The sequence below is a fragment of the Taklimakanibacter albus genome (assembly GCF_016595235.1).
Lineage (GTDB): Bacteria > Pseudomonadota > Alphaproteobacteria > Rhizobiales > Aestuariivirgaceae > Taklimakanibacter > Taklimakanibacter albus.
Genome location: NZ_JAENHL010000008.1, coordinates 635,413 through 863,491, shown reverse-complemented (window position 1 = coordinate 863,491; position 228,079 = coordinate 635,413). Strand labels below are relative to the sequence as shown.

The 228,079-nt window shown below is 62.6% G+C and carries 214 protein-coding genes (2 of these 214 running past the window's edge); 127 read left to right on the top strand and 87 right to left on the bottom strand.

Annotated elements, in window-relative coordinates; all coding sequences use genetic code 11:
- Positions 1–49, bottom strand: the 5' portion of a protein-coding gene (locus tag JHL16_RS26955) for a FadR/GntR family transcriptional regulator (protein ID WP_200187986.1). The gene continues 701 nt to the left of window position 1, outside the view; the window shows 49 of its 750 coding nt (coding positions 1–49); the start codon lies at positions 47–49; its stop codon lies beyond the left edge, outside the window.
- Between the two features lie 163 nt (positions 50–212).
- On the opposite strand from JHL16_RS26955, the gene JHL16_RS26950 reads away from it, so the two are divergent.
- The 8 genes from JHL16_RS26950 to JHL16_RS26915 all read left to right on the top strand — a co-directional run bounded on the left by JHL16_RS26950 (position 213) and on the right by JHL16_RS26915 (position 8,567).
- Positions 213–947, top strand: a complete 735-nt coding sequence (locus tag JHL16_RS26950; protein WP_200187985.1) for a fumarylacetoacetate hydrolase family protein — start codon at positions 213–215, stop codon at positions 945–947.
- 41 nt (positions 948–988) lie between these two features.
- A complete protein-coding gene (locus JHL16_RS26945; RefSeq protein ID WP_137858011.1) occupies positions 989–1,378 on the top strand; it encodes a VOC family protein in 390 nt (129 codons plus the stop codon).
- Positions 1,379–1,456: 78 nt separating this feature from the next.
- The gene (locus JHL16_RS26940; RefSeq protein WP_200187984.1) at positions 1,457–2,440 is read left to right on the top strand and encodes an ABC transporter ATP-binding protein; all 984 of its coding nucleotides are present in this window, start codon (positions 1,457–1,459) and stop codon (positions 2,438–2,440) included.
- Positions 2,430–3,449 (top strand): ABC transporter ATP-binding protein, encoded by a 1,020-nt coding sequence (locus tag JHL16_RS26935; RefSeq protein WP_200187983.1) that lies wholly within the window; start codon positions 2,430–2,432, stop codon positions 3,447–3,449. The genes JHL16_RS26940 and JHL16_RS26935 overlap by 11 nt, the downstream gene beginning before the upstream one ends.
- Entirely contained in the window at positions 3,446–5,038 is a 1,593-nt protein-coding gene (locus JHL16_RS26930; protein ID WP_200187982.1) for an ABC transporter substrate-binding protein, read from the top strand. The genes JHL16_RS26935 and JHL16_RS26930 overlap by 4 nt, the downstream gene beginning before the upstream one ends.
- Before the next feature lie 40 nt (positions 5,039–5,078).
- A complete protein-coding gene (locus JHL16_RS26925; protein WP_200187981.1) occupies positions 5,079–6,659 on the top strand; it encodes an ABC transporter substrate-binding protein in 1,581 nt (526 codons plus the stop codon).
- 74 nt (positions 6,660–6,733) lie between these two features.
- A complete protein-coding gene (locus JHL16_RS26920; protein ID WP_200187980.1) occupies positions 6,734–7,705 on the top strand; it encodes an ABC transporter permease subunit in 972 nt (323 codons plus the stop codon).
- Between the two features lie 13 nt (positions 7,706–7,718).
- Positions 7,719–8,567, top strand: a complete 849-nt coding sequence (locus JHL16_RS26915) for an ABC transporter permease (RefSeq protein WP_200187979.1) — start codon at positions 7,719–7,721, stop codon at positions 8,565–8,567.
- Here JHL16_RS26915 and JHL16_RS26910 read toward each other — a convergent pair whose 3' ends face one another.
- Positions 8,568–10,664 (bottom strand): S9 family peptidase, encoded by a 2,097-nt coding sequence (locus tag JHL16_RS26910; RefSeq protein WP_200187978.1) that lies wholly within the window; start codon positions 10,662–10,664, stop codon positions 8,568–8,570.
- 250 nt (positions 10,665–10,914) lie between these two features.
- On the opposite strand from JHL16_RS26910, the gene JHL16_RS26905 reads away from it, so the two are divergent.
- The 6 genes from JHL16_RS26905 (at position 10,915) to JHL16_RS26880 (ending at position 15,434) form a co-directional block, all read left to right on the top strand.
- Positions 10,915–12,474, top strand: a complete 1,560-nt coding sequence (locus tag JHL16_RS26905; protein WP_200187977.1) for a DUF2336 domain-containing protein — start codon at positions 10,915–10,917, stop codon at positions 12,472–12,474.
- A gap of 151 nt (positions 12,475–12,625) precedes the next feature.
- On the top strand, positions 12,626–13,042 hold the full coding sequence (locus JHL16_RS26900; protein ID WP_200187976.1) for a Ros/MucR family transcriptional regulator: 417 nt from the start codon (positions 12,626–12,628) through the stop codon (positions 13,040–13,042).
- 174 nt (positions 13,043–13,216) lie between these two features.
- Complete coding sequence (locus JHL16_RS26895) at positions 13,217–13,729, top strand: PAS domain-containing protein (protein WP_200187975.1); 513 nt, start codon at positions 13,217–13,219, stop codon at positions 13,727–13,729.
- Positions 13,730–13,817: 88 nt separating this feature from the next.
- On the top strand, positions 13,818–14,441 hold the full coding sequence (locus tag JHL16_RS26890; protein ID WP_200187974.1) for a TetR/AcrR family transcriptional regulator: 624 nt from the start codon (positions 13,818–13,820) through the stop codon (positions 14,439–14,441).
- A gap of 5 nt (positions 14,442–14,446) precedes the next feature.
- A complete protein-coding gene (locus tag JHL16_RS26885; protein ID WP_200187973.1) occupies positions 14,447–14,935 on the top strand; it encodes a hypothetical protein in 489 nt (162 codons plus the stop codon).
- Positions 14,936–14,969: 34 nt separating this feature from the next.
- A complete protein-coding gene (locus tag JHL16_RS26880; RefSeq protein WP_200187972.1) occupies positions 14,970–15,434 on the top strand; it encodes a BA14K family protein in 465 nt (154 codons plus the stop codon).
- Between the two features lie 4 nt (positions 15,435–15,438).
- Here the strand turns inward: JHL16_RS26880 and JHL16_RS26875 are convergent, their stop codons facing one another.
- From JHL16_RS26875 to JHL16_RS26865, 3 genes are all read right to left on the bottom strand, one after another.
- Positions 15,439–15,870 carry a SufE family protein gene (locus JHL16_RS26875; protein WP_200187971.1) on the bottom strand — a complete coding sequence of 144 codons (432 nt, stop codon included), beginning with the start codon at positions 15,868–15,870 and terminating at the stop codon, positions 15,439–15,441.
- Positions 15,871–15,939: 69 nt separating this feature from the next.
- Positions 15,940–16,572 (bottom strand): DUF488 domain-containing protein, encoded by a 633-nt coding sequence (locus JHL16_RS26870; RefSeq protein WP_200187970.1) that lies wholly within the window; start codon positions 16,570–16,572, stop codon positions 15,940–15,942.
- A 58-nt stretch (positions 16,573–16,630) separates the two neighbouring features.
- Positions 16,631–17,014 (bottom strand): DUF5330 domain-containing protein, encoded by a 384-nt coding sequence (locus tag JHL16_RS26865; RefSeq protein ID WP_200187969.1) that lies wholly within the window; start codon positions 17,012–17,014, stop codon positions 16,631–16,633.
- 245 nt (positions 17,015–17,259) lie between these two features.
- On the opposite strand from JHL16_RS26865, the gene JHL16_RS26860 reads away from it, so the two are divergent.
- The 3 genes from JHL16_RS26860 to JHL16_RS26850 all read left to right on the top strand — a co-directional run bounded on the left by JHL16_RS26860 (position 17,260) and on the right by JHL16_RS26850 (position 18,594).
- On the top strand, positions 17,260–17,946 hold the full coding sequence (locus tag JHL16_RS26860; RefSeq protein ID WP_200187968.1) for a peptidoglycan-binding domain-containing protein: 687 nt from the start codon (positions 17,260–17,262) through the stop codon (positions 17,944–17,946).
- The gene (locus JHL16_RS26855) at positions 17,946–18,287 is read left to right on the top strand and encodes a DUF1491 family protein (RefSeq protein WP_200187967.1); all 342 of its coding nucleotides are present in this window, start codon (positions 17,946–17,948) and stop codon (positions 18,285–18,287) included. Before JHL16_RS26860 ends, JHL16_RS26855 begins: the two co-directional genes overlap by 1 nt.
- 103 nt (positions 18,288–18,390) lie before the next feature.
- Positions 18,391–18,594, top strand: a complete 204-nt coding sequence (locus tag JHL16_RS26850; RefSeq protein ID WP_137857994.1) for a hypothetical protein — start codon at positions 18,391–18,393, stop codon at positions 18,592–18,594.
- On the opposite strand, the gene JHL16_RS26845 is transcribed toward JHL16_RS26850, so the two are convergent.
- The 4 genes from JHL16_RS26845 to JHL16_RS26830 form a co-directional block, all read right to left on the bottom strand.
- Complete coding sequence (locus JHL16_RS26845) at positions 18,595–19,317, bottom strand: SDR family oxidoreductase (RefSeq protein ID WP_200187966.1); 723 nt, start codon at positions 19,315–19,317, stop codon at positions 18,595–18,597.
- An 89-nt stretch (positions 19,318–19,406) separates the two neighbouring features.
- Complete coding sequence (locus JHL16_RS26840; protein WP_200187965.1) at positions 19,407–19,964, bottom strand: hypothetical protein; 558 nt, start codon at positions 19,962–19,964, stop codon at positions 19,407–19,409.
- Positions 19,961–20,527: a DUF1214 domain-containing protein gene (locus JHL16_RS26835; RefSeq protein WP_200187964.1), complete on the bottom strand. Its 567-nt coding sequence runs from the start codon at positions 20,525–20,527 to the stop codon at positions 19,961–19,963. The genes JHL16_RS26840 and JHL16_RS26835 overlap by 4 nt, the downstream gene beginning before the upstream one ends.
- A gap of 36 nt (positions 20,528–20,563) precedes the next feature.
- Complete coding sequence (locus JHL16_RS26830) at positions 20,564–22,966, bottom strand: transglycosylase domain-containing protein (protein WP_200187963.1); 2,403 nt, start codon at positions 22,964–22,966, stop codon at positions 20,564–20,566.
- A 134-nt stretch (positions 22,967–23,100) separates the two neighbouring features.
- On the opposite strand from JHL16_RS26830, the gene JHL16_RS26825 reads away from it, so the two are divergent.
- On the top strand, positions 23,101–24,237 hold the full coding sequence (locus JHL16_RS26825) for a 2-phospho-L-lactate transferase CofD family protein (protein ID WP_200187962.1): 1,137 nt from the start codon (positions 23,101–23,103) through the stop codon (positions 24,235–24,237).
- Positions 24,234–24,689 (top strand): YcgN family cysteine cluster protein, encoded by a 456-nt coding sequence (locus tag JHL16_RS26820; RefSeq protein ID WP_200187961.1) that lies wholly within the window; start codon positions 24,234–24,236, stop codon positions 24,687–24,689. Before JHL16_RS26825 ends, JHL16_RS26820 begins: the two co-directional genes overlap by 4 nt.
- Before the next feature lie 289 nt (positions 24,690–24,978).
- Here JHL16_RS26820 and JHL16_RS26815 read toward each other — a convergent pair whose 3' ends face one another.
- Entirely contained in the window at positions 24,979–25,338 is a 360-nt protein-coding gene (locus JHL16_RS26815) for a GNAT family N-acetyltransferase (protein ID WP_246771180.1), read from the bottom strand.
- A 181-nt stretch (positions 25,339–25,519) separates the two neighbouring features.
- On the opposite strand from JHL16_RS26815, the gene JHL16_RS26810 reads away from it, so the two are divergent.
- The 7 genes from JHL16_RS26810 to JHL16_RS26780 all read left to right on the top strand — a co-directional run bounded on the left by JHL16_RS26810 (position 25,520) and on the right by JHL16_RS26780 (position 33,125).
- Positions 25,520–25,852 (top strand): hypothetical protein, encoded by a 333-nt coding sequence (locus JHL16_RS26810; protein ID WP_200187959.1) that lies wholly within the window; start codon positions 25,520–25,522, stop codon positions 25,850–25,852.
- 33 nt (positions 25,853–25,885) lie between these two features.
- Entirely contained in the window at positions 25,886–26,557 is a 672-nt protein-coding gene (locus JHL16_RS26805) for a response regulator transcription factor (RefSeq protein WP_200187958.1), read from the top strand.
- Positions 26,544–27,923 (top strand): ATP-binding protein, encoded by a 1,380-nt coding sequence (locus tag JHL16_RS26800; protein ID WP_200187957.1) that lies wholly within the window; start codon positions 26,544–26,546, stop codon positions 27,921–27,923. The genes JHL16_RS26805 and JHL16_RS26800 overlap by 14 nt, the downstream gene beginning before the upstream one ends.
- 560 nt (positions 27,924–28,483) lie before the next feature.
- The gene (locus JHL16_RS26795; RefSeq protein WP_200187956.1) at positions 28,484–28,954 is read left to right on the top strand and encodes a Csu type fimbrial protein; all 471 of its coding nucleotides are present in this window, start codon (positions 28,484–28,486) and stop codon (positions 28,952–28,954) included.
- A 10-nt stretch (positions 28,955–28,964) separates the two neighbouring features.
- Positions 28,965–29,693, top strand: a complete 729-nt coding sequence (locus JHL16_RS26790) for a fimbrial biogenesis chaperone (protein WP_200187955.1) — start codon at positions 28,965–28,967, stop codon at positions 29,691–29,693.
- A 139-nt stretch (positions 29,694–29,832) separates the two neighbouring features.
- The gene (locus tag JHL16_RS26785; protein WP_200187954.1) at positions 29,833–32,148 is read left to right on the top strand and encodes a fimbria/pilus outer membrane usher protein; all 2,316 of its coding nucleotides are present in this window, start codon (positions 29,833–29,835) and stop codon (positions 32,146–32,148) included.
- The gene (locus JHL16_RS26780) at positions 32,139–33,125 is read left to right on the top strand and encodes a Csu type fimbrial protein (protein WP_200187953.1); all 987 of its coding nucleotides are present in this window, start codon (positions 32,139–32,141) and stop codon (positions 33,123–33,125) included. Before JHL16_RS26785 ends, JHL16_RS26780 begins: the two co-directional genes overlap by 10 nt.
- On the opposite strand, the gene JHL16_RS26775 is transcribed toward JHL16_RS26780, so the two are convergent.
- Positions 33,119–33,799 (bottom strand): helix-turn-helix domain-containing protein, encoded by a 681-nt coding sequence (locus tag JHL16_RS26775; RefSeq protein WP_200187952.1) that lies wholly within the window; start codon positions 33,797–33,799, stop codon positions 33,119–33,121. The genes JHL16_RS26780 and JHL16_RS26775 overlap by 7 nt on opposite strands.
- A gap of 33 nt (positions 33,800–33,832) precedes the next feature.
- Here JHL16_RS26775 and JHL16_RS26770 point away from each other — a divergent pair, with 33 nt between their 5' ends.
- The 7 genes from JHL16_RS26770 to argE all read left to right on the top strand — a co-directional run bounded on the left by JHL16_RS26770 (position 33,833) and on the right by argE (position 41,044).
- A complete protein-coding gene (locus JHL16_RS26770; RefSeq protein ID WP_200187951.1) occupies positions 33,833–35,401 on the top strand; it encodes an ABC transporter substrate-binding protein in 1,569 nt (522 codons plus the stop codon).
- A gap of 301 nt (positions 35,402–35,702) precedes the next feature.
- On the top strand, positions 35,703–36,653 hold the full coding sequence (locus JHL16_RS26765; protein WP_200187950.1) for an ABC transporter permease: 951 nt from the start codon (positions 35,703–35,705) through the stop codon (positions 36,651–36,653).
- Positions 36,650–37,492 (top strand): ABC transporter permease, encoded by an 843-nt coding sequence (locus JHL16_RS26760; RefSeq protein ID WP_200187949.1) that lies wholly within the window; start codon positions 36,650–36,652, stop codon positions 37,490–37,492. Before JHL16_RS26765 ends, JHL16_RS26760 begins: the two co-directional genes overlap by 4 nt.
- On the top strand, positions 37,489–38,328 hold the full coding sequence (locus JHL16_RS26755; RefSeq protein WP_200187948.1) for an ABC transporter ATP-binding protein: 840 nt from the start codon (positions 37,489–37,491) through the stop codon (positions 38,326–38,328). Before JHL16_RS26760 ends, JHL16_RS26755 begins: the two co-directional genes overlap by 4 nt.
- Positions 38,325–39,125, top strand: a complete 801-nt coding sequence (locus tag JHL16_RS26750) for an ATP-binding cassette domain-containing protein (RefSeq protein WP_200187947.1) — start codon at positions 38,325–38,327, stop codon at positions 39,123–39,125. The genes JHL16_RS26755 and JHL16_RS26750 overlap by 4 nt, the downstream gene beginning before the upstream one ends.
- Before the next feature lie 18 nt (positions 39,126–39,143).
- The gene (locus tag JHL16_RS26745; RefSeq protein WP_200187946.1) at positions 39,144–39,881 is read left to right on the top strand and encodes a DUF1028 domain-containing protein; all 738 of its coding nucleotides are present in this window, start codon (positions 39,144–39,146) and stop codon (positions 39,879–39,881) included.
- Positions 39,882–39,883: 2 nt separating this feature from the next.
- Positions 39,884–41,044 (top strand): acetylornithine deacetylase, encoded by a 1,161-nt coding sequence (argE, locus tag JHL16_RS26740; protein ID WP_246771179.1) that lies wholly within the window; start codon positions 39,884–39,886, stop codon positions 41,042–41,044.
- Between the two features lie 339 nt (positions 41,045–41,383).
- On the opposite strand, the gene JHL16_RS26735 is transcribed toward argE, so the two are convergent.
- On the bottom strand, positions 41,384–42,373 hold the full coding sequence (locus JHL16_RS26735; protein WP_200187944.1) for a GlxA family transcriptional regulator: 990 nt from the start codon (positions 42,371–42,373) through the stop codon (positions 41,384–41,386).
- A gap of 201 nt (positions 42,374–42,574) precedes the next feature.
- Between JHL16_RS26735 and JHL16_RS26730 the strand changes: the two genes are divergently transcribed.
- Positions 42,575–43,468: a methylenetetrahydrofolate reductase gene (locus JHL16_RS26730; RefSeq protein ID WP_200187943.1), complete on the top strand. Its 894-nt coding sequence runs from the start codon at positions 42,575–42,577 to the stop codon at positions 43,466–43,468.
- Positions 43,469–43,478: 10 nt separating this feature from the next.
- On the opposite strand, the gene JHL16_RS26725 is transcribed toward JHL16_RS26730, so the two are convergent.
- On the bottom strand, positions 43,479–44,348 hold the full coding sequence (locus tag JHL16_RS26725) for an NmrA family NAD(P)-binding protein (RefSeq protein WP_200187942.1): 870 nt from the start codon (positions 44,346–44,348) through the stop codon (positions 43,479–43,481).
- Between the two features lie 84 nt (positions 44,349–44,432).
- Here JHL16_RS26725 and JHL16_RS26720 point away from each other — a divergent pair, with 84 nt between their 5' ends.
- The gene (locus JHL16_RS26720; protein ID WP_200187941.1) at positions 44,433–45,365 is read left to right on the top strand and encodes a LysR family transcriptional regulator; all 933 of its coding nucleotides are present in this window, start codon (positions 44,433–44,435) and stop codon (positions 45,363–45,365) included.
- A 189-nt stretch (positions 45,366–45,554) separates the two neighbouring features.
- Here JHL16_RS26720 and JHL16_RS26715 read toward each other — a convergent pair whose 3' ends face one another.
- Positions 45,555–45,890 carry a hypothetical protein gene (locus JHL16_RS26715; protein WP_200187940.1) on the bottom strand — a complete coding sequence of 112 codons (336 nt, stop codon included), beginning with the start codon at positions 45,888–45,890 and terminating at the stop codon, positions 45,555–45,557.
- Positions 45,891–46,024: 134 nt separating this feature from the next.
- Complete coding sequence (locus tag JHL16_RS26710; RefSeq protein ID WP_200187939.1) at positions 46,025–48,988, bottom strand: autotransporter outer membrane beta-barrel domain-containing protein; 2,964 nt, start codon at positions 48,986–48,988, stop codon at positions 46,025–46,027.
- A 651-nt stretch (positions 48,989–49,639) separates the two neighbouring features.
- On the opposite strand from JHL16_RS26710, the gene JHL16_RS26705 reads away from it, so the two are divergent.
- On the top strand, positions 49,640–50,632 hold the full coding sequence (locus JHL16_RS26705; protein WP_200187938.1) for a hypothetical protein: 993 nt from the start codon (positions 49,640–49,642) through the stop codon (positions 50,630–50,632).
- Between the two features lie 133 nt (positions 50,633–50,765).
- On the opposite strand, the gene JHL16_RS26700 is transcribed toward JHL16_RS26705, so the two are convergent.
- From JHL16_RS26700 to JHL16_RS26670, 7 genes are all read right to left on the bottom strand, one after another.
- A complete protein-coding gene (locus tag JHL16_RS26700) occupies positions 50,766–52,124 on the bottom strand; it encodes an L-lactate MFS transporter (protein ID WP_200187937.1) in 1,359 nt (452 codons plus the stop codon).
- A 3-nt stretch (positions 52,125–52,127) separates the two neighbouring features.
- Positions 52,128–52,841 carry a hypothetical protein gene (locus tag JHL16_RS26695; RefSeq protein WP_200187936.1) on the bottom strand — a complete coding sequence of 238 codons (714 nt, stop codon included), beginning with the start codon at positions 52,839–52,841 and terminating at the stop codon, positions 52,128–52,130.
- The gene (locus JHL16_RS26690; RefSeq protein ID WP_200187935.1) at positions 52,838–54,133 is read right to left on the bottom strand and encodes an ABC transporter substrate-binding protein; all 1,296 of its coding nucleotides are present in this window, start codon (positions 54,131–54,133) and stop codon (positions 52,838–52,840) included. The genes JHL16_RS26695 and JHL16_RS26690 overlap by 4 nt, the downstream gene beginning before the upstream one ends.
- 102 nt (positions 54,134–54,235) lie before the next feature.
- Positions 54,236–54,847: a sarcosine oxidase subunit gamma gene (locus tag JHL16_RS26685; RefSeq protein WP_200187934.1), complete on the bottom strand. Its 612-nt coding sequence runs from the start codon at positions 54,845–54,847 to the stop codon at positions 54,236–54,238.
- On the bottom strand, positions 54,840–57,854 hold the full coding sequence (locus tag JHL16_RS26680; protein ID WP_200187933.1) for a sarcosine oxidase subunit alpha family protein: 3,015 nt from the start codon (positions 57,852–57,854) through the stop codon (positions 54,840–54,842). The genes JHL16_RS26685 and JHL16_RS26680 overlap by 8 nt, the downstream gene beginning before the upstream one ends.
- A complete protein-coding gene (locus JHL16_RS26675) occupies positions 57,851–58,204 on the bottom strand; it encodes a sarcosine oxidase subunit delta (RefSeq protein ID WP_200187932.1) in 354 nt (117 codons plus the stop codon). Before JHL16_RS26675 ends, JHL16_RS26680 begins: the two co-directional genes overlap by 4 nt.
- Positions 58,205–58,234: 30 nt before the next feature.
- Positions 58,235–59,488 carry a sarcosine oxidase subunit beta family protein gene (locus JHL16_RS26670; protein ID WP_200187931.1) on the bottom strand — a complete coding sequence of 418 codons (1,254 nt, stop codon included), beginning with the start codon at positions 59,486–59,488 and terminating at the stop codon, positions 58,235–58,237.
- Between the two features lie 155 nt (positions 59,489–59,643).
- Between JHL16_RS26670 and ccmI the strand changes: the two genes are divergently transcribed.
- From ccmI to JHL16_RS26590, 16 genes are all read left to right on the top strand, one after another.
- A complete protein-coding gene (gene ccmI / locus JHL16_RS26665; protein WP_200187930.1) occupies positions 59,644–60,744 on the top strand; it encodes a c-type cytochrome biogenesis protein CcmI in 1,101 nt (366 codons plus the stop codon).
- 14 nt (positions 60,745–60,758) lie between these two features.
- Positions 60,759–61,220 carry a cytochrome c maturation protein CcmE gene (ccmE, locus tag JHL16_RS26660; RefSeq protein WP_200187929.1) on the top strand — a complete coding sequence of 154 codons (462 nt, stop codon included), beginning with the start codon at positions 60,759–60,761 and terminating at the stop codon, positions 61,218–61,220.
- A complete protein-coding gene (locus JHL16_RS26655; protein WP_200187928.1) occupies positions 61,217–63,196 on the top strand; it encodes a heme lyase CcmF/NrfE family subunit in 1,980 nt (659 codons plus the stop codon). The genes ccmE and JHL16_RS26655 overlap by 4 nt, the downstream gene beginning before the upstream one ends.
- Positions 63,197–63,199: 3 nt before the next feature.
- The gene (locus JHL16_RS26650; protein WP_200187927.1) at positions 63,200–63,658 is read left to right on the top strand and encodes a cytochrome c-type biogenesis protein; all 459 of its coding nucleotides are present in this window, start codon (positions 63,200–63,202) and stop codon (positions 63,656–63,658) included.
- Positions 63,659–63,802: 144 nt separating this feature from the next.
- Positions 63,803–65,299, top strand: coding sequence for a Do family serine endopeptidase (locus JHL16_RS26645; protein ID WP_200187926.1), 1,497 nt, complete (start codon positions 63,803–63,805; stop codon positions 65,297–65,299).
- A 216-nt stretch (positions 65,300–65,515) separates the two neighbouring features.
- Positions 65,516–66,190 carry a response regulator transcription factor gene (locus JHL16_RS26640; RefSeq protein ID WP_200189555.1) on the top strand — a complete coding sequence of 225 codons (675 nt, stop codon included), beginning with the start codon at positions 65,516–65,518 and terminating at the stop codon, positions 66,188–66,190.
- 34 nt (positions 66,191–66,224) lie between these two features.
- The gene (locus tag JHL16_RS26635; protein WP_200187925.1) at positions 66,225–67,643 is read left to right on the top strand and encodes a sensor histidine kinase; all 1,419 of its coding nucleotides are present in this window, start codon (positions 66,225–66,227) and stop codon (positions 67,641–67,643) included.
- A 63-nt stretch (positions 67,644–67,706) separates the two neighbouring features.
- Complete coding sequence (locus tag JHL16_RS26630; protein WP_200187924.1) at positions 67,707–68,498, top strand: class I SAM-dependent methyltransferase; 792 nt, start codon at positions 67,707–67,709, stop codon at positions 68,496–68,498.
- Positions 68,499–68,759: 261 nt separating this feature from the next.
- Complete coding sequence (locus JHL16_RS26625; RefSeq protein ID WP_200187923.1) at positions 68,760–71,636, top strand: bifunctional [glutamine synthetase] adenylyltransferase/[glutamine synthetase]-adenylyl-L-tyrosine phosphorylase; 2,877 nt, start codon at positions 68,760–68,762, stop codon at positions 71,634–71,636.
- 90 nt (positions 71,637–71,726) lie between these two features.
- Positions 71,727–72,176 carry an EF-hand domain-containing protein gene (locus tag JHL16_RS26620; protein WP_200187922.1) on the top strand — a complete coding sequence of 150 codons (450 nt, stop codon included), beginning with the start codon at positions 71,727–71,729 and terminating at the stop codon, positions 72,174–72,176.
- A gap of 58 nt (positions 72,177–72,234) precedes the next feature.
- Positions 72,235–72,834 (top strand): sigma-70 family RNA polymerase sigma factor, encoded by a 600-nt coding sequence (locus tag JHL16_RS26615; RefSeq protein WP_200187921.1) that lies wholly within the window; start codon positions 72,235–72,237, stop codon positions 72,832–72,834.
- Positions 72,835–72,844: 10 nt separating this feature from the next.
- On the top strand, positions 72,845–73,300 hold the full coding sequence (locus JHL16_RS26610) for a hypothetical protein (RefSeq protein ID WP_200187920.1): 456 nt from the start codon (positions 72,845–72,847) through the stop codon (positions 73,298–73,300).
- Entirely contained in the window at positions 73,300–73,842 is a 543-nt protein-coding gene (locus JHL16_RS26605) for a periplasmic heavy metal sensor (RefSeq protein ID WP_200187919.1), read from the top strand. Before JHL16_RS26610 ends, JHL16_RS26605 begins: the two co-directional genes overlap by 1 nt.
- Before the next feature lie 500 nt (positions 73,843–74,342).
- Positions 74,343–74,858: a hypothetical protein gene (locus tag JHL16_RS26600; protein WP_200187918.1), complete on the top strand. Its 516-nt coding sequence runs from the start codon at positions 74,343–74,345 to the stop codon at positions 74,856–74,858.
- On the top strand, positions 74,855–75,730 hold the full coding sequence (locus JHL16_RS26595; RefSeq protein ID WP_200187917.1) for a DUF4868 domain-containing protein: 876 nt from the start codon (positions 74,855–74,857) through the stop codon (positions 75,728–75,730). The genes JHL16_RS26600 and JHL16_RS26595 overlap by 4 nt, the downstream gene beginning before the upstream one ends.
- 351 nt (positions 75,731–76,081) lie before the next feature.
- The gene (locus JHL16_RS26590) at positions 76,082–76,666 is read left to right on the top strand and encodes a DUF1062 domain-containing protein (protein ID WP_200187916.1); all 585 of its coding nucleotides are present in this window, start codon (positions 76,082–76,084) and stop codon (positions 76,664–76,666) included.
- Positions 76,667–76,818: 152 nt separating this feature from the next.
- Here the strand turns inward: JHL16_RS26590 and JHL16_RS26585 are convergent, their stop codons facing one another.
- Complete coding sequence (locus JHL16_RS26585; protein WP_200187915.1) at positions 76,819–77,382, bottom strand: nucleotidyltransferase family protein; 564 nt, start codon at positions 77,380–77,382, stop codon at positions 76,819–76,821.
- A gap of 5 nt (positions 77,383–77,387) precedes the next feature.
- Positions 77,388–79,700, bottom strand: coding sequence for a PAS domain-containing sensor histidine kinase (locus JHL16_RS26580; RefSeq protein WP_200187914.1), 2,313 nt, complete (start codon positions 79,698–79,700; stop codon positions 77,388–77,390).
- Positions 79,701–80,121: 421 nt separating this feature from the next.
- Between JHL16_RS26580 and JHL16_RS26575 the strand changes: the two genes are divergently transcribed.
- On the top strand, positions 80,122–80,436 hold the full coding sequence (locus tag JHL16_RS26575; RefSeq protein WP_200187913.1) for a hypothetical protein: 315 nt from the start codon (positions 80,122–80,124) through the stop codon (positions 80,434–80,436).
- A 1,170-nt stretch (positions 80,437–81,606) separates the two neighbouring features.
- Here JHL16_RS26575 and JHL16_RS26570 read toward each other — a convergent pair.
- The 14 genes from JHL16_RS26570 to pepN all read right to left on the bottom strand — a co-directional run bounded on the left by JHL16_RS26570 (position 81,607) and on the right by pepN (position 90,248).
- Entirely contained in the window at positions 81,607–81,993 is a 387-nt protein-coding gene (locus tag JHL16_RS26570; protein WP_200187912.1) for a hypothetical protein, read from the bottom strand.
- A 12-nt stretch (positions 81,994–82,005) separates the two neighbouring features.
- On the bottom strand, positions 82,006–82,443 hold the full coding sequence (locus JHL16_RS26565; RefSeq protein ID WP_200187911.1) for a hypothetical protein: 438 nt from the start codon (positions 82,441–82,443) through the stop codon (positions 82,006–82,008).
- A gap of 224 nt (positions 82,444–82,667) precedes the next feature.
- Entirely contained in the window at positions 82,668–82,925 is a 258-nt protein-coding gene (locus JHL16_RS26560; protein ID WP_200187910.1) for a MafI family immunity protein, read from the bottom strand.
- A 233-nt stretch (positions 82,926–83,158) separates the two neighbouring features.
- Complete coding sequence (locus JHL16_RS26555; RefSeq protein ID WP_200187909.1) at positions 83,159–83,530, bottom strand: hypothetical protein; 372 nt, start codon at positions 83,528–83,530, stop codon at positions 83,159–83,161.
- Positions 83,530–83,685, bottom strand: coding sequence for a hypothetical protein (locus JHL16_RS26550; protein ID WP_200187908.1), 156 nt, complete (start codon positions 83,683–83,685; stop codon positions 83,530–83,532). Before JHL16_RS26550 ends, JHL16_RS26555 begins: the two co-directional genes overlap by 1 nt.
- Positions 83,686–83,958: 273 nt before the next feature.
- Positions 83,959–84,252 carry a hypothetical protein gene (locus tag JHL16_RS26545; RefSeq protein WP_200187907.1) on the bottom strand — a complete coding sequence of 98 codons (294 nt, stop codon included), beginning with the start codon at positions 84,250–84,252 and terminating at the stop codon, positions 83,959–83,961.
- Positions 84,253–84,271: 19 nt separating this feature from the next.
- Positions 84,272–84,580 (bottom strand): hypothetical protein, encoded by a 309-nt coding sequence (locus JHL16_RS26540; RefSeq protein WP_200187906.1) that lies wholly within the window; start codon positions 84,578–84,580, stop codon positions 84,272–84,274.
- A gap of 20 nt (positions 84,581–84,600) precedes the next feature.
- Positions 84,601–84,930, bottom strand: a complete 330-nt coding sequence (locus JHL16_RS26535) for a hypothetical protein (RefSeq protein WP_200187905.1) — start codon at positions 84,928–84,930, stop codon at positions 84,601–84,603.
- Positions 84,927–85,301, bottom strand: coding sequence for a hypothetical protein (locus tag JHL16_RS26530; RefSeq protein ID WP_200187904.1), 375 nt, complete (start codon positions 85,299–85,301; stop codon positions 84,927–84,929). Before JHL16_RS26530 ends, JHL16_RS26535 begins: the two co-directional genes overlap by 4 nt.
- Before the next feature lie 59 nt (positions 85,302–85,360).
- A complete protein-coding gene (locus JHL16_RS26525) occupies positions 85,361–85,723 on the bottom strand; it encodes a hypothetical protein (RefSeq protein WP_200187903.1) in 363 nt (120 codons plus the stop codon).
- Positions 85,724–85,940: 217 nt separating this feature from the next.
- Complete coding sequence (locus tag JHL16_RS26520) at positions 85,941–86,309, bottom strand: hypothetical protein (RefSeq protein WP_200187902.1); 369 nt, start codon at positions 86,307–86,309, stop codon at positions 85,941–85,943.
- A 28-nt stretch (positions 86,310–86,337) separates the two neighbouring features.
- Positions 86,338–86,718, bottom strand: a complete 381-nt coding sequence (locus JHL16_RS26515; protein WP_200187901.1) for a hypothetical protein — start codon at positions 86,716–86,718, stop codon at positions 86,338–86,340.
- Between the two features lie 322 nt (positions 86,719–87,040).
- Positions 87,041–87,604: an NAD(P)H oxidoreductase gene (locus tag JHL16_RS26510; RefSeq protein WP_200187900.1), complete on the bottom strand. Its 564-nt coding sequence runs from the start codon at positions 87,602–87,604 to the stop codon at positions 87,041–87,043.
- A gap of 1 nt (position 87,605) precedes the next feature.
- Entirely contained in the window at positions 87,606–90,248 is a 2,643-nt protein-coding gene (pepN, locus tag JHL16_RS26505; RefSeq protein WP_200187899.1) for an aminopeptidase N, read from the bottom strand.
- A 42-nt stretch (positions 90,249–90,290) separates the two neighbouring features.
- Between pepN and greA the strand changes: the two genes are divergently transcribed.
- Positions 90,291–90,767, top strand: coding sequence for a transcription elongation factor GreA (greA, locus tag JHL16_RS26500; RefSeq protein WP_200187898.1), 477 nt, complete (start codon positions 90,291–90,293; stop codon positions 90,765–90,767).
- An 85-nt stretch (positions 90,768–90,852) separates the two neighbouring features.
- On the opposite strand, the gene JHL16_RS26495 is transcribed toward greA, so the two are convergent.
- Both JHL16_RS26495 and JHL16_RS26490 read right to left on the bottom strand, forming a co-directional pair.
- Positions 90,853–91,227 (bottom strand): endonuclease domain-containing protein, encoded by a 375-nt coding sequence (locus JHL16_RS26495; RefSeq protein ID WP_200187897.1) that lies wholly within the window; start codon positions 91,225–91,227, stop codon positions 90,853–90,855.
- Positions 91,228–91,311: 84 nt separating this feature from the next.
- Complete coding sequence (locus tag JHL16_RS26490; protein WP_200187896.1) at positions 91,312–92,562, bottom strand: NAD(P)/FAD-dependent oxidoreductase; 1,251 nt, start codon at positions 92,560–92,562, stop codon at positions 91,312–91,314.
- A gap of 534 nt (positions 92,563–93,096) precedes the next feature.
- Here JHL16_RS26490 and JHL16_RS26485 point away from each other — a divergent pair.
- The 15 genes from JHL16_RS26485 (at position 93,097) to JHL16_RS26415 (ending at position 109,981) form a co-directional block, all read left to right on the top strand.
- Positions 93,097–94,233, top strand: a complete 1,137-nt coding sequence (locus JHL16_RS26485) for a phosphotransferase (protein WP_200187895.1) — start codon at positions 93,097–93,099, stop codon at positions 94,231–94,233.
- A 159-nt stretch (positions 94,234–94,392) separates the two neighbouring features.
- Positions 94,393–94,743: a hydroxyisourate hydrolase gene (gene uraH, locus JHL16_RS26480; protein WP_200187894.1), complete on the top strand. Its 351-nt coding sequence runs from the start codon at positions 94,393–94,395 to the stop codon at positions 94,741–94,743.
- Positions 94,744–94,803: 60 nt separating this feature from the next.
- Entirely contained in the window at positions 94,804–95,730 is a 927-nt protein-coding gene (locus JHL16_RS26475; protein WP_200187893.1) for a LysR family transcriptional regulator, read from the top strand.
- Positions 95,731–95,815: 85 nt separating this feature from the next.
- On the top strand, positions 95,816–97,294 hold the full coding sequence (xdhA, locus tag JHL16_RS26470) for a xanthine dehydrogenase small subunit (protein WP_200187892.1): 1,479 nt from the start codon (positions 95,816–95,818) through the stop codon (positions 97,292–97,294).
- Positions 97,284–99,596, top strand: a complete 2,313-nt coding sequence (gene xdhB, locus JHL16_RS26465) for a xanthine dehydrogenase molybdopterin binding subunit (protein ID WP_200187891.1) — start codon at positions 97,284–97,286, stop codon at positions 99,594–99,596. The genes xdhA and xdhB overlap by 11 nt, the downstream gene beginning before the upstream one ends.
- A complete protein-coding gene (xdhC, locus tag JHL16_RS26460) occupies positions 99,593–100,720 on the top strand; it encodes a xanthine dehydrogenase accessory protein XdhC (RefSeq protein WP_200187890.1) in 1,128 nt (375 codons plus the stop codon). The genes xdhB and xdhC overlap by 4 nt, the downstream gene beginning before the upstream one ends.
- Entirely contained in the window at positions 100,717–102,270 is a 1,554-nt protein-coding gene (locus JHL16_RS26455; RefSeq protein ID WP_200187889.1) for an ATP-binding cassette domain-containing protein, read from the top strand. The genes xdhC and JHL16_RS26455 overlap by 4 nt, the downstream gene beginning before the upstream one ends.
- Positions 102,254–103,339 (top strand): ABC transporter permease, encoded by a 1,086-nt coding sequence (locus tag JHL16_RS26450; RefSeq protein ID WP_200187888.1) that lies wholly within the window; start codon positions 102,254–102,256, stop codon positions 103,337–103,339. Before JHL16_RS26455 ends, JHL16_RS26450 begins: the two co-directional genes overlap by 17 nt.
- Positions 103,340–103,344: 5 nt before the next feature.
- Positions 103,345–104,220 carry an ABC transporter permease gene (locus JHL16_RS26445; protein WP_200187887.1) on the top strand — a complete coding sequence of 292 codons (876 nt, stop codon included), beginning with the start codon at positions 103,345–103,347 and terminating at the stop codon, positions 104,218–104,220.
- A 33-nt stretch (positions 104,221–104,253) separates the two neighbouring features.
- On the top strand, positions 104,254–105,324 hold the full coding sequence (locus tag JHL16_RS26440) for a BMP family ABC transporter substrate-binding protein (protein WP_200187886.1): 1,071 nt from the start codon (positions 104,254–104,256) through the stop codon (positions 105,322–105,324).
- Positions 105,325–105,519: 195 nt separating this feature from the next.
- Positions 105,520–106,701: a urate hydroxylase PuuD gene (locus tag JHL16_RS26435; RefSeq protein ID WP_200187885.1), complete on the top strand. Its 1,182-nt coding sequence runs from the start codon at positions 105,520–105,522 to the stop codon at positions 106,699–106,701.
- The gene (gene uraD, locus JHL16_RS26430; protein ID WP_246771178.1) at positions 106,698–107,195 is read left to right on the top strand and encodes a 2-oxo-4-hydroxy-4-carboxy-5-ureidoimidazoline decarboxylase; all 498 of its coding nucleotides are present in this window, start codon (positions 106,698–106,700) and stop codon (positions 107,193–107,195) included. The genes JHL16_RS26435 and uraD overlap by 4 nt, the downstream gene beginning before the upstream one ends.
- Positions 107,192–108,481, top strand: a complete 1,290-nt coding sequence (guaD, locus tag JHL16_RS26425) for a guanine deaminase (RefSeq protein WP_200187884.1) — start codon at positions 107,192–107,194, stop codon at positions 108,479–108,481. Before uraD ends, guaD begins: the two co-directional genes overlap by 4 nt.
- Before the next feature lies 1 nt (position 108,482).
- A complete protein-coding gene (puuE, locus tag JHL16_RS26420; RefSeq protein ID WP_200187883.1) occupies positions 108,483–109,397 on the top strand; it encodes an allantoinase PuuE in 915 nt (304 codons plus the stop codon).
- Positions 109,398–109,408: 11 nt separating this feature from the next.
- Positions 109,409–109,981 carry a transposase gene (locus JHL16_RS26415; protein ID WP_200187882.1) on the top strand — a complete coding sequence of 191 codons (573 nt, stop codon included), beginning with the start codon at positions 109,409–109,411 and terminating at the stop codon, positions 109,979–109,981.
- Between the two features lie 157 nt (positions 109,982–110,138).
- Here JHL16_RS26415 and JHL16_RS26410 read toward each other — a convergent pair whose 3' ends face one another.
- The gene (locus JHL16_RS26410) at positions 110,139–110,630 is read right to left on the bottom strand and encodes an ureidoglycolate lyase (protein ID WP_200187881.1); all 492 of its coding nucleotides are present in this window, start codon (positions 110,628–110,630) and stop codon (positions 110,139–110,141) included.
- A 351-nt stretch (positions 110,631–110,981) separates the two neighbouring features.
- Here JHL16_RS26410 and JHL16_RS26405 point away from each other — a divergent pair, with 351 nt between their 5' ends.
- Positions 110,982–112,130 carry a polysaccharide biosynthesis/export family protein gene (locus JHL16_RS26405; protein ID WP_200187880.1) on the top strand — a complete coding sequence of 383 codons (1,149 nt, stop codon included), beginning with the start codon at positions 110,982–110,984 and terminating at the stop codon, positions 112,128–112,130.
- Here the strand turns inward: JHL16_RS26405 and JHL16_RS26400 are convergent, their stop codons facing one another.
- Positions 112,131–112,922, bottom strand: a complete 792-nt coding sequence (locus JHL16_RS26400) for an inositol monophosphatase family protein (protein WP_200187879.1) — start codon at positions 112,920–112,922, stop codon at positions 112,131–112,133.
- A 238-nt stretch (positions 112,923–113,160) separates the two neighbouring features.
- Here JHL16_RS26400 and JHL16_RS26395 point away from each other — a divergent pair, with 238 nt between their 5' ends.
- The 4 genes from JHL16_RS26395 to JHL16_RS26380 all read left to right on the top strand — a co-directional run bounded on the left by JHL16_RS26395 (position 113,161) and on the right by JHL16_RS26380 (position 120,903).
- Positions 113,161–114,192 carry an ABC transporter substrate-binding protein gene (locus JHL16_RS26395; RefSeq protein ID WP_200187878.1) on the top strand — a complete coding sequence of 344 codons (1,032 nt, stop codon included), beginning with the start codon at positions 113,161–113,163 and terminating at the stop codon, positions 114,190–114,192.
- A 49-nt stretch (positions 114,193–114,241) separates the two neighbouring features.
- Positions 114,242–116,416: an ABC transporter permease gene (locus tag JHL16_RS26390; RefSeq protein WP_200187877.1), complete on the top strand. Its 2,175-nt coding sequence runs from the start codon at positions 114,242–114,244 to the stop codon at positions 116,414–116,416.
- Positions 116,413–117,483 (top strand): ABC transporter ATP-binding protein, encoded by a 1,071-nt coding sequence (locus tag JHL16_RS26385; protein ID WP_200187876.1) that lies wholly within the window; start codon positions 116,413–116,415, stop codon positions 117,481–117,483. Before JHL16_RS26390 ends, JHL16_RS26385 begins: the two co-directional genes overlap by 4 nt.
- A 162-nt stretch (positions 117,484–117,645) precedes the next feature.
- Positions 117,646–120,903 (top strand): autotransporter outer membrane beta-barrel domain-containing protein, encoded by a 3,258-nt coding sequence (locus tag JHL16_RS26380; protein ID WP_200187875.1) that lies wholly within the window; start codon positions 117,646–117,648, stop codon positions 120,901–120,903.
- A 237-nt stretch (positions 120,904–121,140) separates the two neighbouring features.
- Here JHL16_RS26380 and ade read toward each other — a convergent pair whose 3' ends face one another.
- Positions 121,141–122,928, bottom strand: a complete 1,788-nt coding sequence (ade, locus tag JHL16_RS26375) for an adenine deaminase (RefSeq protein ID WP_200187874.1) — start codon at positions 122,926–122,928, stop codon at positions 121,141–121,143.
- A gap of 21 nt (positions 122,929–122,949) precedes the next feature.
- The gene (locus JHL16_RS26370; protein ID WP_200187873.1) at positions 122,950–123,906 is read right to left on the bottom strand and encodes a LysR family transcriptional regulator; all 957 of its coding nucleotides are present in this window, start codon (positions 123,904–123,906) and stop codon (positions 122,950–122,952) included.
- 112 nt (positions 123,907–124,018) lie between these two features.
- Between JHL16_RS26370 and JHL16_RS26365 the strand changes: the two genes are divergently transcribed.
- From JHL16_RS26365 to JHL16_RS26345, 5 genes are all read left to right on the top strand, one after another.
- Entirely contained in the window at positions 124,019–125,788 is a 1,770-nt protein-coding gene (locus tag JHL16_RS26365) for an adenine deaminase (RefSeq protein ID WP_200187872.1), read from the top strand.
- Positions 125,789–125,963: 175 nt separating this feature from the next.
- A complete protein-coding gene (locus JHL16_RS26360; protein ID WP_200187871.1) occupies positions 125,964–126,977 on the top strand; it encodes a BMP family lipoprotein in 1,014 nt (337 codons plus the stop codon).
- Positions 126,978–127,106: 129 nt separating this feature from the next.
- Entirely contained in the window at positions 127,107–128,630 is a 1,524-nt protein-coding gene (locus JHL16_RS26355; protein WP_200187870.1) for an ABC transporter ATP-binding protein, read from the top strand.
- The gene (locus JHL16_RS26350; RefSeq protein ID WP_200187869.1) at positions 128,627–129,700 is read left to right on the top strand and encodes an ABC transporter permease; all 1,074 of its coding nucleotides are present in this window, start codon (positions 128,627–128,629) and stop codon (positions 129,698–129,700) included. The genes JHL16_RS26355 and JHL16_RS26350 overlap by 4 nt, the downstream gene beginning before the upstream one ends.
- Complete coding sequence (locus JHL16_RS26345; protein ID WP_210346094.1) at positions 129,697–130,635, top strand: ABC transporter permease; 939 nt, start codon at positions 129,697–129,699, stop codon at positions 130,633–130,635. Before JHL16_RS26350 ends, JHL16_RS26345 begins: the two co-directional genes overlap by 4 nt.
- A 151-nt stretch (positions 130,636–130,786) precedes the next feature.
- Here JHL16_RS26345 and JHL16_RS26340 read toward each other — a convergent pair whose 3' ends face one another.
- Complete coding sequence (locus JHL16_RS26340) at positions 130,787–131,206, bottom strand: Lrp/AsnC family transcriptional regulator (protein WP_200187868.1); 420 nt, start codon at positions 131,204–131,206, stop codon at positions 130,787–130,789.
- A 152-nt stretch (positions 131,207–131,358) separates the two neighbouring features.
- Between JHL16_RS26340 and JHL16_RS26335 the strand changes: the two genes are divergently transcribed.
- On the top strand, positions 131,359–134,364 hold the full coding sequence (locus JHL16_RS26335; protein WP_420884586.1) for an aminotransferase class III-fold pyridoxal phosphate-dependent enzyme: 3,006 nt from the start codon (positions 131,359–131,361) through the stop codon (positions 134,362–134,364).
- On the opposite strand, the gene JHL16_RS26330 is transcribed toward JHL16_RS26335, so the two are convergent.
- From JHL16_RS26330 to JHL16_RS26315, 4 genes are read right to left on the bottom strand one after another with little or no spacing between them, the layout of a single operon-like run.
- On the bottom strand, positions 134,331–135,092 hold the full coding sequence (locus tag JHL16_RS26330; RefSeq protein ID WP_200187866.1) for an N-formylglutamate amidohydrolase: 762 nt from the start codon (positions 135,090–135,092) through the stop codon (positions 134,331–134,333). The genes JHL16_RS26335 and JHL16_RS26330 overlap by 34 nt on opposite strands.
- Positions 135,092–136,432, bottom strand: a complete 1,341-nt coding sequence (locus tag JHL16_RS26325) for a type I glutamate--ammonia ligase (protein WP_200187865.1) — start codon at positions 136,430–136,432, stop codon at positions 135,092–135,094. Before JHL16_RS26325 ends, JHL16_RS26330 begins: the two co-directional genes overlap by 1 nt.
- On the bottom strand, positions 136,432–137,070 hold the full coding sequence (locus tag JHL16_RS26320) for a cysteine hydrolase family protein (RefSeq protein WP_200187864.1): 639 nt from the start codon (positions 137,068–137,070) through the stop codon (positions 136,432–136,434). Before JHL16_RS26320 ends, JHL16_RS26325 begins: the two co-directional genes overlap by 1 nt.
- A complete protein-coding gene (locus JHL16_RS26315; RefSeq protein WP_200187863.1) occupies positions 137,067–137,969 on the bottom strand; it encodes a MurR/RpiR family transcriptional regulator in 903 nt (300 codons plus the stop codon). Before JHL16_RS26315 ends, JHL16_RS26320 begins: the two co-directional genes overlap by 4 nt.
- A gap of 171 nt (positions 137,970–138,140) precedes the next feature.
- Between JHL16_RS26315 and JHL16_RS26310 the strand changes: the two genes are divergently transcribed.
- From JHL16_RS26310 to JHL16_RS26290, 5 genes are all read left to right on the top strand, one after another.
- On the top strand, positions 138,141–139,949 hold the full coding sequence (locus tag JHL16_RS26310) for a branched-chain amino acid ABC transporter ATP-binding protein/permease (protein WP_200187862.1): 1,809 nt from the start codon (positions 138,141–138,143) through the stop codon (positions 139,947–139,949).
- Entirely contained in the window at positions 139,924–141,075 is a 1,152-nt protein-coding gene (locus JHL16_RS26305) for an ABC transporter substrate-binding protein (protein WP_200187861.1), read from the top strand. The genes JHL16_RS26310 and JHL16_RS26305 overlap by 26 nt, the downstream gene beginning before the upstream one ends.
- Before the next feature lie 9 nt (positions 141,076–141,084).
- On the top strand, positions 141,085–141,786 hold the full coding sequence (locus tag JHL16_RS26300; protein ID WP_200187860.1) for an ABC transporter ATP-binding protein: 702 nt from the start codon (positions 141,085–141,087) through the stop codon (positions 141,784–141,786).
- Positions 141,787–141,944: 158 nt separating this feature from the next.
- A complete protein-coding gene (locus JHL16_RS26295; protein ID WP_137857893.1) occupies positions 141,945–142,832 on the top strand; it encodes a branched-chain amino acid ABC transporter permease in 888 nt (295 codons plus the stop codon).
- Positions 142,829–144,136, top strand: coding sequence for an aspartate aminotransferase family protein (locus JHL16_RS26290; protein WP_200187859.1), 1,308 nt, complete (start codon positions 142,829–142,831; stop codon positions 144,134–144,136). Before JHL16_RS26295 ends, JHL16_RS26290 begins: the two co-directional genes overlap by 4 nt.
- A gap of 40 nt (positions 144,137–144,176) precedes the next feature.
- On the opposite strand, the gene JHL16_RS26285 is transcribed toward JHL16_RS26290, so the two are convergent.
- Positions 144,177–145,175 (bottom strand): LLM class flavin-dependent oxidoreductase, encoded by a 999-nt coding sequence (locus JHL16_RS26285; RefSeq protein WP_200187858.1) that lies wholly within the window; start codon positions 145,173–145,175, stop codon positions 144,177–144,179.
- 157 nt (positions 145,176–145,332) lie between these two features.
- On the opposite strand from JHL16_RS26285, the gene JHL16_RS26280 reads away from it, so the two are divergent.
- From JHL16_RS26280 to JHL16_RS26270, 3 genes are read left to right on the top strand one after another with little or no spacing between them, the layout of a single operon-like run.
- Positions 145,333–146,829 carry an FGGY-family carbohydrate kinase gene (locus JHL16_RS26280; protein WP_200187857.1) on the top strand — a complete coding sequence of 499 codons (1,497 nt, stop codon included), beginning with the start codon at positions 145,333–145,335 and terminating at the stop codon, positions 146,827–146,829.
- Positions 146,830–148,359: a glycerol-3-phosphate dehydrogenase gene (gene glpD / locus JHL16_RS26275; RefSeq protein ID WP_200187856.1), complete on the top strand. Its 1,530-nt coding sequence runs from the start codon at positions 146,830–146,832 to the stop codon at positions 148,357–148,359.
- Positions 148,360–148,372: 13 nt separating this feature from the next.
- Entirely contained in the window at positions 148,373–149,077 is a 705-nt protein-coding gene (locus tag JHL16_RS26270; RefSeq protein WP_200187855.1) for a glutathione binding-like protein, read from the top strand.
- 137 nt (positions 149,078–149,214) lie between these two features.
- On the opposite strand, the gene JHL16_RS26265 is transcribed toward JHL16_RS26270, so the two are convergent.
- The 4 genes from JHL16_RS26265 to hlyD form a co-directional block, all read right to left on the bottom strand.
- Positions 149,215–150,321, bottom strand: coding sequence for an ABC transporter permease (locus JHL16_RS26265; RefSeq protein WP_200187854.1), 1,107 nt, complete (start codon positions 150,319–150,321; stop codon positions 149,215–149,217).
- Position 150,322: 1 nt separating this feature from the next.
- On the bottom strand, positions 150,323–151,441 hold the full coding sequence (locus JHL16_RS26260) for an ABC transporter permease (protein WP_200187853.1): 1,119 nt from the start codon (positions 151,439–151,441) through the stop codon (positions 150,323–150,325).
- A gap of 86 nt (positions 151,442–151,527) precedes the next feature.
- Complete coding sequence (locus tag JHL16_RS26255) at positions 151,528–153,243, bottom strand: ATP-binding cassette domain-containing protein (RefSeq protein ID WP_200187852.1); 1,716 nt, start codon at positions 153,241–153,243, stop codon at positions 151,528–151,530.
- Between the two features lie 6 nt (positions 153,244–153,249).
- Positions 153,250–154,254, bottom strand: coding sequence for a secretion protein HlyD (hlyD, locus tag JHL16_RS26250; protein ID WP_200187851.1), 1,005 nt, complete (start codon positions 154,252–154,254; stop codon positions 153,250–153,252).
- Positions 154,255–154,390: 136 nt separating this feature from the next.
- On the opposite strand from hlyD, the gene JHL16_RS26245 reads away from it, so the two are divergent.
- On the top strand, positions 154,391–155,014 hold the full coding sequence (locus JHL16_RS26245; RefSeq protein ID WP_200187850.1) for a TetR/AcrR family transcriptional regulator: 624 nt from the start codon (positions 154,391–154,393) through the stop codon (positions 155,012–155,014).
- On the opposite strand, the gene JHL16_RS26240 is transcribed toward JHL16_RS26245, so the two are convergent.
- The gene (locus tag JHL16_RS26240; RefSeq protein ID WP_200187849.1) at positions 154,996–155,463 is read right to left on the bottom strand and encodes an SRPBCC domain-containing protein; all 468 of its coding nucleotides are present in this window, start codon (positions 155,461–155,463) and stop codon (positions 154,996–154,998) included. The two genes, JHL16_RS26245 and JHL16_RS26240, sit on opposite strands and share 19 nt — an antisense overlap.
- Positions 155,460–156,743 (bottom strand): cystathionine gamma-synthase family protein, encoded by a 1,284-nt coding sequence (locus JHL16_RS26235; protein WP_200187848.1) that lies wholly within the window; start codon positions 156,741–156,743, stop codon positions 155,460–155,462. Before JHL16_RS26235 ends, JHL16_RS26240 begins: the two co-directional genes overlap by 4 nt.
- Positions 156,744–156,830: 87 nt before the next feature.
- Here JHL16_RS26235 and JHL16_RS26230 point away from each other — a divergent pair, with 87 nt between their 5' ends.
- Positions 156,831–157,874 (top strand): serine hydrolase domain-containing protein, encoded by a 1,044-nt coding sequence (locus JHL16_RS26230; protein WP_246771176.1) that lies wholly within the window; start codon positions 156,831–156,833, stop codon positions 157,872–157,874.
- Positions 157,875–157,880: 6 nt separating this feature from the next.
- Here the strand turns inward: JHL16_RS26230 and JHL16_RS26225 are convergent, their stop codons facing one another.
- Positions 157,881–158,678: a DeoR/GlpR family DNA-binding transcription regulator gene (locus tag JHL16_RS26225; protein ID WP_200187847.1), complete on the bottom strand. Its 798-nt coding sequence runs from the start codon at positions 158,676–158,678 to the stop codon at positions 157,881–157,883.
- Between the two features lie 218 nt (positions 158,679–158,896).
- Between JHL16_RS26225 and JHL16_RS26220 the strand changes: the two genes are divergently transcribed.
- The 4 genes from JHL16_RS26220 to JHL16_RS26205 all read left to right on the top strand — a co-directional run bounded on the left by JHL16_RS26220 (position 158,897) and on the right by JHL16_RS26205 (position 163,112).
- Complete coding sequence (locus JHL16_RS26220; protein ID WP_200187846.1) at positions 158,897–159,643, top strand: carbohydrate ABC transporter permease; 747 nt, start codon at positions 158,897–158,899, stop codon at positions 159,641–159,643.
- 41 nt (positions 159,644–159,684) lie between these two features.
- Positions 159,685–160,962: an ABC transporter substrate-binding protein gene (locus JHL16_RS26215; protein ID WP_200187845.1), complete on the top strand. Its 1,278-nt coding sequence runs from the start codon at positions 159,685–159,687 to the stop codon at positions 160,960–160,962.
- 101 nt (positions 160,963–161,063) lie between these two features.
- Complete coding sequence (locus JHL16_RS26210; protein WP_200187844.1) at positions 161,064–161,990, top strand: carbohydrate ABC transporter permease; 927 nt, start codon at positions 161,064–161,066, stop codon at positions 161,988–161,990.
- A 12-nt stretch (positions 161,991–162,002) separates the two neighbouring features.
- On the top strand, positions 162,003–163,112 hold the full coding sequence (locus JHL16_RS26205) for an ABC transporter ATP-binding protein (RefSeq protein WP_200187843.1): 1,110 nt from the start codon (positions 162,003–162,005) through the stop codon (positions 163,110–163,112).
- A gap of 25 nt (positions 163,113–163,137) precedes the next feature.
- Here JHL16_RS26205 and JHL16_RS26200 read toward each other — a convergent pair whose 3' ends face one another.
- Entirely contained in the window at positions 163,138–163,365 is a 228-nt protein-coding gene (locus JHL16_RS26200; protein WP_200187842.1) for a hypothetical protein, read from the bottom strand.
- Between the two features lie 383 nt (positions 163,366–163,748).
- Here JHL16_RS26200 and JHL16_RS26195 point away from each other — a divergent pair, with 383 nt between their 5' ends.
- From JHL16_RS26195 to JHL16_RS26105, 19 genes are all read left to right on the top strand, one after another.
- Entirely contained in the window at positions 163,749–164,345 is a 597-nt protein-coding gene (locus JHL16_RS26195) for a sugar transferase (protein ID WP_210346093.1), read from the top strand.
- 88 nt (positions 164,346–164,433) lie between these two features.
- On the top strand, positions 164,434–165,777 hold the full coding sequence (locus tag JHL16_RS26190) for a UDP-glucose dehydrogenase family protein (protein WP_200187841.1): 1,344 nt from the start codon (positions 164,434–164,436) through the stop codon (positions 165,775–165,777).
- A 21-nt stretch (positions 165,778–165,798) separates the two neighbouring features.
- On the top strand, positions 165,799–167,031 hold the full coding sequence (locus JHL16_RS26185; protein ID WP_200187840.1) for a glycosyltransferase family 4 protein: 1,233 nt from the start codon (positions 165,799–165,801) through the stop codon (positions 167,029–167,031).
- A 53-nt stretch (positions 167,032–167,084) separates the two neighbouring features.
- Positions 167,085–167,777 (top strand): polysaccharide deacetylase family protein, encoded by a 693-nt coding sequence (locus JHL16_RS26180; protein WP_200187839.1) that lies wholly within the window; start codon positions 167,085–167,087, stop codon positions 167,775–167,777.
- Between the two features lie 3 nt (positions 167,778–167,780).
- Positions 167,781–168,890, top strand: coding sequence for a polysaccharide pyruvyl transferase family protein (locus JHL16_RS26175; RefSeq protein WP_200187838.1), 1,110 nt, complete (start codon positions 167,781–167,783; stop codon positions 168,888–168,890).
- The gene (locus JHL16_RS26170) at positions 168,880–169,746 is read left to right on the top strand and encodes a glycosyltransferase family 2 protein (protein WP_200187837.1); all 867 of its coding nucleotides are present in this window, start codon (positions 168,880–168,882) and stop codon (positions 169,744–169,746) included. Before JHL16_RS26175 ends, JHL16_RS26170 begins: the two co-directional genes overlap by 11 nt.
- Entirely contained in the window at positions 169,746–170,249 is a 504-nt protein-coding gene (locus JHL16_RS26165) for an acyltransferase (RefSeq protein ID WP_200187836.1), read from the top strand. The genes JHL16_RS26170 and JHL16_RS26165 overlap by 1 nt, the downstream gene beginning before the upstream one ends.
- Complete coding sequence (locus tag JHL16_RS26160; protein ID WP_246771174.1) at positions 170,246–170,896, top strand: SGNH/GDSL hydrolase family protein; 651 nt, start codon at positions 170,246–170,248, stop codon at positions 170,894–170,896. The genes JHL16_RS26165 and JHL16_RS26160 overlap by 4 nt, the downstream gene beginning before the upstream one ends.
- 7 nt (positions 170,897–170,903) lie before the next feature.
- Positions 170,904–171,776: a glycosyltransferase family 2 protein gene (locus JHL16_RS26155; RefSeq protein WP_200187835.1), complete on the top strand. Its 873-nt coding sequence runs from the start codon at positions 170,904–170,906 to the stop codon at positions 171,774–171,776.
- Positions 171,773–173,056 carry an O-antigen ligase family protein gene (locus JHL16_RS35460; RefSeq protein WP_200187834.1) on the top strand — a complete coding sequence of 428 codons (1,284 nt, stop codon included), beginning with the start codon at positions 171,773–171,775 and terminating at the stop codon, positions 173,054–173,056. Before JHL16_RS26155 ends, JHL16_RS35460 begins: the two co-directional genes overlap by 4 nt.
- Positions 173,053–174,522 (top strand): oligosaccharide flippase family protein, encoded by a 1,470-nt coding sequence (locus JHL16_RS26145; protein WP_200187833.1) that lies wholly within the window; start codon positions 173,053–173,055, stop codon positions 174,520–174,522. Before JHL16_RS35460 ends, JHL16_RS26145 begins: the two co-directional genes overlap by 4 nt.
- Before the next feature lie 2 nt (positions 174,523–174,524).
- Entirely contained in the window at positions 174,525–175,367 is an 843-nt protein-coding gene (locus JHL16_RS26140) for a beta-1,6-N-acetylglucosaminyltransferase (RefSeq protein ID WP_200187832.1), read from the top strand.
- Complete coding sequence (locus JHL16_RS26135; protein ID WP_200187831.1) at positions 175,364–176,455, top strand: endo-1,4-beta-xylanase; 1,092 nt, start codon at positions 175,364–175,366, stop codon at positions 176,453–176,455. Before JHL16_RS26140 ends, JHL16_RS26135 begins: the two co-directional genes overlap by 4 nt.
- Before the next feature lie 9 nt (positions 176,456–176,464).
- A complete protein-coding gene (locus JHL16_RS26130) occupies positions 176,465–178,735 on the top strand; it encodes a polysaccharide biosynthesis tyrosine autokinase (RefSeq protein WP_200187830.1) in 2,271 nt (756 codons plus the stop codon).
- Positions 178,736–179,004: 269 nt separating this feature from the next.
- Positions 179,005–179,763 (top strand): precorrin-6A synthase (deacetylating), encoded by a 759-nt coding sequence (gene cobF, locus JHL16_RS26125; RefSeq protein WP_200187829.1) that lies wholly within the window; start codon positions 179,005–179,007, stop codon positions 179,761–179,763.
- A 174-nt stretch (positions 179,764–179,937) separates the two neighbouring features.
- Complete coding sequence (locus JHL16_RS26120) at positions 179,938–180,324, top strand: hypothetical protein (protein WP_200187828.1); 387 nt, start codon at positions 179,938–179,940, stop codon at positions 180,322–180,324.
- Positions 180,325–180,333: 9 nt separating this feature from the next.
- Positions 180,334–180,984 (top strand): MotA/TolQ/ExbB proton channel family protein, encoded by a 651-nt coding sequence (locus JHL16_RS26115; RefSeq protein WP_200187827.1) that lies wholly within the window; start codon positions 180,334–180,336, stop codon positions 180,982–180,984.
- Positions 180,981–181,418 (top strand): ExbD/TolR family protein, encoded by a 438-nt coding sequence (locus tag JHL16_RS26110; protein ID WP_246771173.1) that lies wholly within the window; start codon positions 180,981–180,983, stop codon positions 181,416–181,418. Before JHL16_RS26115 ends, JHL16_RS26110 begins: the two co-directional genes overlap by 4 nt.
- Complete coding sequence (locus tag JHL16_RS26105; RefSeq protein ID WP_200187826.1) at positions 181,415–182,296, top strand: TonB family protein; 882 nt, start codon at positions 181,415–181,417, stop codon at positions 182,294–182,296. Before JHL16_RS26110 ends, JHL16_RS26105 begins: the two co-directional genes overlap by 4 nt.
- Before the next feature lie 6 nt (positions 182,297–182,302).
- Here the strand turns inward: JHL16_RS26105 and JHL16_RS26100 are convergent, their stop codons facing one another.
- The 17 genes from JHL16_RS26100 to JHL16_RS26020 form a co-directional block, all read right to left on the bottom strand.
- Entirely contained in the window at positions 182,303–183,079 is a 777-nt protein-coding gene (locus tag JHL16_RS26100) for a glucose 1-dehydrogenase (RefSeq protein ID WP_200187825.1), read from the bottom strand.
- Positions 183,080–183,092: 13 nt separating this feature from the next.
- Entirely contained in the window at positions 183,093–183,863 is a 771-nt protein-coding gene (locus JHL16_RS26095; protein WP_200187824.1) for an L-iditol 2-dehydrogenase, read from the bottom strand.
- A complete protein-coding gene (locus tag JHL16_RS26090) occupies positions 183,853–184,863 on the bottom strand; it encodes an ABC transporter ATP-binding protein (protein WP_200187823.1) in 1,011 nt (336 codons plus the stop codon). Before JHL16_RS26090 ends, JHL16_RS26095 begins: the two co-directional genes overlap by 11 nt.
- Positions 184,863–185,693, bottom strand: coding sequence for a carbohydrate ABC transporter permease (locus JHL16_RS26085; RefSeq protein ID WP_200187822.1), 831 nt, complete (start codon positions 185,691–185,693; stop codon positions 184,863–184,865). The genes JHL16_RS26090 and JHL16_RS26085 overlap by 1 nt, the downstream gene beginning before the upstream one ends.
- Before the next feature lie 2 nt (positions 185,694–185,695).
- The gene (locus JHL16_RS26080) at positions 185,696–186,559 is read right to left on the bottom strand and encodes a carbohydrate ABC transporter permease (RefSeq protein WP_200187821.1); all 864 of its coding nucleotides are present in this window, start codon (positions 186,557–186,559) and stop codon (positions 185,696–185,698) included.
- 327 nt (positions 186,560–186,886) lie between these two features.
- Positions 186,887–188,203 (bottom strand): ABC transporter substrate-binding protein, encoded by a 1,317-nt coding sequence (locus JHL16_RS26075; RefSeq protein WP_200187820.1) that lies wholly within the window; start codon positions 188,201–188,203, stop codon positions 186,887–186,889.
- A gap of 171 nt (positions 188,204–188,374) precedes the next feature.
- Positions 188,375–189,328 (bottom strand): sugar-binding transcriptional regulator, encoded by a 954-nt coding sequence (locus JHL16_RS26070; RefSeq protein ID WP_200187819.1) that lies wholly within the window; start codon positions 189,326–189,328, stop codon positions 188,375–188,377.
- Positions 189,329–189,484: 156 nt separating this feature from the next.
- Positions 189,485–190,537 carry an ABC transporter ATP-binding protein gene (locus JHL16_RS26065; protein WP_200187818.1) on the bottom strand — a complete coding sequence of 351 codons (1,053 nt, stop codon included), beginning with the start codon at positions 190,535–190,537 and terminating at the stop codon, positions 189,485–189,487.
- Between the two features lie 3 nt (positions 190,538–190,540).
- A complete protein-coding gene (locus tag JHL16_RS26060; RefSeq protein WP_200187817.1) occupies positions 190,541–191,386 on the bottom strand; it encodes a carbohydrate ABC transporter permease in 846 nt (281 codons plus the stop codon).
- 1 nt (position 191,387) lies between these two features.
- Positions 191,388–192,302 carry a carbohydrate ABC transporter permease gene (locus tag JHL16_RS26055; RefSeq protein ID WP_200187816.1) on the bottom strand — a complete coding sequence of 305 codons (915 nt, stop codon included), beginning with the start codon at positions 192,300–192,302 and terminating at the stop codon, positions 191,388–191,390.
- A gap of 188 nt (positions 192,303–192,490) precedes the next feature.
- Positions 192,491–193,768 (bottom strand): ABC transporter substrate-binding protein, encoded by a 1,278-nt coding sequence (locus JHL16_RS26050; RefSeq protein ID WP_200187815.1) that lies wholly within the window; start codon positions 193,766–193,768, stop codon positions 192,491–192,493.
- Between the two features lie 24 nt (positions 193,769–193,792).
- A complete protein-coding gene (locus tag JHL16_RS26045) occupies positions 193,793–194,989 on the bottom strand; it encodes a PLP-dependent transferase (RefSeq protein WP_200187814.1) in 1,197 nt (398 codons plus the stop codon).
- Complete coding sequence (locus JHL16_RS26040) at positions 194,979–195,641, bottom strand: FadR/GntR family transcriptional regulator (protein WP_348647284.1); 663 nt, start codon at positions 195,639–195,641, stop codon at positions 194,979–194,981. The genes JHL16_RS26045 and JHL16_RS26040 overlap by 11 nt, the downstream gene beginning before the upstream one ends.
- A 170-nt stretch (positions 195,642–195,811) precedes the next feature.
- The gene (locus JHL16_RS26035) at positions 195,812–196,798 is read right to left on the bottom strand and encodes an ABC transporter permease (protein WP_200187812.1); all 987 of its coding nucleotides are present in this window, start codon (positions 196,796–196,798) and stop codon (positions 195,812–195,814) included.
- Positions 196,795–197,775: an ABC transporter permease gene (locus tag JHL16_RS26030; protein ID WP_200187811.1), complete on the bottom strand. Its 981-nt coding sequence runs from the start codon at positions 197,773–197,775 to the stop codon at positions 196,795–196,797. The genes JHL16_RS26035 and JHL16_RS26030 overlap by 4 nt, the downstream gene beginning before the upstream one ends.
- Positions 197,772–199,319, bottom strand: coding sequence for a sugar ABC transporter ATP-binding protein (locus tag JHL16_RS26025; protein ID WP_200187810.1), 1,548 nt, complete (start codon positions 199,317–199,319; stop codon positions 197,772–197,774). Before JHL16_RS26025 ends, JHL16_RS26030 begins: the two co-directional genes overlap by 4 nt.
- Positions 199,320–199,632: 313 nt before the next feature.
- Positions 199,633–200,775 carry a sugar ABC transporter substrate-binding protein gene (locus JHL16_RS26020; protein WP_200187809.1) on the bottom strand — a complete coding sequence of 381 codons (1,143 nt, stop codon included), beginning with the start codon at positions 200,773–200,775 and terminating at the stop codon, positions 199,633–199,635.
- A gap of 200 nt (positions 200,776–200,975) precedes the next feature.
- Between JHL16_RS26020 and JHL16_RS26015 the strand changes: the two genes are divergently transcribed.
- Positions 200,976–202,025 carry a LacI family DNA-binding transcriptional regulator gene (locus JHL16_RS26015; RefSeq protein ID WP_200187808.1) on the top strand — a complete coding sequence of 350 codons (1,050 nt, stop codon included), beginning with the start codon at positions 200,976–200,978 and terminating at the stop codon, positions 202,023–202,025.
- On the opposite strand, the gene JHL16_RS26010 is transcribed toward JHL16_RS26015, so the two are convergent.
- Both JHL16_RS26010 and JHL16_RS26005 read right to left on the bottom strand, forming a co-directional pair.
- A complete protein-coding gene (locus JHL16_RS26010) occupies positions 202,026–203,138 on the bottom strand; it encodes an FAD-dependent oxidoreductase (RefSeq protein WP_200187807.1) in 1,113 nt (370 codons plus the stop codon).
- 5 nt (positions 203,139–203,143) lie between these two features.
- A complete protein-coding gene (locus JHL16_RS26005; protein WP_200187806.1) occupies positions 203,144–203,878 on the bottom strand; it encodes an ABC transporter ATP-binding protein in 735 nt (244 codons plus the stop codon).
- A 181-nt stretch (positions 203,879–204,059) separates the two neighbouring features.
- On the opposite strand from JHL16_RS26005, the gene JHL16_RS26000 reads away from it, so the two are divergent.
- The 11 genes from JHL16_RS26000 (at position 204,060) to JHL16_RS25950 (ending at position 216,988) form a co-directional block, all read left to right on the top strand.
- Entirely contained in the window at positions 204,060–205,271 is a 1,212-nt protein-coding gene (locus tag JHL16_RS26000; RefSeq protein WP_200187805.1) for an ABC transporter substrate-binding protein, read from the top strand.
- 65 nt (positions 205,272–205,336) lie between these two features.
- Positions 205,337–206,086 (top strand): ABC transporter ATP-binding protein, encoded by a 750-nt coding sequence (locus JHL16_RS25995; RefSeq protein ID WP_200189547.1) that lies wholly within the window; start codon positions 205,337–205,339, stop codon positions 206,084–206,086.
- Between the two features lie 7 nt (positions 206,087–206,093).
- Entirely contained in the window at positions 206,094–207,008 is a 915-nt protein-coding gene (locus JHL16_RS25990) for a branched-chain amino acid ABC transporter permease (RefSeq protein WP_200187804.1), read from the top strand.
- Complete coding sequence (locus JHL16_RS25985) at positions 207,008–208,057, top strand: branched-chain amino acid ABC transporter permease (protein ID WP_246771172.1); 1,050 nt, start codon at positions 207,008–207,010, stop codon at positions 208,055–208,057. The genes JHL16_RS25990 and JHL16_RS25985 overlap by 1 nt, the downstream gene beginning before the upstream one ends.
- A complete protein-coding gene (locus JHL16_RS25980) occupies positions 208,044–208,781 on the top strand; it encodes a GntR family transcriptional regulator (protein ID WP_200187803.1) in 738 nt (245 codons plus the stop codon). Before JHL16_RS25985 ends, JHL16_RS25980 begins: the two co-directional genes overlap by 14 nt.
- 29 nt (positions 208,782–208,810) lie before the next feature.
- Positions 208,811–210,835 carry a hydantoinase/oxoprolinase family protein gene (locus JHL16_RS25975; protein WP_200187802.1) on the top strand — a complete coding sequence of 675 codons (2,025 nt, stop codon included), beginning with the start codon at positions 208,811–208,813 and terminating at the stop codon, positions 210,833–210,835.
- A gap of 11 nt (positions 210,836–210,846) precedes the next feature.
- Positions 210,847–212,547, top strand: coding sequence for a hydantoinase B/oxoprolinase family protein (locus JHL16_RS25970; protein WP_200187801.1), 1,701 nt, complete (start codon positions 210,847–210,849; stop codon positions 212,545–212,547).
- Positions 212,547–212,735 (top strand): hypothetical protein, encoded by a 189-nt coding sequence (locus JHL16_RS25965; RefSeq protein ID WP_137860052.1) that lies wholly within the window; start codon positions 212,547–212,549, stop codon positions 212,733–212,735. The genes JHL16_RS25970 and JHL16_RS25965 overlap by 1 nt, the downstream gene beginning before the upstream one ends.
- Entirely contained in the window at positions 212,732–214,027 is a 1,296-nt protein-coding gene (gabT, locus tag JHL16_RS25960; protein WP_200187800.1) for a 4-aminobutyrate--2-oxoglutarate transaminase, read from the top strand. Before JHL16_RS25965 ends, gabT begins: the two co-directional genes overlap by 4 nt.
- A 13-nt stretch (positions 214,028–214,040) precedes the next feature.
- Positions 214,041–214,742, top strand: coding sequence for an SDR family oxidoreductase (locus JHL16_RS25955; protein ID WP_200187799.1), 702 nt, complete (start codon positions 214,041–214,043; stop codon positions 214,740–214,742).
- A 314-nt stretch (positions 214,743–215,056) separates the two neighbouring features.
- Complete coding sequence (locus JHL16_RS25950; protein WP_200187798.1) at positions 215,057–216,988, top strand: primary-amine oxidase; 1,932 nt, start codon at positions 215,057–215,059, stop codon at positions 216,986–216,988.
- Here the strand turns inward: JHL16_RS25950 and JHL16_RS25945 are convergent, their stop codons facing one another.
- The 6 genes from JHL16_RS25945 to JHL16_RS25920 all read right to left on the bottom strand — a co-directional run bounded on the left by JHL16_RS25945 (position 216,989) and on the right by JHL16_RS25920 (position 222,673).
- Complete coding sequence (locus tag JHL16_RS25945) at positions 216,989–217,768, bottom strand: creatininase (protein ID WP_200187797.1); 780 nt, start codon at positions 217,766–217,768, stop codon at positions 216,989–216,991.
- The gene (locus JHL16_RS25940) at positions 217,765–218,541 is read right to left on the bottom strand and encodes a creatininase (protein ID WP_137856017.1); all 777 of its coding nucleotides are present in this window, start codon (positions 218,539–218,541) and stop codon (positions 217,765–217,767) included. The genes JHL16_RS25945 and JHL16_RS25940 overlap by 4 nt, the downstream gene beginning before the upstream one ends.
- Positions 218,542–218,556: 15 nt before the next feature.
- Positions 218,557–219,645, bottom strand: a complete 1,089-nt coding sequence (locus JHL16_RS35455; protein WP_200187796.1) for an ATP-binding cassette domain-containing protein — start codon at positions 219,643–219,645, stop codon at positions 218,557–218,559.
- A gap of 1 nt (position 219,646) precedes the next feature.
- The gene (locus JHL16_RS25930; protein WP_200187795.1) at positions 219,647–220,456 is read right to left on the bottom strand and encodes an ABC transporter permease; all 810 of its coding nucleotides are present in this window, start codon (positions 220,454–220,456) and stop codon (positions 219,647–219,649) included.
- Positions 220,453–221,328 carry an ABC transporter permease gene (locus tag JHL16_RS25925; RefSeq protein WP_200187794.1) on the bottom strand — a complete coding sequence of 292 codons (876 nt, stop codon included), beginning with the start codon at positions 221,326–221,328 and terminating at the stop codon, positions 220,453–220,455. The genes JHL16_RS25930 and JHL16_RS25925 overlap by 4 nt, the downstream gene beginning before the upstream one ends.
- Before the next feature lie 214 nt (positions 221,329–221,542).
- Entirely contained in the window at positions 221,543–222,673 is a 1,131-nt protein-coding gene (locus JHL16_RS25920; protein ID WP_200187793.1) for an ABC transporter substrate-binding protein, read from the bottom strand.
- A 275-nt stretch (positions 222,674–222,948) separates the two neighbouring features.
- Between JHL16_RS25920 and JHL16_RS25915 the strand changes: the two genes are divergently transcribed.
- Together JHL16_RS25915 and JHL16_RS25910 are read left to right on the top strand one after the other, a co-directional pair.
- The gene (locus JHL16_RS25915; protein WP_200187792.1) at positions 222,949–223,869 is read left to right on the top strand and encodes a LysR family transcriptional regulator; all 921 of its coding nucleotides are present in this window, start codon (positions 222,949–222,951) and stop codon (positions 223,867–223,869) included.
- Positions 223,870–223,881: 12 nt separating this feature from the next.
- Complete coding sequence (locus tag JHL16_RS25910) at positions 223,882–224,835, top strand: LysR family transcriptional regulator (protein ID WP_200187791.1); 954 nt, start codon at positions 223,882–223,884, stop codon at positions 224,833–224,835.
- Here the strand turns inward: JHL16_RS25910 and JHL16_RS25905 are convergent.
- The 4 genes in view from JHL16_RS25905 to JHL16_RS25890 are tightly spaced (at most 26 nt apart) and all read right to left on the bottom strand, a layout consistent with a single transcriptional unit that may run on beyond the window.
- Positions 224,807–225,799 (bottom strand): M14 family metallopeptidase, encoded by a 993-nt coding sequence (locus JHL16_RS25905; RefSeq protein ID WP_200187790.1) that lies wholly within the window; start codon positions 225,797–225,799, stop codon positions 224,807–224,809. The genes JHL16_RS25910 and JHL16_RS25905 overlap by 29 nt on opposite strands.
- A 1-nt stretch (position 225,800) precedes the next feature.
- Positions 225,801–226,937: an aminotransferase class V-fold PLP-dependent enzyme gene (locus JHL16_RS25900; RefSeq protein WP_200187789.1), complete on the bottom strand. Its 1,137-nt coding sequence runs from the start codon at positions 226,935–226,937 to the stop codon at positions 225,801–225,803.
- Positions 226,938–226,963: 26 nt separating this feature from the next.
- Positions 226,964–227,695, bottom strand: a complete 732-nt coding sequence (locus tag JHL16_RS25895; protein WP_200187788.1) for an ABC transporter permease — start codon at positions 227,693–227,695, stop codon at positions 226,964–226,966.
- Positions 227,692–228,079, bottom strand: partial view of an ABC transporter permease gene (locus JHL16_RS25890; protein WP_200187787.1) — the 3' portion only. 311 nt of this gene lie beyond the right edge of the window; 388 of the gene's 699 nt are visible here — the last part of the coding sequence; its start codon lies off the right edge, out of view; it ends in the stop codon at positions 227,692–227,694. Before JHL16_RS25890 ends, JHL16_RS25895 begins: the two co-directional genes overlap by 4 nt.

Sequence of the window (228,079 nt, the reverse complement as noted above, 5' to 3'; positions counted from 1 at the left end):
TTTCAGTACTGTCCGGCGTCGTCAATCCAGCCTCGCTTGCGGATTTCATCCGCGTGATCAAGCCCCGACCCGGAGCTGCCATTCAGCCCATAGCACATTTTTTCTTGAGGGTGCACGGTCCGAATTGGGCAGAAATACGGGGTCTGTGGAGAATTCAAGAAACCACTTGCCATGATTGGTAAATTGGTTACGTATTGGCTAGGCAGCTATTTATGGAGAGACGTTCAGTGACCGCACATGCCTTCCCCCACCCGAATGATGGGGAATTCGTTGTACCCGTGCCTCCTGTGACGGCCGTTCCCGTGGCCAATACGAGCAGTCGTTTCCCGGTCAGGCGGGTCTACTGCGTCGGGCGCAACTATGCCGCCCATGCCGTCGAGATGGGGCATGATCCCTCCCGCGAGCCGCCGTTCTTCTTCCAGAAGAATCCCGACAATATCCTCCTTTCAGGTTCGGACTTCCCCTATCCGACCAAATCGAACGACGTGCATTTCGAGGCCGAGCTGGTCATCGCCATCGGTCGTGGTGGTTCCGAGATTGCTGAAAGTGACGCGCTCGGCCACATCTTCGGCTACGCCGTCGGTCTGGACATGACGCGTCGCGATCTTCAGGGGGAGGCGAAGGACCTGCGCCGGCCATGGGAGGTCGGCAAGGCGTTCGAAAGCTCAGCACCCTGCAGCGACATTGTTCCTGCCGCGCAGATCGGCCACCCCACGAGCGGTGAGATCTGGCTTACGGTGGATGGCGAGCGCCGCCAGACCGGCGACCTCAATCAGATGATCTGGAAGACGCCGGAGATCATCTCCTATCTGTCCGGATTGTTCACATTGGCGCCCGGCGACCTGATCTACTCCGGAACGCCTTCCGGCGTCGGCGCGGTGACGCGTGGCCAGGTCATGCATGCCGTCGTCAGCGGCGTGGGCGAGCTCAAGATGGGCGTCGTCTAACCAACTAGTCGTTTGTGGAACCTGGAACTGGAGCAAGGTGAATGATTGTAGGCATCGACCATATCGAGATCATCGTTCGCGACGTGAAGGAATACGTCGAATTCTATCAGAAGATGGGCTTCAAGCTGCTCAAATGGACCGAACACCATGGCGGCTCGGCCGAGCTTCAGCTCCCCGGCGATAACCAGCCGATTTTCGAGATACACCAGCTTCTCGCCGAAGAGAATCCGGGCATCAACCACATCTCCTTCAAGGTGCGCGATATAGAGAACACCCACAAGGAACTCGTGGAGTCCGGCATCTCTTTCTACAAGGACGTCCACGCCTCTCCCTCCACCGGCCGCAAGAACGCATTGTTCCGCGATCCGGATGGCTGGCGCTTGCAGCTGTCCGACGAGAAGCGCGGCGAAGGACAGATCAGGAAAAGCTAGGCCTGCGCTGCGGAGGGCGGTTGCCTTCCGCGGCGATCCTCCTGATCCGGGAATGATTCTGGGACAGCGAAGAGGTGGATGCTTGTGACAAGTCTGGCGATCGACATACGCGGATTGCGGACGGAGTTTCATACGCATGCCGGCATCGTGAAATCGGTGCGCGGCGTGGATATGCGGATCGCGGCCGGTGAGATCTTGGGCCTGGTCGGCGAGTCGGGGTCGGGAAAGAGCGTAACCGCGCATTCGATCATGCGGCTCCTGCCGTCGATCGCCAGGATCGTGGAGGGGGCGATCCTGTTCGAAGGAAATGATCTCGTCGCCAGCACCGAAAAGGAGATGCGTGAGATCCGGGGCAACCGGATCTCGATGATCTTCCAGGAGCCGATGACGTCGCTCAACCCGGTGCTGCGCGTCGGGCCGCAAGTGGCCGAGGTCCTGCGTCTGCATCGCGGCATGGCGCGCAAGGAGGCGCTGGCCTTCGCAGCGGAGCTGTTCTCCCGCGTCGGTATCCCCGACGCCACGCGCAGGCTTGAAGCCTATCCGCACGAAATGAGCGGCGGCATGCGCCAGCGCGTGATGATCGCGATGGCGCTGGCCTGCAGCCCGAAGCTGATCATTGCCGACGAGCCGACGACGGCGCTCGATGTGACGATCCAGGCGCAGATCCTCGAATTGTTGCGCGACCTCGTCGTCAATGCGGATGCGGCTCTGCTGTTGATCACGCACGACCTCGGCGTCGTGTCGGAAACCGCCGACCGCGTCGCCGTCATGTATGCCGGTCAGATCGTCGAGATGGCGCCGGTGGAACGGTTCTTCTCCACGCCGCTGCATCCTTATTCGGTCGGCCTCATGCGGTCCGTTCCACGCCTCGATGAGGATGAGCAGGGGGATCGGACCCTCTATGCCATCGGCGGAACGGTGCCTAATCTGATGAACCTGCCGAAGGGCTGCGCGTTTCAAACGCGCTGCGCGCATGTGCATGAGCGCTGCCGGATGGAGGAGCCGGCCATGCGGCCGGTCGCGGACGGGCACGAAGTGAGGTGCTGGCTCCATGACTCCTGAACCACTCCTCCAGGTCCACGACCTCTCGAAGCACTATGGGGACCGCAGCCTGTTCGGCAGGCGGTCGCTGCCAGTCAGAGCCGTGGACGGCGTCGACCTCGAAGTCAGGTCCGGCGAGACCTTCGGGCTCGTTGGGGAATCGGGATGCGGCAAGAGCACGCTTGGCCGCTGCATCGCGCGGCTGGAGGATCCTACAGCAGGCCGGATACTTTTCGAGGGGACCGACATCGCGGCTCTGCCGAAAGCGCAGCTGCGCCAGTTGCGCCGCAATGTCCAGGTCGTCTTCCAGGACCCCTACGCCTCGCTCAATCCGCGCAAGACCGTGAACTCCATTCTCTCCGAGGCATTTCGCATTCACGGCCTGCATCCCCGGTCGCAGTGGCGCGCGCATGTGGGCGAGCTCCTGGAAACCGTCGGCCTGCAGGCCGATCACGCCGACCGGTATCCGCATGAATTCAGCGGCGGCCAGCGCCAGCGTATCTGCATCGCCCGGGCATTGTCGCTGCGGCCGAAACTGATCATCGCCGACGAGCCGGTTTCCGCCCTCGACGTCTCGGTGCAGGCGCAGGTCCTCAATCTCATGATGTCTCTGCAGCGGTCTTTCGGGCTCTCCTATCTCTTCATTTCGCATGATCTGCGCGTGGTCCGCCACATAACCCAGCGCCTGGCCATCATGTATCTCGGCCGCATCGTGGAAACCGGTGAAACTCGAAAGATCTACCAGGCGCCGCTGCATCCTTATTCGAAGTCGCTGCTGTCCGCGGTGCCGCAGATCGATCGCCGCCGGAATGATGGCCGCATGATCCTGCGTGGTGAGCTGCCGTCGCCGTCGAACCCGCCTTCGGGATGCACGTTCCATCCGCGTTGTCCACGCCGTGGACCGGAATGCGACACCCGGGTCCCCGTGCTTCGCGAGATGGCGCCCGGGCGCCGCGTCGCCTGCCACTATCCCCTCGACCCCGCGGTCGCACCACCATCAACAAAAAACAACTTGGAGAAAACGCCATGAAGAATCCGCTTACCGGTCATGCCAGGATCTTCGCCGCGCCGATGCTGGCCGCGATTCTGGCCGCAACCAGCCTTGCCGGCACGGCGCTCGCGCAATCGGCCCTGGTCGTCGCCTTGCCGGGCGATCCGCCGGTGATCAATTCGGGCGTCACGACCGATATCTCCTCGAGCAACTTGTCGGGACAGGTCTACAATACGCTGGTGCGCCTTGATCCGAAGGGACAGGTCATCCCGGCGCTGGCCCAATCCTGGGATATTTCAGCCGACGGCCTGACCTATACGTTCAAGCTGTATTCCGGCGTCAAATGGCACGATGGCAAGCCCTTCAGTGCCGCGGACGTCGCCTGGAGCCTGTGGAACGTCAACAAGAAATATAATGGCCCGGCATCCGGCCTTCTCGAAGCCGTGGAGAAGATCGAGGCCATCGACGACCTGACGGTCGCCTTCAAGCTGAAATATCCCTATCCGCCGCTGTTGCGCGGCCTGGCCTATTTCAATTCCTCGACGATCCTGCCGAAGCACATTTTCGACAATGGCCAGGACCCGCGCGAGAATCCGGCTAACCTGAAGCCGATCGGCACCGGTCCCTTCGTGTTCAAGGAATATTCGAAGGGCAGTCACGTCATCTTCGAGCGCAACCCCGACTATCACCTCAAAGACCTGCCGAATGTCGATCGCCTGGTCTTCCAGATCATTCCGAATGAAGCGGCCCGCGGCCTGGCGCTGCAGAAGGGCGATGTCGACTTCATCCCCTATTATGCGATTCCGCTCGGGGAGGTCGAGGCGCTGCGCGCCGACCCGAAAGTCGCGGTGACATTTGCCAAGCGCATGATCGCCGGAGAATTCATGGCCTTCCTCAATACGCGGCAAGGCCCTCTCGCGAAAAAGGAAGTGCGCCAGGCGCTCTATTACGCGATGAACCGCGAAGAGCTGCTGGCCAAAGCGGGCTTCGGCTATGGCAAGGTCTCGGCCGGACCGATCTCGTCGGAACAACCGATCTTCTATACCGATCAGGTCAAACAATATGGCTTCGATCCCGCCAAGGCGGAGACCATGCTCGATGCCGCCGGTTATCCGCGCGGCGCCGATGGAAAGCGCTTCAAGCTCCGGGTGAGCTTCGATCTTAAAGAAGGCCCAATGAACGATACCGCGCGTCTCATGCGCGTACAGTTCGCCGCCGTCGGCGTCGATCTCGATATCCAGGGTATGGACAGCGGCGCTTGGCGAAATTCCGCGTTTCAGCAATGGGATTTCGACATCACGATGGGAAGTTTCTCGACCGGACCAGATCCCGCGGTCGGTGTCGAACGCCTCTATACCTGCCGCAATATCGAGAAGCTGATGGCACGCAACGCATCCGGCTACTGCAACCCCGCGCTTGACGAGATCTTCGCTCAGGCCGGCCGCGAGCAGGATGAAGCCAAACGCGTCGCCCTCTATCACCAGGTGCAGAATATCCTGGCCGAGGATGCGCCGCATTGGTGGCTCTGGGATCGCTATTACCCGATCGCCTTCAACGCCGAGCTCGACGGCATCCTTGACGATCTCACCGGTTACGGCGCCTTCGACGTCGTGAAATGGAAGAATTGAATCTGGCTCCACTCTCCCCAACGCTGAGGATCAGTTCGATATGTCCAAACATTTAAGAAAAATTTCGGCCGCATTGATGATTGCGGCGATGGCCATGGGCGCACCCGCCTGGGCCCAGAGCGATACCGGCGCGATGGTAGTCGGCCTGTCGGGGGATCCCACCCTGATCAATTCGGGCACCACCACCGAGATCAACTCCAGCGTCGTCGGCGCGCAAATCTACAGCACGATCATTCGCCTCGATCCCAAGGGCGAGCCGGCGCCGTCGCTCGCGAAGTCATGGCAGGTCGCGCCGGATGGCCTGACCTATACATTCAAGTTCTTCGACGGCATCAAGTGGCATGACGGCACGCCCTTCACGTCCAAGGACGTGGCCTGGAGCCTGCTCAACGTCAATAAGCTCTATAACGGGCCTGCGGGCGGCTTGCTCGAGGCGGTGCAGGCGATCGAGACGCCGGATGACCAGACGGCCGTATTCAAGCTGGCTCGGCCCTATCCCCCGCTGCTGCGCGGCCTCGCCTATTTCAACTCTTCGACGATCCTGCCGAAGCATATATTCGACAACGGCCAGGACCCGCGTCAGAACCCGGCTAATCTCAAGCCGATCGGCACCGGGCCGTTCATGTTCAAGGAAATGAAGAAGGGCAGCCACATCCTCCTCGAACGCTATCCCGACTATCATCAGGACGGGCCGAATGTAGAGCGGCTGATCTTTCAGATCATTCCCAATGAAGCCGCCCGTGCTTTGGCGCTCGAGAAGGCTGAGATCGACTTCATTCCCTATCACGTGATGCCGCTCGGTGAAGTCGAGCGTCTGCAGACGAATAAAGCAATCACCGTCGCCTTCCAGAAGCGGGTCATCGCCGGCCAGTACCAGGCCTTCCTCAATACGCGGGAAGGGCCTTTGGCGAACACGGCCGTCCGGCAGGCTCTTTACTTCGCCATGAACCGCTCGGAGCTGTTGGCGAAAGCGGGCTTCGGTCATGGCAAGGTGTCCGACGGCGGGCCTTTCTCGTCCGAGCTGCCGGTCTTCTATACCGCCGACGTCAAGCAATATGGGTACGATCCGGCGCTCGCCAATCGCATGCTCGACGAAGCGGGCTTCCCGCGTGATGCAAGCGGCAAGCGCTTCTCGCTACGCATCAGCTATTCGCTTTCCGAAGGCCCGATGAACGATGTCTCCAGGCTGCTGCGCTCGCAATTCGCCCAAGTGGGCGTCGAGCTGGTCGACAAGGGCATGGAAGCGTCGGCCTGGCGCGATACATCCTTCGTGAAATGGGATTACGACATCACCATGGGATCCTTCGCCAGCGGTCCTGATCCGGCGATTGGCGCGGAAGCCTTTTACACCTGCAAGCGCATTGAGAGGCTGTCGGGCCGCAACGCTTCCGGCTATTGCAACGCCGAAGTGGACAGACTGTTCGAAGCCGGCGGGCGCGAGCTCGATGAAGGCAAGCGGACTGAAGCCTATCGCAAGGCGGCGGCGATCCTTGCCGAGGACGTGCCGCATTGGTGGCTGTGGGACCGCTATTATCCGATCGCATTCCAGTCAAAGCTCGAGGGCATCACTGACGACGTTACCGGCTACGGTACGCTGGACCGGGTGCGCTGGACGCAATGACGCATATTCCATGGCCGGCAGCGCAAGGCGCGCTGCCGGCCTGACCTAAGACAGCATCCGGAGAAGCCCCCGCCGTGTCGCTCATTCTCTATCTTCTGAAGCGGCTTCTTTACACGCTGCCTTTGATGGCCGGCGCCATTGCGATCATCTTCTTCCTGATCCATGCGGCGCCCGGCGATCCGGTGGATTATCTGATCGGCGAGGCGGGGGCGAGCCAGGAGGTCGTCGACCGGCTGCGTGCGCAGATGGGCCTGGATCGGCCGGTCATCGTGCAGTTCGGCATCTACGCCTTCGAGGTCCTGCGCGGCAATCTGGGCTATTCGGTCGTGTCGGGTGCGCCGGTGCTGACCCTCATCCTGGAGCGGTTTCCCGCAACGCTTCTCCTGATGGCGACGCAATATACGCTTGCCGCGATCATCGGCATCACGCTGGGCGTGGTGTCGGCGCGCCGACCCAATTCGGCGACCGACAATGTCATCACCTTCTTCTCTCTCGCCAGCTTCGCCATTCCGGTATTCTGGCTCGGGCAGATGATGATCCTGATCTTCGGCTATTACCTCGACTGGTTTCCGATCCAGGGCATGACCAACCTGCGCAAGGGCTATACCGGCTTCGCCTATGTCCTCGATGTCGCCTATCACCTGACACTGCCGGCGCTCACGCTCGCCATCTACAATGTCGGCCTCGTCCTGCGCCTGACCCGCAGCAGCGTCATCCAGGTGACCGGGCAGGATTACATCAAAGTTGCGCGAGCCAAGGGTCTGTCGGAACGGACGGTGCTGTTCAAGCACGCCTTGCGCAATGCTCTGCTGCCGGTCGTGACGGTCATCGGCGTCGAGATACCGGGTCTGATAGCCGGCGCCGTTCTGGCCGAGACGGTGTTCGGCTGGCCGGGCCTCGGGCGCCTGACGCTCGATGCCATCAACGCCCGCGATTACCCGCTGCTGATGGGCATGTTCCTGTTCATCTGCCTGTTCGTGATCCTCGCCAATCTGGTCGTCGATCTTCTCTACGCGGCTCTCGACCCGCGCATCCGCTACAGCTAGCCCGGGACCTCAGATGAACGCCTCCGCTTCCTCCATCACCCCGGCCAATCGCTCCTGGCAGCGCTTCAAGGCGAACCGCAAGGCGCTCTTCGGTCTCGGCGTGCTCATTCTGTTTCTGCTGGCCGCCGTCGGCGCGGCGCAGCTTGCCCCCTATGACCAGCTCGCCATGGGAGCGTCCTTCAATCCGCCTTCGGCGACGCATCTGCTCGGCACCGACAGCCTGGGCGAGGACATCTTCACCAACATTCTCTACGGCGCGCGGACCTCCCTGATCGTGGGGTTCTGCGCCGTGATCACCTCGACCATATTGGGCACGCTCGTCGGCGCCACTGCGGGCTATTTCGGCGGGATACCCGATACGCTGCTCATGCGCGTGACGGAGATGTTCCAGATCCTGCCGCAGTTCTTCCTGGCGATCGTCATCGTGGCGCTGTTCGGCTCCAGCATATGGAATGTCATCCTGGTGATTGGCGTCCTCACCTGGCCGGTGACGGCACGCCTGCTCAGGGCCGAGTTTCTCACCTTGCGCAACCGCGAATTCGTCGATGCCGCGCGCAGCCTGGGCATGTCGGACTTCGATATCATCACCCGCGAGATCCTTCCGAACGCGCTGCCGCCGATCATCGTCAACTGCACCTTGCAGATTTCGAGCGCCATCCTGCTCGAAACCAGCCTCAGCTTCCTGGGCCTCGGGGACCCCAATGTCATGAGCTGGGGAACGATGCTGCACAATGCCCAGGACTTCTTCAGCCGCGCCTGGTGGATGGCCGCCTTTCCAGGACTTGCCTTGTTCCTGGCAACGCTCAGCCTGAATCTCGTCGGCGATGGCCTCAATGATGCGCTGAATCCGAAAAATATCTGATCAGGCGGCCTTTCCGCTCATCATCAATCCGAAGGCATAGACCAGCGCCACTTCCTTGAGCCGATCGAAGCGTCCGGGTGCCCCGCCATGACCTGCTTCCATCTGCGTCTTGAGCAGCAAGAGATTCTTGTCGGTCTTGCGGTCGCGCAAACGCGCCACCCATTTGGCCGGCTCCCAATAAGTGACACGTGGATCGGTGAGGCCGCCTACCGCCAGGATGTTGGGATAGTCCTTCGCCGCCACGTTGTCATAGGGCGAGTAGGCGGCGATGATATCGTAGAATTCCTTGCTGGCGATCGGATTGCCCCACTCCGTCCATTCGGGCGGCGTCAACGGCAGCGTATCGTCGAGCATGGTGGTGAGCACATCGACGAAGGGAACTTCGGCGATCACCGCTTTGAAGAGTTCCGGCGCCATATTGGCGACGGCGCCCATCAGCATGCCGCCGGCCGAGCCGCCTTGCGCCACGATCTGGCCTTTGCTTGTAAAACCCGCCGCGATCAGATGCCGTGCCGCCGAGTTGAAGTCGTGGAAGGTGTTCTGCTTCTTCTCGCGCTTGCCGTCGGTATACCAGTGATATCCCTTGTCCTGCCCACCGCGAATATGGGCGATGGCATAGATGAAGCCACGGTCGACGAGCGAAAGGATATTGGTGTTGAAGCTCGCCGGGATGGTGATGCCGTATGATCCGTAGCCGTAAAGCCACAAGGGTGCCGTTCCATCGAGCGGCGTGTTCTTGCGATAGAGCAATGTTACCGGCACCGTCTCGCCGTCATGTGCCGGGGCCTGGATGCGGCGGGTGACATAGTTCCGCGGGTCGTGGCCGGACGGCACTTCCTGGCGTTTGCGCATGACGCGGGTGCGATTGCGCATGTCGTAATCATAGACTTCGGACGGCGTCGTCATCGACGAATAGCTGAAGCGCAGAATGTCGGTGTCGTATTCACGCATCTGGCCGAAGCCCAGCGCATAGGCCTCCTCGGCGAAGGCGATTTCATGTTCGGCGCCGGTCTGCATCTCGCGCACCACGATGCGCGGCAGGCCGTTTTCGCGCTCGAGACGTATGAGCCATGATTTGAGCGCGATGATGCCGAGCACCAGCGTGCCGGGGCGATAGGGGATGAGATCCTTCCAGTTCTCGCGGCCCGGCGCCGCCACGGGCGCGGTGACGATCTTGAAATCCTCCGCGTCGTCGGCATTGGTGCGGATGATGAGCTGGTCTTCCCAGTGCTCGATGTCATATTCGACACTGCTCTGGCGCGCGGCGATCAGCCGTGGCGCAGCATCCGGCGTCGCCGTATCGATCAGATAGGCTTCCGATGTCTCGTGGTCATGCGTGTCGATGACGAAGAAGCGGTCCGACTGCGTCTTGCCGACGCCGGCGAAGAAGCCGGTATCCGTTTCCTCATAGACGAGGCTGTCGGTGCTGGCGTTGGTGCCCAGCACGTGGCGGAAGATCTTGAGCGGGCGATGATGCTCGTCCTGCTGGGTATAGAGAAAGCTCTTGCCGTCGGCCGCCCAGCTGGCGCCGCCGGCGGTGTTGTCGATCTCGTCCGCCAGATCTTTGCCCACCGCCAGATCGCGTATGCGGATGCGGAAGAATTCCGATCCCTTGTCATCGGCCGACCAGGCGAGCAACTGATGGTCGGGAGAGATCGAGAAGCCGCCGAAGTCGAAGAACGGTTTCGACCCGGCCTCGATCGTGCCATCGATCAGGATTTCTTCGTCGCCTGAAAGATCGCGCGTCTTGCGACAAAAGCGCGGATGCTCGGCGCCGATGACATAGCTCGAATAATAGGCATAGGGCCCATCGGAAGCCGGCACGCTCGAATCGTCTTCCTTGATGCGTCCTTTCAGCTCGGCGAACAGCCGCTCCTGCAGCTCCTTGGTGGCGGCCATGGCGTGTTCCGTATAGGTATTCTCGGCCTCAAGATAGCCGCGGATATCCTGCGACAGAACGGACGGATCCTGCATGACCGTCTGCCAGTTCTCGGCTTTCAGCCAGGCATAGTCGTCATGCCGGGTGATGCCATGGCGCGTGTCGGCATGCGGGCGTTTGTCCGCCCGCGGCGGATCGATTTTTTCGTGCTTGGTCATTCTTGCTTCGTCTGTTGTGGGCCGAGCTTGTGCGCTGTGCCGTCATGAGGGGATGGGATTGGGGAGGGAAGATAGACGGACAGACCTTAAGCCGCAAACCCGACTGTGCCGGCGCGTCAGGCGGTAACCGTCCATTAAGCATAACATCAGTGGTAAATGGTTCCTCTATGGCGTTCGGCAAGGGCTTAAGCAGTTTTAGAGGCTTGGGCGGCTTAAATGAGGCTCTGCGATCAAGGAGACACGGCGGAGCATGTCGAGCGTGCGGCCTGAAGATGGACTGCCCGTGCGCCGCGTCATAACCGCGGACTCTTTCCGTGCGCTCAAGCTCAAGCTGAATGGCGGCAAGCCGCCGCCGGCGGCTGTCGCACCGCCCGTTCCGGCCCCACAGCAGGCTTTGCCGCCAAAGGTCCCGGAGTTACCGGCGGATCCCGTGCCGCCGGTTGCGACGGTCGAGACACTGCCGGAGGCTATCGAGCCGGTACGCGTCGAGCCGCCGCCGCAATCCGAGACCCTTGCCGGGAGCACGGTCGCCACGATTCCGGATCCGCTGGAGCCGATTCTGCTGCCCGCGCCCGAACCCCTGGAAATCGAGCCCGAGCCGTCGCAGGCCGAATCCGATCCGCCATTGGCCGAGATCATCGTCGAGCCCGCGGCTCCGGAGCCGGCAATGCCCGAGGCGCCAGAGGCGCAAGCAGTGGAAGAGCAGGCCAAGGACGCGGCTTCGCCTGCGTCGACGATGACGCCTGTCCCGCGCGAGGAGCCGCCTGCCGTTTCCGCCCCGGTCAAGCCGGGCAGTCCCGGCTTCATTGAGCGCCGGGTCCTCGAACGGCCGCTGCCCGAAGCTCCGGAAGCGGGCGAGCGGGCCCATGCGCTGCTCGATATCATGGCCATACCGACCGCTGGTTCCTTGCCGCAGGAACGCGCCCTCGCCAATGACACGCTGCTGCGTCTCATTCCGCGTATGCCGCTGAAGAGCCTGCGCCATCTGGCCGAGCGCGTCTGCCTGATGGAGACGCCCTCGCAGATGTTGGTCCGCCGGCTGATCAACGATCCGCGTATCGAGGTGTCAGGCCCGCTGCTCGAAAACGCCATGACCGTGGATGACAGCGATCTCATTGCCGTTTGCAGCTCCGGCAACCCGGCCAAGCTCAAGCTAATGGCGCGCCGGCGGGTGATTTCCCCCGCACTTTCGGAGGCGCTCATTCAGTCGAATGATGTCGAGACGCTGCTCAATCTCGTCCGCAATCAGGGGGCGGCCTTCTCAATCGAAGCCATGTGGCGCCTGACCCGCTTTGCCGCCGCCCATCCGGTGCTTCAGGCGCCTTTGGTGACCCGTCAGGACACCCCATCGCCGATCGCCTTCCAGCTCTTCTGGCGCCTGCCGTCGGAACTGCGCCGCTATGTGCTGTCGCGCTTCCTCACCGATTCGGAAACCATCTCCAAGATCCTCATCATGAATGCGGAAAACGAGGGCGTGGAACGGAGATTTGCCGATCTTTCATTGCTTTCCCGGCTGGAGACGGCGTCGGCCGAGGAGCAGGGCGCGATCTATGCGCAGCTCGTCCATGTGAGCAAGGAGGCAGGCGCCCGGATTGCCGAGGACCAGGGCGGGGAGGCGCTGACGGTGGCCTTGAAGGCCGCCGGTCTCACCCGGGCACAGTTCGCCGGTGTCGTCGATAAGCGCCAGGACGCCGAGGCGCTGAAGGCCATTTTCGACACGCTTTCCTTCAACAAAGCCCGCGTGCTTCTCACTTATTGGGATTGGGCCGCCCGGCGCACCGGCCCCTATGCCCGCATCGCCGCCGCCTGAAGCGATCACTTCGCGTCGCCGAGATCGATCAGTAGGCATTGCCGAGCTTCTGCCGGTGGGAGGTGTAAAAAACTTACGCTCCCGGTCTATTGATTCGTCTTACAATAGATGAAATAAAACCCGGTCCTTAACCGGGGGCATTGCAAATCATATGCAGGAAAAAGGCAATCTTGTTGAACTGACAGCGGATATCGTGGCGGCTTATGTGGGCAACAATACTGTAGCCCAGGCCGATCTGCCGAAGCTCATAGCCAATATCTACCGCTCGCTCGCCACCGCCACGCATGGCGCAGCAGAACCGAAACCAGTCGAAACGGTCGAATTGAAACCGGCCGTTCCGATACGAAAATCGATCACGCCCGACTACATCATCTGTCTCGAGGACGGGAAGAAGTTCAAGTCGCTGAAGCGGCATTTGCGGACGCACTATGATCTCTCTCCCGAGCAGTATCGCGAGAAGTGGGGGCTGCCGGTCGACTATCCGATGGTGGCGCCCAGCTACGCGGAAGCGCGCTCGAGCCTCGCCAAAAAGATCGGACTCGGACAGAACCGCGCCGAGAGACGCTGAGCTTCACTAAAGGTATCGGATGGCTCGATCATCGGGCCACCTGATCCAATCGTGATCCGAGCGCAAGGAGTTTTGGATCCAGGTTCCGCATTTGGACTCTTGCGGCGCATCCCGCACGGATTCATAAGGGCTTAGGACGCCGTGCTGGCGATTCGGGGCAATGGATTCGAGGATATGGCGAAGGGACAGGTAAACGCGGCCTTCAAGGCGCAGCTGATCATCCCCGAACACCGCCAGCTCTACGAATATTGGCTTCTCAAGGCCGCCGGCCGCCCGATGCCCGACAAACGCGACATCAGCCCGGCTCACATTCCACGGCTTTTGCCCAATATCAGCCTGATCGAAGTGGAGATGCCGGGCGAGCGCTATCGCGTCCGCCTCGCCGGAACCCGTCTGCGCGACGTGCATGACTGCGAAACGACCGGCCTCTATCTCGACGAGCTCGATTGGGGCGACAAGCGCGATTACTGGCTCGCCGCCTATCATCGCATCGCCGAGGAAGGCAAGCCGGCGCAGGGCGTCGTGCGGGGCCCGCGTACCCAGAAAGAGCATCTCGTTCAGTTCTGGCTCAAGCTGCCCTTGACCCATGGTGGCGACCGGGTCGGTATGATCCTGTGTTACGACGCCTTCCTGCCGGGCTCGGAAGTCATCGAGACCATCGAAGAAAAACTCGCCGCGGCGCGCTGAGCGGGAACTCTCCCATCATTCATCACGATGCCGCCGGCAGCTTGCTGGTTGACTCATCTTGATCATGAATGGCAGTATCGCTGCCAAGATGACAGTAGAACTGCCAAACACCAATATGCGGGCCGATCTCGCCGCCCTCACTGAAGAGCGCGTCATGCAAGCCTTGGCCGGTCTTCTGACGGCGGGCGCCGGCGAGGTCACCTTCCGGGCGCTGGCGAGCGCCGCGCGCGTGCCCGAGCGCACCCTCTACCGTTATTACCCGAACCGCGACCAGCTCTTCGGGGCCTTCTGGACCTGGCTCAACGATCGGCTCGGCATGCCGCCGCCGCCGAGCTCTCCCGACGAGCTCATCGCCGGCATCGCCCGGATCTTCGCCGCCTTCTCGGCTGATGCGCCGCTCATCCGCACCATGCTGCATGATCCCCAGGGGCGCGCCACCCGGCTCGCGCATAGCGAGGCACGCCGCAAGCGGCTGCGCACCGCGCTCGAGCCGGTCCTGGAGCCGCTGGCCGCCGCCGAGCGCAAGCGGCTCGTCGCCGCCATCCAGGCTCTGATTTCGGCTGCCGGTTGGGAAACGATGCAGGACTATGGTCAGCTGACCTCGCAGGAGGCGGCCGAGACGGCGCAATGGGCGGTGGCGGCGCTCATCGCCGCCGCGCGTCCCGCGAAGGATCGTGCGCCGGCAAGGCCAACCAAACGGAAGAAGGCGTAACTCCTATGCTGCATCATGCTTCATTCTGCGTGCGCGATCCGGCCCTGGTGGCGGAGGTTCTGACGGAGATGCTCGCGGCCACTGTCTTGCGGGCGCCGGCACCGCCATTCCCGCCCAATTCGTGGTTCGTCCTTTATGGCGACGAGGCCGGCTCCTTCATCGAGATTCTTCCCTGGCAGACGGTCCTGACGCCGGACAGCCGCTTCGGTATCGCCCAGGATGAGGCCATGCGGCCGTATTCCGGCGCGCATGTTCTGCTTAGCACACCCAAGAGCGAAGCCGAGATCGAAGCGCTGGCCGAGCCTCACGGCTGGCCCACGCAACGGGTCGATGCCCGGCTCTTCAAGGTCCTCAAGCTGTGGATCGAAAACACGGCGCTGGTCGAGTTCCTGACGCCGGACACACGGCAGGCTTACGTCGAAACCTTCGGCGGCTTGGGAATTCCTGACCTCAACGGCAAGCTAAGGCGGCTCGAAAATCCTGGTGCTGTGTGAGGGAACTGGAGGCGAGGGTCGTCAGTTCCTCAATATGAACAAAATCGCCCCGCTCAATCGTGTCATGCGCCCTGCATCATCCATTTTTGCACTTCTGCTGCTCGCCGCCGGCTACATCGCCGATTTGCCCGGCGCGCAAGCCGATACGTGCCGTTTTACCACGTGCGGGGCGCGCGAGCGCATGTTCGGCACCAAGCCGCTTTATCGTGAGCCGGGTATCGGCGGCAATCGCAGCCCGAACGACATCTACAATCAGCAAAACCAGCAGCGCTTCAAACCAGGTATCAAGGCGGAGCCCTTCGACATGGGCTCGCCGATCGATCCGACGCGGCCTTTGGTGAAGAAGCAGAAGACCCAGACCGTCGACACCGACAGCCCACAGGCGCGCACCGAGCATTCGCGTTGGTGCCGGCAGCATTACCGATCCTATGTCGGGGCTTCCGACACCTATACGACCTATGACGGCCGAACGCTCTCTTGCGACAGCCCTTATAACTGATCGATCAATGGGTGCTGGAGAGTGCCGCCTGGGCGTCCGATTTGATGCGCGTCACCATCGAGGCAACGCCGTTCGACCGTTGCGGCGTCAGATGTTCGCGCAGGCCCAGTTCGTCGAGAATAGCGCCCGCGTCGATGGCGAGGATTTCTGATGCCGCCTTACCCGAGAACAGGCGGAAGATGATGGCGATGAGGCCCTTGACGATAAGCGCGTCGCTGTCGCCGGTAAAGGAGAGGCGCGGTTCGCTGCCATTCTTCTCCTGGTGCGCGGCTATCCAGACCTGGCTGGCGCAGCCCTGGACCTTATTGGCGGGAATGCGCTCCGCTTCGGCGAGCGGCGGCATGGCGCGGCCCAGCTCGATCACATAGCGATAGCGGTCTTCCCACTCGTCTATGATGGCAAAATCTTCCTTGAGGGATTCTATGGTTTCCTGCATGTGCCTCTGGCCTTACAGCCTTCAGATAGGCGTTTGACGGCACGATCTCAAGCACGGTTCCGTCTGCGCTCAGGCCCGGGGCGGATCATCCTTGCCGGCCTGTGCAGGCTTTTCCGGGAAAGCGGCCCGTCGCGCCTTGTGGCGATAGGCCCTTGCGATCTGCTCCTGGCGCGGTGTGAACAGGTCCGTATGGGCTTGATCGGCCATGGCGAGCAGTAATTCTTCGATGTCGTCCTGTCCTATGGTCTCGCCAGGCCCGGTTATGTGCCGGACAGTGACACCTCTTGCCTTGAGCGCGCGCCCCACCAGCAGGCAGCGATGGCAATCGAGCGGATCGCGCTCGGCGCACATCAGCGCGATCCGATAGGTTCTGGCGCCTTCGATGACACGGCCGAGTCCCTGGGCGAAGCTTTCGTTCCGCGCCATCTTTTCGTAGTCGGCGACACCGTCGCTGTAGAGCTCGGGTGTTTTCGGCCGGCCGCCGAGCTCATCACCCAGAAACATATAGGCGATCTTCTCGGCGCCGAGATTCGTTTTAAGTGTCTCGCGGTTGAACTGGGGAACATGCCGCGAATAGGGCTGGCTGCGCACATCGCAGAGCGCCGTCACTTGCGCTTCGCGCAGGAGCAGAAGGAAGTCCGCGAAGGACTGTGTGGAGTGGCCGATCGTCAGCACCTCCACCGCTGTGGGTATGTCGCTCATGAGACGCACCAGATTAGGTGCGATGCGGCCGGCAGATCAACCGAAACGCAGCTGGTAATCAGCCTTGATTGGCGGGAGCCCGCCATTCCGGGATCAGGTCCTCGAGCTCGAGCGTATTCTGGGTTGGCCGTTGCGGTTCGCCCGATGCGGTCGTGACATCAGCGGGCGCCTCTCCGGCACGCTCATTCGCCCATTCATAGAGGAGTTCGATGCCGTATTTCGCCTTGCCTTCGAGTTTGACGGCGACGTAGTGCGCGGTGTCGCAGACGGCGGCTTGGCGGCTGCAGAAGTCGCGCATATCGGCTACCGTCGAGATGGCGGCCATGAGGAGTTCCGTTGCCGGCGGGTCGGCTTCGGTCGATGTGCTGAGGCGCTCCTCCGGCGGCGACGGCATGAAGACCACCACGGCGGTGAGCAAGACGAGCGTCCTGATGATGCGCATATTCGTTTCCCCTATCCATCGCCACGAATAGCGCGTGCGGCTTTCGCCCGCTTGAAAGCGCGCGAGTCAATTCGAGTCAAAGTTTCGGCAAGTTTGAAGTATTTCATTAACCATTCGGAAATCATGACGCCTTACCCGTTAAGGCCCATGACAACCCGGTATTAAGCATCCCGGATGCATTATCGGGGACAGGGGACTGGCGTTAGAGCCGGTATAGGGCAAGTTTGAGTTGGGTCCGGCGTTGAATGAGTAATTATGAAGAGGATGACGCGCCGCGTTTGGGCGTTTCGACCATTGTCGTCGCACTGACGGTGGCGGTGCTTTCTGTTGCCATCGTCTACAACACGCTCACCCAGTCGGCGCCGCCCGCCACCATCACACAGGACGAGGCTTCCGAGCCGGATCCGATCACCGGATCGACCCGGGTGACGGTCGATGCCGGCAGCGACGACCAGGGTGGCACAGTTACCTTGCGTTATGACGCGACGATTGAAAGCGTGCAGCGCGAACTCGCGGCCTCCGGCCTCTATAGCGGCCAGGTCGATGGCGTCTCCGGTCGGCGCACCAAACTCGCCATCATCGCCTATCAGCGCGCCAACGGGCTTGACGAGACCGGCCAGGCTTCCACCGATCTCATCGAGCACATCCGCTATACCCGCCAGATCAACGAAGCGGTCAACATGACGGATGCCGGCACCACAGCGCCGCGCGCCACGGCTCCGTCGGTCAAGCCTGTCGATACGGTCACCCGCGTCCAGGTCGGCCTTGCCGAACTCGGCTATGAGCCGGGCGCCATCAACGGTCAGCTCGGTCAGCAGACCCGCAACGCCATTCTCAAATTCGAGCGCGACCGCGGCATTGCACCGACCGGCGACATCAGTTCCACGCTGATCGCCGAGCTGGACAAGATGAGCGCGCGCAGCGCCAATTGATGCGGCTCAAATCCGAAATCTGGGTTCATGCGCTGCTGCGTCGCTGCTTCGTGCAAGGCATGTTCGGCGCCGTCCTGCGCAAGGGCGCGGAGGAGGCGGGCGCCATCTATGTCGTGATCAACCGTCTCGACGGCACGGTGAGGCTCCTGGGGCCACCGCCCGGCCCCTCGATCGACGAGCAGGGTGAACGTCTATGGATCGAAGTCTCGCCGCCCGTCACCTCGGCTCTCGACGTCCAGCCCTTCATCGATAAATTGACGAAGTTCGATCCCGATATCTGGGTCGTCGAGATCGAGGACCGCACCGGAACCGCCGGCCTGACCATCACGCCCGCCAATTGACGCCCAACCGTCACGATCGGTTAGCGCTTTATTAACCACACCGGGGCGTTAATGCCGGAAGCCGGTTCGCGCCTGCCGCGCCGGGTTTCGAAGGTGAAGGGTGATGGGGACGATACTGACTTTTCCGCGCGATCGCGTGCCGCAACGGGCAGCTAAGGCGCATGAGGGTTCGGCGGAGATCGTGATCTTCCCGGGCGTGCGGATCGAACGCTACGATTTCAGCCTGGCTGACCGTCTGCCGCCGCCGCGCCGGCGTGGCCGCCCGTCGCGCATGCAGGCGCTCGAAGCAGACCACCCCCGGTCCTGATCAATATTCCTGCCTTGTCGGCGAGATCGTCAGCTCCTGCAGGATCACGTTCTGCGGCATCTGATAGGCGAAGAGGATCGTCTTCGCCACATCCTCCGGCGCGATCGGCCCGACCGCATCGCGGCCTTTTTCCCAGAACTCTTTCGCCGCTTCGTTCTTCATCGTGCTCGGAATATCCGTGTCGGTGAGGCCGGGCGACACGACGATCACCCGGACGTCGAAGGGCGCCATATTGCGCCGGGCTCCCTCGCTCACCGCATGGACGAAAAATTTGGTGCCGCAATAGACGTCGTGGCTTGGATAGGATTTGCGCCCGGCGATCGAGGAGATGTTGATGATCGTGCCGTGCCGGCGCGCTTTCATCGCCGGCATCACCGCGTGCATGCAGTTGAGGACACCGGTGCAATTGATGTCGATGAGATCGCGCCACTCCGCCGGATCCTGATCTTCGAGCTTGGCGAGCGGCGCGATGCCGGCATTGTTCACGAGACAGTCGACCGGTCCGTATTTGGCCTCAGCCTCGGCGATGGCGGCGGTCACCGCGTCGCGGTCGCGCACATCGGCGGCGGCGCAGACGGCATTGGCGAGCCCGAGATTGCGCAGGGGCTCGATCCGGCGTCCGGTCAGCAGCAGCGGATATCCTGATCGCGCGAAGGCTTGTGCTGTCGCCTTGCCGATGCCGGAGCCGGCACCCGTGATCATGACCAGTGGCTTGTCGGCCATCGCTTCCCCCGATCTTGTTGCGTTTGGTACGGTTAGAACGTGCCCGGGGCGAGCCTGTCAATGGCGATCAAAGTGCAATGCGCGTCCGGTCAAGCCGGATTGAGCGTGCAGGACGAGCGCGACAGGATGTCGGCAAAAAGCTTGCGCTGCTCGGGATAATCGAGGGCGACCCAGAAAACCGCAATGCCGTAGGATTCCGGAACCTCGACCGACCAGCCGTCACCGAGCGCGCGGGCCTTTTCCGCCTGATCGCTGCTCAGGAGCTCCATGATGCTGGGCGCGCGCTTCACCGAAAGCTTGAATTTGTCGATGCCGGCCTGGCGATCATTGATCGTGTAGAGATCGGCGCCTTTGTCGGAATAAAGGGTGAGCGACCAGAAGGTGTCGGGCATCTCCGCCATCACCGACAATTCACCCTTGCTGATGTCGAAGAGGCACTTGCCGGTAACCGCCTCGCTTTCGGTCTCGCCAAGGAGACGCATCTGCTCGGGCCCATCGAGAAGGACGAAACGGTTGGCATTGCCTTCCTCGGGATTGCCGCCCATCAGCCGCTGCATCGCATAGGTCGGCGCGATCAGCACGTAGCTCAGATGCGCCACGGCGCCGAGGACCAGGGCGACGGCGGCCCAGAACAGGATGGTCCTCATGAGCAGGCCTCCCGCTTGATGCGCGGCAGCATCACCACCGAGGCGGCATTGTTGAGGCCCGAGCCGGGTCTGAGCTTCAGCACCAGCGCGAAATGCGACAGATCGCCGGGGCTCATCCAGTTGCCGGCCTTGGGGGTGCGCGAGATGTTGATACGCATCGAGCCGTCCGGCTCGGCGATGAGGCGCGGCGAGGTGAAAGTGACATCGGAAGGCTGCTTGGCAGCCTCATCGGCGAGCGCAAGCTGCCACCAGCGTGCCGAAAGCCGCGGGCCCTGGATGACATAGTCGCAGTCGCCATCGAGGCCGGCGCCCTCATCGTCGCGCGTCGCCTCGAAGAGCAGTTCCTGGCCGAGCGCCGGCGGCAGCCGGCCGAACATCAGATAATGCGCATTGACATAGGGATTGCGGATCGACGCCGTGCCGGAGAACCATGATTTCCATGGGCCTCCGCCCGCCGTCATTGCGGTTGCCGTCCGCTCGATCGACCATTGCGCCGTGACGATGCCGATGACGCCGCCGAGAAACAGGATGCCGGCGGCCTTGATCAGGGAGCCGAGCTTCATGGATGGGGTGATCCTGCCGTCATTGCCGCGATTGTCTCAGCGGTCACGCGGCTTGAGCCGCATATATTTGACATTCGATTTGCGCTTCTTGTTGGTATTGGCGTCGGGCAGCACCAGGACCGAGTCCTTCGACTTGCGTTTTGCCTTTGGCTCCTGGTCGTCGCCGAAAATGCTGAACACATCGCGCAGCACGTTGATGACCGGATCGTCGGATTCGCTCGGGCGGACGATGGCGACATCCTCCTCGGGCGGCGGCGCTGACGCCGTCTTTTGCCGCTTCGGCTTCGTCACCTTCACTGTCGGATCGCTGACGGCGGTCTTGCTTGCCGACTTGGCGGTGCCGGGGGTGATCACGGTCGGTGTCTGGCTCGCCGGGGCCTCGGTCCCCGTGCCGGCATCGGCGATCACATCGTCAGCGCTCATGTCGGGCACGTCTTCGAGAGGGGCCGCCGGATTTTCCAGCGCATATTGCACATAGCGCTCTTCCATCGGCACGCCGGGGAGGGCCGTGCCGACCTGCGGCTGCTCGGCCCACAGCATAACTTCCTTCCAGGTGGCGGCAGGCAGCAGGCCGCCAGTGACGTTGTTCATCGGCGTGAAGTCGTCATTGCCGAACCACACGCCGGTCACGTTATGGGCGGTGAAGCCGATGAACCAGGCGTCACGATAACTTTGATTGGTGCCGGTCTTGCCGGCCTGCGGCGTGAAGCCGAGGAGGGCACGTTTTCCGGTGCCGACTTCGACCACGGCATTCATCATGTGATTAAGTTCGGCGATCTTCTCTTCCGGTACCGACTGGACGCGCTCCTGCGCCTGCGGATCCTTGGCGCGGTTGTAGATAACGTCGCCATTGGGACGGCGGATCTCCAGCACTGTATAGGGTTCGGTCACCACCCCGCCCTGCGCAAAAGTGCCATAGGCGGTGGTGATGTCGAACAGTGTCATGGCGCTGGTGCCGAGCACCATTGGGGGCCAGGTCTCGAGCTTGGCCTTGAGCCCGACCTTATGTGCCGCCTCGATGATCGCCGGGCGGCCAAAATCGATGGACAGCCGCACCGGGACCGAATTGTATGATTTCGCCAGCGCCGTCGTCAGCGAGACACGGCCGCCATATTTGTTGGTGTAGTTGCGCGGCGACCAGCCGCCGACCGAAACCGGGCCGTCGACCACGGTCGATTCCGGCGTATAGCCGTTGAGGAGCGCGGCCAGATAGACGAAGGGCTTGAAGGACGAGCCCGGCTGGCGCATCGCGTCCGTGGCGCGGTTGAATTGGCTGTTTTCGTAGTCGCGTCCGCCGACGATCGCCTTGACGGCGCCATCGGGCGTCATCGTCACCACCGCGGCCTGGGTCGCGTGATATTGCGGGCCTTCGGTATCGAGCGTCTTGTTGATGATGCGCTGGGCGGCTTCCTGCAGCTTGGCGTTGATCGTCGTTTTCACCTCGATCACAAAGTCGCCGGTGATGTGCTTGGCCTCGATGAGGGCCAGCGTATCGGCATAGGCTTTGTCGAGGAACCAGTCGGGGCTCGCCACGGCCGGCGAGTTGACGAGATCGGCCGGCTCGCGCCGCGCCTGCACCAGCTGGCCTTGCGTGATGAAGCCTGCATCGAGCATGCGGTAGAGCACGACATTGGCGCGGGCGCGCGCCTGCTCCATGCTCACATGCGGCGCGTATTTGGAGGGTGCCTTGAACAGGCCGGCCAGCATCGACGCCTCGGCGAGATTCACGTCACGGATCGACTTGCCGAAATAATACTGTGCCGCCGCCTCGACGCCGTAATTGCCGCCGCCCAGATAAGAGCGGTCGAGATAGAGCTTGAGGATCTCGTCCTTCGACAGGCGCGCCTCGATCCACAGGCTGAGGAAGGCTTCATGGACCTTGCGCCGGATGGTGCGCTCGGGGCTGAGGAAGAGATTCTTCGCCACCTGCTGGGTGATCGACGAGCCGCCCTGAACCACGTCATTGGCGCGCGCATTCTGGATGATGGCACGGAAGGTGCCGAGCACGTCGACGCCGAAATGCTGATAGAAGCGGGCGTCTTCGGTGGCGAGTACCGCCTTGATCACATGCGGCGGGATATCCTCGAGCGGGATGGCGTCGTCCTGGCGGATACCGCGCCGGCCGATGATCTCGCCATTGTCGTCGGTGAAGGTGATCGCATAGTCGCGCCCCTTGTTCCACACGTCTCCGGTGCCGGAAAAGGGTGGCAGGGCGAAAGCGAGGAGTCCGAAGGCGATGACCGTGCCGAAGGTCGCCATGTCGTCGGTGAGATCGATGATCACCCGCTTGACGCCCGACAGACGGAAGCGATGAACGAAGGAGGAATAGGCCGAAATCCCCCGCCGGATCGCGTCGATGACCTCATAGACGCCCGAGCTCACATAGGAGTCGAGCCACATCATGGTCTGATAGCTGGATTTTTTTGGCGATTTGGCCAAGATCGGCGTCCGTTATCCTGTGCCGAACCTTTTACCACTGGTTGGCGAGCGGTTTCCACTTACTTGAAGAATATGACGGAAAGGGGCCGGAAATGGGCGTGACCCTGGGCTCGGTTCCTGGCAAAAACGCGGTAATGAACGAAATTCGATCCAGGGCCGGAACCGACGGGCCTCACATCGTCATTCTGGCTGGCGGCACCGCGTCGCGGAACCTGACCATTACCTTGATCCGCCAGGGTGTGCGGGTGACGAGGCTGGTGCCGGCCTGGGATTCGGGCGGTTCGTCCAAATCCATCCGCGAGGCCTTGCATATCCTCCCCGTCGGCGACATCCGGCAAGCCTTGATGACCATGGCCTATGCCGAGGGCCATGCCGGCGATGTGGTGCGCATCTTCAATGCCCGTCTGTCGGAGACCGGCAACGCCGCCGCACTCGCCCGCGAGCTGGCTTTCTACGCTGAAGGCACGCATCCGGTGATCAAGGCGATGAAGCCGGAAATCGCCGAGGCCATCCTGCGCTATCTCAGGGTTTTCATCACCGCCGCCGGGCCGGGTTTCGACCTGAGGCGGGGCAGCATCGGCAACTTCATCTTGACCGGGGCGCTCCTCGCCGAGGCTGGCGATATCAATGCGGCGATCCTGGCCTTCAAATCGCTCTGCGGCATCGCCGGCAATGTCTGGCCGGTGTCACAGGATCGTGATCTGACCTTGCGGGCGGTGCTCAAGGACGGCCGCTCGATCGAAGGCCAGCATGTGATCACGGCGCTGGGCGACGAAGAGGCTGCCATGGGGATCGCCACCGTCGTGCTCGGCGCGGCCACGGCCAATCCGCGGGCGCTCGCGGCGATCGCCGATGCCGATGCGATCGTCTATGGGCCGGGAAGTTTCTTCACCAGCATCCTGCCGCATCTCCTGGTCGAGGGCATCGCCGCGGCGATCGCAAGAGCCCAAGCCCCCAAGATCCTCGTCGGCAACATGCTGGAGGATCGCGAGACCCGCCGGCTGAGCGTCGATGAGATGGCCGAGCGCGTGCGCCATGCCGGGGCGGGTCAGCCGGTTCTTTCGCATCTGCTCGCCCATGAAAGCGCGGTGCCGGGCGAGCGCGTGGTCGGCGCGGCGCGCTTCGTCGCCCGCGCGGCGCGGTCCTTGCCGGATATTGCCGTCATCGCGCGTGATTTCGAGGATCCCTGGCATCGCGGCCAGCATGATGCCGGGCTTCTGGCGGCGGAGATTTTGCAACTTTCCGCGGAAGGCGTAAGACACGCGCGATGAGCGAGCCCTTCTGGAAGACCAAGACCCTCACTGAAATGACGCCGCAGGAATGGGAAAGCCTGTGCGACGGATGCGGGCGCTGCTGCCTCGTCAAGCTCGAGGACGAGGATACCGGCAAGATCCATTTCACCAACCTCGCCTGCAAATTGCTCGACCGCCGGACCTGCCGCTGCAGCGACTACACGCACCGCAGCGCCCGGGTGCCGGATTGCGTGCGCCTCACGCCTGAGAATGTCGGCAAGCTCAACTGGTTGCCGGACACCTGCGCCTATCGCCGCCTCGCCAAGGGCCAGCCGCTCTCTTGGTGGCATCCGCTGGTTTCCGGACGCAAGGGCACTGTCGCCGAGGCCGGCATTTCGGTTGGTGGCCAGGTGCGCTCCGAAGAGGGCGTCGCGGAGGAAGATCTCGAGGATCATCTCTGGAAGCTGCCGCGCGCCAAACGTCCGGCCTGACCGAATCGCGGCGGCAGCTTTGCAGTCGCTCACTCCAAATCTATGGGCAGTTACGCCGGGCTCTCGCTTAGTTTTTCCACGCCTGTGTCATGAAAGTCACAGTACATTCTGTGGATCGATCTAAATAATCCTGAGATATCAATTTGTTACGAGTGTTGTATCATCGTGGCGCAAATGCCTGATCGAGCAAGGACTTCTGGTCGGACGCGCATTTATGACTTAACCTCCAACTCGTTTTTTCGAGGGAAAAAGCAGGGGACTGAAGGCGGCCGGCAACGGCCGCCTTTTTCTATGCAACAAGCAGGTGATGCGTCACCGTCTCCAAACCCTCGACGCGGGCGAAGCCCAGATGCTCGTAGAAACCGAAGGCGGCCGGCGGGGCGCGAAGATTGAGTCGGCTGAAATGTTGCCCGGCATCGCGGATGACGTTTTCGACGAGGAGCCGGCCGATGCCGGCGCCGCGGTGACCTTCGAGGATATAGACATGACGCACGCGTCCGATCCGGCGATCACCCGCATAGGGATCGATGCTGCGTCCGCCGACACCGATGAGCGCATCATCCAGGAAGGCGCCGGCCAGCATCTCGCCAGGTCGGTCGAAACGGTGATCGGCACCGCGCTCCCAACCTTGCCGGAGCCTCCCGATCATCCGGAATCCATGCCGTAGACTCTCGCTTTCCAGTTCACCGAAGCCAATGGTGCCAGGGGTGATGGGGCGCAATTGAACCGGCATTGAAAACTCCCATATCTGCAAGGCTTTAGCGTGGATCGCGGCAGGCTCGCCGCCATTCATGCGGGGTTCATCTTATGGAGCCTAGCTTGCCCGTGAAATGCGTCGGATACTCACCATAGCTGCGCTTGCAGTCTCGCTGCTGGCTGTCCAGGGACCTGCCTTTGCGCAGTCGCCCAACATCCAGCTGCAGGTGAAGCCGAATTTGCAGATCCAGCCCAAGCTCAACCAGTTCAAGATCAACAAGCCGCCGACGATCCCGCGGACGATTCCTTTGTCGGTGGTGACCCGGAACATCCAGAGCCAGATCGCAAACTCCAGAGTCTTGAAGCTCGTGCCCTTGCCTAGTGGAGACATTGTTGCCACCATCAAGGTCCAGAACCAAATCAAGAAAGTTCGGGTCGATGGGCAAACGGGTGCGATACAGAACTGAGCCCGTTCCATTGGGCTGAACTAGGGGAAATTCATGAGACTACTCGTCGTCGAAGACGATCCTGATCTGAACCGTCAATTGGTGACGGCGCTCACCGATGCGGGTTATGCCGTCGATGCCGCGAAGGACGGTGAGGAAGGCCATTATCTGGGCGAGACCGAGCCTTATGACGCGGTCATCCTGGATCTCGGCCTGCCCGTCCTCGACGGCGTCAGCGTGCTCGAGAAATGGCGCCGCGCCGACAAGAAGATGCCGGTGCTCATTCTCACCGCGCGCGACCGCTGGAGCGACAAGGTGCAAGGCTTCGATGCGGGCGCCGACGACTATGTGGCGAAGCCCTTCCATATGGAGGAGGTGCTGGCCCGCGTGCGCGCGCTGCTGCGCCGTTCCGCCGGCCACGCCACCAGCGAGATCTCTTGCGGGCCCTTGCTGCTCGATACCAAGAGCGCCCGCGTAACGGTCGACGGCCATGCGATCAAGCTCACCTCGCTCGAATTCCGCCTGCTCGCTTATCTGATGCATCACAAGGGCAAGGTGGTGTCGCGCACCGAATTGGTCGAACATCTCTACGATCAGGATTTCGACCGTGATTCGAACACCATCGAGGTGTTTGTCGGCCGTCTGCGCAAGAAGCTCGGCGTCGATGTGCTGAAGACCATCCGCGGCATGGGATATTGCGTGTCCGAGCCGGATGATGCGGCGTAACTCACTCGCTCTACGGCTCGTCGTCTCTTCAGCCATCGTCGCCATCGTTCTGCTCGTCAGCGCCGCCATTCTGCTGGCGAGCCTTTTCCAGGCGGCGCTTGAGCGCAATTTCGATGCGCGGCTGCGTGCCGTCATGGATGGGCTTCTCGCCAATGTCGAGGTGAATGAAGACGGCTCGCCCGCCATTCAGAGCGAGCTTGCCGACACCCGTTTCACGCTGCCCTTGTCCGGCTGGTACTGGCAGGTGACGCCGCCCAGTCAGGGCGTCGTCGATCTCGCTTCGCCTTCGTTGCTCGAAAAGCGTCTCGAGCCCACCCAGGCCGATCTCGCCGATCGTGATGAGGAGGGGCTCGCGCATTTCTATCTCTATGACGCCAACGGCGCGCGTCTCAGGGTCATCGAGCAGCGCTACAAGCTCTATGACAAGGCCGATCAATATTCCTTCATGGTGGCCGGCAATTTCGACGAGCTGAAAGTGGAGGCGACGGCCTTCCGCCAGACGCTGGTCGCCATGCTGACGCTCCTCGGCCTCGGCCTTCTCATCGCCATTCTCGTCCAGGTGCGTTTCGGCCTGAGACCCTTGCGAACCTTGCAGAACCGGCTGACGGCGATCCGCGAGGGCAAGGCCGAACGGCTGGAAGGTTTCTATCCCGAGGAGATCCAGCCGGTCGCTGACGAGCTCAATCTTCTCATTCAATCCAATTCGGAGATCGTCGACCGGGCGCGTACCCAGGTCGGCAATCTCGCGCATGCGCTGAAGACGCCGTTGAGCGTGCTGCACAACGAGGCGAAGCTACAGCCCGGCTTCCTGGCCGACAAAGTGTCCGAGCAGACCCAGGTGATGCGCGATCAGGTCAATCTCTATCTCGATCGCGCCCGCCGCGCCGCCCGCGCCCAGACGCTGGGCTCCATCACGGAAGTGGAGCCGGTGCTGGCGGCTCTTGCGCGCACCTTGGAGCGCATCCATCTCGACAAAGGTGTCTCGATCGCCATCGACTGTCCACGCGGCACGAAGTTCCGCGGCGAGAAGCAGGATCTCGAGGAGATGGCCGGCAATCTTCTCGACAATGCCTGCAAATGGGCGACGTCGAAGGTGAGCGTCGCGGTCGGCCCCAGCACCGATGCGCCTCCCGATGGCCGCCTGTGGATCGACCTGGTGGTCGGCGATGATGGTCCGGGGCTGCCGCCCGACAAGCGCAGGGAGCCGCCGGTGCGCGGGCGACGGCTCGATGAGACGAAGCCGGGCTCGGGCCTCGGGCTCTCCATCGTTTCCGAAACGGCAGCCATGTATGGCGGTGGCCTAAGTCTAGACCAATCCAAGTTGGGTGGTCTTGCAGTGAAGCTGCGACTTCCGGCTGTACTGTAGTTGCGACCAAAGTCCACACGCGTCCTGACGCTAATGTAAGTATTTGAATTACTAAGATGAAATAGCGGATTATGGTCCGATTAGAGGGACTTGCTCTGTCCGGTGGACTGAAAGTTATTTGATTTTCATGATATGTATTCTATTTTCATCCGGCCCCTGTCCAAAGAGCAGCGCATGCACAAATTCAGGATAGGGAAGGCGCTTCATATTTTTGGTGATAATAAACAAGTTCGGTAGGGTGCTGTCTGCAAATTGCCCCCGGTCGCGGGCGCACTCCTATCGGGGGGGAGCGGGTCTTCTGGACCCGCTCCCTTTTCAATTTGGCATGACCGGTCAGAATATCCATTCCTCATATAGATTTCGATTCATCTGAAGTGAAATATATCTTCAGTTTTCTACTATAAGTTACAAGTATTATTGTAGTTTCATGTATTTAAAATTGCACTCCAAGCTGGAAATACTTTAATAACAAAGATGATTCACAGTCGTGATCATTGAACTTCAGGTTCTTGGAGGGAGCTATGCGTAAAAACGTGCCGGCTTTGGGAGGGTTTGCAGTCTTGGCGTGTATCGGCCTCGCCGGATCGGCGCAGGCGGCATCACCCGCCACCAGCAACCTCACGGTCACCATCACCATTACCAATGAGTGCACGGCCGGGGCGACGACGCCCGTGGCATTCGGCTCCCATGGCGTGCTGTCGGCCAATGTCGACGCCACCGGCACCATCTCGGTGACCTGCACCACGGGCGCGCCTTACACGATCAGCCTGAATGCCGGCACCGGCGGCGGCACCACGACGACCCGCAAGATGGCGGGGACCGGTCCCGCCACCGGCTCGACCGTCGATTACAAGCTCTTCAGCGACAGCGGGCACACCTTGAACTGGGGCAATACCGTGGGCGAGATCGTTTCCCGTACCGGAACCGGCTCGCAGGAGACGATTGACGTTTTTGGCCGCGTGCCGCCGGCCGCGACGACTCCGGTCGCCGGCAGCTACAGCGACACGGTGCAGGTCTCCATCGCATACTGACGCGGCCGCCATGCCGAGCTCTCTCAAAACGGCAATAGCCGCCGCCGTCTTCGGTTGTCTTGCCGCCGCAACGACGGCCGAGGCCGGCACGCTCAGTGTCTCGCCGACCTTGATCGATCAGAAGGCGCCGGCCAGTACGGCCGCCTTGACGGTCCAGGCGCCGGGCAAAGAGCCGATGCGGGTCCAGGTGCGCCTGTTCCGCTGGGTGCAGGTCGATGGCCAGGATCGTCTGGAGCCGACCCGCGACGTTGTGGCGAGCCCGCCCATGCTGAAAGTTGCTCCGGGTACGGATTACACGGTGCGCATCGTGCGCACCACTAAGCGCCCGGTGACCGGCGAAGAGAGCTATCGGCTCCTGGTCGACCAATTGCCCGAGCCCAAGGACAAGAAGGCGAACCAGGTCACGCTTGTGATCCGCCATTCGATTCCGGTGTTCTTCAGCACCGGCGACGAGAAGCCGGCGGCGATCGCCTGGAGCGCCGTCAAGACGAGCAAGGGTTTAGTACTCACCGCGCGCAACGACGGCGGCCGCCGGTTCAAACTCACCAATCTCGTGGTGAAGACCGCATCGGGCAAGCTGTTGCGCCGGATCGACGGCCTCGCCGGTTATGTCCTCGGCCGCTCCACCATGAGCTGGCCGGTGACCGGTCAGGTCGCGCCCGGCAGCGCGCTCGATATTGCAGGACAGGGAGAAGGCGAACCCTTCCATGGAACGAGCTTGGTCAAGCCGTCTCCATAAAGCTCTCGCCGTCGGTCTCTGGTTGCTAGGTTCATTGTCGATCGCCGCTCACTCGGATGAGCCGGCGAAAGGCGACCGGCTGCCCGTAGTCGACGCGGAGTTGAGTACGGCGGCGGCTCCCGAAATGGAAACCTCCGATATGGAGTCTGTTGCCGCTGCGCTGCCGCAACCGGCGGAGCTGCAGCTCGAGGCTTTCATCAACGGCGTCTCGACCGGGCTCATCGGCGCATTCCGGCTGAACGCCGATGGTTCCCTCTCGATCGCCCCCGATGAATTGCGCGAGCTCGGTCTCATTCCCGATCCGGCGGCGCTCGCGGCCGACGGCATGATCGACCTGAAGCGCCTGCCGGATGTCTCCTACACCTATGACGAGGCCACCCAGTCGATCGATTTCACCGCCGCCGACCGCCGGCGCATCGCCCGTAAGGTCGGTCCGGAGCGCGGCGGGGAAAACGAGACGCAGGAGGTCGAGCGCGGCTTCGGCGCCTTGATGAACTATACGCTGACCGCCAATTTCGACAGCGCCGACTATTGGGACCTGCCGGATTACAGTGGTCTCTTCGGTTATTTCGACCTGCGCCTCTTCACCTCCTGGGGAACGCTCGACAGCTCGTTCACGGCGCGCAGCAATCCCACCGAGGACAGTGATTATGCGACGCGCCTCGACACCGCCTGGCGCTACTCCGACCCGCACACGCTCACGACCTATGTCGCCGGCGACTTCATTTCGGGCGGCCTCGCCTGGACGCGGCCCATCCGCATGGGCGGCGCGCAGCTGCGCCGCAATTTTGGCCTCAGGCCGGATCTGGTGACGATCCCGGTGCCGGAGCTGGCGGGCTCGGCGGCGGTTCCCTCCGCGGTCGACATCTATCTGAACGGCGTCAGGAGCTATTCCAGCGACGTGCCGAGCGGCCCGTTCGTGGTCGACGGTCTGCCCGCCATCACCGGCCCCGGCTTCGCCCGGGTGGTGGTGCGTGACACGACGACCGGACAGGAGACCGAGACCGAGGTCGCCTTCTACGCCTCGGCGCTGCTGCTGCGGCCGGGCCTCTTCGATTATGCGCTCGAAGGGGGGTTCGCGCGCCGCGACTACGGCATCGAATCGGAGTCCTACGATGGCGCGCCCGTCGCCAGCGCCAGCCTGCGTTATGGCCTCACCGAACGGGTGACGCTCGAAAGCCACGGCGAAGTCGGATCGGGGCTTGTGAATGGCGGCGCCGGTCTTGCGGTGGGCCTTGGCGGCTGGGGCGTCGGCAGTCTGGCGGGCGCGGCGAGCACGTGGGACGGCGACACCGGTTTCCTGGTTGCGGTCTCGCTCGACGCCGCGCTCTTCGCCGACTGGCGGCTCTATCTGCGCAGCCAGCGGACCTTCGGCACCTATCAGGATCTCGCTTCGGTGACGGCCGATATCGATGAGGACTCCGAGTTCTTCTTCTCGGCGCGCCCGCCAAAGGCCCTTGACCAGATTTCGCTCGCCGTCCCGCTCGCCTTCGACACCGATGCCTCGACGCTCAATCTGGCCTTCACGCATCTGGAGGATGAGGAAAGCAACTCCAAGGTCGTGAGTCTTTCCTATGACCGCCCGCTCTTCGCCCAGTCCAGTTTCTTCGTCACCGCCTATGCCGATATCGACGATACGGAAGACAATGGCGCCTATGCCGGCGTGTCGATGCAATGGGGCGGAAATATCACGACCTCCGCCGGCATCGAGCACAGTGCCGGCCATACCACGGCCTTCCTCGATGCGATCAAGCCGGATCAGGATGTCGAGGGAAGCCATGGCTGGCGCCTGCGCTCTTCAATAGGCGACACGGTGAACACACAAGCCGCCGCATCTTACGTCGCGCGTCATGCGCGCCTGGTGGCCGGTGCCCAGCAATATGGCGACCCCGTCAACGCTTCGGCGCAGATCGAGGGCGCCGTGGTCGCCGCCGATGGCGATCTGTTCCTGACGCGCCAGATCGATGATTCCTTCGCCATCGTCGATGTCGGCGTGCCTGATGTCGAGGTGATGGCCGCCAACCGTCCCGTCGCGACGTCGGGCAGCTCGGGCAAGGTCATCGTGCCGAGGCTCACCGCCTATGAGAAGACCAGCATCGCAATCGACCCCAAGAATCTCCCTGTCGATGCCGATGTGCCGGAAACGAGCCGTGTGGTGCGGCCCGCCGAAAAGACCGGCGTCGTCGTCACCTTCAACGCCAAGGCGGAGAGCGCTTCGGCGCTGGTGCAGTTCGTCGATGCGCGCAACCAGCCGCTCGAGGCAGGCCTTGCCGGGCGGACCGAGAACGCGGCGGAGTTCGTCGTCGGTTATGACGGCGAGGCGTACATCACCGGTCTCGCCGCCACCAACACTGTGACCATCGACCTCGCCGATGGAACGCAATGCCGTGCCGGATTCGAATTTAGCAAGCGGCCGGGCGAGCAACAGCTCATATCGGGAGTGTCATGCCTATGAAACGTCTCGTGCTGTCGCTGATTCTGGCGTTGCTGACCTGGGTCTCCGCCACGACGCGCGCCGAGGCGTTGAGCTGCACCGCCAGCATGGTGTCGCCGGTGGTGTTTTCGGGCCTCGACATCCTGACCGGCGGGTCGGTCGATGCCTCCTCAACGCTCTCCGTCACATGTACGGTAAACTCGCTCGATGGCCTCGTTGGCTCGCTTCTCACCATCACCATCTGCCCGAATATCGGCCAGGGCAGCGGCGGCTCATCCTCCGGTGTTCGCCGGCTGGCATCCGGCGGCAATCTTCTCAACTACAATATTTTCCAGGATTCGAACCGTACGGTGCCGTGGGGCCATGCCTCCTTCCCGGCGCTGGGCACGGTGCCGGCGATGACGCTGCAGGTGACGGTGCCGCCGTTGCTTCAGACAAACCAGGCGTCGGTTTCGCGTGACGTTTATTTTCGTTTGGCCGGCAGCCAGCAGACAGCACCTCCCGGAACCTATCAGTCGAACTTCACCGGCTCGCCCGACACGACCATCTCGATCGGTCTGGGCCTTCTGGGATGCGCCGGATTGCTCAGCCAGTCGACCACCGCCGACTTCATCGTCAGGGCGGTCATCGACAAGAACTGCACGGTCACCACGCAGAGCGTGAATTTCGGCAGTGTCGGTTTCCTATCCAGCAATATCGACCAGTCCGGCCAGGTCCGCGTCACCTGCACATTGTCGACGGGCTACAGTGTCGGGCTGGGCGTCGGCGCTTTCACGCCGACCACGCGGCGGATGACTCGAAGTTCGAGCTTCATCGTCTACGGTCTGTATCGGGACAATGGCCGCAGCCAGGGTTGGGGCGACACCGCCGGCACGATGCCGACCGGCACCGGCACCGGCTTGACGCAAAATTATACCGTTTACGGCCGTGTGCCGCCGCAGGCGACGCCGCCGGCCGGCACCTACAATGACACGGTGGCGGTGACGGTCACCTATTGAGCCTTGGTCAGTCTTGCTTTGTGCGAATTCATCCACACGACGCGGGCCTCGGCGGTACCGACATTCCGGTAGCTGTGCGGCAGGCTCGAATTGAAGAAGAACGATCCGCCGGGACCTAAGAGATGCACCCGGCCGTCGACGGTGAGCTCGAGATAGCCCGTCACCACATAGCCCACTTCTTCGCCGGCATGCGAATAGCTGCCCGATGAACCGCCGCCCGGCGGAATGACATGCACATTGGCGTCGATGGTGCGTGTTTCACCCGCCGGCACCATGCGTTCGAGCATCACATCCGGCGTCTTGCCGGCGCCGGCGCCCAGCAACAATACCGGCCGCTCGCCGGTGTTGTAGAGGGTGACGGGCTCGAGGCTCTTGCCGCCGAAAAGGCCCGCATAATTCGTGCCGAGCGCATCGGCGATACCGAGCAGCACCGAGAGCGACGGTGTGATGTGGTTGCGCTCGATCTTCGACAACAGGCTCTCCGAACAGCCGACCTTGTCACCCAGCTGCTTGAGGGTGAGCTTCTTGAGCTTACGCGCATGGCGGATGCGGGCACCTAGCTCCTCGATACGGTCTCTCTTGTTGTCATGGGCAAGCATCGAGACAGGATGGCGGAATGTCCCGCCGGCCGCAATCGCCTTTTTGATTGACAGCGGGTCAAATTTTCCGTTCATTCAAGTCCGTTCAAGTTTTGGGGAGGCTTCACAATGACAAGAAAAATGACCATCGGACGCCGGCAATTCCTGAAGTCAGGCGCCGCCGGCCTGGCGCTCGCGGCGCTCTCGCCGTCGTTGATTCTGCCGGCCATGGCCGAGGACCCGACGCGCGGCGGCACGCTGAAGCTCGGCTTCTCCGCCGATCCGGCCGGTTTCGATCCCGCCCGCGGTCCTTCCGGCATGTCGCATGTGGTGATCGAGCAGATCTATTCGACCTTGATGTCGCTCGATCCCGACGCCGTGCCTTATCCCGACCTCGCCGAGAAATACGAGCAGTCGGCCGACGGTCTCGAATACACCTTCCATCTGCGCAAGGGCGTGAAGTTCCATGACGGCTCGGACCTGACCGCCGAGGACGTCAAATTCACCTTCGACCGTCTGCGCGCCAAGGACACCGGCTATTCCTATGGCTCGCAGGTCGAGACCATCAAGGAAGTGGTGGTGGTCGATCCGCACACCGTCACCTTCAAGCTGACCCAGACCACCGGTCCGTTCCTCGTCTATATGGCCTTCCCCGGTTCCTCGATCGTGCCGAAGAAGCTGGTCGAAGGCGGCCACGACCTCAATGCCAAGCCGGTCGGCAGCGGGCCGTTCAAATTCGTGTCCTACGAGCCGCGCTCGATGGTGAAGTTCACCCGCAACGAGAGCTTCTACGAGGCGGGCAAGCCCTATGTCGACGCGCTCGAATTCCATCTCATCGCCGACATCACCGCGCTCACCAATGCGGTGATCTCGGGCAACATCAACTTCTCCAACGAGATCCCGCCCAAGGACTGGCAGACGGTTTCAGCCACGCCCGGCCTGGTGGGCCTGACCTTGGAAGGCAGCCGCTATTACTGGCTCTTGATGAACAACACCGTGGCGCCGCTCGATAATCCAAAAGTCCGCCAGGCCATCGCGCATGCGATCGACCGCAGCGCCATCGTCGCCGGCGTCTTCTTCGGCCAGGCGGTGCCCTTCAAAGGCGGCGTCATCCCCGAATGGAGCTGGGGTTACGCCGGCATCGACTATTTCACGCCGGAGGCCAATCCGGAGAAGGCCAAGGCCTTGCTCGCCGAAGCCGGGCATGCCGACGGCTTCGCGACCTCGATCACCATGGCGTCGTCCTTCCCCGCCATGGTCGCCATGGCGCCGATCATCCAGGCCAACCTGGCCGCCATCGGCATCAAGGCCGAGATCAAGACCATGGAAATCCCGCGTTATTGGGACGAGGTCTGGGGCCCGTCGAAATTCGACATGACATCGATGTATTGGGTCTCGCCCTTGGCCGATCCGGACGACTTCGTCACCAACAACTATGCCTGCGGCATGGCCATCAACGTCCAGAAGAGCTGCAGCAAGGCGATGGACGAGGCGCTCGCCAAGGCCAAGTCGGGCGCCACCCAGGAGGCGCGCAAGGCGGCCTATGCCGAGCAGCAGAAATTGTCGCTCGAGGAAATGCCGATCGTGCCGCTGGTCAATTCGCTCATCCTCACCGCGCATACCGACAAGCTCAAGAACTACAAGCCGATGCGCACCGGCTTCCTCAAGACGCTGAAGGACGCCTGGCTCGAACCGTGAGAATAAGCGAGATCTCTCAAGCTTTCCCCTCTCCCGTCCGCAGGATGGGAGAGGGTCCCCGACAGGGCGGGTGAGGGCTCTTTGTCGGTAAGGAAGAGCCCTCATCCGGCCTCTCGCCTTCGCGAAGCCGAGGCTTCGCTTCGGCGGAGCAAGGTCGGCCACCTTCTCCCATTGCTTCGCAACGGGCGAAGGGAAAACGAGGATAGAGTTGCCACAAGAATGATTCATTCGATCCGTGAGTTCGGCGCAAATCCGGTGTATCGACGCTGCTCATGCGACTTTCCAACTCCGGGGCTCTGACTTGCGCGGCCTGATCCTTTCGCGACTTGCCGCCTTTGCGCTGACGCTCATCGTCGCGTCGAGCATCCTGTTCGTCGCCGTCAATGTTGTGCCGGGCTCGGCGGCACGCTCGGCGCTCGGCATCGACGCGACGCCGCAGGCTTTGGCGCGTTTCGAGGCGCAACACGGGCTCGACCGCCCGCTCGTCGTCCAATATGCCGAATGGCTGGGCAAGACCTTCACCGGCGATTTCGGCAAGAGCTTCCAGAACGGCGTCGATGTCGGGCCTGAGCTTCTGCGCCGCTTGCCGGTGACGCTCGAGCTTGCGATCTTCGCTTTCATCATCGCCAATCTGATCGCGCTGCCGCTCGGCGCCTTCGCGGCGATGCGCCATCAGCGCGCCGCCGACAAGGGCATCTCGCTGCTGGCGAGCCTCTTGGGCGCCGTGCCCAATTTCTGGCTGGCGACGCTGCTGGTCATGGTGCTGACGCTCCATTTCAGGCTGTTGCCGCCCGGCGGCTACACGCCCTTCACCGTCAACCCAGTCATGAACCTGAAGCAGATGATCATGCCCGCGCTGTCGCTCGGCATCGTCTCCTCCGCGCTTCTCATCCGCATCATGCGCACGGCGATGATCGAGGTTCTGTCCTCCGATTATATCCGCACCGCCCGGGCCAAGGGGGCGAAGGAGGGTGTCGTGGTGATGCGCCATGCCATCCGCAATGCGATGACGCCTTATGTGAATGTCGCCGCGGTGGAATTCGGCTTCCTCTTCGGCTCAGTCGTCGTGATCGAGGATATCTTCCTGCTGCCGGGCATCGGCTCCTTCGTCCTCGTCGGCATCATCAACCGCGACTATCCGGTGCTGCTGGCGAGCGCGCTCACCATCACGCTCGTCGTGCTCATCATCAATCTGATCGTCGATATCGTGGTCGGCCGCCTCGATCCACGCCGGGTGACGAGGCATCAATGAGCACAGCCATCCGCAAACCCTTCAATTGGCGGCGCTGGCGCCTCGTCGTCACCGGCGGCGCTATTGTCGGCACGATTTTGCTGCTGGCGATCCTGGCGCCCTGGGTGGCGCCTTATTCGCCCTTCGATCTCAACGTCGCCCAGATGCTGAAAGGGCCATCGGCAACACATCTGCTCGGCACCGACGAACTCGGCCGCGACGTGCTTTCGCGCGTCATCCACGCCGCCCGCCTGTCGATGATGGTGGCGGTGCTCGCTTCTCTCGTCGGTCTCGTCTTCGGCACCCTCATCGGCACGCTCGCCGCCTATTTCGGTGGCATTGTCGATCTCATTCTGATGCGGCTGATGGAGATCCTGTTCTCCTTCCCGGCAATTCTTCTGGCCATCGTGCTGATGGCGAGCCTGGGCACCAGCATCTTCAACGCCATGATCGCCATCGGCATCATCTTCATACCCGGTTTTGCCCGCCTGGCGCGCGCCACCGCCGAGAGCGTGCTGCGCCAGCAATATGTCGAGCAGGCGCGCGCCATCGGCATGAGCCATACCCGTATCCTCGTCCGTGAGATCCTGCCCAATATCCTGGCGCCGCTGCTCGTCGAGGCGGCCGTCGCCTTCTCCTATGCCGTGCTGCTCGAAAGCGCTCTGTCCTTCCTAGGGCTGGGCGCCCAGCCGCCCGATCCATCCTGGGGCAACATGCTCAATACCGGCCGCGGTTTCATGGGCGTCGCCCCCTGGCTCAGCATCGTGCCGGGGGCCGCCATCTTCCTGACCGTGTTCGGCTTCAACATGCTGGGCGACGGCCTGCGCGACGCTTTCGATCCGCAGTTGAGGGACGAATGAGAGAGTATCGTCCCCATGCGCAAGGAGCGGCGCGCCCGGCACTCGCCATCCGCGAGCTTACCGTCGACTTCCAGCGCCGCTCCGGCCTCCTGCGCACCGTCGACAAGGTCAGCCTCGACGTGTGGCCGAAAGAGATCGTCGGTGTCATCGGCGAATCGGGCTCCGGCAAGACCATGACGGCGCTCTCGGCGATGCGGCTTCTGCCGCATGGCGCGAAGATCGGCGGCGCCATCGCGCTCGGCGGTCGCGACCTCGTGAATATCGGCGAGAGCGAGATGCGCGCTCTGCGCGGCGACCGTATCGCCCTCATCCCGCAGGACGCGATGCAGTCGCTCAACCCGACCATGCGGGTCGGCCGCCAGGTGGGCGAGCCTTATGAGTTTCACCGCAAGCAGTCCTATGGCGCCATCTGGTCCAAGGTGGTCGAATTGCTGCGCGCCGTGAAGATCGCCGATCCCGAGACACGGGTACGTGATTATCCGCATCAATTTTCGGGCGGCATGCAGCAGCGCGCCATGATCGCCATGGGGCTGGCGCTCGATCCCGAGCTGATCATCGCCGATGAGCCGACGACGGCGCTCGACGTCACCGTCCAGGCGCGCATCCTCAAGCTCCTGCGGGATATCCGCGACGAGCGCGGCTCCGCCATCCTGTTCATCACCCATGAGCTCGGCATCGTCGCCGAATTGTGCGACTGGGTCTATGTGATGAAGGACGGCAAGGTCGTCGAGGACGGTCCGGTGAAGCGTATCTTCGAGGCGCCCAAGGCCGATTATACCCGCATGCTGCTCGAGGCGACCCCCAGCATTCATCGCCGCAAAGGTGCAAAGCGATGAGCGAGCCGGTGGTGCGCATTGAGAATGTGTCGAAGGTCTTCCGGCAAGGCGGCCTGTTCAATAGGGCACCCGGTTTCAAGGCCGTGTCGAATGTCTCGCTCAGCGTGGCGAAGAACCGTACCCTCGGCATTGTCGGGGAATCGGGCTCCGGCAAGTCGACGCTGCTGCGCATGGTGCTGCGCCTCATCCAGCCGAGTGAAGGCCGCATCCTGGTCAACGGCGCCGAGATCTGGTCCCTGCGCGGTGGCGAGCTCAAGGCGATGCGCCGCCAGGTGCAGCCGATCTTCCAGAATCCGGCTTCGTCCTTCAACCCGCGCCAGACCATCCGCGCCATCCTGGCGGCGCCGCTCGAAGTCCATGGCATAGGTTCGGCGGCGGAACGGCGCGAGCGCATAACCACGCTGCTGCGCCGCGTCGGCCTCGACCCTGCGATCGAGAACCGCCTGCCGCATCAATTGTCGGGCGGCCAGAAACAGCGCATCGCCATCGCCCGCGCAGTGATCCTGGGGCCGAGCGTGGTGCTGGCGGACGAGCCCACCTCGGCGCTCGATGTCTCGGTTCAGGCTCAGGTCCTGAAACTCTTCGCCGACATCAAATATGATTTCGGTCTCACCACCATCTTCGTCAGCCATAATCTCGCGGTCATCCGCGAGGTCAGCGACGAGGTCGCCGTCATGCGCCGGGGCGAGGTGGTGGAGCAGGGCGAGGCCGACCGGATCTTCGAAGATCCACAGCATGACTATACGCGTGAACTCTTGGCTGCCGTGCCGTCGCCCGCTTTCATGGCCAGCGCCTGACCCGAAAGGAAACCGATCATGATCCAGCTCGCCACTTTCTCCATCGCCGCCCGCTGCCCGCGCACCGGCATGCTGGGGGTCGCCGTCTCGACCGCGGTGCCGGCCATCGGCGGCCTGTGCCCCTTCGTCGCCCCGCGCATCGGCGCGGTGGCGACGCAGTCCTGGGTCAATCCCTATCTCGGCATCGACGGGCTGGCCCTGATGAAATCGGGCATGACGGCCAAGGCGGCGCTCGACAAGCTCCTCGCCGAGGATCCGGGCCGCGAGGTGCGCCAGATCGGCATCGTCGATGCTGAAGGCAATGCCGCCGCCTTCACCGGCAAGGACTGCACGGACTGGTGCGGCCATGAAGTGGGCGAGGGCTTCGCCGTCCAGGGCAATATGCTGGTGAGCGGCGAGACCGTCGCCCAGATGGCCAAGGCCGCGCGCGACAGCGCGGCGCTGAATCTCCCCGAGCGCCTGATGCGCGTGCTGGAGGCCGGACAGGCGGCCGGCGGCGACAAGCGCGGCAAGCAGTCGGCCTATATGAAGGTGCATGATGCCGAGGAATATCCTTATCTTCAGCTGGGCGTCGACGATCATGCCTCACCGGTTGCCGAGCTGCGCCGTGTCTATGAGGTGGCGCGTGCCCAGTGCCTGCCTTTCGTCACGGGTCTTTCGACGCGCCAGAGCAGCGTCGGCCATCTCTCGGCGGAGACCACCGCCATGCTGATGACGCCGCCGCAAGGCCGGCCGCAGCGGGTGGGCGGCGAATGACCATGTCGTCTTCCGTGCCTCCGCAGAGCCGTTCTATTCTCGAGCGCCTGGTTTCCTTCGACACGACCAGCCGCAATTCCAACCTGCCGCTCATCGACTATGTCGAAGAGTATCTGGCGCGCCACGGCGTGCGGGCGCGCCGCGTCGGCGGCGCCGATCCGGGCAAGGTCAATCTCTTCGCCACCATCGGGCCCGATGCGCCGGGCGGCCTCATCCTCTCCGGCCACACCGATTGCGTGCCTGTCGACGACCAGGACTGGTCGAGCGATCCTTTCGTGCTCGCCGAGCGCGGCGGCAGGCTTTTCGGCCGCGGCAGTGCCGATATGAAAGGCTTTCTCGCCTGCGTGCTCGCGGTGGTGCCGGACCTCGTCGCCAAGTCCCGCGCCAAGCCGGTCCATATCGCCTTCTCTTATGACGAGGAGGTCGGCTGCACCGGCGTGCTCGAGCTCATCGACGACCTGAAAGCGCGTGGCTTCGCGGCGGATATGTGCCTGGTCGGCGAGCCGACCGGCATGGAGCTCGTCATCGCCCATAAGAGCGGCCGCGCCTATCGTTGTTTGGTCACCGGCCTCGAGGCGCATTCGAGTCTGGCACCGCGCGCCGTCAATGCCATCGAAACCGCGGCGCGCCTCATTGCCGGCATTGCCGAGATCGCCCGGGAATTCGCGCGCGGTGTGCGCGATGACGATTTCGACCTGCCGCATGCGACGATCAATACCGGCCTGATCGAGGGCGGCACCGGCATGAATATCGTGCCGCATCATTGCAGCTTCACGTTCGAATACCGCCTTTTGTCGGGTCAGGATCCCGAAGAGGTCTTCGCCCGGGTGAAGGCGATGGCCGACGCTCTGCTGCCGGCGATGCGCGCCATCCACAAGGGCGCCGATATCAGCTTCGAGCAGGTCTATGACTATCCGGGCCATTTCATCCCCGGCGACGCGCCGGCGGTGCGGCGCATGGTGAAGCTCCTCGGCTCGAACCGTCTCGCCAAGGTCGCTTACGGCACCGAGGCCGGGCATTTCCACAACGGCCTCGGCGTGCCGACCGTCATCTGCGGCCCTGGCGACATCGCCGTGGCGCACAAACCCGATGAGTTCGTGACGCTCGACCAGCTCAGCCGCTGCGAGGATCTGCTGAAGCGGTTGTGTAACGAGACGGCGTAGCAAAGGCAAATCTCCCTCCGCCGCGCGAAGCGCGGGGAGGGTGGACGCCCGCAGGGCGGACGGGTGGGGTCTTTCCACCGAGAAGTGTTCGTCAATCGGCCTGATAGGTCTCTCTTGCGGAGAGACCCCACCCGTCGCGCGTTCCGCGCGCCACCCTCCCCGCCTTCGGCGGCGGAGGGAGAATACCGCTGTTGTTCCGCTGCAAATCAACAGCGGAATTAGCAGGGGATTATCAGCGGATCTGCAGGGATCTACAGGGATTTTCGCGACGGCCGCGGAACAGCGGATTTTCTCGGCCTTCCGCCATCCTCACAATTTCCAACGACTATGCGCGCGGATTCAAGCCCCGCCGGCCGTCTCGAGCACCGGCACGCCACGCTCGCGATAGGGCGTCCTGCCATAGAAGGCGCGGTAGCATTTCGAGAAATGCGACGGCGAGGAGAAGCCGCAGGCGAGCGCCACATTGATCACCGACATGTCGGTCTGCAGCAGCAGCGAGCGCGCCTTCTTGAGGCGCAGCTCGAGATAATAGCGCTTGGGCGAGCGGTCGAGATAACGCCGGAAAAGGCGCTCGAGCTGGCGCGCCGAGAGGCCGGCCTGGCGGGCGAGCACGCTCGGCGACAAGGGCTCTTCGAGATTGCCCTCCATTTCCTCGATGATGCCGACGAGCTTGGGATGGCGCGCCCCGATGCGCGCCGGCAGCGACATGCGCTGATGTTCGCTGTGATGGCGGATCGGTGAATGGAGCACGAGCTCGGCGACATTGGCGGCGAGGTCGGGCCCATGCTGGCTGGCGATCAGCGCCAGCATCATGTCGAGCGCCGAGGTGCCGCCGGCGCTGGTGAAGCGGTCGCGGTCGATCTCGAACAGGCCGCCGGTCGCCTCGATCTCGGGGAAGGCTTCGGAAAAGCCGGGCAGGTTCTCCCAATGGATGGTGCAGCGATAGCCGTCGAGAATATGGGCCTCGGCCAGGATATGGGCGCCGGTGCACACCGCCCCGATATCCATGCCGCGCCGCGCCGCCTTGCGCAGCCAGTTCACCAGCCTTTTGTCGACATGGTGTTGGACATTCAGCCCGCCGCAGACGATGACCGTATCATGCTCGTTGATATGGTCGAGATCGCCGTCGACCATGGCGAGGATGCCATTGGAGGCGGCGACCGGCTTGCCGTCGACCGAATGCATGGCCCATTTATAGAGCGGCTTTTCGGCGCAGCGATTGGCGAGGCGCAGGGGCTCGATGGCCGCGGTGGCGGGCATCATGGTGAATTCCGGCACCATGATGAATGCGAATTTCTGCGGCCATTCCTGGGGCTTGTCGCCGAACATGGGGGTTCCGTTTGGGTTGTCCCATGGCCAATTAATACCAATCCAGGACTTTGTCCATCAGCGCCATCGCATGGCACGAAACCGACAGGCCGGGGAGGGGGCGGTCGCAACCGGAACTGCCGGTGTCGCAAATTCTCATGCAGCCGTCCAAGGGCCGGATAATGCTGGGGTCGTTCCACCCGCCATCCGGAGTTTAAGGCAGTGAATATGTTCTCGAGGCTCAAGGTCGAAGCCGGTGACATGCCGGCGCTGGTTGCTGCCTTCCTGGCGAAGCTTTCCATCGAAATCACCCCCAAGCAGATCGAGAAGATAGCCCTTCTGAAAGAGCGCCTGCCGCAGGGCACCCAGGTTTTTGTCGCCTTGATCGACCCGGCCGATATCGCCCTCCAGATCGATGCAGTGGCGGCCATTCGCGCCGCCGGCCTCGAGCCGGTGCCGCATGTGCCGGCCCGTTTCGTGCGCGACGCGGCCGATCTCGAGCACCGGCTGCAGGCCTTCGCCGAGCGCGCCCAGGTCCGCCAGGTGCTCGTCCTGGGCGGCGGCGCGCCGCAGCCTCTCGGCATCTATGATGCTGCCATCCAGCTTCTTGAGACCGGCCTCTTCCAGAAATACGGCATCCGCAAAATTGGCGTCGCCGGTCATCCGGAAGGCAATCCCGATATCGTCAAGGCCAAAGGCGAGGCGGTGCTCATCAGCGCGCTGCGCGAGAAGCAGGCTTATCTTTCGGCCCATGACATCGAAGGCTACATCGCCACCCAGTTCCTCTTCGAGGCGGCGCCGGTGGCTTACTGGGCCAAGACGCTCCGCGATGCCGGCGTGACGCTGCCGATCCATGTCGGCGTGCCGGGGCCGGCCACCATCAAGACGCTGGTCAAATATGCCGCCATGTGCGGGGTGGGCAATTCCGCCCGCTTCATCCGCAAGCAGGCGCTGAACGTCACCAAGCTCCTGACCGTATCGAGCCCCGACGCCTTCGTCGAGAATCTGGCGAAGCTGCATTTCGAGAAGCCCGAGCTCGGCATTGCCGGCCCGCATCTCTATCCCTTTGGCGGCTTCGACAAGCTGCTCGACTGGGTGTCGTCGCGCGTGCAGTGACGTCTGAGGACTAGCGGCCGGCTGATGCGATAAAGCGCTCTATCGCTGTCGTCAGAGAAATCGTGCCGCGCCGGTGCTCGTTGTCGTTCTGCTGCGTGAACAGGCCTTTGGCGATCCCTTCAAACATGCCGAGAAGCGCTGCCGCCACCTCGGCCGGCACGCCGTCCTCGGCGAGCAGCGCGGCGCGGCGCTCCGGCGGGACCAGCACCGGCACCACCGGGCGGCCGATAACTTCAGTGAAGGCCGACGCCACGTCGCCGGCGCTCCGGTCCTGCGGCCCGCTGAGCTCCACGACCCGCTTTCCGGTCCATTCCTCGCAGAGCACGCTTGCCGCCGCGCGCCCGACATCGATGGTGCTCACCATCGGGATTTTCTGAGACGGCTCGAGAAACGTCGGCAGCACGCTTTCCGTCAGGACGGCTTTCACCACCTCGCTCCAAGTCTCGACGAAGTAGCCCGACCGTAGGAAAGCGGTCGCCGGCGCCGCCTTGTCGAGCAGCGCCTCGAACCGGTTGAGGGTGGCGATGACGCCGGTGCCGGAGGCGTGCTGTGCGCCGATGGACGACAGGATGACGGCCTTGGGCAGGCGCGCCCGCTTTGCCGCATCGGCCAGCGCCGCGCCGAGCTCTTCGGTGCGTACAAGGGGATCGCCGCTCACCGGCGGCGGATTGAGGAGGAATGCGCCCGCTGCACTCTTCAGCGCATCGGCCATCGCGCCGGCATCCTCGATGCTTGCGATGGCCACTTCGGCGCCGAGCGCCGTCCACTTCGCACCTTGTTCCTTGCGGCGCAGGACGACACGTACCGCCTCGCCGCGCTCGAGGAGGGCAAGCGCTACCTCGCCGCCGGCCCGTCCATTTGCTCCCACTACGACATGCATGATGGTCCCTCCGTCAGTTCACGCGATGGAGAAGGGATAGGGGCGGGGTATTCATGCGTCTAATGCATGATATATATAGTCATCATGCGCCAAGTGGATTTACGCGGAATCGACCTCAACCTGCTGGTGGCGCTCGACGCGCTGCTGGAGGCGAGGAGCGTCACCCGGGCGGCTCACCGGCTCGGCATGAGCCAGCCGGCCGCGAGCCGGGCGCTCGGACGATTGCGCGCGCTGTTTTCGGATGCGCTGCTGGTCGACGGACCGGGCGGTTACGTGCTCAGCGCCCGCGCCGAAGAGCTGCGCCCCGTCTTGCGCCGGACACTCGCCGGTGTCGGCGAAATGCTGGAGGCGAACAGGTTCGATCCCGCAACGGCGATGGGGCAAATCCGGCTCCTCATGCCCGATCTCCAGGCCGCCGTGCTCACGCCGCATCTGCTCGCCCGCCTCGCCCGGGAGGCGCCGTCCCTCGATCTCGATATTGCGGCGCCAGGCATCAACGGGATGGAAGCGCTGGAGCAGGGGGCTGCCGATGCGATGGTGGCGCTGATCGACGACGCGCCGGCCGGCATCCACCGGCGCCGCCTCTATGACGAGGAGCTCGTGACGCTGATGCGGGCGGATCATCCCGCGCGCGCCGAAACACTTACGCTCGACCGCTTCCTGGCGCTCGAGCATATCGTGGTGAGCGTCACCGGCGTCGGGCCCGCACCCGTCGATGCGGTGCTGACGCGCCTGGGGCGCACGCGACGGGTGAAGCTGCGCGTGCCGAACTTCTTCGCCGCGGTCGAGATCGCCGCGCGCTCCGACCTCATCATGACCTTGCCGGCGAGCCTCGCGCGCGCCGCCGCCACTATGCGGCGCCTGGTATCGTTGCCGCCGCCCCTCGATCTGGGAAGCTTCACGATGAGCCTCGCCTGGCATGCGCGCCAACAGGACGCGCCCCGGCATATGTGGCTGCGGCGCGCCATCGTCGCGGCGGCGACGGAAGTGTTAGCGGTGAGTGAAGTGGGAAGCTGAAGCCGTGAAGTGGGCCCAGGTGAGGTTGCCTATTGGCCTGAGGTCATCCAAGAGATGGAGCGGTGTACGATTTCCAGTGACCGAAATTATCGTGGCTCGATCAGGGGCTGAGGCCAGCACCGTCAGCGAAATACCCGAAATTCCAGACCTGTGGTTTTGCCCCTCACGCTGAGATGTTATGTTGTCTTCTCAACTTTCATCTTCTGGGTGGAGTGGCGAATTGACGATCCCATACAGTTTAGCAGATAGGCGAAACATACTTGAACCACAACGTTGACACTCTTGAGTGCCTCCGTCGATGATCAAGTCCCTGGTTCCGCAGTTGGGATGACAGACAGCATACGCGACATAGACAGTTTCAGGAAACTCAGGTGTCACGTCAGGATAGTCCATCGGCTCATTTTCCCAGCGACCTAAGGATTCGAGATGCAATAAAAACCTCTCGCGCCTGGATTCATCATGTTTTATCTGCGCGTATCGATCTTTGATACGCGATAGCAAATGTTCGATTTCTTCATTATTCATGTGTGTAGATTCTCTAAATACTGCGTATAGGTGCACTGTCAGCGTATTCAGGTTGTCATAGTCCAATACAAAAAAAGGCCGCCTTGAAGGACGGCCTTTTCGTTTCTTTTATCCAACTGTATCTTACGGCAGGCTCAGAACTCCACCGCCAGCGTAGCGTTGAGGCCGTGATCCTCGGCGTCGTTGCCGATCTCGCCGCTATAGGCGATGCCGAAGGTGGCCTCGGACGAGAGCGACACATCGAAGCCCGCTTCGAGCACCGCCGCATCGCGCGCGATCGGTGCGCCGGCGATCACGAAATCCTCCGAGCCTTCGAAGGCGAAGGTCGTTTCGGGACGCACATCGCCGAAAGCATGGCGCCAGCCCGCCATGGCACGGAACGACGCCGGCATCTCGCCGACATTAAACCCGACCGCGGCGCGCAGGCCCAGTGTGGTGAAGGTGTTGTCATTGGTCTCGGAGTCGCTCGACAGAGCCGCAGGGCCACCATCTTCCTCGAAGTCGTCGGTCTTGGTCGAGACATAGGCGGCATTGGCGAAGGGTTCGAGCCGCAGGCTGTCGAGATCGAACGTATAGCCTGCCTCGCCGAAGACCTGCACGGTGCCGGCATCGTAATCGGCATCGAGGTCATCGCCCAGGGCCTCGCGTTCGGTGTCGATATTGTGCCAGGCATAAGCGACGCCGGCGCGCAGGCCGACGGCGTCGATCTGCGTGCCGCCGTAAAGGCCGATCTGGTAGCTGTCGACATCGCCGGACGAGTCGCGGTCATCGGCATCGAAGCTCGAATGGGCGTAACCCGCGAGCACGCCGAGCCGCGTGGCCTTGGCGACACCGATATCGGCGCCGGCCAGAATGCCGCCGGTATTGCGGGTGAAGTCCGCCGCATTGCCGTCGCTGTCGGTCTTGGCCCAGCTGCCGAAGCCGCGTGTCCACAGAGCGAGGCCCTGCGTGTCGGCCGGGCCATTCGTCACGCCTGAGGCGCTGAAGCCCATGACCTGTCCGCCCGAGGCGGCGACGCCGCCAAAGGCCTGGCGCAGCCGGTCATTGGCGGCGTTGCGCCAGAAGCGGCTGTCCTGGTTGAGCATGCCGATGAGGGAGGCATGCACCTCGCCGGACAGCTCATCGAGCAAAGCGCGGGCTTCCTCTTCGCTGCCCGCCATGGCGAGCGCCACCCACACTTCGCTCGAGACATCGAGCGTGTCGACGGCGCCGGCTGTGGCGCGCTGGTTGCGCGTCTCGGCGACCTCGACGAAGGCGACATCGTTGCGCACCAGCTGGAGCGTGACGTCGTTGCCGGTGCCGCCGGCATAGTTGATCAGGGCATCGAGGAAGGGCTGATCGCTGGTGATCGGGTTGAACGTGCCGGTCACGGCGTCGGTGCCGTCATTGTCGATGATGACATAGGGGCCGGTGAGGACGCCCCAGTCATCCGCGACGTTCGGCGTCAGCACCAGTTGAAGGTCGGCGCCGGCGATGTCGACCGTGCCGTTGACGATCAGCTTGTCGGCAGCCGTCGGCGTCGCCTCGATCTCCAATATGCCGTGATTGATGTAATTGGCATCGACGACCTGAGTGCCGATCGAGTTGCCGGGCGCATGGGTGCCGCCGGCTTCGATCTCGACTGTCTTGCCGGTGCTGCCGATATTGCCGATGCCGCCGAGCCGCCCGCCAGTTTCGACGGTGATGTCGCCACCCAGCTTTCCGCCTATAAGATCGCCGACATACAAACCGCCACCCGACACCGTCGTCGTGCCGGTGAAAGTGGCGGAGCTGTCGCCGATCAGGAGCAGGCTTCCGGCGCCGGACTTGATGATATCTCCACTTCCTACCAACTGACCGGCATAGGTCGTGTTGGTGGCCTGGGCGACGGTCAGCTCCGCCGTCCCGATCGTGACCTCGCCGCCCGTGCCGGCAAGTGAGCTCATGACCAGGTTGAAGTCATTGAGGTCGAGCGCGCCGCCAGCGACGGTATAGCTGGTGTTGTTCACGAACGCACCGGCGACCCCGGCACGCAATATGCCTCCCTGGACCAAGGTGCCGCCGGAGTAAGTGTTGACGGAAGAGAGCACCGTCGTACCGGCGAACTGGCGGACCGTGCCCGTACCGCTGATGGCTGCGGCGAAGGTGTAATTTGCATCGGTATGGTTGAACACCACTTTGCTGCCGGCGACGCCGAAACTGACGGATCCTGCCTGGAGCGTGCCGGCGGCCGCTGCCGCGCTGGCCTCGGCGGCGCCGATATTGATGATGCCGGCCGCGGTGATGCCGGCAATTACCGTACCCGTCCCGGTGGCACCGACTTTCATCGTGCCGCTATCGGTGAGCGTCAACTCGCCGGTATTGAAGTGTCCGACATACAAGTTGGCTTTGTCGGTGGCCCATTCGGATCCGGCTCCGGTGATCGTCACGGCGCTGGCGCCGCTCTCGCCGATGATACCGCCGGTCGTGCCGCCCGCACCAGCATTGCCGCTGAACACCTTGCCGCCGGCGGAGATGGTCATCGTGCCGGAGCCGATCTTGCCGACGCCAATCTGGCCATAGTTCGTCCAGGTCGAGCCCGCGCCGGTGACGACGACAGTGCCGCCATTGCCGATCGCGCCACCCGCCGCATTGGTGCCGCCGAGATCACCGCCGCCCTCGATCCTGAGCGTGCCGCCATAGACCCGCGTCGTGCCGGTGAAGCCCGTTCCGTCACCGGTGAAGACGAGCGTGCCGGCGCCTTGCTTGATGAAATTGGCGCCGCCGCCGCCGGTGATCAGGCCCGTCGCGGTCAATGTCGTGCCGGCATCCGTCTCGATGCGGCCGCCGAAATTGGTGAAGTTGATGGTACGGCTCGTGGAGAACGTGCCGGTTGTCTGAAGTATCGCATTGGCGCCGACATTGGTTGAGGCATTGTACACGCCGCCATCGAGCGTGATCGTTTCACCTGCGGCCCCGAGCGTGGGGTCGACATCGCTGCCCGCGATGACCGTCACGCCGTCATTGATGGTCACGGCGCCGGCATAACCGCCCGACAGGGCCAAAGCCCCCGCCGCCAATACCGTCAACGCCGTGGTGCCCGTCAGGCGCCGCCTGAATCCCGTAAATGCCGTACGCATCCCCCAGCCCTCTCTCGCTCATGTTTATTGTTCTTCAGCGAGATGACGAGGATCGTTGCCCCTGATCACGCGCGCCGTCGATGATCCCGTAGCTTTTCTGACACAGGGTAAGAACACCGGCAAGGGGTTAATATCGAAGACTCATATCGTTTTAAAATAGCACTCAACCTTGAATAGAATTGTATCGATTCTGTGAACCCTATCGATACGAATTTCTGGTCACCCGCTTAAGGATTCTGTGGAAAAAACTGATTCTCGCGGATGTTGCAATTGCGCGACCACCGACATTCGCCCCGCCGACGGGAATTTGGCGCCTGGTGCTCGACTTTTTCGGCGCAGGCCGGCCAGGGCAATTTTCATCATTTCGACTTCGATTTCACTAATCGAAATGATTGGCCCGTTTTACCCCCGCCACACCGCTCAAATTGTTCCTGATTTTCCGAAATGCACAAAGACAGTGCGTTAAGGGAATATTAACTACAATACTTTCCAAATAAAACGCAAATACACGCAAATATAGATTTGTTAATAGTAAGTTAACCTAACTATAGTTTTCCCGGCGGACGCAGATATAGTTTGCATCACGCGTCTAGGACCAGAGAAGAGAGTGGACGTAGCAATTAACTAATCTCTCAACGGCGAGGTGAACAAATGAAAACGGCGATTACCACGGGAAGACTGAAAGTACTGGCGGCAGCGGTTTCCATGGCTGTGCTGGTTGGAATGGCTATCCCCGCTCAGGCTGAACAAGGCGGCGGCGGTGGCGGCGGCGGTATTGGTGGGATCGGTGGCGGCGGCGGTCTCGGGGGCGCCCTGGGTGGTGTCGTCGGTGGCGCGGTCGGCGCGGTTGGCGGTGTTGTCGGCGGTGTCGGCAATACGGTCGGCGGTGTTGTCGGCGGTCTGACGGGTGGCGGCACGAAGAGCGGTGGCCTGCTGGGTGGCGGCTCGACCGGCGGTCTGCTGGGCGGCGGCGGTGGCCTGCTCGGTGGCGGCACCAGCAGCAGCAGCAGCAACACCACGGGCGGCGGCCTTCTCGGCGGCGTCGGCGGCGGCCTGCTCGGCAGCGGCGGCAGCGGCGCGTCCGGCGGTGGCGTCATCAACAACTTCAACGGCCAGGGTCTCGGTGTGAATCTTGGCGTCGCCAAGGTCGGTATCGGCCTGAAGAACAAGAACAAGAAGGGGCTCGGCGCGCTGGTCAAGGTGCAGGTCCTCGGCAAGAAAGGCGTGAACGCCAAGGTCGGCGCCAATCTTCTCGGTGAGAAGAACCTGCTCGACGCCAAGGCCAAGGTGAATGCGCTGGGCAAGAATGGCCTGACGGCGAAAGTGGGCGCCAAGGTTGGCACCAACGGCATCGGCGTGAAGGTCGGTCTGTCGCTGGGCGGCGGCAAGAAGCCGGGTGGTCCTGGCGGGCCTGGTGGCCCCGGCGGACCTGGTGGGCCCGGCGGACCGGGTGGGCCGGGCGGACCTGGCGGGCCGGGCACCCCGGGCAACAATGGCGGCATCGGCAACGAAATCGCCGGCCTGTCCAACTATGAGCGCATGCAGCTCAAGAAGAAGTGCGGTTCGGTTCTCGCATCGCCTTCCAGCTACAACCGTGATGCGGTTCAGGTATGCCGCGTCCTCGCCCAACTCGCGGGACTCTAGAGCTAATCCCCCAGCTCCAGAAACAAGTCTCGTGATAGTCTGGTGACGGCATGCTGCGCGGTTCTTCGGAGCCGCGCAGTATTTTTATGGTCGGGCCTGATCCGGCCATCCAGAAAAACACAGCGATGACGGCTTAATCCCTCGCGGCGTCCTTGCCCTTGTCCGGCGCCGTGCCGGCGAAAACCTGAAAGAGGATCCGCCGCGGCACGAACCGCTCGTCATTGACCAGAAAGCTGAAGGTGAAGGCGATGCCGAGCACCAGGATGTTGAGCAGGAACGCATAGATGACGGCGCGGTCCGGATAGCTGTCCTTGATGTGCGCGACCATCAGCGGTCCCACCACGCCGGCGGCCGACCAGGCGGTGAGAATGACGCCATAGAGCCGCGACATGCGCTTCGACCCATAAACGTCGCTCACCATCGACGGCATGATCGCGAAGCCGCCGCCAAAGCAGCTCAGCACGTAGCAGACGAGAGCGGCGAAGATCCACGGATTTTGTTCCGTCATCAGGAGGCCGAACACGACCAGCTGGGTGGCGAACAGGACACGAAAGGTATTGAGGCGGCCAATCCGCTCCGAGACGGCGCCCCAGGCGATGCGCCCGAGGCCGTTGAACAGCGAGCTGACGGCGATCAGCGTGGCGCCATAGCCGGCCAGCACGGTCCGGTCGAGCGTCGGATGATCGAGCCGCCAGATGTCTTGATACAACGGCGACAGAAAGCTGATGATCGAGATGCCGGCCGTTATGTTGAGGAAAAAGACGAACCACATGATCGCATATTGGCCGGCCAGCAGATAATCGCGCAGCGGCAGGTCGGCCTCCTGCTCGGCCCGCGCATAGGGGCCTTCGCTTTGACTTTCCTTTTGCGCCGCCGCGACGAAGCCCTGGGGGAGATAACCCTCTGGAGGGTTCTTCAGCATCGCCGCGGAGGCGATGGCGACCGAGCCGAGAATGGCGCCGAGCGCGGCAAAGACCAGGGTCAGGTTCCCGGCGAGGAGGCGCATCAGGACCGGCGCCAGCAAAACACTGAGAACGAAGGCGCCGAGCCCGAAGCCCATGGCGACGATGCCGGTCAGCTGGCCTCTGCGGTCGGGGAACCATTTGATGACCGTCGTCATCGGCGTGACGTAGCCAAGGCCGATGCCGATCCCGCTGACGGCGCCATAGCCCAGATAGAAAAGCGGGAGACTTTTCACCGCAAGGGCGAGCGCCGCCAGGGCGTAGCCCGCCGCGAAGAGAATGCCGCCGGCGACGGCCAGCTTGCGCGGCCCGATCCTGGCGAGATTGACCCCGCCCCAGGCCGCCGACAGGCCGAGGCAGCAGATATTCAGGCTGAAGGCCCAGGAGGTATCGGTATTGCTCCAGCGAAACTGCTCCACCAGCAGCGGCTGGAAATAGCTCCAGGCATAGACGGTGCCGAGACAGAGCTGCAGGACCGTGCAGGCGATGGCGACCAGCCACCGGTTGGGCACACGTTCCGGCCTGTGCATGCCCTATGCTCCCTCTCGGGAAGCCTTGCGGATCAGCCTGCCGAGCTCGCCCACTTCATCGGTGCGCTCGAGGAGCGGCTGGAGCTGATTAGCGGCAGGCGCCGAGTGCTTTTCGCCGGAGAGCGTATGCCAGGCAAAGTTGCCGAGAAGATGAAGCGGCCGGGATACCTGATACATCAGCCCATAGGTGACGAGCACGCTGACCACGAAGATGATGGTGAGCAGATAGACGACCTTGCCGATGGCGGTCTGGACCTGCAGGGCGAAATAGCCTTTGTCCATGCCGACATGCACGCGGCCGGCCTGGCCGCCGATGATGCCCGCCGTCACCTCCGAAAAGCTCCCCATGCCGGCGAGGGTTCGGTCATAAGTGTCCTTGTCGCTTTTATAGTCGGCGGCGATCTCGTCCGGCACGCCCGGCACGAAAGTGTGGGCGATGATCGTTCCTTCCCCGTCGACGACGAAAACATAGGAGATGCCCGGGGTCTCGACATACTGGTCGATGACGGACTGAAGGGCCGGGTAATTCTGGTTGACGATCAGGTCGCTGTCCGAATTGGCGATGGCGCGCGCGATCGCCCGGCTGCTGTTCAGGAAATAGTCGGTGAGCTGCCGGTCCACCGTGTGGACATAGATGATGGATGTCGAGACCAGGATGAGCCCCATGAGCGCGAACACGCCGAACAGGGTCTTCTGATAGAACCGGGCGATCCTCATCGTTTCGACCAAGCCTCCCAATCATCGTCCTTCAAAGGCACGAACTGGCCGTTTTGGACCACGGTATAATAGACCTGATCCGAGGCCTGGCGCCGGTCCGTGGCGCCGCCGAAGGAGAGCTTCTGTCCGAGGCCCAGATCGAGCTCGCCCAGGGTGAGCGCGGCTTGCGCCAGCCCGGCGCGCTGTGGATCGGCACCCATCCGCTGCAGGATCGCGACGAACATCTTGGCGTTCAGATAGCCTTCGAAGCTGATGAAGCTGTAGGGCAGGGGCGCATATTCGGATCCTTCCGTCTTTCCGCCCGGATAGAGCAGGGAGTCCGGCGGCATGAGGGCGTCGCGATAACGGTCCATCGCCGCGCGATATTCGCGGGTGACGGGCATCGTATCGTCCTGATAGCTCGGTACGACCTGCGAGCTCACCAGCCGGGACGTATAGTCCTTGCCGGATTTCTGCTCGGCATTGGACAACAGCCTGAGCATGGCGTCGCTGCCGACGAAGGAGATCGTCGCCACCGGACCATCGACGCCTCTATCGCGCATGTCGCGCACGAAGCCGGCGCAGGCCGGATAGGTGCCGATGCAGATGATGGCGTCGGGCTTGATGCGCTCCATGACCGCTACCTGGCCGTCATAGCTCTGGTCATAGGGCGAGCCGCGCCGGTAAGTGGCTTCGCCGGCGATTGCGAGCCCGTGCTGGCTGAGCGCCTTGCGCACGCCGGCCCATCCGGTGCGGCCATAGGCGTCGGCCTGATAGAACACCGCGATGCGGCTCCGGCCGGCGGCGACGAAGTGATCGACGAGCCCTTTGGTCTCCTGGTCATAGGATGCGCGCAGGTTGAAGCTGAACGTATCATAGGGCGGAATGCGGCTGGCATCGGCCCCGGTGAAGGGGAAGAACAAAAGGAAATGCTCGGCCTGGCGCATCCTGAGAAGCGGCAGCGTGCGGATCATGGTCGGCGTGCCGACATAGGAGAACAGCGCGAAGACGTCATCCTTCATCAACTTCAGCGTGTTCTGGATCGCGAGATCGGGCTGGTATCTGTCGTCATAGGCGGTGATCACGACCTGCCGGCCATTGACGCCGCCGGCCTCGTTGACCGCCGTCAGATAGGCCATGGCGCCGCGATAGAGCTCGATGCTGAGCGCCCGGGCGCTCGCCGAAAAATCCGCCGACATGCCGAGGCGGATTTCATTCTGGCCGGCGGCTGCTGTCGCGTCTTGCTGCGCCGAAGCTGGATTGCCGAAGAACGCCACAAGAGCCAGGAGGCTCAGTGCGAGGATCGGTCTCAAACTGAGCTTGATCTGCAGGTTCTTCTCCTACCCTTGAGCAGGAGACCTCTATCAGACCCAACGGGGACCTTCAACGACACGCCGTGCCGTTGTTTCAGAGTCTCAGGTCGCCGGAACGGCCTGTTTCCCGAATTGGCGCACGTCCGCGACCGTCCGGCCATTGGCGATGAGCCAGTCCCACGCATAGTCGGCATAGGAGCGGAAGACATAGAGGTCGATCACGTCGGGCTTCGTGCTGACGATATGAAGAAGGGCGGCGATCTCGGCGAAACGCAGACGGCGCGCCGTTCCCGCTTCGTAGTCGGCCGACAGGAGATCGAGCGACGAGCCCTTGAGCAGAAGCGAGCGTGCCTGATCGCCCTCGAGCCTGATGATGGTGCGCATGTCGGAAACATCGACGGCGAGGGAATGGATGCCGGCCAGCGCCTGGCGCAAGGCCGTGAGCAGCTCTTCCGTCTTGGTCCGCGGACACAGAATGAGCCACTGATCCGTAGACAGCCACAGAGCCTGGATCTCGCCCCAGGCGGCGCTGGTGCGCGGCGCCGTGGGCAGATCGAGATTGAGGGCCTGCTTGACCGCCGCCATGAAGGCCGTGTCGTCCGCCAGCCCGCGGAGATCGATCATGCCGCGTGTCGTCATCTCACGGATATCGACGGTGAGGCCGGTCGGCGTCTCACGGCCCTGCAGCGCCGTTTCGAACTGAGCGTCAGACATTCTGCCGGCTCCCTTCCTTGTCGTAGAAGACCGGATCGGTGATCTTCGCTTTCACCACCTTGCCTTCGAGCGGGAAGGACAAGGTCTCGCCCATCCGGCTGCGGCCATTCTCGATCAGCGCCATGGCGATCGACCGGTCGAGGGTGGGCGAGTAATAGGTCGAGGTCACCTGGCCGATCATCTCCATCGGCGGCTTGTCCTTGACGCTCCTGACCGCATAGGCGCCGTCGGGCAGCACTTCCTTCGGGTCCTCGGTGAGAAGGCCGACCAGCTGCTTGCGTCCCGCACTTCTGAGGAAGGATTGCTCGAGCGAGCGCTTGCCGATGAAATCCGCCTTCTTCTTCGAGACGAGCCCGTCGAGCCCGACATCGAAGGGCGTCACCGTGCCGTCGGTCTCGTCACCGATGACGATATAGCCTTTCTCGGCGCGCAGCACATGCAGCGCCTCGGTGCCATAGGCCTCGATGCCGAATTCGGCGCCGGCGTTGAGGATCGCATCCCACAGGCCACGGCCGAAATTCGCCGGCGTCGCCACCTCATAGGAAAGCTCGCCCGAGAAGCTGATGCGGTAGAGGCGCACCGGATATTGGCCGAGCTTGCCTTCCTTCATCGCCATATGCGGGAAGCCTTCGGCCGAGATGTCGAAATCGGGCCCGAGCTTGGAGAGCACTTCGCGCGCCTTGGGACCCGCGATGGCGAACTGCGCCCATTGCTCGGTCACGGGCGTCACGAAGACCTTGTATTGCGTCCATTCCGTCTGCAGCCATTCCTCGAGCCATTGGGCGATGCGGTCGGCGCCGCCCGAGGTCGTGTGCATCAGGAAGTGATCATCGGCGAGGCGCACCGTGACGCCGTCATCGGTGAGGAAGCCGAGCTCGTTCATCATGAGCCCGTAGCGGCAGCGCCCGACTTTCAAGGTCGAGAACATGTTCGTATAGACGCGGTCGAGGAACTCCGCCGCGTCCGGCCCTTTGATTTCGATCTTGCCGAGCGTCGAGGCGTCGAGCAGCCCGACCTTGTGGCGCACGGCGAGGATCTCACGGTTGATCGCCGCATGTTTGTCTTCGCCGGCGCGCGGATAGGTATAAGCGCGCCGCCACTGGCCGACCGGCTCGAAATGCGCGCTCTGCGCCTGGTGCCAGCGGAAGATCGGCGTGCGGCGGATGGGCAGGAACAGCTTCTTGGTGAGCGTGCCGGCGATCGCGCCGAAGGAGAAGGGCGTGTAGGGCGGACGGAACGTGGTGATGCCGATCTCCGGAATCGTCTTGCCGGTCGCTTCCGCCAGCACGCCGAGTCCATTGAGGTTCGACGTCTTGCCCTGGTCGGTCGCCATGCCGAAGGTCGTGTAGCGCTTTGTGTGCTCGACCGATTCATACCCTTCGCGCTGGGCGAGCTCGAGATCGGCGGCGGTCACGTCGTTCTGGAAGTCGATGAAGTGCTTGTTGCCCTCGTTGTATTTGCCGGTGGCGGGCGAGAACCAGATCGGCTCGAGCGGCTTCTGCTGCGCGGTCTCGACCTTGGGCCGGCTCATCGGGGACGATGTGGCTTTCACCGCCATTTCACCGGCGGCATAACCCTCGGCGAGCGCCTGGGCCAGATCCATCGTTCCATTTGCGGCGCCCACGGCCTGGATGCGGTCGTGATGTTTGCCCGGCCGGTAGCTCTGCAAGCCGCTGTCGAACGTCAGCTTGCCGCCATTGTGGCACCACAGATTGACCACCGGGTTGAAGCCGCCCGACATGGCGACGAAGTCGCAGACGATGCGGCTTTCATTGACGACGCGGCCCTGGCCCTTGCGCCACGGCGCGATCTTGACACCGTTGATGCCAAGCCCACCATAGCTGCTTTCGGTGCCGGCGATGGCGTGGCCCGGAATGATCTCGATGCCGGCATTGCGTGCATCGCGCGCCGCGGCACTGTCGGTGCCCTGGCGCACATCGATGATCGCGGCGACCGTGCCGCCGGCCCGCTTGAGGGCGAGTGCCGTCAGATAGGCATCGTCATTATTGGTGAAGACGACGCCCTTCATGCCGGGCGACACGCCGTAACGCTCGACGAGGCTGCGCGCCGCGCTGGCGAGCATGATGCCCGGCCGGTCATTGTTGGCGAAGGCGATCGGGCGCTCGAGCGCGCCGGTGGCGAGGATCACTTCCTTGGCGCGCACCTTCCACAGGCGATGGCGCGGCGTGCCTTTGGCGAGGAGGGAAGGATCGTGATCGCAGACCCGCTCGAACAGCATGACATGATTATGATGCCAGTGGCCGACCGCCGTGGTGCGGGTCATCACATGGACATTTTCGGCATCGGCAAGAAGTGCGGCGCGGCTGGCGACCCAGTCGAGCTGCGGCTCGCCGTCGATCGTGCCTTGCGACAGATCGGCCATGCCGCCGAAACGCGGGCTCTCATCGCAGATGATGACGCGCGCGCCTGCCGCCTGGGCGGCTTCCGCCGCCGCGAGCCCGGCGATGCCGGCGCCGATGACGAGCACGTCGCAATGGGCATGCATATGCTCGTAAGTGTCGGGATCGCGGCCCTCCGGCGCCTTGCCGAGACCGGCGGCGCGCCGGATCATCGGCTCATAGACATGCTTCCAGAAGGCCTGCGGCCACATGAAGGTCTTGTAGTAGAAGCCGCCCGGGATGAAGCGCGAGATCTTGCTGTTGAGGGCGCCGATATCGAGCTTGAGCGAGGGCCAGCGATTCTGGCTGACCGCCACGAGCCCGTCATAGAGCTCGACCTGCGTGGCGCGCAGATTGGGCTCGTGGCGCGAGCCTTCGCCGACGCCCACCAGCGCATTCATTTCCTCGGAGCCGAGACCCACCACGCCGCGCGGGCGGTGATATTTGAAGCTGCGCCCGAAGACGCGCTGGCCATTGGCGAGGACGGCGGCGGCGAGCGTGTCGCCGTGATAGCCCGTCATGTTCTGCCCGTCGAAGGTGAAGCTCACCTTGCGGGCGCGGTCGATCAGGCGGCCGCCCTGCGGCAGGCGATAGGGCTTGCCGGTCATGCTTCAGATCCCTTCGCCAGTCTGTCCTTGAAGAAGACGGCCCATTCGCCGGTCGCCGCCTCCATCAAGGCGCGCGGCGGCAATTCGCTTATGCCGTAGGTCGCCTTGAACTCCATTGTCACCGTGTCACGCGCCGCATGGAACCACTTGCCGCAGCCGCGGTCGCAGCGCCAGCGCTCGAAATGCAGGCCCTTGGCATTATGCCGCATGAACAGGTAATCGCGTTGCTCGGCGTCGCTGACATTGGCGGGATCGCGTGTCGCCGGGCGCGCGATATGCGCTTGCCCGCCATAATGGAAATCCGTCTCGTCGCCTTCGGCACCGCAGACGTGGCAGTGAACGATCAGCATGGATACGAGCTCCTGAATACGTTCTTCATTTCAATGCGCCACCGCCGCGGCGACGCTTTCGTCGATCAGGCGGCCTTCGATGAAACGGTTGAGCCCGAAAGGCTCGGCGATCGGATGCGGCCGGTCGTTGAAGATCGTGTCGGCGAAGACATAGCCTGAGCCGGGGATCGACTTGAAGCCGCCGGTGCCCCAGCCGCAATTGACATAGAGGCCGTCGATGTCGGTCTTGCCGATGATCGGCGAGCGGTCGCCGGTCATGTCGACGATACCACCCCACATGCGCAGCATGCGCAGGCGCGAAATGATCGGGAAGGTCTCGACCAGCGCCGTCACTGTATGCTCGAGGGCGGGGAAGGAGCCGCGCTGCGAATAGTTGTTGTAAGGGTCCGTGCCCCCGCCCACCACCAGCTCGCCCTTGTCGGACTGGCTCAGATAGCCATGCACGGTGTTGGCCATGACGACGCAGTCGAGCACCGGCTTGATCGGCTCGGAGACGAGCGCCTGCAGGCACAGGCTTTCGATCGGCAGCCTGAGGCCTGCCGTCTGCACCACGGTCGAGATATTGCCAGCGGTGACGACGCCGATCTTCTTGGTCTTGATGAAGCCCTTCGAGGTTTCGAGACCGGCGACCTTGCCGCCATCCCGGCGGATGGAGAGCACTTCGCAATTCTGGATGATGTCGACGCCCAGGCTGTCGGCGCCACGGGCATAACCCCAGGCCACCGCGTCATGGCGTCCGGTGCCGCCGCGCGGCTGGTAATAGGCGCCGAGGATCGGATAGCGGCAGTTCGGATCGTCATTGATGATCGGCGCGATCTTCTTCACTTCTTCCGGCGTGATCATCCGGCAATCGAGCCCGGCCAGCCGGTTGGCATGGGCGGTGCGCTTGAAGGCGCGGAATTCGTGCTCGGTCTGGCACAGCATCATGACGCCGCGCGGCGAGAACATCACGTTGAAATTGAGATCGCGCGACAGATCCTCGTAAAGCGAGCGGGCGAGCTCGTAGATGGCGATCGAGGGATCCTGCAGATAGTTGGACCGGATGATGGTCGTGTTGCGCCCGGTATTGCCGCCGCCGAGCCAGCCCTTCTCGACCACCGCGATATTGGTGAGCTTGTGGGTCTTGGCGAGGTAATAGGCGGTGGCGAGGCCATGACCGCCGGCGCCGACGATCACCGCGTCATATTCGGATTTGGGCGTGGGACTGCGCCAGGCGCGCTCCCAGTCCTTATGATAGTTCATCGCGTTGCGCGCGAGCGAGAAGATCGAATAGCGGGACTTCATGTGAGCCTCAGCTGGACAAGCCCGCTCTTTATCAAATGGGGGGTGGAGCCTCCACCGGTTTCCGACGCCCCATTGATGCCATGCGACAATGCGACGGACCCTTTTGAGATGCGGGCGCATTACATTGGGCCGAGCCCCCGGAACCTCTTGAGAGCATGCTGAATTTCCTGGTTTTTGCGGTACTTGCGGCAGCCGTCGTGGTCGCCTTGTGCTGGCCCGTCCTGAAAGGACGTGCCGGGGGGCCGGCGCGCGCTGAGTATGACGAGGCCGTCTTCCGCGACCAGCTGGCCGAACTCGACCGGGACAAGGCCAGGGGCCTGATCGGGCCGGCCGAGGCCGATGCCGCCCGCAATGAGATCGCCCGCCGGCTCCTCGGCGTCGACCGCCGGACGCCTGCGATGCAGGCCGCAGGTGCCGGCAAATGGCCGGTTTTGCTCGTGGCGGCCGTCGTGCCGGTGGCGGCTCTGGCTCTTTATATGACGATCGGCGCCCCCGGCCGGCCCGATATGCCGCTGCAGGCGCGGCTCGAAACGGCACTCGCCAATAATGACGTCCAGGCGCTGATGGCCAAGGCCGAGGCCCATCTCGCCGAAAAGCCCGATGATCTGCGCGGCTGGGAGGTCCTGGCCCCGATCTACCGGGCGAGCGAGCGCTACGAGGACGCCGCCAAGGCCTATCTCAATGTCATCCGCCTCAAGGGCCCGACGGCCGAAACCTATGCCGATTACGGCGAGATGCTGGTTTTCGCCAATGCCGGCCTCGTGCCTAAGGAGGCGGCGGCGGCTTTCGCGGAAGCCCTGAAGCTCGATGTCAAATCCCCCAAGGCCCGCTTTTATGCCGGTCTCGCTTTGAAACAGGACGGCAAGCCCGACGAGGCCCTGGCGCTCTGGCGGGCGCTCCTCGCCGAAACCGGGCCGCAGGACAGCTGGAAGCAGGTGCTCGAAGCGCAGATCGCCACCTTGGCGCCGGCGCCGGGAGCCCCGCAGCTCTCCAACGAGCAGGTCGCGGCGACCCAGAACATGACATCGCAAGATCGCGAAAATATGATCCGCGGCATGGTTGACGGCCTTGAGGAGCGGCTTAAATCGGCGCCTGCCGATCTCGAGGGCTGGCAGCGCCTGATCCGGGCGCGCGCCGTATTAGGTGAAATGGACAAGGCGCGCGCGGCGTATTCTTCCGCGAAAGAGCAGTTCAAGGCCGACGAACAGGCGATGGCCACTCTGGCGCAGTCGGCAAAGCAGCTGGGTATCGAATAATGGCAATGACGACGATGACTTCGCGTAGTTCCCGGAAACAGAAACGCGCCGTGGTGATCCTGGCCGGTCTGGCGATTCTGGGCATCGCCGCCGGTCTCGTCCTCTATGCGCTCAGGGACACCATCGTCTTCTTCTATACGCCGAGCGAGATCGCCGAGAAGAATGTCGTGCCGGGCCAGCGTTTCCGGTTGGGCGGACTGGTCGAGGCGGGCAGTGTCGTGAAAGGCGAGGGCATGACGGTGCGATTCGCCGTCACCGATACGATCAAGACCATCACGGTGGAATATAAAGGCCAGCTGCCCGATCTCTTCCGCGAGGGCCAGGGCGTCGTCACCGAGGGCAAGCTCGACGCGTCGGGCAACTTCGTCGCCGACACGGTGCTCGCCAAACATGACGAGACCTATATGCCGAAGGACGTCGCCGACCGCCTGAAGGAAAAGGGCGTGTGGAAGGAGGGCAAGGGAGCAGGCTCATGATTGCCGAAACCGGCCATTTCGCGTTGATCCTCGCGCTCGTCACGGCGCTGGCGCAATGTTTCGTGCCGCTCTATGGGGCGCATCGCGGCGACCGCGCCTTGATGAATGTCGCGGCTCCCGCCGCTCTGGCGCAGTTCTCGCTCATCGTCATCGCCTTCTTCGCGCTGATGCACGCCTATGTGACGTCGGATTTCTCGCTCGCCAATGTGTGGGAGAATTCGCATTCGGCGAAACCGCTGCTCTATAAGATCTCGGGCGTCTGGGGCAATCACGAAGGCTCGATGGTCCTCTGGGTACTGATCCTGGCGCTGTTCGGTGCCGGCGTCGCGCTCTTCGGCGGCAACCTGCCGCTCGAGCTCAAATCGCGCGTGCTGGCGGTTCAGGGCTCGATCGGCGTCGCTTTCCTGCTCTTCATCCTGTTCACCTCAAATCCGTTCCTGCGCCTCGATCCGGTGCCGATCGAAGGCAACGGCCTCAATCCGTTGCTGCAGGATCCGGCGCTCGCCTTCCATCCGCCCTTCCTCTATGCCGGTTATGTCGGCCTGTCGGTGTCCTTCTCCTTTGCCATCGCCGCGCTCATCGACGGCAAGGTCGACGCCGCCTGGGCGCGCTGGGTCAGGCCGTGGACGCTCGCCGCCTGGATGTTCCTCACCATCGGCATCGCCATGGGCTCCTGGTGGGCCTATTACGAATTGGGCTGGGGCGGCTTCTGGTTCTGGGACCCGGTCGAGAACGCGTCCTTCATGCCCTGGCTCGTCGCCGCGGCGCTGCTCCATTCGGCGGTCGTCGTCGAGAAGCGCAACGCGCTCAAGATCTGGACCATCCTGCTCGCCATTCTGGCCTTCTCGCTGTCGCTGGTCGGCGCCTTCCTGGTGCGCTCGGGCGTGCTCACCTCGGTGCATGCCTTCGCCGTCGATCCGGCGCGTGGCGTCTTCATCCTTCTCATTCTCTGCGTCTTCATCGGCGGCGCGCTGGCGTTGTTCGCCTGGCGGGCGCCGGTCCTGAAAGCGGGAGGCCTGTTCACGCCGATGAGCCGCGAAGGCGGGCTGGTGGTGAACAACCTGCTGCTATGCACCGCCTGCGCCTCGGTCTTCATCGGCACGCTTTATCCTCTGGCGCTCGAAACGCTGACCGGTGAGAAGATCTCGGTCGGTCCGCCATATTTCAATCTCACCTTCGGCCTCATCATGCTGCCGCTGCTGCTGCTCGTGCCGGTGGGACCGCTCCTCACCTGGAAACGCGCGCAGGCCTGGCCGGTGATCCAGCGCCTGTGGGCCGCGGCGCTCGGCACGCTCGCGGTGGTGATCCTGCTTCTGGTGGTGCTGCATCGCGGACCCTGGCTGACGCCCTTCGGTGTCGGTCTTGGCCTCTGGCTGGTGCTCGGCGCGCTGGTCGAGCTTTCCGAGCGTATCGCCTTGTTCCGCACGCCCTGGGCCATGTCCTGGTCGCGGCTCAAGGGCCTGCCGCGCTCGGCGCTCGGCATGACGCTCGCCCATGCGGGCGTAGGACTTGCGATCATCGGCATCTTCGCGGTCACGACCTGGCGCGAGGAGCATATCGTCGCGATGAAGCCCGGCGACAAGCTCACCGTCGGTGGTTATGAGGTCACTTATATCGGCGAGGCGCCGATGACCGGGCCCAATTACACCGGCGATGCCGGGCGTTTCCGTGTCATGAGCGGCAATCGCGAAGTGACGGTGCTCGCTTCGGAAAAACGCCGCTTCCGGCCGGGCAATCAGGAGACGACCGAAGTCGGCCTGCTGCAGGCCTGGTCGGGCGATCTCTATGCCGTGATGGGCGATCGCATGAATGACGGCGCCCGCGCCGTGCGGATCTATTTCAATCCGCTGATCTCGCTGATCTGGATCGGCACCTTCATCATGTTCCTGGGCGGCTTCGTGTCGCTGACCGACCGGCGCTTCCGGGTGGGCGCACCCAAAACGGCGCGCAAGCTGCACGCCGTGCCGGCGGAGTGAGCGATGAAACGGCTCGGCGCGATAGTCCTGCTGCTCTCGTTGTGGATCATTCCGGCACAGGCGGTTCAGCCCGATGAGATCCTTTCCGATCCGGTGCTCGAGGCGCGCGCCCGCGATCTGTCGACGGGATTGCGCTGTCTCGTCTGCCAGAACCAGTCGATCGATGATTCGAACGCGCCGCTCGCCCGCGATCTGCGCCTCCTGTTGCGTGACAGGTTGAAGGCCGGCGACAGCGATGCCCAGGCGGTCGATTTCATCGTGGCGCGTTATGGCGACTATGTGTTGTTGCGTCCCCGCTTCAATGCCGCGACCTGGTTGTTGTGGATCGGCCCCTTCGCGCTGCTCGCGGCCGCTGGTGCTTTCCTCTTCATGCGTCGGCGCAACAAGCTCATTGATGCCGAAAGCGCGCTCGATCCGCAGGAGCAGGCCGAGCTCGACCGTCTCATGGATCGCCGGCCATAAAATACCACTCACATCAAAGTGAAGCGGCGTTTGGGCAGTAACTGCCTCGTATTACAGAAGATTCACATTGCAGAAAGGTCGCCGTAAGCCGGTGATACCTAGGTTTAGTCTCACATGATCCGTTTGGGACACAGGAGACTTCCTATGAATACGAGCACCAAGGTGCGCAATCGCGTGATCGGCGCGATGGCTTTCGGCCTTCTGGCCGCGACGGCGCTTTCCGCCAACTTCATGATCGCCCCGTCGAAGCCCGTGCTGGCCGAAACCGCCCAGCAGGTGGCGCCGCAGATGGGCTTCGCCGATCTCGCCGCCAAGGTGATGCCGGCGGTGGTCAGCGTCGAGGTCAATCTCGCCAATGTCGTCGATGACAGCAGCGATGAGGGCCAGGATGGGCCGGGCGCGGCGCCGCCGAACCTGCCGCAGGACAGCCCGTTCCGCGACTTCTTCAACCAGTTCCCGCAGTTCCGCGATCAGTTCCCGCAGGCGCCGCGCCAGCCGCGTGGCGGCATCGCGCAGGGGTCGGGCTTCGTGATCTCGGCCGATGGCTACGCCGTCACCAACAACCATGTCGTCGGCAACGCGACGAAGGTGTCGGTGAAGTTCAGCGACGGCCAGCAGTATGACGCCAAGGTGATCGGCACCGATCCCAAGACCGATCTCGCTCTGATCAAGATCGAGGGCGGCAAGGATTTCACCTTCGTGAAGTTCTCCCAGAAGGACCCGCGCGTCGGCGACTGGGTGATGGCGGTCGGCAATCCCTTCGGGCTTGGCGGCACCGTGACCAGCGGCATCATCTCGGCCCGCGGCCGCGATATCGGCTCCGGCCCCTATGACGACTTCCTGCAGATCGACGCGTCGATCAACAAGGGCAATTCCGGTGGCCCGGCCTTCAATCTCGACGGCGACGTGGTCGGCATCAACACCGCCATCTATTCGCCCTCGGGCGGCAGCGTCGGCATCGGCTTCGCCATCCCGGCGGCCACTGCCCAGGACGTGATCGCCAGCCTCAAGGACAATGGCAAGGTGACCCGCGGCTGGCTCGGCGTGCAGATCCAGCCGGTGACCGACGACATCGCCGAAGGCTTGAACCTCACGGACAAGAAGGGCGCTCTCGTCGCCGATGTGACGGACAAGTCGCCCGCTCTCGCGGCCGGCATCAAGACCGGCGATACGATCATCAAGGTCGGCGCCGACGAGATCAGCGATCCGCGTGACCTCGCCAAGAAGGTGGCCCGCTATTCGCCCGGCAAGTCGGTCGATGTGACCATCGTGCGCAACGGCAAGAGCATGGTCGTTCCGGTCGAGCTCGGCAAGATGCCTGGCGAGAAACAGGAATTGGCCAGCGCCGAAACCGCCTCTCCCGAGCGTGGCCTGGCCGAGCTCGGCGTGCGCCTGGCGCCCGCCGAGGATGGCGCCGGAGTCAAGGTGATCGACGTGAAGCCGGGCAGTGCGGCGGAAGACCGCGGCATCCGCGCCGGCGACGTGATCCTCGAAGTGGCCGGCAAGGAAGTCCATGAGCCCTCCGACGTCAAGGCCGCACTCCAGGCCGCAGCGAAGAGCTCGAGCAAGCAGGTCGTGATGCTGATCCGGTCGGGTGACAATCAGCGTTTCGTCGCTCTGCCGGGCGCCGGCAAGGGCTGAAGACGAGTTAGCGTCTCGTGCGATGCTTGAGTGTCACACTCTCTCCCCCCGCTCCCGTGTGACATTCCAGGTGGCGGAGACAGGGTTAACCCCTGTCTCCGCTCCCCAAGACCAAGGAAATGAAAGCAGAGAGGGGCTTTTCCTGAGGATAAAGTCATGCAACTGATGACCAACAGCAACTCCAAGCCAACCACACCCGGCAATGATCTGGAAACCATGCGCATCCTGGTGATCGAGGATGATCGAGAAGCCGCCACCTGGCTCCTGAAAGGGCTGGCCGAGAGCGGTCATGTCGCCGACCACGCCGCTGACGGCGAGGAGGGCTTGGCCTTGGCGCGCGAGCGGGTCCACGACGTTCTGATCGTCGACCGCATGCTGCCCAAGCTCGACGGTCTCTCCATCATCCAGACCTTGCGCGCCGAAGGCGTGACGGCGCCGGTCCTCATCCTGAGCGCGCTCGGCGATGTCGACGAACGGGTCAAGGGCCTCCGAGCCGGCGGCGACGATTATCTCGCCAAGCCATACGCCTTTTCCGAGCTGCTCGCCCGCATCGAGGGCCTGTCGCGCCGCCGCCACCAGGAGCCGCAGCAGACCAAGCTCAAGGCCGTCGATCTCGAAATGGATCTCCTGACCCGCACGGTGGTGCGGTCCGGCCGGCCGATCATCCTGCAGCCGCGCGAGTTCAAGCTGCTCGAATATCTCATGCGCAATGCCGGCCATGTGGTGACGCGCACCATGCTGCTGGAGAATGTCTGGGATTATCATTTCGATCCGCAGACCAATGTCATCGACGTCCATGTGTCGCGCCTGCGCGCCAAGATCGACAAGGGCTTCGACGAGCCGATTCTGCAGACGGTGCGAGGTGCGGGTTACATGATCCGATTGGCATAGTGCGGGGGAACCCCTTGCGCGCTATCATGATCCCATGAGCCCGCCGCACCAGTCTTCCAACCATTCGAGCTATTGGAAGCTATTCCATACGTCGACCTTCCGGCTTTCGGCGGTCTATCTGATCGTCTTCATCCTGTCGGTGGGCGCGATCCTCGCTTACATCTACTGGAACACGGCCGGTCTTCTCGAACGCCAGACCGATGAGACGATCCGCGCCGAGGTGCAGGGCCTCGCTGACCAGTACCGTATCCGCGGCCTCGACGGCGTGCTCGACACGGTACGCCGACGCTCGAGCGACGAATCGGGCTCGATCTATCTGCTGACCACGCCGGAAGGCGTGCGTATGGCCGGCAACCTCGTCTCGGTCCCGGACGAAATCGCCATCGAGGATTCGGGCTGGACCGAATTTCCCTTCAATGTGAAGACCAGCACCGGCACCGAGCCGCATCGCGCGCGCGCCTATTACACCGAGCTTCCCGGCGAGAACGTCCTGGTGGTCGGCCGCGATATCGAGGACATGCGGCAATTCGCGACCATCATCCGCAACACGCTGATCACCGGCACGCTGATCGCGCTGGCGCTCGGCATCGGCGGCGGTCTTCTCACCAGCCGCAACTTCCTGCGCCGCGTCGACGCCATCACCGACGCCAGCCGCTCGATCATGCGGGGCGATCTTTCCGGCCGCATGCCGGTGCAGGGCACCGGCGACGAACTCGACCGCCTGGCCTCCTCGCTCAACCAGATGCTCGACCAGATCGAGCGCTTGATGCGCGGCATGCAGGAAGTGTCGAGCAACGTGGCGCATGATCTGCGCACGCCTTTGACCCGCATCAAGGCGCGCGCCGAATCGGCCTTGCGCTCGGGTGTGGAGGGCGACTTCAAGGCGGCGCTCGAGCAGACGATCGATGAATCCGATCGCCTGCTGCAGACCTTCACCGCGCTGCTGTCGATCGCCAAGGCGGAATCGGGTCAGTCGCGCGAGGGCCTGCAGCCGGTCGATGCCGCCGTCATCCTCAACGAGGTGGCGGAGCTCTACGAGCCTTTCGCCGAGGATCAGGGCGGCAGTCTCAAGACCGATATTTCAGGCGAGCTCAATGTCCGCGCCAACCGCCAGCTGCTCGCCCAGGCGATCAGCAATCTCGTCGACAATGCGCTCAAATATGGCGAGTCGCCGGCGAGCGGCTTTCCGGAAATTCGCGTCACCGGCGGCATCGAGGGCGATGATGCGGTGATCACCGTCAGCGATCGCGGCCGTGGTGTCGCGCCCGAGGACCGCCAGCATGTGCTGGAGCGCTTCGTCAGACTGGATGAAAGCCGTTCCAGGCCCGGCAACGGGCTGGGCTTGAGCCTCGTCGCCGGCGTCATGAAGCTGCATGACGGACAGGTGCTGCTCGAGGACAACGGGCCTGGCCTCAAGGTCAAGCTGGTTCTGCCGCGATTGCAAGCCGCCTGACGTCTTTACTTCTCCTTGAAACTCTTTACATAGCGCCTCCCCGCGAAAATGGAGGAGGTGAAGATGGAGCGCAGCGACGTTGCGAAACATTGGGAAACCAATGCCGAAACCTGGACCCGTCATGCCCGCGCCGGCTACGACGTCTATCGCGATGCCCTGAACACGCCGGCTTTTCTGGCGATGCTGCCGGACATCGATGGCCTCGCCGGCCTCGATGTCGCCTGCGGCGAGGGCTCCAATACGCGTGAGCTCGCCAGGCGCGGCGCCAGGATGCAGGCGATCGACATCGCGCCGACCTTCATCCGCCATGCGCAGGAAGTCGAGGCCAAGGATCCGCTCGGCATCACCTTCCAGTTCGGCGACGGCATGGACATTCCCTTCGCCGATGCGAGTTTCGATTTCGCCACCTCCTTCATGGCGCTGATGGACATGCCGGACCAGGGCAGGGTGCTGAGCGAGATCGCGCGCGTGCTGCGTCCCGGCGGTTTCCTGCAGTTCTCCATCCTGCATCCCTGCTTCGTGCCGCCTTACCGCAAGACCTTGCGCGAGCCCGACGGGACGGTGCGCGCCGTCGAGGTGGCCGGCTATTTCGACGCCATCGACGGCGAGGTCGAGCGCTGGTGGTTCTCTTCCGCCCCCAAGGAGGAGCGCGACAAGGTCGAGGCCTTTTCGGTGCCGCGTTTCCACCGCACCTTGAGCCAGTGGGTGAGCTTCATCCGCGGCGCCGGCCTTATCATCGAGGAACTGGGCGAGCCCTCGGCCGATGCCGAAACGGCCGCCGCCTACCCGACCGTGGCCGACACCCGTGTCACCCCGATCTTCCTGCATTTCCGGGTGCGGAAACCGATTCGATGAGACTTTCTCACCTCGCCCCGCGGGAGCGGGGAGAGGGAGGGGCCCATTGCGTAGCAATGGGAAGGTGAGGGGCGCCCGGTCTCTTGGTGCAATGAAAAACGAATCTGTCGCAAATGCTGTCTTCACTTGCGGCAAGAGGTAACAGGGAGGCCCCTCACCCTCCCAACGCTAACGCGTTGGGTCCCTCCCTCTCCCTCTTCGAGGGGCGAGGGCAATGCGCAAATAGCTGCACATGTGAGTGCTCTGCGCTAGAAGGGCTTCATGACCGAAGCCCTCGCCGTTCTTCCCCCGCCTTTGGACCATGACACTGTCGACCGCGCCTGGACGGATCTGCGCGGGACGGGAACCGATCTGGCGGTATTCGAGGCTAAGCGGCCGCTCATCGATGCGGTTTTCGGCGGCTCGCCTTTCCTGCGCGATCTCGTCCTGCGCGACAGCGATTTTGCCGGCCGCATCCTGGTGACTGATCCGGACAGCATGCTGGCCGAGCTCATCGACGGGCTCGCCGCCGAGGTCGCGGATGAGCCGGAGATGCGTCGGCTGTTGCGCAAGACAAGGGGGCGCGCCGCACTCACCATTGCGCTTGCCGATCTGGGCGGTGTCTGGTCGCTCGACCAGGTGACCGACGCCTTGACCCGTTTTGCCGAGGCGATGCTCAACGCCGCGGTCGAGTGGCTCCTCTCCGATCAGCGCCGCGCCGGCAAGCTGCTCTCGGCGTCGGGCGAAGAGTCGAGCTACACCATTCTCGGCATGGGCAAGTTCGGCGCCCATGAGCTCAATTATTCGAGCGATATCGATCTCATCGTTCTCTACGACCCGCAGACGGCGCGGCTTGCCGAGGGCGTCGATCCCTCGACCTTCTTCGTTCGCGTTACAAAAAGACTGGTGGTGCTGCTCCAGGACGTCACCGAGGACGGCTATGCCTTCCGCGTCGATCTGAGACTCAGGCCGGATCCGCGCGCGACCCAGATCGCCATCTCGATCGAGGCGGCGGCGATCTATTACGAGAATATGGGCCAGAACTGGGAGCGCGCCGCGATGATCAAGGCGCGCCCCGTCGCCGGCGATCTGGCGCTCGGCGCCGAGTTCCTGAGCCGGCTCGTTCCCTATATCTGGCGCAAATATCTCGATTTCGCGGCGATCGCCGACGTGCAGTCGCTCAAGCGCCAGATCCATGCGGTCAAAGGCCATGGCACGATCGCGGTGCTCGGCCACAATATCAAGCTCGGCCGCGGCGGCATCCGCGAGATCGAATTCTTCGTGCAGACGCAGCAGCTCATCGCCGGCGGGCGCAATCCGAAGCTGCGCGGCAGGCGGACCATCGACATGCTGGGCCAGCTCGCCGAGGCGAAGTGGATCGCACCCGAGGCGGCGCGTGAGCTGAGCGACGCCTATCGCTATCTGCGCACCATCGAGCATCGCATCCAGATGGTGGCGGACGAGCAGACCCATACGCTGCCCGAGGACGAAGAGGCCTTCGCCCGCCTGGCGCGTTTTTCCGGCTACGCCGATGCCGCGGCCTTCGAGGCGAAACTGCGCGCCACATTCGAATTGGTGCAGGGCCATTATGCGGCGCTGTTCAAGGATGCCGAGGATCTTGGCACCGAAGGCGGCAGCCTCGTCTTCACCGGCGGTGAGGACGATCCCGAGACGCTCGAAACCTTGACCGGCATGGGCTTCAGGCGGGCGAGCGAGATCGCCGCGATGATCCGGAGCTGGCATTTCGGCCGCTATTCGGCGACGCGCAGCGCCAGGGCCCGCGAGCTCCTGACCGAGATCATGCCGGCGCTCCTCACCTCGCTCGCCAAGAGCGGCGATGCCGACCAGGCCTTCATCGCTTTCGACCGCTTCCTCGCCGGCCTGCCGGCGGGCGTCCAGCTTTTCTCGCTGCTCAAATCCAATCCGGGCCTGCTCGATCTCATCGGCACCATTCTCGGTACCGCCCCGCGTCTGGCCCAGGAGCTGAGCCATCGCCCCAAGGTGCTCGACGCCGTGCTCGATCCGGGCTTCTTCGGCGCGCTGCCCCGGGCGTCCGAGATCGCGAATCTTGTCGCGGCGGCGACACCGCCCGGAACGCCGATCGACGAAGCCATCGACCGGGTGCGCGTCGTCGCCAAGGAACAGGCCTTCCGCATCGGCGTGCGCATCCTCTCGGAAACCGTGAGTGCGGCGGAAGCGGGCGGCGCCTTCTCCGATCTGGCTGATGTGGTACTTGGCCGCCTCCACGACGCAGTGACCGCCGACATGATCGAGCGCCATGGAAGGGTGCCCGGCGGGCGCAGCGCCATCATCGCCATGGGCAAGCTCGGCGGGCGCGAGATGACGGCGGGCTCGGATCTCGATCTCATCTTGATCTTCGACCACGACAAGGACGCGGAGACCTCGGACGGCGCCAGGCCGCTCGCCGCCGGGCAATATTTCGCGAGGCTCACCCAGCGTTTCATTTCCGCCGTCACGGCGCCGACCGCCGAGGGCGTCCTCTATGAAGTGGACATGCGGTTGCGGCCCTCCGGCAACAAAGGGCCGGTGGCCACGAGCCTGGCGAGCTTCACCGACTATCACCGCAACCAGGCCTGGACCTGGGAAGGCCTCGCTTTGACCCGGGCGCGCGTCGTGGCGGGCGATCCGGGCCTCGCCGAGGAGCTGAAGGGGGCGATCGCCGAAGCCCTGTCGCGGCCGCGCGATAAGCCCAAGATCCTCGCCGATGTGGTCGACATGCGCCGCATGATGCTCAAGGAGAACCCGCCCGATGGCCTGTGGGACATCAAACGGACGCCGGGCGGCCTGGTCGATATCGAATTCATCGCTCAGTATCTCCAGATCACCCATGCCCATGAGACGCCGAAGGTCCTCGCCGTTACCACCTTGCGGGCGCTCGAGCGCCTCGTGCAGGCGGGATATCTCAGTGAGGCGGAAGGCAGCCGGCTCAAGGCGGCGTGTCTCGTCTATCAGCGCCTGACCCAGGTGTTGCGCCTCTGCGTCACCGGCCCCTATGACCCGAAGCAGGTGCCGGCGGGCCTCAACCGGCTGGTCGCGTCGGCCTCGGCCATGCCCGACATCGCCTCCGCCGAAGCGCTCATCACCGAGACGCAAGCCCAGGTGGCGGAACTGTTTTCCCGCCTCGTCGGGCCTTTGTGAAATTCCTGTAAGAATCTCGCGACGGAAGTTCGGCGGGCGTTCCGTCTTTGTTTCGGGAGCTGATTCCCAGGAAAATAGTGGAGACCTGAAATGACGACGAACGCAACTTCCGTTGCGGCGATGGCCGCGCTCATCCTGATGGGAGCCGCGGGGGCGGCTTTGGCGACCGAGCCGACCTTGCCCAGGGGCGAGCGCGCCTTCCAGCGCCTCGATGCCGACAGCGACGGCAAGGTAACGGTGAACGAGCTGAAACCCAAAGCCGTCAAGCGTTTCCTGCGCCTCGACGACGACCAGAACGGCACCGTGACCACGGCCGAGATCGATACATGGCTGAAGCGCGGCCTCGAGCGGCGCAAGGAGCGCATGCTGGGCCGGCTCGACCAGAACAAGGATGGCAGCGTGACACGCGATGAGGTTGACGCCTATATCGATGCTCTGTTCAATGGCGCCGATGGCGACAAGGATGGCGGCCTGACGCTGGCGGAGATTCGCGAGAACTCCCAGAAGCGGTCGAGGCAGCGCGACGCCAGGAGCAATTGAGGATGAGCCGGCGCCGCATCGGATATGCGGGCCTTGCCAAAGGAAGCGACCGGGAGACGTGTCGGCACGCAATACCGAGAATGACCTGTCCGGCGACCCGGACAGCACGCTCCTTGCTGCCGCCGCCGGGGGCGATGAGAAGGCATTCGCCGGCCTTGTCGAGCGGCATTACGACCTAGTCCACCGCGTGGTCTGGCGGGTGACGTCAGGCCACGCGGACAGCGCCGATATCGTCCAGGACGCCTTTCTGAAGCTGTGGAACAATCCGGGCCAGGTGCGCCAGGGGGGCGCCCTGCGCGGCTGGCTGATCCGGGTGGCCACCAATCTCGCCATCGACCGGGCGCGGCGCAAGCAGGGCTCCAATATCGACGACCAGCCCGAAATCGAGGCCTCGGGGCCGGACGCCCTGGACCAGGTCCTGGGCGACCGGTCGGCGCGGGCCATAGAATCTGCTCTGGCCCGTCTGCCGGAGCGACAGCGTTTGGCCCTCTCGCTCGTCTATTATGAGAATATGAGCAATATCGAGGCCGCTGCTGCCATGGAGATCAGCGTCGAAGCCATCGAGAGCCTGCTGGCCCGGGGCCGGCGGGCCCTGAAGGGCGATCTTAAGGACCAGTGGCGGGACCTGCTTGCCGATATCGGCGAGATGAGCCAATGAGGAGGCTCTGATGGACGCGATGAGGACGAGACTGGCAGAAGTTCTGGCCGCCTATGGGGCGGACCCGGCCCGCTGGCCTGCTTCCGAACGCGACCGGCTGCAGCCCTTGCTGGACAAGGAGCCGGGGCTCCTGGCCGAGGCGTCCGAGATCGACCGGGTGCTGGCGAAGGCCGTCCCCCCGGCGCCCTCTGCCCAGGGCAAGGCCCAGCTCCTCGCCCGGATAACCCAGGAAAAGCAGAAGGTTAACGTCGTTCCCTTCGAGCGGGCCCGGGCCAAGCCCCGGCCGTCGATCTGGTCCTGGGGCACGGCCGCGGCGCTCGCCGCCTCTTTCGCTTTCGGCATCTTCCTCGGCGGCAACACGAATTTCGGTAATTTCCGTTCCGACAGCGACGTGGTCGAGATCGACGACCCGATCGTCTTGACCGGCATCGATGACGCGCCCGACCTCCTGGAAGGGGGCGGTTGATGACGGCGCCGGTCGACACGCCGCAGAAAGGTCGCTTCGCCAACTGGCCGCATTGGACGATGTTCCTGCTCGTCGCTTCGCTGGCGATCAATTTCCTGATCGCCGGCGCCATCGGCATGCGGTATTTTTCGCCCGAGCGGATGGAACGCTGGAGCGGGGCGAGCTTCACCCAGCTCCTCCCGCGCCGCTTCCTCTCCGACCTGCCGGAGGACCGCCGCCGCGAATTCCTGGATCTGCTCAAGAGCCGGCGCGAGGCCTTCCGCCAGTCGCGCCAGGAGATGACCGCCGCCGCCCAGCGTTTCGCTGACGCGCTCGAGCGCAACCCCTACGACGCGGCCGCGGCCAACAAGGCCATCGAAGACTTCACCAAGCTCAGCACCGATCTCGTCGACAGCGGCACGCTGGTGACCCGCCAGGTCATCGAGAAGCTCACCCCTGAGGAGCGCGGGCTTCTCGCCAAAGCCGTGCGCGACCGCCTGGAGCGCATGCAGCAGCGCCGCAAGAAGTGGCAGGAAAAGAACAACCAGGACGACGCCGACTGAGTCGTGTGCGCCCGTCAGATGGTGGCGGATACAGGTGCCTTGCAGGGAAAATGCAGGGAATTACAGGGAAATTTCGCGAAATTTCTTGGCCAGTCGAGATATTTCAACGGGTTAGTCCGGCCATAGGCCTAGCCGGCAGGGAATTTTCGTCCGGTGGCTGTGTGGTCCTGCGGACATGTCGGCACCGTGAAGTGTTTTTAACCTGCAATAGAACGCCGCCGCCCAAAGATGGAAGGGAAATCAGCCGAGGGTGATCCCGATCCTAGAACATTGGCGCGCTTCTTTTGTCGAGCATCAGAGCCCCAATTTGTGCATGCACCGCTTCACTCGATCACACCATCGTCGGGCTTGTCAAAGCCCAAGAAGCAAAGATTGAACGTGGGCGTGTATCTGCAAGGAAAAAACTATTCATCATGAAGTTGACAATTCAGCCTTGTTTAGCTGCTGCGGAATGCTTAGATTCCCGTTCTGTTCACTATTGATAAGCGCGAAGAAATCGGATGCGGAACAGTCTCAAGGCAGTGTTGTTTCTTCTGGCTTTCTCACCGGCACTCATCAGCGTCGGCGCAGCGCGGCTTTGGTCAGGCGGAGAATTTTGGGACGCAATCTATTACATCATAGCTGGATTGATGGGGACTCTCTCGATCATCTATGTTCTTTCAGCTCTGAAATGGCACGGGGAGAAATTTCCATTTCAAGCGAAAAAGATTGAATCAAATGACGCTCTGCTGCTTGGGGTTATAGTCACTTACATTCTTCCATTTTTTGTCCGCGCTGCGGATGTTACTGTCATTGTTGTGATCGCTATATTCGTAGTTGCGTGGGCCATATTCTGGTTCACTGACTCCGCCATCCCAAGTCCACTGTTGCGCGTGTTAGGTTACCGATTCTACAAAGCCGAAGCGTCGAATGGGATGATTTATACCCTAATAAGCAACAGGGAAATCCGTGACCCGAGTAACGTGAAACTCGTTAATAAAATCTCGGGGTCCATGCTATTGGAGATCATTGAATGAATCTATTCGCCCTAACTCGGGACGCCTCACGTCGGGTGCTACGAATTCCGTTGTCGGCGGATATTCAGCAGGAAGTGACTTCAATGTTTGAAGAACAGGAGGCTGAGTTTCGAAGCGCTGGGCAGCAGGAGATCGCCTTCGATGGAAAATACAAGCCTGATGACGGTGAGTCTCTATTCATAGCAGACTATGATGATCTTGATAATTTGCACGGTGCTGTCACTAATCCGTTGAGTGTGCCAGAAATTTCTCCCTCAACAGGCGAGTTCGAAAGCATCAAGGCGCTGTTCTTGGGTCGATCTGATGGAGCGAAGAAGATTGCTCTCATTCAAAATTTTGATAAGCGCAAGATCATATCCAATAAGGGCCTCTCACTTTTTCATTCTGCAAACGTTTATCGAAAGGTCGAGGGACTCGGTTTAACCCTTGATACAAGGCTTTCGGTGGTGCTCGAAGACACCAAGCTTTCCTTCTTTAGTTTCTTTGCGGCTCGCCAGATTTTTGACTTGTCGCAGTATTACAAAGAAGCAACCGATGATGATTTGAATGAGTTTGCCGGCGGAAAATTCGTTCATGTAGGAGATGTTGCCAACTTCGTGACGCTTTCTGATACATGGATCAGGCGGAAAGTCGCTCTAGTCATGCAGAGTGCCATACTTGAAAGAATTGACCTAGAGGAGACCAAGAAAGCGGCTCAGGTTTTCGGGATTGAACTCAATACTACCACTGTTGACGGAGTAGCAGTTCTGGTGCTGCCGGAAAACAAGCCTGATTTGAAGAAAGTACTCAGATTCCTGGATGAAGATTATTTTCAGTCGGTGCTTTCAAGCACGCTACACCTTTCCAACTCTAAGCGGCAAATCACCGTTTAGTATTGAGGTCCAGTCTGACCCGCTACGGCCGATCAGGCTTCCGTTTTGTTCCATTTCCTGCTACAGCGCCGCGCCTTGAGAGCAGTGGCGCACAGAGGTTTCGTTTTGCCGTCGTAAAGACCGGTCTCATCTGGTTTCACCCTTCAGCCTGGATGGCTAAGCCGTCCGGGGCTGTTTTTTGTTCACGGGTGGCGGCTTGGGACCGGTCTGGCTTTGTCAGAATGCGCCGGGGCCATGCGCGCCCCGTTGTCTCGAGCTCTCATCTTTCCGTAACAACCGCCACACCGTGCCCGTGAAGGGCTTCTCTTGCTGCCGTCCTGGTGAACTTCCTTTTCGGAAGTCCAAGACGACATGTGCAATTCTACCGTGGTCCGATGGACCATCACGCCCCGCATCGCCCCGAGACCCTGGATCGCCTGCGGCGGCTGCGGAACACTTAAGCCCTTCCAGTCCAGTGGCAAGGTGAGGCTCAACGCCAATGGCAAGCGGCTCGATGCCTGGCTCATCTATAAATGCATCGATTGCGCCCGGAGCTGGAACCGGCCGCTGTTCGAGCGCCGGACGCTGAAGGAGATTGATCCCAAGGTGCTGGAGGCGGCGCATTTCAGCACGCCGGACTGGGTGCGGGCGCAGGAGTTCGATATCGACGGCCTGCGCCGGCACGCCCAGCGGATCGATGAGTTCGGCGAGGCCGACATCGACAAGCAAGATGTCGGCGAAGCGGCGCTGCCGGGCCAGATCGTCATCGAGTTCGAGGTTGCTCTGCCGAGTAGCCTCAGGCTCGACCGGCTTCTCGCCGGTGAGTTGGGGCTGTCACGCTCGAAGCTGCAGTCCTTGCATGAGGAGGGGCTGCTGATCATCGAGCCCGGCCGCAAGGAAGTTCTGCGGCGGCGGGTCAGGAGTGGCATGCAAGTGAGGCTGATGCAGGGGGGCTGACGGTACACCCACCTCTCGTCATGGCCGCCCTTGAGGCGGCCATCCAGCCCATCCGTGCAACAGCTGTGTAGCGGTGAGGCTGGAGGGCCGGGTCGAGGCCCGGCCATGACGAAATGGGAGAAAGGGTAGGCTATGACCAACGAGCGAGTGCCCTAAGGTAGCTCGACCGTGACATTCGGCCAGCGCTCGTGCCATTTCTTTTCCGCGATGCGCGCCGTGTAGGCAGCGCTTCGGACGCGGCCGCGTGGCGTAGGCCGGATGGTCATCGAGAATAGATCTTCGAGTCCGTAAGGCGCGATGATCTCGAAGCGGTCTTCCGCATCGAGCCGCACGGCGACACAGGTCGGTGTCTCGAGCCAGAAGCGCAACGCATCGGCGGTCGAGGCATAGGGAGCATCGCCATTGCGGATATGCATACGGGCCTGGTTGCGCACGCTCCAGGGCAGGGCGGGCTCGATCTCCTGCAGTCGCTTTTCGATTTCTGCTTCGCGCTCGGTGCGGCGGTCTGCGGCATCGAAATACAGAATGTCGATGTCGTCTACGGCGGAAGCAGTCGTGAAGCCCGACAGCGCGTCCCAGACCGCCGCGCGAATGAAGCCGGCGCCGATAGCCCAGTCCGGCAAGTCGAGCGACCGCACGATGGCGAGCGCCTGCATGCGCAGCGGCGCGCGCTGGAGGATCGTCTCCAGTCCTTGACGGAGGTCGCCTTCTCGCACGGGCGCTAGGCGGCGGCGGAATGGGCGGGTTTCGCCGCGGCGGCCGGCAGGCGGACGGTGACGATGGTGCCCTTGCCGGCTTCGCTGTCGATCGAGAGCGAGCCGCCATGCAGCTCGACCAGCGACTTCGAGATGGCGAGGCCGAGGCCGGAGCCGCCTTTGGTCTTGGTGAACTGGTTCTCGACCTGCTCGAAGGGCCGGCCGAGCTTCTCGATGTCCTTGGGCGGGATGCCGATGCCGGTATCGGCGATCGAGATCACCGCATTCTCGCCTTCGAGCCGCGCGGTCAGCGTCACGCGGCCGCCTTCCGGCGTGAACTTCACCGCATTGGCGGTGAGGTTGATGAGGATCTGCTTGACGGCGCGGGTGTCGACATTGGCCTTGAGTTTCTTCGGCGCCTTGCACAGGATTTCGACCTTGCTCTCCTGGGCGCGCGCCTCGACGAGCCGCAGGGTCTCATGGACGATCTCGGAGAGATCGACCGTCTGCAGTTCGAGCTTGAGGCGGCCGGCCTCGATCTTCGACATGTCGAGGATGTCCGAGATGACGTCGAGCAGGAACTGGCCGCTCTTGTGGATGTCGCGGGCATATTCGATGTATTTGCCGGCGCCGACGGGACCGAACATCTGGTTCTCCATCACCTGGCTGAAGCCGATGATGGCGTTGAGCGGCGTCCTGAGCTCATGGCTCATATTGGCGAGGAATTCCGACTTCGAGCGGCTGGCGGCCTCGGCCCTGGTCTTCTCGCGCGAATATTTGTCGGCGAGGTCGGCGAGGCGCTGCGACTGCTGCTCGGCGAGGAGGCGTTCCTTCTGCAGGTCGCGCACCGTCATCATCAATTCGCGCTCTGAGAGAAGCAGGCGCTCTTCCTGCTGCTTGAGCGGGGTGATGTCGGTGCCGACCGAAACGAAGCCGCCATCCTTGGTGCGCCGCTCGTTGATCTGCAGCCAGCGCCCGTCGCCGAGCTGCACTTCGAAAGTGTTGCCTTCGCTGGTGTCGCGGCTATGGATCGGCATGCGTTGGCGCACCGCCGGCTCCTTGGCGGTCTTGGCGACGAGCTCATAGGGCGTGCCGGGCTGGCAGACGCTGGCGGGGAGCGAGTGGAACTGCTGGTATTTGGTGTTGCACAGGACGAGGCGGTTCTCGGAGTCCCACAGGACGAAGGCTTCCGAGATGTTCTCGATGGCGTCCTTGAGGCGGAGCTCCGCCTCCTGGTTGAGCCGGTCGGCGAGCTTCTGCGCGGTGATGTCGATGACGATGCCGACGAGATGCGGCGATTCCTCTTCCGGCGCATGCGACAGCTCGGCGCGGGCGCGGAGCCACACCCAGTTGCCGTCGACATGGCGCATGCGGAATTCGTGGTCGAAGACCGATTTCTGGCCGGTGAGCAGGGCCTCGACCACTTCCTCGAGCTGCGCGTCCTCGGGGTGGATGCGCTCGGCGACGTCGCCGAAATTGAGGAACTCGCCGGTCTCCTCGAGGCCCAGAATGTCATACATGGATTTCGACCAGAAGATCCGGCCGCGCGAGATGTCCCAGTCCCACAGGCCGCAATGGCCGCGGTCGAGCGCCTTGTCGAGCCGCTCGGTGGCGACGGTGAGCGTGCGGTCGGCTTCCGAGGCCTTGGCCGCCTGCCAGTGGAAGGCGCCGCCCAGCATCATGAGGACGAGGAAGGTTACGGCGAACAGCACGCTCACCTGCATCACGCTGTCCTTCCAGGCGCGCATGACGTCGGCGCGTTTCTGGATGACGAGCAGGCTGCCGGGCAGGGGCGCGAGATCGCTCATGCCGACATAGGCTTCTTCGCCGGTGGCGAGCTGGAGGCGCGCCATTTCGGTGTCGTTGATATTGATTTCGGTGATGAAACGATTGGAGAGGACATCGCCGATCGTCTGGCCGGCGATCGAGGCGTCCGACAGCGAGCTCACCGTGATGACGCCCGCCGCATTCACATAGGCGAAGATGCGGCCTTCGCGCTGCGCTTCCGGCAGCAGGGCCGCGTCGAGCTCTTCTTGGGTGAAGGGTTTGGGCGTGTAGCCCGACTGGAGCTGGGTGCGGGCCGCCTGCTTGATATGCTGGGCGGCGGCGGTGGCATAAAGCAGGGTCTGGCGGTTCTGCTCGGCGAGGTGGGTCGTCCGGCTCTGCGTCAGCTGCAGGAAGAGGGCGAGCGCCAGGGTGATGAGGAAGAGCGAGACGAGGACGGTGATGAGAATGCGGAGGCTGCGTTCACCAATGGTGACGCGAGCCCAGCCGGGCAAGGGCAGGCGGAGCACCCGCTCCTTGAAGAAAAGTCCGCCCAATTGTGCTCTGCTGCTCAATCTATCGCCCCCTGCGTGGCGCTCATTCAACGGGAATCCCAGCACCCCCTAAACAACCAACAACCTCACGAATCACCGCCTATTGATTCGCATGTGCAATGATTTGTCCAGCCGGAAACCGGGCCTCCCATCATGCAGGGGGAAGGAGCGTTTTTAGGGCGGTTTTCGAGCCGCGCGGTGGCTGACCGGGAGTCATTTGGGCAGGATTTGCGCAGACCGATCCGGAATGGAATGTCAACCGTTACGGGTCAGTAAGGATCGTTGCTGGACTTGGGTAGGTCGCCAGTTCAGCCCGTGTTCAGTTCAGCCCGATCAGTCTGTCGCTGGCGGAGTATGCCGCCGGATGCGCCCTTCCTTTGTGCCTGAGGAGGAAAGAGATGGTCTCTGGAGAAAACGCCTTCGCGCCTATTGGAGTCGCTCTGTGTCTCCTGATACTCGGAGTCACCGGAGGCTCGCCCGCGGCAGCCCCCCTCAGGCAAATCAGGACAACTCGATTCTTGTCTGGCTCGACAAGCGTCACCCGATCGTCAAGCTGGCGCTCACGGCGATGAGCGCCAGGGGGTATGACACGTCACCCTATCGGGACGTGATGTTCAGGAAGACGAAGGACCGTTATTCTCTGACCTTCTATCCTTCCTGGGCACGCAATGCGAAGAGGGGGCCGCTGCTCGTCGTGGTGGTCGAAATTCGCAGCGGAAAGGTGATCTCGGTAGATGAGGCCCCCGCCTTGCGATAGTTTGCCGGATTGAAGGCCTTTGTGTGCGGGCACGGTGACGGTTACTGCTCAATATCAAAAAGCTGGGAGAGAGGTTTAGGTAGTGAGAGTTTGGACAGTCGCGGCGTCTAGTGTTTGCCGGGCCAGCACGGTCACCGCAATTTCGATCCAAAAATCATCTAAATAAAGGAGGGGCTTACGCTACTTCTTTCCAAGAACCTTCAGGGCGAGCGCACAAAGAGTTGAAAAGAAACTCAGTAAAGAGAGCCAATGAAGAAACGTCTGCTCACCCTCTCTAAGAAAGACGATACCGCTGACAATTTTGGTTGGAACGGAGAATCCGTTAGCGACATCCGGTATCACCGGCCGCTGAGATTGAAGATATAGGCCAGTGGCAAATAGAGCTATTAACAAGAGAATGCAAACACCCACTGTCAGATAGAAAGCAAGTATGGTCAAGTGCGTGATTTTGCGGTTTTGCACCATGCTCAATAAAATATTGATACTACAGACTCCAGTCTTTGAATATCCTTGATTCGGCAGTTTCGGTGATGGTGCGTTTAATTCTGGTGCGCCGCCTGGGTCGGTGATGTGGTGATAAAGAAACGACGAGACGAAGTGTTGATCTCTGCGTTGCTATTTAGTGAACTGTCAATCTCGGCGATCCGCTCAGCCAATTAAATGCGCTGTCACCTAAAAGAAATACGCCAACGCCGACGAATATAACCCCAAGTCCTAGAGAACAAATTTGCGCACCTCTTTCCCCCAATTTGATCCAAAATGGCGAGAACAATTTGGGAGACCGCACTCCCTTCTTCCAGTAATTGCTGCCGATTACCCGCCACATCACACTGCTGAATAGACCCAAAGCGAGAAAGAGGCCTCCCACGAGTGGGTAGTCGCGGACAGGGACTAGATGCGCTACCCATATTAACCAGGCCGCTGCTATTGCTAGGACGAGCAACGCAATTGCCAGTGCCGGGTTGTATGATCTTTGCTGGGGCATTATTGGCCTCCGCCTATCGTCCATGTATTGGTATTGTAGCCGCTCAAATCTCCGCCAAATCCGGCTCCAGTCGGCATGGGGCCAAGAGGGCCGCCGAAATTTAGCATCCAATTACCAGCAGAATCTGGCAGACGGAAAGAGTCAGCGTCCCGCATCTCCTGACTTGAGTGAACTTGCGTGGAATTCTAGGTGCGCGCCTGTCCTTGGCGCCAGATGAGCCAGAACACGAAGCCAGATACCACCCCAGTCGCTCCATAGTGTAATGTGGCCGGATCGAATATTCCGCCCCAGTACGGCCATTGTAATCCGGCTGAGACAAAAGTGCCGATGAGATAGCCGCAAATTGTCGCCGACCACCGGCGAACAAGCCCCATCCGCGTGCCGAGCAAAAACAACGGAAATGCAAAGAGTCCGGTGACTGCCGCGGAATAGACATAACCGATTGGAAATAGGCCGAGAATGGTAATGATCTTCGGTCCGTCACGGGACAGGGGCGTGCCTATGCCGAGGAGCAGTGCCGGAAAAACCGGCGCGATGAGGAAGGCGATGACTGTGGCTGATTCGTCTCGCATGTAACACCTCGTCTATTTGAGAAAAACCGCTCCCCACCACATCATTCCCGCGCCCACGGCGATCGGCACGGCAAGAAAGGCGGAGTTCTTGACGATGCCTAACCGGACGAAGGTCCCAATAAGGGCATATAGAAGTGCGTTCATCATGATCACTGAGGCGCCAAGAAAAATCTGTGGACCTATGCCGGACAAGTTTGCCAGCCCGGCGATACAAGGAGGGCAGAGAGTGTATGCAATGGGGCTGAAGTAATCGAGCCACCAAGAGCGTGGTTCAGCCTGATAGGCATGGTGAGCCACTAGCAACAGTGTGATCGGCAGCAAACCGCCGACCAAAGCGAACCCGCTGATGATAAAGTGGTGTCCTCTTGTGCCCCAGTGAACGTCGAGCCATCCAAAGGCGAATAGCGCCGCCAGGAGGGATATGAGGACTCCGAATTCAGTTCCACCCATGCTCGGTTCCGTTAACGCAGTGTTTGGCGGCGAAGATGCTTGGGGCTACTCCTTCTTGCTGCGGCTCGCAGCTCCTTCCCACCAATGGTATGTCGGTGACAGTATCTCGATGACGGTGCATTCAGTTAAGGCGCCTCCTTGGGGAACGAAGCCGTGCCGTCCCAATTGAGTGCACTGTCACCGTAAGTGAAAGTGATGTTGGCGCCCAAGCCGAGCATCGAGTCCTATTCCTTCTCGGGAAGCCAGATTTCTGCGGGTTTCATGGACATCTCCGCCGCCAGAGCATCGATCATCATCCTCCCGTCTTCATCGGGGAGCTTTTCATCTTCCAGATAGATTGCAACGAGTGTTTCCAAGGCGAGGCCATACTCGCCAACATCAATGAAGTCTTTCACTTCAGCACGTTCATCCGCCGTCAGATTGGCTGAAGGTCTATCCAAAAACTGTGAGAACATTCTCTCGATCTTTTGATAGTCAGTCATAGGAATCCGATGAGTGTCATAATGTCCTGTTGCATCTTCATAGACCCAAGACGGCTTCTAAGAGGTGCTTGAGCCAAGCAAGGAAACTCATTGAGGCCTTCTTGCCTGTTCTCAGGCGATGAAACAGAAGCCATGTTGCAAAAAGGATGATGCCCATGGCTGGGAGTATGGCGAGGACAACCAAGACAACATTCAGGATCGTTTGCACCAAGGCGCTCCGGATTCTTCGAGTCTTACTCCGGTATTCGATGAACGGATTTGGAAGTGACATGGCAAGCTAGCGCGGTAAAGAAGACTTCGTATTCAGTGACATTTCCAAGTTCTTCAAACCGCACCATGACCGTCCTCAGCCCATATGGTCCTGTGTCGGAGATGTTTACATCCAAGACTCGTAGCAAATTTTCTGGATTGACGATGTCATCTTGAAGTGTTGCCTCAGCTGTATCGAACAGTATTACATCGATGAGTGAGATCGACTGATCGATGAAGTGGTAGAAGTACAAGCATACGTTAAATCCAAAGTGTCGTATGTTGCCAAGAAACAACTCGTTTCGGGAGATAATGGGTTCGAGTACAGGTTTCAAGTCCGTCAGGATCTCTCCCATCAGGCGTCTCCCGAGAGGTAGTTGTCTATGTGCAAAGGGATCTCGAAGCCCGCCAATTCCTTCAGCAATGACGGGGTCAGGGTGGGGCCGCCATCGAAGCTCGACTGGAAATGTCCGCACCACCATATTCCTTTGAACTCCGTGGAAAGATCCATGAGCGTTCCCCGCAAGGGCGTTAACCGTAGGGGCAAAAATCGAAGGCCCTGTTCCAGCGACGGCCATTCCAGCTGAAATCCGGTCAGGTCGTGCCCGTTATATCCCCACATGGGTGTCCAGGCTCTGCCCTTTGACTTAGTGGATAAGCCGGTTCTCGTGTTGCTCGGTTGCAGGTTGAGACGCTTGGATATTTCAAGCGGATCAAGGGCGTCTCCGGAGAATCTCAATTCCACTGTATAGTCATGACCTGGCATTTGTCTAACTCGGCTGACTCAACTGCAGAAGGCTACGGTTTTACCGTCAATCGGGATCAGATAGAGCGAGTTTGCCTTAACGGTCAGAAATTCGATCGGAACGTTGGGCGTTTGAATGGTTCGGCAATCCGCGACGAGCACCGACTTCTGGATCAGGTCCATGATCTCCTGGCGTTGCCCGATCTGCCCGTCATTGATACCGACGGCGTGATAGGCGGCGCGGGTACTCTTGTAGACAGCAATCGGAGCAGCAAGCGCTATGGCGATCAGCAGAAGGACGCTGACTATTGCGCTGCGGGGCCATCTCAGCATATCCGCGCCTGCTCTGCGTTCAAGGTCTGACATAGGGACCTATCAGATAGGCGAGCCCACCTTGAAGAAATCCGAATGCCATAAGGGCAATAAACAGGCCGACCGCCCTGAAGATCCTTCGCCTGACGCCCAAGGTCTCGTCCGACAAGAGTCTGGGATGGAGGATCGCATTGAGCGGATTGAATCTGAGATATCCTGGCAACTCCATCTTACTGGCAAGAAGGAAGAAGTGCACACTGCTGGCAACTATGTAAAACCATGTCAGCACGCCTACGATCCAGGTGCCGGCAAAGAGAACAAGCACCAATGTGCGAATGATGTCCGTCACATTCTCACCTTGACTGAACATTACCAGCGAGCTGACACATAAGCTCGCGCTTCGATTTCCACATATGCGTCTCCCTCCAGGGCGAAGCGATAGGTCAAGGTGCCATCTTCGCGCTTGAAGGCATTGACCGTTTCGACTTTGGCGGGCGCCGTAAAATTCGTGAAGGCCATTCGGGTGGGGCGCGTGAATATTCCTTTTCCCCTGTAGTACGTATTCTGGTTTTCGCGATCATACAGTTCGATGTCGCTATCCGTTGTGAAGACCGGCCAGTAGTTGAAGCGGAGTTCGAGCAATTCATGCTGCAACGACCAGCCTTCGAGCGACCACCCGGAGAAATCGTCCTCGGTCATGCGGCGCCCGTTATCGTTCTTGGAGCGCCTGGCCCGGGCCTGGCGCTCGTCACATGGAAGGCTCTTTCGAACAGGAACGATATGTGTCCTTTCGTGAATGCAATATTCAGGAGGTTTTTGGACCTGCCCAGAACAGCCTGTCTCTCGATCGAGAAAGTATCGATGTTGGGAAAGAAGGGATCCAGCTCGACATCGGCGCTCTTCATCGACGCCTCAAGAAGATATACGTGTACATTGATGAGTGCCGTCAGGTCGGGCTCAAGCCGATGAAACCACAGCATGACCGATCCCGAAGAAAGGTAATCGATATGATTGTGCATCATGTGGTCGCCGATATCAGGAAAGCCCTCCTTGATGTCCAGGATTTCCATGGCTTTGTTACCCGCTTCGGGTTCTGCGCCGGTGCGCCATATGGCCGGGAAACATATATTTATCCATCGACGAAGGAGCGTGGGACCAATCCCACCAGCTCCACCAGGCTTCCGCGCTCGATACTGGCGAGATCGGCATCGATCTTGCCGTTGCTGGCGAGCCAACACAGGTAGGATCGCAGGATCGATGCTGCCTCATTCATATGTCGTGGCTGGGTCTCGACCGTTGCCGAAACCGGGCCATAGTCATTCTCGGCGCTTAAGGTGACTTGGCACCCCTCGCTCGTAAAACAAGAGTACTCGTCATTTCGAACATCTATTGCCTCGACGGCAATAATCAGGCGTTCCGCGGTGCTGAACAGGTTCACATCACCGGCGACGCTCTTGTCGAAGGACTCGTTCAATATGAAGAAATGCTGCATAGATGCCGCGTCGCCAAGTCGGTCTCGCTTCCCCGCTGTCTCCGCAAGATTACACGAAAGTCATGCAATATTGCAACGCATCCGCCGGGCGGCTGTATGAATCATCGTTAACGGCCGCGGCATGAGGCAGTGGAATTTCAGTGACAGAGTCCGCCGGCGGGCGCCGTCCCGCACATCGCTCAGTCACCTCGCTGATGAGCGCAAACCAACCGTTTGATCATTGTATCTTCTTGAAGCAAAGATCGTCATCAGCACACAACAAGATGTCTCCCGTCCACGATCGCTCCGGGAGGACGAACCAATATCCCTTTGGCTTAAGTGGAGATTGCAAGGCGATCTGAAAGGACCTGAACGTAATTCCTGGCCCACTGCCAAAATTATCTTTGTCCCAATAGCCGGCCTCCTCAAACATGGTTGAGCCCGATTTTTCCAGTCGATGCCTGTACGTTCCTCCGGCGGAAACCTCAATAACCTCAATCGCATCGGATTTGCTGAGCACGTAGGTACCCTGGAAATCAAGGTCCGTAACACTGCAGCCTGCTGATAAGACAAGGCCTGCAATTGCGAGCAGGGGCTTTTTGACCATGAGAGTCCGTCAATATTGGCTATTCACGCTACTGGGGCCTGGTGAGGTTGATCGCTTTACGCAGAAAGCGGAGGAACACCAGAGAGTCATAGAATTTTCCATCATTGCCCCGGATCGGCAGCTCGAGCATTGACCCATCCGATCTTAGCAGGTGGAGGTGCTCACTCCGCTTGTCGTGCGGCAGGATGATCTTATCAATTTCTGCGTATCTTATCTGCTTGTGCGTCTGCCCGTTCTGCCAAATCAAGCCGTCCTCATATATCCACACGGAGTCATGGGGCGGTAAGCGATTGCGATAGAGCCCGAACAGATTGTGAAGGAGGACAGTTCCGGGTCCCGCTTCGCGCTCAATCTCGCTGAAATTGGAAAGGCCAATCAGAATTCGCTTGGCCTGGCGTTCGACTGTCACCGTAATTCCACAATATTGCGTGTGATTATAGGATGATGAGCGATGTTATCATCACGGCGAACTGCATTGCTATTGCGAAAAGGCTGAAAGGCCATTGCCGTGCGACAACGGCAACAAGGAAGAGTCCAAGTACAATTCCATGGTAGCTCATAAAATGATATGCCGTCGTATAGAAATAGCTGCCGACTTCCGTCCCAAACCTGTAGCTATTCACATCCGAAAAATAGCTTAGGAGTTCAAGAGAGCTAAACAAAGCCGGCATCGCTCCCACCACGATGAGGGCGACCACAGCCATATTTGCGCGTGTCTGCACCGGAATGCCTCAATATTCCGACGCGATGGTCCCGATATCCGTCAGGATCTTCGCCACCGCGTCGTCGCCTTCCAGCGCGCCGTAGAGGACTTCGAAGCGCAGATCGGCAACGCCGCAGTAATCGAGAATGCCGGTTTTCAGCTGGATCTCGAGCGCCTTGTCGTAGCCGCGTTTGCGGAACGACTCCTGATCACCGCCCGCGATGCCGATCATCCAGGCCCGCCGGTTCGGAAAGGTCTTGCCGCCATAGGCCCAGCCGTGATTCCAGACGCGGTCGACCCAGCCCTTGAGCACCGCCGGCATCGACCACCACCAGATCGGAAAGATCATCACGGTCGCGTCATTACGCTCGATGCGCCGCATCTCGTCCTGCACGGCAGCTGAGTATTCCTTGTCGGGACCGGTCCAGTTGGGTTCGTCATCTTCCCGCAGGACCGGATCGAAACCCTCGGCCACCAGATCGGCCACTTCGACCTCGTGTCCGGACGCCTTGATCCGGGTGGCAAAGAGATTGGCTGCGCTGGTCGTAAGGGAGTCCGTCCTCGGATGCGCGACGACCAGCAATGTCTTCATGTCACCGCCCCAGCGATTTCGACACGATCTCGAAGAGATCACGCGACAATCCCGTTGTGCCAAGAATCCGCTCGAGCTGCGCCTTGGCCAGCGCCTGGCGTTTTTCCTCGAGCATTCCCCAGCTGCGGAAGGCCGTGGCCATCCGGGCCGAGACTTGCGGATTCTTTGGATCTAGCGCCAGGATCGTGTCGGCGAGGATGGCGTAGCCGTCGCCGTCTTCGGCATGGAAGGCGAAGGGATTGGCCATCGACAGGACGCCGATAAGGCTTCTCACCCGGTTGGGATTGGCGAGGGTGAAGTCGGGATGCCGCATCAGCTCGCGCACTCTTGCGGGTGTACTGCTGAGCGGGGCCGAGGCCTGCAGCGCGAACCATTTGTCGACCAGGAGATGATCGCCCTTATGGCGGTCATGGAAGGCGGCAATTGCCGCCTCGCGTTCCGGCCCTTCGAGGGTGACCAGAGTGGAGAGGGCGCCGATCTCGTCGGTCATGTTGGTGGCTTGCGCCAGCTGCTCGCTCGCGAGCTCGATGCCGAGCGCCGCATTGCCGCCGGCCAGCGCCTGCAGCACCGCATAACGTAAAGACCGCCGCCCGGTCTCGTCCGGGTCGGGCCGGAAGGGGGCGTGGCTTTCGGTCTTCCGCCACAGATCGAGCAGCACGTCCTTGAGGCCTTGGCCGATCTCGGCGCGCAAAGCGTCGCGCGCTTCATGGATGGCGCCCGGATCGATATCGCGGCCGATCAGCGTGGCGATCTCCTGCTCGCCCGGAAGCCCCAGCATCAGCGCCTTGAAGGCATCATCGAGCCGGCTGTCGGTGAGGACGGTCCGCAAGGCGTCGATGAAGGACTTTGTATCGGCTGCGGGCACCCCGCCTGAGAGACGGGCGCGGATCAGCGCATGCGCCGCCCGTTGCGAGGCTTCCCAGCGGTTGAAGGTGTCGCCGTCATTCTTCATCAGGAACAGTTGCTCGGGGATTGGGGCGGCGTTCTTGATGCGGATCGGCGCCGAGAAGCCGCGATTGAGCGACAGCACCGGCTTCTTCACTACATTACGGAAACGGAAGGTCTTCTTCGCCTCGTTGAGCTCGATCAGCGGTTCGTTGAGTACGCCCACACCGTCGAGATCGAGCGGCATGTCGCGGCCGTCGGGCCCGACGAGCCCGATGCCGAGCGGGATCGGCACCGGCTTCTTGTCGGCCTGGCCCGGCGTGGCGGGCGTCGCCTGCTCGAGAGTCAGCTCATAGGCCCTGGCCGCTTCGTTATAGGTCTCGGTGACGGTGACCTCCGGCGTGCCGGCCTGCTCATACCAGGTGAAGAACTGATCGAAATTCCGACCCGAGGCGTCCGCCATGCAGCGCACGAAATCCTCGACCGTCGCCGCCTCGCCGTCATGGCGCGCGAAATAGAGATCCATCGCCTTGCGGAAGGCGTCACGCCCGATCAGCGTCTGCATCATGCGGCAGAGCTCGGCGCCCTTTTCATAGACGGTGGCGGTGTAGAAGTTGTTGATCTCGATATAGGAGACGGGCCTGACCGGATGGGCGAGCGGGCCGCCATCTTCCGGGAACTGGTCGGCGCGCAGCCGCTTCACATCGGCGATGCGTTTCACCGCGCGCGAACGGATGTCGGACGTGAATTCCTGGTCGCGGAAGACGGTGAGGCCTTCCTTCAGGCAGAGCTGGAACCAGTCGCGGCAGGTGATGCGGTTGCCGGTCCAGTTGTGGAAATATTCGTGCGCGATGATGCTTTCGATATTGACGTAATCGACATCGGTCGCGGTTTCGGGCAGCGCCAGGATGTATTTGTCGTTGAAGACATTGAGGCCCTTGTTCTCCATGGCGCCCATATTGAAGTCGGACACGGCGACGATCATGAAGATGTCGAGATCGTATTCGAGGCCGAAACGTTCCTCGTCCCAGCGCATCGAGGTTTTCAGCGCCTCCATGGCGAAGCCGCAGCGGTTCTCCTTGCCGGTCTCGACATAGATGCGCAGCTCGACCTTGCGGCCGGATTTGGTGACATAGACGTCGCGCGCCAGAGCGAGATTACCGGCGACCAGCGCGAAGAGATAAGTGGGCTTCGGATGGGGATCGTCCCATTCGGCGAAATGGCAGTCGCCGCCCGGGATGGGGCCGCTCGCCCCCGGATTGCCGTTGGAGAGCAGCACCGGACAGGCGGCTTTGGGCCCCTCGATACGCACTTTGTAGCGCGCCATCACATCCGGACGGTCATAGAAATAAGTGATGCGCCGGAAGCCTTCCGCCTCGCATTGGGTGCAGAAGACATTGCTGGAGACGTAAAGGCCGGACAGCTCGCTATTGGCCTTCGGGTGGCAGATCGTGATGATTTCCAGCGTGAAGGGCCGTTGCGGCACATCCGCGATGGTCAGGTGGGTGGCGGTCACCTCATAGCGGGAGGGATCGAGCAGCTCGCCGTCGAGCTGTACCGATTTGAGTTCCAGCCGCTCGCCGTCGAGGACGAGCGGCGCGCCTTTCCGCTGCACCGCCGGATTTGGCCGGAACTCGATCCTGGACGCGACTTCCGTCGCCTCGGGTTCCAGGACGAAACGCAGAAAAATCTCGCCGGCCAGATAGGGAACCGGCTGGTAGTCCTTCAAATAAACGGTCTGCGGGCTTACATTGTTCATGTGCTATAGTGATCCGGGGGACTAGGAGAAAAAGAGACCCATATGAGCCGGGCTTTCGTCAAAGAGCAAGACGGGCAAGATACCCCTGAGGAACTGCCGGAACATCCGATCAGTCCCAATCCCAATTTCGTGACGCCGCGCGGTCTGGCGCTGATCGACGATGAGATCGAGGCGGCGCGCAAGATTCTGGCGCATGCCCAGCATGAGACCGACCGGGCCGGCATCGCGCGGGCCTCGCGCGATCTGCGCTATTGGACGCAGCGCCGGTCGACCGCGCAGCTGGTCGAGCCGCCCAAGACCGCGACGAAAGTCGCCTTCGGAACGAGGGTGACGGTGAAGCGCGACGATGGGCGCGTGCAGAGCTTCGCGATCGTCGGCGAGGACGAGGCCGATCTCGAAAAGGGTTTCATCGCCTATACGGTGCCGATCGCGCGTGCTCTGCTCGGGCTCGAGGTCGGCGAAGAGGCAGAGCTGCCGGGTGGCCGTGGCGAGATCACCGCGCTCGAGGCGCTATCGTAAAGACTGACGATTGCGCACATCATCCTTATTCCCCCTTCTCCCGCCTGCGGGAGAAGGTGCCCGATAGGGCGGATGAGGGTGTTGGTCAGTCTGGCGGCAGCTTATCCGCGAGCGCCAGAAGGATCATATCCATCACATCGTTGAAGCGATGAAATATATCGTCATTGAGGATGCGGAGGACGCGATACCCCTGTAACTCGAGATAGGCCGTGCGACGCGCGTCGTAATCTATGTCGCGATCCTCCGAATGGGTTGCACCGTCGACCTCAATGATGAGGGCGGCTTCGCGACAAAGAAAGTCGACCGTAAAGGGGCCAACAGAATGCTGGCGAATGAATTTATGTCCTTGCAGCCGCCGAGCGCGTAGGCCTGACCACAACCTCTCCTCCGCCGGAGTTTGACTCCGGCGTAAGCGGCGAGCTTGATCGAGGCGCTTGGGCTCAATTTGCCGCGTTGTCATGGCGGTACCATACACCCTCATCCGCCCTTCGGGCACCTTCTCCCGCAAGCGGGAGAAGGGGGATTTTTTGGTGCGCGCCGCAACTCAAAATCGATCAACGCGGAAAGCTGACAGATCGATATTGCTGGGCGTGTCGCTGAGCATCTCGCTCAACAGGCGCCCGGTCGTAGGCCCCCAGGTAAGCCCCATATGGCTGTGGCCGAAGCCATACCAGACATTGCCGAGCTTCTTGGACGGGCCGATGACTGGAATGCCGTCGGGCGTGCCGGGCCGGCGGCCCATCCAGCGCGACACGTTCTCGTCGATCGGCCGAAGATTGGGCAGGCAGCGTTTGGTGAAGCGCCACAGGATGTCGGCACGGTTCCAGTTGGGCGGCGCATCGAGGCCGGCGAATTCATCGGTGCCGGCGAGGCGCAGGCCGACATCCATGGGTGTGGTCGCCATCGGCGAGGCGGCATAGGTGAAGGAGCGGCCGAGGGTGACGCCGGGATCGGGGATCACCAGGTGATAGCCGCGCTCGGCTTCGAGCAGCACCTTGTCGCCGAATTGCGTGGCGAAGCTCTTCGAATAGGCGCCGGCGCAGATGACCAGCCGGTTGAGCACCCGTTCGCCCGCCGCCTTGAGCCGGATTTTTGAAGCGCGGCCGGCTTCCTGGGTTACTTCTAGCACCTCGTCGAGGAGGATCTCGCCGCCATTGCGGGTGAATTCCTCGGCGATGGCCGTCACCACGGTCTTCGGGTTGCGCACATAATACCAGCCGCCGTGAAAGGCCCCGCAGGCGAAGTCGCGCGCCATGTCGGGCTCGATCTCGGTGATTTCGGCCGCCGTGAGCCGCTTCATGTCATAGCCGTGCTCGCGCTTGACGCGCCGCTCGGTCTCTTCCGCCTGATATTGCGCCTCGGTGTCATAGAGGCGCAGTGAATCCTTCTTGACCATGAGATCGCTCGCTTTGGCCGCCTTGAGCAGGGTCTCGAAATCGCTGACGACACGCAGGCCGAGCGCGGCGCGCGCCGCGGTGATCTTGCGCACCCGGTCGGGCAGCGCATTGCGCCCCGCCGCCAGGAACCACGGCAGCGCCTGGGGCAAATAGGACCAGCGGATGGTGAGTGGGCCTAAGGGGTCGAGCAGCCAGCCCGGGATCTTGAGCAGGACGCGCGGATGGATGGTCGGCACCACTTCGCAGAAGGCAACGCCGCCGGCATTGCCGAAGGAGCAGCCTTCGCCCGGCGCCACCCGGTCGATCACGGTGACCTTGTGGCCGGCGCGCTGCAGGAAGGCGGCGGTCGAGATGCCGATGATGCCGGCGCCGATGATGGTGACGTGGGAAGGGGCCATGGATGGGACACTCGCGGGGCGGGGGCCCCGTACTTCGAGCCATTTGAGGCCTGCGTCAAGGCGCGAGAACGACGCGGCTTATCCAGGTCTGGCTCACTAAAAAAATCGTTCGCCCCTCGCTATTTGCTGTGTGGATTGTAACTATCTCTGCGACGCCATTACTGGCGCAATCATCCTCGTTCTTGGACCGTCGGCTTACACCTTCGGTATCTTCTTCAGTTGGCTGAGGTTTTTGTTTGTTGATCCTGGCATAGACAGTTTTTCGTCGATCGCGCGATGCCGATCCGGGATTGTCGCGCGGTGAAAACAAAAAATGCCGACGGCCGACCGATTTTCAAGAATCTAATTAAGATATTGTTATATATTGTTTTTTTGTTTTCTAGAGCGAGGCGAGGGATCGGAAATCTCTCCCTTGTGGTGTCGAACCTCAGACGGTGGGTACTGGGCGGGAATATCGAATAATCTGGCACTCTTGCAACTTGCCGCAAAAACCTGCTCAATTCCCATGGGGGTGACAGAAACTACTGGGCGAAAATGGGGAAGCAGTTCAGCATTCAGGAAAGCAAACTTCCGGAAGCTCACAATAAACTACTGAAAGACTTCTTAAAATACGTATGTGAGACTTATAATCTGCCGGATCATCTCAATGACTTCCAGATTGAACAAGTTTCGATCGGAATCTCCAGATCAAGCAAAGTCTTCGTGCAGTCCGCATCTACCTACCCCTACTTTGTAAAGATAGGGGAGGACAAGAACATAAATCGTGAGAATAGTCGCTACGGGCAAGCGGCAAGGAAAATTCCCGCGCTCTCAATTCCACCCAAGGAACGATTCTTACAGGATTCCGAGTCTGGTAACTCCTTGGTTGCATTCCGTCACGTCGCGGTGGGGCCACACACACCGGGGGCTACGTCCTTATTCAGCAAGATGAAGAGCCTTTCAACATATGAAATAATGTCAGTCATTGATGACCTCTTCCATGTCGTGCTCTTTGATTTCCATGCATTTCGCTCTGCCGAATACAGCGTGGTTGAACTGAAGCCTCTCGATCGGGCAGCGTTTCAGGACAGCTCCAATTTCAAGCTGCGGAGCGAACTTGCGCAGATGCTTGGCCAGTATGACGCCATCGTGCGCGACGCCTCCAGTCGTGGCATCAAGATGCCCATTGGCCAGATACACGGCGATCTTCATACCGAGAATATTCTTTTAGGAAAGTATAACAATCCGATCGTCATAGATTTCGAGATGTCCCTACCGCACGATACGCTGGTTAAGGACTATGCTGAATTCGAGGTAGCTTTAGTCTATGCTGTGGTTAGTAGCTCGTTCGACGAAAGTCATGATGAGATAAAGGCATTCTACGAGCCTACCTATGTCTTTGGTGTCAGGGGCATATCGAAGATTTCATCAGCGCTGAGTCGCATTCGAGCTAATCTTTACGAGCACGCGTCAGATTTTGCGAAGAGCAATTCATTGCCAGTGGTGGACTTCTACAGAGACTTGTCGTTGATCTATAAAATATTCCTCCTTAGGTATTTTTGCTTTTACTCTCGGATTGCCACGTTGAATTCCGCAAACACTGCAATCGGTTATGCAATCACCGTGCTGTTCAAGGATTTGTTTGAGAATGTTCAGGCCACTTTGCAAGTTGGCGCGCGTCCGAGCGCCTGACCTAATATCAAACGTCACCGCCTCATTTCTTGAGTAGTCTTTTCCTCCATTTGTTACGGCGGACCGGTTCTGTTCTGATTGTTTTGGGCAATTCGACGCGCAGCTTCCGCAGGCACCGGTTTCCGTCTAACCTTCCTGTGAAAACCAGTGGAGACACGCATGGGGCGTTTGACGACGCATATATTGGACACGGCGCTCGGCCGGCCGGCCAAGGGCTTGAAGATCGAGCTGTGGTCGCTGGGCGAGGGGCCGTCCTTGCTCAAGACGGTGGTGAGCAATCAGGATGGCCGGGTCGATCAGCCCTTGCTCGATGGCGAGGAATTGAAGCTCGGCCAGTATGAGTTGCGCTTCCATGCCGGCGCCTATCTCAAGGAGACCGGCGCGCCGTTGAGCGAGCCGCCCTTCCTCGATGTGATTCCGATCCGTTTCGGCATCGCCAACAAGGCCGAGCATTATCACGTACCGCTGCTGCTTTCGCCTTACGGTTATTCGACCTATCGTGGCAGTTGAAGCAAATCCCGCCAAAGTTGAAGACTTTGGCGATAAGGATTTGCTCCTTAGAGAGATGCGATGATGCGCCCCGATTCGCTGCTCACCACCGGCTACCGCTATTTCGCGGCGGTGGCGGAAGCGGGATCGGTGCGCGGCGCCTCGCTCACGCTGAATGTCGCGGCCTCGGCGATAAGCCGGCAGATCATCCTCCTCGAGCGGCAGTTCAATTTTGCCTTGTTCGAGCGGCGCGGCCGCAGCCTGAAACTGTCGGCGGCGGGCGAGATCCTGCTCGCCGGCCTCAAGACCGCCATGCAGGGCCATGAGACGACGCTCGACCATCTCGATGCCTTGCGCGGGCTGAAGCGCGGCCGCATCCGCATCGCCACCGTCGAAAGCATATCTGTCTCGGCCTTGCCCGATCTCCTGGCGCGGTTCGCCGCCGACCATCCGGGCATCGAGATCACGGTGACGGTGGCGGGCTCCGATGCGGTGACCGACCTGGTGCGCAGCCATGACGCCGATATCGGCTTCACCTTCAATCCGGCGACGCTCGACGGGCTGGAGGTGCGCCTCACCCGCGACATGCCGCTCGGCGCCGTGATGCGGCGCGACCATCCGCTGGCCCGCGAGCGCAAGCTGCTCTTCGCCCATTGCCTCGATTATCCGGTGGCGTGGCCGGCCAAGGGCCTGAGCCTCAGGGTCATTCTCGACAAGCTGCTGGGCGCGGCGAAGAAGCCGCCGCCCAATGCCATCGAATGCAATTCGCTGCGGCTGATGGCGGCGCTGGCAAGACGCGGCCGCTGCATCGCCTTCCAGACGCCGATCGGCATCGAGCAGGAGATCGCCGACGGCACGCTCATTTTCGTGCCCTTGGCCAATCGCCGTATTCCGCCCGACCGGCTGACCATCGTGCACCGGCCGGGAAGTGCCGCCGGGCTCGCGGCCGGCGCCTTCCTCGATATCGCGGTGCGCCACTTCGCCGGCGGCGGGAAGGTGCGAAAATAGCGCACAGCCTGTAATGTTTATTATCCTTTTTCGTACACGGCGCCGGTGCTAGTTTATTCGGGGACATAATGGATAAAAGAAAAGCATGACGGGGCGGAACAGGATCAGATTTCTTCGCCGCGGTGAGGTCGTCGAGCTCACCGTCATGGCGCCCATGCGCACCTTGCTCGATTATCTCCGGCTCGAAGAGGCCTCGCGCGGCACCAAGGAAGGCTGCGGCGAAGGTGATTGCGGCGCCTGCACGGTGAGCCTCGGCTCCCTGAAGGACGGCCGCCTCGTTTATGAGCCGGTCAATGCCTGCATCCTGCTGCTGGGCCAGGTCGACGGTAAGGAAGTGGTGACCGTCGATGACCTGTCGCAAGGCGGCCGGCTGCATCCGATCCAGCAGGCGATGGTCGACAGCCACGGCTCGCAATGCGGCTTCTGCACGCCGGGCTTCGTGATGAGCCTATTCGCGCTCTACCAGTCGGGCGTCGCGGCGGACCGCCAGGTCGTCGTCGATCAACTGGCCGGCAATCTCTGCCGTTGCACCGGCTACCGCCCGATCGTCGAAGCGGCGCTCGCGAGCTGTACCGGCCGGCCGGACGATGCCTGGTCGAAGGCTCGTGGCGAGACGGAGAAGACGTTGGCCGGATTGGACGACGGCAGCGATCTCTTCATCGGCGACGACAACGGCTTCTTCGCCGCTCCGGCGAGCGACGAAGCGCTGGCGCAGTTGACCGAAAAACATCCCGACGCGGTGCTGCTGTCGGGCGCCACCGATGTCGGCCTGTGGATCACCAAGCAACTGCGCGACATCGGCAAGATCATTCATCTGGGCCGTATGCGCTCACTGTGCCGGGTCGCGGAAACGGCCGATGCCGTAACGCTCGGCGCCGCCGTGACCTATGCCGAGGCCGAGCGCGCGCTGGGGTCGATCGATCCCGATCTCGCCGAGCTTCTGCGCCGCATCGGCTCCAAGCAGGTACGCGCGTCCGGCACCGTCGGCGGCAATATCGCCAATGGCTCGCCGATCGGCGACACGCCGCCGGCCTTGATCGCGCTCGGCAGCGAGCTCGAATTGCGCAAAGGCACGGTGACCCGGGCGGTCGCGTTGGAGGATTTCTTCATCGCTTATGGCAAGCAGGACCGGGCGCCGGGCGAGATCGTCGCTTCCGTGCGCGTTCCCAAGCTCAAGCGCGACGAAGCCTTCCGCTGCTACAAGATCACCAAACGTTTCGACCAGGATATTTCCTCGGTGCTGGCCGCTTTCAAATTCACGCTCGATGGCCGCAGGATCGCCTCGGCACGCATCGCTTATGGCGGCATGGCGGCGACGCCGAAGCGGGCGGCGAAGACCGAGGCCGCGGTGCAGAATCTCTCGCTCGATGATGCGGCGGGCTGGAACCAGGCGGCCGACTGTCTGTCCGAGGATTTCCAGCCGATCGGCGATCATCGCGCCAGCGCAGATTACCGGATGCAGACGGCACGTGCGCTGTTCATCAAGGCGCTGACCGAAATCTCCGGTGAAGCGACACGCAACACGCGGGTGACCGGCGTCAGGGAGCTCGTCGATGCCGGCTGAGGTCAAACGTTTCACGACCGAGACGGTGGGCCTGGCGCTCGCCCATGACAGCGCCGCGCTGCATGTCCAGGGCCGGGCGATCTATATCGACGACATGCGCGAGCCCGAAGGCACGCTGCATGTGGCGCCGGGTTATGCAAGCGAAGGCGCAAAAGGCCGGATCACGCGGTGTGACCTCGATGCGGTGCGTAACTCTCCGGGTGTCGTTGCGGTGTTGACCGCGGCCGATATTCCGGGCGTCAATGATTGCAGTCCGGCGATGGGCGACGATCCGATCTTCGCCGAGGACGAGATCCTGTTCCACGGCCAGGTCGTCTTCGCGGTGGTGGCCGGGACACATGATCAGGCGCGCCGCGCGGCCAGGCGCGCCAGGATCGAAATCGCCAAGGACCCCGCCGCGATCACCGTCGAGGATGCACTGGAGCAGGGCACGCCGGACGTGCTGCCGCCCTACGAGTTCCGCCGCGGCGAGCCCGAAAAACGGATCGCGGCCGCGAAAATGCGCCTCTCCGACAGTTTCCACGTCGGCGGCCAGGAGCATTTCTATCTCGAGGGCCAGGTGGCTTTCGCCATGCCGGAAGAAGCGGGCGGCATGACCGTCTATTCCTCGACCCAGCATCCGAGCGAGGTGCAGCATTGCGTCGCCAAGATGCTGGGCGTGGCCGATGCCTTCGTCACCTGCGAATGCCGGCGCATGGGCGGTGGCTTCGGCGGCAAGGAAAGCCAGGCGGCGCAATGGGCGGCGCTCGCCGCACTCGGCGCCCATAAAACCGGCCGGCCGGTGAAATGCCGTCTCGACCGCGACGACGACATGATCATGACCGGCAAGCGCCATGACATGCGCATCGACTACGATGCCGCCTTCGACAAGACCGGCCGCCTGACGGCGGTCGACGCGAGCCTCCTGTCGCGTTGCGGCTATTCGGCCGATCTGTCGCTCGGCGTCAATGACCGCGCGATGTTCCATTCCGACAATGCCTATTATTATCCGGCGGTCAGCATCGAATCGCGGCGCCTGCGCACCAACACCGTGTCGAACACCGCCTTTCGCGGCTTCGGCGGCCCGCAGGGCATGATGCTGGCCGAGCGGATGATGGACGCCATCGCGCACCGGTTGGCGCTCGACCCGCTCCATGTGCGCAAGCGCAATTTCTACGGGCCGAAGCGCGACCGCACGCCTTACGGCATGAAGGTCACCGACAACATCATCGCTGAAGTCGTGGCCGAGCTCGAAAAGACCAGCGACTATTATGCGCGCCGCGAAGCGATCAAGGACTTCAACGCGAAGAACCGCATCCTCAAAAAGGGCCTGGCGCTGACGCCGGTCAAATTCGGCATCTCCTTCACGCTGATCCATCTCAACCAGGCGGGCGCGCTCGTCCATCTCTATACCGACGGCTCGGTGCATCTGAACCATGGCGGCACCGAGATGGGGCAGGGGCTCTATATCAAGGTGGCGCAAGTGGTGGCCGAGGAATTCGGCATCACGCCGGATCGCGTGAAGATCACCGCCACGACGACCGGCAAAGTGCCCAACACCTCGCCGACCGCCGCCTCGTCGGGCTCCGATCTGAACGGCATGGCGGCGAAGGAGGCGGCGTCCCAGATCAAGAAGCGGCTCATCGCTTTCGCCGAGCGCGAATGGCAGGTGGCGCCCGATCAGATCCGCTTCGAGAAGGGGCGGGTGATCATCGCCAATCAGAGCATGAGCCTCGGCGAGCTGGCGAAGCGTGCCCATCAGGCGCGCATTCAATTGTCGGCGACGGGTTTCTATGCGACGCCCAACATCACCTGGAACCGCGACAAGGTGAAGGGCAAGCCGTTCTTCTATTTCGCCTATGGCGCGTCCTGCTCGGAAGTGACCATCGATACGCTGACCGGCGAGATGCGGGTCGACCGCGTCGATATTCTTCACGATGTCGGGCGCTCGCTCAATCCGGCGATCGATCTCGGCCAGATCGAAGGCGGCTTCGTCCAGGGCATGGGCTGGCTCACCACCGAGGAGCTGGTTTTCGACAAAGAGGGCCGTTTACGCACTCATGCGCCCTCGACCTATAAGATCCCATGCGCCTCCGACGTGCCGGCGGATTTCCGCGTGAAGCTGTTCGCCTCGCCCGGCAACTTGGCCAATACGATCTACCGCTCGAAGGCGGTGGGCGAGCCGCCTTTGATGCTGGCCCTGTCGGTTTTTTCGGCGATCACCGATGCGATCGCCGCCCTCAAACCCGGAACGGCGCCGCCTCTGGAGGCGCCGGCGACCCCGGAGGCGATTTTGAAGGCGGTAAAGGCGATGTCCGCATGAAGGTCTGGGCTCACATAGCGAAATCGCTCGAAGCTGGTGAGCCCTGCGCCATGGTGTCGGTCTATCGTGTCGAAGGCTCAGCGCCACGTGAGGAGGGCGCCCGCCTGATCCTGACGCCGCGCGGTTTCCATGGCACGATCGGCGGCGGCGCGCTCGAATGGCGCGCGCTTGCCGAAGCTCAAAGGATGATGAAGTCCGGCCGCGCCATGTCGGTGAGCCGCCATGTGCTGGGCCCGGAGCTCGGCCAATGCTGCGGCGGCCGGGTGGAATTGCTGACCGAGATCTTCGATCCATCGGTGCTCGCGGAGATCAGGGAGCTCGCGGCGGCGGAAGCGGCAGGAGTGTTCAGGACAACCGGCCGGCTGGAAAGGGATCATGTCGAGAGACGTATCATCTCAGTTAATTCCCCTTCTCCCGTTGCGCAGCAATGGGAGAAGGTGCCCGACAGGGCGGATGAGGGCTCTTCTGAAACAGTTATGGTCGATCAAAGAGCCCTCACCCGGCCTTCGACCACCCTCTCCCATCCTGCGGACGGGAGAGGGGGAAAATTGGCCGAAGTCGGAAGCCTGATCGAATCCTTCGGCGAAACGCAGCGGCCGCTTTATCTCTACGGCGCCGGTCATGTCGGCCGGGCGCTGGTCCTGGCGCTGGCACCCTTGCCTTTCGCCATCCGTTGGATCGATCCGCGGCCCGATTCGTTCCCTGCCGCGATGCCGGCCAATGTCACCCCGGTCGAGGCGCGTGATCCCTTGGCCGAGCTCGCCGCGGCGCCCCGTGATAGTTTCCTTTTGGTCATGACCCACAGCCATGCGCTGGATCTGGCGATCATCGACAAGGCGCTTCGGGATAAGCGTTTTCCCTATGTCGGGCTCATTGGCAGCGCCAGCAAAAGAGCCCGATTCCTGAGCCGTTTGCGCCAGGCGGGTGTCCCGGATGCGGGTTTCGCCGCCTTCAAATGCCCGATCGGCGTGGCCGGCATCACCTCCAAGGAGCCCGCCATCATCGCCGCCGCCACCGTGGCCGAGCTTCTGGAACGGGATGAGATGTTGAGAACCGGGCGAATTCCTGGCTTTCAGGCCCGAACACCCTCTAGAATGGCTGCAAAAAAGGGCCAGGGCGGGTGACGGATAACGGCGGCAAGAACCATCTTCTTGAGGCGCTTCACATTGTGAAGACCTTCGGGTCCTTGCGCGCCAATGACGATGTTTCGCTGTTCGTGCGTCCCAGCGAGATCCACGCGTTGCTGGGCGAGAACGGCGCCGGCAAGTCGACGCTCGTCAAGATCATCTATGGCGCGCTGCAGCCGACCGCCGGCGAATTGCGCTGGCATGGTGCGCCGGTCACCATCGCGTCGCCCGCGGCCGCCCGCAAGCTCGGCATCGGCATGGTGTTCCAGCATTTCTCGCTGTTCGAGGCGCTGAGCGTCGCCGAGAATATCGCGCTGGCGCTGCCGGGTGCTTTCGACATCGCGGCGCTGTCGCAGAAGATCTCACGCATCTCCAAGGAATATGGCCTGCCGCTCGAGCCTTCCGCCATTGTCGGCGATCTCTCCGTCGGCGAGCGCCAGCGCATCGAGATCATCCGCTGCCTGTTGCAGGAGCCGAAGCTCCTTATCATGGACGAGCCGACCGCGGTCTTGACCCCGCAGGAAGCCGACCAACTCTTTCTCGTTCTCGAAAGACTGGCCAAGGAAGGCTGCTCCATTCTCTACATTTCGCACCGCCTCGAAGAGGTGAAACGCCTGTGCCAGTCGGCCACCATCTTGCGCCAGGGCAAGGTCGTCGCCTGTGTCGATCCGCGCCAGGAGACGGCGGCGTCGCTCGCCCGTCTCATGGTCGGCGGCGACATCCATGTCGTGCGGGCCAAGGCGAAGTCGCAATCCGGCAAGCCCCGCCTCGTGCTCGACAAGGTCGCGCTGAAGCAGGACGGTCCCTTCGGCGTCAGCCTGCGCGACATCTCGCTTGCGGTCGCGGGCGGCGAGGTCGTGGCGATCGCCGGTGTCGCCGGTAACGGCCAGTCGGAGCTGTTCGATGCGATATCGGGCGAGAAGCTTCTGGCACGCGAAGAGGCGCTGGTCATCGACGGCAAGCCCTGCGGCCGGCGCGGCATCACCGAGCGCCGCAAGATGGGTGCCGCTTTCGTGCCGGAGGAACGCCTGGGCCACGGCGCCGTGCCGGCCTTCCGTTTGTCCGAGAATGTGATCCTGACGCGTTACGCGTCCGACAAGAACCTCACCAAATCGGGAACCATCGGGCGCGACGCGGCGCTCGGCGTGAGCGAGCGCGTCATCAAGTCCTTCGATGTCCGCAAAGGCAAGCCCGACCCGGAAGCGCGTGCTCTGTCGGGCGGTAATTTGCAGAAATTCGTCGTCGGCCGCGAGCTCGACCGCAACCCGGCGGTGCTCATCGTCAACCAGCCGACCTGGGGTGTCGATGCCGGCGCGGCCGCCACCATCCGCCAGGCGCTGGTCGATCTGGCGCGTGGAGGTGCTGCGGTTCTCGTCATCAGCCAGGATCTCGACGAGATCTTCGAGATCGCCGACCGCATCGCCGTCATATCGCGCGGCCAGCTGTCGGAAGCCTATCCGGCGTCCGATCTCACGGCCGAGAAGATCGGCCTCCTGATGGCGGGCGAGCATGAGGTGAAGGAGGAACGCCATGCCGCTCGTGCTTGAGAAGCGCGCCGAGCGCTCCACCCGCATGGCGCTGCTGTCGCCGGTCATCGCCATCGCGCTGACGCTCATCACCGGCGCCGTGCTTTTCGCCATCCGCGGCATCGATCCTCTGCACGGGCTTTATGTCTATTTCGTCGAGCCCCTGACGCTGATGTGGTCGGTCGAGCAGTTGATCGTGAAGGCGACGCCTCTGGTGCTGATCGGCGTCGGTCTCGCCGTCTGCTACACCGCCAATGTGTGGAATATCGGCGCCGAGGGCCAGTTCACCATGGGCGCGATCTTCGGCGGCATGATCCCGGTGCTGTTCCCGGCCTGGCAGTCGCCGCTCACCCTCATCACCATGCTGCTCTTCGGCATTGCCGGCGGCATGGGCTGGGCGGCGATCCCGGCCTGGCTCAAGACGCGCTTCAATGCCAACGAGATCCTGACCTCGCTGATGCTGGTCTATGTGGCGCAGTTGCTGCTCGACTGGCTGGTGCGCGGCCCCTGGCGCGATCCACAGGGCTTCAACTTCCCCAAGACGATCACCTTCGACGGCTGGCAATTGCTGCCGATGCTGTCGGGCTCCATCCATCTGGGCGCTTTATTTGCGCTCGTCGCCGCCCTCATCCTCGCTTTCGTGATGGCGCGCATGCTGAAGGGTTTCGAGATCCGCGTCAGCGGCAATGCGCCCCGCGCCGGGCGCTTCGCCGGCTTCTCGCGCCCGCGCACGATCATGTTCTGCTTCCTGCTGTCGGGCGGTCTCGCCGGTCTCGCCGGCATCACCGAAGTGGCGAGCGTGGTGGCGCAGTTGCAGCCGCAGATTTCGCCGGGTTACGGCTTCACGGCCATCATCGTCGCGTTCCTGGGCCGGCTCAACCCGATCGGCGCGATCTTCGCCGGCCTGATGCTGGCGCTGAGCTATCTGGGCGGCGAGGCGGCGCAGGTCTCCCTCGGCCTGTCCGACCGCATCGCCAAAGTGTTCCAGGGCATCTTGCTGTTCTATATTCTCGCCTGCGACACGCTCATCCTTTATCGCTTCCGCTGGCTGAAGACGCAGGTCTCAGCCACGGTCCAGCCGGCGGAGTGACAAAGATGGATGCCGCCACCGCCATCCTCCTCACCATCGTCACCGCCGCGACGCCCTTGCTGCTGGCGGCGCTCGGCGAATTGGTGACCGAGCGCTCGGGCGTCCTCAATCTCGGCGTCGAGGGCATGATGGTGATGGGCGCGGTCGCGGGCTTCGGCGCCGGCCTTCTTTCGGGTAATCCCTATCTCGGCATTCTCGCGGCGATCCTGGCCGGCATGGCGATGGCGCTGCTCTTCGGCTTTCTCACCTTGACGCTGGTGACCAATCAGGTGGCGACGGGACTGTCGCTGACACTGCTCGGCCTCGGCCTCTCTGGACTCCTGGGCGAGTCCTTCGTCGGCGAGCCTGGCGTGCGTTTGCCCAAGTGGCTCGGCATCGACATATTGATCCCGGTCTCCTTCATCCTGGTGGCGGCGGTCTCCTATGTGCTCTTCCGCACCAAGATCGGCCTCGTCATCCGCGCCGTCGGTGACAGCCACGCGTCGGCGCATGCGCTGGGGTATCGCGTCATCCTGGTGCGTTATGCGTGCGTGCTGTTCGGCGGCGCCTGCTCAGGCCTCGCCGGCGGCTATCTCTCGCTCGCCTACACGCCGCAATGGGTCGAGAACATGACGGCCGGGCGCGGCTGGATCGCGCTGGCGCTGGTCGTCTTTTCGTCCTGGCTGCCCTGGCGCGTGGTGGTGGGCGCCTATCTCTTCGGCGCCGTCTATATTCTCGCTTACACGGTGCAGACCTTCGCGCTCGGCATTCCCTCGCAGCTCTTGCTGAGCCTGCCTTATATTGCCACCATATTGGCCCTCGTCCTGATTTCGGCGAGCCAGCGGCTGACGCGCAGCAATGCGCCGGCCTGTCTTGGGCAGCCATTCGTGCCTGATCGATGAACCGCAAATGCTACAGGGAGTAAGGAGAACCCCATGAAGAAACTGATGATGAGTGCCGCGGTCCTGGCCGTGGCGCTGGGCATGTCGGCGGCCTCCGCCTCGGCCCAGGAAAAGCTCAAGGCCTGCTGGCTCTATGTCGGCGCCATCGGCGATTTCGGCTGGACCTATCAGCACAATCAGGGCCGGCTCGCGGTCGAGAAGGAGCTCGGCGACAAGGTGCAGACGGTGTTCGTCGAAAACGTGCCGGAAGCCGATTCCGAGCGCGCCATCGAGCGCCTGGCGCGTGACGGCTGCGCTATCATCTTCACCACCTCTTTCGGCTTCATGGAGCCGACGCTGAAAGTGGCGAAGAAATTCCCCGATGTGAAATTCGAGCACGCGACCGGTTTCAAAACCGCGCCGAATGTCACCACCTACAACGCCAAGTTCCACGAAGGCCGCTATGTGATCGGCCAGATCGCCGCCAAGATGTCGAAGTCGGGCGTGGCGGGCTACATCGTCTCGGTGCCGATCCCGGAAGTCGTCGCCGGCATCAACGCCTTCATGCTGGGCGCCCAGTCGGTCAATCCCGATTTCAAGGTCAAGATCGTCTGGATCAATTCCTGGTATGATCCCGGCAAGGAAGCCGACGCCGCCAAGGTGCTGTTCAGCCAGGGCGCCGACATCATGGTCCAGCACACCGACTCGACGGCACCGCTGCAGGTCGCCGAGGAGCAGGGCAAGCATGGCTTCGGCCAGGCGTCCGACATGATCAAATTCGCTCCCAAGGCGCAATATACGGCGATCGTCGACAACTGGGCGCCATACTATGTCCGCCGCGTGAAGGATGTGCTCGACGGCACCTGGAAGTCGCAGTCCTCCTGGGATGGCATGGCGGAAGGCACGGTGCATATGTCGCCGCTCACCAATCTGCCGGATGACGTCGTGAAGATGGCGACCGAGACCGAGGATGCGATCAAGAGCGGCAAGCTCCATCCCTTCACCGGCCCGATCACCAAGCAGGACGGCTCGACCATCGGCGAAGCCGGCAAGCCGCTCGGCGATGGCGACATCCTCGGGATGAACTGGTTCGTCAAAGGCGTAGACGACAAGCTGCCGCAGTAGGCGGTCAACAACAGCCGGACATCGGTACGGCCGATGTCCGGATCTTTCCGAGACCCTCATGCTGAGGTGGCCGCGTAGCGGCCCTCGAAGCATCCATCAGGATGAGTTGCGTATGCTGCAAGACACCCTTCGAGGCTCGCTGCGCTCGCACCTCAGGGTGAGGGTCGTGGAACGGCCCAAGCGAAGATCTTCATAATGCTCGATCCTTTCATCGCCGACTGGCTCAATCTCCTGCTGCGCTGGGCGCATATGATCGCCGGCATTGCGTGGATCGGCACGTCCTTCTATTTCGTGGCGCTCGATTTTTCGCTGAAGCGCCGCACTGGATTGCCGGCCGGCGTCTATGGCGAGGCCTGGGAAGTGCATGGCGGCGGCTTCTATCATGTCCAGAAATATTCGGTGGCGCCCGCCGACATGCCGCCCGACCTCATCTGGTTCAAATGGGAGGCTTATCTCACCTGGCTGACCGGCTTCCTGCTGCTCATCGTCCAGTTCTATTTCAATGCGACGACCTTCCTGATCGATCCTTCGGTTTTGGTGCTCACGCCCTGGCAGGCGATCGCGATTTCACTGGCGGGCCTCGCCGCCGGCTGGTTCATCTATGATGGTCTCTGCCGGTCGCCGCTGGTGCATCGCCCGGGCCTGCTGGCGCTCGCCGTCTTCGCGCTGATCCTGATCGCCGCTTACGGCTTCACGCATGTATTCTCGGGACGCGGCGCCCTCATCCATATCGGCGCCTTCATCGGCACCATGATGGCGGCCAATGTCTTCGCGGTGATCATCCCCAATCAGAGGAAGATCACCGCGGCGCTGTTGCGCGGCGAGGCGCCCGATCCGAAATTCGGCATCACCGGCAAGCAGCGCTCGCTGCACAATACCTATCTGACCTTGCCGGTCCTCTTAATGATGATCAGCAACCACTATCCGATGATCACCAATCACCCGCAGTCCTGGATCCTGGTCGGGCTGATCGTCATCGGCGGCGCGTCCTTGCGCCATTTCCTGGTGCGCCATGAAGTGGGCGACGACATCGCGGAGATCGCCTGGACGATCCCGATCATCTTCGGCGCACTCGCTGCCGCTTTGTGGCTGACCCAGCCGAAAGCGCGGATCGGCGAAGGCCTTGTCGTTTCCGACCAGGAGGTCCAGGCCATCACGGTCAAGCATTGCACCATGTGCCATGCGGTGAAGCCCACTCATGCCGGCTTCAAGGAGGCGCCCAAGGGTGTGGCCCTCGAGACGCTCGACGAATTGCGCCGTTATGCCAGCCAGATCGAGGCCCAGGCAGTGCGCAACAAATCCATGCCGCTCGGCAATGAGACCGGCATGACGGATGACGACCGTGCCAAATTGGGCGCCTGGATCGGCGCGCAATGACCGCGCTCGACGATATCAACATCATGCCGCTCTACGCGTTCTTAGGCGCGTTCGGCGATGTGGCCGAGCATTCGCCCTGGGTGGCGGAAGGCGCCTGGGAGAGGCGCCCTTTCGCGACACGTGAGGATGTCATCACCGCATTCGCCGCGGCGATGCGCGCCGCGCCGCGGGAGGCGCAGCTGGCGCTCATCCGTGCTCATCCTGATCTCGCGACCAAAGCGAAGCTCACCCAGGATTCGACGAGCGAGCAGGCGGGCGCCGGGCTCGACCGGCTGACGCCGGACGAATTCGCCCGCTTCACCAGGCTGAACGATGCCTACAAAACACGCTTCGGCTTCCCCTTCATCTTCGCCGTGAAGGGCGCCACCAAGGACCAGATTCTCGACGCCTTCGACGAGCGCCTCGGCAACAGCGCGGAAGTGGAGTTCGAAACCGCACTGACCCAGATCGCCCGTATCTTCCGCTTCCGCCTCGAAGACAGGATATCGGCATGACCCGCATCGTCACCGGCGCGGTGCTGACCTTTGGCGCGACCACCGCCGATTACCTGCATGAGCCGCAAGGCGCCGTGGTGATCGGTGATGATGGGCGCATTCTGTGGCGCGGCGCCCGCCGGGCGCTGCCGGAAGCCTGGCGCGCGGCACCGGTCGACGACTATGACGACTGCCTGATCCTGCCCGGCTTCATCGACGCCCATATCCACTTCCCGCAATATCGCATGCTGGCCGCGCCGGGCAAGGATCTGCTCGACTGGCTCAACCGTTTCACCTTCCCGGAGGAGTCGCGTTACGGCGACGCCGCCTATGCCGCGGCGGCGGCCGAGAAATTCCTCGACCGCCTCGTCACCAACGGTACCACGTCGGCGATGGTCTTCTCCTCGGTGCACAAATCCTGCGCCGAGGCGCTGTTCGCCGCCGCCGGGACGCGGCGCATGGCCATCATGACCGGCAAGACCATGATGGACCGCGATGTGCCGCAGGCCGTGCGCGACACGCCGGAGGCGGGTGCCCGCGACAGCGAGGCGCTTTATCAGAAATGGCACCGCCGCGATCGTCTGCGTTATGTCGTCTCGCCGCGTTTCGCCGTCACCTCCTCGGAAGCGCAATTGCGGGTCGCGGGCGAGCTGATGCAGTCGCTGCCCGATACGCTGATGCAGACGCATCTGTCGGAAAGCACGGGCGAAGTCGCCCGCATCCGCGCGCTGTATCCGAACGACAAGGATTATACCGACGTCTATGACCGTTTCGGCCTGCTGAGCGACCGCAGTCTTTTTGCTCATGGTGTCCATCTCTCCGAGCGCGAATGCGCACGCCTGTCGGAGACAGGATCGATCGTCGCGCATTGCCCGACCTCGAACATGTTCTTGGGCTCTGGCCTGATGAGCATGGGCCATCTCGGCAAGCCGGAACGCCCCGTCAGGCTGGCGCTCGGCACCGATGTCGGCGGCGGCACCAGCTATTCGATGCTCGCGACTTTGGGTGCCGCCTATAAGGTACAAATGCTCGCAGGGTATCGCCCGACCGCTTTCGAGCTGTTCCATCTGGCGACGCGCGGCAATGCGGAAAGGCTACGTCTTACCGATGAGGTGGGATCGCTCGATGACGGCAAGTGGGCGGATATCGTGGTGATCGATCCCAAGGCGACCGATGTCCTGGCGAGCCGCCAGGAGCTTTCGCAATCGCTCGAGGATATGCTGTTCGCTCTGGCGATCCTGGGCGACGACCGCGCCATCCGCGCGACCTATGTCGCCGGACGCAAGTTACATGAAAGAAGTGAGTGACATGACCAGTCTCTATCCCCGCGACATGAAAGGTTATGGCCGCGCCATTCCCGATCCGAAATGGCCGGGCGGCGCCCATGTCGCCGTGCAGTTCGTGCTCAATTACGAAGAGGGCGGCGAGAATTGCGTGCTCCATGGCGATGCCGCTTCGGAAGCTTTCCTGTCCGAGATCGTCGGCGCCCAGGCTTGGCCGGGCCAGCGCCACTGGAACATGGAATCGATCTATGAATATGGCGCGCGCGCCGGCTTCTGGCGGCTGTGGCGCATGTTCACCGGACGCAAGATCCCGCTCACCATCTATGGCGTCGCCACCGCGCTGCAGCGTTCGCCCGAGCAGACCCAGGCGATGCAGGAGGCCCAATGGGAGATCGCCAGCCACGGCCTCAAATGGATCGAATACAAGGATTATTCGGAAGCCGATGAGCGCGCTCATCTGATGGAAGCGATCCGCATCCATAAGGAAATCACCGGCGAACGCCCGCTCGGCTGGTACACCGGGCGCTGCTCGGTCAATACGACGCGGCTGGTGATGGAGGAGGGCGGCTTCCTCTATTCCTCCGACGCCTATGCCGATGATCTGCCTTATTGGGTCGAGCGGCCGCAGGGCGGCCAGCATCTCATCATTCCCTATACGCTCGATGCCAATGACATGCGCTTCGCCACGCCGCAGGGGTTCAACAGCGGTGACCAGTTCTATACCTATCTGAAAGACAGCTTCGACTGCCTCTATGAGGAGGGCCGCCGCGGCTCGCCCAAGATGATGTCGGTCGGCCTGCATTGCCGCCTGATCGGCCGGCCTGGCCGAGCCCTGGCGTTGGAGCGCTTCCTCGATTATGTGCAAAGCCATGATAAAGTGTGGGTGCCGCGCCGCATCGATATTGCGCGCCACTGGCACGAGCAGTTTCCACCCTCATGACCGAAGCTTGAATGGCCAGGCTCGCCCGCATCGTCATCCCGGATGTGCCGCATCATGTGGTGCAGCGGGCGCGCCCGGGCCTGAAGCTCTTCAGCGACGACGGCGACTATGCCGAATATGGCGACATGCTCACGCGCAATCTCAGAGGTGCCAGGCTCGTCTCGGCCTGCCTGATGCCGGACCACGTGCATCTGATCGCCATTCCGTCCACCAGTGACGCACTGGCCCGCATGCTCGGCGAGACGCGCCGGCTCTATGCCCGCTACAAGGGGCTGGGCGCGCAAGGCCTGTGGCGCGGGCGTTATCTTTCCTGCCCGCTCGATCCGGCGCATGCCAGAGCGGCGCTCGCTTATCTGAGCTTCAACCCGGTGCGTGCCGGGCTGGTGGGCGCACCGTCGGACTGGAAGTGGTTTTTAGGCGACCGGGATTTCAACGCGCCCGCCGATGACCGCCAGATGCAGGTGATCCGCGCCGCGACGCGCACCGGCCGTCCCGCCGGCGACGCCGACTTCTATGCGAGAGTCGAATACGAGCTCGGCCGCTCGCTCACGCCTAAAAAACGCGGCCGCAAGGCGCGCTGGTAGGCGTGGGAAGGGAACTCCCTCTCAACTACCCTCATGCTGAGGTGGCCGCGAAGCGGCCCTCGAAGCATACATCAGGATAGAGCGAGGATGCGGCGGCAGACCCTTCGAGGCTCGCTGCGCTCGCACCTCAGGGTGAGGGGAGACGAAGTCTAATCACTTAAATCGTCAAAATGACCGCCCCCGGCAGCGTCACTTCCTCGAGATTGTTGCCGGGCCCTTTGCGGTCGACGACCAGGAAGTCGCTGTCGCGATCGAGGACCAGCAGCGGGAAGTGCCAGGCATTGCGGGCATAGTTGATGCCCTGCCGGCCGGTGGCGCGGAAGGCCCGGAGTGTCCTGGCACTGGGGGGCTCGCCTGCTTCCGCGACGACAATGAGCCAGTCGCGGTTCTGGAGAGGATAGAAGGCCTGGCTTCCAAGCGGGTGGCGCTCGACGAAGGTGATCGCAAGCGGAAAGACGCGCGGTTGGCTGCGGAACAGGCTGACGATGGTTTCGCCGCCTTCCGTACCGGTATCGATTCGCGCCAGATCGTGGAAGCGTTCGGTGAAGCCTTCGTTGATCGGATAGTGCTGCGCATCCGCCATCTCGATGACATCGCCGAAGGACGCGAAGGCAGAACGGGTGAGGGGTTCTATTTTGAGACTCGTCATGGCCGCAAATTAACCTCTAACGCCGGGAAAGCAAACCGGGTTCTCGCAAGGACAGAGCGTTCATAAACTGTGGCCGACATGCAACGAACATCGCCACGACAATTGAAATTCGTGCTGCCCGAAATTTCAGCATATGCCTAGGCACTATCAGCAAGTGCTTGAAAAAATTGAGAGCGACGGTCGATGTGGTCAGAATGTGACGAGGTGACGTAACGCGCGCCACGAAATTGTCGTTAGTCCTCGCACAGTTGTGATGATATCAAATTAGGTGGGTTGGGGAACCGATGGGCGCCCTGAGGGACGGGCGGCGCTGTGGATTCATCGTTCACCAATCGAGGGGAAGACTAAGTAATGCGTCCGAAAAATTCCGTGGTCCTGTCGGCCATGCTCACCGTTGCGTTGACCGGCTGTGCGGCGCTGCCGAGTGAAGGCCCGCAAAGCAAGCAGATCGAGAAAGCCTATCTCGAGAAGAACACCGCCGGTTTCTCGCTGGTCAATGTCAGCCGTCCCGTCGCCGAATATCTGTCGCGTCATGGCGGCCAGAGCTTCGGCGATCGTTTCGGCAAGGGCAAGCCGATGCGCGCCGAAACGATCGGCCCCGGCGACGTGTTGTCCGTCACCATCTGGGAAGCCGATCAGACCGGCGTCTTCGCCAGCACCAACAGTGCCGATCGCGGCACCATTCCCGATATCGAGGTGAGCAGCCGCGGCACGATCTCGATTCCCTATGCCGGCACCATCAAGGCAGCCGGCCGCACGCCGCAGAGCTTGGGTGCGGCCATCACCAAAGCGCTCGAAACCAAGGCGGTCGAGCCGCAAGTGCATGTCGCGCGCAAGGAGAAGGTCGCCTCCGTCGTGACCGTGACGGGCGGTGTCGGCAAGGCCGGCCTTTATCCTTTGAGCCTGCGCGGCGATTCCCTGCTCGACGTCATCGCCGGTTCCGGCGGCTCGTCCTATCCGCCCTATGAGACGGTGGTGAACATCACGCGGCGCGGCGAGATCGCCACCTCATATCTCGATCACGTCATCGAGACGCCCGCCGACAACATCTATATGCGACCGGGCGACCAGATCAGCATCGAGCGCAAGCCTAGAACCTACACGGCTTTCGGCGCCGTCGAGCGCAAGGGCAATCTCGAATTCGGCACCGGCAATCTCAATCTGCTCGAGGCGGTCGGCAAGGCCTCGGGCCTTTCCGATATCCGCGCCGACGCGTCGGGCGTGTTCCTGTTCCGCTTCGAGAATCGTTCGGTGGCGGAGCGTTTCGCCAGCGAGCCGGTGACGGCGTCGGGCGGTCAGGTGCCGGTGATCTACCGGCTCAATCTCAAGGACCCGAACCAGTATTTCTTCGCCCAGTCGATCGCCATGCAGGATCGTGATGTGATCTATGTGGCCGACGCCTCGACCGTGTCGCTGCAGAAGTTCTTAGGACTCTTGGGCGCCGCCATATCACCGCCGGGAGCGGCGGTGCGCACGGTGACAACCGTAAATGCCCTGTGATTACGACCTGACTTTCAAAAGAGTGCTGAAGGTCGGATAGAGATGCGGAGTGCTCACCAGGACTTCATTGCCCTCGGTGAGCCCATCGCCGCTCAGAAAGTCACTCACGCGACCGCCGGCTTCCTTGACGATGCAGAGGCCGGCGGCGACGTCCCAGGCATTGATATGGGATTCCCAATAGCCCTCGAGCCGGCCATCGGCGGTGAAAGCGAGGCCGAGCGCGCCTGAGCCGAGGCGGCTATATTCGCAATGGGCATCGAGCAGCACTTTGACGGCCTCGGCATGCGGACCCGGTGGGCGGCGATAGCTGTAGCCGATGCCGAGCCGTGACTCTTCCAACGACTTTGCCGGACTGACGTCGATCTTCCGGCCGTTGAGCGTGGCGCCCTTGCCGCGCCGCGCCGCATAGAGCTCCTCGGTCACCGGATTATAGATCACCCCGATCACGAATTCGCCGTCGGCGAGAAGGCCGAGCGATACACACCAGAGCGGAATGCCGCGCAGGAAATTGGCGGTGCCGTCGATCGGGTCGATGATCCAGACCGCCTTGGCGGAGGTATTCTTGGCGCCGCGCTCCTCGCCCAAGAAGCCGTCTTCCGGAAAGAGGTGCTGCAGCGTCCCGACGATCCTGTCCTCGCAGGCGCGATCGGCCTCGCTCACCAGATCCTGGGTGCCTTTACGCTCGATATCGAGCTCCGCGCGCCGGTGATAGGCCTCCGCCGCCAGCCGCCCCGCATCGCGCGCCACAGCTTGCGCCGCCCAAAATCTGATCTCGATCTCATCCGTTTCCACGGAACCTCCTAAATTTTTGGTAGATCACGATCAATTCAGGTCGATTCGACCTGAATTGATGAACGTGATCGAGATTCTTAAGTCTAGCGCGTGATCGGACGGAAAACCGGAATCCACTTTTCCTGATCACGCGCTTGCCAAGACTTTCCCCTTGGTCCAAGCTGTCACACAACTGTCATAATCCGTCAAAGGCAGCCGGCTCCAGGAACTGGAGCAAACTGGCAACTGGGAGGAATGTATGAAGTTATCAGCCAGAAGTCTTGTTGCGTCTATTGCCGCCTTGGCCGCTTTGGCCTTGTCCACAGGCGCCCGCGCGGAGGGCAATCTCACCGTCTATTGCTCGGTCCAGGAGGAATGGTGCCAGCTGATGGTGAACGAGTTCCAGAAGGCGACCGGTATCACCGTCGCCATGACCCGCAAGAGCTCGGGCGAGACCTTCGCGCAGGTGAAGGCGGAAGCGGCGAATCCCAAGGGCGACATCTGGTGGGGCGGCACCGGCGACCCGCATCTCCAGGCAGCCGAGGAAGGGCTCACCGAGGAGTATGACTCACCCAAGCTGGCTGAACTTCACGACTGGGCCGTCAAGCAGCATGAGACGGCGAAAAAACGCACCGTCGGCATTTATCTGGGTGCGCTCGGCTATGGCTACAATACCGAGCTCCTCGAGCAGAAGAAGCTCGAAGCGCCCAAATGCTGGGCCGATCTGATCAAACCGGAATTCAAGGGCGAGGTGCAGGTCGCCAATCCCAATTCCTCCGGCACCGCCTATACGTTCATTGCCACTTTGGTGCAGATCATGGGCGAGGAGGAGGCGTTCAAATATCTGAAGGCGCTCGCTGAGAACATCAATCAATATACGAAATCGGGCGCCGCCCCGGCGCAGGCCGCGGCGCGCGGCGAGACCTTGATCGGCATCGCCTTCCAGCACGATGTCGTGACGCCGAGCATCACCTCCAACGCACCGATCAAGAACGTGTCGCCTTGCGAGGGCACCGGCTTCGAGATCGGCTCGATGAGCATCATCAAGGGTGCGCCCAATATGGAGAACGCCAAAAAATGGTATGATTGGGCGCTGACACCCGACGCGCAGAAGCTCGGCGCGCAGGCGAATTCCTATCAGAACCCGTCCAACAAGGCGGCGCCGATCCCCGATCAGGCGCCGAAGATGGCCGACATCAAGCTGATCGATTACGACTTCGCCAAATTCGGTTCATCGGCGGAGCGCAAGCGCCTGCTGAGCCGCTGGGACAAGGAAATCGGCGCGAAATAGCTGACAGGGAGGGCCGACGGAACTGACCGCCGGCCCTCCCGCGCCCGCCATGCCCGCGCTCACCCGGCAATCGCGTTTCATCCTGCAGATCGTCATCGTCGCCGCTCTCGGCTTCGTGGCGCTGCCCTGGTACGGTATCGCCAATGGCTTCTGGTCCTTCACCTGGCTTGGCGCGCCGACCGAAGCGGCCAATGCATCGGGCATTGTCCAGGCGCTGCTGCACGGGCGCATCTGGCTCTGGCCGCTGCCGCTTCTGCTGATCATCGCCTTGATCGACGTCTGGCGCGGCCCGCACGCACGCGTCATCGCCTGGTGCGGCGGATTGGGCCTCGCTTATCTGTTGCTGCAAGGTTTCGCGATCGGCCTCAAGGGCTGGAATATCGCCGCGCTCGAAGGTCTGTTCGGACCAGTGGCACCGCAAATGGGGCTCGGCGGTGGCGCCTTCATCGTCGGCAGTGCCTTCCTCCTTTTGCTGTCGGCCGGCCTGGCGCTCAAGGGCTTCATGCGTGGCGATGTCTTCCTCGTCTCCTCCATCGCCGCTGTCGTCGCTTCGATCGGGCTCTTCGTATTTTATCCGGTGGCGCTGATCCTCATCGAAGCGGCACGCGACGCCGACGGCGCCTATGGCGTAAGCGCGCTCATCGGGCGGCTTCTCAACCCGGATATCTGGGCCGTCACCTGGAACAGCCTGCTCCTCGCCATCGTGGTCGGGCTGCTCACCACCTTGCTCGGCCTGGGCTTTGCGCTTCTCCACAAGCGCACCCAGTTCCGCGCCAAAGGGCTGCTCCGGCTGCTCGCGATATTGCCCATCATCACGCCGCCCTTCGTGATTGGCCTCGGCATCATCCTGCTCTTCGGGCGCAATGGCATCGCCACCTGGATGATGAGCGAATTCCTGGGCGTTCCGCCGAGCCGCTGGATCTATGGCTTCTTCGGCCTCGTCCTGGTGCAGACACTGGCCTTCACGCCGATCGCCTATCTGGTGCTGATTGGCGTCGTCGATGGCATCAGCCCATCGATGGAAGAAGCGGCGCGCACTTTGCGCGCGGACCGCTGGCGCACCTTCAAGACCGTGACCTGGCCTTTGATGCGGCCGGGCCTTGCCAATGCGTTCCTCATCGGCTTTGTCGAAAGCCTCGCCGATTTCGGCAATCCGCTGGTGCTTGGCGGCAATTTCGACGTGCTCTCGACCGACATTTTCTTCGCCATCGTCGGGTCCCAGAACGATCCGGGCCATGCCTCGGCGCTGTCTATAGCGCTTCTGTTCCTCACTTTGTCCGCCTTCGTCCTGCAGCGGCAATGGATCGGCAAGAAGGTCTATACGACGATTTCCGGCAAGGGCGATTCCGGCCTGCCGGCGTCTCTGCCCGATGGCGTGAGACGGCTCGTCTATTGGACGACGTTGCCCTGGCTCGCTTTCACGATCCTGCTGTACGGCATCATCCTGGTCGGCGGTTTCGTGAAGTCGCTTGGCATCGACAACCGGCCGACGCTTCAGCATTACATCACCGCTTTCGGCATCGATTGGACCGATCACGGCATCCTGTGGAGCGGCCGCGCCTGGCCATCCTTCTTCATTACAGTAGAGCTCGCGGCCATCGCCGCCCCTATCACCGCGATCATCGGCCTTCTTACCGCTTATCTCCTCAACCGCCAGCGCTTCATCGGCCAGTCGGCATTCGAATTCATCACCATGCTGAGCTTCGCCATTCCGGGCACCGTGATCGGCGTGAGCTATATCCTGGCCTTCAATGTGCCGCCGATCGAATTGACCGGCACCGGCCTGATCCTCATCATCTGCTTCGTCTTCCGCAACATGCCGGTGTCGATCCGCGCCGGCCTCGCCACCATGGCGCAGATCGACAAGAGCCTCGATGAATGCTCCCTGATGCTGCGCCATGGCAGCTTCGCCACCATAAGGCGCGTCGTGCTGCCCTTGCTCAGACCCGCCATCGTCGCGTCGCTGGTCTATGCTTTCGTGCGCGCCATCACCTCGGTGAGCGCCGTCATCTTCCTGGTCAGCGCGCAATATAACCTTGCCACCGCCTATATTGTGGGGCGGGTCGAAGTCTCGGACTTTGGTGTCGCCATCGCCTACAGCTCGGTGCTCATCGTCTTCATGCTGCTGGTGATCGGGGTGATCCAATTGGGCGTGGGTGAGAGCCGCCGCGCCGCGCGGCGTGCGGCGCCGGCCGCTTTGGGAATGGGAGGCGCTACGACATGAGCATCGAAGGCCGCTCGGCGGCGGTCAAACTCGAAGCCGTCACCAAGAAATTCGGCGCCGTGGCGGCGGTCGACACTGTCGATCTCCTGATCGAGCCGGGCACGCTGGTTACCTTGCTCGGGCCCTCGGGCTGCGGCAAGACCACGACGTTGCGGATGATCGCCGGGCTCGAGGCGCCGAGCTCCGGCCGCGTCGTCATCGGCGGGAAGGATGTCACGCTGCTGCCGCCCAATGAGCGCGATGTCAGCATGGTGTTCCAGTCCTACGCGCTGTTCCCGCATATGACCGTGATGGAAAACGTCTCCTATGGCTTGCGTGAATCCGAGCTGTCGCGCGACGCGCAGAAGGCCAAAGCGCGTGAAGGCCTGGCGCTGGTGGGCCTTGCCGGTTATGACGAGCGCCTGCCGTCGGAACTGTCGGGCGGCCAGCAGCAGCGCGTCGCGGTGGCGCGCGCCCTCGTTCTCGAGCCGCAGGTTTTGCTCTTCGACGAGCCTCTGTCCAATCTCGACGCGAAATTGCGGCGCAAGATGCGCGAGGATATTCGCGAGATCCAGCTCAAGCTCGGTCTCACCGCTGTTTATGTGACGCATGACCAGGAAGAGGCGCTCGCCGTCTCCGACAAGATCGTGGTGATGAACAAGGGCCGCATCGCCCAGCAGGGAACGCCCGCCGACCTTTATGAGCGCCCGGCCGACGCTTTCGTTGCCGATTTCATCGGCAGCGCCAATCTGGTGCCGGCCGAGATCGTCGCGCGCGACCAGACCGGTGTTACGGTCGCACTGGGCCTGACGAAGCTCGTGCTGCGCAACACCGGCATCACCGGCGACAAGGTCTTTCTGGTCATCCGGCCGAGCGGTGTGACGCTGGACGGCGAGACCGGCAAGACGGGAACATTGCCGGCAAAGGTGGCGCGCGCCACCTATCTGGGCTCGCATTGGGAATATACGCTCGAGGCCGCCGGCCAGCCGATCTTCGTGACCCAGCCGGTCGGCAAACGTTTCGCCGCCGGCGCGCATGTCCAGATGGAACTCGATACGAGCCAGCTGGCTTTGGTCGCGCGTCCGTAACACATAATCTTCCGTAGGGTTATGTCACGTCGATTCAATCCAGAATGGCGTTCGTGATGCCCGCTGTGGTTGAATTAAAACGGATCACCTGATTTTTCGTTGACCCTGTATCCGGCCCGGGCCTATCCCTGAACGATCTCTGGGGCACGACTGGGCGACACTATGAAATCGAAGAACCTTTTCCGCCGTCATCTGGCTGTGACGACGATTCTCACCGTTGCGCCGTTCTTCGGTTATGGCCGACAGGCCTATGCCGCCTGTGATCCGGCCGCGCCGGGCTCTTCGACGATCCTGTGCAGCGGCGCCAATGCGGCGACCGTCACGATCGTCAATGTCGACAACGCCAATGTCTCGACGGCGCCCGGCTTCAGTGTCGATGCGGCCGGAGATGGCGTCCATATCAACGGCTTTGGCCATATCCAGTTCACCGACACCAATGCCTCGACGATCAAGGGCGGAACAGGCGCCGGCATCATCGCCTATTCGCAAGGCGGTGCTGGTGGGAACCCGGCGGCAATCACGATCTCGACCAATGGAGACGTGACCGGCGGGCGCAATGGCATCAAGGCCATGAATTATGGCGGCGGTGATATCTCGATCACCGCCGATGGCAAGGTCACGGCGACCAATGGCGATGGCATCTACGCCTATAATGCCGGCACTGACGGCAAAGTGACCGTCACCACCGGTGCGGGAAGCGAAATCACCGGCAACAATGACGGGATCGACGTCCGCGATTTCGGCGGCGGCGACACGGAGATCATCGCCAATGGTAAGGTCACCGGAACACTTGGCGACGGCATCGTCGCACATAATACGCCCGAGGGCGGCAATCTGACCATCACCACAGGTGCGGGAAGCGAAGTCAGCGGCGGCGACCGCGGCATCGAAGCCAATAATTTTGGTCTCGGCAGCGATCTCAGTATCACCGTCGATGGCAAGGTCACCGGAAAAGATGGCGTGTTTGCCGTCAATTCGCAGTTCAGCCGGAACCTGACGATCACCGTGGGCGCGGATAGCGAGATAGAGGGAACCAGTCGCGGCATCAGAGCCGAGAACAATGGCACCGGCGATCTCCTGATCACCGTCGCCGGCCGCGTCACGGGCCAATCCAGCACCGCCGTTCGTGCGGTAAACTCCGGGAATAGCAACAATATAACGATCGTCACGGCCGTGGGGAGTGAGATCGTCGCGATGATGGACGAAGATTACAACGGGGGTAACGGGATTTCCGCCTCGAACTATGGCCGCGGCAACCTCGACATCACGGTCAACGGCGATGTCACGAGCGAGCGTTATCATGGCATATACGCGTTCAACTATTATGGCAGCGGTGACCTCAAGATCACCGTCGGCGCCGAGAGCACGGTCAGGGCCGACTATAACGGCATCGATGCCACCAATTTCGGCACCGGCAATCTCGACATCGCCGTCGATGGCACGGTCATCTCGGAGTACGGACTCGCCGGCGTTGTCGCCCTCAACTGGAGCACAGAGGGCGGCGACTTGACCGTCGCGACCGGCGCGGGCAGCGTCATTAGCGCAAATCACCGCGGCATCATGGCCAAGGATTATGGCGCGGGTAGCGTCAACGTTTTCGTCAATGGCGAGGTCACGGGCCGCGATTCTGGCAGTGGTATCTACACCGAGAATTTTCGCGGTGGTGAAACGAATATCGTTATCGGTACCCCGGGACTGGTGCAGGGCGCCTATGCCGGGATCGAGGCGTCATCCGGCTCGGGCCAAGCGATCGCGATCACGAATTTCGGCACGGTGCGCAACATTTCCGGCGCGGCCGGTGATCTCGCAATTAAGACGATCGATGGCCGCACGACGCTCGCCAATAACGGTCGCATCATCGGCAGGGTCGTGTTCGGTACATATGACGACGTGTTCAGCAACAATGGAAGCTGGACGGTCGGGGCGGGGGATGATGAAGACGACATCACGACATTTGGCGACGGCGACGACACGCTGAACAACCGTGGCATCCTGATCACCGCCTCTGATGCGGAAAGTGACGAGACGACCACGATCGACGGGCTCGAAGTCTTCAACAATGCAGGGGCGATCTCCCTCTCGGACGGTCAGTCCGGCGATGTGCTCGAGGTCACCGGCGATGTGACGTTCAACGGCACGGGTGGCAAGCTCGTGATCGATGCCGATTTGGCCGAAGGCGGCAAGGCGGACAGGCTGATCATCAATGGCACGCTCGGCGGTGTGACCAAGGTTTCCGTCAAGGCGACCGGTGCTATCGGGGCGAACAGCGAAGGCATCACGGTGGCCGAAGTCATTGGCGATTCCAGCGGCGGTGATTTCACGCTCGACGAAGGCTCGCGCAATATGGGCCTCTTCGCCTGGGACATGCGGCGCAATGCCGAGGACGGCGATCTGTTCGAGCTCTACAGCTCCGGTCTCGGTGCCGGCGCCTATGAATTCGCCGGCGGCCTCACCGCCGCGCAGGATGTCTGGTTCCAGTCGATGGGGACGCTGCTGCAGCGCCAGGCCGATCTGCGCGCGACGATCACCGGAACGCAGGTGACGCCGGTCGCCGACTTCAGCGAGCCGGTGGCGCCCACCGCCGCCGGACGTGCGATGCCGGGTTTCTGGTTCAAGGCGCTCGGCGCCTATCTCGAACGCGATGCCGAGGAGAACGGGATTACGCTCGACCGCCGCCAGACGATCATTGGCGGCCTCGCCGGCCTCGATGTCGGCATGGACCTCGAAGGTCCGGGCGAGACGGTGCTGTTCGGCATTTTCGGCGGCTACCTGACCTCCGATCTCAAATTCAAGTCGACCAGCAGCAAATGGGACTATGAAGGCCCGAGCATCGGCGCCTATGCGACCTATCTGAACCAGGCCTTCTATGCCGATCTGACGGTGAAGGCGGATTTCCTGTCGATCGACATCGACGCTGATGATCTGGCGCCGGGCACCGGCAAGGCCGACACCAAGGGCTTCAATCTCGGCGGCCAGATCGATGCCGGTTACAAGATCGGCCTCGATCATGGCCTCTTCGTCGAGCCGCAAGCCTCGCTGGCCCTCCTCCATACCGAGATCGACGATATCGACGATATATTGGGCGGCGCGGTCGAGTTCGACGACGAGACGAGCGTCAGGGGAAGGCTCGGCGCCCGTCTCGGTCACGAATTCACCGGCGGCAACGCGCTGATCTATGCTTCCGACCTCACCGCGAGCGTCTGGCAGGAGTTCAACGGCAGCAACGGCGCGACGATCCTGGCGCCCGATTTCGCGGCGGCCGGCGTGTCGGATGATACGGTCGGGACCTTCGGCGATGTATCGGTGGGCTTCGCCGTGACGAGCCCTGAAGGCTGGTCGAGCTTCCTGCGCGGCAGCTGGCAGTTCGCCGAGGACTTCGACGCGCTCAGCGCCAGCGCGGGGCTGCGCTACGCGTGGTAGGTGATGACTCAACCCTCGCCCTGCAAGCGTAGCGCAGCGGGGAGAGGGTAGGGGCCCGCCGCGGAGCGGCGGGAAGGGTGAGGGGCCTGCTTCAGGAGGAGCTCCCCTCGTTCAATTTCAGCAATTTCATTCTGTCTGATGACGGGGCTAATCGCAGCGAGGCCCCTCACCCTCCCCATTGCTGCGCAATGGGTCCCCTCCCTCTCCCTGCTAAAGCGGGGCGAGGGCGCCCGGCTGTCAGGCAAACAGCTCCGTCTTTGCAAACCGCGTCACGTCGATGAGACCGATGTCGGAGATGCGCAGCTCCGGGATGACCACCAGCGCCAGCAGCGAATGCTGCATATATGCATTGTTGAGGCTGCAGCCGCAGTGCCGCATCGCCTCGACCATCCGGCCGGCCTTCTCGGCGACGACCTCGGCACGCTCGTCCGACATGAGGCCGGCGATCGGCAGCTCGACCAGCGCCAGCACCTTGCCTTTGCTCACCACCACGATGCCGCCGCCCACTTCGCCGAGCTTGTTGGCGGCGATCGCCATGTCGTCCTTGTTGGTGCCGACGACGATCATGTGGTGGCTGTCATGCGCGACGGTGCTGGCGACGGCGCAGTCCGTATCATAGCCGAAGCCCGACACGAAGCCGTTGGTCACCTGGCCGGTGGCGCGATGGCGCTCGACCAGCGCGATCTGGCAGACATCCTGGGCGCGGTCCATCTCGACCAGGCCCTGAGTCACCGTGAGTGAGCGCTCCAGCGCCTTGGTCGGCGCCTGGTTCTCGATGACCCCGATGACGCGGGCTTTCACCTGATTGGCGCCTTTGGGCGCTTCGATGTCGAAATCTTTGCCGATGAGCTTGCGGCCCATCTTCACCGTGTCGCGCGCCGAAGCCGGATAGGCATGGGCCGGAATGTCGGCGGTGAGCCTGCCGTTCTCGGCCAAGACCTTGCCATGGGCGATGACCATTTCGATGGGAAGCGTGGTGAGATCGGAAGTGAGGATGAGATCGGCGCGCCGTCCGGGCGTGATCGAACCCAGTTCACGCTCCAGGCCGAAATGCTGCGCCGTGTTGAGCGTCGCCATCTGGATGGCGGTGATGGGCTTCAAGCCTTGTGCGATGGCGTGGCGGACCACGCGGTTCATATGGCCGTCCTGGACGAGCGTGCCGGAGTGGCTGTCATCGGTGCACAGGATGAAATTGCGCGGATCGATGCCGCGCTCGGTCACCGCCTTGATCTGCGCGGCGACGTCGTACCAAGCGGAGCCCAGCCTGAGCATGGCGCGCATGCCTTGCCGCACCCGGGCGATCGCGTCCTCGACGCGGGTGCCTTCATGATCATCGGCGGGACCGCCCGCCACATAACCATGGAAGGGGAGGCCGAGATCGGGCGAGGCATAGTGGCCACCCACCGTCTTATGCGCGGCCTGGGTCGCGGCGATCTCCCCCAGCATCTTCTCGTCCTTGAAGGTGACGCCCGGAAAATTCATCATCTCGCCGAGGCCGATGATGTTGGGCCAGGCCATTGCTTCCCGCACTTCGGCGACGCCCAGGGAGGCACCGGCATTTTCGAGGCCGGGCGCGCTCGGCACGCAGCTCGGCATCTGGACGAGCACGTTGATGGGCAAGCCCGCTGCCTCGTCATGCATCAGCTTGACGCCCGGCAGACCCAGCACATTGGCAATCTCATGCGGATCGATGAACATCGTCGTCGTGCCATGCGGGATCACCGCGCGGGCGAATTCGGTGACCGTCACCATGCCGCTTTCGACATGCATGTGGCCGTCGCAGAGGCCGGGCACGAGATAGCGGCCGTTGGCTTCGATGAGCTTGGTCTCAGGGCCGATCGCATGCGAGGCGTCAGGCCCCACATAGGCGAAGCGCCCTTCGACGATGGCGATGTCGGTGTCGGGGATGATCTCGCCCGAATGCACATTCACCCAGCGGCCCTTGCGGATGACCGTGTCGGCCGGGCTTCTACCCATGGCGACGTCGATGAGCTTGGGGGCGGTGTCGAACCAGGTCTTGGGCATCAAAAGCGTGCTCCTCTTATATCATTGTGCGCGGCGCGGTGGCGTGCTCACCACCTCGACGCAGTAGCGCGGGACATAATGCTCGGCCCGCTGCTTGTAGAAGTCGATGCAGAAGGACTGGAAGGCGGCAAATTTACGCGACACGTAACGCCGTCGCGGATAGAGCAGGTTGACGGAAACTTCCGGCGACCGCCAGTGCGGCATCACCGGCTCCAGATGGCCGGTGGCGCATTCGATCTCGGTGAAGAAATCGGGCAGGTAAGCCAGGCCTTCGCCGGCCACGGCAAAATATTTGATCATCCAGTAGTCATTGGCGACACAACTTGCCGGCGGCAGGACGTCGATCGTTTCTTCGCCGTTCTTCAGGTGCCAGGATTGCAGGCCCGTCGGAATGCGGAAGGCGATGCCGCGATGGTCGTGCAGTTCGGCCGGGCTCTGGGGCCGGCCGTGTTTCTCGATGTAATCGGGGCTCGCATAAAGGCCGAAGGAGGCGCCGGTCAGCCGCTTGGCGATGTAATCGACATTGGAAGGCTCGCCCCAATAGAAGATGCCGTCGAAGGCCTGCTGGCGCTCGGGCGCGAAGAGATAGCCGGAGGACAGGAAGATCACGTCGATCTTCACTTGCGGAAAGCGCTGGCGGAAGGCGAACAGAAGCTCCGAGGTGAAGGAGGTACCGAACTCACCGGTCGAGCCGATGGTGAGCGTGCCGGCGATCTCCTGGCGCATGGCGGCGATGGCGGCTTCCGCCCCGTCGCAGCTCGCCTGGATGCGATAGGCATGGTCGAGGAACTCGGCCCCGGCATCGGTCAGGAACATGTCGCGTCCCTCGCGCACGAACAGCGCGATGCCGAGCCGGTCCTCGAGCTGGCGGATCTTGTGGCTCAGCGTCGATTTGGGCAACCGGTGCAATTTGGCGGCATTCGACAAAGACCGCGCGTCGGCGACCTTGATGAAATAGTCTATGGCCTCCAGATCCATCTGATTGTCCAAAAAATTGGACGAATTGTCCAAATATTAGGTGTATTTCGCCAATTGCATGGACGAGCATAATACGGGAAAGTCGCCCTCAACAAGGGAGAAGGAGAGCATTTTGCCCGATATTCGCGATTTTATCCGTGCCGGCCGCGCCGAGCTGAAGGCCACCTTGATCATCAAGGGTGGCCAGCTGGTCAATGTGGCGTCCGACGAGATCTATCCGGCCGATATCGCGATCTATCATGACCGCATCGTCGCTGTGGGCGATGTGAAGATCTATGAGGGCAAGGATACGAAGATCATCGACGCCACGGGTTTCCATCTCTGCCCCGGCATGATCGACGGGCATCTCCATGTCGAATGCTCGAAGATGTCGATCACTAGCTTCGCCAAAGCGGTGGTGCCGCTGGGCACGACCTCGATCGTCTCAGGCCTCGACCAGATCCTCGTCTCGGCGGGTGTCGCCGGGGCGCGCGAGTTCCTCGACGAGGCGGCGCTGAGCCCGCTGAAAGTTTTCTGGGGTGCGCCATGCAAGACGCCCTATACGCTGCCCGTGTCCAATGTCGGGCATTATTTCGGGCCGGAGGATCATCTCGCCACCCATAGCTGGCCCGAATGCGTCGGCATCTGGGAGACGGTGCGCGAATTCATCCAGGAAATGGACGAAAAGGTCCTGAAGGCCTTGGAGATCGCCGAGAAGAGCCGCCTGCCGGTGCTCGGCTGCGCGCCCATGGCGCGGGGCCAGAAGCTCAATTCCTACATGCAGAGCGGGGTGAGGGCCGACCACGAAAGCTACACCCATGACGAGATGCTGGAGAAATTGCGCAACGGCATGCATGTCGTCATCCGCGAATCCTCGATCTCGCATTTCCTCACCGAGAATCTGCGCCTGGTCACTGAGCTCGGCATCACCGCGACGCGCCGCATCTCCTTCTGCACCGACGATGTGGTGGCGAGCGACATCCTGAAGCGCGGCCATCTCGACAATATGGTGCGCATGGCGATCGCCATGGGCATTCCGCCTTTGACCGCCATCCAGATGGCGACCATCAACGGCGCCGAGGCACTGCGTATCGATCACAAGGTCGGCCTGATCGCCCCGGGGCGCAGCGCCGACATTCTCTTCGTCAAGGATATCAAGGATTTCCGCGTCGCCAAGGTGGTCGCCAAGGGCAAGCTCGTCGCCGAAGAGGGCCGCATGGTCGCCAAGCTCGAGCCCCCGAAGCGCAGCGACACGCTGATGCGTACTTTCAAGGTCGATCCGGTGAAGCCGGAAGAGCTCGTGATACGCGGCAAGGGGACGGGCGAGAAGGCCAAGGTCCTCGCCATGGCGGTGTCGCCCGACCAGATCTTCGTGCGCAAGCGCCGCGACGTGACGCTGAAGGCCAAGGATGGCGTCATCCTCGCCGATCCGGCGCTGGACGTGCAGTATGTGACGGTGGTCGAGCGTTATGGCCGCACCCATAACCGTCCCGTAGCCTTCGTCTCCGGTTTCGGTCTCGAAACGGGAGCACTTGCCACCTCGACGGCGCCCGACGACAATAATATCGTCTGCGTCGGAACCAACAAGGAAGACATGGCGGTCGCCATCAACCACATCATCGCCCATAATGGCGGCCAGGCGGTCGTGAAGGACGGCAAGGTCACGGCCTTCTTGCCTTTGCCGATCGGCGGCATCGTCTCCGATCTGGAGCCTGAGGAAATGGCCGCGCGCGAGGAAGCTCTCGATGACGCGGCGCGGGCTCTCGGCTGCAAATTGCCGTGGCCGTTCATGTATATGTTCGTGCTGCAGATCACCGCCATTCCGGACTATGCGATCACCGATCTGGGCGCCATCGACTGTATCGACCTGAAGGTGGTCGATCCGGTTCTGGCGCCGTTCTAGAAAGCGATGAGGCAACTAATGCGTAACCCTCACCCTGAGGTGCCCGCCGAAGGCGGGCCTCGAAGGGTGGCAAGCGGCAAGCTCTTTGTACCTGGATCATGCTTCGAGGCTCGCTACGCTCGCACCTCAGCATGAGGGTGTTTGATTGGCTAGACAACAAGGGAGGACAAAACAGATGAAGAGACTATGGGCTGCGCTGGCGGGCTTAGTGCTCGCTTTCGGCGTGATGACCTCGGCCGTCCTGGCCGAGAACCCGACCAAGCTCAAGATCGCCGGCATTCTGTCGGCCGGCAAGGAAGCGCCCTGGGAGACCTCCTTCGTCTCCTCGATGGACCGCATCATCGCCGCCAAGCCGCATGGCCTCGAGATCGAGGTGAACTACACCGAAAATGTCTATGACAATGCCGAGCAGGTCTTCCGCACCTATGCCGAGACCGGCGAATACGACATCCTCTTCGGCGACACGGCCTATGCCGACGCCATCGAGAAGCTGAAAGACGAATTCCCCAATATCATGTTCGTGATGTCGGGCTCCGGCAATCGCGGCATGGGCGGCAATGCCTATTGGGTCTTCGTCCATGCCCATGAGCCGGCCTTCGTGATGGGCCAGCTCGCCGGCAAGCTGACAAAGTCGAATGTCGTCGGCACCGTCTCGACCTTCCCGGCCGAGGACACCAACGACCAGATCAACGCCTTCTTCGCCGGCGCCAAGGAAGCCAATCCGGCGGTGAAGCAGAAGATCACCTATATCCAGTCCTGGTACGACCCGGCCAAGTCCAACGAGGCCACCTCGGCGCAGATCGCCGCCGGCGCCGACATGATCTATCAGATGTCGGGCGCTTTCGAGGTCTGCGAGCAGAAGGAAATCGGCTGCTTCGGCAATTATGTCGACATGTCGTCCTTCGCGCCGAAGTCGATCGTCGCCTCGGCCATCGTGAAATGGGATCCGCATATCAACTGGATCGTCGACGAATGGTGGAAGGTGAAGGCCGAAGGCGGCAAGTTCGACGCGCCGAAGGAGCCGAAATGGTTCTCCTGGAAGGACGGCTCCGGTGACATCGCGCTGAACAAGGCCTGGGCCAGCAAGATTCCGGCCGACATCCAGAAGCTGGTCGACGACACGATCGCCGCCATCAAGAGCGGCGCCAAGACCGTCGCGCTCAATCTGAACGAAGTGAAGTCGGATTGATTGGTACTCCTCCACTCGTCATGGCCGCCCTTGAGGCGGCCACCCAGTCCATCCGCATAGCAGCGCGGCTGGATGGCCGGGTCGGGGCCTGGCCATGACGAGTTGGAAATCGGGCGAGGGGAGAAGCATATGACCACTACCTCCGCCACTCCCCGTCTCGCCGTCCGCCATCTCACCAAGCGGTTCGGCGCGCTCATCGCCAATGACGATGTCTCGCTTACTATTGCGCCGGGCGAGCTGCATTGCCTGCTGGGCGAGAACGGCGCTGGCAAATCCACTTTCTCGGCCTGCCTCTACGGTCTGCTCCAGCCCGAGGCGGGGGAGATCGAGATCGATGGCGTGACGGCGGAGCTGACGAGCCCGGCCAAGGCGATCGCGTCCGGCATCGGCATGGTGCATCAGCATTTCGTGCTGGTGCCGAGCTTTACCGTGCTCGAGAATATCGTGGTCGGCACCGGCTCGGGCCTCCGCCTCGACATGACCGCCGCCCGCGGCCGTATCCTCGATCTCAGCCGGCAGTTCGGTCTCGAAATTGCGCCCGACCGCCTCGTCGCCGATCTGTCGGTGGGCGAGAAGCAATGGGTCGAGATCGTCAAGGCGCTTTATCTCGGCGCCAGGCTTCTGATCCTCGATGAGCCGACCGCGGTGCTCACCCCGCAGGAATCCGAGCGGCTCTTCGCCATCATTCAGCAGCTCAAAGCTTCCGGCATCGCCGTCATCCTCATCTCGCATAAGATGAACGAGGTGATGCGCTCCGACCGGGTCAGCGTGCTGCGCAAGGGCAGGCTCGTCGGAACGGTGACGACGAAGGATGTCACACGCGACGATCTCACCATGATGATGGTCGGCCGGCCCGTCGCCCAGGTGCATGCGCGCAGCAAGCCTGGCGCTGGCGAGACGGCGCTGAGCTTCACGGGCGTCTCACTCGCCAAAGGCGGGCGGACCCATCTCAAGAATGTCACGCTCGACCTTGCGGCGGGCGAGATCATCGGCATCGCCGGCGTCGCCGGCAACGGCCAGGACGAATTGCTGGAGGCGGTGGCGGGGCTGGTCAGGCCCGACAGCGGCAGCATACACCTCCGCGGCGAGGATATCGGCGCGCTCTCCGTCCATGACATTGCGCGCCGCGGTGTCGGTTATGTGCCAAGCGACCGTTTCCGCGACGGTCTCGTGTCCGATTTCAGCATTGCCGAGAATCTCATCCTCGGCCAGCACTGGGACGAGCGCTGGCGCTCAGGGCCGTTCCTCGATGAGACGGCGACGCGCCGGAGCGCCGAACAGGCGATCGCGTCCTATTCGGTCATGGCGAGCGGTCCCGACATGTTATGCGGCAGGCTTTCCGGCGGCAACGCGCAGAAGGTCATCCTGGCGCGCGAATTCGCCAAAGCGCGCCATCTGCTTCTGTGCAACCAGCCGACACGCGGCGTCGATATTGGCGTCATCGAATTCGTCCATGGCGAATTGCTGCGCAAGCGCGAGGAGGGCTGCGCCATCCTGCTGGTCAGCGAGGAGCTCGAGGACATCTTCGCCTTGAGCGATCGTATCGCGGTGATGTTCCGCGGCGAGATTCTCGGGATCTTCCCACGTCATGAAGCCGACATCGCCAGGATCGGCCCCTTGATGGCGGGCCACGCCCATGGGGCGGCGGCATGATCGAACGCCTGGGCTATCGCATCGAGCCGCGCAGCGAGACGACGGCCAGGGGCCGCACGCTCGCCGTCGGCGTCGCACTCGCCGCCTCGCTCGTTCTGTGCGCGCTTCTGTTCCTTGCCGTCGGTGTCAGCCCCTTCGCCGCCTTCCAGTCCCTGGCGCAGGGCGCCTTCGGCACCTGGCGCGCCGCGACCGAGACGCTGGTCAAGGCGACGCCGTTGATCTTCACCGGTCTTGCGACCGCGATCGCCTTTCGCGCCAGGCTGTGGAATATCGGCGCCGAAGGCCAGGTCTTCGCCGGCGCGATGTTCGCTTATTGGTGCCAGAGCGCGCTCGCCGGCTCATCAGCCTGGATTCAGCTGCCGGTCATCATCATCGGCGCAATGGTCGGCGGCGGGCTTTATGCCGGGCTGGCCGCCATTCTCAAGACGCGCTTCCGCGTCGATGAGGTGATCTCGACGGTGATGCTCAATTACATCATCGTCTTTGCGCTCTCGCTACTGCTGCTGAAGGGCCCGTGGAGCGAAGCCGGCGGGTTCTTCGAGCAGACCGCCAAGGTCGACCCCGGCAGCATCCTGCCGATCCTTTTCGACAAGACGCGTCTGCATCTGGGCTTTCTTCTGGCGCTCATCGCCGCCGCCTTCGTTTATCTCATGATCAGGAAGAGCCCGGTCGGTTTTGAGATCCGCGCCGCCGGCTCCAATCTGCGGGCGCTCGAAGTGCAGGGCACCAATTCGCGCCGGGTGATCCTGATGGTCATGCTGATCTCGGGCGCGCTGGCGGGCCTCGCCGGCATGAGTGAGGTCTATGGCGTGCATTATCGTCTGAAAGCCGGCGCCATCACGTCTTACGGCTATACCGGCATCATCGTCGCGATATTGGGCCTGCTCAATCCCTGGGGCGTCGTCATCGCCGCCATCCTGTTCGGCGCGCTGGTCAATGGCGCCACCTTCATGCAGATCAAGACCGGCGTGCCCTCGGCGCTCATCTATGCGATCGAGGCCATCCTGCTGCTGTTCTATCTCGCCGGCTGGGCGGCCTCCTCATTCAAGCTGAAGCGGATCAAGCCATGATCGCCGATCTTCTCGAGACCTCGATCATCATCAGCGTGCTGGCGGCGACGGTGCGTATCGCGACGCCGATTTTGCTCGCGGCCTTGGGCGAGATGATCGCCGAGCGCAGCGGCGTCTATAATATGGGCCTCGAGGGCACCATGCTGATGGGCGCCTTCACCGCTTATATCGGCGCTTATTATACGGGCTCGCTCTGGCTCGGCGTCGTCATTGCGATGATCACCGGCGGCCTGATGAGCCTGATCTTCGCCTTCATGGTCATCACGCTCAAAGTGGAGCAGATCGTCACTGGCCTGGCGCTCAATCTCTTAGGGTCTGGCCTGTCGATCTTCTGGCTGCGCGCCGCTTTCGCCAATGCCGGCCAGACGCCGACCACGCCATTCTTCGACACGGTGCCGCTGCCGCTCCTGTCCGACATTCCCTTCCTCGGGCCTATCCTGTTCGACCAGAAGATCCTGACCTATGTGGCTTTCCTTTTGGTGCCGGCCACCTGGTATTTCCTGTTCCGCACCCGCTACGGCCTCGAACTGCGCTGCGTTGGCGAGAATCCCAAGGCGCTCGACATCAAGGGCCTCAATGTGGCGGCGCGCCAATATGCGGCGGTGGTCTTCGGCGGGCTGATGGCGGGCCTCGGCGGCGCATTTCTCACAGTGGGCTCGGCGGCGCGCTTCGTGCCGGAAATGACCAATGGCCGCGGCTGGCTCGCCATCGTGATCGTCATCGCCGGCCTGTGGCGCCCGGTGCCGGTGCTCCTGGCGACGCTGGTCTTCTCGTTCCTCGACGCGCTGCAGTTACAGATCCAGGGCATTGGCGTCGCCATTCCCTATCAGCTGCTGCTCGCCATGCCTTATGTCTGCGCCATCCTGGCCCTCGCCATCCGCCGCTCGCATTCGGGCGCGCCTGCGATGCTGGGGATTCCGTACTGGCGGAGATAACCCTCGCCCCGCTTCAGCGGGGAGAGGGTAGGGGCCCGCCGCGCAGCGGTGGGAAGGGTGAGGAACCTCTTGCAGAACTCACCCAGAGGCCCCTCACCCTCCCATTGCTGCGCAATGGGTCCCTCCCTCTCCCCTCTTCGAGGGGCGAGGGTTAAATCTCCTGCCGCAGCACCACGGCGGTGGTAGTCTCGGCCACTTCCGGGAAATGGGAGATCTCGTCGCGGATCTGGTTGAGGCGGGCGAGCGATTCCGCCGCGATGTCGATCAGCAGATCGATCTCGCCGGCGAGCGACAGGCAGCGCTTGACCTCGGGCAGGCGTTCGAGCCGCTTCACCACTTGCGGCGAGGGTGTCGTCTTCAGCTTCACCAGGAGGCAGGCGACCGCCGACAAGGACGGATCGGCGATGTCGGTCCGGTAGCCGCGGATGATGCCGGCCTTTTCCAGCTTGGCGATGCGGTCGCGCAGGCTCGAACGGGCGAGCCCGACCTTGGCGGCGAGCGCCTTGGCGCTGATGCGGGCATCCTCGCGCAGGAGGGTCAGAATTTCGCGGTCTTTGTCGTCGGGCGTCATAATGGCGGCGGAACCGGTCAAAAGGGCGGGCCAGGGGAACGAAGTGGCGGTTGAGTTGACGGCAGGAATGCCACATCTTGGCGCTTCCCGCATCCCTCTTGGAGAGTGCCTTGTCGATCATCAACCATCCCGGCCCCGAGATCAGCGAAGCCATGGCGGCCGAGATCGCCGAGCGTCATTTCGGCCTGAAGGGCCTGAAAGGCCGTCTCGCCAGCGAGCGCGACCAGAATTTCCATTTCGGGCCGCAAGGACAGGGGGCAGTGCTGAAGATCGTCAATGCGGCGGAGCCCGAGGACGCCATCCGTTTCCAGGTGGCGATGATCCGCCATGTCAAAGAGGCCGATCCCGACCTCGCCGTACCGCTGGTGCGCCTGTCGAAATCGGGCGAGGCTTTGCCGGTGATCGAGGACGGCAAGGGCGGACATCATCTCATCCGCGCCGTCGATTATCTGGAAGGCGCGCCCTTTGCGGAAGCCGCGAAGACGCCGGAGCTGCTGGCGAGCTTCGGCAGTTTCCTCGGCCGTCTCGATCGGGCGTTGCAGAGCTTCGGCCATGTCGGCGCCCATCGCGATCTTGACTGGGACCTGCGCAAGGCCGGCCGCTCGCGAGCGCGGCTCGCCGCCATCCACGAGCCTGAAGCGCGCGAAATCTGCGATTATTTCATCACCCGCTTCGAGACCGAGATCGAGCCGCGCCTTGCGAAGCTCCGGGCCTCCGTCATCCACAATGACGCCAATGACTGGAACGTCCTGGTCTCGGCCGACGGCCAGGCCATTGCGGGCCTCATCGATTTCGGCGATGCGCTCCACACCGCCCTCATCTGCGAGATGGCGGTGGCCGCGGCTTACGCCGTTCTCGATGCCGAGGACCCGTTGGGCGCGCTCTCTTTCATGCTCGCCGCCTATCACCGCGAGATGCCGCTGCAGCCTGACGAGGTCGATCTCCTGTTTGATCTCGTCGCCATGCGGCTCGTCACCAGCGTCACCATCTCGGCCGAACGCGCGCCGCGCATCGCCGACAATCCCTATCTCAATATCAGCGAGCGGCCGGCCTGGGACATGCTGCGCCGCTTGCGCCGCATCGATCCTTTCATCGCCAAGGCGATCCTGCGCCAGGCCTGCGGCTTCGAGGTGGCGCCGGGCGCCGCGAAGGCTGCCGAATGGCTCACCCGCAACCGCAAGAGCCTGAGCCCGATCTGGGGCCGGCCGCTCTCCAATCACTGCATCCTGCAAGTGCCCTTCGGCGATGCGTCGCATCCGCTCGTCAAGGCGGCGGCCGCCATGGATGTTGCCGCCTGCGAGACGGCCTGGCAGACGCTGTGCAAAGCGGAAAATGCCGAGCTCGGCATCGGTCCCTGGGGCGAGAAACGCGCCGTCTATGCGGGCGAGATGTTCCAGTCCAAGCTCATCGATAAGGTGCGCCGCACCCGTCATCTGGGCCTCGATATCTTCGCCGATGCCGGCACGCCGGTCTTCACGCCGCTTGCCGGCCGCGTCGCCTCCGTCGAGATCGAGAAGGAGCCGCTCGGTTATGGCTGCGTGGTCTTGATCGAGCATGAGCCCGAGCCCGGTGTCACCTTCTCGAGCCTGTGGGGCCATCTCTCGCATGAGACGGCAAAGCATCTCAAGAACGGCCAGATGCTTTCCGCCGGTGAGAAGATCGGCACGCTCGGCAGTTCGCAGGACAATGGCGGCTGGTTGCCGCATCTCCATCTGCAGCTCGTCGCTTATTCCACCGACGATATCGGGCCCATTCCGGGGGTCGGCGAGGAGAGCTATCTCGACGTCTGGGCGAAGCTCTATCCCCCGGCTTATGATTTTGCCGGCCTGACGCCCGAAACCTTCCACCGCGACGGCAGACCGGGCGACGAGATCGTCGCCTTGCGCCGGAAGACGCTGCTGCCGAATCTGAGCATCTCCTTCCGCAAGCCCTTGAAGATGGTGCGCGGCGAGGGCGTGTGGCTCATCGCCGATGACGGCCGCGCCTATCTCGACTGCTTCAACAATGTCGCGCATCTGGGCCACACCCACCCCGAAATCGTCGAGGTGATCGCGCGCGAAAGCTCACGTCTCAACACCAATACGCGCTATCTGCATGACAATATGGTGGACTATGCCGAGAAGCTCGGCGCCACGCTGCCGGGCGATCTCAAAGTGGCGAGCTTCGTCTGCACCGGCAGCGAGGCCAATGACCTGATGCTGCGCATGGCGCGCGCCAAGACGGGCGAGAAGGACATGGTGGTCGTCGACTGGGCCTATCACGGCCATGTCGCCGAGCTGATTGATATCAGCCCTTACAAATACAAGCGCGCCGGCGGCGCGGGCCGCCCGTCCCATGTCTGGGAGGCGCAATTGCCGGACACCTATCGCGCCCCCGCCGACTGGCCCATCGAGGAGCATGGCAAACGTTTTGCCGAAAGCGTCGCCCGCCAGGTCGAGGCGATCCGCAAGGCGGGCAGGAAGCCGGCCGCCTTCATCGCCGAATCCATCCCGAGCTGCGCCGGCCAGATTTTCTTTCCGCCGCATTATCTGGAAGAGGCCTATCGCATCATCCGCGAAGCCGGCGGCATCTGCGTCGCCGATGAGGTGCAGGTCGGTTTCGGCCGTGTCGGCACCCATATGTGGGCCTTCGAGACTCAAGGGATCGTCCCCGATGTGGTCACCATGGGCAAGCCGATCGGCAACGGCCATCCGCTCGCCGCTCTCGTCACCACGCCCGACATCGCCAAGGCCTTCAACAACGGCATGGAATATTTCAACACCTTCGGCGGCAATCCGGTGTCCTGCGCCATCGGCCTCAAGGTGCTGGAGATCATCGAGCGCGACCGCTTGCGCGACAATGCCAAGGCGATCGGCGACTATCTGATGGCGCGCTTCCGCGACATGCAGAAGCGCTATGAGGTGATCGGCGATGTACGCGGCATGGGCCTGTTCCTAGGCCTCGATCTCGTGACCGACCGGACGACCAAGGCCTATGCCACCGATTTCGCCAACCGCGTCGTCAATCTGGCGCGCGAGGAGGGCGTCTTGATCGGCACCGACGGGCCTTACGACAATGTCGTCAAGATGCGCCCGGCGATGATCTTCACGCGGCGCGAGGCCGATCTCTTGTGCGATGTGCTCGATCAGGCCTTTGCGAGAGCGTCCGCCGAGGCCTGAAGCGCCGGTGCCAGCCGTTTCGCCCACTGCGCCTGACCGGCATGATCTCCGATGAGGTCCTGGCGGATCTCGATCAGCACCGCGTCGAGGCCGCGCGCCTCGCCATGCACCGGCACGGTCTGGTCGCTGTCGTCATCGATGCGATAGGGCTCGTTGGCGACGACATTGAGCCCCGGCTCCTGCAGCGCGGCGACCAGCGCCTCGCCATAGGCCGTCGACTTGCGGAACAGGATGCCGGCATGCCAGGGGCGCTGGAAGCCCTTGAAGACCGGCGTGAAGCTGTGCACGCCGAAGACGATGCTGCGTTTGCCGACGGCCTGGCGCCGGTCGAGGAGATCGGCAACCGCCCGCTGGAACGGCCAGTAGAAATCATCGGCGCGCCGCTGGCGCTCGTTGGCGTCGAGGCCTTCATTGCCCGGAATGCGCGTGGTCTCGCTGACCTCCGGGATCGAGGTCGGCACGCCGACCGGCCGGTTGCAGTCGATCAGCAGGCGCGAATAGCCGGACAGGATCAAAGGCGCATCGAGGGCCTCCGATAGCGCGCGCGCGATCGGCGCCACGCCGATATCCCAGGCGATATGGCGGGTGAGCTCGCCATCATCGAGGCCGAGCTTCTGATAGCGCGCCGGGATATGGTTGGAAGCGTGTTCGCACAGCAGCACATAAGGCGATGTGCCATCCGGATTGACCGTCTCGGCTGCCGGCGGGTCGACCATCTCATGCCGCATCAATAGATCTCCGAATAACGCTGGCAGAGCGCATCGCCTTCGACGCCGGCGATGAGCTTCATCTCCATGCGCTTCATGCCGTGATAGGTCTCCATGGCGACCGGTGCAAACCAGCCGGAGACGGTTGCATCGGCCTTGAGCGTGTCGAGCGCCGCGCTCAAGGACTGCGGCAGCCGCTGGATGCCGAGCTTCTTCTTCTCGGCCTCACTCAATGTCTCAGGATCGCCGCTGAAGATATGCGGGGTGCTGAGCTTGGCGCGAATGCCTTCGATGCCGGCGCGGATGACGGCGCCCAGCACCAGATGCGGGCAGGCGGTGGCATCCGCCGCGCGATATTCGAGATTGAACTGCCGCGCCGGGTCTTTGCCGCCGATACTGACCGTCGGACAGATGCGCAGCGACGACTCGCGGTCGCGTTCGCCGAACCAGGTATAGGCCGAGCTCCAATGATGCGGCTGGAGACGCAGATAAGAGATCGGGCTCGGCGCGGTGAGCGCCACCAGCGCCGGCAGATGGCGGACGACGCCGGCGGCGAAAGCGCCGGCAAGCGCCGACACGCGGCCGGGCTGTTTCGCGTCGAAGGCGGTGGGCTTGCCCTGCTTGTTGACGAAGCTCAGATGTACATGGACACCGTTGCCGACGCCTGAGACCGCGGTCTTGGGCGCGAAGCTGGCGCGCCAGCCCTTGAGCCGCGCCACTTCGCGGGTGATCTCGCGGATGGCGACGCAACGGTCGGCGGCGACGAGGCCAGGCGCCGGCGCGGTGGTGATCTCGAACTGGTCGCGGCCATATTCGGCGATGAAGTTTTCCGGTTCGCAGCCCGCTTCATCGAGGGCGCCCACGAGCTCGGGGCCAAAGGGATCGGCATGGCGTAGGGCCGACAGCGCGAAGGCGGGCTCGCTCGACCAGCCGGCATTGCGGATCTGGAATTCCTGCTCGAAGGAAGCGATCACGCTGGAGCCTGTCTCCTTCTCGAAATCGGCGAGCGCTTTTTTCAGGAAAGCGCGCGGGCAGCACAGCCAGGGTGCGCCATCGAGCTCGACGATATCGCTCATCACGAAATCGAGCGCCGTCGCGGCGCCCTTCGGATGGGTGCGGTAGCGTGCCTTGGGATCGGGCAGGAGGCGCAGATCGCCGGCCGAGCCCCAGGGATTGGGATCGGCGATGAGATCGAAGGGCGTGAGCGACATATTGGCCGGCACCCAGCCGCAGGTCTTGTTACCCTTGGCCTTCTCGTAGTCGCGCCGCGGCAGCGAGCGGCCACGGGTGATCGCGGCGTAATCGGTGGTGACGAAAGTGGTGAGCTCGGTAAGGCCCGGGGTGGAGGGAGACTTGGCCACTAGGCGAGCTCCTTCAGCCGTTTGAGCACGGTTTCGGTGTCGGTGACCCAGCAATAGCCGCCGAAGGCCTTGAGCGCATTGTCGTGGCGGGCCTGCGTATAGGTGCCGCAGGCATCCTCGGGCAGGCTCACCAGATAGCCGCGGTCGGACGCGTCGCGCACCGCCATGTCGACGCATTGGTCGGTGACGACGCCGGAGATGATGAGATAGCGGATGCCGAGATTCTTCAGCACATAATCGATATTGGTGGAGTTGAAGACGCCCGAGGAGGATTTCGGCAGCACGATCTCATTGTCGATGGGGGTGAGTTCCTTAATCGGCTGGCCTTCCGGCAGGCCCTTCGGCACGAAGAGATTGGAGAGGCGATGGTCGAGCGAGATGTCGCGGCCGTCCTTGGTGAGCGCCTCGATGATCGTGTGCAGCACCTGGACGCCGGACGCGCGCGCGGCATGCAGCAGCTTCTGCGCATTGGGAACGGTCGTGGCCTTGAGCCGCTTGAAATAATAGTGCTCCGCATTGAGCTCGGGATGCTGGGGATCGAGCCCCGGCGTGCAGAAGATGGTCTGCAGGTCGACGAAGAGAAGGGCGGTTTCCTCGCGCTTGTAGGGCGCATCGCGGGTGACGGTGGCAGGCTTCATGATTTGGCTTTCTGCTTCTTGCTGGGTTTGGATTTGGCGGGCGCCGGCATGTCGAGCACGACATTGTTGAGCCGCCGGTAGTGCTCGATCTCCTCGAGCCTCGGGCGGACCTGCTTGTCGAGCTTGCCGGTGAAGGCGGTGACGAGCGCTTCGAGCTGCACCATGGTCGGCACCATCGTGTCGAATGGCGAGATCGTATCGACCGGGCCGGTGAGCGTCACCGTGGCGAAGGAGGCGATCGGCGACTTCCACTTGTCGGTGAGCAGGATGACGCGGGCGCCGCGCTCATAGGCCTGGCGGGTGAACTGCACCACGTCCTGCTGATAACGCCTCAGATCGAAGGCGACGACGAGATCCTGCTTGCCGATATCGGTGACGGTCTCGGCGAGATCGGCGAGCGAGCCATTGACCCAGACGGCGCCCGGCCTGAGCTGCACCAGATGCCGGTGCAGGATCGCCGCGAGGAAGCCGGTGAAGCGGCCGCCGATGCAATAGATGCGCTTCTTCGTATTGATCAGGAGATCGGCCGCCTCGTTGAAATCGGCGGGCAGGATATCGGACTGGCTGGATTTGAGCGTCGCGATCGTCGCTTCTGCATAGGACTGATAGAGGCCTTCGGCACTCACCGCGGGCTTGCGGCTCTCGAGCATGGTGAGAGCGGAATTCATATGCGCCTCGAGCTCGGCGAGCAGCGCCTGCTGCATCTCGATGAAGCCGGAGAAACCGAGCTTGGTGGCGAGCCTTATGACGGTGGGGTCGCTCACCTCGGCCTGCTGGGCGAGCCTGGACGCGGTGGCGAGTCCCGCCACCGGGTAATTGGCGAGCAGCACACGGATCACCTTGCGTTCCGCCGGTGTATAGTCCGCCTCGCTGTCGATAAGCTTGTCTTTGAGTGCCATGATGGTTGTCATGCCTTCTGAAGAAAAAAATACAGAATGAACGGAAAATAGGCAATCTGTAAAATTTAATTGACGCCGTCCCCCGGTTTGCTAGCCTGAAAGAAAAACAGGACAGGGCAGGACGTGTTGGGTGGTCTCGGCGTATCGCGGGAATCTTTGATCAGCGGGCTGATGCTCGCCGCTATCGTCGCCGTCGCGGCGCTGGTCACCGGTTTTGCCTTCGGCGCCAATGGCGAGCGCATCGCCACGCTTTTCCTCATCTATCTCTGCGCCGTCCTGTCGATCTCGGTTTTCACCGGCGGATCGGGGATCACCTCCTTCGGCCATGCCGCTTTCATGGGTATCGGGGCCTATGTTTCGGGCATCCTTACCATGCCGAAAGCGCTGCAGGTATCGGCCTTGCCGCAACTGCCGGCCTTCCTGGCGGGCCATGAAACGGGCATCGTCATCGCCGTGCTGGCGGTCGCCGCGGCGGGCCTGATCGCGGGGTTGATCACCGGCGTGCCGGTAGCGCGGCTCGGCGGCTCTTCCGCCTCGATCGCCACCCTGGCGCTCCTCATCATCGTCCATGTGATTCTGAATGGCGCCCGCGAGATCACCCGTGGCAGCCAGACCTTCTACGGCGTGCCGCGCCTCACCACTTTGCTGACGGCGTTGATCTTCGCCATGGCTTTCATCCTCATTGCGCGCCTCTTCCGCGATACGGGGCCGGGGCTGCGCCTGCGCGCGACGCGGGAGAACGACGTGGCGGCCCAGGCCTGCGGCGTATCGCTGTTCCAGGTGCGTTATGCCGGCTGGATCTTGAGCGCGGTGCTCGGCGCCCTGGCGGGCGCCCTTTACGGGCATTTCCTCGGCGCCTTCTCGCCCAAGGACTTTTATTTCGATCTCACCTTCCTCCTCATCGCCATGCTGATCGTCGGCGGCATGCTCACCGTCACCGGCGCCATTGTCGGCACCGCGCTCATCACCGCGGTGATCCAGATCCTGCGGCTGGCGGAAGGCGGCATCGATCTGGGCTTCGTCCATATTCCGGTGATCTTCGGCCTGACGCAATTGGGCCTCGGCATGGCCCTGCTGCTCACCATCTGGCGGCGGCCGCTCGGCATCGTCGGCCTGCAGGAGCTGGGGCCTAAGCTCAAGGCGCTGGTCGCGTTGGCACCTGCCGAAACGCCGGCGAAGCCCGCCTCGAGCGACAAGAGCCTGACGGTGACGACTCTCTCCAAGCGTTTCGGCGGCCTGCAGGCCTGTGACGATCTTTCCTTCACCATCGCGCGCGGCAAGGTGACCGGCCTCATCGGCCCCAATGGCGCCGGCAAGACGACGCTGGTCAATCTGATCTGCGGTCAGCTCAAGCCGGATCGCGGCACGGTGATGATCGACGGCGAGAACATGGTCGGCCGTGCGCCGCATCTCATCGCCAAGGCCGGCCTCGGCCGCACCTTCCAGGCGATCAAGCTGTTCGACCGCATGACGGTGCTCGAGAATGTGACCGTCGCCGCTCTCACCATCGAAAGCAATCTAAGCGCGGCGCGCAATGCCGCCGAGACGCTGCTGGTCCGGCTCGATCTCGGCAAGGAAGCGCAGCGCCTCGCCGGCACCTTGGCCTATGGCGAGCGCCGTCGCCTCGAGATCGCCCGGGCTCTGGCACTGAAGCCGCGTTATCTGCTGCTCGACGAGCCGGCCGCCGGCATGAACCCGGTCGAGACCGAAGCGCTCAAATCGATGCTCGACCGCATCCGCCATGATTTCGATCTGGGCCTGCTGGTCATCGAGCACGATATGCATCTCATCATGCGGCTCTGCGACCACATCGTGGTCATCAACAAGGGCCAGAAGATCGCCGAAGGCGCGCCCGCCGCCATCCGCCGCGATCCCAAGGTCATCGAAGCTTATATCGGGGCGGCGCCCGAGACGGAAATCATCGCACCCACACCATCAACGGGAGGAGTAAAAAATGAAACTGCGATTGGCATTGCTTAGCCTGACGGCGCTCGGCGCGCTGACTTTCGCCGCGCAAGCGGAAGACCTCAAGATCGGCCTCGCTTCGGCGCAGACCGGCACCCTGGCCTTCGGCGACCAGCCCTCGCTCGCCGGCCTTCAGCTGGCGGTCGACGAGATCAATGCGGCGGGCGGCTTCGGTGGCAAATACAAGGCCGTGCTCGACGTGAAGGACACGCGCTCCGACACGGCGGCGACGGTGCAGGCGGCGCAGGAGCTCGTCGCTTCGGGCATCAACATCCTGATCACGCCCTGTGACGCCGATCCCTCGATCGCCGCCGGCCAGATCAGCCAGCCGGCCAAGGTCGTGACCTTCACCTTCTGCGGCACGACGCCCACCATCACCAGCGCCGTCGGCGACTTCATGTTCGGCACCTATCCGGCCGACAATGCGCAGGCGACGGTGCTCGCCGATTACGCCCATGAGAAGGGCTACAAGACCGCTTACATCCTCAAATCGCCGGACTCGGCCTATACGCTGAAGCTGCCGGAATATTTCCAGCAGGTCTTCACCAAGAAGGGCGGCACGATCGCCGGCGAAGGCACTTATTCGATGGGCCAGCAGGACTTCGCCGCCGAGGTCACCAAGATCAAGAGCCTCAGCCCGCAGCCCGACGTCGTCATGACATCCGCCTATGAGCCGGACTTCCCGGCTTTCATCAAGCAGCTGCGCGCTGCCGGCGTCACCTCGCCGGTGCTGGGCTCTGACGGCATCGACACGCCGACCGTCGCGGGCCTCGGCGATGTGGTCGACGGCGTCATCCACTCCTCGGCCGGCCTGCCGTCGGCCGGTACGCCGCTCGAAGCCTTCGCCAAGAAGTTCACCGAGAAGACCGGCAAGCCGTTCGACACGGTCTATATCGCCAATGGTTATGAGATCGGCCTCATCATCGATGCGGCGGTGAAAGCGGCGGGCTCGCTCGATCCGCAAGCCTTGCGCGATGCGGTCGCCAATCTGAAGGATGTCGAAGGCGTTACCGGCAAGATCACCTATGCCGGCACCGACCGCATGCCGTCGCGCGATATCGCCCTCGTCGAGCTGAAGGGCGGATCGCGCTCGCTGGTGAAGACCGCGACGCCGAACCCGGCCGACGTGCCGGCGCCCTGAGACGAAACCATGCTGAGCGTCGAAGGGCTCAAAGTCCGTTATGGTCAGATCGAGGCCGTGAAAGGCCTCGATTTCACCGTGGCGCAAGGCGAGATCGTGACCTTGCTCGGCGCCAATGGCGCCGGCAAGACCTCGACGCTGGCCGGCATCGCCGGGCTCGCACCGGCGACCGGCATGATCCGCTTCGAGAACCAGAACCTCATCGGCCTGCGCCCCGAAGACATATCGCGGCGCAGCATCGCCTTGACGCCGGAGGGGCGCCGCGTCTTTCCCGCACTCACCGTCGCCGAGAATCTGCTGCTCGGCGGCGCCATGCATCATAAGGGCGGAAGCCTCGACGCCACGCGCGAAGAGATGCTGACGCTGTTCCCCATATTGCGCGAGCGCTACCGCCAGCGCGCCGGACTTCTGTCGGGCGGCGAGCAGCAGATGCTCGCCATTGCGCGCTCCTTGATGTCGCAGCCGCGGCTGCTGCTGCTCGATGAGCCGTCGCTGGGCCTGGCGCCCAAGATCGTCGATGAGGTCTTCCGCCTCATCGCCGGCCTGCGCCAGAAGGGCATTACCATTTTGCTCGTCGAGCAGAATGCGGTGCGGGCGCTGGACATCGCCGATCGCGGCTATGTGCTGGTCAACGGCCGCATCACGCTGCAAGGCAAAGGCCGCGAGCTGGCGCAGTCGGACGAAGTGCGCGCCGCGTATCTGGCCGCGTGAGGAGGAGACGGGTGAAAAGTCTTTCCCATCTTTCTCCGTCACCCCGACGAAAGTCGGGGCCCATCGAATTCATGCAACGCGGGCAGGGCTGCTCGCGTGGAGAGGCTTTTATGGGTCCCGGCTTTCGCCGGGATGACGGTTGCTAGGAAAAGGCGCAGATGGAATTCTTCATTCAGCAGCTCGTCAACGCCATCAGCCTCGGCGGCATCTACGCGCTGCTGGCGCTGGGGCTCGCCGTGGTGTTCTCGATCGTCGGGCTGATCAATTTCGCCCATGGCGAGCTGATGACGGTGGCGGGCTACGGGCTCTTCTTCGCCATCGGCGTGTCGCTGGGGCTCCCCATCGCCATCGTCGTCGCCATCTTCGCCGCCGTCGCCATGGCGCTGCTCATCGAGCGGGTCGCCTTCCGGCCGATGCGCCGCGCCGATGTCACCGGCCTCCTGCTGACGAGCTTCGCGGTGAGCGTGATCCTGCGTGTCTTGTTCCAGAACGGCATCAGCGCGCGCGGCATGCCGGTGCCGATGCCCTCGGCATTGGCCGGCAGCATCGACCTCGGCTTCGCCCATATCGGCGTCATCCCGCTGCTGTCGATCGTTGCCACCGCGGTATCGCTCGGCGGCCTGCTGCTGTTCCTCAAACATACGGTGGTCGGCACCGCGATGCGCGCTGCCGCCCAGGACTTCGCCGTCGTCCGGCTGATGGGCATTCCGGCCAATCGCGTGGTGGCGGTCGCCTTCGCCGTCTCGGGTGTGCTGGCGGGCGTCGCCGCTTTCCTCTGGGTGGCGCAGAGGGGCTCGGTCGATCCGCTGATGGGCTTCGTACCGGTGCTGAAAGCGTTTGTCGCGGCGATCATCGGCGGCCTCGGCGGGCTCGCCGGTGCGGTCGCCGGCGGCTTCGTGCTGGGTTTCCTTGAAGTCGCCTGCCAGGCATTCCTGCCGGCCGCGATCCTGCCCTATCGCGATGCCTTCGTGCTCGGCATCGTCATCCTCATTCTCGTGCTCCGGCCCGAAGGCCTGATCCCCGCCCAGACCGGCAAACGTTCATGACCGCCAATGATCTCTACGCCAGAGATGAGGCGGCGATCGGCAATTTGCAGAAGCTGCGTTTCTTCCCTTCCGCTCTGACGGGCGGGGCAGGGACGCGGGTCATCGACCAGTCGGGACGCTCGCTGCTCGATCTCTCCGCCGCCTGGGGCGCTGCGGGTCTGGGCTACGGTCATCCGGCGCTGGTCGAAGCGGTGGCCCGCGCGGTCGCCAATCCGGCGGGCGCCAGCGTGCTCTCCTCGGCCAATCTGCCGGCGGTGGAGCTGGCGGAAAGCCTGCTCGCCACGGTGCCGGAAATCGAAGGCGCCAAAGTGTGGCTCGGCCATTCGGGATCGGACGCCAATGAGGCGATGTTCCGGGCGGTGACCGCGGCGACCGGGCGCTCGCGCATTCTCGCTTTCGCCGGTGCCTATCATGGCGGCACGGCGGCCTCGATGGCGATTTCGGGCCACAGCGTGCAGACCCATGCGGCGCGCCATGCCGGCCTGACCCTCATTCCCTATCCGGCCGAGTCACGGCCCTTCATGGGCGACGCGACCGGCGGCCGTGTGCTCGAGCTCGTCGAGCATCTGCTCAAGACGACCTGTCCGGGCGAGCAGGTGGCGGCGCTTTTCATCGAGCCGATCCAGTCCGATGGCGGCATGATCGTGCCGCCGCCGGGCTTCCTGAAAGAGCTCACGGCACTGTGCCGGCGCTACGGCATCCTGATCGTCAGCGATGAGGTGAAGGTCGGCCTCGCCCGCACCGGCAAACTGCATGCCTATGCACATGACGATTTTGTTCCCGACATCGTCTGCTTCGGCAAGGGACTGGGTGGTGGCCTGCCGCTCGCCGCGGCGGTGGCGCCGGCCCGCATTCTCGATTTCGCGTCATCCTTCGCGATGCAGACTTTGCATGGCAATCCGGTCTCGGCGGCGGCCGGCCTCGCGGTCCTCGACACGATCAAGCGCGACCGGCTGGCCGATAATGCCGCCACCGTCGGCAGCTATTTCCTCGACGGTCTCGAGCGCCTGCACCAGCACCACAGGACGATCCGCGAAGTGCGCGGCCGTGGCCTCGCTATCGGCATCGAGCTCGATCCCGACCGCACCCGGCGTTATGCGGCCAAGACCGTTTACCGCGCCTTCGAGCTGGGGCTCGTTCTCTATTATGTCGGGCTCGAGTCGAATGTGCTGGAGCTCACGCCGCCGCTCGTCCTGACCAAGCCGGATGTCGATGAGGCGCTGCAGATTCTCGACCGGAGCCTTGCCGATGTTGAAGCGGGCGTTGTCAGCGATCAGACGATCGCGCCCTTCACCGGCTGGTGAATCATTTTATTAAAAACCCGACTCAAATTCCTGAAAATACTCAGGATTTGACGAGACCCTTGAGGATGTCGGCGGCGATTTCGAGCGAGCGCAAGCGCGCCTGGTGATCGAAGATATGACCGGTGACGATGAGCTCGTCGATCTGGGTCTGCTCGAGAAAACCTTCGATGCCGCTTTTCACCTTGTCGCGGGCGCCGACGAAGGAATAGACGAGCGAGTGATCGACATTCGACTTCTCCAGCGGATTGGCGAAGCTGTCGATGTCGTCGATGGGCGGCGGCAATTGCCCGGGCTGGCCGCGCCGCAAGCGGATGAAGGCCTGCTGCAATGAGGTGAAGATGCGCCGGGCTTCAGCATCGCTGTCCGCCGCGATGATATTGGCGGCCGCCGCCACATAGGGCTTGTCAAGCTGCCGTGAGGGCTGGAAGCGCTCGCGATAGATGGTGATCGCCTGCATCAGCGCGTCGGGCGCGAAATGCGAGGCGAAGGCGAAGGGAAGTCCCAGATGGGCCGCGAGCTGCGCGCCGAACAGGCTCGACCCTAAGATCCACAGCGGTACTTTCAGACCGGCGCCCGGCACGGCGCGGATCTTCTGGCCGGGATCCGGGTCGTCGAAATAGATCTGCAACTCGACGACGTCCTGCGGGAACTGATCGGCGGCGGTGGTGGGATCACGCCGCAGCGCCCGGGTTGTCAGCATGTCGGTGCCGGGGGCGCGGCCGAGGCCCAGATCGATACGGCCCGGGTAAAGGGATTCGAGCGTGCCGAACTGCTCGGCGATCACCAAAGGCGCGTGATTGGGCAGCATGACGCCGGCCGAGCCGACGCGGATGGTCTTGGTGCCGCCCGCCACATAACCGATCACCACCGCTGTCGCAGCACTTGCGATGCCGGTCATATTGTGATGCTCGGCGAGCCAGAAGCGTTTGTAGCCCAGGTTCTCGGCGTGGCGCGCCAGATCGAGCGAGTTACGCAACGCGTCGGCGGCTTTGGCCCCTTCGGCGATGGGCGCGAGGTCGAGCATGGAATAGGCGATCATGGGGAAACCTAGGGGCGCGGGCGGGACTGTGAAGATGGGGGCTGCCGCTGCGATCTGCAATGCCGCTGCTGCATGGCTCGTATTTCCGGTTTTGCTTTTGCGCCTGCCATGGCAATGTGCCGGCCCCGCCTGCCGTTAGGACCGCTTCGAAACACCCATGTCGCGCCCGCACGAGATCATCCTTGGCATCGATCAGGGCACGACCAATACCAAGGTGGTGGCGCTCGACACCAAAGGCGTGATCCTGGCCGATGCGGTGCGCCCGATCGCAACCTCCGCGCCGGAGCCCGGCTTCGTCGAGCAGGACGCAAGCGCCATGGTTGCCAATGTGCTCGCCTGCATCCGCGAATTGCTCGACCGGCTGGCGCTCAAACCATCGCAAGTTCTGGCCCTCGGCATCGCCAACCAGACCGAGACCTTGGTGGTATGGGATGCGCGGACAGGTGATCCGGTTTTGCCCGCCATCGTCTGGCAGTGCCGGCGCGGCGCCGAGGAACTTGAGCGGCTGAGAAGCGATGACACTTTGCGTCTGATCCGCACCCGCACCGGCCTCGATCTCGATCCGACTTTCACCGCCGGCAAGCTCAATTGGCTGAAGCGCCATCGGCCCGAAATCTGGCAGGGCCTCAGCGACGGGCGGCTGCGCTGGGGAACCGTCGACAGCTGGCTCATCTCGGCGTTGAGCCGGGGCAAAACCTATGCGACCGAGCCCGGCAATGCGTCGCGCACCATGCTGTTCGATATCGAGCGGCTGGCCTGGGACAAGGATCTCTGCGCGCTGTTCGATCTCGACCTCGGTGGTTTTCCGGATGTGCGCCGCTCCGATGGTGATTTCGGAACGGCCAGCGTGGAATTGCTCGGTGCCGCCATCCCGATCCGCGGCGTGATGGGCGACCAGCAGGCGGCTCTGTTCGGCCATGGCTGCTTTGCGGCGCGCGAGTTGAAAGTGACCTATGGCACCGGCGCTTTCCTCTGGATGAATGCCGGAACGGCGCCGCCGAAGCTTGGCGGCGACGGCATCATCCGCACCATCGCCTGGCAGACCGAGCGGACCTGCTACGCCTATGAAGGCTTCGTGATGTATGCCGGCAAGATCCTCGACTGGCTGAGCGAGCGTCTCTCGATCGAGGGCCGTGGCGCCGCGGTGGCTGCCTTGGCCGAGAAGGCCGGCACGAGTGGCGAGGTTCTTCTGGTGCCGGCTTTCCAGGGGCTCGCGTCGCCCTGGTGGCAGCCGGATGTGCGCGCCGCGATCCTGGGCTTGAGCGAAGCGACGGGCAATGGCCAGATCGCCCATGCCGGCCTCGAGGCCGTCTGCTATCAGATCCGCGCCGTGCTCGATCGTCTGAGCGGCGGCGAAACGCTGCCGATGGTGAAGGCCGATGGCAGCATGACGCGCTCGGCCTATTTCACGCAATTGCAGGCGAGCGTGCTGGGCACGCCGCTGTTCGTCTCTGCGTCCGATGCGATGACGCCCTTCGGCTGCGCGCTCATGGCGGGCCTGGGATCGGGCTGCTGGGCCTCGCTCGATGACTTGCGGAAAATTCCGCGGCCCGGCGAAACGATTTCGCCGTCGGTATCCTATCAACGTGCATATGAAGACTGGACCAAAGCCGTCGATCTGCTCATCGCCGGTTATGGCCGGAAGGGGCAATGAGTGACTGAACAGCATAAGATCTACGACCTGTTTGTCATTGGCGGCGGCGTCAATGGCGCGGCGATCGCCTGCGATGCGGCGGGGCGCGGCCTCGCCGTCGGCCTCTCTGAGATGCAGGACTTCGCCGAAGGCACATCGTCGCGTTCCTCGAAGCTCATTCATGGCGGCCTGCGCTATCTCGAGACCTACGACTTCAAGCTGGTGCGCGATGCCTTGCTCGAGCGCGAAATCCTGATGCGGCGCACGCCACATCTCGTCTGGCCGCTCCGGCTCGTTCTGCCTTATGTCGCGAGCCAGCGGCCGCGCTGGATGATCCGTCTCGGTCTTCTTTTCTATGATTATCTGGCCAAGCGCAAAGTGCTGAAGCGGTCGGAAGCGATCGATCTCCGCAGGCATCCGGCGGGTGTGGCGCTCAAATCCGATTATCGTCACGCTTTCGCTTATTCCGATTGCCGCGGCGACGATGCGCGTCTCGTCATTGCCAATCTTTTGGGCGCCAAGCGCGCCGGCGCCGAGATCTGGCCACGTCATCGTTTCGTGACCGCCGTGCGTGCCGGCGTTGTGTGGCGCATCACGCTCGAAAGAGTGAGCGACGGAAGGCAATTCACGGTCGAAGCCCGCGCTCTGGTCAACGCCGCCGGTCCCTGGGTCGTCGATGTGGCGGGCAAGATGCAGATCCCGGTCGGGCGCAAATTGCGCCTGGTGCGCGGCAGCCACATCGTCGTGCCGCGGCAATGGGAAGGCGAGCACGGTTATTTTCTGCAGACGCAGGATGGAAGGCTGATGGAAGCCTTTCCCTATGAGCGCGATTTCACCTCGATCGGCACGACGGATGAGCCTTGGGAGGATGCACCCGAGAAGGTGGCGATCTCGGACAAGGAGATCGACTACATGCTGGCCGAGGTGAATGCGTTCCTCAAGAAACCGGTGACGCGTGCCGATATCGTGTGGAGCTATTCGGGCGTCCGGCCACTGTTCGAGACGGGCGGCGGGCGTGACGGTGATCTCTCGACTTTGACGCGCGATTACTCCTTCGAGATCGACCATGAGCCAGGCCAAGCGCCGGTCCTCACCGTCTTCGGAGGCAAGCTCACCACGCATCGCCGCCTTGCGGAACATGCAATGCAGAAGCTCTGCGCCGTGATGCCGTGGCCCGCCGACAGTCCCTCGCGCACCGACATATTGCCGGGTGGCGATGTCGGCCCGGCCGGCCTCGAGCCCTATCGCAAGAGCTTCAAGCAGCGCTTCGCCTGGTTGCCGGAAACGCAGGCGGATCGCTATGTTCAGCAATTCGGTACCCGCGCCGAGGAGATGCTGAAGGGCGCGGACAAGCTCGCGGATCTGGGCCCGCTGATCGGCGCCGATCTCCACCAGAGAGAGGTCGATTACCTTTTGGATACCGAATGGGCGCGGACCGTCGAGGACATCATCTGGCGGCGCAGCAAGCTGGGCTTGCGTCTTTCTCCGGTTGAGATCGGCCGGCTTGCCACCTACCTGAAGGAAAGGCCCACCCTTCCGCAATCCCTCTAAAAGCGAGCTTGCCATGATCGATCTCTATTATTGGACGACGCCCAACGGCCATAAGATCACGATGTTCCTGGAGGAGGCGGGGCTTCCTTACCGTGTCATCCCGATCGACATCGGCAAGGGTGAGCAGTTCAAGCCGGATTTCTTAGGCATCTCACCGAACAACCGCATCCCGGCGATCGTCGACACCAAGCCGGCCAAAGGCGGCAAGCCGATCTCGCTCTTCGAGTCGGGCGCCATCCTGCTTTATCTTGCCGAGAAGACGGGCAAGTTCATCCCGACCGACCTCGCCGGGCGCGCCGAGGTGCTGCAATGGCTGTTCTGGCAGATGGGCGGCCTGGGTCCCATGGCCGGCCAGAACCATCACTTCCGCAACTACTCCAATGAAAAGATCACTTACGCAATCGAGCGCTACACCAAGGAGACGAACCGTCTCTATGGCGTGCTCAATAAGCGTCTCGCCGATCGCCCCTTCGTCGCCGGCGACGACTATTCGATCGCCGACATGGCGTCCTATCCCTGGACGGTGTCGCATGAGCGGCAGGGCCAGGACCTCAACGACTTTCCGCATCTGAAGCGCTGGTTCGAGGCCATTCGTGCCCGGCCAGCGACGATCGCCGCCTATGACCTGGTGAAGACGGTCAACCCGACGGCCGGCAAGCCGATGACGGAAGAAGAGAAGAAGATCCTCTTCGGACAGACGGCGGCCGTGGTGCGGTAACCACCCCTCATGCTGAGGTGCGAGCGCAGCGAGCCTCGAAGCATCCATCAGGATAGAGCGAGACTGCAGCAACAGACCCTTCGAGGCCCGCCTTCGGCGGGCACCTCAGGGTGAGGGGATAAGGTCGGAGCCCTTCATTACTCCAGCCGGCTCCGGAACAGCCACGCCGCGGCGCTCAGCGTGAAGAGGGCGATGAGTGCCAGTGGAATGGTGTTGTGAAGGACCTCGCTCAGCGGGATGTCTTTCAGAAACACGCCTTTCACCACCACCAGGAAATAACGCAGCGGATTGACATAGGTGACGGGCTGCAGCCAGTCCGGCATGTTTTCGATCGGGGTGGCGAAGCCGGACAGCAGCACCGCCGGCACCATGAAGACGAAGGCGCCGAGGATCGCCTGCTGCTGGGTCATCGACAGCGACGAGATGAATAGGCCGATGCCGACCACCGAGGCCAGATAGAAGAGGGCGCTGCCATAGAGTAATACGAGCGAGCCGCGCAACGGGATCTCGAAGAAGAACACCGCCGTCAGCACATAGATCGTGATGTGGAACAGGCCGATCAGCATCGGCGGTGTCAGCTTGCCGATGAGAATTTCGTGAGTCCTGAGCGGTGAGACCATCAACTGGTCGAACGTGCCGAGCTCGCGCTCGCGCGCCACCGACAGCGCCGTTACGATGAGCCCGATCAGGAGCGCGATGATGGCGACGAGGCTCGGTACCGTGAACCAGATATAAGTGAGATTGGGATTGAACCAGTTGCGCGGCACGATGGTGACGGCGGCCGAAAGCTGGCGCGGTGTCGCCAGATCGGCGGCAAGCCGTGCGATGATCTGATTCAGATAACCGGCGACGATCTGCGAGGCATTGGAACGCCGGCCGTCGAGGATGACCTGCACCTCGCCGGCCCGGCCGGCTTCGAGAGCGCGGGAGAAATCGGGCCCGATCTGGACGGCCGCGATCACCTCCTGGCGGTCGATGAGCTCGTGGACCTTCTTTTGTTCATCGGTGCGCTGGATCCGGCGGAAGCTCGGGGCGCCTTCGATGCGCTGGATGAGCTCCTGGCCCCATTTGCCGCTGTCGCGGTTGAGGACCGCAATATCGACATTCGTCACTTCCAGCGTCGCCGCATAGGAGAAGACGAAAAGCTGCAGGATCGGTGGCACGATGATGACGAGACGCCCGCGCGGATCGCGCAGGATCGCCAGCAGCTCCTTGATGATCAAAGCATGGATGCGGCCCCACATGTCAGGCGAGCCTCTTGCGCGTGCTGCGGGCAGCGAGGCCGAGGAACACGACGCCGGCCAGCAGCATGATGGCGATATTGCGCAGGAGGAGCGGCCAGATGTCGCCGGCGAGGAACACCGTCTGCAGGCTGGGGATCAGGTAACGCGCCGGTACGATGGCGCTGATCCATTGGATGATCGTCGGCATCGAGCCGATCTCGAACAGGAAGCCCGACAGCAGGAAGGCCGGCAGGAAGGCCGAGAGCAGAGCGAGCTGCGAGGCGAGGAACTGGTTACGCGTCGCCGCCGAGATGAGGAGGCCCTGGCCGAGCGCCGGCAGGAGGAAGGCCGCCGAGATGGCGTAGAGCGCCAGAAGCGAGCCGCGGAACGGTACGCCGAACAGGAAGACAGCGACCAGCACGCAGAGCGTCATCGACGTGATGGCCAGGATGAAATAGGGCAGGATCTTGCCGGCGAGGAGTTCGGCGGCGGTGACCGGCGTCGCCATCATCGCCTCCATCGTGCCGCGCTCCCATTCGCGCGCGACGACGAGTGCGGTGAGGAGCGTGCCGATCAGCGTCATGACGATGGCGATCGAGCCCGGCACCAGGAAATTGCGGCTGGTGAGCTCGGGGTTGAACCAGAAGCGCTGCTCGACATTGATGCCGGGCGGCTCGGCCTGCGTCTCGCTGGCGCGTTGTCTCATCCAGGTGGCGACCACGCCTTGCACATAGTTCTGCACGAAGCTCGCGGTATTGGGATCGGTGCCGTCGACGATGACCTGGATCTGCGGATGGCTATGCGTGGTGAAGTCGCTGGTGAAAGTCTGCGGGATGACGACGATACCGCGCACCTCGCCGACAACGAGCGCCTCTTCGAAGTCACGCCGGTCACGGCCCATCTTCACTTCAAAATAGCGCGACGCCTGGAAGCTCGCCGCGAGATCCTGGGTGAGGGGAGTCATCTCTTCGACCGCGACGCCCAAGCGCGTGCGCGTGGCGTCGAGCGACACGCCATAGCCGAACAGGAACAGCAGGATCAGCGGCAGCACGAAGGCGATGAGGATGCTGCTCGGATCGCGCAGGATCTGATAGGTCTCCTTGCGCACGAGGGCCGAGAGGCGACGGAGGGAGGCACTCATGCGGCCTCCATCCGTGATCTTCTTCCTGCATTTTCCCTTCTCCCGCAGGCGGGAGAAGGAGAAAACTCTGTGAGAGCCGTCACTTTTCATGCCGCCTCCTTCTCCGACCCTTCGACCAGCGCGATGAAGGCGTCTTCCATCGTGGGGTCGGGATTATCCGCTGAGGCGACGCGGGCCTTCAATTCGTCGGGAGAGCCGAGCGCGATCGATTTGCCGCGGAAGATGAGCGAGATGCGGTCGCAATATTCGGCCTCGTCCATGAAATGCGTGGTGACGAGAATGGTGACGCCCTTCTCGACGAGGCCGTTGATATGGGTCCAGAATTCCCGCCGCGTGATCGGGTCGACGCCGGAGGTCGGCTCATCGAGAAACAACGCCTCCGGCTCATGCATGACGGCGCAGGCGAGCGCCAGGCGTTGCTTGTGGCCGAGCGGCAGGTCCTTGGCCGATTGATTGGCATAACGCGCGAAGTCGAAGATGTCGGTGACGAGCTTGATCTTGTCCCGCCTGTGCTGGCCTTTGAGCCCATAGACGCCGGCGAAGAAATCGAGATTCTGCGCGACGCTCAGATCGCCATAGAGCGAGAATTTCTGTGCCATGTAGCCCAGGCGGTTGCGCGCCTCGGCGGTGTCGCGCCGGAGATCGAACCCGGCGACACGGCCTTCGCCGGCGGTCGGCTTGAGGAGCCCGCACAGCATCTTGAAGGTCGTCGACTTGCCGGCGCCATTGGGCCCGAGCAGGCCGAAGATCTCGCCGCGCTTGATGTCGAAGGTGATGTCCTGCGCCGCGGTGAAGTCGCCGAAGCGTTTGGTGAGGCCGCGCGCCTCGATGACATGTGTGTCGGCGTCGGCCTGCGTTTGCGTCGCTTCCGCCAGCTTCGACCGGCCGCCGGGGCCGCCGCCGAGCAGGTCGACAAAGGCGTCCTCGAAACGCGGCGGCGCCGGATTGACCTTCGTGCCTTCGCCTTCACGCAAGACATCCTGGCGGGCGCCGGGCTCGGTGACGATGCGGATGGCCTCGCCTTGAATGACGCCGTCGAGCACACCCGGCCGGTCGAGCAGGCTGGCGAGCAAAGGACGCCTTCGGCCTTCGATGCCGGTCACCTTGAAGACGCGGCCATCGACGCGTCGGGTGAGCTCGGCCGGCGGGCCGGTGAAGAGGAGCTTGCCCTGATTGAGCAGCAGCACGCTTGTGCAGGCTTCCGCCTCGTCGAGATAGGCGGTCGACCAGACGACACCGATGCCTTCACTGGTGAGGTCCTTCACCATCTTCCACAATTCGCGCCGCGAGATCGGATCGACGCCGACGCCCGGCTCATCGAGAAGCAGGAGCCGCGGCTTCTTGAGGAGCGCGCAGGCGAGGCCGAGCTTCTGCTTCATGCCGCCCGACAATTTGCCGGCGAGCCGCTGGGTGAAACGCTTGAGATCGGTGAAGCTCAGGAGCTCGTCGAAGACCTGGGCGCGCTCGACCTGGGGAAGACCGCGCAGATCGGCATAGAGATCGAGATTTTCCTGGACGCTCAGATCCTCATAGAGGCCGAAACGCTGCGGCATATAACCGATCGCCGCCTGGATGCGCGCCGCCTCACGCCTCGTATCGAAGCCGAGCACGGTGAGCGTGCCGGCATCGGGCAGCAGCAATCCGGTCATCAGCCGGATCAGCGTCGTCTTGCCGGCGCCATCGGGCCCGACGAGACCGGTGATCTCACCGCCCTTGATCGCGGCCGATATCTGATCGAGAGCGGGAGCGCCCGAGCCGAATGCCTTGCTGACCCCTTCGATCCGGACGAAGTCCTCGCTCATGGCAATTCATGGCCCGCCTGGCCCGGGGATATGCACGGTCACCGGCATGCCTTGGCGCAGGCCCTGATCGGGTTCATCGATAACGACCCTGAGGCGATAGACGAGGTCGGTGCGCAGTTGCGGTGTCTCGACCGACTTCGGGGTGAATTCGGCGACCGGCGAGATGAAGCCGATCTTGCCGCGATAGGGGCGGTCGGGCGCGGAATCGGTGGTGACCGTGACCTCGAGGCCGGGATGGATCTTGCCGAGCACGGGCTCCGGCACATAGGCACGCACCCAGACCGGCCGGTCGAGGGAGAGCACATAGACGATGTCACTGGGCGCGATGATGGCGCCAGGCTCGCGTAGGCGCGACAGGATGGTGCCGGAAGCGGGCGCCTTGAGCTCCGTGTCGGCGAGCGAGGTCTGCGCCGCGGCGACATTGGCTTCCGCTTGCTGGAGATTGGCGCGGGCGGCAGCGATGTCTTCGCTGCGCGTGCCTTCGAGCAGGAGATCGAGGGCCTGCTGCGCCGAGACGACGCGGGCGAGCGCCGCGTCGCGTCCCGCCTTGGCGCTGTCGAGGGTCGATTGCGCGATGGCGCCGCCGGGGCGCAATTGCGCGGCGCGCTCATAAGCGAGCTTGGCGTTTTCGTAATTGGCGGTCTGCTCGTCGAGCTGGGCGCGCGCCTGGCTGATCTCGGCGACACGGGGACCTGCCACCAGCTTGTCGAGCTGCGCCTTGAGCGAGGCGGCCTGCGCCTGGCTGGCGGCAAGCGCGTCTTCATACGGCTTGGCATCGAGACGGGCGAGTTGATCGCCCGGCTTGATGCTGTCGCCTTCATCGAAATCCATGGCGCTGATCCGCCCGCTGACGCGGAAGCCGAGCTCGACCTGGCGGATGTCGACATTGCCATAAAGGGTGATCGGGCCGTTGGCCGGCGTGCCGAAGCCGAGGCGGGCCGGCACATCGAGCCACCAGGCGAGGAGGCCGCCCAGGAGGAGCACGGCCACTATGATTGCCAGTCTTTTCATCGTTTTACTCGGCGTCGAGGCCGGTCTTGACATTTGGATAAAAGCCAACAACTGTTGGCATATCTTGATTGTGGTTCCCTTGTCAACATGAGCCTGTCGTCCAGGCGCCGCGCCATGCTTCATGAAATTAACGTAAATGGCTGAATTATCAGAAGAAAAGAAGGAAACATCGAAGCTCCGCAAATCCGATGCGACGCGCGCGCGCATTGTCGAGGCGGCCCGCGAGCGCTTTCGCAAGGAGGGTTTCGAGCGCACCACCATCCGCAAGGTGGCGGGCGATGCCGGCATCGATCCCTCGATGGTGATGCGGTACTTCGAGAGCAAGCGTGGCCTGTTCGATGCGGCGATGACGGTGGAACTGCGCATTCCCGATCTGAGCCGCCATCCGCGCGACAAGCTCGGCGAGGCGATCATCACGCATTTCCTCAAACGCTGGGAGGAGCCCGATGCCGATTCCCTCCAGCTCCTGCTGCGCTCATCGGCGAGCAATGAGGAGGCGGCCGAGCGGCTGCGCGGCGTCTTCCGCGACCAGATCGTCGCTTTGGTGGGGCGTTTGCGGGGAAGTGAAGCGGATGCACGCGAAGTCGCGTCGCTGATCGCGACGCAGACGGTCGGCCTCGCTTATACGCGGTATGTGCTCAAGCTGCCGCCGCTGGTGGCGATGCCGCATGAGACGATCATCAAGGTGATCGGCGCCACCATCCAGCGTTATTTGACCGAGCCCTTGCCGAAAGCCGGCGGTCAGGATCCTTCGAGATAACGGGCGAGCTGTGCCAGCGATTGTTGTGTGCCCGTATCATTGTCTTCCGGTCGGATGCCGGACGGAATATCCGTGCAGATAAAGGTCACCTCGGTTCCACCGCGGATGGCGTCGAAGCGGATCTCGATCCGCATCTCGCCGGCGAAGGCGGGATCGGGGCTTTGGAAGGTAACGATCTCGACGATCCGCCGCGCCGGTTCCAGCGCGACGAAGCGCACGTCGACCATGTCCTCGTTTTCCGCGGTCTTGCCGCGCATCGTCGGCTCGCTCGCCGGATAGAACAGCGACATCCGATAGCCGCCGCCTTCGCGGCCATCGAAATCATGCATCCGGCCGGTCATTTCGCCGGGCGGCATCCAGGCGAGAAGGGCGATAGGATCCATGAAGGCCGCATAGACCTTGTCGGGGCTCGCCTTGATGAAGCGCGACGTCCGGCTCGATCCCGTCATGCGACGGCCAGCGCCTGGGCGATATCGGCGATGAGATCGTCGGGATGTTCGACGCCGATCGACAGGCGGATGGTGGAATCGAGAATGCCGATGCGGTCGCGCACGTCCTTCGGCACGCCGGAATGCGTCATGGCGGCGGGATGGCTGGCGAGCGACTCGGTGCCGCCGAGGCTCACCGCCAGCTTGAAGATCTGCAGGTTGTTGAGAAAGGCGAAAGCCGCGGCCTGGCCGCCTTTGATGTCGAAGGAAAAGGTCGATCCGGCGCCGGTGCATTGCTGCTTGTAGAGATGTGCCGCCGGGTCTGCCGCGTCGAGGAAAGGCAGGTAATGCAGCTTGCCGACCTTCGGGTGCTCCTGCAGGAACTGCGCCACGGCCCGCGCATTGTCGTCGGCCCTTTCCATGCGCAGCGCCAGCGTCTCGAGCGAACGGCCGAGCATCCAGCAGGAATGCGGATCGAGCTGCGTGCCGATGGCGCCGCGCAGCGCCTTGACCGGCTTGATGGTCGCGCGCGAGCCCAAGGCCGCACCGGCGATAAGATCGGAATGGCCGCCGACATATTTGGTGAGGGAATAGAGCGAGATGTCGGCGCCGTGCTCGAGCGGGTGCTGGAAGACCGGGCCGAGCAGTGTGTTGTCGCAGACGATGACCGGCTTGAGGTCCTGCGTCTTGCCGATCTCATCGGCGATGGTCCGCATCAGCGCGATATCGACCATCGTGTTGAGCGGATTGGACGGCGTCTCGATGAGGATGACCGAAACGCGGCCCTTGGCGAGCGCCGCTTCGGCCGCCTTGCGCACCGCCGCCTCGTTCACCCCATCGGAGAAACCGACGGAGGCGATGCCGAGCGTCTGGAAGGTGCGGGCAAGCAGCGTCTCGGTGCCGCCATAAAGCGGCTGCGAATGCAGGATCGTATCGCCAGGGCGCGTGAAGGCGAGGAGCGTCGTGGCGATGGCCGACATGCCGGAGGAGAACAGGGTGCAGGCTTCCGCCCCTTCGAAGACGGCGAGCCGGTCCTCGACGATCTCGCTATTGGGATGGTTGAAGCGCGAATAGACGAGGCCGGCGCCGGTGCCCTTGGGCGGCTCCTTTCGGCCGGACACGAAATCGAAGAAGTCGCGGCCTTCCTCGGCGGTCTTGAAGACGAAGGTGGAGGTGAGGAAGACCGGCGGCTTGACCGCGCCCTCCGAAAGCTGCGGATCGAAACCGTAGCTCAGCATCAAGGTTTCGGGATGCAGGCGATGATTGCCGACATGGGTCTTGTATGGTCTGGGAGCGGTCATGATGGTCCTCTATGGGCGGTGTGCCGGAGGAGCAGTCTAGAGCAGCTTCGTGACGGACCCAATCACGAGCTTGGGCCTATTTTCGGCATGATGCGGGCGCAAGGAATGAACGAAAGAGGGGGAACCATGCGTCTGATTCTTGGTTTGTTGTTAAGTTTCGTGGCGGCCGTGCCATCACGCGCCGAGCCGTCCACGCATTGGGCGAAGGCCGGCGAAACGGCCTTGACGCAAACCATCTCCCGTTTGGTCAAGGATTACGCTGTCAGTGAGAAGCCGACCGCTATACTGGTCGTGCAAGGTGACAAGATTGTCACCAGCTGGGGTGATCTCGACCGCAAGATCAACATGGCCTCGGTCCGCAAAAGCTTATTGAGCGCGCTCTATGGCATTGCAGTCACCGATCAGCGCATCAGTCTCACGCGCTCGCTCGCCGAGATGGGTATCGATGACAAGGAGCCGTCTTTGAGCGCTGCGGAGAAGCAGGCGACTCTGCGCGATCTTCTGACGGCGCGTTCGGGCGTCTATCACGCTGCCGCCTACGAGACCCGCGAGATCAAGAAAAAGCGGTCGGCGCGCGACAGTCACGCGCCCGGCACCTATTGGTTCTACAACAACTGGGATTTCAACGTGCTCGGCACGATCTACCGGAAGGTGATCGGAGAAGACATTTTTGCGGGCTTCGAGCGGCGTATCGCTCGTCCGATCGGCATGGAGGACTTTTCGAAGCGTGATGGCCGATATGTTCTCGCTCCCGAGTCGGACCATCCGGCCTATCCGTTCATGTTGACAGCACGCGATGCGGCGCGCTTCGGACTCCTCTTTGCGAATGGCGGACGCTGGAACGGCAAGCAGGTGATCCCGGCGGATTGGGTCGCTGAATCCACACGCGCCCATGCGCACACCAATCGGGGCAATCGCGGCTATGGCTATATGTGGTGGGAGCTTTCGGCCGACCCCTGGGGCAGAGGCGGGGCTTATGCGGCGGGTTTCGGCGGCCAGATCATCGCGTTCCTGCCGGCGAAGAAACTGGTCCTCGTGCAGACCGTCGACTTGCAAGCCAATCCCAAGGGTGTTCGCACTTCGACTACGATCGAGCTGATGAAGAAGATTGCAGCCGCTCTCGCTGAATAAGCGAGCTCATTCCGCCGAACCCGGCGCCACGACGACCTGCACGCCGGCGCTTTCGATCTCGGTTTGCAGATTGGCGGGCGGCGCCGTGTCGACGACCAGGACATGGATTTCATTCAGTGCGGCGATACGCACCATGGCCTGGCGGTTGAATTTGCTCGCATCGCACAGCGCCACCACGAGATCGGATCTCTGGATGAAGGCGCGCTTGATCTCGGAATCTTCCGGTGAATAGTCGAAAAGCCCGGCCTCCGAGACGCCGGACAGGCCGAGAAACAGGATGTCATAGTGATAGGAGGCGACGAAGCTCGCCGCGCTCGACCCATAGATCGACAATTCGCGCCCGCGCACCCGTCCGCCCGGCAGATAGACCGGATGTGGCGTTTCGGCGAGGAGGCTGGCGGCGCGGGTGTTGTTGGTGATGATGCGCAGATCCGCGATCTCGGCGAGGAAGCGGGTGATCTCGAGCGTCGTCGAGCCGGTATCGAGCGCGATCGTATGGCCGGGCTTGGCAAATTGCGCCGCCGCCCGCGCGATGCGGATCTTGGCGTCGCTGTTGCGCCGCCGCCGTGCCTCGAAAGTGGGCTCCCTTATGTCATAGATATTGGGCGCGCCGCTCCGCGCGATGAGCGCGCCGCCATGGGTGCGCCTGACCGTGCCGCAGCGCTCGAGCTCGGTCAGATCGCGCCTTATGGTGATCTCGGAAACGCCGGTCTCCTCCGCGATATCGGAAACGCTCATGAAGCCGCGCCGGGACAGGCTTTCGATGAGGAGAGTTTGCCGGGCAATCGGATCGCGGGAGGGCATGATCGTTCAAGGATGATGGGGGATGATCGAAACCGTTCAAATACGCTCATAATAAGCGCTTTCAATTCTCGGCATATTGTCTTGTTTCCAGGCGCTGCGCCAGTATAATGATCGAAAACGATCAAAGAATTGCAGGGAAGTGGGCGTCCGGGATGAAGAGGATCGCAGCGAGGGTTCTGCCGCACATTATTCTATGTGCCTTCTCCCTCATGATCCTCATGCCGCTTCTGTGGATCCTGCGCGTCAGCTTCACCGACCGGCTCACCGCCTACAAGATCCCGCCCGAGATCGGCACCGTCGGTCTCATGAATTATGTCGAGATCTTCGCGCGTTATCCCTTCACCGGCTGGTTTCTCAACAGTCTGATCATCGCGCTCGGCGCCACCGCCATCGCGCTGCCGCTCGCCACCGCGCTCGCTTACGCATTTGCCCGCTTCAATACCGGCGGCACCTTCCTGCGCCTGGGTGTTCTCGCCAGCCAGATGCTGCCGCCGATCATTCTGGTCCTGCCGCTCTTCGGCATGTTCCTGTTTGCCGGCCTGATGCAGAGCCATGTCGGGCTGATCATCGCCCATCTCACCATTTCGTTGCCTTTCCTCTCCTGGATGCTGGTGTCCTTCTTCGAAGGCGACGTGGCGCGGCTCGAGGAGGCGGCACGCGTCGATGGCGCCACGCGCTGGCAGGCTTTTCGTTATATCGCCGTGCCAGTCGCCGCTCCGGGCATATTGGCGGCGGGACTTCTGGGCTTCATCCTGAGCTGGAACGAGTTTCTCTTCGCGCTGGTGCTTTCGGGCCCCAACAGCCAGACGCTTCCCGTCGGCCTTGCGGCGCTCGAGACCCATGCCGGTGTCGAGATCGCGCCGCTGGCGGCCGCCACCGTCGTTTCGCTGGTGCCGGTCTTCGCGCTCCTGCCGTTCTTGCGCAAGCATCTCATCAAAGGTCTTTCACTTGGAGCCCTCAAGTGAAACGGACCTCATCATAACGGGCTCACCAGGGAGGTGGCGACATGTTGAAGAAATGGCTTCTGGCCGCGGCATTGGCGACGGGTCTGTCGGGGCCGGCCTTTGCCGAAACCGTGAACATCCTGATGGAAGGCGTCCCCGACACCGAATATGTGAAGACGCTGCTGCCCGAATTTACCAAGGAGACCGGCATCGAGGTCAATCTCGAAGTCGTCAATTACGCCGAGATGCATACCAAGCTGGTGCCGCAGCTGGTAGCGCCGACCGGCAGCTACTCCGCCATTGTCGTCGATTTCTACTGGGTCGGCGAATTCACCAAGGCCGGCTGGCTGCAGCCGCTCGATGAGCGCATCAAGGCCGACAATTTCGATACCTCCGTCTATGTGCCGAAGCTGATGGATCTGGTCGGCAAAGTCGACGGCACCACCTACATGCTGCCCTTCTATAATTATGCGATGGGCCTTCTTTATCGCAAGGATCTCCTGGCGGATGAGAAGAACAAGACCGACTTCAAGGCCAAATATGGCTTCGATCTCGATGTGCCGAAGACCTGGGACGAATATCTGAAGCAGGTCGAGTTCTTCACCAAGGACGGCATCAATGGTGTGGTCAATCAGGGCCTGCGTCCCGATCCGATCGCCATGGAATGGTCGAATTATCTCTTCGCTAATGGCGGCGAGTATCACGACGCCAATTGGAAGGCGACGCTCAACACCGAAGCGGGCGTCAAGGCGATCGAGCAATATGCGACCAACGTCAATAAATACGGCCCCATCGGCTCGGCGAGCTTCTCCTTCGACGAAGCCTTCAACGTGATGGCGCAGGGCAAGGCCTATAGCTACATCACCTACAACTTTTTCCGCGCCGGCATCGACGACGCCTCGAAATCCGCCGTCGTCGGCAAGGTCGAGATCATGCCGGTGCCGGGAACGGAAGCCGGCAAGGGTGGCAGCCTGAACGGCGCCTGGGGCTGGGCCATTCCGAAATCGAGCCCCAATGCCGACGCGGCCTGGAAGTTCCTGAAATGGGTCGAAAGCCCGGCCATCGCCAAGAAGCGCGCGTTGCAGGGCGGCTCGCCGACCCGCACCGACGTCTTCGACGATGCCGACGTCAACGCCAAATATCCCTATGCAAAAGCGCTGAAGGAAATGCTGCTGACCAGCCATAATTTCCCGGTCTTCACCTACACGCCGCAGCTCGTCGAGGTTCTGGGCCGCGAGCTCAGCCTTGCGGTGGCGGGTGAGAAGAAGCCGGCCGAAGCGCTGGTGGCGATCGAGACCGAAATGACCGAGCTCGCCAAGAAGGATGGCAAACTCAAATAACAAGAAGAAACGGAGACCTTGTTGACTTCCCCCTCTGTCACGCCTCCCGCGCGGCGGAGGGGGAGCCTTCCTGAAGCTTTATCCTGGACCAGCCGACTTTCATGACCATCGCCGCGGACGACAGACGACTGAACAATATGCCGCGCACGGAACAGACGGCGGTCGAACGGCGCGACCGCATGTTCGGCTGGCTGATCGCCTCGCCGAGCCTGGGACTGCTGTTCCTGGTCATTCTCTTCCCGGTCTTCTGGGCGCTTTATACCAGCGTCCATGACTACACGCTGATCGCGCCCAATTTCGACACCTTCAACGGCATCGACAACTACACCAAGGCGCTCGGCGATCCGGAATTCCGCCATACGCTGTGGCTGACCGCCTTTTTCGTCGCCGCCGTCGTGCTGCTCGAATTCGCATTGGGCTTCCTGGTCGCCTTGATGCTCAACTCGGTCGAGCGCTTCAAGGCCATCTACTACGCCATTCTGCTCTGCCCGCTGTTGATGAACCCGGTGATCGTCGGCCTCATCTGGCGTATGTTCCTGCATCCCTCGCTCGGCATCGTGAACTATCTTCTGAGCCTCGTCGGCATCGATCCGGTGAACTGGCTCGGCAGCACCAAGGTGGCGCTGTGGACGATCGTCATGGTCGACATCTGGCACCAGGTCTCCTTCATGATCGTGCTGCTGCTTGCCGGCCTCTCGGCCCTGCCGCGCGAGCCCTATGAGGCGGCGCGCGTCGACGGCGCCTCGGCCTTGCGGTCCTTCTGGCATATCACGCTGCCGCTGATGCTGCCGGTCATCGCCGTCACCTTGCTGATCCGACTCATCTTCGCGGTCAAGACTTATGACCTCGTCTATATCATGACGCGCGGCGGGCCTGGCGTCGCGACCGATCTCGTCAGCTACTTCATCTACCGGACGGCCTTTGTCGGCCTCAATATCGGTGAGGCCTCGGCCATGTCGGCGATCCTGCTCGCCGTCATCATGGGGCTCACCGTCTGGCTTCATCGCTATATGCGCTCGCTCACCTGAAGATTTGGATCAATGGCATCGATCTCGCTCAGCAACATCCACAAATTCTACCCCAACGGCTATGCCGCGGTCCGCGACGTCTCGCTCGACATCAAGGATGGCGAGTTCATGATTCTGCTCGGGCCCTCGGGCTGCGGCAAGTCGACGACCTTGCGCATGATCGCCGGCCTCGAGACCATTTCCAAAGGTGATCTCCATATCGGCGGCGCCCGCATGAACGACATCGATCCGGCCGATCGCGATGTCGCCATCGTCTTCCAGAATTACGCGCTTTATCCGCATATGACGGTGATCGACAATCTGTCCTTCGGCCTGCGTCTGCGCGGCGTCGGGCGCTCCATCATCGACCAGCGTGTCGCCAATATCGCCGACATGCTGGGCATCGGCGAACTCCTGTCGCGCAAGCCGGCGCAATTGTCGGGCGGCCAGCGCCAGCGCGTCGCACTGGGCCGGGCTCTGGTGCGCGAGCCCAAGGCTTTCCTGCTCGATGAGCCGCTCTCCAATCTCGACGCCAAATTGCGCAGCGCCATGCGCACCGAGCTCATCAAGCTGCACCGCACGCTCGGCACCACCATCGTCCATGTGACGCATGACCAGGTCGAGGCGATGACCATGGGCGAGCGCATCTGCATCATGAAGGACGGCGTCATCGTTCAGGTGGGCGCGCCGATGGAAGTCTATCGCAATCCGGTCAACACCTTTGTCGCCGGATTCCTGGCGAGCCCGCCGATGAATCTTCTGCGCGGCCGGCTGTCGGCGCAAAGCCTGTCGCTTGACGGCACTGTCCTCGCTTTGCCGCCGGCGCTGGGGCAAGCCTTCGCCGACCACGCGGAACGGGACGTCATCGCCGGCATGCGGCCGGAAGATTTCCATTTGAAAGCGGACGCTGCGGCATCGACCGTGCCGGTCGAGGTCCATGCCGTAACGACGGAAGTGTTAGGGCCTGAAGTGATTCTCGTCGCGACGGTCAGCGGCGAGCAGGGAGCGGAGATTCATATCCGCTGTCCGCGCGACTTCCGGGCGAAACCAGGCGAAATCGTGATCTTCCACTATGATGTGTCGCAGCTTCAACTGTTTGACCCTGAGACAACATACGCCCTCAAGCGACCTGTCCAAATTTGAATCGCATTTTCGCTTTCGTGTCTCGTCACGCCGCGCGCCAGAGATAATAGATCGCCGCCCAGATCAAAAGACCGATGATCAGTGCGATGAGATAAGCACTTAGCATCGAGCCTGGCTTGCCGCGCTCCTTCTCTTCGGCGATCAGTTCTTCCGCTTTTTGTCGCGCATTTTCGCGTCTGCCGTTCATTGACTTGTCATGAGAGGGTGATGCGCGTGTACTCGCATCGCCTCTTTGTTCTGTGTCCTGTTGCATCTGATGTTGTCGTCGCCGTTTAAGATGGACCTGTTTCCACAAGGATTCAAAGGCTTAATAATTGCTCCGTGTTCGGACTAACACTTGGTCAACATTTTACGCCAATTATTTTTTACTGCGAGCTAATTGTTGCCACCTTCTTGGGCAAAAAGAGCAATCGTTGTGCAGCGCGGGAATTTTCTTGCTGCACATGCGTCTTCGCGCTTGCAAAATCAGTCAAGCTCGGCCTTAATCCTCGTGGGCGGCAACCCAAATGAAAGCGAATGGAGGACTCCATGGACTTTCGTGTGAGGCCAAATTCAGCCGCTCGCGGCGAATTGTTTGCACACGCCGAGACGGCGTCTGCGTTCGCAGGCTTCGACACTTCACTGCTGAGCAAGTCGATGGTGATCAATCGATCCGTCGTTAAACGATGGATCGACGTGCTGATCGCCTCACTTGCACTCCTTGTTCTGGTGCCGGTCGGACTCCTGATCGCGCTGGCGATCAAGATCGAATCGCCGGGGCCGGTGTTGTTCCGGCAGTTGCGCTATGGCCGGAACCGCTCGTCCTTCTATATCTGCAAATTCCGCAGCATGACGGTGACGGAGTCGAAGGGAGATTTCACGCAGGCGAGCCGGAATGACGTGAGAGTCACCCGGATCGGCCGCTTCCTGCGCCGCACCAGCCTCGATGAGCTGCCGCAGCTCTATAATGTCCTGCGGGGCGAGATGTCCCTGGTGGGACCGAGGCCACATGCCATCGCGATGGATGATGCGTTCGCCGAGGTCATCAGCAATTTCGGCGATCGCCATCTGGTGCGCCCGGGACTGACGGGCCTCGCCCAGGTCTCAGGCTTTCGCGGCCCGACCGAAGCTCTCGAGCAGATCGAATACAGGGTGCAGCACGACCGTCTCTATATCAGCAAATGGTCGGTGCTCCTCGATATGCAAATCATGGTCCGCACCGTCTTTGCATTGACCGGACCCAACGCCGTCTAGGCGAACACCTTCCGCCGCGACACGCGGACAACTCGAAAAACGAAACTGATCTGTCGACCGTGGTCGACCCGACACGAAAGGATATTGGATGAATATCGCCATGATCGGATCGAGCTATGTGGGGCTCGTATCCGGCGCCTGCCTTGCCGATTTCGGCCACCGGGTCGTCTGTGTCGACAAGGACCAGGCAAAGATCGAGGCGCTACGCCAGGGCCGCATTCCGATCTATGAGCCGGGTCTCGATCAGGTCGTTGCCGACAATGTCAAAGCAGGCCGCCTCTCCTTTACCGGCGACCTGAAGGAAGGCGTCGCCCAGGCGGATGTCATCTTCGTCGCCGTCGGCACGCCGTCCAGGCGCGGCGACGGCCATGCCGATATGAGCTTCGTCGAGGCGGCGGCGCGCGAGCTCGCCGAAGTGGTGAGACCCGAGACGGTCATCGTCATCAAGTCGACGGTGCCGGTCGGCACCTCCGACAAGGTCGAGCACATCCTGCTCACCCATAATCCGACGCTCGAGGTCTCGGTCGCCTCCAATCCGGAGTTCCTGCGCGAGGGTTCGGCCATCGCCGATTTCAAGCGCCCCGACCGCATCATCGTCGGCGTCAATGACGAGCGTGGGCGCGCGGCGCTGAGCGAAGTCTATCGGCCGCTCTATCTCAACCGCTCGCCTGTGCTGTTCACCTCGCGGCGCACCGCCGAGCTCACCAAATATGCCGCCAACGCCTTTCTCGCCATGAAGGTCACCTTCATCAACGAGATCGCTGATCTGTGCGAGAAGGCCGGCGCCGACGTCCAGGACGTGGCGCGCGGCATCGGCCTCGACAATCGTATCGGCGCCAAGTTCCTGCATGCGGGACCGGGCTATGGCGGTTCGTGCTTCCCCAAGGATACAACCGCGCTCATCCGCATCGCGCAGGATTTCGAATCGCCCATGCGCCTCATCGAGGCGACGGTGGCGGTCAATGAAACCAGGCGCCGCGCCATGAGCCGCAAGATCGCCGCGGCGGTAGGCGGTGATCTGCGTGACCGCACCGTGGCGCTGCTCGGCGTGACCTTCAAGCCCAATACCGACGACATCCGAGAGGCGCCGGCGCTGGCGATCGTCCAGGCGCTGCAGGATGCGGGCGCCCAGATCCGGCTTTATGACCCGGCCGGCATGGATGCGGCGCGCACCGCGATCACGGGCGTCACTTTCGGCAACAGCCCCTACGAGATCGCCGAGGGGGCGGATGTGCTGGTGATCGTGACCGAGTGGGAGGAGTTCCGCGCTCTCGACTTCAAGACACTCAAGCAGGTCATGAAATCACCCTGCCTGGTCGATCTGCGCAATGTCTATCGCCGCGAGGATCTGGCGCGCCACGGCTTCCGATATTTCAGCATCGGCCGGCCCGATCACGACATCCCGCTCAGCTTCATCGAAGCCGCGGAATAAGATTTGAGAGAGGGGACCGACATGTCGCTTTCACTTCCGCTGCCGGCCCGCAAGGACAGACCGCCGCATTGCGTGATCATCGTCGAAAATCTGCCCGTGCCCTTCGACCGCCGGGTATGGCAGGAGGCCAATGCGCTGAAAGAGGCGGGATGGGACGTCTCCGTCATCTGCCCGAAGAACGAGCAGCATCCGGCGAGCTACGAGGAGATCAACGGTATCGCGATCCATCGCCATGCTCTGCCGCTCGAGGCGCGCGGCAAGCTCGGTTTCATTTTCGAATATGCCTGCGCGCTGTTCCACGAAACACGGCTTCTGGCCAAGATCGCCCTGACCCGCGGCTTCGATGTGGTGCAGGGCTGCAATCCGCCCGACCTCATCTTCCTGGTCGCCGCACCCTACAAGCTCTTGGGCAAGAAATATGTCTTCGACCATCACGATCTGTGCCCCGAGCTCTATGCCGCGAAATATGAGCGGCATGGTTTCTTCCACCGTCTGCTGCTGCTCGCCGAGAAATATACGTTCCGGACGGCCGACAAAGTGATCTCGGCCAACGATACCTATCGCGACATCGCGATTGCGCGCGGCGGCAAGAATCCCGGTGATGTCACGACCGTCTACAGCGTGCCCGACCGCCAGAAATTGCGCCGCGTCGCGCCCGATGCGGTACTCAAGGCGGACGCCAAGGTCATTCTCGGTTACGTCGGCATCATCGCCGACCAGGATGGCGTCGATCATCTGGTCCGTATGATGCATCACATCGTGCATGAGGAGGGAAGGCAAGGTGTGCGCGCCGTGGTCGTCGGCGACGGGCCGGCGCTCGCGTCGGTGCAGGCGCTCGCAAGCACCCTCGGCGTGGCGGAGCATGTGGTCTTCACCGGCTATCTGCGGGGCGAAAAGCTGCTCGCGGCGCTGAGCAGCTTCGATATCGGCATCATCCCCGACCCGGTGAATGAGTACAATGACAAGATCAGCATGAACAAGGTGTTCGAATATTCGGCCCTTGGCATTCCCTCCGTCTCTTACGATCTGAGCGAGACGCACGGCCTTTTGGGCGATGCGGGAAGTTATGCCCCGAATGCGACGCCGCATGGCCTCGCCGAAGCCGCCTTGCCGCTGATCGATGATGAGACGCATCGCCGCTCCATGGGGGCCCGGGCCGGCAAGCTCGCCGAAGAGAAATTCAACTGGTCGAGCGAAGCGGAGAAGTATGTCGCTGCCTATGCTGGCCTCGTGAAGCAGAGGGCCTATGCATGACGCGATTTAGGCGGCTTGCCGCACTGTCCGCAATTTTCTTGAGTATCTGCGCCGTGGCGACGCAAGCCAAGGAAGACAGATGCGCCGGCGCATTGCCCGAGCGCACCTTGTCTCTGTCGGAAGCGAAAATCACGCAGTTCGGCACCTTGCAGAAGCTGCCGGCCTTGCCGCTCGAGGCCGGCGAATATGTGCTGACCTTCGACGACGGCCCGAGCTTCAAGACCACGCCGAAAATTCTCGCCGAGCTCCATGACGCCTGTGTGCATGCGACATTCTTCATGGTCGGCAAGCAGGCTTTGCAGCAGCCGCTCATTGCGCGCCTGGTCAAGGCGATGGGGCACTCGATCGGCACGCACACTTATTCGCATATCAAGCTGAAGGATCTGCCGCTCGGCCAGGCGACGGAAGAAGTCAAGAGGGGCATCAAGGCCGTCCAATGGGCGGTGTACGGCAATCGTATGACGTCCATACCGCTTTTCCGCTTCCCCGAAAATGCCGGCACGCCCGATCTCCTCGAAGTCGCCGCCCGCCTCGATCTGATCGTGGCGAGCTACGACATCAGTCCGGAGGATTGGCGCAATCATCCGCCGGCTGAAACTCTGAAGCGTTTGCGGCAGCGGCTCAATGCCAATGACCGCGGCGTCATCGTCATGCACGACATCCAGACCAACACCGTGCCGCTCGTGCCGATGGTGATCGAGGAGCTCAAGTCGCGCAACGCCAAGATCGTTCATCTGGTGGAGTGATCATTGACCGAAAACCCTTCAAAGGTGCCGCATGCCGTGGTGATGGACGAGCTCAAGCAGAAGCTCGATCTCGTCCGTGACGTCGTTCCGCTGAGCCGTCCGGTCGTTTTTCTCGACTATCCGATGCATGGCAATGTCGGCGATCTCCTGATCCATGCCGGCACCGACCGCTTCTTCGCGGCGAATGGCTATGAGGTGATCGGGCGCTTCAGCATCCACGAATTCTGCCTCACCCATCGCCCGGATCGGCCGATCGCTTATTTCAAGCCGTCGGTCAGCCGTCTCGATGCCCTGGTGAAGCGCGGCGTCACCATCGTCTTTCAGGGCGGCGGTAATCTGGGCGATCTCTATCGCGACCATCAGATGTTCCGCGAGCTGGTGATCGAGCGTTATCCCGAAACGCCGATCGTCATCCTGCCGCAGTCCATCCATTTTCAGGCGCCGGAGAGCCGCCAGGCGACGGCCAAGGTGTTCGGCGCCCATCGCCAGCTTTATGTCTTTGCCCGCGATCGTGACTCCTTGAGCTTCCTGCGCGAGGAATGCGGCAACCCGGCTTCCCTCATGCCCGACATGGCGCATGCCTTGTGGGGCAGCCTGCCGCGTAACGACGGCAGCAAGACGACCACGCTGAACTTCCGCCGCCGCGACAAGGAGGCGAAGCTCAGCCCCGACGAACCGGCGGCGACCTTCGATTGGGACGACGTCACCTCGGCCGCCGACCGCTTCACCATCCGGCTGTTGCGCAAAATGCAGTCGCTCGATTTGCCGACCCGTTATGTGGTGCCGAACCATGTGGTGTGGGACGGCTTCCGCGACCGGCTACTTAGCCGGTCCGTCGATCGCGTCGGCCAATATGGCAAGCTCGTCACCGACCGGCTGCATGGGATGATCCTGGGCGCTCTCCTCGATATGCCCGTCATCAGCGAGGACAACAGCTACGGCAAGGTGGGCCGCTATTACGCGGAGTGGTTCGCCGCTTCCGACCGCATCGAGCATCGTGTGCAGCGTAGGACGCCACCGGCACCGTCCGTATCGAGGTCGCCGGCATCAGCGGGCGCGAGAGAAAATCCTCGCGCCGAGAACACAGGAGCTTTGAGGGAATATGGGGTCTGAAATCCTGTTCATCACGACGACGGACGCCGCCGGCGGCCGGACCGCCGATCTCGACCGTCTGTTGACATCCATCACCAAGGCGATGGCCGGGCGCGACTGGCGCATGCTGTTGCTGATCCAGCGTTCAGCGGCGGGCGCCGATCTGCCGATGGACCTGCCGGAGAATGTCCAGGTCGAGACCATGCCCAACCGCGTTTCGCTGTCGCATGCGCGCAATCTCATGCTGCGCAAGGCGCGCGAGCAGGGGCTTCTCGCGCGCGTGCCGCTCATCGCTTTTCCCGATGATGACTGCTGGTACCCGGATGGTTCGCTCAACCGCATTCTCAATCTTTTCCGCATCGACCAGGCGCTGGATTTCTGGTTCTGCACCTACGCCTCCGCACCCGCCTCGCCGCGCCGCGCTTTGTCGATGGACATGAAACCGCCTTCCGCTTTCATGGTCGCCGCCAAGGCGTCTTCCAACACCATATTCCTGCGAAGCCGCATCGCCGAGGCCATTGGCGGCTTCGACGAGGAGTTGGGGGTCGGCACCCGCAATAATGGCGGCGAGGACACCGATTATGCGCTGCGCGCCTTCCTGTCGGCGCGCAAATGCCGCTTCGTCGATCAGCCTTTGATCGGCCATCGCGACCACGATCCGACGCTGCGGTCGCATTATTTCCGCGGCAGCCTCATCGCCATCGCCCGCCATGCCGCCGAGCGTCCGGCGCGTGTGCCGCTTCTGGCGCGCAAGCTCCTGGTCGGCGGCGCGCTGGTCGCCACCCGGCGGATGTCATCGCAGGATTTCGTGAGCGCGCTCAAGGTCGCCTTCTCGGCCAAGACCGGCTGGCGCCGCTCGAAAGGGGAGGCCGCCTGATGCGCAGCCTCAATCAGCTGCTCTGGCTGCAGCGCGCCTTGGTGAAGCTCAGATGGGCCTATTTCACCAAATTCTGGGGCATGGACATCGATCCGAGCACGGTCATGTCGCTGAGCGTCCGGCTCGACAAGACCTATCCGAAAGGCGTGCATATCGGGCCCGACAGCTATCTCGCTTTCGACGTCGCCGTGCTGGCGCATGATATGTCGCGCGGCCTCTATCTCGACACCTATATCGGCGCGCGCTGCTTCATCGGCGCGCGCAGCATCATTCTGCCCGGCATTCGTATCGGTGACGGCTCGATCGTCGGTTCCGGAAGCGTCGTCACCCGCGACGTGCCGCCGGCTACGATCGTCGCCGGCAATCCGACGCGTATCATCCGTCAGGGCATCGAAACCGGCCGGTTCGGCCGCTTGCGCAGCGCCGACCGGCCGCCGGAGCCGGTCGTCACGCCCGAAAGAGAGCTCGATCTCGCGGCGCGCGGGGCGGAGGGCCTGTCATGAAATTCACCGCCGCTCTGTTGCTGATGGTTCTGATGATGGCGCCGGCCGCGGCGCAACAGGGCGAAGCCCTGAAGATCGTGACCTTCGGCACCAGCTTGACGGCCAGGGGTGGCTGGCAGGAGCCGTTGCGCCGCGCTTTGAGCGCTTGCCGCGACGCAGAGGTGACGATCGTCAATCTGGCGAAGAGCGGCATGGCGTCCGACTGGGGCGTGACCCAGATCGATAAGGTGCTGGCCGAGAAGCCCGATGTCGTTCTCGTCGAATTCGCCGTCAATGACTCAGCACTCGACCGTTTCCTGTCGCTCGCCGCGAGCGGTACCAATATCGAGGAGATCGTCACGCGCCTGAAAGCGGGCGACGGCAAGCCCGCGATCTATGTCATGGCGATGTCGCCGGTTTCGGGCTTGCGCGGACTGATCCGTCCCTATCTCGCTCAATATGAGGATCTGCATGCCGAGATCGCGCAGAAGTTGGGTGTTAGTTTCATCGATCACCGGCCGGCCTGGGCCAAGCTTTCCGCCGACGAGATCGCCACCGCGATCGCCGACGGCATCCATCCCGATCCCGCTACGGCCGGCCGCGTGATGCTGCCGGGGCTGATGAAGGCCCTGGCCGGCGCCGATTGCCAGGCCGCCAGAACGGAGTGATTATTTGATGAGCATCTCGGCCGTCATTCCCGTGAAGAATCGTCCTTCCCTGATCGTCCAGGCGATCGGCAGCTGCCTTGCCCAGAGCCGGGCGCCGGACGAGATCATCGTCGTCGATGACGGGTCGGATGATGCGACGCCCGATATCGTGAAGGATCTCGCGGCGAAGGAGAGCCGTATCAAGCTCATCCGTCGCGAGAACAGCGGTGGCGCCGCCTTGGCCCGCAATCTCGGCGCCGCGCAGGCTGAGGGCAGGTGGCTCGCTTTTCTCGATTCCGATGACCGCTGGCATTCCGACAAGCTCGAAAGCCAGCTCGCTCTGGCGCGCCAGTTCCCGGATGCGCCGGCGATCTTCTGCGGCATCCGTTATGACTATGCGACCCGCAAGGCGCGCATCGGCATTCCGAAGTCCGTCGTCTCCCATGCCGATCTCACGGTCTCCAATGTGCTGGCCTCGACCTCGGCGGCCTTCGTGCGCAAGGATAGGTTCGAAGAGGTCCTGGGCTTCGATGCGGCACTGCCCAATTGCGAGGACTGGGATCTGTGGCTGAAGCTCGCCAAGCTCGGGCCCTTGCCCGTCGTCCAGGCGCCGCTCGTCGAATATTCCTTCGAGGCGACCAACAAATTGTCGCGCGACGTGACCAAACTGCTGCGCGGGCATGAGCTGGTCTTCGCCCGCATCGCGGCCGAATGCGGTTCGGGCCGCCTGTCAGCTCTGCACGACCTCAAGCGCGCCGAGCTCCATATAAGAGTGACCGGCGAGGTGATGAAGGCGCTGCGCTTCATCAAATCGGCGGTACGTCAGTCGCCCTCGGGCGAGGTGCTGCGGCGCTCCGTTCATCTCATGGGCCTGATGACCGTTCATGGGGCGCGCTTGTGAGGAGACCGGTCGCCCAGACATGGTGGTCCAATTTCGGCATGCTTGACCTGCTGCTGATCGCCTATGTCTTCCTGACCCAGCTCAGTATCCGCCGCCTGACCGGCAGCGAGAAGCTCGCCACCGATCCGGCCAAGCTCGATCTGTCGAACATCACCAAGATCGCTTTGTGGGTCTTCGGCCTGCTGTTCGCCGCCTGGCTGCTGCGCCGGCATTCCGGCTGGCTGCTGCAGGCGCCCATGCGCTACGTGCTGATCTTCTTCGCCTGGATGTTCGTCACCGCGCTTTATTCGCCGGAGCCCTTCAAGTCTCTGGTGATGGCCGCGAGCCTGCTATCGGTCTTCTTCGTCTTCCTTGCTTTTGCCGAAGCGCGTGGGCTGCCGGTCCTGTTCGACCGGCTGATCCAGATTCAGACGGTGTTTCTGGCACTGTCGATCCTGCTCTTCTTCGCGGTTCCCTCGGTATCGCGCATGCTGGCCTGGGACGGCTCGGTCGGCAGCCGCATGACCGGCCTCGGCGGCCATCCCAATCAGACCGGCGTGCTGGCGAGCTTCATTCTCGTCGCGATCTATGCCCGCTGCGACAGCGGCAGTCTCTCGCGCCTGTTCAAGGCCCTCGCCATCGGGGTGGCGCTCGTTGCCCTGGTCCTGACCCAGAGCCGCACTTCCTTGATCGCCGCCGCCTTCGGCTGCGCCACGTTCTTCCTGCTCAGGAATCGCTGGAATGCGGTGCTCATCCCCATTCTTCTGTGCCTGGGCGCCGCCGCGGCCATCGTCATCAGCCTCGACAGCCAGATCCTCGCGATGTTCGCCCGCTCCGGCGATGCCGATGAGCTGCTCACCGGAACGGGCCGCAGCTTCATCTGGGAATTGTCCTGGGGCCTCATCCAGCGCCAGCCGATCTTCGGCTATGGCTTCAATTCGACCTACAGCATCTTCATGGCGGAAGCCTATCTGCTGGCGGGCGATGTCGGCATCTACATCTTCCCGCATTCGCATAATCTGGTGCTGCAGCTTCTGCTTTATGGCGGGGTGATCGCGCTGGTGCTCTTCATTCTGCTGATCGCCTCGATCGGGCGCTGTGCGCTTGCCGCGCGTGACCCGCGTATCGCCGCCTTGCTCGCCTGTTATCTGTCCTTCTCGATGACTGAATCCGCTGGCTTCTTTCAATACGCCGATAATATGATCGCGATATTGGCGCTGGCGGTCGTGGCTGCCCAATTCGCGCCCACCTACTATCGGCAGTCCGCCCGCTTCACCCATCCGGTGGAGGCCTTGCCATGAGGCTTTCGCTCAAATCCGGCTCGATCCTGGCGATCGCCAATCTTGCCGAAATGACGTTTCCGTTCATCCGCAATATCGTGCTGGCCCGGCTGCTGGCACCGCATGAATTCGGCGTGGCGATCTCGCTCGCCATGATCAGCGCGCTGGTCGAGATCGGCTTCGATTTCGGCGTGCCGGTGTCGGCGGTGCGCTACACCAAGACCGACGACCCCAAGCGCGCTCTGGCGACGCTCCACGCCCTGCAGCTGTCGCGCGCCGCTCTGGTCGGCACGCTGATCATGGCCATGGCGCCGCTTCTCGCCATTATCTTCTCGTCGCCCGAGGCGACCTATGCCTATGTCGCGGTCGGCGCCTGCGCCATCATCCGCGGTTTCGGCAATCTCGGCGTCAAGCAGGCGATGCGCGACTATCAATATTGGCGCAACGCCGTCACCATCATCATGACGCAGCTCGCCTGGACGGTGGCCGTCATCATCGCGGCACTGATCTCACCCGATTACACCGTGATGGCCTGGGGCCTTGCCGCGAGCGTCATCGCCTCAGGCATCACCTCGCATCTTCTGTCGCGTTTTCCCTGGCGGCTCGGCTGGGACAAGGCGATCGCCGATGAAGCGACGACCTTCGGCAAGCCGCTGGTGCCGACCGGTATCGTCACTGCCGGCATGACGCTCGGCGACCGGGTGTTCATCGGCTGGGCGCTCGGCACCCAGGCGCTCGCCTTCTACAGCGTGATCTTCGGCACCGCCACCTTGCCGCGCGGCGCCATCCTGCGCTTCCTCACCAATCTCTTCGTGCCGGCTTTCGTCAACCGGCCGGAAGATCATCCCTCGGTGAAGAAGAACTGCGCCCGCTGGACTCTGGTTCTGTCGGCCGTCGCCTTCTTCTATGCCATGGGATTCATTTTCGCAGGCACACCCTTGCTGCCTTTGCTGTTCGGCAAGGCCTATGCCGCTTCGCCTTATCTGATGTCGCTGATCGGGCTCAATCTCTTTGTCAAATTCCTCTACCAGCTGCCGAGCCCGGTGGCCCTGGCCCAAGGCCGCAGCAAGCTGATGCTCATATGCACCGTCTTCTCGATCCTGGCGCTGGGCGTCGGCGCCGCGGCGACGCTGTTCAGGCCGTCGATCGAGGTCTTCGTCCTGGCGCTCACCCTTGCCGAGGTGCTGGCAGTGCTGCGCATCGGCATGATCTCGGTCAGGACGCTCAGCTTTTCGGCAGGGCAGGTGACCATGGCGCTCTTAGGCCCCATGGCGGCGATCGGTATCGCTCTGGCGATCAGCCTGGCCTTTCCCGCCATTCCGCTCATTGATTGGCTGGTCCTGGGGGCGATCCTCACGCTGGGCGGTCTCATCTTCTATGCCGTGATGGCGCATCTCTTCGTCATGCCGCTGAAGTCGGCGCTTCTGCGTCAGGCTCTAGCCGACATCATGAACCGCCGTCCCGTCACCGTGAACGAGGAGTCCTGATCATGCGTGTCGCTTATCTCGTCCTCGCTCATCGCGCACCTGACGATCTGCTGGCACTTCTCGCCAAGCTCAAATCTTATGGCGAGACCTATCTCCATGTCGACCGTGACGCGAAAGGCTTCGAGGGTCACTGGGACCAGCTCGCGCGGTATGCGACCCTCCCGGCGCGGCGCCATTCGGTGAGCTGGGGTGGATTTTCAGTTGTCGAGGCGACCCTCGAGCTGATCGAGACGGCGCTGGCCAAGGGCAATGCCGACTATCTGATGCTGGTGAGCGGCGCCTGTTTGCCTGTCGGTGATCTCGCCGAGCTTGCCGAGAGGTTGGCACAGGAGGGTTGCGAATATGTCGACATGATGCCGGAAGAAGAGGCCTTCGCCCATAGACGTGAGGCGCGGCTGGCGCATTACCGCTTCTACAGCAAGACCTTGCCGCGCGCCTGTCTCGGCGCCGTCAACCGCCTGTCGCGGCACTTGTGGACGCGGCCGGATTTCGCGGCGGAGTTCGGAACCCCGCATTTCGGCTCGATGTGGTGGTGCCTGTCGCGACCGTGCCTCGACTGGGCCATGCGCTTCCGCCGGATGAATCCGCGTTTTGACCGCCGCTTCCGCTTCAGCGAGACGCCGGATGAATCCTATTTCCAGACCCTCGTGGCGCTTTCGCCCTTTGCCGGCCGGGTGAGAGACTCTCTCACTTATGTCGATTGGGAGAGGGGTGGCAGCCACCCCAAGATCCTGTCGCGCGAGGACCTGCCGCGCATCGCCGCTTCGGGACAGTATTTCGCCCGCAAATTCGACTGGGACCATGACCGCGATCTGGTTCTCTCGCTCTTGGATGCAAGCCGATGAATCGTCGCCACCTCCTCGCCGCCCTGTCGGGCGCCGCCGTGACCGCCTCGCCCTTGCACGCCGAGGCCCAGACGGTCGAGCGCAGCTTGAAGGGCCTCGCTTCCGCCAAAGGCCTTGTCTATGGCGCCGCCGTCGCGACCTGGCAGACCGACCGGGACGCGACGCTGCGCCGGACCTTTTCGCGTCAATGCGCCGCCGTCGTACCGGAATGGGAGATGAAATGGGGCGCCATCGAAGGCACGCGCGGCCAGCGCACCTACACCGGCGCCGATCGCGTGGTTTCCTTCGCCTCGTCCTTCAGCCTCCAGACCCGGGGCCATGCCGCCATCTGGCACCGCAATCTGCCGCGCTGGGTCGAGGCGGCGCTCAAAGCGGAAGGCGAGAAGATCATCATCGATCATATCCGCGATCTGATGGCCCATTACAAAGGCAAGATCGTCAGCTGGGATATCGTCAACGAGGCGATCGAGCCGAAGGACGGACAGCCGGACTCCTTACGCAACTCGGTATTTCTGAAATATCTGGGCCCCGATTATATCGCGCGCGCCTTCACCATCGCTGCCGAAGCCGATCCCGGCATTCAGGCCTATTACAATGAATATGGGCTCTATCATAATGATGCGCCTGATGTGGCGCGGCGCTCGGCCGTGCTCACTTTGCTGGAGAATCTCAAACGCCAGGGCGCGCCGGTGCATGGCCTCGGCATTCAGGGCCATCTGACGGTCGGCCGGCCGTTCGATCCGGGGACTTTCGCCACCTTCCTGCGCCAGGTCGCAGGGCTCGGCTACAAGATCCTGATCACCGAGCTCGATATCGACGACCGCCGGCTCACCCAGACGGTCAGCGAGCGCGACCGGCTCGTGGCCGAGATGGCAACGCAGTTTCTGACCATCGCGCTCAGTGAGCGTGCCGTCGAGGGTGTGCTCACCTGGGGCCTGTCGGATCGCTATTCCTGGCTCAATTCGAGCACATTTCAGAGCCGCACCGACGGCACGATGAACCGCTGCCTGCCCTATGACGACAAATTCGAACGCAAGCCTTTCTGGTTCGCCTTGGCCGACGCGTTCGCCCGGGCACCGAGGCGATAGGAGGAAGTCATGATGCGCGAAACCTTCCCCACCCCGGCTCCCTTGCCGCATCGTGGGGCGTCGCCGGCGCCGCCGATCGATCTTTACAAGCTCGTCGCCATCGTGCGCCGGCAATGGCGTATCGCGGCGCTGAGCGTCGCGGTCTTCCTGCTGCTCGGCATCGTCTATCTTCTCCTCGCCGCACCGAAATATTCGGCTTCCACCGACATCCTGATCGATCAGGACAACAGCCGTATCCTTTATCAGGGCTCGGCGCTCGAGCGCACCGTCGAGGACGAGGCGCGTATATTGAGCCAGGTCGAGGTTCTGACATCCGACAAGGTGGGCCTGGCCGTCGTCGACAAGCTCAAGCTCGACCAGGACCCGAATTTCATGAGCGCGCCGGCGGGACCGCTGCAGATGGTGCGCTCCACCATCCGCGCCGTGACGTCGATTTTTTCTTCTTCGCCGTCCGACACCGCGTCGGAAGACGAATTGCGCCGCCGCGCCGCTTTGCAGAATATCCAGCGCAACCTGATCGTCGAGCGGCTCAATCGCAGCTATGTGCTGAATATCCGCTTCACCTGGTCGGACCCGGTATTGGCGGCGCGGGTCGCCAAGGGCGTCGCCGAGGCCTATCTGGCCGATCAGCTGAACGCCAAATACGAAGCGACCCGGCTCGCCGGCGGCTGGGCCCAGCAGCGCATGAAGGACTTGCAGCAGGAGGCGCTCAAATCCGATCTCGCGGTGCAGAAATTCCGCACCGAGAACGGCCTGATCGCGGCGAGCGGCAAACTCGTCAGCGAGCAGCAATTGTCGGAGCTCAACAGCCAGCTCATCGTCGCGCGCACCGAGACGGCGGCGGCGCAAGCCAAATATCAGCGGCTGCAGTCGGTCATCGACAGCGGCCAGCCGGACGCCATCGTTGCCGGCACGCTCGACAGCGCCATCGTCAACGATCTGCGCTCGAAATATCTCGAGGCCTCGCGCCTCGCCTCGGAGATCGCCGAAAAGGCGGGGCCTGAGCATATCCAGGTCAAGCGGCTGCGCAATTCGATGGAAGAATACCGCAAGCTGATCTTCGACGAGCTTGGCCGCATCGCCAAGAGCTACAGCAGTGAATATCAGGTGGCGAAGTCGCGCGAGGACGCCTTGCGCAACATCGTGACCGACGCCACCGGCATCAGCGCCGATGCGAATGAGACGCTGGTCCAGCTGCGCGAGCTCGAGCGCGAGTCCGAGAGCTACAAGGATCTCTATCAGAAGTTCCTGCAGCGCTATCAGGAATCGCTGCAGCAGGAGAGCTTCCCGGTCACCGAGGCGCGCATCATTTCCGAAGCGGCGGTGCCGCAGGAAACGAGCGGGCCGAAGAAGTCGCTGGTGCTCGCTCTGTGCACGATGCTGGGCCTCGCCTTCGGCACCGGCCTCGGCGCGCTGCAGGAATATCGCGACCGCTTCTTCCGCACCGGCGAGCAGGTGGCGGAGGAGACGGACCTGCCGTTCCTGGGCATGGTGCCGTTGATCGAGGACGGGAGGTCGGTGACCTCCTATGCCGTCGATCATCCCTTGTCGCTGTTCGCCGAGACCCTGCGCAGCGCCAAGATCTCGGCCGATCTGTCGCTCGGGCGCGAGAAACCGAAAGTCATCGGCATCATCTCGGTCCTGCCGGGCGAGGGCAAGTCGACGGTGGCGATCAACTTCGCCCGCCTTCTCGCCAGCCAGAAGGCGCGGACCTTGCTCATCGACGCCGATCTGCGCAACCCGTCGCTGACACGTATGGTGGCGTCCCACGCCAAGGCCGGCCTCGCCGAATTCGTCATCGACAAGGTTCCGCTCCAGGATCTGCTGCTGTTCGAGGAGCGTACCCGGCTCGCCATGCTGCCGGCGGTCTTGCGGCGCGACGTGCCTCTGACCTCTGAGCTTTTGGCCTCGCGCGAGATGCAGGGCCTGCTCGAGGAGGCGAGAGGAGCTTTCGATTACATCATCCTCGATCTGCCGCCGCTCGCCCCGGTCGTCGATGTGCGCGCGATCACGCCACATGTCGACGGCTTCGCCTGCGTGGTCGAGTGGGGCAAGACGCCCCGCGCCGTGGTGCAGGCGAAGCTCGAGGTCGACCCGCCGCTCGCCAAGAAGTGTCTCGGCATCATGTTGAACAAGGTCGATCTCGACAAGATGAAGCTCTATGGCAGCGAGGGCGCGACCTATGGGGACCCCCGTTATTCGGCCTATTTCCGCGAGGCGGCGTCTTCCCAGGTGCCGGGCGAAGGGCTCAAGGCGGCGAGGCTGCCGGCGCCGGCGTGATCACCTCCAATTTCCCTTCTCCCGTTGCGCAGCAATGGGAGAAGGTGCCCGACAGGGCGGATGAGGGCTCTTCTGAAAGAGTGAGAGGCTTCAAGAAAGAGCCCTCTCCCGGCCTTCGGCCACCCTTTCCCATGCTTCGCACGGGAGAGGGGAAATTACAGGAGAAGGCCTTCGAGTTCGGACATCCATACGCGCCGGCGTGATCGGGTTGACGAGGGGCGGGACGACCCGGCAAAGAGGTTCCTTCTGATCGCGGAAGGCCTCTTCAGATGCGCAAGCTCTTCATCATCGGCGTCGGCGCCGGTGATCCCGACTACATCACCGTCCAGGCCGTCAAGGCGCTGAACGCGGTCGATGTCTTCTTCGTCATCGACAAGGGCGAGGAGAAGGACGACCTCGTGGCGCTGCGCAAGGAAATATGCCGCCGCCATATCCAGAATCCGACCTATCGGATCGTCGAGGCGCGCGATCCCGAGCGCGACCGCACCGCCGCCGCCTATACGTCGGCGGTCGAGGACTGGTATGATAAGCGCGCCTTGATCTTCGAGCGCATGATCGCCGAGGAACTCGGCGAAGAGGGCTGCGGCGGCTTTCTCGTCTGGGGCGATCCGACGCTTTATGACAGCACCATCCGCATCGTCGAGCGGATCAAGGCGCGGGGAAAGGTCGCCTTCGACTATGAAGTCATACCGGGGATCAGCAGCGTCCAGGCGCTCGTCGCCAAGCACCGCTTGCCGATCAACCGTGTCGGGGAATCGATCCATGTCACGACCGGACGCAAGCTGGCGGAAGGCCTGCCGCCCGGTATCGCCAATGTGGTGGTCATGCTCGACAGCCAGAATGCCTATCGGGGCGTCGATCCGGCGGCCGAGATCTATTGGGGCGCCTATATCGGCACGCCGAACGAGATCCTGATTTCGGGAAAGGTCGCCGACGTGGCCGAGACGATCACCGCGACCCGCGCCGAGGCGCGTGAAAGGCATGGCTGGATCATGGATACCTATCTTCTGCGTTTCCCGCAAAAGTAGAGAATTCCGCTATCTAAAATAGAAGAATTCAGGACGGACAGAAAACTTGACTCCACAGGTCGGATATTTACTATCCGGCTCAGCCAGGCCCAAACCCAGCGCGCGAAAAAACCCATTTTCCCAAGGGCCTGCATGTATTTAGCGCGCATCCGTACCCTATGTTCGAGCCTTGTATTGGCCGCTGCCGCGGTGGCTCTGCCGACTCACGCCTTCGCCAAAGACGATCTCAGCCTCGAGCTCAACAAGCTCGAGCCGGCGGGCGCCCAATGCCAGGCCTATTTCCTCATCGCCGAGAAGGCCGGCAAGCCGCTCCAGTCGCTGAAAACCGATCTCATTATTTTCGGCAAGGATGGCGGCATCGCCAAGCGGCTCATCGCCGAGATGGGGCCGGTGCGTTCCAACAAGACCAGCGTGAAGATCTTCGCCATCGACGTCGCCTGTCCGGACGTTGCCGGCGTGCTGCTGAACGACGTGTCGAGCTGTGCGCCGGACGCGACGCCCGAGGCCTGTCTCGATCGGCTCGCCCTCTCGTCGCGCCTGGATATCCGTTTCTATAAGTGAGTGCTTGAAATGCAAGGTGGAGAAATATCTCCGGTCGAACTCTTTCTGCAGGCGGGTCCCGTCGTCAAAGCGGTGATCGTCATGCTGGTCTTGTCGTCGCTGTGGTGCTGGATCATCATCTTCGAGGCGTTGTGGACGCTGATGCGGCTGCGCCGCGCCATCAAGAGCGAAGGCGCCGCCAAGGGCCGCATGGGCCAGGTGATCGGCCGGATCTTCGCCACCGGACGTGAGGAGGCCTTTGAGGCGCAAGCCTCGCCCGCCGAATCCGACCGCCGTACCGCCATCACCGCGGCGATGAAACGCCGTGCCCAGGAGCTGATCGAGTCCAGCCAGCGCGGCCTGCCCAATCTGGCGGTCATCGCGTCGGTGGCGCCGTTCGTCGGTCTCTTCGGCACGGTCTGGGGCATCATGACGAGCTTCGCCGGCATCGCCGCCGCCAAGGATACGAGCCTCGCGGTCGTGGCGCCTGGCATCGCCGAAGCGTTGGCGGCGACCGCCATCGGTCTTGCCGCCGCCATTCCGGCCGCTTTCGCCTATAACCGCCTCGCCGCCGCCTTCGGCATCACCGGGCGCGCGCTCAACCGGCTGATCGAGGATTACGGCACCAGGCTCGCCCGCGAGAACACCGCCGTCGCCCCAATGCGAAAGAAGATCGCATGAGTTTCAACCTTTCCGCCGATCACGACAGCGACGATCTGGCCCCGATGGCCGAGATCAATGTGACGCCGATGGTCGACGTCATGCTGGTGCTGTTGATCATCTTCATGGTGGCGGCACCGATGTTGAGCTCAGGCATGAAGGTGGAGCTGCCGCAGGCCAAATCGGCCCAGCCGAGCGACCAGCAAAGTCCGATCGTGCTGACCATCGGCGCCGACAAGAAGGTGACGCTCGGACCCGACGAGATTCCGCGGTCCGAACTCGTCGCGCGCATCAAGGCGATGATGGGTGCCGAAAGCCGTGTCGTTCATGTGAGGGGTGACCGCACCGCATCCTATGGCGATATCGTCGCCGTGCTGGATGATTTGGCGCTCAACGGCATCACGAGACTTTCGCTGATCGCCAATAAGGGCACGGCGGAGGCCGCACAGCCATGAACATCGGCGGCCTCTCCAATAGCTCGCGCATCGTGTGCCTCATCCTCGCCGTCGGTGTTCATGCCGCCGCGGCGAGTGCGTTCATGCTGGCTCCCAATGCGCCGCCCCCCGCGCCGCCTGCCGCCGTCGAGCTCGAGCTGTTGCCCGAAATCACCGCCGAGGCGGCGGATGAGGTGTCGCCTGCGGTCATGGCGGAATCTATGGAAGCCCAGCAGGCGACCGAAGCCCAGCCCGGCGAGGTCAAGGACATCACGGGGAAGGAGGTTGGCGTTCTGGCGGCCCTCAGCTCTCCGCAACTCGATGTTGAGCCAACCGAAGCCAAGGAAATCGAAGAAGCTAAGGTCGAGCCGGAAGCGGAAGATATCATCGAAGCCGAGCCGGTGGACGAGCCGACGCTTGCAAAGCCGGTCGAACCCCTCGATGTCGAGAAGCCGATCATCGAAACGCAGGACGCGCCTGTCATTCCCGCCAAGCCGAAGCCGGCAAAGAAGAAGGTGCAAGCGCAGAAGAAGGTCAAGACCGAACAGCAGCGCGCCATGGTCGCGTCGACATCGACGAACAGGAATGTCGGCCGCACGGGCGCTTCGCAAGCCGAATCCTCAGGTGGCAAGCGTGCGAGCGCCGCCTACAGGTCAATCGTCAACGCCCGGCTTGCCGCTCGACGTACGGCTCTTCAGTCGGCGGCGGGAAGTGCGAGAGGCCGCGTCACCATTAATTTCACCATCAACTCGAGCGGCAGCGTCGTATCGACGTCTGTGTCGGTCTCATCAGGCAATGCGCGCCTTGATTCCGCCGCCCGCTCTATCGTCGCTTCCACCTCTTTCCCGCCGCCGCCGGGTGGTTCCTATCGCAATGGTGTTCCGTTTCTAGTGAAGTAGCGGCGGCTACCAGCAGCAATAGCCGCCATCGGCGAGCACGATCGAGCCGGTCATCAGGCTCGCAGCGTCGGAGGCGAGGAAATGCACGACGGAGGCGATCTCGTCGGGCTGGCCGACGCGCCCCATCGGCGTCATTTCGAGCCAGGTTTCGTACATCTCCGGATCCTCTTTGATGCCGAAGGACGTGAGCGGTGTTTCGATATAGGTGGGCGCCACCGCATTGACGCGCACACCGCCCTTCGCCCATTCGGCGGCGAGCGAGCGGGTCAAATGATGCACCGCCGCTTTCGACGCATTGTAGAAGGCTTGCGGCTGCGGCTTATTGACGATGAAGCCCGACATCGAGCCGATATTGACGATCGCGCCCGACTTCTGCTTCAGCATCTGCCGGCCGAAGGCGCGGCAGCACCAGAACAGGCCGTCGAGATTGACATCCATGTGGAAGCGCCAGTGCTCGTCGCTGGTATCCTCGGCCTTGACGTCACTTTTGGCGACGCCGGCATTGTTGACGAGAATATCGACCCGGCCATGCTGCTTGATGACATCGGCGGCGACGCGGTCGACATCCTTCGACTTGGTGACGTCGAGCGTGGCGCCAAACACCTTGAGACCGAGCTTCTTGAGCTCAGCCACGCTCGCCTCGACGCGGTCGGCCATCATGTCGGCGACGATCACGGTCGCGCCCGCCTCGCCGAGCGCCCGGGCGCAGGCGGCGCCAATGCCTTGGCCGGCGCCCGTCACCACCGCCACTTTCCCGTCGAGCTTCAGTTTTTCGAGATACACGTTCCTGATCCTTTCAACTCATCCATTGACCGCCATCCACATTGAAGGTCTGCGCCACGACATAGTCGCTCTCGGCCGAAGCGAGAAAGATGGCGCAGCCGACATGGTCCTCGGGCTTGCCCATGCGTCCGAAAGGCACGCCTTCGCCGACGAGCCGTTTCTTCTCGCCGGGCGGCCGGCCTTCATATTTGGCGAACAGGGCGTCGACTTCGTCCCACATCGGCGTGTCGACCACGCCGGGGGCGATGCCGTTGACATTGATCCGGTGCTTGATGAGGCCGAGCCCCGACGATTGGGTGAGGCTGATGACGGCCGCCTTCGAGGCGCAATAGACGGCGACCAGCGCCTCGCCGCGCCGGCCGGCCTGTGACGCCATATTGATGATCTTGCCGCCCTTGCCGCGCTTGATCATGGATTTCGCCGCCGCCTGCAAGGTGAACAGCAGACCTTTCACATTGACGGTGAAGATGCGGTCATAGCTCTTCTCGGTGATCTCCTCGATCGGCGCCATGTCGAAGATCGCGGCATTGTTGACGAGGATATCGACGCCGCCGGCCTTCGTCTCGACTTCGCCGATCATCCGGTTGATCGAGTCCATCCGCGTGACATCGAGATGCGCGGCGAAAGCGCCGCCCCCCGTTTCGCGGGCCGTGGCGCGCGCCACATCCTCATCGATGTCGGCGATACAGACACGGGCGCCTTCACGGGCGAAACCCTCGGCGATGGCGCGTCCGATGCCGCGCGCCCCGCCGGTGACGATCGCCGTTTTATGCTCAAGCCGCATTCTTGATCGTTCTCCCGTTCTGGTCGAAACGATGGATACGGTTCTTCTCCGGCGTGAGCCAGATCTTGGCACCGGGACCTTGGTCGTATTCACCGGCGGCGCGCACCGTCAGGCGGCCGCCGGCCTTCGTGTCGATGTGAAGAAACGTGTCGGCGCCCAGATGCTCGGCGAGCGCGATCGTGCCTTCCCAGGCGCCGGACTGGCTGGAGAGCGCGATATGTTCGGGGCGCACGCCGATCGTCTGCGCCTTGTACTGGCCGGCGACTTCACCGGAGATGAAGTTCATCTTGGGCGACCCGATGAACCCGGCTACGAACAGTGAATCCGGATTGTTGTAGAGATCGAGAGGTGAGCCGACCTGTTCGACATTGCCCTTGTTGAGCACCACGATGCGATCCGCCATGGTCATGGCCTCGACCTGGTCATGGGTGACATAGATCATGGTGGCGCCGAGTGTCTGGTGGAGCTGCATGATCTCGAGGCGCATCTGCACGCGCAATGCGGCATCGAGATTGGACAAAGGCTCGTCGAACAGGAAGGCCTTGGGCTGGCGCACGATGGCACGGCCGATGGCGACGCGCTGGCGCTGGCCGCCGGAGAGCTGGCGCGGCTTGCGGTCGAGATAGTCGGTGAGATTGAGGGTCTGCGCTGCCTTGGTGACCTTGGCCTCGATCTCGGGTTTCGGCATGCCGGCCATTTTGAGGCCGAAGGCGATGTTGTTGCGCACACTCATATGCGGATAGAGGGCATAGGACTGGAACACCATCGAGAGGCCACGTTTGGCCGGCGCCAGCTGCGCGGCGTCCGCACCGTCGATGATGATCTCGCCCGCCGTCACATCCTCGAGCCCGGCGATGAGGCGCAGCAAGGTCGACTTGCCGCAGCCGGACGGGCCGACAAAGACGATGAACTCGCCATTCTCGATGGCGAGACTGGCGCCGGGGATGATGACGACGTCGCCGAAGCGCTTTTGCACGTCTTTCAGAACGATGGTGCCCATTATTTGACAGCTCCGAAGGTGAGGCCGCGGACGAGTTGCTTCTGGGCGAACCAGCCCAGGACGAGAATAGGGGCGATGGCCATGGTCGAGGCGGCTGAGAGCTTGGCCCAGAACAGGCCCTCGGGGCTCGAATAGGAGGCGATGAAGGCGGTGAGCGGGGCGGCCGCCGATGTGGTGAGATTGAGCGTCCAGAACGCCTCGTTCCAGGCCAGGATGATGTTGAGGAGGAGCGTCGAGGCAATGCCCGGCACCGCCATGGGGGCCAGGACATAGACGAGTTCCTTCCACAAGGAGGCACCGTCCATGCGCGCCGCTTCGAGAATCTCGCCGGGGATCTCCTTGAAGTAAGTATAGAGCATCCACACGATGATCGGCAGGTTGAGCAGGAACAGCACCGCGATGAGACCCCCGCGCGAGTCGAGCAGGCCCATGTCGCGGAAGATCAGATAGACCGGGATGAGGGCGCCGACCGGCGGCATCATCTTGGTGGAGAGCATCCACATCAGGAGGTCCTTGGTGCGCTTGCCCGGCGCGAAGGCCATGGCCCAGGCGGCCGGGATGGCGAAGAGCAGTGCCACCAGGGTCGAGCCGATCGACAGGATCAGCGAGTTCGAGACGAAGCGCAGATAGTTGGAGCGCTCCTGCACGATGCCGTAATTCTCCGTCGTCCACTCGAAGAACAGGAATTTGGGCGGCGTCGAGAAGGCTTCGAGCTCGGTCTTGAAGCTGGTGATGATGGTCCACAGTATCGGGAAGAAGATGAGGAAACCGATCGCCCAAGCGGCGATAGTGGCGACGGTGCGGCGGCGAAGCGATACGGCACGGGCCATCTCTAACCCTCCAGGTTCCGGCCGATCATCCTGATCAGGAAGAAGGCCACGATATTGGCGAGGACGACCGCCACGATGCCGCCCGCTGAAGCGCCGCCGACATCGAAATTGAGGAGGCCCTGGAAATAGACGAGATAGGGCAGGTTGCCGGCTGGCCCGCCGGTTCCGGTGACATAGATCTCGGCGAAGACATTGAGCAGGAAGATCGTCTCGATCAGGATCACGACGGTGATCGGCCGCGCCAGATGCGGCAGCACGATATAGAAGAAATAGGCGAGCGGCGGGGCGCCGTCCATTTCGGCCGCCTCCTTCTGCTCTTCGTCGAGCGACTGGATGGCGGTGAGCAGGATGAGCGTGGCGAAGGGCAGCCACTGCCAGGCCACCATGATGATGACGGCGGTGAGCGGATATTGCGCGAACCAGTCGACCGGCTCGAGCCCGACCGATTTCATCAGCCAGGCGAAGAGCCCCGACACCGGATGCATGAACATGTTCTTCCAGACGAGCGCGCTCACCGTCGGCATGACGAAGAAAGGCGCGATCACCATGAGGCGCACGATATTGCGTCCGACGATGGCCTGGTCGAGGAGGAGGGCGAGCAGCGTGCCGCCGATGATGCTGATCGCCAGCACCGCGAAGACGAGCTTCAGCGAATTGCCGAGCGCTGCGAAGAAAGCGGGATCGGTGAGGAAGTACTCGTAATTGAGAAAGCCGACGAAGCTCTCATTGCCGGGATCGAGCAGATTATAGCGGAGCAGCGAGAACCAGATGGTGAGTGCCAGCGGCACGATCATCCACAGGAACAGCACGACGACGGACGGCGCCACGGCCAGTTTCCCGAGCAGTCTGGTTTGCTGTGTCGCCATAAGCTAGCTCCTGGTCCTGCTCTCTGCCTCTACTCCCCTTCTCCCGCTTGCGGGAGAAGGTGCCCGAAGGGCGGATGAGGGTGTTGGTGCCGCTGCACCACAGTCTGACTGTTTTCTGGGCCTTCGTCTTTATCTCGCAAGCTCATTCGTCAAGTTCGGAGCCACACCCTCACCCGGCCTTTGGCCACCCTCTCCCGCAGGGCGGGAGAGGAGGAAATTCTGAGAGGATGACGACTTGGCGCTGAGCGACATGTTTGCAATGAAAGAGAAAAATGGCTGCCCGGCTCGTCGGTGCCGAGCAGCCGAGTCTTGGGAGGAGCCGCCCCTCTATTTGATGTAGCCGGCCTTGGTCATTTCGCGGGTGGTCGCGGCCTGCGCTTCGGCGAGCGCGTCGTCGGCGCTCTTTTCGCCGGCGAGGGCCGCCGAGAAGATCTGCCCCACCGTCGTGCCGATGCCCTGGAATTCAGGGATGGCGACGAACTGCACGCCGACATAAGGCACCGGCTTCACTGTCGGTTTGGTCGGATCGGCCGAGTTGATCGAGTCGAGCGTCATCTGCGCGAAGGGCGCGGCTTTCAGATATTCCGGGTTCTTGTAGAGCGAGGTGCGCGTGCCGGGGGGCACATTGGCCCAGCCTTCTTTCGATGCGACGAGATCGAGATAGTGCTTGCTCGTGGCCCAGGAGACGAATTTCTGCGCCGCTTCGGCCTTCTGCGAGCCGGCCGGAACCGCGAGCGACCATGCCCACAGCCAGTTGCCGCGCTTGCCGAGGCCGTTGTCGGGCGCCAGCGCGAAGCCGACCTTATCGGCGACTTTCGAGTCCTTCGGATTGGTCACGAACGACGCCGCGACGGTGGCATCGATCCACATGCCGCATTTGCCGGAATTGAACAGCGCCAGATTCTCGTTGAAGCCGTTGGAGGAAGCGCCCGGAGGGCCGGCATCCTTCATCAGATCGAGATAGAAGGTGAGGGCGTTCTTCCACTCCGGCTGGTCGAATTGCGGCTTCCAGTTCTCATCGAACCAGCGTGCGCCGAAGGAGTTCGCCGTGGCGGTCAGGAAGGCCATGTTCTCGCCCCAGCCGGCCTTGCCGCGCAGGCACACGCCATAGGTTTCGTTGGCCTTGTCGGTCATCTTGCGGGCCGCGTCGGCCACGAATTCCCAGGTCGGCGCGTCCGGCATCTTGAGCCCGGCCTTCTCCATGAGGTCGGTGCGATACATGACCATGGAGCTTTCGCCGTAGAAGGGCGCCGCATAGAGCTTGCCGTCGAGCGTCAGGCCGCCGCGGATCGCCGGCAGGAGATCATCGACATCATAGTCGGCGCCGAGGCCGTCCAGCGCAACGAGCCAGCCTTTCTTGGCCCAGATCGGCACTTCATAGGTGCCGATGGTGAGAACGTCGAACTGACCGCCTTTGGTGGCGATGTCCGTTGTCACTTTCTGGCGCAGCACATTCTCCTCGAGGGTGACCCATTCGAGCGAGATGTCCGGATTGGCTTTGGTGAAGTCCTCGGTCAGCGTCTGCATGCGGACCATGTCGCCATTATTGACGGTGGCGATGGTGAGCTTCGTTTCGGCAAGGGCTGTGGTCGAAAGGGCGGCAAGGGCGAAGGTGCCGAGAACGCCAGTCAGGATGGCTTTCATTGATGTCCTCCCAAAGGATATGAGCTGAGCATTTGCTTCTGAATTGGGCATAATCTCAGGATGAAAGGGAGGCGAAGTCAAGCCAAATTCCTGTTGCAATGCACAAAGGCACAGCAACATGAACAACAAGATATTGGTTTCGCTGGATAATAAATTTTGGGCGTTTGCTATTTATTCTAGCAAAAGCTCAGCCATTTTCTCGTTGGTAATGAGACCGTTGATCAATTTCCCGCGCAGGGCGCCTTTGATCGCCCTGAGTCTGGGGATGGCCATGCCGACGCCGATCAGGCGCCGGGTCGCCGGCTGCTCGAGCGGCACGCTCAGTACCCGGTCATTGGTGAGGCCATCGACAAGCTTGCCTTGGGCATCGAAGGCCCAGCCGATGATCTCGCCGACCGCGCCCGCCCGCACCATTGCCCTGAGCTCGTCGGCCTTGACGAAGCCGTCGCGCAAAAGCGCCGCATCGTCATCGACCGTGCCGATACCGACAAAGGTCACATCGGCTTGGCGGGCGAGCTCGGCCACATTGCGGAACGGCTTCTGCGCCAAGAGCAGGGATTTCTCATGCACAGTGGTGGCGATCACCGGCAGCGGCATCGGATAATGCGGCGCCTTGACCCTGTCGCCGATGCGGCTGACCACGTCGAACAAAGTGGCGGAGCCGTCGGGCGCGATATTGCCGACGAGCGACACGACCTTGTGCTGCGGACAGTCCATGGGGGTGAGCTGTTCGACCATGGCGCGCAGCATGCGCCCGGTGCCCATGGCGACGATCACCGGATGCTGCGAGACGAGATAACGCTCGAGCTCGGCCGCCGCCGCTTCCGCGACACCCAGCGTGGTCGACGTCGATTCGGGATCGCTCGGCACCACCTCACAGAAATCGATTCCATAGGCCTGCTTGAGCCGCTCCGACAATTCCAGGCAATGGCCGATCGGATGATCGAGCCGGACCTTGATCAGCTTCTCGCTGACGGCGAGAGAGACCAGCCGCTGCGCCGTCTGACGCGACACGCCGAGCTTGCGGGCGATCTCGTCCTGGGTGTTGCCGGCGATGTAATAGAGCCAGCCCGCCCGGGCCGCGTCGTCGAGCCTGTCCGCCTCTGAATCCGGTTTGCGCGCCAATCTGCACTCCTGTCCGGTTCAGCATTTGCATATTGCCGGGAGAATGGAAACCCTCTCTCAACCCGTCATCCCGGCGAAAGCCGGGATCCATTGAACTCGCGCAGCACGGGCAATGCTGCTCGCGTGGAAAGGTTTTTGTGAATCCCGAAGGAGGAGCTAGTTCAGCCTGAGACCGCTTACGCGATCGAAGACATGGATATCCGCGGCCTTGGCCGTGAGATATTTGCGGTCGCCAGGGCTCAACTGCGGACGTTCGAGCGCCAGCAAGGTGACGCGCTCCTCGACGGCATCGAGCGTTACCTGCGTGCTCATGCCGAGCGGCTCGACCACGGTCACCGTGGCGGGAAATCCCTGATCGGCGAAATGCAGATGTTCAGGGCGGATGCCGATGACGATCTCGCGCCCCTCCTTCCAGGCGGCTGGGGCGAGCGGCAGGAGCGATCCATCGGCGAGACGCGCCGCGCCCCTCACAATGACCGCATCGAAGAAATTCATCGTCGGCGAGCCGATGAAACCGGCGACGAACATATTGGCGGGGCGGTCATAGAGTTCGAGCGGCGGCCCCACCTGCTGGATGACGCCGTCGCTCATCACCACGATGCGGTTGGCCATGGTCATCGCCTCGACCTGGTCATGGGTGACATAGATCGCCGTCGTCTTCAGCGACTGATGCAGTGCCTTGATCTCGGTGCGCATGGTCGCGCGGAGCTTCGCATCGAGGTTGGACAAGGGTTCGTCGAAGAGGAAGACTTTGGGATTGCGCACGATGGCGCGGCCCATGGCGACGCGCTGGCGCTGGCCGCCGGAGAGCTGCTTGGGCAAACGGTCGAGCAGGGCATTGAGGCCCAGCTTGGCCGAGGCCTCCGCCACGCGCTCGCCGATCAGCGCCGCCGGGCTTTTGCGCAAATTGAGGCTGAAGGCCATGTTGCGCCGGACATCCATATGCGGGTAGAGCGCGTAGGACTGGAACACCATGGCGATGTCGCGGTCCTTGGGCGCCATATGGGTCACCGGCCGGTCGCCGATCTGGATCTCGCCGCCATTGATGGCCTCGAGCCCGGCGATGCTGCGGAGCAGCGTGGACTTGCCGCAGCCCGAGGGGCCGACCAGCACGACGAACTCGCCGTCGGCGATGTCGAGATCGATGCTCTCCAGCACCGTGATCGGCCCGAATTTCTTATGGACATTGCGCAATGAGACCGAGGCCATGATCTATCCCTTGACGGCGCCGGCGGTGAGGCCGGTGACCAGATAACGTTGCAGGAACATGAAGAAGAGGCAGACCGGGATGAGGGCCATAACCGAGGCCGCCATCATCTGCCCCCAGTCGACGGCGAATTTGCTGACAAAGGTGAGAAGCCCGACCGAGAAGGTCTTCTGGCTTTCGCTGTTGATCAGCATGAGGGCGAAGAGCAGCTCGCTCCAGGCCGCGGTGAAGACGAAGGCGACGGTGGCGCCCATGCCGGGCAGCGTCAACGGCATGATCACCCGGCGTAGCGCCTCGAAGCGGGTGCAGCCATCGATCATCGCCGCCTCTTCGAGATCCTTCGGCACGCCGTCGAGAAAGGACTGCATCAGAAAGGTGGCGAAGGCGATGTTGAAGGCGGTGTAGATGATGATCAGCCCATAGAGGTTATCGGTGAGGCCGAGCTGGCCCATGATGCGGTAGATCGGCGGGATGACCATCACCAGCGGGAAGGTCTGGGTGAGGAGCAGCACCAGGCTCACCAGCGCCTTGCCGCGGAAGCGGAAACGCGACAGCGCATAACCCGCAAAGGAGGCGACCACGGTGACGATGACCGCCGTCGTCACCGACACCAGGAAGCTGTTGAGGAAATAACGCGGGAAGTCGGTGGCTTTGAGCACGCTGGTATAATTGGCGAGCGTCATACGGCTGGGCCACAGCTTGATGCCTTCGCTGTAGAGCAGGTCCTGCGGCGTCACCGAGATCTTGATCGTCCAGTAGATCGGCAGGAGCGCGAAGATCACATAACAGGCGATGGCGGCATAAAGACCGGTCTGGCCGAGAATGCGCTGGAGGAGGGATTGGCCGGGCATGTCAGACATCCCTCAGAAGCGCGCGCCGTATCTGGATGACGATCAGCGCATAGGCGATGAGAAGGACGAGGAGCAGCACCGCGATCGCCGAGGCATAACCCTTGTCGAGCGACTTGAAGGCCGAGACATAGATATAGGTGGCGATGGTGTTGGTGGAGCCGGCCGGCCCGCCCGCCGTCATGACATAGATGAGATCGGCGAAGGTGGCGATCCACACGGTGCGCAGCATGACCGTGATGGCGATGGTGGGGGCGAGAAAGGGCAGCGTGACCTTGGTGAATTGCTGCCAGGCGGTGGCGCCGTCGATGGACGCCGCCTCATAGAGCTCGGAGGGAATCGATTTCCGCGCCGCCAGCAGCGTGATGGCGAAGAAAGGAATGCCGAACCAGACATTGGCGATGATCGGCCCCCACATGGCGGTCGAAGGATCGGCCAAAATAGTGACCGGTTCCGATTGCAGCCCGATGGCATGAAAGACATGCGGCAAGGGTCCGATCAGCGGATTGAACAGCCACGCCCAGGTGAGGCCGGTGAGGAAGATCGGCACCGCCCAGGGCAGAAAGACGAGGCCTTGCACGAGACGGCGGCCATGGAAGGGCTGGTTGAGAAGCAGCGCCAGGCCGAGGCCTAAGAAGAACTGCAGCGCTAGGCTCGCCACCGTCCACCACAGCGTGTTGATGAGAGCGTCATGCAGGACGGGATCGACCATCATCGCACGATATTGGCCGAGGCCGACATATTCGGAACGGAAGGCCGAGAATTTGCGGAAGGAATAGCTGATGCCGATGATCAAGGGCACGACCAGGACGGTGACGATGATCACCAGCGCCGGGCTCAAATAGAGCCATGGCTCGAGAAAGCGGCGCCGGTCGGCCTGGCGTTGGAGAGCCAGATTATCTGCGGTGATGGCGGTCATCAAAGGTCTAGCATCCCTCAGCTCTCGTTACCCTCGCCCCCAGCGGGGAGAGGGAGGGGCCCATTGCGAAGCAATGGGAGGGTGAGGGGGAACGGACGGCAGAAGGCTTTCCGTTCCGACGACATTCTGTCCGCCGGTTCCCCCTCACCCTAACCCTCTCCCCCGGAGGGGGAGAGGGGATGAGCTCTTTACTTATTCTTCTCCATCCACTTCTTCTGCTCGGCTGTCAGGAACGTCGCCCATTCATCGGCGACTTCCTTTGGCGCGCGCTTGGAGAGCAGGATTTCCTGGAAGCCGGTCGGCACCATGGAATCATAGAACACGCCCAGATTCTCGAGATGCGTCGGCGGCGTCACGAAGACATATTTGTCCGGATTGGACAGCTCCTCGAACCAGCCCTTGAACTGCTCGGTCTTGAAGAATGCGTCCTGGTCGGCGCCATTGTGGATCGGCAGAACGCCCACCACCTTGGCCCATTCGAGATTCTGCTTGTTGTTGGACAGGAACTCGATGACCTTCCAGGCTTCCTTCTTTGCCGGGCTGTCGGCGAACATCGACCAGCCGGCATAGCCCAATGTCGGATAGGATTTGCCATTGGGACCGGTCGGCATCGGCGCCACGGCGAAATCCTCCGCCTTCATCTTCTCGGCGATGCCGATGAGCGCATCCGGATCCTGGTCGAGCATGGCGCAGGTGCCGGTATAGAAGCCGGTGACGATTTCGTTGAAGCCCCAGCTGACGCTGTCCTTCGGCACCCAGCCGTTCTTGTACATGTCCTGCAGCATCTGCAGCGCCTTGACCGAGCCTTCCTCGTTGAAGGTCGAGGTGCCGTCTTCGTTGAAGAAGCCGGGCTTGCCGTCCATGATGTTCATGAACATCTGGATGCCGCCGAAGGCGCCGGGGCCGCCGCGCAGGCAATAGCCATATTTGCCGTTGCCGAGGCCGGCGATTTTCTGCGCCGCCGAGGTAAACTCTTCCATCGTCTTCGGCGCTTCGCTGAGGCCCGCTTCGGCGAAGAGTTTCTTGTTCCAGAACATCGCGCGGGCATAGTAGCCGTAGGGCAACATATATTGCGTGTTCTTGACGGTGGAGCCGAACTGCTTGGCGCGGTCGCCCAGCGTGCCGAGCTCGGCCCAGTCCTTCATGAAGGGACCGAGATCCTCGAGCTGGCCGTTATTGGCATAAAGCCCCATCCAGCGTTCCGGCATCTCGACGACATCCGGCGTCTCGCCCGCCTGCACCATGCTGAGGAACTTCTCGAAGGCCTGGCCCCAGGGGAGCGATACGATCTCGACCTTGATGTCGGGATTGGCTTTCTCGAATTCGTCAAGCTCCTTGCGCAGGAATTCGGTGCGCTGCGGGCTGGTGATCACCTCCACCAGCTGCACCTTGGTTTCGGCCGAAGCCGTGCTGCTGAGCGCCGCGATGGCGACGCCGAACATCATGCCTTGCAACAGTTTCTTCATGTACTCCTCCCTTGTTGAGTTGGTTCAAGTCTTGATGCTTTTAGCCAGGGCATTCTCCAGGTCGGCCCACAGCATCTCGGGATCTTCCAATCCGACATGCAGCCTGATGGCGCGTGGGCTGACGCTGAAACGGTCGAAGGAATTGACGCCGGGGGTCTGGGCGAGCGAGGCCGCCACCGGCACGATGAGGCTTTCATGGCCGCCCCAGCTCACCCCTAATCGGAAAAATTTGAGCAGGTCGGTGAAACGCGGAATGTCGATCGTGTCATCCACCTCGAAGGTGAAGAGACCGGTGAAGCCCGCCAGCGTGGCGCGGCCGGGATGGTTGGAATAGATCGGATGATGGATCTTGGTGACATGCGCATGGGCGCGCAGGCGCTCGGCGATGAAAAGCGCGCTGTCCATATGACGCTTGAGCCGGAAGGGCAAAGTGCGCAGGCCACGGATCAGGAGGAAAGCCTCGAGCGGCGACAGCTTGGCGCCGAGAAAGGGATGGGTCAGCTCGTTGATCCTGGCGATAAGCGCTTTCGAGCCCGCCACCACGCCCGCCACCGTGTCGCTGTGGCCGCCGATATATTTGGAGGCCGAATGCAGCACCAGATCGACGCCATGGGTGTGAGGCTTCTGGAATACCGGTGTCGCCCAGGAATTGTCGATGACGGTGGTGATACCTTGCGCGCGCGCCGCTTGCGCCAGGCGCTTGATGTCCTGCAGCTCGAAGACCATCGAAGACGGGCTCTCGAGATAGAGAAGCTTGGCGCCGGGCAGGGCCGCCTCGACCGCATCCGCATCCGAGCCGTCGACATAATCGACGGTGATGTTGAAGCGCGGCAGAAGCTTTTCGAAGAAACGATAGGCGTCGCCATAACAGTGGCGCACCGCGACGATGCGGTCGCCCGACGAGACGATGGAAAGCACCGTGGAGCTGATCGCCGCCATGCCGGAGGAAAAGGCGCGCGCCGCTTCCGCCCCTTCGAGCTCGGCGATACGCCGCTCGAAATCATGCACCGTCGGATTGCCGACGCGGCTGTAGATATAACCCTGGCCTTCGCCGGCGAAGGTCTTCTGCATCTCGGCGAAGTCTTTGAAGGTGAAAAGCGAGGTCTGATAGATCGGCCCGACGACCGGATCATGCAGATGCGGCGCGTCATCGGTGAGGATCAGCGAAGCCGCTTCGATCGCGGCCTTGGCGGCGTCCGTGATATGGGTTTCATGCTTCATTTGGATAGGCCTCACGGATTTCCTGGCCGACGCTGTCGATGATCTTCAGCGCCTCGGCGCGCGCTGAAGCGGGATCACGCCGCGCAATGGCGTCGAACATGCTGCGGTGGAAGGGAAAGGACGCTTCGGCGAAATTCGGGATCTGCAGCGGGTTCTCCCAGAACTGATGCACGAGATCGCGCATCGACTGGATGATCTGGGTGAAGAGGGGGTTGCCGGTCGCCTCGATGATCGACTGGTGATATTCCCAGTCCTCTTCCGAGGAATTGCCGATCGCATGCGCCGCTTCCATCCGGTCGAGCGCCTTTTCGATCATGGTGATGCGGTCGGCGGAAGCCGACGCCGCGCAGATCGCGGCGGCCTCGCCTTCGAGGGCCCGGCGCACCTGCAGGCCATGCAGCAGGTCCTTCACCTTGGACGAACGGCTCAGCACCAGCGGCACATGCACGATGTTCCGGCCGACCGCCTTGCGCAGATAAACGCCGGAGCCTTTGCGCATTTCGACGATGCCGAGGGCCTCCCAGCGCTTGAGGGCTTCCCGAACCGTGGGCCGGCTGACTTCCAGCCGCTCACACAGCATCCGCTCGGAGGGGAGCTTGTCCCCGGGCCCGATCCGAGCTTCCTCAACATAGGTGGCGAGGGCCTCAATCACAGCGGAATCAAGGGTTTGGCTCTTGACGGGCCCGAGAAGTCCGGATGTCGACGGCTTGCTTTTCACAAATCCTCCCCCTGAGTCCCGACGTCTAAGCGGTCAGGCTGTCAGACCAGTTTAATCAAGCGGAGGTTGCGGGGAGAGTCAAGCCTCATCCGGGAAGATGTGGATTACTGGTTCGCGGGACTGCGTCCGTAGAGCAGCAGCATGGCGATGATAACGACGCCATAGATGATCTGGCGGCCGGCTTCCGGCATCTGCAGCACCGACAGGATCGACAGCAGCAGCGTGATGAGGATGACGCCTGCCACGGTGCCCAGATAAGAGCCGCGTCCGCCGAGGATCGAGGTGCCGCCCAGCACCACCGCGGCGATGGCGGGCAGGAGATAGGCATCACCCATGCCTTGCGCCGCCTTGGATGCGTAGCCCGCCAGCAGCACACCGCCAAAGGCGCTCAGGCCTCCGGCGGCGATGAAGGCGATCATCACCACGCGGCGCGTATTGACGCCGGAGAGATAGGCGGCGCGCTCGCGGTTGCCGATGCCATAGACGGCGCGCCCGAACGTGGTGCGCGTCAGCACGAAGACCATTCCGGCGCCGACGATCGCCCAGATGATCAGCGCATTGGGCACGCCCGGGATGAGCGAGCCGGTGGCGAGATAGCGCATTTCCTCGGTGGCAAAATCGCGGGGCGAGAAGCCGCCGGTATAGACCACCATCAGTCCTTGCGCGACCGCATTGGTGGCGAGCGTCACGATCATCGAAGGGATGCGCAAGTATGCGACGCCGATGCCGTTGACGAGGCCGATGAGCATGCCGCAAAGAATGCCGATCGGCACCGCGGCGAGCGTCGCCGCCGGTCCATAGGCGGTGGCGGCGCAGGCCATCATCGCCCCCGCCGCGACCACCCAGGGCACTGAGAGGTCGATCTGGCCGAGCAGGATGACCAGCATCATGCCGGTGGCGATGACGCCCAGGAACGACGCCACTTTGAGCTGCTGCAGCAGATAGTCGGCCGACAGGAAGGCCGATGAATAGAGACCCCCGAACAGGAGCAGCAGGATGATGCAGGCGAAGGAGATCGCCACCGGCGGCTCAATGCGGCGGATGAAACGCGGCATCCGCTCACTGATCCTGCCCATCGTCGTATCGCTCATCCGAACCACTCCAGCCGGTTGCGCACGCGCCACAGGCCGAGGGCCCCGATGCTGACGGCGAGCAGGAGAATGACGCCCTGGAACAAAGGCTGCCAGAGTGCATCGAAATCGAAGACGAACATGAGATCGCCGATGGCGCGGAAGGCGAAGGCGCCGAAAATGGCGCCGATGGCGCTGCCGCGGCCGCCGAACAGCGACACGCCGCCCAGCACGACCGCGGCGATCGACAGCAGCGTATAGGTGCTGGCGGTGGCGGACGAGGCCTGGCCCGAATAGGTGAAGAAGGTGAGGAACAAGCCGCCGATACTGGCGAGAAGCCCGCCCAGCGTGTAGGCGGCGAACTTGCCGCGCCGGATCGGCATGCCCGACATATAAGCGGCGGTTTCCGACGAGCCCGCTGCATAGGCCGCGCGCCCGATCACCGAGGAGCAGAAAGGCAGCCAGACCACCAGCACGATGGCGAGCAGCATGAGAAGGCTCGCCGGCACGATGCCGAAGACCTTGCCCGTCATCGCATCGGCCAGCGTCTCGTTGACGGTGCCGCCGGGCAGCGGCCGCAGGATGAGAGCGATGCCGAAAAAGATGGCGCCGGTGCCGATGGTGGCGACGATCGGCTGCAGCCGTCCATAGATGACGATGAGGCCGTTGAGGGCGCCGCATAAGGCGCCGACGAAAAGCACGAAGACGACGCCGAGCGTCGTTTCGAAGGCGTTGCCGGTGACCACCATCGAGGCGATGCAATTGGTGAGGACGAGAATGGCGCCGACCGACAGATCGATGCCGGCGGTGATCACCACCAGCGTCTGCGCCATGGCGACAAGCGCCAGCAGCGTCCCCTTATTGGCAGCGGTCTGCGCCACATTCGTGGTGAGCCCGGCCGGGTGGTTCGAGATATAGATGGTGAACATCAGGGCGAAGATCGCGAGCGCGACCAGCGTGCCGCGCTGCTCGGCGAGCCAGTAGCGCCAGTCCTTCATGCCTCGGCTCCTTCACGCAAGCTGTGCCCGTTGCCGGTAATGTTGAGGGCGCTGGAGATGAGCGCATGCTCGCTGATCTCATCACCCTTGAGCTCGCGTTTGACGGCGCCGTCATAAAGCACCAGCACGCGGTCGCAGCAGCCGATCAGCTCGTCATAATCGGTCGAATAGAAGAGGATGGCGGCGCCATCGGCGGCGAGGCGGCGGAGCAGGGCATAGATTTCCTGCTTGGTGCCGACATCGATGCCGCGCGTCGGGTCGTTGAGGAGGATGATACGCGGACGCCGCATCAGCCATTTGGCGATCACCACCTTTTGCTGGTTGCCTCCCGACAGCGCGCCGACCGGAATATCGAGTCCGGCGGTCTTGATCGCCAGCAGGTCCAGCATGTCCTCATTGCGCCGCTGCTCGGCGGCACTGTCGATGACGCTCGCTTTCGAGAGGAGATCGAGCGAGGCGAAAGAAAGGTTGTCCCTGACCGACATCGGCAGCATCAGCCCTTCGGTCTTGCGGTCTTCCGGGATCAGCGCCATGCCGATCTCGCCGCGTTTGGCGGCGGCGGGGCTGTTGAGCGTGACGGGTTTGCCGTCGATGAGGATCTCGCCCGAAAGCCCGCTCAGCACACCGAAAAAGGCGAGCAGCAATTCACGCTGGCCCTGGCCGTCGAGCCCGCCGAGGCCGACGACTTCGCCTGCCGCCACGGAGAGCGATATGTCCTTGAGCCGGCCGGCCCAGGAGAGATCGCGGCAGGCGAGCGCCGGGGCACGATCCGAGACGGCGGCCGGCGGCTTGGGCGGAAAGACATTGTGGTATTCGCGCCCGATCATCATCTCGACGACTTCATCGTTGCTTTTCGAGCCATTGGCATAGGTCGCGACATTGCGGCCATTGCGGAAGACGGTGCAGGTATCGGCGAGCTCGGCGATCTCGTTCATCCGGTGCGAGATGTAGAGCAACGCCATGCCGTCCTGGCGCAGGCGCTTGAGAACCTGGAAGACCTTGGCCACGTCGGCGGCGGTGAGCGCCGAGGTCGCCTCGTCGAGAATGAGGATCTGCGGCTGGCGCGCCAGGGCCTTGGCGATCTCCACCACCTGCCGGCGCGACAGCGGCAGATCCTTGACCAGGGCGGCGGGGTGGATGTCGGCGGCGCCGGCGCGGTCGAGCGCCGCTTCGGCGAGCCGGCGCTGCGCCTTGCGGTCGATCATGCCGAAGCGCTGCGGCGGATCGGCGATGACGATATTGTCGGCGACGCTGAGATCGGGGATGAGCGACAATTCCTGGAAGATGCAGGCGATGCCGGACTTCTGCGCCGCCGCCGGACCGGCGAAGACGACGTCGTCGCCTTTAAGGACCATGCGGCCCTCATCGGGCGTGACCACGCCGGCCATCACCTTGATCAAGGTGGATTTTCCGGCGCCGTTTTCACCCAATATGGCATGTATGCGACCTGGTTCGACGACCAGCTCGGCCTTCTCGAGCGCGCGCACGCCGCCATAGCGCTTCGAGATCCCTTCCATGCGGAAGAGCGCCTCAGCTCCGATCATAAAGTTCTCCCCCACAGCATAGCGGGAATATCGCATGTGCTACGGCAAGACCTCCCCACGTTTCCCCCTCTCCCGTCCGCAGGATGGGAGAGGGTGCCCGATAGGGCGGGTGAGGGCTCTTCAAATTGCTAAGATAGCTCAAGAAAAAGAGCCCTCATCCGGCCTTCGGCCACCTTCTCCCATTGCTGCGCAACGGGCGAAGGGGAAACGTGGTAAGCACCTACAGCTTTCACACAATCTCATATGCGATTGTCCTGCGCGGCATCGAGAAGGGCGCCGCAACCACGAGGCTGCGGCGCCCCGTATTCAACGGTTACTGATTGTCCTTGCTCTGATTCAGGATCTCGATGGCGGAAATGTCAATCCCGCAGGTCGGGAAGGAGTTGCCGACGAAGAAATTGTCGGACTGGTCCTTGTAGTAGTCGGTGCCGTCCTTGAAATTGGGATCCTCGACGATCGCCAAGGGCAGCTTGACGGCTTGCGGCACCACATTGCCTTCCAGCGCCGCGATCGCCGTCTTGATCGCCACCGCGACCTGGGCGGGACCGGAGCCGGCGGACGAGCATTTGAGGCCATCACCGGCATGCGCGGCGCAGAATTTACGGAAGCCGTTTTCCGTCTCGCCGCCAAACGGCACGAAAGGATGCTTGGCGTCGATCATTGCCTGCACGATGCCGGTGTCGCCACCTTGGCCGGTGATGCCGTCGAACGGACCGCTGGTGGCGATCGCATCCGCCGTCACCTTCTGGGCGACGCCGTCATCCCACTTGCCGACGACTTCGACGATGTCCCATTTCTTCCCCGACGCCGCGAAGGTTTCCTGGATGCCTTCATGGCGGATGCCGTCGACCGGATGGCCGGCGACGCCGCGCACTTCGAGGATCTTGCCGCCATTGGGGAGGTGATTGATGAGCCAGTTGGCCCACAGGATTCCCAAGCCTTTCTGATCGACATTGACGTTGATCAGGTCTTCCGAGTCATCGACGGTGCCGTCGAAGGCGACGACGATGACGCCGGCCGCTTTGGCGCGCTTGAGCGCCGGGATCAGGGCCGCCGCATTCTGCGCATTGACGACGATCGCGTCGTAACCGGAATCGATGAAGTTATCGACGGCCGAGACCTGCGCCGGCACGTCTTCACCCGTCGAGACGACCTTGAATTCCTTGAGCTTGGCCGCCACTTCGGGCTGCGCCGCATAGGCCTTGGCCGACTGGATCATCTGGATGCGCCACGTATTGGCGATATAGCCATTGGCGAGCGCTATCCTGTAGGGACCGTCCTTCTTCGGATATTTGTAGAATTTCGTCTGGTCCGCCCAGGGCACGAAGCAGTTGGGATCGGAGGCGGGGCCGGCCACCACTTCAGGGCCTTCCGCCAAAGCGGGGCTGAGGTGCAGGGCGAGGGCGAAGACGCCGGCGACAGACGCAAGGCACGACCGTTTCACTGTCGAGTTCATAGGTGATTCCTCCCAAACGCCATTCTTGAGTTGGCTGATCGATCTCAAACCGGAAAGGGTCGCCTGATTAAGCGAAGCACTTGAAAAAGAAGCCAAAAAGGCTAATCAGTCCGGTGATCGAGAGGAAGGATATTATATGATGATAGCGCTGTCAATTGAAGCTACGCTGGGTTAATTGTATGGACGAAGGGATGATGCATATGCCGCGGAAGCAGCGCCGGCCGCGCAGCAAATTGTCCGATGTCGCCCTGCGTGCCGGGGTGAGCGCGGTGACGGTGTCGCGCGCTTTGCGCCGCCCCGAGATGGTCTCGCCGCAACTGCGCGAGCGTATCGACAGCGCCATCAAGGACCTGGCTTACATTCCGAACCGCGCCGCCAGCATCCTGGCCTCGTCACGTTCGAGCGTCATCGGCGTCGTCGTCTCGTCGCTCACCAATGGTGTCTTCGCCGATTATCTGAGAGCCCTGCACGACATGTTCCAGCCCGCCGGCTTTCAGGTGATGGTGCTGAACAGCCGCTATTCGCCGCTCGAGGAAGAGAAAGCGATCGTCACCTTGCTCGGCCAGCGGCCGGAGGCGCTAATCCTCACCGATGTCGATCAGACACCTTATGCGCGCGAGCTTCTCGAACATGCCGGCATCCCGATCATCCAGACGATGGGGCTGACCGACGCACCGATCGACATCAATATCGGCATCTCGCAATATGATGCGGGCAGCCTGGCGACACATCATCTGATCGAGCTCGGCCATCGCCGCATCGGCATCCTGGCGGCCCGGCTCGATTCACGCACGCGCAATCGCGTGGCGGGTTATACCGATGCGATGAAGCAGAAAGGTCTTCACGATGAGGCCCTGCTCGAATGGAGTGCGGTGCCGTCCACGGTGAAACTCGGCGGCGAGCTCTTCAGCGCCTTGCTCTCCCGTTGCCCCGATCTCGAAGCGGTGTTCTGCGGCAATGACGACCTCGCGCTCGGTGTCCTGTTCGAATGCGCGCGCCGCGGCATCAAAGTGCCTGAACAAATGTCGGTCGTGGGCTTCAACGACCTCGAATTCGCCGCGAGCTCCTGCCCCGCCCTCACCAGCATCGCGGTGCCACGTCATGAAATGGGGCGCCTCAGCGCCGAGATCGTGCTCGAGATCATTCGCGGCTCGGGCGCGCGGCCGAAGACGAGCCGCATCGATCTGGGCTTCAAGCTGGCCTTGCGCGACAGCACCAGGATGTCGGCGCAGAGAGGGTTGAAGGTCTGATCAGCTGGCGGCGAGGCGCGTGACGACCTCGTCCGCCAGAGCGAGGCTCGCGGTCAGGCCCGGGCTTTCGATGCCGAAAAGATTGACGAGCCGTGCGATGCCATGCTCGTTCGGGCCCTCGATGACGAAATCGGCCGCCGGTTCGCCAGCCCGCGAGAGCTTCGGCCGCACACCCGCATAGCCGGGATTGAGGCTGCCCTCCGGCAGATCCGGCCAATAGCGCCTTATATCCGCATAGAAGGAAGCACCGCGGCGCTCGTCGAGCGTGTAGTCGACCTTGTCGATCCATTCCACGTCGGGACCGAAGCGCGCCTGCTTGGCGAGATCGAGCGTGAGATGGACGCCGAGGCCGCCATCGACCGGCACCGGATAGATGAGGCGCGAGAAGGGGGCCCGCCCGGTGAGGGTGAAATAGCAGCCGCGCGCATAGGAGAGCGCCGGGATGTGATCGCCGGGGAATCCGCTGAGCTTGCGGCTGATGTCCTGGGCACCAAGACCCGCCGCATTGACGACGCTGGCCGACAGGAATTCGTAAGGCGTGCCGTCCGAGGTCACGGTGCGCAGAATGATTCCATCGGACGTGATCTCGCCCCCTTCGACTTTGGTCTCGAAAGCGAAGATCGCGCCTCGTGCCTCGGCATCGCCCTGCAGCGTCAGCATCAAGGCATGGCTGTCGATGATGCCGGTCGATGGTGAGTGAAGGGCGGCGACGCAGGCAAGCGCCGGTTCCAGCCGTCGCGCCGCTTCGGCATCGAGCAGGATCAGGTCATGCACGCCGCAGGCCTCGGCCTTGGCCCGGATCTGCTGGAGCTTGTCGATCTGGCCGGTTTCCGTCGCCACGATGAGCTTGCCCAGGCGCTCATGCGCGATGCCGCGCTCGCGGCAATAGGCATAAAGACGATCACGCCCGACAACGCAGAGCCGCGCCTTCAGGCTCCCTTGCGGATAATAGATGCCGGCATGGATGACTTCCGAATTGCGCGAGCTCGTCTCGGTGCCGATGCTGTCGGCGGCTTCGATGACGAGGACGTCGCGGCCGGTGAGCGCCAGAGCGCGCGCCGTCGCCAGACCGACGACCCCCGCCCCGATGACGGTGCAATCAACCTTGTCCACGGAGCTCAGCGCGCCAATTGTTCGGCCGCGTGCCGGGCATCACCGAAATAGGCGTCGGTAAGGGAGCTGCCGTCTCCCAGCGAGGCTTTCGTTTCATGCAGGACGATCTTGCCATTGCGCATCACATATACGCGGGAAGCGAGATCTGTCACGCGCGCCGTCGACTGCTCGATGACGAGCAAGGTCATGCCTTTGGCATTCAGCTGGCGCAGGCTTTCATAGACCTGGTCGATGACGAGGGGGGCGAGACCAAGCGACGGCTCGTCGATCATCATGAGCCGCGGTTTCTGCAGCATGGCGCGTGCAATGGCGAGCTGCTGCTGCTCACCGCCCGAGAGATAGACGGCGGCGCTGTTGTAGCGCTCGCGCAGGATCGGGAAGATGGCGAGGACCTCGTCGATATCGGCACGGATCTGCGCGCGATCGTTCCGGATGGTAGTGCCGAGGAAGAGATTTTCGGCGACGGTGAGGGTGCCGAAAATATGCCGCCCCTCCGGCACGAGCACGAGCCCGCGCCGGCAGATGGTCTCGGGCGTTTGGTTGGCGATCTCGGCGCCGGCGAAGGAAATCGTACCGCCGGAAGGCCGATGCAGGCCTGAAACAATCTTGAGCAGGGTGGATTTGCCCGCGCCGTTCGGCCCGATGAGGAAGACGATCTCCTTCTCGGCAACCTCGAGGCTCACACCCTTGACTGCCGACACGCGTCCGTAGGCGGCCTTAAGGTCCTGAACTTTCAGCATCTTTCGTTTCCCCACCCGATCCGGCGGCTCCCTTTGTCCACTGTCCGGGCAATTTTTAGGCCGTGTTTCATTTGACAAGCTGGTTTCTCTAACCTAGCCTGTCCTCTGTCCACAGTCTACAAAAGACTGATAATCACAAGAAGTGGCGTCCCGCCCCGGGATGCCGGCAGGGAGTCAAAATATGAGTCTTTTTCGCTCGACCTTGCGCGCTGCGGCTTTTCTCGGCGCCACGTTTCTGTCCATGAACCTCGCAGCCCAGGCCGAGGAGAAACCGATCCAGATCGGCTTCGCCATCGCCGAGTCGGGCTGGCTGCACAATTATGACGGCCCGCCCTTCAAGGCGGCGGTGATGCGCATCGAGGAGATCAACAAGGCCGGCGGCCTCAATGGCCGCAAGATCGAATACAAGGTGATCGACACCAAGACCGAGCGTGAGCGCTCCGCGACCGCGGGCGCCGAGCTGGTCGAGGCGGGCGTCGATCTGCTCGTCGTGTCCTGCGACTATGATTTCGGCGCCCCGGCGGCGCTCGCCGGCAACCAGGCCAAGATCATCACCATGAGCCTGTGCGCCGCCGATCCGAAGATGGGCGTCCAGGGCGTCGGCCCCTATGCCTTCACCGCCAACAGCGCGGCGCAGTCGGAAGGCATCGCCATCGCCGAATACGCCCAGAAGAAGCTCGGCCTCAAGACCGCTTATGTGCTCGAGGATCTCACCATCGAATACAACAAGTCGGCTTGCGCCGGCTTCCGCGCCGCCTGGATCAATGGCGGCGGCGAGGCGTCCATCCTCGGCAATGACACGTTCAAGAACGACGATCCCTCGATCGCCGCACAGATCACCCGGCTGAAGAGCCTGCCCACCCAGCCCGATGCCGTCTTCGTCTGCAGCTTCACGCCCGGTGGCGCTTCCGCCGTGCGTCAGATCCGTGCTGCCGGCGTCGAATTGCCGATCCTCGCCAATACCGCGATGGTCGACAATTACTGGCTGAACTCGGCGCCTGGCCTCAAGAACTTCTATCTCGCCGCCTTCATGTCGCTTTATGGCGATGATCCGCGTCCTGAGATGAACAAGTTCGTCGAGGATCACAAAGCGCGCTGGAACGAGGCGCCGGTCTCTTCCTATGCCGTGCTGGGCTACAGCCTGATCGAGCAGTGGGCCTATGCGGTCGAGAAGGCCGGCGGCACCGACTCCGACAAGGTGCTCGAGGTGATGAACACCTATAAGGATCAGCCTTTCCTGGTCGGCCCGACCTCCTATACGCCGGAGCTGCATATTCAGACCGCGCGTCCCTGGCTCATCATGAAGGTCGAGAACGAATCCTTCCGGGCGGTCGAGATCTACCGCAACAGCTTCACGCCTTCGATGGAACTCCTGTTCCGCGTCGGTAACTGACGCTTGCAAGCGGGCCTGCCGCCGCAATGCGGCAGGCCGTTCTCCGGAAAGAGGATAGAGTGAGCATGCTCGCACAGGATGGCGGTCTCCACGCCCGGGACGTGCATGTCGCCTTTGGCGGCCTGAAGGCCCTGAAAGGCGTCGACCTCAAGCTGAGACAAGGCGAGGTCCTGGGTCTGATCGGGCCGAATGGCGCCGGCAAGACCACGATGGTCAATGTGCTCACAGGGTTTCAGGCCGCGACGACCGGCGACGTCACGCTGGATGGGCGATCGCTGAAAGGTCTGGGCCCGCGCAATGTGGCCCGCGCCGGTGTGGCCCGCAGCTTCCAGGCGGCGCGCCTGTTCCGCGATCTCACCGTCCGCCAGAATCTCGAAGTCGCAGCGATCGGCTCCGGCAAGAAGCGCAAGGAGGCGCGCGCCAAGGCGGATGCGTTGCTCGACTGGATCGGCTGCGCCGACAAGGCGGCCATGCTCGCCGGCAGCCTGCCTTACGGCGACGAGCGCCGCGTCGGCATCGCCCGCGCGCTGGCGCTGTCACCGAAATTCGTGCTTCTCGACGAGCCGGCCTCGGGCATGAACGACCAGGAATGCGACGAGCTAATGCTTCTGATTGCCGGTATCCCTGACAAATTTGCCTGCGGCGTACTGCTGATCGAGCACAATATGCAGGTCGTCATGGGCGCCTGCCGCCGCGTGCATGTCCTCGACAATGGCAAGAGCCTTGCCGAGGGAACGCCAGCGGAAATGCGCGCCAATGACGAAGTGCGGCGCGCTTATCTCGGCTCCAAGAATACCGGCAGCCAGGTGATCTGAGGGACCGATGCTGAATTTCATCCAGGTCCTGTTCGACGCCGCTGCTCTGGGAAGCCTCTATGCGCTGGTGGCGCTGGCGATCGGGCTCGTCTTCGGCATCATGCGCCTCATCAATTTCGCACAAGGCGACTATCTCACCATCGGCGCCTATGCGCTGGTGGTGCCGACCGCGAGCGTCACGCCGCCCTTACTGTTCGGCGCCTTGCCCTGGCCGTTGATGGTGGCGGGCGTTCTCGCCACCTGCATCATCGTGGCGCTCTTGACCGAGCGCATCGCCTTCCGGCCCTTGCGCAACGCCAATCCGGCGACCTTGCTGATCTCGTCCTTCGCCGTTTCCTATTTCCTCCAGCATGCGCTGATGCTGGTGCATACCGGGCGGCCGAAATCGATCGCCATGGGCTCATCGCTGGCCCAGGCCATCGACATCTTCGGTGTGCGCATTCCGGGCGTCCAGCTGGTGACGATGACCGTCACTGTGAGCCTCCTCATCGGTTTCGTCATTCTCCTCAAGAAGACCGCCATCGGGATCCAGATGCGCGCCGCGGCCGAGAATTTCCAGATGGCGCGGCTCCTGGGTGTCAGGGCCAACAAGGTCATCGCCTTCGGCTTCGCGCTGAGCGGCTTCCTTGCCGGCATCGTTTCGCTGCTGCTTGTCGCCCAGACCGGCACGCTCGACATCAAGATGGGCATCATGCCGGTCATCTTCGCGTTTTTCGCCACCGTCATCGGCGGCATGGGCTCGCTCGCCGGCGCGGCGCTGGGCGGCTTTCTGGTCGGCGTCACCAGTGTGCTGCTCCAGGCCTACCTGCCGCCGGACCTGCGCGCTTTCCGTGACGCCGGCGTCTTCGCTCTCGTGATCCTGGTCCTGCTCGTCCGTCCCAAGGGCCTCATTCCCTCCAGTGCCTCAAGGGAGCGCGTGTGATGGTTCTGCGTCTCCTGAAACAGGCCTGGCCGGTTCTCGGCCTGCTGCTGCCTCTGGCGGTCATCGTCCTGCTTGCCGATCAGTTCGGCTCGATCTCCGTCGAGCGTTCGGTGACCGAGGCCCTGATCAAGATTGTCACCGTCGTCGGGCTTTACATCTTCATCGGCAATTCCGGCGTCGTTTCCTTCGGCCATGTCTCCTTCATGGCCATCGCCGCCTATGCCACGGCCTGGCAGACCTGCTGCTCCGCCCTGAAGCCGATCACCATGTCGGGCCTGCCGGATTTCCTGCGCAGCCACACCTATCCGGTGCTGCCCGCCGGCATCAGCGCCGCCATCCTGGCGTCTATCGCGGCTTTCGTCTTCGGCCTCATCCTCATGCGGCTTTCAGGCATCGCCGCGTCGATCTCGACGCTGGCGGCGCTGTTCATCCTGAATGTCGTCTATTCGAACTGGGACAAGGTCACGATGGGCACCGCCTCCATCGTCGGTTTGCCCACTTACGTGACTCCCTGGCTCGCATTCGCCGTCGCCGGCCTCGCCATGGTGATCGCCTATCTTTTCCAGATCTCGAGCTGGGGCCTGGCGCTTCGGGCGACGCGTGAGGACGAGGTGGCGGCGCGCGCCTCGGGCATCTCCGTCTACTGGATGCGGCTCGCCGCCTTCACTCTGTCCGGCCTGGTCATGGGCATGGCGGGGGTGTTGCACGCGCACTTCCTCGGCACCATCTCGGTCGACACCTTCTTCCTCAGCCTCACCTTCATCACCCTCACCATGCTGGTCGTCGGCGGCATGCGGTCGCTGTCCGGTGCGGTGTTGGGCGTGGTTGTTATTTCCTTCGTGACTGACATACTGCGGCGCATGGAATCCGGTGTTTCCGTCTCCGGACAGGAAATTGCGATTCCAGCGGGAAGCCAGGAAGTCGTGCTCGCGGTGGTTATGCTCCTGGTGTTGATTTTCCGTCGCGACGGACTGACCAAGGGCCGCGAATTCGCCTGGCCGTTCGCGCGACGGCAGAGCATTTCGGAGACAAAACATGGCGATGCATGACGGCCGCAAGGCTTCCACGCCGAGCTCGCAGTCCTTACGCGAATCAGCCGCGGCGACGACGCTCGACCGCAACAGCCTGGTCGACCAGGTCGAGAACTTCCTGTTCAAGCAGCTCGTTTCGGGGCGGCTGCAGCAGGGTGAACGGATCAACGAGGCCGAACTCGCCCGCAGTTTAGGAATAAGCCGCAACCCCATTCGCGAGGCGGTGCGCAAGCTCGAGGAGCGCGGTCTGCTGATCGCCATCCCGCACAAGGGCAACTTCGTGCGCCATTTCGAGCTCGAGGACGTGAACGATATCTTCACGTTCCGCATCTGCATCGAAAGCGCCGCCATCCGGGCAGCGCTGCCGCGTATGTCGGATGCCGACCTCGAAGCCGTCGCCGGGATCGTCGATGCCATGGTGGCGGCGGCCGAAGCCGGTGACGAGCGCGGCCTGGTGGAGAACGACATCGCCTTCCATCAGCGCATCTGCGAGTTGTCCGGGAGCCGCCATATCGCGCGGGCTTTCGGCGACATCTATGCCGAGGTGCGCATGCTGATCACCCTGGTCGAGCACCGCTTCGAAAGCCTGCATGCCGCCGCCGTCGATCACTGGCCGGTGGTCGAGGCGCTGAAGACCCGTGATCCCGACAAGGCTATCGCCGCCATGGTCACCCATATCGAGGACCCGTGGCAGCGTATCGTCAAAGCCTACGAGAAGAAGAGTCCGGCCAAGACAACGTAACGCGTTTTGAGAGTTCAGGAGAAAGTGACATGCAGAACATCATCGGCATCGATATCGGCGGGACATTCACCGATTTCGTGTCCTACGACCCGAAGACCGGCGAGATTCACAACTGGAAGAATCTGACGACGCCGGCCGAGCCGATCGATGGCGTGCTCGAAGGCCTGGAACGCGTCGAAGATGTGAAGAAGCTCGACAAATTGCGCCTGGGCACCACCATCGCCACCAATGCGCTCTTGACCCGGCGGGGCGCCAAGGTCGCCTATGTCACGACATCTGGCTTCCGCGATGTGCCTTTCATCCAGCGCGGTGACCGCCGCAGCCACTATGACATCACCTGGATCAAGACCAAGCCGCTGGTCGCGCGCCGCAACTGCCATGAAGTGAGCGAACGCCTCTCCGCCAAGGGCGAGGTCGTCGAGGCGCTCGACGAGGCGGCGGTGCGCGCGCTGGCGCAGAAGATCAAGGCGCAAGGCGACATCGAGGCGATCGCCATCTGCACGCTCTTCTCCTATATCGATCCCGCCCATGAGATGCGCGTCCGCGACATCTTCGCCGAAGTGCTGCCCGATACGCCGATCTCCATTTCCTACGACGTTCTGCCGAAATGGAAGGAATATGACCGGGCCTCGACCACCATTGCCGATGCCTATCTGAAGCCGATCGTCTCCGACAATTTCCGCCGCATGCAGAAGCGCCTCGACGGCATCGGCATCGGCGGCAAGGTCGGCGTCATCAAGTCGAATGGTGGCGAGGCGACGCTCGACGGCGCTGCCGCGGCACCGGTGCAGATGACGCTTTCCGGCCCGACCGGCGCCGTCGTCGCGACGCGGGCTCTGTCGCGCCTCACTGGCATCAACAATATCGTCACCTTCGATATGGGCGGCACCTCCACCGACTGCTCGACCGTCGTCGATGGCATGGAGCATGTGACCACCAGCTTCGAGATCGAATGGGGCATTCCCATCCAGGTCCCGATGATCGACATCCATACGATCGGCGCCGGCGGCGGCTCGATCGCCTGGATCGACAAGGGCGGCATGCTGCGCGTCGGCCCGCAATCGGCCGGCGCCGCACCAGGCCCGGCCTGTTATGGCAGGGGCGGCGAGAATGCCACCGTGACCGATGCCAATGTCGTGCTCGGCCGCATCAATCCGGACTATTTCCTCGGCGGCAAGATGAAGCTCGATGCGGCCGCCGCCCATCGCGCCGTCGGTAAGGTCGCCAAGGCGCTGAATATCGAGCCCGACGCGGCCGCCTATGCCATGGTCCAGATCGCCAACAACAACATGTTGGGCGCCTTGCGGGCGGTGTTGCTGCAGCGCGGCCTCGATCCGCGCGACTTCACGCTCCTGGCCTCCGGCGGCGCCGGTCCGGTCCATGTCTGCGACCTGATGGAGATCGCCGGCATCCCCAAGGGCCTCGTCCCCAACTATCCGGGCCAGTTCTCGGCCTTCGGCTTCATCATGACCGACGCCCGCGTCGACCGTCACCGTACCGTGCAGCAGACCTCGAAATATTTCGATGCGACCCGCGCGACGGCGGCCATGACCGAGCTCGCCAACAGCGCCGTGGCGGAGCTGACCCAATATGGCTACACGCAAGGCATCGAGGTCTATCGCTCGATCGAGGCGCGCTATCTGGGTCAGAATCACGAGCTCGAGCTGAGCTTCCCCGGCAACGAGTTCAATGACGAGACGATCGCCGACCTCTGGGAGCGCTTCCATGCCGAGCATGAGGCGCGCTTCGGTTTCGCCATCCCGGGCGAGACCATCGAGACGGTCAATCTGAAGGTCGTCGCCATCTCGGTTTCCGAGAAGCCGGAGATGAAGACGCTGGCGAAAGGCTCAGGCAAGCCTGAGCCGCGCGGCACAAGGCGCGTGCGGTATGAGGAGGGCTGGCATGAAGTGCCGGTCTTCAACCGCGAGGATTTCAAGGACGGCGACAAGGTCCAGGGACCTGCCGTCGTCGAGGAAAACGCCTCGGTCACCATTCTTCGTCCCGAACAGAACCTGGTTGTCGACCGTTTCGGCAACCTGCTTATCGCCTCATAAGGAGACCGATCATGGATTTCGTCACCATGAATATTCTGGAATCGACCATGGTTTCCATCTGTCGCGAGATGGGCATCGTGCTGATGAAGACGTCCTATTCGACGATCTTCAACGAGGCGCTCGATTTCACCTGCGGCTTGGCCGACCTCAACGGCGATATGATCGCGGTCGCTGATTATTGTCCCTCGCAGATCGGCGGCATGCCGCTCCTCGTGCGTTCCTGTCTCAAGGAGATCCCGCTGTCGGAGATCGAGGAGGGCGATGTCATCCTCCACAACGATCCTTATCGTGGCGGCCTCCATACGCCGGAGCACACCTTCTTCAAGCCGATCTTCGCCGATGGCGAGCTCATGGGCTTCGCCGTCGCCATCGGCCATATCGCCGAAGTGGGCGGCATGGCGCCGGGCGGCTTCTGCGGCGAGGCGACGGAGATCTTCCACGAAGGCCTCCGTATCCCGCCGGTCAAGATCAAGAAGCGCGGCAAGGACAATATCGAGGTGTGGAAGCTGCTCCTCGCCAATGTGCGCACGCCGCGCGTGAATTATGGCGACCTGCGCGCCTTGATCGCCGCCGTCGATCTCGGCGAGAAGCAGATGGCCGGCATCTTCCAGAAATACGGGCGCCAGAAGGTGCAGGACACGGTGCGTGACCTGCTGCTCTATTCGGAGCGCCGCATGCGCGCCGAACTCGAGGCGCTGCCCGACGGGCGGTTCAACTTCATCGACCATATTGAAAGCGACGGCATCGAAGAGGACCGCAAGCATACGATCGAGGTCGAGGTCACCAAGAAGGGTGGCGACATCATCGTCGATTACACCGGCTCGTCGCCGCAGGCGGCCGGTCCCATCAATGCGACGCTCGGCGTGGCCACATCGGCCGCCTATAACGCCGTGCTGCACATGACGGACCCGTCCATCCCGCGCAATTCCGGCTGCTTCCGGCCGATCCGCATCGTGGCGCCGCCCGGTACCATCGTGAATGTGGACTTCCCGGCGCCGGAGGTCGGCGGCAATACCGAGACGCATCCGCGCATCGTCGGCGCCATCATGGGCGCCATGGCCAAGGCGGTGCCGAACCGCATCATGGCGGCCGAGGGCGCCACCCACTGCAACTTCGTCTTTGGCGGCGTCGATGCCGATACGGGCGAGTTCTTCGCCTGCTACGATCTCGAAGCCGTGGGCTGGGGCGGTCGCGCTTTCGCCGATGGCAATGACGCGGTCGACTCGATCAACGGCAACTGCCGCATCACACCGGTCGAGGTCTACGAGACGCGTTTCCCCTGGCGCATCGAAAGCCTGGCTTTCAATGCGGATTCGGGCGGCGCCGGCGAGTTCCGCGGCGGTCTCGGCTATACCAAGCAGATGCTCTGCCTCAACAAGGAGATCATCTGCTCGCAGATGACCGACCGCCATCTCATCGCGCCCTGGGGGCTCAATGGCGGCGGCGAAGGCGGCACCGGTGCCACGCTCGTCCAGAAATCGGGCGAGGAGAAGTGGAAGACCATGCGCGAGGCCTATGGCAAGAAATCGACGAGCCGCTATTCCAACGTGTCGATCCGCGAGGGCGATCGCGTCAAGCTCGTGACGCCGGGCGGCGGCGGTTATGGCGATCCCGGCAAGCGGCCGAAGGAGCTGGTCCGCGACGATCTCCATGAAGGTTACATCAGCAAGGACTTCGCCAAGCGCGCCTATAAGTATCAGGAGGCCGAATAATGAAATTCTCCCAGAACGGGCTCTATATCGAGAGCTACACCAAATGCACGAATTGCGGTGTGCTCATCTATGACAAGATCGACCAGGCGGTGAAGGGACCGGATAATGCATCTTATTGCTCGTCCTGGTGCATCGACTGGAAGAAGGATCGCGACGCTCGTCGCAGCAAGGTAAAGGTTACATCGTGAGATCGAATGCATCTCTGGCGGCGCGTCGCAGCGCCGCCATTCCCGCCGGTCTGGCCAAACACTCCGACATCTATATCGACCGCGCCGAGAATGCCGAATTGTGGGATGTCGAAGGCACGCGTTATGTCGACTTCGCCGCCGGCATCGCGGTGACCAACACTGGTCATCGTCACCCGAAAGTCCTCGATCGGGTGCGCCAGCAGCTCGACCGGGTGACTCACACGTCCTTCCAGACGACGCCCTATGAAGACTATGTCACCTTGTGCGAAAGGCTGAACGCACTGGTGCCCGGCGATTTCGCCAAGAAGACCTTCCTGGTGACGACGGGCGCCGAGGCGATCGAAAATGCCGCGAAGATCGCACGCGCCGTCACCGGCCGCTCGGCGCTCATCGCTTTTTCGGGCGCTTTCCACGGCCGCACGCTGCTGGCGATGACCCTGACCGGGAAGACCGTGCCATACAAAGCGGGCTTCGGTCCCTTGGTGGGCGACATCTATCATGCGCCTTTCCCGATCGCCTTCCATGGCGTGAGCGAGGCCGATTCCCTCGAGGCCCTGCAGCAGATCTTCCGCGTCCAGGCTGATCCCTCGCGCGTCGCCGCGATCTTCATCGAGCCGATCCAGGGCGAGGGCGGCTTCTATCCCGCACCCGTGTCGTTCCTGCGCAAATTGCGCGAGATCTGCACCGAGCATGGCATTCTTCTCATCGCCGACGAGATCCAGACCGGCTTCGGCCGCACGGGTAAGATGTTCGCGATGGAGCATACGGGCGTCAGCGCCGATCTGGTCACCTTGGCGAAAGGATTAGGCGGGGGCTTCCCGATCGCCGCGATCACCGGGCGTGCCGACATCATGGACCGCATCCCGGCCGGCGGCGTCGGCTCGACCTTTGCCGGCAATCCGCTCGCCTGTGCCGCGGCGCTCGCCGTGCTCGATGTCATCGCCGAGGAGAAGCTGGTCGAACGCGCCCAGGAAATCGGCCGGCGCATCCGCGCCAGGCTCGACCGCTGGGCCGAGGGCAATGAATTTCCGACCATTGGCGAAGTGCGAGGCCAGGGCGCCATGGTGGCGATCGAATTCGTGACCGACCGCGCCACCAGGGCGCCGGCGCCCGACCTCGCCAAGAAGGTGACGAAGCTGGCGCTCGATTCAGGATTGCTGATCCTCAACTGTGGGATAAGAGGCAATGGCGTGCGTCTGCTGCCGGCGCTCACGATCCCGTTCGATATTCTCGATGAGGGACTGGACCGGCTGGAGGCGGTGATCCGCGCGGCCCAAGGTGAGAAACTCTAGTCGGGGAGGGCCTATGAGCGAGCGTCCTGTCGTACTCGTTGCCGGCGCCTCGCGGGGCCTCGGCCTCGAGCTTGTCCGCCAGTTCGCCGATCGCGGCTGGACGGTGATCGGGACGGCGCGCGATGTGACAAGGGCGCATGAGCTGATCCGCCTGCAGGGCGAACGGCCGGACCGGATTTCGATCAAGGCGCTCGACATCGCGAAGCCGGAAAGCATCGCGGCGCTGAAGGCCGAGCTCGGCGGCGAGCGCCTCGATGTCCTTTATGTCAATGCCGGCATCATGGGACCGAGCCATCATGATCCGCGGCGCGTCACCGATGCGGAATTCGACGAGCTGATGTTGACCAACGCCTTGGCGCCGATCCGTCTCGCCGCGGCGCTGCGCGGCAATCTGCGCGACGAAAAGAGTGTCCTGGTCTTCATGACGTCGCAGCTCGGCAGCATCGCGCGGAACGAAGGCGGTGGTTACGACCTCTATCGGGCGAGCAAGGCCGCCTTGAACTCGCTGACGCGCAGCTTCGTCGCCAAGCTGCCGTCGCCGCGGCCGACCGTGCTGTCACTCCATCCCGGCTGGGTGAAGACCGATATGGGTGGAACGGAAGCGCCGCTCGATGCGTCAACCAGCGTCGCCGGCATGGTGGATATCGTCGAGGCCGCCCGCGGGACAGGCGGCCATCGTTTCCTCGACTATCAGGGTAAGGAGATACCCTGGTAGATGCACGCTGTTCCTCCCTCCACCGCCGAAGGCGGGGAGGGTGGCGCGCGGAACGCGCGACGGGTGGGGTCTCGCCACGCGGCGTATCTCTCAAGTGCGAGTTGTTCAGGTCAGTCGATGGGCACTTGTCGGCGGAGAGACCCCACCCGTCCGCCCTGCGGGCGGACACCCTCCCCGCGCTTTGCGCGGCGGAGGGAGATCTGATTCATGCCGCGGGGCCAGACGCCTCCCATGTGACTGCAATTTCCCTGCTGTGGCTTTTGCCGCGTTTTCTTGCCAATCTGGCCCGATCATCCGGGGAGAGAGGGCAGCCCATGCAGGACATCGCCACGCGGTCGGCTTCACGCAACCAGCATCCGCTCGACGGTTTGAGCGGTGAGGAGATTGTCCGGGCGGCGGCCCTCCTGCGCGCCGTTCATGACCTGGGCCCTGGCATGCGCTTCGAGACCATCGTCCTCGATGAGCCTGAGGCTCGTGAGCTGGAAGCCCATGAAGCAGGCGAGCCCGTCGAACGGCGTGCTTTCGTCGCCGCCTACAACATGGCCGACGGGATGCTGTATGAGACCGTCGTCTCCCTCAGCGAAGGACGTGTCCTGACCTGGACGCCGCGACCCGGCGCCCAGCCGCGCATCGGGCCCGATGACTTCCTGCTCGCCGAGGAGGTCATCATGAAGGATCCGCGCTTTCTTGCGGCACTCGAGAGGCGCGGCATTACCGACATGTCGATGGTCTGCGTTGATCCCTGGTCGACGGGAAGCTTCGGGGTTCCGGGCGAAGCGGAGAGGCGGTTAATCCAGAGCTTCGCCTGGGTGCGCGCCAAACCGTTCGACAATCAATTCGCCCATCCGATCGAAGGCCTGAGCGCCATCATCGACATCAATGCCGGCGAGGTGGTGAGCGTCGATGATGCCGGGCCCTGGACGATCGCCTGGGCCGAGGGCAATTACGCCGCCCGCTTCCGGAAGGACTGGCGCCAGGACATCAAGCCGATCGACATCGTGCAGCCGGAAGGACCGAGCTTCACCGTCGAAGGCAATCTCGTCCACTGGTGCGGCTGGCGCTTCCATGTCGGCTTCACGCCGCGCGAGGGCCTCGTCCTGCATGATCTGAAGATCAGGCAGGAGGGCGGCGACTGGCGCCAGGTGATGCGTCGCGCCGCGATCGCCGAGATGATCGTGCCCTATGGCGCGCCGCATGGTGTCCATCCGCGCAAAAACGCCTTCGATTGCGGCGAATATGGCATCGGCGCCCTTGCCAACAGCCTGACGCTCGGCTGCGACTGCCTGGGCGCCATCCATTATTTCGACGCCGTGCTCAATACGACGGCGGGCACGTCGATGGTCATTCCCAATGCCGTCTGCCTGCATGAGGAGGATGCGGGGCTGCTGTGGAAGCACACGGATTTCCGTACTCAGGAAGCCGATACACGCCGCGCCCGCAAGCTTGTCGTCTCTTTCATCTCGACGGTCGGCAATTATGAATATGCCTTCTATTGGTCGCTGCATCTCGATGGAACCGTAGCCCTCGACATCAAGCTCACCGGCGTCATCAACACCGCCGGCTCCGATCCGGCCAAGGGAGCGAGCTACAGCACCGAGGTTGCGCCCGAGGTCTACGGCCAGATCCATCAGCATCTCTTTTGCGCCAGGCTCGATATGGCGGTCGACGGGCCCGACAATACGGTGGTGGAGGTCGATACTTTGCTGGATGGGCCAGGACCCGGCAATCCCTACAACAATTCATTCCATGCAGTGGAGACGCCGCTTCTCACCGAGAAGCAGGCGCGCCGGCGTGCCGATCCCAGCGCCAATCGCTTCTGGAAGATCGTCAATCGCGACAGGAAGGACGCTTTCGGGAGAGCCCGCGCCTACAAGCTCGTCGCGCACAGCGTGATTCAAGAGCTGGGCGGATCAGGCTCGCAGCTCGATCTGCGTGGCGGCTTCACCCGCAATCATGTCTGGGTGACGCCGACCTCGAAAGCGGAGCGCTGGCCGGCCGGTGATTATGTCAATCAGAGCCTGCCAGGCGAGGGGCTGCCGCGCTGGACCGAGGTAGACCGCACCGTCGCCGACCGGCCGATCACGCTCTGGCATGTCTTCGGCCACCACCACATCGTGCGGACGGAGGATTATCCGGTGCAGCCCACGGTGAGCTGCGGCTTCCTGCTGCAGCCACACGGTTTCTTCGACCGCAACCCGACACTCGACGTGCCGCCGACGGAGAAACGCAAGAGCTGCTGCGTGTAGTTAGGCGTTGAGCCCGAAAGCCTCCCGCGTGGCGGCGCTGATGCCGGCGACATATTCCTTGAACAGGATCTCTCCCTTTTCCGGCGTGGCGCCTTTCGCCGTGGCGAGAATGCCGGTCTGCGTGCCCTTCTTCGGATCGACCGGGAACAGGTCATAGGGCGGATAGATGACCGGCTTCTGGTTCGGCACCTTGTCCATATGGACAAGGTCGGGGCGGCGATGCAGCAGCACGGAGGTCGTCATGACTCCTGCATGCTCGAGCGGCCAGCCCGGAAAGCCGTCCGGGAACACCGTCGCCAGCGTCGCTTCCGAGACGAACTCGAAGTAACGCACCTTCATGATCCGGAGATCGTCGATGCCCCAGCTCTTGAGATCCTTGAGCGCCAGGTCGATGCCCTCGATCAGGAACATCTCGTTCTCGTAATGTGAATCGAGAATGAGGAGGCGGCGCGCGCCATGGCGGGCGAATTCGCAGAGGATATCGCGCGTCAGTCTCACCAGCGTGTCGCCGTCGAGGCTAGTGGTGCCGGGGAAGTGATTGCCGCCGCCGGTGCGTGGCATCGACTTGTAGCCATAGGCGATCGGCGGGGCGATGAGGCCGTCGATCGTCTCGGCCACCGCGATGCCGATCTCCTGCGGGATGATCGTATCGGTGGCAAGCGGCGAATGCGGCCCGTGCTGCTCGAGCGAGCCGACCGGCAGGATGATCACCGGATTGTCGCGTTTGAGCTTCTCGTCATAGGCCGTCCAGCTCAGCTCGGCGATATGAACGCTCGTCACAGCGCGAACTCCTTCGTCAGCGCCGCGGCGATCGATTCGACATATTCATCGAACATGTATTTGCCCTTCTCGGCCGTCGCCGTCTGGCCCGAGGAGAGGGCGCCTGAAGCCGGAATGCGATGCGGCTCGACCGGATGGATGTCATAGGGCGGGAAATCGGCGGGCGCATGTTTCGGCACCTGGTCGAAATCGACCAGCGAATTGCGTAGGTGAAGCATCACCGAAGTCTCCATGACGCCGGCATGCTCCAGATTCCAGCTCGGGAAACCGTCCGGGAAGACCTTGTGCATGGTCGCCTCGGTCATGAATTCCCAATAGCCCATATGGATGATCTTCATATCGGTGATGCCTTGCGCCTTGAGATCGCGGATGGCGAGGTCGCAGGCTTCCGTCGTGAACATGAGATTTTCGGTATGGCCGACGACGATGGCGATCTTGCGCACGCCATGGCGGGCGAATTCGCGGATGATATCGCGCGTCATCAGCACCAGCGTGTGGCCGTCGAGGCTGGTGGTGCCGGGGAAGTGGTTGCCGCCGCCCGAGCGCGGCTGCGACTTGTAGCCATATTCGATCGGCGGCGCCACCAGGGCGCCGATCCGTTTGGCGGCCTCTACGCAGACCGCGGTCGGAATGACGGTGTCGCAGTTCAATGGCAGATGGGGCCCGTGCTGTTCGAGCGCGCCGACCGGGATGAGGACCGGGGTCCGGCCTCCCGCGAGACGCTTCTCATATTCCGTCCAGGCCAGTTCGGAGATCAATACGCTGTTGCTCATCAAGGCTCCCATCATTCACTTGTCTTTGAGAAGAACGGTATGTTCGGGCTTCCAGCGCAGGCTGAGGCGCTTGCCGCGCACTTGGCCCAAAGGCTCGAGCGCATGCTGCTGCAATTGCGCCCGGAAGGTGCTGCCGTCGCCGAGATCGAGGTGAAGCGTTACGAAGGCGCCGACGAACTGCTCGCCGATCACCGTGCCGGCGAGGCTGTTCTCGCCGTCGGCGGTGCTGTCGCTGACCACCGCGCGGTCGGCGCTGACGACGACGGTGACCGCATCGCCGGGAAGGAGGGCGAGAAGGGGATTCTCCCGTGCCCGCATGATGCCGGCCGCCGTCTCGACCATCACGATGCCTTGTGCGATCGACTTCACCTTGCCGCTCAGCAGATTATTGGCGCCGACGAATTCGGCGACGAAGCGGTTGGCAGGGGCGCGATAGACTTCGCGCGGAGGCCCCACTTGCTGCAGCCGTCCCTCGGCCATGATGGCGACGCGGTCGGCCATGGCGAAGGCCTCCGACTGGCTGTGCGTCACATAACAGAAGGTGATGCCGAGCTGTTGCTGCAGCTGCTTGAGCTCTGCCTGCATGCGGATGACGAGATGAGCGTCGAGCGCCGACAACGGCTCGTCGAGCAGCAGGATCTCGGGCTCGGTGACGAGCGCGCGGGCCAGCGCCACGCGCTGGCGTTCGCCGCCCGAGAGCTGGTCGACCTTGCGGTCGCGATATTTGGCGATGCCGACCCGTTCGAGCCAGGGCATGGCTTTCTTGGTGCGCTCGGCCGCTGGGATATTGCGCATCTTGAGGCCGAATTCGACATTCTTGAGCACGCTCATGAAGGGGAACAGCGCCAGGCTCTGCCAGACGAGCGGCGTGTCGCGCTCCCACGGCGCCACGTCGTTCATGCGCCGGCCGCGGAGGCGGATCTCGCCTTCGCTCGGCGCCTCGAGACCGGCGATCATGCGCAAGGTGGTGGTCTTGCCGCAGCCCGATGGCCCCATCAGCGCAATGAACTCACCGGCGGCGATCTCGAGATCGATTTTATGGACGGCGGTATGGTCGTCATAACGCTTGACGACGCCGTCGAGCACGAGGAGCGGTTCAGCCACGTTAGATCCTCTTTCCTTTGCCGGACCCGGGCTCGCGCATCAGGAAGACGATCTGGGCGAGCATCACGAGAGTCATGGAGACGATGAAGACGAGACTGCCGATGGCGTTGACCTTGGGGCTCACCTCGCGCTGCAGCAGGATGAGGATGCGCACCGGAAGGGTCTCGTTGAAGCCGGAGACGAACCAGGCGATGGCATATTCATCGAACGAAACCGCCATGGTGAGGAACAGCGCCGAGAAAATCGCCGGCAGGCAGAAGGGGATGATGATTTCCTTGAGCGCCCGCCACTGGCTGGCGCCGAGATTCCACGCCGCCGCCTCGAGGTCCTTGTTCATCTGCGACAGGCGCAGGCGGATGAGCGCCATGGCGAAGGGCAGCGAATAGACGACATGGGCGATGATGACGGAATGAAGCTGGCCCGAGAGTCCGATGCGGCCGAGCAGCACCAGCATGGCGACGCCGAGAATGATCACCGGGATGGTCGGCGGGATGAAGGCGAGCGCCAGATAGACTTTCTTGCCGAAGAAATCATAGCGGTAATCGGTATAGGCGGCGGTGAAGCCGATCAGCGTCGCGAGGATCGAGCTCGACAGCGCCACGATCACCGTGTTGCGCAGGCTCTTGGCGACTTCCGGATCGCCGAAGGCTTCCGCGTACCATTTCGTGCTGAAGCCGCCCCAGGGAATGGCGGCGAATTTATTGGCGTCGAAGGAGAAGACGAAGCTGGTCAGGATCGGCGCAAAGACGAACAGCAGCGCCAGCCAGATATAGGCCTTGAACGCCAGGGAAATGATCCGGTCGGCCTTCATGAGCGCTTCCTCTTCTCGCCGTAAGCGAAATTCATGGCGAGGAAGGCGACGAGCAGCAGGGTCGCCACCATAGTGAGCGCCACCACCGCGGCACGCGGCCATTGCGAGCCGGATTTGACGGCATCGACCATAAGCACGCTGAGCGTCGGCGGCTTGTTGTTGCCGAGGAAGCTCGGGCTGACGAAGTCGCCGAAGGACAGGATGAAGGCGAAGGTGGCGGCGAGGATGAGACCGGTCCGGGCGCTCGGAATGATGACCTGGAACACGGTGCGCACGCGCCCGCAGCGCAGGTTATGCGCCGCCTCGATGAGCCGGCGGTCGACATTGGCAAGGCTGAAATACTGGAGCAGGATCACGATCGGCAGAATGAGGGTCAGATAGCCGATCATCACCGCGAAGAGATTGCTGGTCATCGGCAAGGGGCCGAGGCCGACGGTGCCCAGCACGCTGTTGATGACGCCCTGGTCGGTGAGCAGGATCTTCCAGGAATTGGCGCGCACCAGATAGCTGGTGAAATAGGGCATGATGAGGCTCGCCACCACGATGCGGCGCATCAGCGGCGAGGCCTTGAAGGCGAGGCCATAGGCACAAGGAAAGGCGATCAGGCTCGCCAGCGTGGCGGCGAGGAGCGCATAGAGGACGGTCCGCACATAAGTGACGCGGAAATAGCCGGCCGAATAGATCTTGGCCCAGTTGTCGAAGGTGAAATCCGGCGTGACGCGGAAATTCTGCACCGACCAGAAGCTCATCACCACCAGGAAGAGGAGGGCGGCGACGAAGAACAGGGTCTGCCAGACGGGCATCGGCAGCGCGAGCGCCCAGGCGAAGAGGGAGCTGCGGCGAGTGGTATTAGTGGTCCCGGATGCGCTCATTTCTTTACACCCCTCATGCTGAGGTGCCCAGCGTAGCTGGGCCTCGAAGCATCCATCAGGAGAGAGCGAACATGTTGCACGAGACCCTTCGAGGCTCGCTTCGCTCGCACCTCAGGGTGAGGGCCAAATCTACCTGAATTTGTCATGATCGAGAATGGCTCAAAGCGGCCGCCCGCGCGGGAGGATTTGCGCGGACGGCACGCTTCCCCGCTCATTACATGTTCTTGAATTCGGTCCAGGCCTCGTTCCAGGTCTCGATCGGCTGCTGCTTCGGCACGTCGCGGACGAAGATCTTGCCTTCCTTGAGCTCGTCCATGACGTTGCGGGCATCGAGCTTGTGCTCGAGCTTCTCGGCGGCTTCCGGATTCTTCTCATTGAGAAGCTTCCAGCCGGCCTTGTTGGGGATCGAGGCCCAATAAGCGGCCTTGGTCGCTTCCTTCACCTGGCCTTCGGCCGAGGTCATATACTGGATGAACTTCTTGGCGAGATCCTTCTTGCCCGAATTGGCCGAGACCGAGAGCATCTCGGTCCATTGCAGGCCGCCTTCCTTCGGCACCACCGCCTTGATCGGCACGCCGCCCTTTTCGAGGAGGAGAGCCGCCCAGGCGCCGACGCCCGGCATCACCCAGGATTCTTCATTGGTGAGCTGCGAGAAGACCGAGGACCACACGCCGATGCCCGACATCTGCGGCGCGAGGCTGAACAGCTTCTGCTTCAGCGTGTCGTATTTCGCGTTGTCGATGTCATGCGGCGGCCGGTTGCCCTCGCCGAGGCTGAGGCACATCATATTGGGCAGATACCAGTCATACATGCCGACCTTGCCCTTGACCTTCTCAGTCGAGAGGATGGCATAGGAGTCGACTTCTTCGCGGCTGAGCCGCTTGGTGTTGTAGACAAGGCCGAGGAAGCCATAGTCGACGACGATGGCGTAGAGCTTGCCGTCGACGAACTGGGCCGGGAATTTCTGGAATTCCGGCCAGAAGTCATCGAGCGGATAGTCGGCCGGATTCATTTCGTCGATGAGGCTCGCCTGCTGCAGCTGGCTCGTATATTCGGCGTCGCTGAGGATCACGTCGAAAGTGCCGGGCGGCGACGACTGCAGCAGCGCCATCATCTCTTCGCCGCTGGTATATTCCTTGGCCTGGACCTTGACGCCATTGGCCTTCTCGAAATCACCGACGACATCCTGCGCGCCATGGCCGGGCCAGCTCAGAAGGCTGACGACCTTGTCGTCGGACTGCGCCCGCGCCAGTGAAAACCCGCTCGCCGTGCCGGCCAGAGCAGCGCCGGCCTTGAGCAGGCTGCGGCGGGTGACTAGTCCCCGGCCTTTATATGTATGGATCATTGTTCGTCTCCTTTGTTCCCACCCGGTTCTGGACGCCCGTTTTTTACGTTGGCGCGGCGGGAGACTTTCACACTTGCTCCTTCTAACAAATATCGATGTGGTGTAGATAAGTTTGATGCTTTGGTTATGTTGCTTTTAATGCCTCATCCACGAGATAACATAATATGTATGTATTTTAATGAGTTATGCTGATATGTCTGAGTGATTGAATTTTGAGCAGCGCTTAAATAAGTTGAACTTCTGGCAAATGAATTAAGATACATTGAGAAATTGACATGTTTAATTTCGCCGAGAAGGACCTCCGCCTGCTCAAGGTGTTCACCGCCGTAGTCGAGAATGGCGGCTTTACCGCCGCTCAGGCCGAGATGAATATCGGCGCTTCCACCATCAGCAATCATATGACCGAGCTCGAGCAGCGCCTGGGCGCCAAGCTCTGCCAGCGTGGCCGGGTCGGCTTCCAGCTGACCGACAAGGGCGCGGTGGTCTATGAGGCCGCCAAGCGTATCTTCGCCGTCATCGGTGACTTTACCGGCGAGGTGGCGGGCCTGCGCGGGCAATTGAACGGCGCGCTCAATCTGGGCCTGCTCGATTCCGCCATCACCAACCCCAAGTCGCCCGTCCACGACGCCATCTGGCGTTTCAACCAGCGTGAGAATGATGCGCGCGTGACGGTCAGGGTGGAAGAGCTGCATGTCATGGAGAAGCTGCTGCTCGACGGCCAGCTCAATGTCGTGGTCGGCTGTTTTCCGCGCAAGATCAGCGGCCTCTCTTATGAATATGTCTATTCGGAAAAGCAGGATCTCTATTGCGGCCGCCGCCATCCGCTTTATGAGAAGGACCCGCAGTCGATCAATGTGCAGGACCTCTCGCATTACCGCGTCGTTTCGCGCAGCATGTGGATGCAGACCGAGTTGCCGCGCCTGATGGTCGAAACCGCTTCCGCCACGGTGAATGACGTGCTCGCAAAATCCTTCCTGATCCGCACCGGTTCCTATATCGGTTTCCTGCCGAAGCATTTCGGCGACGCCTGGGTGACGACAGGAGAGCTGAAATCGGTGCTGCCGCAAGTGCTGGGCTGGAGTGCGGCTTATTATATCGCGACCCGCAAGGGCCACGCGGCGTCGCTGCTGATGGACACCTTCCTCAAGGATTTCTGGGCAGCTCTCGAGGCGGCGACGATCGAGCAGGAAGTGTGATCGGTCTCTGACATGACCTGGCCCCATCGTATCTTCGCCGGACAATTCACCGATTTCGAGCTAAAGCTCCTGCGCGTCTTCCGTGCCGTGGCCGATTGCGGCGGCTTCTCGGCCGCCGAAGCCGAGATCGGCCTCACCAAATCGGCAATCAGCAAACATGTGAGCGATCTCGAAATCCGCCTCGGCGTCAGATTGTGCGAGCGCGGCCGCAGCGGCTTCGCGCTGACCGAGGAGGGCAAGGTCGTCTATGAGGCGATCTCGCAGCTTCTGGTGTCGCTGGAAGAGTTCCGCTCGCGCATCAACGCCTTCCATTCCGAGCTGATCGGCGAATTCTATATCGGCTTCATCGACACGCTGGTCACCAGTGAGACCATACCCTTACGCGAAATTCTCGCCGATTATTCCAAGGCCAATCCGGCCGTCAGGCTCAATATGATGATCGGCTCGGAGAGTGAGATCGATCGCGCCGTCGATGAGCGCCGCCTCCATATTGCCGTTTCGGTCGCCGATGCGCGGCCGTCGCGGGCGCTCATCACCCCCTTGGCGATGGAGCGCAGCCTGCTTTATTGCGGCGCCGGCCATGAAGCCTTCGCCGCTGCCGATACGGAGCTCACCGACGAGCGGCTGGCCCAGTACAAGCTGGTCCAGCACGGTTATTCGCTCGCCGAGAGCCATGCCTTCGAGAAGCTGGGGCTCAAATCCGCCGCCACCTCACACCAGACCGAAGGCGTGTTGTTCCTGGTGCTGGCCGGTACGCATCTGGGTTTCCTGCCGACGCACTATGCGGAAGCCTGGGAGCAGCGAGGGCAGCTCCGCGCCATCCGGCCCGCGGACATTGCCAAGGAGACAGGAATCGTCGTCAAGGCGCATCGGGCCTCGCTCGCCAATCCGATGGTGCGCAGCTTCCTGGCGATCGTGAAGGCGCGGAGGACCGAAATTAAAGCGATGCCACCGGCCGGCCGATAATATAAAGCCAGTCACCCGTGGCTGAGCGCGCCAGGGACCGGCGCGCCATGACGACGCCGCCGGTGCGCGCGCGAACCGGCAGCGGCTCTCTATCATGACGATGCAGCCTGCCGACCAGCGCGCCGGCGGCGATATCGTCGCCGAGCTGCACCAGAGGCTCGAACAATCCCTCCATCTCGGCGAGCACGTAGCATTCATCAGGGCGGACATCGACGAGCTGCGGCTCGATCGGCTCCGATGGTGCTTGCGGCGGTGTGATGCCGAGATGGCCAAGGAGACGTTTGAGCCCGGTCCGGCACAGATCCATAGCGGCGGGCGTCACCTCTGCCGAGCCGCCGAATTCGCCGCTGATGCCGATGACGTCCTGGCGCAGCATCGCGGCGTCGATGCTGACTTCGACGCCCATGGTCTTGGCGCCGAACAGCATGCAATGACGCGCGCCGAAGCCGCGTGCGAGATCGAGCCGGCGCCGGTCCTCTTGCTCGTCGCCGGTCACGACGAACAATGTCGACGGCAGGAAGTGCAGGATGGCGCCGCCACAATGGAAGTCGGCGGCGTAATCGGCGCGGGCATAGAGCTCGGTCTCGATGACATGCGCCAGCCGGCTGGTGAACGGGCCGTCGGCCCGTCCGGGAAAGGCCCGGTTGAGATTGAGCCCGTCGATCGGCGTGCTGCGCACCCCTGCATCGCAGGCTGGCGCATTCACCCGTGGCAGGATGATGATGCGGCCTCTGATCGATCCGGGATCAAGGCCGCGCGCCAGCTCGGCCAGCGCGATCGGCCCTTCATATTCATCGCCATGCACCCCGGCGGTGAGCACGAGAGTCGGACCTTCGCCCTGCGCCAGGCAGTGGATCGGCGTGGTGATGCGCCGCTCCTCGCCGTCGGGCAGCAGAGCCGGAAGGCTCAGGCTGCCCGACTGGCGCCCCGCCGCATCGAGATCGATGTCGATGGTGGCATGCATCTCAGAGCGCTGCCTTGATCGAGGCGAGGCCACGATCGATATCGTCGGCATTATTGTAGAGATGCGGCGAGAAGCGGATGAAATCACGCCGCAGGGAGGCGATCACATTGTTCTCCTTGAGGGTACGGGCGAAATCCCGGCTGTTCTTGCCGGGGAAACGCGCCGCGATGGTGGCCGAGCGTTCCGCTGCATTTTTCGGCGATAGGACCTCGGCGCCGAGCGCCTGAAGTCCACTCATCAAACGGTCGGAGATCTCGCGGTTATGCGTGTGGATCTTCTCGATCGAGTGCTTGAGCAGGTAGTTCATCGCCTCGGTGGCGCCGTATGCAGTGCCATAGGCCATGGTGCCGAATTCATAACGTTTCGCCGTATCGGGCAGCTCGAGGCGGTCGGCCTGGAAGTCCCACATGTCCTTGTGCGAGCGCCAGCCGACAATGCCGGGATTGAGCTTCTGCAGGGCGGGCGCGACATACATGATGCCGGTGCCGAACGGGCCGCACAGCCATTTATAGGTGGAGGCGGCCGCCGCATCGATGCCGGTCTTGGCCACGTCGATCGGCACTTGCCCGGCCGACTGAGTCGCGTCCACCACACAGATGGCGCCGTGCTTGTGGGCCTTGGCGGCGAAGCGGGCGAGATCATAGGTCTGCCCGGTGCCATATTCCACATGCGAGAGGCAGACGACCGACGTGCTGTCGTCGATCAGGCTCTCGAGATGATCCGGATCGACATAGAGATTGTCGGCGCGGGCCCAGCGCATTTGGGCGCCGGTCGCTTCGGCGACGCGCATCCACGGATAGACGGTGCTCGGATGCGTCGTCTCGGTGGCGACGATATTCGTGCCCTTGGGTGGCATGACCGCCCAGGCGAGCGACGACATCAGCACCGTTTCGCTCGAGGCGGTGGCGATGTCGCGGGTTTGCGCGTTGAAGAGTCGAGCCGCCGCATCGTTAAGATTGTCGAGGCACTCGACCTCGTCCTGCTCGTCGAAGGCGATGGTGCCTTCATCCGCCAACGCCTGCTGCCAGCGGTTGATCGCGGCCGCCGCGCCCTTGTGGGTGAGGCCGACGGAAGCCGCGTCCATATAGACAAAGTTCTCGGCCGGCGGAAAAATATCGATGGTGCCAAGGCGTTGCATGAAGACCTCTCTGGTGATGATGGGAATCAGGTGGTGCGTTCACGGGAGAGGTGGCGATGCCACTTGCCCTCCCAGAATTTGAAGCCGCGATTGATGGTGTAGACGAGCGCCATGTAGAGCAGAGCGGCGACGATGAAGCCGTCAAAGGCGAGGTAATATTTGTTATTGAAGAGACGCGCGGCGCCGAGGATGTCGATGATGGTGACGGTGCTGGCGAGCACGGTCGAATGCAGCGTGAAGATCACCTCATTCGAGAAGGCCGGCAAAGCGCGGCGGAAGGCATTGGGCAGGATGATGCGGCGCATCCGCGTCGAAGGACTCATGCCGCAGGCGTTCGCCGCCTCGATCTCGCCCTTGGGCACCGTCTCGATGGCGCCGCGCAAAATCTCGGTGATGTAGGCGGTCGAACACAGGGTGAAGGAGATGAAGGCGCACCACCAGGCTTCGCGCAGGATGGTCCACAGGAAGGTGTCCCGGATGAGGGAGAATTGCGCGGCGCCGTAATAGAGAAGATAGAGCTGGACCAGGAGCGGCGTGCCGCGGAAGAGATAGGTATAGGCGAAAATGATCCTGTTCGCGATCGGCACACGATTGGCACGGATGAGCGCCAGTGGCACGGCGAAAAGGCAGGAGAGGGCGAGCGGACCGGCGAGCAGAATGAGCGTATTGCGCAGGCCCAGGAGGAAGAGTGGCCAGTGCTGCGCCACCAGCATGAAGTCGACCGGCGCATAGTTTTCGCTGAATTCAGTCAGGCTCATGCCGGGCGCTCCGCCCGGACATGGGCGCTGTAGCGCCGGTCGAGCCATCTGAGGCCCAGATCCGAAATCGCCGTCATCGCCAGATAGGTCATCAGCACGATGAACATGAAGGTGAACGGCATGCGGGTCGCCTTGCCCGCGGCGTAGCCGTTATAGACGAGATCCTCGAGGCCGATGACCGAGACGAGGGCGGTGGCCTTCATCAAGGTCAGCCAGATATTGGTGAAGCTCGGCAGAGCGTGACGCACCAATTGCGGCCAGATGATCCGGCGGAAGAGGGTGGGCCGGCTCATGCCGGTGGCGAGGCCGGCTTCGACCTGGCCGCGCGGAATGGCGAGGGCCGCGCCACGGAAGGTCTCGGTCATGTAGGAGCCGAAGATGAAG

Excerpts from the sequence above, each read along its gene's own strand:
- JHL16_RS25980 (WP_200187803.1), top strand. The coding sequence starts at position 208,044 with ATGGCGATGCATGACGGCCGCAAGGCTTCCACGCCGAGCTCGCAGTCC.
- JHL16_RS26115 (WP_200187827.1), top strand. The coding sequence starts at position 180,334 with ATGCAAGGTGGAGAAATATCTCCGGTCGAACTCTTTCTGCAGGCGGGT.
- JHL16_RS26815 (WP_246771180.1), bottom strand. The coding sequence starts at position 25,338 with ATGATCGGGAGGCTCCGGCAAGGTTGGGAGCGCGGTGCCGATCACCGT.
- JHL16_RS25910 (WP_200187791.1), top strand. The coding sequence starts at position 223,882 with ATGACCTGGCCCCATCGTATCTTCGCCGGACAATTCACCGATTTCGAG.
- JHL16_RS26845 (WP_200187966.1), bottom strand. The coding sequence starts at position 19,317 with ATGGCCGACAAGCCACTGGTCATGATCACGGGTGCCGGCTCCGGCATC.
- JHL16_RS26855 (WP_200187967.1), top strand. The coding sequence starts at position 17,946 with ATGCGGCTCAAATCCGAAATCTGGGTTCATGCGCTGCTGCGTCGCTGC.
- xdhC (WP_200187890.1), top strand. The coding sequence starts at position 99,593 with ATGAAGGTCTGGGCTCACATAGCGAAATCGCTCGAAGCTGGTGAGCCC.
- JHL16_RS26350 (WP_200187869.1), top strand. The coding sequence starts at position 128,627 with ATGATCGAACGCCTGGGCTATCGCATCGAGCCGCGCAGCGAGACGACG.
- JHL16_RS26555 (WP_200187909.1), bottom strand. The coding sequence starts at position 83,530 with ATGGGAGAGATCCTGACGGACTTGAAACCTGTACTCGAACCCATTATC.
- guaD (WP_200187884.1), top strand. The coding sequence starts at position 107,192 with ATGACCCGCATCGTCACCGGCGCGGTGCTGACCTTTGGCGCGACCACC.
- JHL16_RS26525 (WP_200187903.1), bottom strand. The coding sequence starts at position 85,723 with ATGCAGCATTTCTTCATATTGAACGAGTCCTTCGACAAGAGCGTCGCC.
- JHL16_RS26225 (WP_200187847.1), bottom strand. The coding sequence starts at position 158,678 with ATGCCCTCCCGCGATCCGATTGCCCGGCAAACTCTCCTCATCGAAAGC.
- argE (WP_246771179.1), top strand. The coding sequence starts at position 39,884 with ATGTCGTCTTCCGTGCCTCCGCAGAGCCGTTCTATTCTCGAGCGCCTG.
- JHL16_RS26945 (WP_137858011.1), top strand. The coding sequence starts at position 989 with ATGATTGTAGGCATCGACCATATCGAGATCATCGTTCGCGACGTGAAG.
- JHL16_RS26600 (WP_200187918.1), top strand. The coding sequence starts at position 74,343 with ATGCGGAACAGTCTCAAGGCAGTGTTGTTTCTTCTGGCTTTCTCACCG.
- JHL16_RS26655 (WP_200187928.1), top strand. The coding sequence starts at position 61,217 with ATGATTGCCGAAACCGGCCATTTCGCGTTGATCCTCGCGCTCGTCACG.
- JHL16_RS26535 (WP_200187905.1), bottom strand. The coding sequence starts at position 84,930 with ATGACCGAGGACGATTTCTCCGGGTGGTCGCTCGAAGGCTGGTCGTTG.
- JHL16_RS26950 (WP_200187985.1), top strand. The coding sequence starts at position 213 with ATGGAGAGACGTTCAGTGACCGCACATGCCTTCCCCCACCCGAATGAT.
- JHL16_RS26590 (WP_200187916.1), top strand. The coding sequence starts at position 76,082 with ATGTGCAATTCTACCGTGGTCCGATGGACCATCACGCCCCGCATCGCC.
- JHL16_RS26200 (WP_200187842.1), bottom strand. The coding sequence starts at position 163,365 with ATGCAACAGGACACAGAACAAAGAGGCGATGCGAGTACACGCGCATCA.
- JHL16_RS26195 (WP_210346093.1), top strand. The coding sequence starts at position 163,749 with ATGGTGATCAATCGATCCGTCGTTAAACGATGGATCGACGTGCTGATC.
- JHL16_RS26620 (WP_200187922.1), top strand. The coding sequence starts at position 71,727 with ATGACGACGAACGCAACTTCCGTTGCGGCGATGGCCGCGCTCATCCTG.
- JHL16_RS26165 (WP_200187836.1), top strand. The coding sequence starts at position 169,746 with ATGCGCAGCCTCAATCAGCTGCTCTGGCTGCAGCGCGCCTTGGTGAAG.
- JHL16_RS26085 (WP_200187822.1), bottom strand. The coding sequence starts at position 185,693 with ATGGCCCGTGCCGTATCGCTTCGCCGCCGCACCGTCGCCACTATCGCC.
- JHL16_RS26130 (WP_200187830.1), top strand. The coding sequence starts at position 176,465 with ATGATGCGCGAAACCTTCCCCACCCCGGCTCCCTTGCCGCATCGTGGG.
- JHL16_RS26760 (WP_200187949.1), top strand. The coding sequence starts at position 36,650 with ATGAGCACAGCCATCCGCAAACCCTTCAATTGGCGGCGCTGGCGCCTC.
- JHL16_RS26780 (WP_200187953.1), top strand. The coding sequence starts at position 32,139 with ATGCCTATGAAACGTCTCGTGCTGTCGCTGATTCTGGCGTTGCTGACC.
- JHL16_RS26680 (WP_200187933.1), bottom strand. The coding sequence starts at position 57,854 with ATGACCGGCAAGCCCTATCGCCTGCCGCAGGGCGGCCGCCTGATCGAC.
- JHL16_RS26230 (WP_246771176.1), top strand. The coding sequence starts at position 156,831 with ATGATGCGGGCGCAAGGAATGAACGAAAGAGGGGGAACCATGCGTCTG.
- JHL16_RS26865 (WP_200187969.1), bottom strand. The coding sequence starts at position 17,014 with ATGCGCATCATCAGGACGCTCGTCTTGCTCACCGCCGTGGTGGTCTTC.
- JHL16_RS26885 (WP_200187973.1), top strand. The coding sequence starts at position 14,447 with ATGCTGCATCATGCTTCATTCTGCGTGCGCGATCCGGCCCTGGTGGCG.
- JHL16_RS26410 (WP_200187881.1), bottom strand. The coding sequence starts at position 110,630 with ATGACGAGTCTCAAAATAGAACCCCTCACCCGTTCTGCCTTCGCGTCC.
- JHL16_RS26495 (WP_200187897.1), bottom strand. The coding sequence starts at position 91,227 with ATGACAACGCGGCAAATTGAGCCCAAGCGCCTCGATCAAGCTCGCCGC.
- JHL16_RS26735 (WP_200187944.1), bottom strand. The coding sequence starts at position 42,373 with ATGTTCGGCGACAAGCCCCAGGAATGGCCGCAGAAATTCGCATTCATC.
- JHL16_RS26320 (WP_200187864.1), bottom strand. The coding sequence starts at position 137,070 with ATGAAGCCTGCCACCGTCACCCGCGATGCGCCCTACAAGCGCGAGGAA.
- JHL16_RS26140 (WP_200187832.1), top strand. The coding sequence starts at position 174,525 with ATGCGTGTCGCTTATCTCGTCCTCGCTCATCGCGCACCTGACGATCTG.
- xdhB (WP_200187891.1), top strand. The coding sequence starts at position 97,284 with ATGCCGGCTGAGGTCAAACGTTTCACGACCGAGACGGTGGGCCTGGCG.
- JHL16_RS26530 (WP_200187904.1), bottom strand. The coding sequence starts at position 85,301 with ATGGAAATCCTGGACATCAAGGAGGGCTTTCCTGATATCGGCGACCAC.
- JHL16_RS25930 (WP_200187795.1), bottom strand. The coding sequence starts at position 220,456 with ATGAAGGCCGACCGGATCATTTCCCTGGCGTTCAAGGCCTATATCTGG.
- JHL16_RS26000 (WP_200187805.1), top strand. The coding sequence starts at position 204,060 with ATGAGTCTTTTTCGCTCGACCTTGCGCGCTGCGGCTTTTCTCGGCGCC.
- JHL16_RS26565 (WP_200187911.1), bottom strand. The coding sequence starts at position 82,443 with ATGGGTGGAACTGAATTCGGAGTCCTCATATCCCTCCTGGCGGCGCTA.
- JHL16_RS26835 (WP_200187964.1), bottom strand. The coding sequence starts at position 20,527 with ATGAAGCTCGGCTCCCTGATCAAGGCCGCCGGCATCCTGTTTCTCGGC.
- JHL16_RS26210 (WP_200187844.1), top strand. The coding sequence starts at position 161,064 with ATGACCATCGCCGCGGACGACAGACGACTGAACAATATGCCGCGCACG.
- JHL16_RS26700 (WP_200187937.1), bottom strand. The coding sequence starts at position 52,124 with ATGCACAGGCCGGAACGTGTGCCCAACCGGTGGCTGGTCGCCATCGCC.
- JHL16_RS26875 (WP_200187971.1), bottom strand. The coding sequence starts at position 15,870 with ATGCAGGAAACCATAGAATCCCTCAAGGAAGATTTTGCCATCATAGAC.
- JHL16_RS26650 (WP_200187927.1), top strand. The coding sequence starts at position 63,200 with ATGAAACGGCTCGGCGCGATAGTCCTGCTGCTCTCGTTGTGGATCATT.
- JHL16_RS26215 (WP_200187845.1), top strand. The coding sequence starts at position 159,685 with ATGTTGAAGAAATGGCTTCTGGCCGCGGCATTGGCGACGGGTCTGTCG.
- JHL16_RS26355 (WP_200187870.1), top strand. The coding sequence starts at position 127,107 with ATGACCACTACCTCCGCCACTCCCCGTCTCGCCGTCCGCCATCTCACC.
- JHL16_RS26450 (WP_200187888.1), top strand. The coding sequence starts at position 102,254 with ATGCCGCTCGTGCTTGAGAAGCGCGCCGAGCGCTCCACCCGCATGGCG.
- JHL16_RS26940 (WP_200187984.1), top strand. The coding sequence starts at position 1,457 with ATGCTTGTGACAAGTCTGGCGATCGACATACGCGGATTGCGGACGGAG.
- JHL16_RS26110 (WP_246771173.1), top strand. The coding sequence starts at position 180,981 with ATGAGTTTCAACCTTTCCGCCGATCACGACAGCGACGATCTGGCCCCG.
- JHL16_RS26020 (WP_200187809.1), bottom strand. The coding sequence starts at position 200,775 with ATGAACTCGACAGTGAAACGGTCGTGCCTTGCGTCTGTCGCCGGCGTC.
- JHL16_RS26775 (WP_200187952.1), bottom strand. The coding sequence starts at position 33,799 with ATGAACGGAAAATTTGACCCGCTGTCAATCAAAAAGGCGATTGCGGCC.
- JHL16_RS26715 (WP_200187940.1), bottom strand. The coding sequence starts at position 45,890 with ATGAATAATGAAGAAATCGAACATTTGCTATCGCGTATCAAAGATCGA.
- JHL16_RS26160 (WP_246771174.1), top strand. The coding sequence starts at position 170,246 with ATGAAATTCACCGCCGCTCTGTTGCTGATGGTTCTGATGATGGCGCCG.
- JHL16_RS26475 (WP_200187893.1), top strand. The coding sequence starts at position 94,804 with ATGATGCGCCCCGATTCGCTGCTCACCACCGGCTACCGCTATTTCGCG.
- JHL16_RS25985 (WP_246771172.1), top strand. The coding sequence starts at position 207,008 with ATGGTTCTGCGTCTCCTGAAACAGGCCTGGCCGGTTCTCGGCCTGCTG.
- JHL16_RS25965 (WP_137860052.1), top strand. The coding sequence starts at position 212,547 with ATGAAATTCTCCCAGAACGGGCTCTATATCGAGAGCTACACCAAATGC.
- JHL16_RS26245 (WP_200187850.1), top strand. The coding sequence starts at position 154,391 with ATGGCTGAATTATCAGAAGAAAAGAAGGAAACATCGAAGCTCCGCAAA.
- JHL16_RS26640 (WP_200189555.1), top strand. The coding sequence starts at position 65,516 with ATGCGCATCCTGGTGATCGAGGATGATCGAGAAGCCGCCACCTGGCTC.
- JHL16_RS26305 (WP_200187861.1), top strand. The coding sequence starts at position 139,924 with ATGAAACTGCGATTGGCATTGCTTAGCCTGACGGCGCTCGGCGCGCTG.
- JHL16_RS26895 (WP_200187975.1), top strand. The coding sequence starts at position 13,217 with ATGGCGAAGGGACAGGTAAACGCGGCCTTCAAGGCGCAGCTGATCATC.
- JHL16_RS26685 (WP_200187934.1), bottom strand. The coding sequence starts at position 54,847 with ATGTCTGACGCTCAGTTCGAAACGGCGCTGCAGGGCCGTGAGACGCCG.
- JHL16_RS26235 (WP_200187848.1), bottom strand. The coding sequence starts at position 156,743 with ATGACCGCTCCCAGACCATACAAGACCCATGTCGGCAATCATCGCCTG.
- JHL16_RS26710 (WP_200187939.1), bottom strand. The coding sequence starts at position 48,988 with ATGCGTACGGCATTTACGGGATTCAGGCGGCGCCTGACGGGCACCACG.
- JHL16_RS26185 (WP_200187840.1), top strand. The coding sequence starts at position 165,799 with ATGTCGCTTTCACTTCCGCTGCCGGCCCGCAAGGACAGACCGCCGCAT.
- JHL16_RS26170 (WP_200187837.1), top strand. The coding sequence starts at position 168,880 with ATGGGGTCTGAAATCCTGTTCATCACGACGACGGACGCCGCCGGCGGC.
- JHL16_RS26145 (WP_200187833.1), top strand. The coding sequence starts at position 173,053 with ATGAGGCTTTCGCTCAAATCCGGCTCGATCCTGGCGATCGCCAATCTT.
- JHL16_RS26080 (WP_200187821.1), bottom strand. The coding sequence starts at position 186,559 with ATGGCGACACAGCAAACCAGACTGCTCGGGAAACTGGCCGTGGCGCCG.
- JHL16_RS26850 (WP_137857994.1), top strand. The coding sequence starts at position 18,391 with ATGGGGACGATACTGACTTTTCCGCGCGATCGCGTGCCGCAACGGGCA.
- JHL16_RS26880 (WP_200187972.1), top strand. The coding sequence starts at position 14,970 with ATGAACAAAATCGCCCCGCTCAATCGTGTCATGCGCCCTGCATCATCC.
- JHL16_RS26005 (WP_200187806.1), bottom strand. The coding sequence starts at position 203,878 with ATGCTGAAAGTTCAGGACCTTAAGGCCGCCTACGGACGCGTGTCGGCA.
- JHL16_RS25900 (WP_200187789.1), bottom strand. The coding sequence starts at position 226,937 with ATGCAACGCCTTGGCACCATCGATATTTTTCCGCCGGCCGAGAACTTT.
- JHL16_RS26550 (WP_200187908.1), bottom strand. The coding sequence starts at position 83,685 with ATGGATCTTTCCACGGAGTTCAAAGGAATATGGTGGTGCGGACATTTC.
- JHL16_RS26595 (WP_200187917.1), top strand. The coding sequence starts at position 74,855 with ATGAATCTATTCGCCCTAACTCGGGACGCCTCACGTCGGGTGCTACGA.
- JHL16_RS25955 (WP_200187799.1), top strand. The coding sequence starts at position 214,041 with ATGAGCGAGCGTCCTGTCGTACTCGTTGCCGGCGCCTCGCGGGGCCTC.
- JHL16_RS26335 (WP_420884586.1), top strand. The coding sequence starts at position 131,359 with ATGGCGGCCGAGATCGCCGAGCGTCATTTCGGCCTGAAGGGCCTGAAA.
- JHL16_RS26290 (WP_200187859.1), top strand. The coding sequence starts at position 142,829 with ATGACCGCCAATGATCTCTACGCCAGAGATGAGGCGGCGATCGGCAAT.
- ccmI (WP_200187930.1), top strand. The coding sequence starts at position 59,644 with ATGCTGAATTTCCTGGTTTTTGCGGTACTTGCGGCAGCCGTCGTGGTC.
- JHL16_RS26390 (WP_200187877.1), top strand. The coding sequence starts at position 114,242 with ATGCCCGCGCTCACCCGGCAATCGCGTTTCATCCTGCAGATCGTCATC.
- JHL16_RS26905 (WP_200187977.1), top strand. The coding sequence starts at position 10,915 with ATGTCGAGCGTGCGGCCTGAAGATGGACTGCCCGTGCGCCGCGTCATA.
- JHL16_RS26825 (WP_200187962.1), top strand. The coding sequence starts at position 23,101 with ATGAACGAAATTCGATCCAGGGCCGGAACCGACGGGCCTCACATCGTC.
- JHL16_RS26330 (WP_200187866.1), bottom strand. The coding sequence starts at position 135,092 with ATGCGGCATGAGATGGTCGACCCGCCGGCAGCCGAGACGGTCAATCCG.
- JHL16_RS25920 (WP_200187793.1), bottom strand. The coding sequence starts at position 222,673 with ATGATCCATACATATAAAGGCCGGGGACTAGTCACCCGCCGCAGCCTG.
- JHL16_RS26705 (WP_200187938.1), top strand. The coding sequence starts at position 49,640 with ATGAAAACGGCGATTACCACGGGAAGACTGAAAGTACTGGCGGCAGCG.
- ade (WP_200187874.1), bottom strand. The coding sequence starts at position 122,928 with ATGCCCAAGACCTGGTTCGACACCGCCCCCAAGCTCATCGACGTCGCC.
- ccmE (WP_200187929.1), top strand. The coding sequence starts at position 60,759 with ATGACTTCGCGTAGTTCCCGGAAACAGAAACGCGCCGTGGTGATCCTG.
- JHL16_RS26055 (WP_200187816.1), bottom strand. The coding sequence starts at position 192,302 with ATGACCGCCATCACCGCAGATAATCTGGCTCTCCAACGCCAGGCCGAC.
- JHL16_RS26015 (WP_200187808.1), top strand. The coding sequence starts at position 200,976 with ATGCCGCGGAAGCAGCGCCGGCCGCGCAGCAAATTGTCCGATGTCGCC.
- JHL16_RS25925 (WP_200187794.1), bottom strand. The coding sequence starts at position 221,328 with ATGAGCGCATCCGGGACCACTAATACCACTCGCCGCAGCTCCCTCTTC.
- JHL16_RS26925 (WP_200187981.1), top strand. The coding sequence starts at position 5,079 with ATGTCCAAACATTTAAGAAAAATTTCGGCCGCATTGATGATTGCGGCG.
- JHL16_RS26315 (WP_200187863.1), bottom strand. The coding sequence starts at position 137,969 with ATGGCACTCAAAGACAAGCTTATCGACAGCGAGGCGGACTATACACCG.
- uraD (WP_246771178.1), top strand. The coding sequence starts at position 106,698 with ATGACCGCGCTCGACGATATCAACATCATGCCGCTCTACGCGTTCTTA.
- JHL16_RS26075 (WP_200187820.1), bottom strand. The coding sequence starts at position 188,203 with ATGAAAGCCATCCTGACTGGCGTTCTCGGCACCTTCGCCCTTGCCGCC.
- JHL16_RS26930 (WP_200187982.1), top strand. The coding sequence starts at position 3,446 with ATGAAGAATCCGCTTACCGGTCATGCCAGGATCTTCGCCGCGCCGATG.
- JHL16_RS26490 (WP_200187896.1), bottom strand. The coding sequence starts at position 92,562 with ATGGCCCCTTCCCACGTCACCATCATCGGCGCCGGCATCATCGGCATC.
- JHL16_RS26790 (WP_200187955.1), top strand. The coding sequence starts at position 28,965 with ATGCCGAGCTCTCTCAAAACGGCAATAGCCGCCGCCGTCTTCGGTTGT.
- JHL16_RS26260 (WP_200187853.1), bottom strand. The coding sequence starts at position 151,441 with ATGAGTGCCTCCCTCCGTCGCCTCTCGGCCCTCGTGCGCAAGGAGACC.
- JHL16_RS26755 (WP_200187948.1), top strand. The coding sequence starts at position 37,489 with ATGAGAGAGTATCGTCCCCATGCGCAAGGAGCGGCGCGCCCGGCACTC.
- JHL16_RS26820 (WP_200187961.1), top strand. The coding sequence starts at position 24,234 with ATGAGCGAGCCCTTCTGGAAGACCAAGACCCTCACTGAAATGACGCCG.
- JHL16_RS26610 (WP_200187920.1), top strand. The coding sequence starts at position 72,845 with ATGGACGCGATGAGGACGAGACTGGCAGAAGTTCTGGCCGCCTATGGG.
- JHL16_RS26205 (WP_200187843.1), top strand. The coding sequence starts at position 162,003 with ATGGCATCGATCTCGCTCAGCAACATCCACAAATTCTACCCCAACGGC.
- JHL16_RS26405 (WP_200187880.1), top strand. The coding sequence starts at position 110,982 with ATGCGTCCGAAAAATTCCGTGGTCCTGTCGGCCATGCTCACCGTTGCG.
- JHL16_RS26025 (WP_200187810.1), bottom strand. The coding sequence starts at position 199,319 with ATGATCGGAGCTGAGGCGCTCTTCCGCATGGAAGGGATCTCGAAGCGC.
- JHL16_RS26065 (WP_200187818.1), bottom strand. The coding sequence starts at position 190,537 with ATGGCCTCGGTCTCATTGCGCAATGTCCATAAGAAATTCGGGCCGATC.
- xdhA (WP_200187892.1), top strand. The coding sequence starts at position 95,816 with ATGACGGGGCGGAACAGGATCAGATTTCTTCGCCGCGGTGAGGTCGTC.
- JHL16_RS26805 (WP_200187958.1), top strand. The coding sequence starts at position 25,886 with ATGAGACTACTCGTCGTCGAAGACGATCCTGATCTGAACCGTCAATTG.
- JHL16_RS26725 (WP_200187942.1), bottom strand. The coding sequence starts at position 44,348 with ATGCATGTCGTAGTGGGAGCAAATGGACGGGCCGGCGGCGAGGTAGCG.
- JHL16_RS26270 (WP_200187855.1), top strand. The coding sequence starts at position 148,373 with ATGATCGATCTCTATTATTGGACGACGCCCAACGGCCATAAGATCACG.
- JHL16_RS26265 (WP_200187854.1), bottom strand. The coding sequence starts at position 150,321 with ATGTGGGGCCGCATCCATGCTTTGATCATCAAGGAGCTGCTGGCGATC.
- JHL16_RS26445 (WP_200187887.1), top strand. The coding sequence starts at position 103,345 with ATGGATGCCGCCACCGCCATCCTCCTCACCATCGTCACCGCCGCGACG.
- puuE (WP_200187883.1), top strand. The coding sequence starts at position 108,483 with ATGACCAGTCTCTATCCCCGCGACATGAAAGGTTATGGCCGCGCCATT.
- JHL16_RS26300 (WP_200187860.1), top strand. The coding sequence starts at position 141,085 with ATGCTGAGCGTCGAAGGGCTCAAAGTCCGTTATGGTCAGATCGAGGCC.
- JHL16_RS26625 (WP_200187923.1), top strand. The coding sequence starts at position 68,760 with ATGACCGAAGCCCTCGCCGTTCTTCCCCCGCCTTTGGACCATGACACT.
- JHL16_RS26385 (WP_200187876.1), top strand. The coding sequence starts at position 116,413 with ATGAGCATCGAAGGCCGCTCGGCGGCGGTCAAACTCGAAGCCGTCACC.
- JHL16_RS26035 (WP_200187812.1), bottom strand. The coding sequence starts at position 196,798 with ATGAGCGATACGACGATGGGCAGGATCAGTGAGCGGATGCCGCGTTTC.
- JHL16_RS26785 (WP_200187954.1), top strand. The coding sequence starts at position 29,833 with ATGGAGTCTGTTGCCGCTGCGCTGCCGCAACCGGCGGAGCTGCAGCTC.
- JHL16_RS26605 (WP_200187919.1), top strand. The coding sequence starts at position 73,300 with ATGACGGCGCCGGTCGACACGCCGCAGAAAGGTCGCTTCGCCAACTGG.
- JHL16_RS26360 (WP_200187871.1), top strand. The coding sequence starts at position 125,964 with ATGAAGAGACTATGGGCTGCGCTGGCGGGCTTAGTGCTCGCTTTCGGC.
- JHL16_RS26900 (WP_200187976.1), top strand. The coding sequence starts at position 12,626 with ATGCAGGAAAAAGGCAATCTTGTTGAACTGACAGCGGATATCGTGGCG.
- JHL16_RS26810 (WP_200187959.1), top strand. The coding sequence starts at position 25,520 with ATGCGTCGGATACTCACCATAGCTGCGCTTGCAGTCTCGCTGCTGGCT.
- JHL16_RS26105 (WP_200187826.1), top strand. The coding sequence starts at position 181,415 with ATGAACATCGGCGGCCTCTCCAATAGCTCGCGCATCGTGTGCCTCATC.
- JHL16_RS26030 (WP_200187811.1), bottom strand. The coding sequence starts at position 197,775 with ATGAAGGACTGGCGCTACTGGCTCGCCGAGCAGCGCGGCACGCTGGTC.
- JHL16_RS26060 (WP_200187817.1), bottom strand. The coding sequence starts at position 191,386 with ATGCCCGGCCAATCCCTCCTCCAGCGCATTCTCGGCCAGACCGGTCTT.
- cobF (WP_200187829.1), top strand. The coding sequence starts at position 179,005 with ATGCGCAAGCTCTTCATCATCGGCGTCGGCGCCGGTGATCCCGACTAC.
- uraH (WP_200187894.1), top strand. The coding sequence starts at position 94,393 with ATGGGGCGTTTGACGACGCATATATTGGACACGGCGCTCGGCCGGCCG.
- JHL16_RS25915 (WP_200187792.1), top strand. The coding sequence starts at position 222,949 with ATGTTTAATTTCGCCGAGAAGGACCTCCGCCTGCTCAAGGTGTTCACC.
- JHL16_RS26745 (WP_200187946.1), top strand. The coding sequence starts at position 39,144 with ATGATCCAGCTCGCCACTTTCTCCATCGCCGCCCGCTGCCCGCGCACC.
- JHL16_RS26255 (WP_200187852.1), bottom strand. The coding sequence starts at position 153,243 with ATGAGCGAGGACTTCGTCCGGATCGAAGGGGTCAGCAAGGCATTCGGC.
- JHL16_RS26345 (WP_210346094.1), top strand. The coding sequence starts at position 129,697 with ATGATCGCCGATCTTCTCGAGACCTCGATCATCATCAGCGTGCTGGCG.
- JHL16_RS26220 (WP_200187846.1), top strand. The coding sequence starts at position 158,897 with ATGCCGCTTCTGTGGATCCTGCGCGTCAGCTTCACCGACCGGCTCACC.
- greA (WP_200187898.1), top strand. The coding sequence starts at position 90,291 with ATGAGCCGGGCTTTCGTCAAAGAGCAAGACGGGCAAGATACCCCTGAG.
- JHL16_RS26510 (WP_200187900.1), bottom strand. The coding sequence starts at position 87,604 with ATGAAGACATTGCTGGTCGTCGCGCATCCGAGGACGGACTCCCTTACG.
- JHL16_RS26630 (WP_200187924.1), top strand. The coding sequence starts at position 67,707 with ATGGAGCGCAGCGACGTTGCGAAACATTGGGAAACCAATGCCGAAACC.
- JHL16_RS26380 (WP_200187875.1), top strand. The coding sequence starts at position 117,646 with ATGAAATCGAAGAACCTTTTCCGCCGTCATCTGGCTGTGACGACGATT.
- JHL16_RS26095 (WP_200187824.1), bottom strand. The coding sequence starts at position 183,863 with ATGCGGCTTGAGCATAAAACGGCGATCGTCACCGGCGGGGCGCGCGGC.
- JHL16_RS26285 (WP_200187858.1), bottom strand. The coding sequence starts at position 145,175 with ATGATCGCCTATTCCATGCTCGACCTCGCGCCCATCGCCGAAGGGGCC.
- JHL16_RS26440 (WP_200187886.1), top strand. The coding sequence starts at position 104,254 with ATGAAGAAACTGATGATGAGTGCCGCGGTCCTGGCCGTGGCGCTGGGC.
- JHL16_RS26090 (WP_200187823.1), bottom strand. The coding sequence starts at position 184,863 with ATGGGCACCATCGTTCTGAAAGACGTGCAAAAGCGCTTCGGCGACGTC.
- hlyD (WP_200187851.1), bottom strand. The coding sequence starts at position 154,254 with ATGAAAAGACTGGCAATCATAGTGGCCGTGCTCCTCCTGGGCGGCCTC.
- JHL16_RS25995 (WP_200189547.1), top strand. The coding sequence starts at position 205,337 with ATGCTCGCACAGGATGGCGGTCTCCACGCCCGGGACGTGCATGTCGCC.
- JHL16_RS26645 (WP_200187926.1), top strand. The coding sequence starts at position 63,803 with ATGAATACGAGCACCAAGGTGCGCAATCGCGTGATCGGCGCGATGGCT.
- JHL16_RS26570 (WP_200187912.1), bottom strand. The coding sequence starts at position 81,993 with ATGCGAGACGAATCAGCCACAGTCATCGCCTTCCTCATCGCGCCGGTT.
- JHL16_RS26720 (WP_200187941.1), top strand. The coding sequence starts at position 44,433 with ATGCGCCAAGTGGATTTACGCGGAATCGACCTCAACCTGCTGGTGGCG.
- JHL16_RS26340 (WP_200187868.1), bottom strand. The coding sequence starts at position 131,206 with ATGACGCCCGACGACAAAGACCGCGAAATTCTGACCCTCCTGCGCGAG.
- JHL16_RS26915 (WP_200187979.1), top strand. The coding sequence starts at position 7,719 with ATGAACGCCTCCGCTTCCTCCATCACCCCGGCCAATCGCTCCTGGCAG.
- JHL16_RS26750 (WP_200187947.1), top strand. The coding sequence starts at position 38,325 with ATGAGCGAGCCGGTGGTGCGCATTGAGAATGTGTCGAAGGTCTTCCGG.
- JHL16_RS26190 (WP_200187841.1), top strand. The coding sequence starts at position 164,434 with ATGAATATCGCCATGATCGGATCGAGCTATGTGGGGCTCGTATCCGGC.
- pepN (WP_200187899.1), bottom strand. The coding sequence starts at position 90,248 with ATGAACAATGTAAGCCCGCAGACCGTTTATTTGAAGGACTACCAGCCG.
- JHL16_RS26800 (WP_200187957.1), top strand. The coding sequence starts at position 26,544 with ATGATGCGGCGTAACTCACTCGCTCTACGGCTCGTCGTCTCTTCAGCC.
- JHL16_RS26435 (WP_200187885.1), top strand. The coding sequence starts at position 105,520 with ATGCTCGATCCTTTCATCGCCGACTGGCTCAATCTCCTGCTGCGCTGG.
- JHL16_RS26485 (WP_200187895.1), top strand. The coding sequence starts at position 93,097 with ATGGGGAAGCAGTTCAGCATTCAGGAAAGCAAACTTCCGGAAGCTCAC.
- JHL16_RS26910 (WP_200187978.1), bottom strand. The coding sequence starts at position 10,664 with ATGACCAAGCACGAAAAAATCGATCCGCCGCGGGCGGACAAACGCCCG.
- JHL16_RS26395 (WP_200187878.1), top strand. The coding sequence starts at position 113,161 with ATGAAGTTATCAGCCAGAAGTCTTGTTGCGTCTATTGCCGCCTTGGCC.
- JHL16_RS25905 (WP_200187790.1), bottom strand. The coding sequence starts at position 225,799 with ATGCATGCCACCATCGACATCGATCTCGATGCGGCGGGGCGCCAGTCG.
- JHL16_RS26870 (WP_200187970.1), bottom strand. The coding sequence starts at position 16,572 with ATGAGCGACATACCCACAGCGGTGGAGGTGCTGACGATCGGCCACTCC.
- JHL16_RS25895 (WP_200187788.1), bottom strand. The coding sequence starts at position 227,695 with ATGAGCCTGACTGAATTCAGCGAAAACTATGCGCCGGTCGACTTCATG.
- JHL16_RS26135 (WP_200187831.1), top strand. The coding sequence starts at position 175,364 with ATGAATCGTCGCCACCTCCTCGCCGCCCTGTCGGGCGCCGCCGTGACC.
- JHL16_RS26840 (WP_200187965.1), bottom strand. The coding sequence starts at position 19,964 with ATGAGGACCATCCTGTTCTGGGCCGCCGTCGCCCTGGTCCTCGGCGCC.
- JHL16_RS26240 (WP_200187849.1), bottom strand. The coding sequence starts at position 155,463 with ATGACGGGATCGAGCCGGACGTCGCGCTTCATCAAGGCGAGCCCCGAC.
- JHL16_RS26520 (WP_200187902.1), bottom strand. The coding sequence starts at position 86,309 with ATGGTCAAAAAGCCCCTGCTCGCAATTGCAGGCCTTGTCTTATCAGCA.
- JHL16_RS25940 (WP_137856017.1), bottom strand. The coding sequence starts at position 218,541 with ATGAGCAACAGCGTATTGATCTCCGAACTGGCCTGGACGGAATATGAG.
- JHL16_RS26045 (WP_200187814.1), bottom strand. The coding sequence starts at position 194,989 with ATGAAGCATGAAACCCATATCACGGACGCCGCCAAGGCCGCGATCGAA.
- JHL16_RS26935 (WP_200187983.1), top strand. The coding sequence starts at position 2,430 with ATGACTCCTGAACCACTCCTCCAGGTCCACGACCTCTCGAAGCACTAT.
- JHL16_RS26770 (WP_200187951.1), top strand. The coding sequence starts at position 33,833 with ATGACAAGAAAAATGACCATCGGACGCCGGCAATTCCTGAAGTCAGGC.
- JHL16_RS26280 (WP_200187857.1), top strand. The coding sequence starts at position 145,333 with ATGTCGCGCCCGCACGAGATCATCCTTGGCATCGATCAGGGCACGACC.
- JHL16_RS26695 (WP_200187936.1), bottom strand. The coding sequence starts at position 52,841 with ATGAGGATCGCCCGGTTCTATCAGAAGACCCTGTTCGGCGTGTTCGCG.
- JHL16_RS25970 (WP_200187801.1), top strand. The coding sequence starts at position 210,847 with ATGGATTTCGTCACCATGAATATTCTGGAATCGACCATGGTTTCCATC.
- JHL16_RS26050 (WP_200187815.1), bottom strand. The coding sequence starts at position 193,768 with ATGAAGAAACTGTTGCAAGGCATGATGTTCGGCGTCGCCATCGCGGCG.
- JHL16_RS26295 (WP_137857893.1), top strand. The coding sequence starts at position 141,945 with ATGGAATTCTTCATTCAGCAGCTCGTCAACGCCATCAGCCTCGGCGGC.
- JHL16_RS26675 (WP_200187932.1), bottom strand. The coding sequence starts at position 58,204 with ATGCTGATCGTTCACTGCCACGTCTGCGGTGCCGAAGGCGACGAGACG.
- JHL16_RS26890 (WP_200187974.1), top strand. The coding sequence starts at position 13,818 with ATGACAGTAGAACTGCCAAACACCAATATGCGGGCCGATCTCGCCGCC.
- JHL16_RS26310 (WP_200187862.1), top strand. The coding sequence starts at position 138,141 with ATGCTCGCCGCTATCGTCGCCGTCGCGGCGCTGGTCACCGGTTTTGCC.
- JHL16_RS26860 (WP_200187968.1), top strand. The coding sequence starts at position 17,260 with ATGAGTAATTATGAAGAGGATGACGCGCCGCGTTTGGGCGTTTCGACC.
- JHL16_RS26155 (WP_200187835.1), top strand. The coding sequence starts at position 170,904 with ATGAGCATCTCGGCCGTCATTCCCGTGAAGAATCGTCCTTCCCTGATC.
- JHL16_RS26670 (WP_200187931.1), bottom strand. The coding sequence starts at position 59,488 with ATGAAGTCCCGCTATTCGATCTTCTCGCTCGCGCGCAACGCGATGAAC.
- JHL16_RS26545 (WP_200187907.1), bottom strand. The coding sequence starts at position 84,252 with ATGCTGAGATGGCCCCGCAGCGCAATAGTCAGCGTCCTTCTGCTGATC.
- JHL16_RS25950 (WP_200187798.1), top strand. The coding sequence starts at position 215,057 with ATGCAGGACATCGCCACGCGGTCGGCTTCACGCAACCAGCATCCGCTC.
- JHL16_RS26370 (WP_200187873.1), bottom strand. The coding sequence starts at position 123,906 with ATGGATCTGGAGGCCATAGACTATTTCATCAAGGTCGCCGACGCGCGG.
- JHL16_RS25990 (WP_200187804.1), top strand. The coding sequence starts at position 206,094 with ATGCTGAATTTCATCCAGGTCCTGTTCGACGCCGCTGCTCTGGGAAGC.
- JHL16_RS26635 (WP_200187925.1), top strand. The coding sequence starts at position 66,225 with ATGAGCCCGCCGCACCAGTCTTCCAACCATTCGAGCTATTGGAAGCTA.
- JHL16_RS25975 (WP_200187802.1), top strand. The coding sequence starts at position 208,811 with ATGCAGAACATCATCGGCATCGATATCGGCGGGACATTCACCGATTTC.
- JHL16_RS26560 (WP_200187910.1), bottom strand. The coding sequence starts at position 82,925 with ATGACTGACTATCAAAAGATCGAGAGAATGTTCTCACAGTTTTTGGAT.
- JHL16_RS26415 (WP_200187882.1), top strand. The coding sequence starts at position 109,409 with ATGGCCAGGCTCGCCCGCATCGTCATCCCGGATGTGCCGCATCATGTG.